263 protein-coding genes, 4 tRNA genes and 7 pseudogenes (1 of these 274 only partly in view) are annotated in these 226,385 nt (G+C 44.8%); 162 read left to right on the top strand and 112 right to left on the bottom strand.

The genetic code is table 11. From position 1 onward, the window contains the following. Nucleotides 1–188 precede the first annotated feature (188 nt). Nucleotides 189–698, bottom strand: a complete 510-nt coding sequence (locus Xsze_RS12705; protein WP_038241390.1) for a YlaC family protein — start codon at nt 696–698, stop codon at nt 189–191. Between the two features lie 493 nt (nt 699–1,191). Here Xsze_RS12705 and cspE point away from each other — a divergent pair, with 493 nt between their 5' ends. The 13 genes from cspE to cheZ all read left to right on the top strand — a co-directional run bounded on the left by cspE (nt 1,192) and on the right by cheZ (nt 18,196). Then, nucleotides 1,192–1,404 carry a transcription antiterminator/RNA stability regulator CspE gene (gene cspE / locus Xsze_RS12710; RefSeq protein WP_038241393.1) on the top strand — a complete coding sequence of 71 codons (213 nt, stop codon included), beginning with the start codon at nt 1,192–1,194 and terminating at the stop codon, nt 1,402–1,404. A gap of 4,455 nt (nt 1,405–5,859) precedes the next feature. Further along, nucleotides 5,860–6,210, top strand: coding sequence for a flagellar transcriptional regulator FlhD (gene flhD / locus Xsze_RS12725; RefSeq protein ID WP_010847229.1), 351 nt, complete (start codon nt 5,860–5,862; stop codon nt 6,208–6,210). 2 nt (nt 6,211–6,212) lie between these two features. Then, nucleotides 6,213–6,794, top strand: a complete 582-nt coding sequence (gene flhC / locus Xsze_RS12730; RefSeq protein ID WP_038241396.1) for a flagellar transcriptional regulator FlhC — start codon at nt 6,213–6,215, stop codon at nt 6,792–6,794. A 130-nt stretch (nt 6,795–6,924) separates the two neighbouring features. Next, nucleotides 6,925–7,806, top strand: a complete 882-nt coding sequence (gene motA, locus Xsze_RS12735) for a flagellar motor stator protein MotA (RefSeq protein WP_038241398.1) — start codon at nt 6,925–6,927, stop codon at nt 7,804–7,806. Between the two features lie 2 nt (nt 7,807–7,808). After that, entirely contained in the window at nt 7,809–8,822 is a 1,014-nt protein-coding gene (gene motB, locus Xsze_RS12740) for a flagellar motor protein MotB (protein WP_038241400.1), read from the top strand. Nucleotides 8,823–8,828: 6 nt separating this feature from the next. Further along, nucleotides 8,829–11,033, top strand: coding sequence for a chemotaxis protein CheA (cheA, locus tag Xsze_RS12745; RefSeq protein ID WP_038241402.1), 2,205 nt, complete (start codon nt 8,829–8,831; stop codon nt 11,031–11,033). Nucleotides 11,034–11,120: 87 nt separating this feature from the next. Continuing rightward, nucleotides 11,121–11,618, top strand: a complete 498-nt coding sequence (gene cheW, locus Xsze_RS12750; protein WP_038241404.1) for a chemotaxis protein CheW — start codon at nt 11,121–11,123, stop codon at nt 11,616–11,618. A gap of 159 nt (nt 11,619–11,777) precedes the next feature. After that, nucleotides 11,778–13,484, top strand: coding sequence for a methyl-accepting chemotaxis protein (locus tag Xsze_RS12755; RefSeq protein ID WP_038241406.1), 1,707 nt, complete (start codon nt 11,778–11,780; stop codon nt 13,482–13,484). A 55-nt stretch (nt 13,485–13,539) separates the two neighbouring features. After that, complete coding sequence (locus Xsze_RS12760; protein WP_038241408.1) at nt 13,540–15,171, top strand: methyl-accepting chemotaxis protein; 1,632 nt, start codon at nt 13,540–13,542, stop codon at nt 15,169–15,171. Between the two features lie 6 nt (nt 15,172–15,177). After that, nucleotides 15,178–16,065, top strand: coding sequence for a protein-glutamate O-methyltransferase CheR (gene cheR / locus Xsze_RS12765; RefSeq protein WP_038241409.1), 888 nt, complete (start codon nt 15,178–15,180; stop codon nt 16,063–16,065). Continuing rightward, nucleotides 16,058–17,110: a protein-glutamate methylesterase/protein-glutamine glutaminase gene (locus Xsze_RS12770; RefSeq protein WP_038241411.1), complete on the top strand. Its 1,053-nt coding sequence runs from the start codon at nt 16,058–16,060 to the stop codon at nt 17,108–17,110. Before cheR ends, Xsze_RS12770 begins: the two co-directional genes overlap by 8 nt. A 30-nt stretch (nt 17,111–17,140) precedes the next feature. Continuing rightward, nucleotides 17,141–17,530, top strand: coding sequence for a chemotaxis response regulator CheY (gene cheY, locus Xsze_RS12775; RefSeq protein WP_038241412.1), 390 nt, complete (start codon nt 17,141–17,143; stop codon nt 17,528–17,530). Between the two features lie 9 nt (nt 17,531–17,539). Continuing rightward, nucleotides 17,540–18,196 (top strand): protein phosphatase CheZ, encoded by a 657-nt coding sequence (cheZ, locus tag Xsze_RS12780; protein WP_038241414.1) that lies wholly within the window; start codon nt 17,540–17,542, stop codon nt 18,194–18,196. Nucleotides 18,197–18,474: 278 nt separating this feature from the next. Here the strand turns inward: cheZ and Xsze_RS22775 are convergent, their stop codons facing one another. After that, complete coding sequence (locus Xsze_RS22775; RefSeq protein WP_244431869.1) at nt 18,475–18,864, bottom strand: rhomboid family intramembrane serine protease; 390 nt, start codon at nt 18,862–18,864, stop codon at nt 18,475–18,477. Between the two features lie 644 nt (nt 18,865–19,508). Here Xsze_RS22775 and Xsze_RS12790 point away from each other — a divergent pair. From Xsze_RS12790 to flhA, 7 genes are all read left to right on the top strand, one after another. Then, nucleotides 19,509–20,882: an alanine/glycine:cation symporter family protein gene (locus Xsze_RS12790; RefSeq protein ID WP_038241416.1), complete on the top strand. Its 1,374-nt coding sequence runs from the start codon at nt 19,509–19,511 to the stop codon at nt 20,880–20,882. Between the two features lie 840 nt (nt 20,883–21,722). After that, the gene (locus Xsze_RS12795; RefSeq protein ID WP_051462575.1) at nt 21,723–22,262 is read left to right on the top strand and encodes a fimbrial protein; all 540 of its coding nucleotides are present in this window, start codon (nt 21,723–21,725) and stop codon (nt 22,260–22,262) included. 54 nt (nt 22,263–22,316) lie between these two features. Next, a complete protein-coding gene (locus tag Xsze_RS12800; RefSeq protein ID WP_038241417.1) occupies nt 22,317–23,027 on the top strand; it encodes a fimbrial biogenesis chaperone in 711 nt (236 codons plus the stop codon). Between the two features lie 184 nt (nt 23,028–23,211). Next, complete coding sequence (locus Xsze_RS12810; RefSeq protein ID WP_051462576.1) at nt 23,212–25,734, top strand: fimbria/pilus outer membrane usher protein; 2,523 nt, start codon at nt 23,212–23,214, stop codon at nt 25,732–25,734. A 21-nt stretch (nt 25,735–25,755) separates the two neighbouring features. Further along, nucleotides 25,756–26,721 (top strand): fimbrial protein, encoded by a 966-nt coding sequence (locus Xsze_RS12815; protein WP_038241419.1) that lies wholly within the window; start codon nt 25,756–25,758, stop codon nt 26,719–26,721. Nucleotides 26,722–26,923: 202 nt separating this feature from the next. Further along, a complete protein-coding gene (gene flhB / locus Xsze_RS12820; protein WP_038241421.1) occupies nt 26,924–28,075 on the top strand; it encodes a flagellar biosynthesis protein FlhB in 1,152 nt (383 codons plus the stop codon). Continuing rightward, nucleotides 28,068–30,170 carry a flagellar biosynthesis protein FlhA gene (gene flhA / locus Xsze_RS12825; protein ID WP_038241423.1) on the top strand — a complete coding sequence of 701 codons (2,103 nt, stop codon included), beginning with the start codon at nt 28,068–28,070 and terminating at the stop codon, nt 30,168–30,170. The genes flhB and flhA overlap by 8 nt, the downstream gene beginning before the upstream one ends. Nucleotides 30,171–30,302: 132 nt before the next feature. Here flhA and Xsze_RS12830 read toward each other — a convergent pair whose 3' ends face one another. Further along, on the bottom strand, nt 30,303–30,635 hold the full coding sequence (locus Xsze_RS12830) for a hypothetical protein (protein WP_038241424.1): 333 nt from the start codon (nt 30,633–30,635) through the stop codon (nt 30,303–30,305). A gap of 130 nt (nt 30,636–30,765) precedes the next feature. On the opposite strand from Xsze_RS12830, the gene Xsze_RS12835 reads away from it, so the two are divergent. From Xsze_RS12835 to srlR, 7 genes are all read left to right on the top strand, one after another. Continuing rightward, nucleotides 30,766–31,338 (top strand): DUF4291 domain-containing protein, encoded by a 573-nt coding sequence (locus Xsze_RS12835; RefSeq protein WP_038241426.1) that lies wholly within the window; start codon nt 30,766–30,768, stop codon nt 31,336–31,338. A gap of 692 nt (nt 31,339–32,030) precedes the next feature. Beyond that, complete coding sequence (gene srlA, locus Xsze_RS12840; protein WP_038241428.1) at nt 32,031–32,579, top strand: PTS glucitol/sorbitol transporter subunit IIC; 549 nt, start codon at nt 32,031–32,033, stop codon at nt 32,577–32,579. A gap of 21 nt (nt 32,580–32,600) precedes the next feature. Next, nucleotides 32,601–33,629, top strand: coding sequence for a PTS glucitol/sorbitol transporter subunit IIB (gene srlE / locus Xsze_RS12845; RefSeq protein WP_038241430.1), 1,029 nt, complete (start codon nt 32,601–32,603; stop codon nt 33,627–33,629). A gap of 18 nt (nt 33,630–33,647) precedes the next feature. Continuing rightward, nucleotides 33,648–34,010: a PTS glucitol/sorbitol transporter subunit IIA gene (gene srlB, locus Xsze_RS12850; RefSeq protein ID WP_099138222.1), complete on the top strand. Its 363-nt coding sequence runs from the start codon at nt 33,648–33,650 to the stop codon at nt 34,008–34,010. A gap of 9 nt (nt 34,011–34,019) precedes the next feature. Further along, nucleotides 34,020–34,799, top strand: a complete 780-nt coding sequence (srlD, locus tag Xsze_RS12855; protein ID WP_038241434.1) for a sorbitol-6-phosphate dehydrogenase — start codon at nt 34,020–34,022, stop codon at nt 34,797–34,799. A 21-nt stretch (nt 34,800–34,820) separates the two neighbouring features. Next, the gene (locus Xsze_RS12860) at nt 34,821–35,177 is read left to right on the top strand and encodes a transcriptional regulator GutM (RefSeq protein ID WP_038241436.1); all 357 of its coding nucleotides are present in this window, start codon (nt 34,821–34,823) and stop codon (nt 35,175–35,177) included. 113 nt (nt 35,178–35,290) lie between these two features. Then, nucleotides 35,291–36,064: a glucitol operon DNA-binding transcriptional repressor SrlR gene (gene srlR, locus Xsze_RS12865; protein WP_038241693.1), complete on the top strand. Its 774-nt coding sequence runs from the start codon at nt 35,291–35,293 to the stop codon at nt 36,062–36,064. A gap of 169 nt (nt 36,065–36,233) precedes the next feature. Here the strand turns inward: srlR and Xsze_RS12870 are convergent, their stop codons facing one another. From Xsze_RS12870 to flgA, 7 genes are all read right to left on the bottom strand, one after another. Beyond that, nucleotides 36,234–37,250 carry a matrixin family metalloprotease gene (locus Xsze_RS12870; RefSeq protein ID WP_038241438.1) on the bottom strand — a complete coding sequence of 339 codons (1,017 nt, stop codon included), beginning with the start codon at nt 37,248–37,250 and terminating at the stop codon, nt 36,234–36,236. 125 nt (nt 37,251–37,375) lie between these two features. Beyond that, nucleotides 37,376–37,630 (bottom strand): hypothetical protein, encoded by a 255-nt coding sequence (locus Xsze_RS12875; RefSeq protein WP_038241440.1) that lies wholly within the window; start codon nt 37,628–37,630, stop codon nt 37,376–37,378. Nucleotides 37,631–37,912: 282 nt separating this feature from the next. After that, nucleotides 37,913–38,287, bottom strand: a complete 375-nt coding sequence (locus Xsze_RS12880) for a hypothetical protein (protein ID WP_099138221.1) — start codon at nt 38,285–38,287, stop codon at nt 37,913–37,915. 791 nt (nt 38,288–39,078) lie between these two features. Further along, complete coding sequence (locus tag Xsze_RS22780) at nt 39,079–40,086, bottom strand: hypothetical protein (RefSeq protein WP_244431870.1); 1,008 nt, start codon at nt 40,084–40,086, stop codon at nt 39,079–39,081. 195 nt (nt 40,087–40,281) lie between these two features. Next, complete coding sequence (locus tag Xsze_RS12890; protein WP_038241445.1) at nt 40,282–40,722, bottom strand: flagella synthesis protein FlgN; 441 nt, start codon at nt 40,720–40,722, stop codon at nt 40,282–40,284. A gap of 26 nt (nt 40,723–40,748) precedes the next feature. Further along, the gene (flgM, locus tag Xsze_RS12895) at nt 40,749–41,048 is read right to left on the bottom strand and encodes a flagellar biosynthesis anti-sigma factor FlgM (protein WP_038241446.1); all 300 of its coding nucleotides are present in this window, start codon (nt 41,046–41,048) and stop codon (nt 40,749–40,751) included. A gap of 123 nt (nt 41,049–41,171) precedes the next feature. Beyond that, a complete protein-coding gene (gene flgA / locus Xsze_RS12900; RefSeq protein ID WP_038241448.1) occupies nt 41,172–41,843 on the bottom strand; it encodes a flagellar basal body P-ring formation chaperone FlgA in 672 nt (223 codons plus the stop codon). 299 nt (nt 41,844–42,142) lie between these two features. On the opposite strand from flgA, the gene flgB reads away from it, so the two are divergent. The 12 genes from flgB to Xsze_RS12960 all read left to right on the top strand — a co-directional run bounded on the left by flgB (nt 42,143) and on the right by Xsze_RS12960 (nt 53,151). Further along, nucleotides 42,143–42,559: a flagellar basal body rod protein FlgB gene (gene flgB / locus Xsze_RS12905; protein ID WP_038241450.1), complete on the top strand. Its 417-nt coding sequence runs from the start codon at nt 42,143–42,145 to the stop codon at nt 42,557–42,559. Between the two features lie 5 nt (nt 42,560–42,564). Next, nucleotides 42,565–42,969, top strand: a complete 405-nt coding sequence (gene flgC / locus Xsze_RS12910) for a flagellar basal body rod protein FlgC (RefSeq protein ID WP_099139137.1) — start codon at nt 42,565–42,567, stop codon at nt 42,967–42,969. Nucleotides 42,970–42,982: 13 nt separating this feature from the next. Next, complete coding sequence (flgD, locus tag Xsze_RS12915; RefSeq protein WP_038241453.1) at nt 42,983–43,678, top strand: flagellar hook assembly protein FlgD; 696 nt, start codon at nt 42,983–42,985, stop codon at nt 43,676–43,678. 15 nt (nt 43,679–43,693) lie between these two features. Beyond that, entirely contained in the window at nt 43,694–44,893 is a 1,200-nt protein-coding gene (gene flgE, locus Xsze_RS12920) for a flagellar hook protein FlgE (protein ID WP_038241455.1), read from the top strand. Between the two features lie 21 nt (nt 44,894–44,914). After that, complete coding sequence (locus Xsze_RS12925) at nt 44,915–45,667, top strand: flagellar basal body rod protein FlgF (RefSeq protein ID WP_038241457.1); 753 nt, start codon at nt 44,915–44,917, stop codon at nt 45,665–45,667. 16 nt (nt 45,668–45,683) lie between these two features. Beyond that, nucleotides 45,684–46,466: a flagellar basal-body rod protein FlgG gene (flgG, locus tag Xsze_RS12930; RefSeq protein ID WP_038241458.1), complete on the top strand. Its 783-nt coding sequence runs from the start codon at nt 45,684–45,686 to the stop codon at nt 46,464–46,466. Nucleotides 46,467–46,650: 184 nt separating this feature from the next. After that, complete coding sequence (locus tag Xsze_RS12935; protein WP_244431876.1) at nt 46,651–47,325, top strand: flagellar basal body L-ring protein FlgH; 675 nt, start codon at nt 46,651–46,653, stop codon at nt 47,323–47,325. A gap of 15 nt (nt 47,326–47,340) precedes the next feature. Next, nucleotides 47,341–48,459, top strand: a complete 1,119-nt coding sequence (locus Xsze_RS12940; protein WP_038241460.1) for a flagellar basal body P-ring protein FlgI — start codon at nt 47,341–47,343, stop codon at nt 48,457–48,459. Beyond that, nucleotides 48,456–49,427, top strand: coding sequence for a flagellar assembly peptidoglycan hydrolase FlgJ (gene flgJ, locus Xsze_RS12945; RefSeq protein ID WP_176553685.1), 972 nt, complete (start codon nt 48,456–48,458; stop codon nt 49,425–49,427). The genes Xsze_RS12940 and flgJ overlap by 4 nt, the downstream gene beginning before the upstream one ends. 134 nt (nt 49,428–49,561) lie before the next feature. Next, nucleotides 49,562–51,211: a flagellar hook-associated protein FlgK gene (gene flgK, locus Xsze_RS12950; protein WP_038241462.1), complete on the top strand. Its 1,650-nt coding sequence runs from the start codon at nt 49,562–49,564 to the stop codon at nt 51,209–51,211. A gap of 36 nt (nt 51,212–51,247) precedes the next feature. Continuing rightward, nucleotides 51,248–52,210 (top strand): flagellar hook-associated protein FlgL, encoded by a 963-nt coding sequence (gene flgL, locus Xsze_RS12955; RefSeq protein WP_038241463.1) that lies wholly within the window; start codon nt 51,248–51,250, stop codon nt 52,208–52,210. Nucleotides 52,211–52,800: 590 nt separating this feature from the next. Then, entirely contained in the window at nt 52,801–53,151 is a 351-nt protein-coding gene (locus Xsze_RS12960) for a DUF2645 family protein (RefSeq protein ID WP_038241464.1), read from the top strand. Nucleotides 53,152–53,333: 182 nt separating this feature from the next. On the opposite strand, the gene Xsze_RS12965 is transcribed toward Xsze_RS12960, so the two are convergent. Next, complete coding sequence (locus Xsze_RS12965; protein ID WP_038241465.1) at nt 53,334–53,651, bottom strand: antibiotic biosynthesis monooxygenase family protein; 318 nt, start codon at nt 53,649–53,651, stop codon at nt 53,334–53,336. 99 nt (nt 53,652–53,750) lie between these two features. Between Xsze_RS12965 and Xsze_RS21825 the strand changes: the two genes are divergently transcribed. The 3 genes from Xsze_RS21825 (at nt 53,751) to budC (ending at nt 56,054) form a co-directional block, all read left to right on the top strand. Beyond that, nucleotides 53,751–53,984 (top strand): hypothetical protein, encoded by a 234-nt coding sequence (locus Xsze_RS21825; RefSeq protein WP_141557209.1) that lies wholly within the window; start codon nt 53,751–53,753, stop codon nt 53,982–53,984. Nucleotides 53,985–54,119: 135 nt separating this feature from the next. After that, nucleotides 54,120–55,043 carry a DMT family transporter gene (locus Xsze_RS12970; protein WP_038241466.1) on the top strand — a complete coding sequence of 308 codons (924 nt, stop codon included), beginning with the start codon at nt 54,120–54,122 and terminating at the stop codon, nt 55,041–55,043. A 252-nt stretch (nt 55,044–55,295) separates the two neighbouring features. Next, nucleotides 55,296–56,054 (top strand): meso-2,3-butanediol dehydrogenase, encoded by a 759-nt coding sequence (gene budC, locus Xsze_RS12975; RefSeq protein WP_038241467.1) that lies wholly within the window; start codon nt 55,296–55,298, stop codon nt 56,052–56,054. 82 nt (nt 56,055–56,136) lie between these two features. Here budC and Xsze_RS12980 read toward each other — a convergent pair whose 3' ends face one another. Further along, nucleotides 56,137–57,063: a hypothetical protein gene (locus Xsze_RS12980; RefSeq protein WP_038241468.1), complete on the bottom strand. Its 927-nt coding sequence runs from the start codon at nt 57,061–57,063 to the stop codon at nt 56,137–56,139. A gap of 593 nt (nt 57,064–57,656) precedes the next feature. On the opposite strand from Xsze_RS12980, the gene Xsze_RS12985 reads away from it, so the two are divergent. Continuing rightward, a complete protein-coding gene (locus Xsze_RS12985; protein WP_167331028.1) occupies nt 57,657–58,100 on the top strand; it encodes a VapA/VapB family virulence-associated protein in 444 nt (147 codons plus the stop codon). Nucleotides 58,101–58,239: 139 nt separating this feature from the next. On the opposite strand, the gene fliR is transcribed toward Xsze_RS12985, so the two are convergent. From fliR to fliF, 13 genes are all read right to left on the bottom strand, one after another. Then, nucleotides 58,240–59,022 (bottom strand): flagellar biosynthetic protein FliR, encoded by a 783-nt coding sequence (gene fliR / locus Xsze_RS12990; RefSeq protein WP_038241471.1) that lies wholly within the window; start codon nt 59,020–59,022, stop codon nt 58,240–58,242. Nucleotides 59,023–59,024: 2 nt separating this feature from the next. Then, a complete protein-coding gene (gene fliQ, locus Xsze_RS12995) occupies nt 59,025–59,294 on the bottom strand; it encodes a flagellar biosynthesis protein FliQ (RefSeq protein ID WP_038241697.1) in 270 nt (89 codons plus the stop codon). An 81-nt stretch (nt 59,295–59,375) separates the two neighbouring features. Continuing rightward, complete coding sequence (gene fliP / locus Xsze_RS13000; protein ID WP_038241698.1) at nt 59,376–60,092, bottom strand: flagellar type III secretion system pore protein FliP; 717 nt, start codon at nt 60,090–60,092, stop codon at nt 59,376–59,378. Nucleotides 60,093–60,213: 121 nt separating this feature from the next. Further along, nucleotides 60,214–60,747, bottom strand: a complete 534-nt coding sequence (gene fliO / locus Xsze_RS13005) for a flagellar biosynthetic protein FliO (protein WP_038241472.1) — start codon at nt 60,745–60,747, stop codon at nt 60,214–60,216. A 2-nt stretch (nt 60,748–60,749) separates the two neighbouring features. After that, entirely contained in the window at nt 60,750–61,157 is a 408-nt protein-coding gene (fliN, locus tag Xsze_RS13010) for a flagellar motor switch protein FliN (RefSeq protein ID WP_038241473.1), read from the bottom strand. Next, nucleotides 61,150–62,157: a flagellar motor switch protein FliM gene (fliM, locus tag Xsze_RS13015; RefSeq protein WP_038241699.1), complete on the bottom strand. Its 1,008-nt coding sequence runs from the start codon at nt 62,155–62,157 to the stop codon at nt 61,150–61,152. The genes fliN and fliM overlap by 8 nt, the downstream gene beginning before the upstream one ends. 5 nt (nt 62,158–62,162) lie before the next feature. After that, complete coding sequence (gene fliL / locus Xsze_RS13020) at nt 62,163–62,639, bottom strand: flagellar basal body-associated protein FliL (RefSeq protein ID WP_038241477.1); 477 nt, start codon at nt 62,637–62,639, stop codon at nt 62,163–62,165. Nucleotides 62,640–62,844: 205 nt separating this feature from the next. Further along, the gene (locus Xsze_RS13025; protein ID WP_038241479.1) at nt 62,845–64,173 is read right to left on the bottom strand and encodes a flagellar hook-length control protein FliK; all 1,329 of its coding nucleotides are present in this window, start codon (nt 64,171–64,173) and stop codon (nt 62,845–62,847) included. Then, entirely contained in the window at nt 64,170–64,616 is a 447-nt protein-coding gene (gene fliJ, locus Xsze_RS13030) for a flagellar export protein FliJ (protein WP_038241480.1), read from the bottom strand. Before fliJ ends, Xsze_RS13025 begins: the two co-directional genes overlap by 4 nt. 134 nt (nt 64,617–64,750) lie before the next feature. Further along, complete coding sequence (gene fliI / locus Xsze_RS13035; protein ID WP_038241482.1) at nt 64,751–66,115, bottom strand: flagellar protein export ATPase FliI; 1,365 nt, start codon at nt 66,113–66,115, stop codon at nt 64,751–64,753. Further along, nucleotides 66,115–66,819 (bottom strand): flagellar assembly protein FliH, encoded by a 705-nt coding sequence (gene fliH, locus Xsze_RS13040; protein WP_038241484.1) that lies wholly within the window; start codon nt 66,817–66,819, stop codon nt 66,115–66,117. Before fliH ends, fliI begins: the two co-directional genes overlap by 1 nt. Further along, nucleotides 66,812–67,804 carry a flagellar motor switch protein FliG gene (gene fliG, locus Xsze_RS13045; RefSeq protein WP_038241486.1) on the bottom strand — a complete coding sequence of 331 codons (993 nt, stop codon included), beginning with the start codon at nt 67,802–67,804 and terminating at the stop codon, nt 66,812–66,814. The genes fliH and fliG overlap by 8 nt, the downstream gene beginning before the upstream one ends. Beyond that, a complete protein-coding gene (gene fliF / locus Xsze_RS13050; RefSeq protein WP_038241488.1) occupies nt 67,804–69,516 on the bottom strand; it encodes a flagellar basal-body MS-ring/collar protein FliF in 1,713 nt (570 codons plus the stop codon). Before fliF ends, fliG begins: the two co-directional genes overlap by 1 nt. A 284-nt stretch (nt 69,517–69,800) precedes the next feature. Between fliF and fliE the strand changes: the two genes are divergently transcribed. Continuing rightward, nucleotides 69,801–70,112 carry a flagellar hook-basal body complex protein FliE gene (gene fliE, locus Xsze_RS13055; protein ID WP_038241489.1) on the top strand — a complete coding sequence of 104 codons (312 nt, stop codon included), beginning with the start codon at nt 69,801–69,803 and terminating at the stop codon, nt 70,110–70,112. A gap of 443 nt (nt 70,113–70,555) precedes the next feature. Here the strand turns inward: fliE and Xsze_RS13060 are convergent, their stop codons facing one another. The 11 genes and pseudogenes from Xsze_RS13060 to fliD all read right to left on the bottom strand — a co-directional run bounded on the left by Xsze_RS13060 (nt 70,556) and on the right by fliD (nt 79,110). Beyond that, entirely contained in the window at nt 70,556–71,224 is a 669-nt protein-coding gene (locus Xsze_RS13060; protein ID WP_141557208.1) for a glycoside hydrolase family 18 protein, read from the bottom strand. Nucleotides 71,225–71,447: 223 nt separating this feature from the next. Then, a complete protein-coding gene (locus Xsze_RS13065; protein WP_038241493.1) occupies nt 71,448–72,419 on the bottom strand; it encodes a hypothetical protein in 972 nt (323 codons plus the stop codon). Between the two features lie 290 nt (nt 72,420–72,709). Continuing rightward, entirely contained in the window at nt 72,710–73,114 is a 405-nt protein-coding gene (locus tag Xsze_RS13070; RefSeq protein WP_038241494.1) for a hypothetical protein, read from the bottom strand. Nucleotides 73,115–73,163: 49 nt separating this feature from the next. Further along, nucleotides 73,164–73,520, bottom strand: a complete 357-nt coding sequence (locus tag Xsze_RS13075; RefSeq protein ID WP_038241496.1) for a hypothetical protein — start codon at nt 73,518–73,520, stop codon at nt 73,164–73,166. Beyond that, nucleotides 73,517–74,559: pseudogene (locus Xsze_RS13080) on the bottom strand (IS630 family transposase). The gene Xsze_RS13075 and the pseudogene Xsze_RS13080 overlap by 4 nt, the downstream one beginning before the upstream one ends. Before the next feature lie 83 nt (nt 74,560–74,642). Then, the gene (locus Xsze_RS13085; protein WP_141557207.1) at nt 74,643–75,242 is read right to left on the bottom strand and encodes a hypothetical protein; all 600 of its coding nucleotides are present in this window, start codon (nt 75,240–75,242) and stop codon (nt 74,643–74,645) included. A 163-nt stretch (nt 75,243–75,405) separates the two neighbouring features. Further along, complete coding sequence (locus tag Xsze_RS13090; RefSeq protein ID WP_038241505.1) at nt 75,406–75,651, bottom strand: hypothetical protein; 246 nt, start codon at nt 75,649–75,651, stop codon at nt 75,406–75,408. Between the two features lie 484 nt (nt 75,652–76,135). Continuing rightward, on the bottom strand, nt 76,136–76,564 hold the full coding sequence (locus Xsze_RS22405; RefSeq protein ID WP_071991841.1) for a hypothetical protein: 429 nt from the start codon (nt 76,562–76,564) through the stop codon (nt 76,136–76,138). Between the two features lie 273 nt (nt 76,565–76,837). Then, complete coding sequence (gene fliT / locus Xsze_RS13100) at nt 76,838–77,212, bottom strand: flagella biosynthesis regulatory protein FliT (protein WP_038241507.1); 375 nt, start codon at nt 77,210–77,212, stop codon at nt 76,838–76,840. Beyond that, on the bottom strand, nt 77,212–77,622 hold the full coding sequence (fliS, locus tag Xsze_RS13105; RefSeq protein WP_038241509.1) for a flagellar export chaperone FliS: 411 nt from the start codon (nt 77,620–77,622) through the stop codon (nt 77,212–77,214). The genes fliT and fliS overlap by 1 nt, the downstream gene beginning before the upstream one ends. A 12-nt stretch (nt 77,623–77,634) precedes the next feature. Beyond that, a complete protein-coding gene (gene fliD / locus Xsze_RS13110) occupies nt 77,635–79,110 on the bottom strand; it encodes a flagellar filament capping protein FliD (RefSeq protein ID WP_038241511.1) in 1,476 nt (491 codons plus the stop codon). Nucleotides 79,111–79,387: 277 nt separating this feature from the next. Between fliD and Xsze_RS13115 the strand changes: the two genes are divergently transcribed. From Xsze_RS13115 to fliZ, 3 genes are all read left to right on the top strand, one after another. Continuing rightward, complete coding sequence (locus Xsze_RS13115) at nt 79,388–80,362, top strand: flagellin N-terminal helical domain-containing protein (RefSeq protein WP_038241512.1); 975 nt, start codon at nt 79,388–79,390, stop codon at nt 80,360–80,362. A gap of 263 nt (nt 80,363–80,625) precedes the next feature. Further along, nucleotides 80,626–81,348 carry an RNA polymerase sigma factor FliA gene (locus Xsze_RS13120; protein WP_038241701.1) on the top strand — a complete coding sequence of 241 codons (723 nt, stop codon included), beginning with the start codon at nt 80,626–80,628 and terminating at the stop codon, nt 81,346–81,348. A gap of 51 nt (nt 81,349–81,399) precedes the next feature. Next, the gene (gene fliZ / locus Xsze_RS13125; protein ID WP_038241513.1) at nt 81,400–81,912 is read left to right on the top strand and encodes a flagella biosynthesis regulatory protein FliZ; all 513 of its coding nucleotides are present in this window, start codon (nt 81,400–81,402) and stop codon (nt 81,910–81,912) included. Between the two features lie 223 nt (nt 81,913–82,135). On the opposite strand, the gene putA is transcribed toward fliZ, so the two are convergent. Next, nucleotides 82,136–86,116 (bottom strand): trifunctional transcriptional regulator/proline dehydrogenase/L-glutamate gamma-semialdehyde dehydrogenase, encoded by a 3,981-nt coding sequence (gene putA, locus Xsze_RS13130; RefSeq protein ID WP_038241515.1) that lies wholly within the window; start codon nt 86,114–86,116, stop codon nt 82,136–82,138. A 552-nt stretch (nt 86,117–86,668) separates the two neighbouring features. Between putA and putP the strand changes: the two genes are divergently transcribed. From putP to Xsze_RS13150, 3 genes are all read left to right on the top strand, one after another. Then, nucleotides 86,669–88,153, top strand: coding sequence for a sodium/proline symporter PutP (gene putP / locus Xsze_RS13135; protein WP_038241516.1), 1,485 nt, complete (start codon nt 86,669–86,671; stop codon nt 88,151–88,153). Between the two features lie 354 nt (nt 88,154–88,507). Beyond that, nucleotides 88,508–88,723 carry a hypothetical protein gene (locus Xsze_RS13145; protein ID WP_038241520.1) on the top strand — a complete coding sequence of 72 codons (216 nt, stop codon included), beginning with the start codon at nt 88,508–88,510 and terminating at the stop codon, nt 88,721–88,723. Between the two features lie 41 nt (nt 88,724–88,764). Then, the gene (locus tag Xsze_RS13150; RefSeq protein ID WP_244431871.1) at nt 88,765–89,121 is read left to right on the top strand and encodes a hypothetical protein; all 357 of its coding nucleotides are present in this window, start codon (nt 88,765–88,767) and stop codon (nt 89,119–89,121) included. Between the two features lie 217 nt (nt 89,122–89,338). On the opposite strand, the gene Xsze_RS13155 is transcribed toward Xsze_RS13150, so the two are convergent. Next, nucleotides 89,339–89,414 (bottom strand) — tRNA-Lys (locus tag Xsze_RS13155). Nucleotides 89,415–89,648: 234 nt separating this feature from the next. Here Xsze_RS13155 and cycA point away from each other — a divergent pair. After that, entirely contained in the window at nt 89,649–91,055 is a 1,407-nt protein-coding gene (gene cycA / locus Xsze_RS13160) for a D-serine/D-alanine/glycine transporter (protein WP_038241523.1), read from the top strand. An 80-nt stretch (nt 91,056–91,135) separates the two neighbouring features. On the opposite strand, the gene Xsze_RS13165 is transcribed toward cycA, so the two are convergent. After that, a complete protein-coding gene (locus tag Xsze_RS13165) occupies nt 91,136–91,570 on the bottom strand; it encodes a nuclear transport factor 2 family protein (RefSeq protein ID WP_084616380.1) in 435 nt (144 codons plus the stop codon). A 116-nt stretch (nt 91,571–91,686) separates the two neighbouring features. On the opposite strand from Xsze_RS13165, the gene Xsze_RS13170 reads away from it, so the two are divergent. Beyond that, nucleotides 91,687–92,190 carry a GNAT family N-acetyltransferase gene (locus tag Xsze_RS13170; protein WP_038241525.1) on the top strand — a complete coding sequence of 168 codons (504 nt, stop codon included), beginning with the start codon at nt 91,687–91,689 and terminating at the stop codon, nt 92,188–92,190. A gap of 128 nt (nt 92,191–92,318) precedes the next feature. On the opposite strand, the gene Xsze_RS13175 is transcribed toward Xsze_RS13170, so the two are convergent. Then, nucleotides 92,319–93,311 carry a CgnE/CgnB domain-containing protein gene (locus Xsze_RS13175; RefSeq protein WP_051462577.1) on the bottom strand — a complete coding sequence of 331 codons (993 nt, stop codon included), beginning with the start codon at nt 93,309–93,311 and terminating at the stop codon, nt 92,319–92,321. 571 nt (nt 93,312–93,882) lie between these two features. Then, a complete protein-coding gene (locus tag Xsze_RS13180; RefSeq protein ID WP_244431872.1) occupies nt 93,883–94,770 on the bottom strand; it encodes a LysR family transcriptional regulator in 888 nt (295 codons plus the stop codon). A gap of 130 nt (nt 94,771–94,900) precedes the next feature. On the opposite strand from Xsze_RS13180, the gene Xsze_RS13185 reads away from it, so the two are divergent. The 8 genes from Xsze_RS13185 to Xsze_RS13225 all read left to right on the top strand — a co-directional run bounded on the left by Xsze_RS13185 (nt 94,901) and on the right by Xsze_RS13225 (nt 100,930). Continuing rightward, nucleotides 94,901–95,842 carry a DMT family transporter gene (locus tag Xsze_RS13185; RefSeq protein ID WP_071991843.1) on the top strand — a complete coding sequence of 314 codons (942 nt, stop codon included), beginning with the start codon at nt 94,901–94,903 and terminating at the stop codon, nt 95,840–95,842. A 189-nt stretch (nt 95,843–96,031) separates the two neighbouring features. Further along, nucleotides 96,032–96,397, top strand: a complete 366-nt coding sequence (locus tag Xsze_RS13190) for a hypothetical protein (RefSeq protein WP_038241533.1) — start codon at nt 96,032–96,034, stop codon at nt 96,395–96,397. A gap of 1,022 nt (nt 96,398–97,419) precedes the next feature. Beyond that, nucleotides 97,420–98,079, top strand: a complete 660-nt coding sequence (gene uvrY / locus Xsze_RS13200; protein WP_038241536.1) for a UvrY/SirA/GacA family response regulator transcription factor — start codon at nt 97,420–97,422, stop codon at nt 98,077–98,079. 20 nt (nt 98,080–98,099) lie between these two features. Further along, a complete protein-coding gene (gene uvrC, locus Xsze_RS13205; protein ID WP_038241538.1) occupies nt 98,100–99,932 on the top strand; it encodes an excinuclease ABC subunit UvrC in 1,833 nt (610 codons plus the stop codon). 56 nt (nt 99,933–99,988) lie between these two features. Then, the gene (gene pgsA, locus Xsze_RS13210; RefSeq protein WP_038241539.1) at nt 99,989–100,537 is read left to right on the top strand and encodes a CDP-diacylglycerol--glycerol-3-phosphate 3-phosphatidyltransferase; all 549 of its coding nucleotides are present in this window, start codon (nt 99,989–99,991) and stop codon (nt 100,535–100,537) included. A 144-nt stretch (nt 100,538–100,681) separates the two neighbouring features. Beyond that, nucleotides 100,682–100,757 (top strand) — tRNA-Gly (locus Xsze_RS13215). A gap of 6 nt (nt 100,758–100,763) precedes the next feature. After that, nucleotides 100,764–100,837, top strand: a tRNA-Cys gene (locus Xsze_RS13220). Nucleotides 100,838–100,843: 6 nt separating this feature from the next. Then, nucleotides 100,844–100,930, top strand: a tRNA-Leu gene (locus Xsze_RS13225). 132 nt (nt 100,931–101,062) lie between these two features. Here Xsze_RS13225 and Xsze_RS13230 read toward each other — a convergent pair. From Xsze_RS13230 to Xsze_RS13285, 13 genes are all read right to left on the bottom strand, one after another. Continuing rightward, entirely contained in the window at nt 101,063–102,079 is a 1,017-nt protein-coding gene (locus tag Xsze_RS13230) for a tyrosine-type recombinase/integrase (protein WP_038241541.1), read from the bottom strand. Continuing rightward, on the bottom strand, nt 102,079–102,306 hold the full coding sequence (locus Xsze_RS23490) for a DUF4224 domain-containing protein (RefSeq protein ID WP_071991844.1): 228 nt from the start codon (nt 102,304–102,306) through the stop codon (nt 102,079–102,081). Before Xsze_RS23490 ends, Xsze_RS13230 begins: the two co-directional genes overlap by 1 nt. 81 nt (nt 102,307–102,387) lie before the next feature. Then, nucleotides 102,388–103,770, bottom strand: coding sequence for a DEAD/DEAH box helicase (locus Xsze_RS13240; RefSeq protein WP_038241545.1), 1,383 nt, complete (start codon nt 103,768–103,770; stop codon nt 102,388–102,390). Between the two features lie 10 nt (nt 103,771–103,780). After that, nucleotides 103,781–103,957 (bottom strand): hypothetical protein, encoded by a 177-nt coding sequence (locus Xsze_RS22195; protein ID WP_156935913.1) that lies wholly within the window; start codon nt 103,955–103,957, stop codon nt 103,781–103,783. A gap of 9 nt (nt 103,958–103,966) precedes the next feature. Next, a complete protein-coding gene (locus Xsze_RS22200) occupies nt 103,967–104,143 on the bottom strand; it encodes a hypothetical protein (protein ID WP_156935914.1) in 177 nt (58 codons plus the stop codon). Nucleotides 104,144–104,375: 232 nt separating this feature from the next. Then, complete coding sequence (locus tag Xsze_RS13250) at nt 104,376–104,669, bottom strand: hypothetical protein (protein WP_038241549.1); 294 nt, start codon at nt 104,667–104,669, stop codon at nt 104,376–104,378. 188 nt (nt 104,670–104,857) lie between these two features. Next, nucleotides 104,858–105,658 carry a phosphoadenosine phosphosulfate reductase gene (locus tag Xsze_RS13255; protein ID WP_099139138.1) on the bottom strand — a complete coding sequence of 267 codons (801 nt, stop codon included), beginning with the start codon at nt 105,656–105,658 and terminating at the stop codon, nt 104,858–104,860. Nucleotides 105,659–105,671: 13 nt separating this feature from the next. Further along, nucleotides 105,672–106,124: a class I SAM-dependent methyltransferase gene (locus Xsze_RS13260; RefSeq protein ID WP_209435312.1), complete on the bottom strand. Its 453-nt coding sequence runs from the start codon at nt 106,122–106,124 to the stop codon at nt 105,672–105,674. A 17-nt stretch (nt 106,125–106,141) separates the two neighbouring features. Beyond that, nucleotides 106,142–106,435: a hypothetical protein gene (locus tag Xsze_RS13265; RefSeq protein ID WP_038241555.1), complete on the bottom strand. Its 294-nt coding sequence runs from the start codon at nt 106,433–106,435 to the stop codon at nt 106,142–106,144. Further along, on the bottom strand, nt 106,432–106,698 hold the full coding sequence (locus Xsze_RS13270) for a PDDEXK family nuclease (protein WP_038241556.1): 267 nt from the start codon (nt 106,696–106,698) through the stop codon (nt 106,432–106,434). Before Xsze_RS13270 ends, Xsze_RS13265 begins: the two co-directional genes overlap by 4 nt. Further along, nucleotides 106,655–106,897, bottom strand: coding sequence for an ANR family transcriptional regulator (locus Xsze_RS13275; RefSeq protein ID WP_038241559.1), 243 nt, complete (start codon nt 106,895–106,897; stop codon nt 106,655–106,657). Before Xsze_RS13275 ends, Xsze_RS13270 begins: the two co-directional genes overlap by 44 nt. A 9-nt stretch (nt 106,898–106,906) precedes the next feature. Then, the gene (locus Xsze_RS13280; protein ID WP_038241561.1) at nt 106,907–107,176 is read right to left on the bottom strand and encodes a hypothetical protein; all 270 of its coding nucleotides are present in this window, start codon (nt 107,174–107,176) and stop codon (nt 106,907–106,909) included. A gap of 3 nt (nt 107,177–107,179) precedes the next feature. Further along, on the bottom strand, nt 107,180–109,246 hold the full coding sequence (locus Xsze_RS13285; protein ID WP_038241563.1) for a DNA polymerase: 2,067 nt from the start codon (nt 109,244–109,246) through the stop codon (nt 107,180–107,182). 26 nt (nt 109,247–109,272) lie between these two features. Between Xsze_RS13285 and Xsze_RS13290 the strand changes: the two genes are divergently transcribed. Further along, entirely contained in the window at nt 109,273–109,833 is a 561-nt protein-coding gene (locus Xsze_RS13290) for a hypothetical protein (protein ID WP_038241566.1), read from the top strand. Between the two features lie 35 nt (nt 109,834–109,868). Here Xsze_RS13290 and Xsze_RS13295 read toward each other — a convergent pair whose 3' ends face one another. The 8 genes from Xsze_RS13295 to Xsze_RS13325 all read right to left on the bottom strand — a co-directional run bounded on the left by Xsze_RS13295 (nt 109,869) and on the right by Xsze_RS13325 (nt 115,828). Beyond that, nucleotides 109,869–110,495, bottom strand: coding sequence for an Nmad5 family putative nucleotide modification protein (locus tag Xsze_RS13295; RefSeq protein WP_038241568.1), 627 nt, complete (start codon nt 110,493–110,495; stop codon nt 109,869–109,871). Between the two features lie 52 nt (nt 110,496–110,547). Then, entirely contained in the window at nt 110,548–111,105 is a 558-nt protein-coding gene (locus Xsze_RS13300) for a DUF2815 family protein (protein ID WP_038241708.1), read from the bottom strand. Nucleotides 111,106–111,124: 19 nt separating this feature from the next. Further along, nucleotides 111,125–112,423, bottom strand: a complete 1,299-nt coding sequence (locus tag Xsze_RS13305; RefSeq protein ID WP_038241571.1) for a DUF2800 domain-containing protein — start codon at nt 112,421–112,423, stop codon at nt 111,125–111,127. 2 nt (nt 112,424–112,425) lie between these two features. Next, entirely contained in the window at nt 112,426–113,181 is a 756-nt protein-coding gene (locus Xsze_RS22205; protein WP_051462578.1) for a hypothetical protein, read from the bottom strand. A gap of 17 nt (nt 113,182–113,198) precedes the next feature. Continuing rightward, nucleotides 113,199–113,330 carry a hypothetical protein gene (locus Xsze_RS23115; RefSeq protein ID WP_280113415.1) on the bottom strand — a complete coding sequence of 44 codons (132 nt, stop codon included), beginning with the start codon at nt 113,328–113,330 and terminating at the stop codon, nt 113,199–113,201. Between the two features lie 123 nt (nt 113,331–113,453). Further along, nucleotides 113,454–113,867, bottom strand: coding sequence for a hypothetical protein (locus Xsze_RS13315; protein WP_038241573.1), 414 nt, complete (start codon nt 113,865–113,867; stop codon nt 113,454–113,456). A gap of 5 nt (nt 113,868–113,872) precedes the next feature. Further along, nucleotides 113,873–114,265 (bottom strand): helix-turn-helix domain-containing protein, encoded by a 393-nt coding sequence (locus Xsze_RS13320; protein WP_167331029.1) that lies wholly within the window; start codon nt 114,263–114,265, stop codon nt 113,873–113,875. A gap of 873 nt (nt 114,266–115,138) precedes the next feature. Next, nucleotides 115,139–115,828, bottom strand: coding sequence for a helix-turn-helix domain-containing protein (locus tag Xsze_RS13325; protein WP_038241711.1), 690 nt, complete (start codon nt 115,826–115,828; stop codon nt 115,139–115,141). Nucleotides 115,829–115,962: 134 nt separating this feature from the next. Here Xsze_RS13325 and Xsze_RS13330 point away from each other — a divergent pair, with 134 nt between their 5' ends. From Xsze_RS13330 to Xsze_RS13500, 36 genes are all read left to right on the top strand, one after another. Next, a complete protein-coding gene (locus tag Xsze_RS13330) occupies nt 115,963–116,157 on the top strand; it encodes a helix-turn-helix domain-containing protein (RefSeq protein WP_038241576.1) in 195 nt (64 codons plus the stop codon). Between the two features lie 14 nt (nt 116,158–116,171). Continuing rightward, nucleotides 116,172–118,442 (top strand): DUF5906 domain-containing protein, encoded by a 2,271-nt coding sequence (locus Xsze_RS13335; RefSeq protein ID WP_038241580.1) that lies wholly within the window; start codon nt 116,172–116,174, stop codon nt 118,440–118,442. A gap of 386 nt (nt 118,443–118,828) precedes the next feature. After that, the gene (locus Xsze_RS13340) at nt 118,829–119,227 is read left to right on the top strand and encodes an antiterminator Q family protein (RefSeq protein ID WP_038241585.1); all 399 of its coding nucleotides are present in this window, start codon (nt 118,829–118,831) and stop codon (nt 119,225–119,227) included. 427 nt (nt 119,228–119,654) lie between these two features. Further along, nucleotides 119,655–119,840, top strand: a complete 186-nt coding sequence (locus Xsze_RS13345; protein WP_038241588.1) for a phage holin family protein — start codon at nt 119,655–119,657, stop codon at nt 119,838–119,840. Further along, the gene (locus tag Xsze_RS13350) at nt 119,821–120,360 is read left to right on the top strand and encodes a lysozyme (protein WP_038241591.1); all 540 of its coding nucleotides are present in this window, start codon (nt 119,821–119,823) and stop codon (nt 120,358–120,360) included. The genes Xsze_RS13345 and Xsze_RS13350 overlap by 20 nt, the downstream gene beginning before the upstream one ends. Before the next feature lie 99 nt (nt 120,361–120,459). After that, nucleotides 120,460–120,909 (top strand): lysis protein, encoded by a 450-nt coding sequence (locus tag Xsze_RS13355; protein WP_038241594.1) that lies wholly within the window; start codon nt 120,460–120,462, stop codon nt 120,907–120,909. Nucleotides 120,910–121,007: 98 nt separating this feature from the next. Then, nucleotides 121,008–121,517: a hypothetical protein gene (locus Xsze_RS13360; protein WP_038241598.1), complete on the top strand. Its 510-nt coding sequence runs from the start codon at nt 121,008–121,010 to the stop codon at nt 121,515–121,517. Nucleotides 121,518–121,603: 86 nt separating this feature from the next. Beyond that, on the top strand, nt 121,604–122,176 hold the full coding sequence (locus Xsze_RS13365) for a terminase small subunit (protein WP_038241602.1): 573 nt from the start codon (nt 121,604–121,606) through the stop codon (nt 122,174–122,176). Nucleotides 122,177–122,178: 2 nt separating this feature from the next. Beyond that, entirely contained in the window at nt 122,179–123,798 is a 1,620-nt protein-coding gene (locus tag Xsze_RS13370; RefSeq protein WP_038241603.1) for a bacteriophage TerL protein, read from the top strand. Beyond that, a complete protein-coding gene (locus Xsze_RS13375) occupies nt 123,798–125,471 on the top strand; it encodes a DUF1073 domain-containing protein (protein WP_038241606.1) in 1,674 nt (557 codons plus the stop codon). Before Xsze_RS13370 ends, Xsze_RS13375 begins: the two co-directional genes overlap by 1 nt. Next, the gene (locus Xsze_RS13380; protein ID WP_167331031.1) at nt 125,419–126,081 is read left to right on the top strand and encodes a phage minor head protein; all 663 of its coding nucleotides are present in this window, start codon (nt 125,419–125,421) and stop codon (nt 126,079–126,081) included. The genes Xsze_RS13375 and Xsze_RS13380 overlap by 53 nt, the downstream gene beginning before the upstream one ends. Before the next feature lie 32 nt (nt 126,082–126,113). Beyond that, the gene (locus Xsze_RS13385; protein WP_038241610.1) at nt 126,114–126,440 is read left to right on the top strand and encodes a hypothetical protein; all 327 of its coding nucleotides are present in this window, start codon (nt 126,114–126,116) and stop codon (nt 126,438–126,440) included. A 53-nt stretch (nt 126,441–126,493) separates the two neighbouring features. Beyond that, nucleotides 126,494–127,717: a DUF2213 domain-containing protein gene (locus Xsze_RS13390; protein ID WP_038241613.1), complete on the top strand. Its 1,224-nt coding sequence runs from the start codon at nt 126,494–126,496 to the stop codon at nt 127,715–127,717. A 4-nt stretch (nt 127,718–127,721) separates the two neighbouring features. Beyond that, on the top strand, nt 127,722–128,216 hold the full coding sequence (locus Xsze_RS13395) for a structural cement protein Gp24 (protein ID WP_038241617.1): 495 nt from the start codon (nt 127,722–127,724) through the stop codon (nt 128,214–128,216). Nucleotides 128,217–128,225: 9 nt separating this feature from the next. Next, the gene (locus Xsze_RS13400) at nt 128,226–129,164 is read left to right on the top strand and encodes a DUF2184 domain-containing protein (RefSeq protein ID WP_038241620.1); all 939 of its coding nucleotides are present in this window, start codon (nt 128,226–128,228) and stop codon (nt 129,162–129,164) included. Continuing rightward, complete coding sequence (locus Xsze_RS13405) at nt 129,165–129,533, top strand: STY1053 family phage-associated protein (RefSeq protein WP_038241622.1); 369 nt, start codon at nt 129,165–129,167, stop codon at nt 129,531–129,533. Further along, nucleotides 129,514–129,924, top strand: a complete 411-nt coding sequence (locus Xsze_RS13410; RefSeq protein WP_038241624.1) for a DUF4054 domain-containing protein — start codon at nt 129,514–129,516, stop codon at nt 129,922–129,924. Before Xsze_RS13405 ends, Xsze_RS13410 begins: the two co-directional genes overlap by 20 nt. Next, nucleotides 129,921–130,463 (top strand): hypothetical protein, encoded by a 543-nt coding sequence (locus tag Xsze_RS13415; RefSeq protein ID WP_038241626.1) that lies wholly within the window; start codon nt 129,921–129,923, stop codon nt 130,461–130,463. Before Xsze_RS13410 ends, Xsze_RS13415 begins: the two co-directional genes overlap by 4 nt. Further along, nucleotides 130,463–130,843, top strand: a complete 381-nt coding sequence (locus Xsze_RS13420) for a hypothetical protein (RefSeq protein ID WP_038241628.1) — start codon at nt 130,463–130,465, stop codon at nt 130,841–130,843. Before Xsze_RS13415 ends, Xsze_RS13420 begins: the two co-directional genes overlap by 1 nt. Beyond that, complete coding sequence (locus tag Xsze_RS13425; RefSeq protein ID WP_038241630.1) at nt 130,840–131,379, top strand: phage neck terminator protein; 540 nt, start codon at nt 130,840–130,842, stop codon at nt 131,377–131,379. Before Xsze_RS13420 ends, Xsze_RS13425 begins: the two co-directional genes overlap by 4 nt. Before the next feature lie 5 nt (nt 131,380–131,384). Beyond that, entirely contained in the window at nt 131,385–132,851 is a 1,467-nt protein-coding gene (locus Xsze_RS13430; RefSeq protein WP_038241632.1) for a DUF3383 domain-containing protein, read from the top strand. Nucleotides 132,852–132,855: 4 nt separating this feature from the next. Further along, nucleotides 132,856–133,296, top strand: coding sequence for a phage structural protein (locus Xsze_RS13435; RefSeq protein ID WP_038241633.1), 441 nt, complete (start codon nt 132,856–132,858; stop codon nt 133,294–133,296). 12 nt (nt 133,297–133,308) lie between these two features. Next, complete coding sequence (locus Xsze_RS13440) at nt 133,309–133,752, top strand: phage tail assembly chaperone (RefSeq protein WP_038241636.1); 444 nt, start codon at nt 133,309–133,311, stop codon at nt 133,750–133,752. A gap of 35 nt (nt 133,753–133,787) precedes the next feature. Then, nucleotides 133,788–133,937 (top strand): DUF6889 family protein, encoded by a 150-nt coding sequence (locus Xsze_RS22210; RefSeq protein ID WP_408675089.1) that lies wholly within the window; start codon nt 133,788–133,790, stop codon nt 133,935–133,937. Continuing rightward, on the top strand, nt 133,924–136,167 hold the full coding sequence (locus tag Xsze_RS13445) for a hypothetical protein (RefSeq protein WP_051462580.1): 2,244 nt from the start codon (nt 133,924–133,926) through the stop codon (nt 136,165–136,167). The genes Xsze_RS22210 and Xsze_RS13445 overlap by 14 nt, the downstream gene beginning before the upstream one ends. Further along, nucleotides 136,167–136,787, top strand: a complete 621-nt coding sequence (locus tag Xsze_RS13450) for a phage baseplate protein (RefSeq protein ID WP_038241638.1) — start codon at nt 136,167–136,169, stop codon at nt 136,785–136,787. The genes Xsze_RS13445 and Xsze_RS13450 overlap by 1 nt, the downstream gene beginning before the upstream one ends. Beyond that, nucleotides 136,784–137,086 carry a phage baseplate plug family protein gene (locus tag Xsze_RS13455; RefSeq protein WP_038241641.1) on the top strand — a complete coding sequence of 101 codons (303 nt, stop codon included), beginning with the start codon at nt 136,784–136,786 and terminating at the stop codon, nt 137,084–137,086. The genes Xsze_RS13450 and Xsze_RS13455 overlap by 4 nt, the downstream gene beginning before the upstream one ends. 31 nt (nt 137,087–137,117) lie before the next feature. After that, nucleotides 137,118–138,089 carry a DUF4431 domain-containing protein gene (locus Xsze_RS13460; protein WP_051462581.1) on the top strand — a complete coding sequence of 324 codons (972 nt, stop codon included), beginning with the start codon at nt 137,118–137,120 and terminating at the stop codon, nt 138,087–138,089. Nucleotides 138,090–138,467: 378 nt separating this feature from the next. Further along, complete coding sequence (locus Xsze_RS13465) at nt 138,468–138,734, top strand: hypothetical protein (protein WP_038241644.1); 267 nt, start codon at nt 138,468–138,470, stop codon at nt 138,732–138,734. Nucleotides 138,735–138,783: 49 nt separating this feature from the next. Then, nucleotides 138,784–139,728, top strand: coding sequence for a phage protein (locus Xsze_RS13470; RefSeq protein WP_038241646.1), 945 nt, complete (start codon nt 138,784–138,786; stop codon nt 139,726–139,728). Beyond that, on the top strand, nt 139,725–140,480 hold the full coding sequence (locus tag Xsze_RS13475) for a phage baseplate assembly protein V (protein ID WP_038241649.1): 756 nt from the start codon (nt 139,725–139,727) through the stop codon (nt 140,478–140,480). Before Xsze_RS13470 ends, Xsze_RS13475 begins: the two co-directional genes overlap by 4 nt. After that, nucleotides 140,480–140,824, top strand: coding sequence for a contractile injection system sheath initiator (locus Xsze_RS13480; RefSeq protein WP_038241653.1), 345 nt, complete (start codon nt 140,480–140,482; stop codon nt 140,822–140,824). The genes Xsze_RS13475 and Xsze_RS13480 overlap by 1 nt, the downstream gene beginning before the upstream one ends. Before the next feature lie 4 nt (nt 140,825–140,828). Then, on the top strand, nt 140,829–142,016 hold the full coding sequence (locus tag Xsze_RS13485; RefSeq protein WP_038241656.1) for a baseplate J/gp47 family protein: 1,188 nt from the start codon (nt 140,829–140,831) through the stop codon (nt 142,014–142,016). Further along, nucleotides 142,013–142,663, top strand: a complete 651-nt coding sequence (locus Xsze_RS13490) for a DUF2612 domain-containing protein (protein WP_038241659.1) — start codon at nt 142,013–142,015, stop codon at nt 142,661–142,663. The genes Xsze_RS13485 and Xsze_RS13490 overlap by 4 nt, the downstream gene beginning before the upstream one ends. A 7-nt stretch (nt 142,664–142,670) precedes the next feature. Beyond that, complete coding sequence (locus Xsze_RS13495; protein ID WP_038241662.1) at nt 142,671–143,969, top strand: tail fiber protein; 1,299 nt, start codon at nt 142,671–142,673, stop codon at nt 143,967–143,969. 2 nt (nt 143,970–143,971) lie between these two features. Further along, nucleotides 143,972–144,322, top strand: a complete 351-nt coding sequence (locus tag Xsze_RS13500) for a tail fiber assembly protein (RefSeq protein ID WP_084616384.1) — start codon at nt 143,972–143,974, stop codon at nt 144,320–144,322. A 591-nt stretch (nt 144,323–144,913) separates the two neighbouring features. On the opposite strand, the gene Xsze_RS13505 is transcribed toward Xsze_RS13500, so the two are convergent. Together Xsze_RS13505 and Xsze_RS13510 are read right to left on the bottom strand one after the other, a co-directional pair. Continuing rightward, a complete protein-coding gene (locus Xsze_RS13505) occupies nt 144,914–145,165 on the bottom strand; it encodes an Ogr/Delta-like zinc finger protein (protein WP_038241664.1) in 252 nt (83 codons plus the stop codon). 54 nt (nt 145,166–145,219) lie between these two features. Next, nucleotides 145,220–146,329 (bottom strand): phage late control D family protein, encoded by a 1,110-nt coding sequence (locus Xsze_RS13510; RefSeq protein ID WP_099139161.1) that lies wholly within the window; start codon nt 146,327–146,329, stop codon nt 145,220–145,222. A 162-nt stretch (nt 146,330–146,491) separates the two neighbouring features. Here Xsze_RS13510 and Xsze_RS13515 point away from each other — a divergent pair, with 162 nt between their 5' ends. The 6 genes from Xsze_RS13515 to Xsze_RS13540 are packed head-to-tail and all read left to right on the top strand — an operon-like array spanning nt 146,492 to nt 152,239. Continuing rightward, complete coding sequence (locus tag Xsze_RS13515; RefSeq protein WP_038241666.1) at nt 146,492–147,667, top strand: phage tail sheath subtilisin-like domain-containing protein; 1,176 nt, start codon at nt 146,492–146,494, stop codon at nt 147,665–147,667. A gap of 12 nt (nt 147,668–147,679) precedes the next feature. Beyond that, complete coding sequence (locus tag Xsze_RS13520) at nt 147,680–148,192, top strand: phage major tail tube protein (RefSeq protein ID WP_038241668.1); 513 nt, start codon at nt 147,680–147,682, stop codon at nt 148,190–148,192. A 46-nt stretch (nt 148,193–148,238) separates the two neighbouring features. Next, nucleotides 148,239–148,544 (top strand): phage tail assembly protein, encoded by a 306-nt coding sequence (locus tag Xsze_RS13525; RefSeq protein ID WP_038241670.1) that lies wholly within the window; start codon nt 148,239–148,241, stop codon nt 148,542–148,544. 41 nt (nt 148,545–148,585) lie between these two features. Then, nucleotides 148,586–148,696 carry a GpE family phage tail protein gene (locus tag Xsze_RS13530; RefSeq protein WP_323862470.1) on the top strand — a complete coding sequence of 37 codons (111 nt, stop codon included), beginning with the start codon at nt 148,586–148,588 and terminating at the stop codon, nt 148,694–148,696. Continuing rightward, nucleotides 148,693–151,788 carry a phage tail tape measure protein gene (locus Xsze_RS13535; protein WP_099139139.1) on the top strand — a complete coding sequence of 1,032 codons (3,096 nt, stop codon included), beginning with the start codon at nt 148,693–148,695 and terminating at the stop codon, nt 151,786–151,788. The genes Xsze_RS13530 and Xsze_RS13535 overlap by 4 nt, the downstream gene beginning before the upstream one ends. Nucleotides 151,789–151,792: 4 nt before the next feature. Next, a complete protein-coding gene (locus Xsze_RS13540; RefSeq protein WP_038241672.1) occupies nt 151,793–152,239 on the top strand; it encodes a phage tail protein in 447 nt (148 codons plus the stop codon). A 25-nt stretch (nt 152,240–152,264) separates the two neighbouring features. On the opposite strand, the gene Xsze_RS13545 is transcribed toward Xsze_RS13540, so the two are convergent. From Xsze_RS13545 to Xsze_RS13625, 17 genes are all read right to left on the bottom strand, one after another. Continuing rightward, complete coding sequence (locus Xsze_RS13545) at nt 152,265–152,687, bottom strand: tail fiber assembly protein (RefSeq protein WP_051462584.1); 423 nt, start codon at nt 152,685–152,687, stop codon at nt 152,265–152,267. 116 nt (nt 152,688–152,803) lie between these two features. Next, nucleotides 152,804–153,154: a tail fiber assembly protein gene (locus Xsze_RS23120; protein ID WP_038241676.1), complete on the bottom strand. Its 351-nt coding sequence runs from the start codon at nt 153,152–153,154 to the stop codon at nt 152,804–152,806. Continuing rightward, complete coding sequence (locus tag Xsze_RS13555; protein ID WP_099139140.1) at nt 153,151–154,605, bottom strand: phage tail protein; 1,455 nt, start codon at nt 154,603–154,605, stop codon at nt 153,151–153,153. Before Xsze_RS13555 ends, Xsze_RS23120 begins: the two co-directional genes overlap by 4 nt. Next, nucleotides 154,599–155,207, bottom strand: coding sequence for a phage tail protein I (locus Xsze_RS13560; protein WP_038241678.1), 609 nt, complete (start codon nt 155,205–155,207; stop codon nt 154,599–154,601). The genes Xsze_RS13555 and Xsze_RS13560 overlap by 7 nt, the downstream gene beginning before the upstream one ends. Continuing rightward, nucleotides 155,200–156,108, bottom strand: coding sequence for a baseplate assembly protein (locus Xsze_RS13565; protein ID WP_038241681.1), 909 nt, complete (start codon nt 156,106–156,108; stop codon nt 155,200–155,202). The genes Xsze_RS13560 and Xsze_RS13565 overlap by 8 nt, the downstream gene beginning before the upstream one ends. A gap of 2 nt (nt 156,109–156,110) precedes the next feature. Beyond that, nucleotides 156,111–156,452, bottom strand: coding sequence for a GPW/gp25 family protein (locus Xsze_RS13570; protein WP_038241684.1), 342 nt, complete (start codon nt 156,450–156,452; stop codon nt 156,111–156,113). Continuing rightward, nucleotides 156,449–157,081, bottom strand: a complete 633-nt coding sequence (locus Xsze_RS13575) for a phage baseplate assembly protein V (protein WP_099139141.1) — start codon at nt 157,079–157,081, stop codon at nt 156,449–156,451. Before Xsze_RS13575 ends, Xsze_RS13570 begins: the two co-directional genes overlap by 4 nt. Further along, nucleotides 157,078–157,716: a phage virion morphogenesis protein gene (locus tag Xsze_RS13580; RefSeq protein WP_038239515.1), complete on the bottom strand. Its 639-nt coding sequence runs from the start codon at nt 157,714–157,716 to the stop codon at nt 157,078–157,080. The genes Xsze_RS13575 and Xsze_RS13580 overlap by 4 nt, the downstream gene beginning before the upstream one ends. Continuing rightward, nucleotides 157,713–158,168, bottom strand: coding sequence for a phage tail protein (locus Xsze_RS13585; protein ID WP_038239517.1), 456 nt, complete (start codon nt 158,166–158,168; stop codon nt 157,713–157,715). The genes Xsze_RS13580 and Xsze_RS13585 overlap by 4 nt, the downstream gene beginning before the upstream one ends. 3 nt (nt 158,169–158,171) lie before the next feature. Further along, nucleotides 158,172–158,624: a lysis system i-spanin subunit Rz gene (locus Xsze_RS13590; RefSeq protein WP_051462446.1), complete on the bottom strand. Its 453-nt coding sequence runs from the start codon at nt 158,622–158,624 to the stop codon at nt 158,172–158,174. Then, nucleotides 158,621–159,016, bottom strand: a complete 396-nt coding sequence (locus Xsze_RS13595) for a structural protein (RefSeq protein ID WP_038239523.1) — start codon at nt 159,014–159,016, stop codon at nt 158,621–158,623. Before Xsze_RS13595 ends, Xsze_RS13590 begins: the two co-directional genes overlap by 4 nt. Then, on the bottom strand, nt 159,009–159,332 hold the full coding sequence (locus Xsze_RS13600) for a phage holin, lambda family (RefSeq protein WP_038239649.1): 324 nt from the start codon (nt 159,330–159,332) through the stop codon (nt 159,009–159,011). The genes Xsze_RS13595 and Xsze_RS13600 overlap by 8 nt, the downstream gene beginning before the upstream one ends. Nucleotides 159,333–159,337: 5 nt before the next feature. Beyond that, nucleotides 159,338–159,538, bottom strand: coding sequence for a tail protein X (locus Xsze_RS13605; RefSeq protein ID WP_038239526.1), 201 nt, complete (start codon nt 159,536–159,538; stop codon nt 159,338–159,340). Beyond that, nucleotides 159,538–160,029 (bottom strand): head completion/stabilization protein, encoded by a 492-nt coding sequence (locus tag Xsze_RS13610; protein WP_038239529.1) that lies wholly within the window; start codon nt 160,027–160,029, stop codon nt 159,538–159,540. Before Xsze_RS13610 ends, Xsze_RS13605 begins: the two co-directional genes overlap by 1 nt. Before the next feature lie 101 nt (nt 160,030–160,130). Next, entirely contained in the window at nt 160,131–160,913 is a 783-nt protein-coding gene (gene gpM / locus Xsze_RS13615; RefSeq protein ID WP_038239537.1) for a phage terminase small subunit, read from the bottom strand. A 48-nt stretch (nt 160,914–160,961) separates the two neighbouring features. Continuing rightward, the gene (locus tag Xsze_RS13620) at nt 160,962–162,017 is read right to left on the bottom strand and encodes a phage major capsid protein, P2 family (protein WP_038239540.1); all 1,056 of its coding nucleotides are present in this window, start codon (nt 162,015–162,017) and stop codon (nt 160,962–160,964) included. An 18-nt stretch (nt 162,018–162,035) separates the two neighbouring features. Next, nucleotides 162,036–162,872: a capsid scaffolding protein gene (locus Xsze_RS13625; protein ID WP_038239543.1), complete on the bottom strand. Its 837-nt coding sequence runs from the start codon at nt 162,870–162,872 to the stop codon at nt 162,036–162,038. Nucleotides 162,873–163,014: 142 nt separating this feature from the next. On the opposite strand from Xsze_RS13625, the gene Xsze_RS13630 reads away from it, so the two are divergent. Beyond that, the gene (locus Xsze_RS13630; RefSeq protein WP_038239545.1) at nt 163,015–164,730 is read left to right on the top strand and encodes a terminase large subunit domain-containing protein; all 1,716 of its coding nucleotides are present in this window, start codon (nt 163,015–163,017) and stop codon (nt 164,728–164,730) included. A gap of 2 nt (nt 164,731–164,732) precedes the next feature. Further along, nucleotides 164,733–165,788 (top strand): phage portal protein, encoded by a 1,056-nt coding sequence (locus tag Xsze_RS13635; protein ID WP_051462447.1) that lies wholly within the window; start codon nt 164,733–164,735, stop codon nt 165,786–165,788. 408 nt (nt 165,789–166,196) lie between these two features. On the opposite strand, the gene Xsze_RS13640 is transcribed toward Xsze_RS13635, so the two are convergent. The 11 genes and pseudogenes from Xsze_RS13640 to Xsze_RS13690 form a co-directional block, all read right to left on the bottom strand. Next, nucleotides 166,197–166,529 (bottom strand): hypothetical protein, encoded by a 333-nt coding sequence (locus Xsze_RS13640; protein WP_038239548.1) that lies wholly within the window; start codon nt 166,527–166,529, stop codon nt 166,197–166,199. A 17-nt stretch (nt 166,530–166,546) separates the two neighbouring features. Continuing rightward, on the bottom strand, nt 166,547–167,242 hold the full coding sequence (locus Xsze_RS13645; RefSeq protein WP_038239550.1) for a terminase large subunit domain-containing protein: 696 nt from the start codon (nt 167,240–167,242) through the stop codon (nt 166,547–166,549). 23 nt (nt 167,243–167,265) lie between these two features. Beyond that, a pseudogene (locus Xsze_RS13650) lies at nt 167,266–168,483 on the bottom strand (DNA cytosine methyltransferase); the annotation flags it as partial. After that, on the bottom strand, nt 168,480–170,660 hold the full coding sequence (locus Xsze_RS13655; RefSeq protein ID WP_422645800.1) for a replication endonuclease: 2,181 nt from the start codon (nt 170,658–170,660) through the stop codon (nt 168,480–168,482). The pseudogene Xsze_RS13650 and the gene Xsze_RS13655, both read right to left, overlap by 4 nt. Beyond that, nucleotides 170,657–171,661 (bottom strand): phosphoadenosine phosphosulfate reductase domain-containing protein, encoded by a 1,005-nt coding sequence (locus Xsze_RS13660; protein WP_038239553.1) that lies wholly within the window; start codon nt 171,659–171,661, stop codon nt 170,657–170,659. The genes Xsze_RS13655 and Xsze_RS13660 overlap by 4 nt, the downstream gene beginning before the upstream one ends. Beyond that, a complete protein-coding gene (locus Xsze_RS13665) occupies nt 171,654–172,469 on the bottom strand; it encodes a DNA adenine methylase (RefSeq protein WP_038239556.1) in 816 nt (271 codons plus the stop codon). The genes Xsze_RS13660 and Xsze_RS13665 overlap by 8 nt, the downstream gene beginning before the upstream one ends. After that, complete coding sequence (locus Xsze_RS13670) at nt 172,459–172,866, bottom strand: hypothetical protein (RefSeq protein ID WP_038239558.1); 408 nt, start codon at nt 172,864–172,866, stop codon at nt 172,459–172,461. Before Xsze_RS13670 ends, Xsze_RS13665 begins: the two co-directional genes overlap by 11 nt. Nucleotide 172,867: 1 nt before the next feature. Then, nucleotides 172,868–173,089, bottom strand: a complete 222-nt coding sequence (locus tag Xsze_RS13675) for a TraR/DksA C4-type zinc finger protein (RefSeq protein ID WP_038239561.1) — start codon at nt 173,087–173,089, stop codon at nt 172,868–172,870. Next, nucleotides 173,082–173,324, bottom strand: coding sequence for a DUF2732 family protein (locus Xsze_RS13680; protein WP_051462448.1), 243 nt, complete (start codon nt 173,322–173,324; stop codon nt 173,082–173,084). Before Xsze_RS13680 ends, Xsze_RS13675 begins: the two co-directional genes overlap by 8 nt. A gap of 77 nt (nt 173,325–173,401) precedes the next feature. Beyond that, the gene (locus tag Xsze_RS13685) at nt 173,402–173,737 is read right to left on the bottom strand and encodes a DUF5347 family protein (protein ID WP_038239563.1); all 336 of its coding nucleotides are present in this window, start codon (nt 173,735–173,737) and stop codon (nt 173,402–173,404) included. Between the two features lie 146 nt (nt 173,738–173,883). Beyond that, a complete protein-coding gene (locus Xsze_RS13690) occupies nt 173,884–174,105 on the bottom strand; it encodes a hypothetical protein (RefSeq protein WP_038239565.1) in 222 nt (73 codons plus the stop codon). Nucleotides 174,106–174,246: 141 nt separating this feature from the next. Between Xsze_RS13690 and Xsze_RS13695 the strand changes: the two genes are divergently transcribed. Next, a complete protein-coding gene (locus Xsze_RS13695) occupies nt 174,247–174,447 on the top strand; it encodes a hypothetical protein (RefSeq protein ID WP_038239568.1) in 201 nt (66 codons plus the stop codon). On the opposite strand, the gene Xsze_RS13700 is transcribed toward Xsze_RS13695, so the two are convergent. The 3 genes from Xsze_RS13700 to Xsze_RS13710 are packed head-to-tail and all read right to left on the bottom strand — an operon-like array spanning nt 174,444 to nt 175,646. After that, the gene (locus Xsze_RS13700; protein WP_038239571.1) at nt 174,444–175,229 is read right to left on the bottom strand and encodes a hypothetical protein; all 786 of its coding nucleotides are present in this window, start codon (nt 175,227–175,229) and stop codon (nt 174,444–174,446) included. The two genes, Xsze_RS13695 and Xsze_RS13700, sit on opposite strands and share 4 nt — an antisense overlap. 28 nt (nt 175,230–175,257) lie before the next feature. Continuing rightward, nucleotides 175,258–175,461 carry a hypothetical protein gene (locus tag Xsze_RS13705; protein WP_038239575.1) on the bottom strand — a complete coding sequence of 68 codons (204 nt, stop codon included), beginning with the start codon at nt 175,459–175,461 and terminating at the stop codon, nt 175,258–175,260. Next, nucleotides 175,461–175,646 (bottom strand): hypothetical protein, encoded by a 186-nt coding sequence (locus tag Xsze_RS13710; RefSeq protein ID WP_051462449.1) that lies wholly within the window; start codon nt 175,644–175,646, stop codon nt 175,461–175,463. The genes Xsze_RS13705 and Xsze_RS13710 overlap by 1 nt, the downstream gene beginning before the upstream one ends. A gap of 117 nt (nt 175,647–175,763) precedes the next feature. Between Xsze_RS13710 and Xsze_RS13715 the strand changes: the two genes are divergently transcribed. The 6 genes from Xsze_RS13715 to Xsze_RS13740 all read left to right on the top strand — a co-directional run bounded on the left by Xsze_RS13715 (nt 175,764) and on the right by Xsze_RS13740 (nt 180,419). Then, a complete protein-coding gene (locus Xsze_RS13715) occupies nt 175,764–176,111 on the top strand; it encodes a helix-turn-helix domain-containing protein (RefSeq protein ID WP_038239580.1) in 348 nt (115 codons plus the stop codon). Nucleotides 176,112–176,281: 170 nt separating this feature from the next. After that, entirely contained in the window at nt 176,282–176,623 is a 342-nt protein-coding gene (locus Xsze_RS13720; protein WP_143707583.1) for a hypothetical protein, read from the top strand. Between the two features lie 90 nt (nt 176,624–176,713). Next, nucleotides 176,714–177,238, top strand: coding sequence for a type VI secretion system-associated protein TagO (locus Xsze_RS13725; protein ID WP_051462451.1), 525 nt, complete (start codon nt 176,714–176,716; stop codon nt 177,236–177,238). A gap of 62 nt (nt 177,239–177,300) precedes the next feature. After that, entirely contained in the window at nt 177,301–178,332 is a 1,032-nt protein-coding gene (locus Xsze_RS13730) for a phage integrase (RefSeq protein WP_038239583.1), read from the top strand. Between the two features lie 300 nt (nt 178,333–178,632). After that, a complete protein-coding gene (locus Xsze_RS13735) occupies nt 178,633–179,895 on the top strand; it encodes a tyrosine-type recombinase/integrase (protein WP_038239585.1) in 1,263 nt (420 codons plus the stop codon). A gap of 305 nt (nt 179,896–180,200) precedes the next feature. Next, entirely contained in the window at nt 180,201–180,419 is a 219-nt protein-coding gene (locus tag Xsze_RS13740) for a helix-turn-helix transcriptional regulator (protein WP_038239587.1), read from the top strand. An 87-nt stretch (nt 180,420–180,506) separates the two neighbouring features. On the opposite strand, the gene Xsze_RS13745 is transcribed toward Xsze_RS13740, so the two are convergent. Further along, nucleotides 180,507–180,698: a hypothetical protein gene (locus Xsze_RS13745; RefSeq protein ID WP_038239591.1), complete on the bottom strand. Its 192-nt coding sequence runs from the start codon at nt 180,696–180,698 to the stop codon at nt 180,507–180,509. A gap of 233 nt (nt 180,699–180,931) precedes the next feature. Between Xsze_RS13745 and Xsze_RS13755 the strand changes: the two genes are divergently transcribed. From Xsze_RS13755 to Xsze_RS13765, 3 genes are all read left to right on the top strand, one after another. Continuing rightward, entirely contained in the window at nt 180,932–181,291 is a 360-nt protein-coding gene (locus Xsze_RS13755) for a hypothetical protein (RefSeq protein ID WP_038239597.1), read from the top strand. A 96-nt stretch (nt 181,292–181,387) separates the two neighbouring features. Then, the gene (locus Xsze_RS13760) at nt 181,388–183,736 is read left to right on the top strand and encodes a primase-like DNA-binding domain-containing protein (protein ID WP_244431820.1); all 2,349 of its coding nucleotides are present in this window, start codon (nt 181,388–181,390) and stop codon (nt 183,734–183,736) included. A gap of 611 nt (nt 183,737–184,347) precedes the next feature. Next, nucleotides 184,348–184,827: an Hcp family type VI secretion system effector gene (locus Xsze_RS13765; protein ID WP_038239603.1), complete on the top strand. Its 480-nt coding sequence runs from the start codon at nt 184,348–184,350 to the stop codon at nt 184,825–184,827. Here Xsze_RS13765 and Xsze_RS22790 read toward each other — a convergent pair. Continuing rightward, complete coding sequence (locus tag Xsze_RS22790) at nt 184,824–185,021, bottom strand: hypothetical protein (RefSeq protein ID WP_244431818.1); 198 nt, start codon at nt 185,019–185,021, stop codon at nt 184,824–184,826. The genes Xsze_RS13765 and Xsze_RS22790 overlap by 4 nt on opposite strands. A 202-nt stretch (nt 185,022–185,223) precedes the next feature. Continuing rightward, nucleotides 185,224–185,910: a hypothetical protein gene (locus Xsze_RS13775; protein ID WP_038239608.1), complete on the bottom strand. Its 687-nt coding sequence runs from the start codon at nt 185,908–185,910 to the stop codon at nt 185,224–185,226. Nucleotides 185,911–186,420: 510 nt separating this feature from the next. Here Xsze_RS13775 and Xsze_RS13780 point away from each other — a divergent pair. The 10 genes and pseudogenes from Xsze_RS13780 (at nt 186,421) to Xsze_RS13825 (ending at nt 194,449) form a co-directional block, all read left to right on the top strand. Further along, a pseudogene (locus Xsze_RS13780) lies at nt 186,421–187,572 on the top strand (phage major capsid protein). A gap of 43 nt (nt 187,573–187,615) precedes the next feature. After that, a complete protein-coding gene (locus Xsze_RS13785) occupies nt 187,616–188,164 on the top strand; it encodes an HK97 family phage prohead protease (protein WP_038239610.1) in 549 nt (182 codons plus the stop codon). A 2-nt stretch (nt 188,165–188,166) separates the two neighbouring features. Then, nucleotides 188,167–189,384, top strand: a complete 1,218-nt coding sequence (locus tag Xsze_RS13790) for a phage portal protein (protein ID WP_408673126.1) — start codon at nt 188,167–188,169, stop codon at nt 189,382–189,384. Continuing rightward, the gene (locus tag Xsze_RS13795) at nt 189,381–189,719 is read left to right on the top strand and encodes a phage head closure protein (RefSeq protein ID WP_038239614.1); all 339 of its coding nucleotides are present in this window, start codon (nt 189,381–189,383) and stop codon (nt 189,717–189,719) included. The genes Xsze_RS13790 and Xsze_RS13795 overlap by 4 nt, the downstream gene beginning before the upstream one ends. Then, entirely contained in the window at nt 189,712–190,014 is a 303-nt protein-coding gene (locus tag Xsze_RS13800; RefSeq protein WP_038239616.1) for a head-tail connector protein, read from the top strand. Before Xsze_RS13795 ends, Xsze_RS13800 begins: the two co-directional genes overlap by 8 nt. Beyond that, nucleotides 190,014–190,448: an HNH endonuclease signature motif containing protein gene (locus Xsze_RS13805; RefSeq protein ID WP_038239619.1), complete on the top strand. Its 435-nt coding sequence runs from the start codon at nt 190,014–190,016 to the stop codon at nt 190,446–190,448. Before Xsze_RS13800 ends, Xsze_RS13805 begins: the two co-directional genes overlap by 1 nt. Nucleotides 190,449–190,574: 126 nt before the next feature. Further along, nucleotides 190,575–190,928: a phage terminase small subunit P27 family gene (locus tag Xsze_RS13810; protein WP_038239621.1), complete on the top strand. Its 354-nt coding sequence runs from the start codon at nt 190,575–190,577 to the stop codon at nt 190,926–190,928. Beyond that, a pseudogene (locus tag Xsze_RS13815) lies at nt 190,925–192,524 on the top strand (terminase large subunit). Before Xsze_RS13810 ends, Xsze_RS13815 begins: the two are co-directional and overlap by 4 nt. 276 nt (nt 192,525–192,800) lie before the next feature. Then, nucleotides 192,801–193,061: a helix-turn-helix domain-containing protein gene (locus Xsze_RS13820; protein ID WP_038239623.1), complete on the top strand. Its 261-nt coding sequence runs from the start codon at nt 192,801–192,803 to the stop codon at nt 193,059–193,061. A gap of 239 nt (nt 193,062–193,300) precedes the next feature. Beyond that, a complete protein-coding gene (locus Xsze_RS13825) occupies nt 193,301–194,449 on the top strand; it encodes a hypothetical protein (RefSeq protein WP_099138214.1) in 1,149 nt (382 codons plus the stop codon). A gap of 291 nt (nt 194,450–194,740) precedes the next feature. On the opposite strand, the gene Xsze_RS13830 is transcribed toward Xsze_RS13825, so the two are convergent. From Xsze_RS13830 to Xsze_RS13875, 10 genes are all read right to left on the bottom strand, one after another. Next, entirely contained in the window at nt 194,741–195,763 is a 1,023-nt protein-coding gene (locus Xsze_RS13830) for a tyrosine-type recombinase/integrase (protein WP_038239628.1), read from the bottom strand. Nucleotides 195,764–195,765: 2 nt separating this feature from the next. Further along, nucleotides 195,766–195,984: a DUF4224 domain-containing protein gene (locus Xsze_RS13835; protein ID WP_038239630.1), complete on the bottom strand. Its 219-nt coding sequence runs from the start codon at nt 195,982–195,984 to the stop codon at nt 195,766–195,768. Continuing rightward, a complete protein-coding gene (locus tag Xsze_RS13840; RefSeq protein WP_071991800.1) occupies nt 195,953–196,144 on the bottom strand; it encodes a hypothetical protein in 192 nt (63 codons plus the stop codon). The genes Xsze_RS13835 and Xsze_RS13840 overlap by 32 nt, the downstream gene beginning before the upstream one ends. A 66-nt stretch (nt 196,145–196,210) precedes the next feature. Then, entirely contained in the window at nt 196,211–196,402 is a 192-nt protein-coding gene (locus tag Xsze_RS13845; RefSeq protein WP_038239633.1) for a hypothetical protein, read from the bottom strand. Beyond that, complete coding sequence (locus tag Xsze_RS13850; protein ID WP_038239635.1) at nt 196,395–196,985, bottom strand: HNH endonuclease signature motif containing protein; 591 nt, start codon at nt 196,983–196,985, stop codon at nt 196,395–196,397. The genes Xsze_RS13845 and Xsze_RS13850 overlap by 8 nt, the downstream gene beginning before the upstream one ends. Next, the gene (locus tag Xsze_RS13855; protein ID WP_038239637.1) at nt 196,985–197,212 is read right to left on the bottom strand and encodes a hypothetical protein; all 228 of its coding nucleotides are present in this window, start codon (nt 197,210–197,212) and stop codon (nt 196,985–196,987) included. The genes Xsze_RS13850 and Xsze_RS13855 overlap by 1 nt, the downstream gene beginning before the upstream one ends. Nucleotides 197,213–197,224: 12 nt before the next feature. Next, the gene (locus tag Xsze_RS13860) at nt 197,225–197,404 is read right to left on the bottom strand and encodes a hypothetical protein (RefSeq protein ID WP_038239639.1); all 180 of its coding nucleotides are present in this window, start codon (nt 197,402–197,404) and stop codon (nt 197,225–197,227) included. Nucleotides 197,405–197,453: 49 nt separating this feature from the next. Further along, entirely contained in the window at nt 197,454–197,951 is a 498-nt protein-coding gene (locus Xsze_RS13865) for a siphovirus Gp157 family protein (protein WP_038239642.1), read from the bottom strand. After that, complete coding sequence (locus tag Xsze_RS13870; protein ID WP_038239644.1) at nt 197,948–199,699, bottom strand: exonuclease family protein; 1,752 nt, start codon at nt 199,697–199,699, stop codon at nt 197,948–197,950. The genes Xsze_RS13865 and Xsze_RS13870 overlap by 4 nt, the downstream gene beginning before the upstream one ends. Nucleotides 199,700–199,715: 16 nt before the next feature. Next, nucleotides 199,716–200,048: a hypothetical protein gene (locus Xsze_RS13875; protein WP_038239647.1), complete on the bottom strand. Its 333-nt coding sequence runs from the start codon at nt 200,046–200,048 to the stop codon at nt 199,716–199,718. Nucleotides 200,049–200,277: 229 nt separating this feature from the next. Between Xsze_RS13875 and Xsze_RS22795 the strand changes: the two are divergent. The 17 genes and pseudogenes from Xsze_RS22795 (at nt 200,278) to Xsze_RS13955 (ending at nt 209,489) form a co-directional block, all read left to right on the top strand. After that, nucleotides 200,278–201,433 (top strand): annotated as a pseudogene (locus Xsze_RS22795) (IS701 family transposase). A 299-nt stretch (nt 201,434–201,732) separates the two neighbouring features. Continuing rightward, nucleotides 201,733–202,134, top strand: a pseudogene (locus tag Xsze_RS13885) (toxin YdaT family protein). Nucleotides 202,135–202,209: 75 nt separating this feature from the next. Next, nucleotides 202,210–202,380, top strand: a complete 171-nt coding sequence (locus Xsze_RS22215) for a hypothetical protein (protein ID WP_156935906.1) — start codon at nt 202,210–202,212, stop codon at nt 202,378–202,380. A 9-nt stretch (nt 202,381–202,389) separates the two neighbouring features. Further along, complete coding sequence (locus Xsze_RS13890) at nt 202,390–203,448, top strand: conserved phage C-terminal domain-containing protein (RefSeq protein WP_038240769.1); 1,059 nt, start codon at nt 202,390–202,392, stop codon at nt 203,446–203,448. A gap of 52 nt (nt 203,449–203,500) precedes the next feature. Beyond that, nucleotides 203,501–203,932 (top strand): hypothetical protein, encoded by a 432-nt coding sequence (locus tag Xsze_RS13895; protein ID WP_038240767.1) that lies wholly within the window; start codon nt 203,501–203,503, stop codon nt 203,930–203,932. A gap of 14 nt (nt 203,933–203,946) precedes the next feature. Beyond that, on the top strand, nt 203,947–204,183 hold the full coding sequence (locus tag Xsze_RS13900; protein ID WP_099138212.1) for a hypothetical protein: 237 nt from the start codon (nt 203,947–203,949) through the stop codon (nt 204,181–204,183). A gap of 13 nt (nt 204,184–204,196) precedes the next feature. Further along, the gene (locus Xsze_RS13905; protein ID WP_038240765.1) at nt 204,197–204,376 is read left to right on the top strand and encodes a hypothetical protein; all 180 of its coding nucleotides are present in this window, start codon (nt 204,197–204,199) and stop codon (nt 204,374–204,376) included. A gap of 2 nt (nt 204,377–204,378) precedes the next feature. Beyond that, nucleotides 204,379–204,624, top strand: coding sequence for a hypothetical protein (locus tag Xsze_RS13910; RefSeq protein WP_038240763.1), 246 nt, complete (start codon nt 204,379–204,381; stop codon nt 204,622–204,624). After that, nucleotides 204,617–204,955 (top strand): hypothetical protein, encoded by a 339-nt coding sequence (locus Xsze_RS13915; protein WP_038240762.1) that lies wholly within the window; start codon nt 204,617–204,619, stop codon nt 204,953–204,955. The genes Xsze_RS13910 and Xsze_RS13915 overlap by 8 nt, the downstream gene beginning before the upstream one ends. Before the next feature lie 105 nt (nt 204,956–205,060). Beyond that, the gene (locus Xsze_RS13920) at nt 205,061–205,525 is read left to right on the top strand and encodes a helix-turn-helix domain-containing protein (protein ID WP_038240761.1); all 465 of its coding nucleotides are present in this window, start codon (nt 205,061–205,063) and stop codon (nt 205,523–205,525) included. A gap of 3 nt (nt 205,526–205,528) precedes the next feature. Next, on the top strand, nt 205,529–206,104 hold the full coding sequence (locus Xsze_RS13925; protein WP_038240759.1) for a PIN domain-containing protein: 576 nt from the start codon (nt 205,529–205,531) through the stop codon (nt 206,102–206,104). Between the two features lie 53 nt (nt 206,105–206,157). Further along, complete coding sequence (locus Xsze_RS13930; protein ID WP_038240758.1) at nt 206,158–206,445, top strand: HigA family addiction module antitoxin; 288 nt, start codon at nt 206,158–206,160, stop codon at nt 206,443–206,445. Between the two features lie 90 nt (nt 206,446–206,535). After that, the gene (locus Xsze_RS13935; RefSeq protein ID WP_038240757.1) at nt 206,536–207,129 is read left to right on the top strand and encodes a DUF1367 family protein; all 594 of its coding nucleotides are present in this window, start codon (nt 206,536–206,538) and stop codon (nt 207,127–207,129) included. A gap of 16 nt (nt 207,130–207,145) precedes the next feature. Further along, nucleotides 207,146–207,445: a Ref family recombination enhancement nuclease gene (locus Xsze_RS13940; protein ID WP_038240756.1), complete on the top strand. Its 300-nt coding sequence runs from the start codon at nt 207,146–207,148 to the stop codon at nt 207,443–207,445. Beyond that, nucleotides 207,433–207,912 (top strand): antiterminator Q family protein, encoded by a 480-nt coding sequence (locus Xsze_RS13945; RefSeq protein ID WP_051462524.1) that lies wholly within the window; start codon nt 207,433–207,435, stop codon nt 207,910–207,912. Before Xsze_RS13940 ends, Xsze_RS13945 begins: the two co-directional genes overlap by 13 nt. Nucleotides 207,913–208,129: 217 nt before the next feature. Further along, entirely contained in the window at nt 208,130–208,330 is a 201-nt protein-coding gene (locus Xsze_RS13950; protein ID WP_038240755.1) for a hypothetical protein, read from the top strand. A 100-nt stretch (nt 208,331–208,430) separates the two neighbouring features. Beyond that, nucleotides 208,431–209,489: a DNA-methyltransferase gene (locus Xsze_RS13955; protein ID WP_038240775.1), complete on the top strand. Its 1,059-nt coding sequence runs from the start codon at nt 208,431–208,433 to the stop codon at nt 209,487–209,489. Between the two features lie 14 nt (nt 209,490–209,503). On the opposite strand, the gene Xsze_RS13960 is transcribed toward Xsze_RS13955, so the two are convergent. Both Xsze_RS13960 and Xsze_RS13965 read right to left on the bottom strand, forming a co-directional pair. Continuing rightward, entirely contained in the window at nt 209,504–209,857 is a 354-nt protein-coding gene (locus Xsze_RS13960) for a helix-turn-helix domain-containing protein (RefSeq protein ID WP_099138210.1), read from the bottom strand. A gap of 70 nt (nt 209,858–209,927) precedes the next feature. Then, complete coding sequence (locus tag Xsze_RS13965; protein ID WP_038240753.1) at nt 209,928–210,188, bottom strand: type II toxin-antitoxin system RelE family toxin; 261 nt, start codon at nt 210,186–210,188, stop codon at nt 209,928–209,930. 326 nt (nt 210,189–210,514) lie between these two features. On the opposite strand from Xsze_RS13965, the gene Xsze_RS13970 reads away from it, so the two are divergent. The 3 genes from Xsze_RS13970 to Xsze_RS13980 are packed head-to-tail and all read left to right on the top strand — an operon-like array spanning nt 210,515 to nt 211,669. Continuing rightward, the gene (locus Xsze_RS13970) at nt 210,515–210,700 is read left to right on the top strand and encodes a phage holin family protein (RefSeq protein ID WP_038240752.1); all 186 of its coding nucleotides are present in this window, start codon (nt 210,515–210,517) and stop codon (nt 210,698–210,700) included. Beyond that, nucleotides 210,681–211,220: a lysozyme gene (locus Xsze_RS13975; RefSeq protein ID WP_038240751.1), complete on the top strand. Its 540-nt coding sequence runs from the start codon at nt 210,681–210,683 to the stop codon at nt 211,218–211,220. Before Xsze_RS13970 ends, Xsze_RS13975 begins: the two co-directional genes overlap by 20 nt. Next, nucleotides 211,217–211,669: a lysis protein gene (locus tag Xsze_RS13980; protein ID WP_038240750.1), complete on the top strand. Its 453-nt coding sequence runs from the start codon at nt 211,217–211,219 to the stop codon at nt 211,667–211,669. The genes Xsze_RS13975 and Xsze_RS13980 overlap by 4 nt, the downstream gene beginning before the upstream one ends. A 26-nt stretch (nt 211,670–211,695) precedes the next feature. Here Xsze_RS13980 and Xsze_RS13985 read toward each other — a convergent pair whose 3' ends face one another. Both Xsze_RS13985 and Xsze_RS13990 read right to left on the bottom strand, forming a co-directional pair. Continuing rightward, nucleotides 211,696–212,112, bottom strand: coding sequence for a type II toxin-antitoxin system HicB family antitoxin (locus Xsze_RS13985; RefSeq protein ID WP_038240749.1), 417 nt, complete (start codon nt 212,110–212,112; stop codon nt 211,696–211,698). Nucleotides 212,113–212,172: 60 nt separating this feature from the next. Then, nucleotides 212,173–212,349, bottom strand: coding sequence for a type II toxin-antitoxin system HicA family toxin (locus Xsze_RS13990; protein ID WP_038240748.1), 177 nt, complete (start codon nt 212,347–212,349; stop codon nt 212,173–212,175). 167 nt (nt 212,350–212,516) lie between these two features. On the opposite strand from Xsze_RS13990, the gene Xsze_RS22220 reads away from it, so the two are divergent. From Xsze_RS22220 to Xsze_RS14070, 17 genes and pseudogenes are all read left to right on the top strand, one after another. Beyond that, nucleotides 212,517–212,690 carry a hypothetical protein gene (locus tag Xsze_RS22220; protein WP_156935905.1) on the top strand — a complete coding sequence of 58 codons (174 nt, stop codon included), beginning with the start codon at nt 212,517–212,519 and terminating at the stop codon, nt 212,688–212,690. 11 nt (nt 212,691–212,701) lie between these two features. Next, nucleotides 212,702–213,319, top strand: a complete 618-nt coding sequence (locus tag Xsze_RS13995; RefSeq protein WP_071991823.1) for a terminase small subunit — start codon at nt 212,702–212,704, stop codon at nt 213,317–213,319. Continuing rightward, nucleotides 213,300–214,526 (top strand): PBSX family phage terminase large subunit, encoded by a 1,227-nt coding sequence (locus Xsze_RS14000; RefSeq protein ID WP_038240747.1) that lies wholly within the window; start codon nt 213,300–213,302, stop codon nt 214,524–214,526. Before Xsze_RS13995 ends, Xsze_RS14000 begins: the two co-directional genes overlap by 20 nt. Before the next feature lie 5 nt (nt 214,527–214,531). Then, a complete protein-coding gene (locus tag Xsze_RS14005; protein WP_038240746.1) occupies nt 214,532–216,034 on the top strand; it encodes a phage portal protein in 1,503 nt (500 codons plus the stop codon). A gap of 22 nt (nt 216,035–216,056) precedes the next feature. Further along, nucleotides 216,057–216,770 (top strand): phage minor head protein, encoded by a 714-nt coding sequence (locus tag Xsze_RS14010; protein ID WP_038240770.1) that lies wholly within the window; start codon nt 216,057–216,059, stop codon nt 216,768–216,770. A gap of 1 nt (nt 216,771) precedes the next feature. Continuing rightward, nucleotides 216,772–218,040, top strand: coding sequence for a DUF2213 domain-containing protein (locus Xsze_RS14015; RefSeq protein ID WP_038240745.1), 1,269 nt, complete (start codon nt 216,772–216,774; stop codon nt 218,038–218,040). Beyond that, nucleotides 218,040–218,531: a structural cement protein Gp24 gene (locus Xsze_RS14020; protein WP_038240744.1), complete on the top strand. Its 492-nt coding sequence runs from the start codon at nt 218,040–218,042 to the stop codon at nt 218,529–218,531. The genes Xsze_RS14015 and Xsze_RS14020 overlap by 1 nt, the downstream gene beginning before the upstream one ends. A gap of 134 nt (nt 218,532–218,665) precedes the next feature. Then, nucleotides 218,666–219,601: a major capsid family protein gene (locus Xsze_RS14025; protein WP_244590075.1), complete on the top strand. Its 936-nt coding sequence runs from the start codon at nt 218,666–218,668 to the stop codon at nt 219,599–219,601. 54 nt (nt 219,602–219,655) lie between these two features. Then, nucleotides 219,656–220,018 carry a hypothetical protein gene (locus Xsze_RS14030; protein ID WP_038241789.1) on the top strand — a complete coding sequence of 121 codons (363 nt, stop codon included), beginning with the start codon at nt 219,656–219,658 and terminating at the stop codon, nt 220,016–220,018. A 62-nt stretch (nt 220,019–220,080) separates the two neighbouring features. Continuing rightward, a pseudogene (locus Xsze_RS14035) lies at nt 220,081–220,455 on the top strand (DUF4054 domain-containing protein); the annotation flags it as partial. Then, a complete protein-coding gene (locus tag Xsze_RS14040; protein ID WP_051462603.1) occupies nt 220,452–221,000 on the top strand; it encodes a hypothetical protein in 549 nt (182 codons plus the stop codon). The pseudogene Xsze_RS14035 and the gene Xsze_RS14040, both read left to right, overlap by 4 nt. Next, on the top strand, nt 221,000–221,368 hold the full coding sequence (locus Xsze_RS14045) for a phage collar protein (RefSeq protein ID WP_038241787.1): 369 nt from the start codon (nt 221,000–221,002) through the stop codon (nt 221,366–221,368). Before Xsze_RS14040 ends, Xsze_RS14045 begins: the two co-directional genes overlap by 1 nt. Beyond that, complete coding sequence (locus Xsze_RS14050) at nt 221,358–221,870, top strand: phage gateway protein (RefSeq protein ID WP_038241785.1); 513 nt, start codon at nt 221,358–221,360, stop codon at nt 221,868–221,870. The genes Xsze_RS14045 and Xsze_RS14050 overlap by 11 nt, the downstream gene beginning before the upstream one ends. A 17-nt stretch (nt 221,871–221,887) precedes the next feature. Then, nucleotides 221,888–223,375: a DUF3383 domain-containing protein gene (locus Xsze_RS14055; protein WP_038241783.1), complete on the top strand. Its 1,488-nt coding sequence runs from the start codon at nt 221,888–221,890 to the stop codon at nt 223,373–223,375. Nucleotides 223,376–223,385: 10 nt separating this feature from the next. After that, the gene (locus tag Xsze_RS14060; RefSeq protein ID WP_038241780.1) at nt 223,386–223,838 is read left to right on the top strand and encodes a phage tail fiber protein; all 453 of its coding nucleotides are present in this window, start codon (nt 223,386–223,388) and stop codon (nt 223,836–223,838) included. Between the two features lie 51 nt (nt 223,839–223,889). Beyond that, complete coding sequence (locus Xsze_RS14065; RefSeq protein ID WP_038241776.1) at nt 223,890–224,348, top strand: hypothetical protein; 459 nt, start codon at nt 223,890–223,892, stop codon at nt 224,346–224,348. Between the two features lie 83 nt (nt 224,349–224,431). Beyond that, nucleotides 224,432–226,385 carry the 5' portion of a phage related-protein gene (locus Xsze_RS14070; RefSeq protein WP_038241773.1) on the top strand. 179 nt of this gene lie beyond the right edge of the window, so 1,954 of the gene's 2,133 nt are visible here — the first part of the coding sequence; the start codon lies at nt 224,432–224,434; its stop codon lies beyond the right edge, outside the window.

Raw genomic sequence — 226,385 nt, forward strand, 5'->3', positions numbered from 1 at the left:
CGAACCAGCGACATACGGATTAACAGTCCGCCGTTCTACCGACTGAACTATGGAGGAATTGCTTCGTTCCTGAGAACGGGGCGGATATTAACGATTAACCGAAATAGTGTCAACGCAAAAATTCTGCTTTCCCACCGTTTGGCTACCATATGAACGAATCGTGCTAATATTATACTACCTTGTTGAATTTATGCATTTTTATTCAACATTCTGACCGGTTGGACATAAGGTGACTGCTCTGAACATGCGAGCATAAATACATCATAAAAACAAATGTGGTGTTTTTTTCTCATAATGCGTCTGATGTCATCTTTGATTTCAGCAGGTATTTTAGGGTGATTGAGTATTTTATTGATAGCATTTTTTGACACAGGCTCGTTGACGAACCATTCACCGTTGTAACATACACGTAAATCAAGTACGTCGATGTCTTCAAAATGATAGACGGGTTTGATATCAAATAGCAGAACTGCTGCCATGAGAATAAAAGCGACAGTAAATGCGAAAAGCGATAAGGCACCAAAGTAGGGCGCATACCACATAAGTAGAGCAAGAAGAACATAAGCGACAATCATCGCTAAAAACAAGTATGGATGATGGCGAATAAAAATGCTGTTGAAGTGCACTTTACCATCACGATGCTCTTTAAGGTTGATCCGCTCTAGATCCTGAATCAATATCTGTTTGATAATATTCATAATACTAACCCACTTAAATTTGTAGAAAAGTGATGTAAAAAGCATGATTGCATTGAAAGTTATCTCGTTTTCAAGATTAACATGCCTGGAGCGCTCATCTGTATAGCAATTGGCTTAATTTATTTGGAAAATTGTTATTGTTGGTGAGTAATATTGCCCTTTTTTACTAAGATAATATTTGAATAAATCAAATTTAATTATAATTGAACCGGTTTGTTATGTTTTTCTGTTCTAATATTGAGCGTCTGCGGCTTTTTTAAAACGATAATTCATAAAAAAGGTTGCTATTCATGTGCGGTCATGCGTTAATGCGCTTGGCCTGATTAACAGACCTACTTTATGTACGACATATTGAGTTAATGAGTTATGTGTAAGTGCTATCTTCGGTAGCCTTTGTTGACCGTTTCCTTCTTAGTGCCTCCATAAGTAATAGCTGATACTGGCCAACACATGCCCGAGGTGGCGAAATTTTTTTGATATATAGGAAAGTCAAATGTCTGACAAAATGAAAGGTCAAGTGAAGTGGTTCAACGAGTCTAAAGGCTTTGGTTTCATCACTCCAGCTGATGGTAGCAAAGACGTGTTCGTTCACTTCTCTGCCATTCAGGGTAACGGTTTCAAAACTCTGGGTGAAGGCCAGAACGTAGAATTCACCATCGAGAATGGTGCCAAAGGCCCAGCAGCTGCAAACGTAACTGCTATCTAATTTAGCCTTTCTGCCTTATTTAAGCTCGCCGGGATAAAATACAATGGCGGGCTTTTTGCTATTCTGAAGCCTTAATTTTAAAATTATTTCAATATAAAATCATTTCTTTGATAATAATCCGCTGTATTAAATAAAGTTTCCTTTTGGATAAAGCCGCCCCTGATTTAAAACTTTTGTTTGCTCATTTTATCTGCTTATATTCCCCATCAATCTAGCTGGAAAATGCTCAACCTTGTTGGCAAATTATCAATTGTGGGCACTCCACCCATTGGGTAATGATCGTGTTTTATTCCATGAAAAATAATCAGGTCAACTGTTAATTTTCTCCTCATTTATTGCCTACCTGAAATAGTGTATGCCACTATCCTGGCTTCACTATCTGTTCTCACCCGAAAAAAAAGAATTTGATACTGATGAACCGCCAAGTTGTGGTCGGCGGAATTATCATTTGAAAATACATCGGGGCATACATGGTGCGCTCATATACTCATTTCTGATCCCTGCTAAAAGTATATAAATAATCAAATAACATACAATTAATATTTCCATATTAAATAATATATATTATTTATAATTAGATTGATTATTTTCAGGCTATCCAGTATATGACCCTCAGTCCAATAGATTTCAGGTATCAGTTGATAATTAAATCCTCAATCCTTTAATAACGGAAAGAAATTAAGGGATATTCATGCATTTGCTTTGTGGGGTTAAAATATTGTCAACATCTGTTATCAACAATTTGTTATCGGCAAATTTGTTACTGTCGTTCCTGTGTAACACTGCTCATTTCTAATGGGTTTTCGTATACGGGAATGGCTGTACGCCAATAGGTGAGCATTTTAGGCCTGAATATAGCTGTACATGCTGGAGTCTTGGGAAAAAACATAAGGAATTGGTACCCCGCAATATCAACAAACGTTAGATCCCTTTTAATGTGACAAGACCCAGATTATCTGTGACATGAACGTGAAAGATGAAATTTAGAAAATTGTGGTTGAGTTGCTCGTTTAGAATTTTTTTTCATGGAAGATTCCATAATTTTATATCTGTAGAAGTAAATTGGATAAGTGTCTAAACATGAAGTGAGTGGATGATTAATTCATTTTTTCCGATCATGATGTGAGCTGTATTTTTAATCCATGAGATGGTGACAAGGTTGCATGATTTGGAATGCTCATGGTTTGTTTTGAGGGTGCGCTGATTTTATATACTGAAATACTTTAGATGATTATCAATGAACCTGAAAGAAATTATTGTAATAGGGCGGGTAAAATATCTTAAATTTTATTTAATTAAATATATTATATTAATATGTGTACGATATCTTGATAAAACAAAATATTGATTCACTCAAAATAATTTTCCAGTATTACTTTGGCATAAATGGCCAAAGTAATATTTCGTTTATTTATTTATTTTTATGAAATAGCTTTCGTTAAAGTAACCATAAAAATCTAATGAAATTAGTAACTATCAGGTGTTGCAATGAAAATATAGCAACTCATTTTCGTTTCCAGCTACAGAAAAACTGATGAGTTCCTATTGGATTTTGTTACATGAGACTTATCAATTTCTATACAAAATTCGCTTGAAAAATATCAAATAACCCTCAAAGCGCGGTTGAAGTAAATGTTATTAGTTTGCTCTTACATGAGGATAGAGGAGAAAAATATTTCTCTTACTGAAGAAAGTCACAACAATGAGTGGAGATCAGGTTAGGTACGATAAGGCTCAAGGTTTCAGGGTGTTAATCTTAACAATACAGGATTTAAATCTTCCTGATAGGAAACAGGTGCTTTGTGTTGTGGATGAAAAAGGGGATCGTACTACAAACTTTATTAACATTTTTATCATAACCAAAAAGAGTGTGGAAATGATAATTGTCTATTAAAGGTAAATACAGTTTTGGTTAAGTCAGTGACCGGAGATAATCAGCGCATAGCGCTAACGTTTGCGAGACTCTCCTTTCAGATTCTGGAAATATTCTTATTAGTTCTTATATTAGGCTAATGAACGATGAAAACCTTTCAAAGCAAGTGGAATTAAAGGTGATTTTTTGTAAGTGAATCCGCTACAAAATCATGCATTTTAAAATCATACAAAATAATGGTATATGATTGGTTTTTTCGGTGATGGAATAAGAATGTACTAGTATTACGGGATGTTGATGCTTGAATTTCAGCTGGCATAGAGATAGATATCACAAAAGAGCCAGTGGATATCATTCTGATTGAGAAAGATCTGACTGTATTAAGAAAGGGAGCAATAAGAAGAAGGTAAACGTTTGTAAATATCATTCAAGTATTTAAATATGGCGAGCAGTTCAGATTTTAAGAATGTATTTATGTACAGGTTATCAGTAGATTTACTCCATTTTTATTGGTATTAGCCATTCATTTGCTTGTACAAAACCTAATGTACGATATTTAACAATTATCTTGGTGTAAGTGAAAAGGACACAAAGGATCTGATAAGTGGGGCGCCAGTCTTTTGATCATTTTGTCTTCCCAAATGATCTGACATCATTTTGCTCCGAGATCACGTATACGTTGTGATGTGGTGAGTATTTGCTGCGAACAGTGTAGAACATTGAGTATTATTTCCGATCTAATGGTTTGTAGAATGCCTATTATCATAAACAATTTCTGTATATATATTGATCATGAAAAAATTTTCTGTTGTACAAAGAATAGCTACGTTATCTGGTTATTAATAACACTAATAATAATGTTAGCAAGTTAGATCGCAGGTTCATGCTTTGATACCCTAATTGAGTTATGGGCATTCTCATAGGAATATTTTCTACAGGGAAAAGTCACAATTAATATGCGGCTGTAATGTTATCCAATTGAAGGTGGATTTCACATTTATCGTTTTAGTAGATGGCCATAAGTAATTATCATTAATAAAAATCTTATTCTGTATAAAACAGTTCACTAATCCACACAAAAAACATGCCTTTAACGATACCAAAATAAGATATTTTGCGGATATTTAGAATAAGACTTGATGTTATTCTTTGAGTGTGAATCATTTAACACAATATGAATTAATTTAACGGGATAATAGAGTTATATTTACCTGTTATTTTATTTATTTGAAACGGCAATTTAAATGAACCGTTTTTACTTGTATTTAAAGTTAAATAGAATAAATTTCTTTTTTATATTTATTTTACCACCGATATTTATTTATATATATTTCAAATGCCCATTACTCTTTGAATTTGATTTTATATAATAATAAATAATTACTAAATTTGCATTTGGTAGTTATTTTATATTCCTATCCCTTGTTATTTAAGTAAATTAATTTTTAGTCAACAAGGTATTTTCCTGTTGAATCAAGTACACAATTTGTGTGCCGTGGAATAGTGCCATAAACATTGATTATTCTTAACTTTTTCAAGATGCTTAGAAAACAAATTGATTATATTTGTTTATGTTTTATGGGTGTGAGGTAGTCAATGAGAGGAAATAATCATCAATGGAGACTTTGTTGAATTTGTGCTGAAGTTGAGCTGTGTAATTACTGTCTAAGTTTAAATAAATTTATTAATTGTTGTGATTGGATGTGGTTGAAATTTTCCTTAGGGAGCATAATTTTTTCTGAATTTGCAAAGGGTTGCCGCTTGTATTTGCTGGATTTAAAGGGGGTAGATGTTTTTTTATTTCAATATCATACTGTATTTTATCTTATTTTTGTGATCTGAGGGATATTTGGGTTCAAAGTGAAGGAAGGCAGTGGGATTCTTCTGGTTGAAAAAGATACGATCGTAAACTAAAAATGATCAGACTAGTAGCTTTTTAATAACTAGTATTCACATATAATTAATAAATTTGGCATAACTATGATCTAAATCAAGTTATAGTGGAAGATGAGTACCTACCCACATTATCAAGAGGCAAATTTTATTAAAATATTGGTAATTTTGCTAAGGGAAAGATTTTTTGTCGTTATTTTGAATTTATAAGTTTAATAGATCGCATAAAACAAAAAACAGTCACTAATATTTTTATTTAAATAATTTAACTTATTAATTGTGGACTATTTTTCGTTTTCTGTTGCTTGAATAGTTAATGAGCTAGAATCATAATAAAAACTATCTGTTTTGTGAGATAGATCACATAGTATTTAAAATGACATATATTCTCCGTTGTATAACTTGATGATTCAGGAGTAAAGTTAATTAGCATTAAGAATATTCTTAATCAATTGTGGAAAGTGCATTACCCAGATGACGCAATAATACTTTTACAATCCATTACCGAAATATTTTAGAAATTGGGCGATCCCAAGAGTAATACAAAGGACAGTTACTGCTCTGGCTAAAGATGTATATTTCAGTTATGTCGGAGATTATTGAATCTCATGCTACTGGTAATTTTGTCGTGAGTGATTCTTTGATCACTTAATTTATTTTTTTCATGTAATCGGACGGGATATATAGAAATGAGTACGGTTGAATTGCTCAAACATATTTATGACATAAATTTGTCGTATTTGCTTTTAGCACAACGGCTAATTAACCATGAGAAAGCATCTGCGATGTTCCGTTTAGGTATTAGTGAATCGATGGCTGATACGTTGGCCGAGCTGACATTGCCTCAGTTAGTAAAATTAGCTGAAACGAACCAATTGATTTGCCATTTTCGGTTTGAAGACCACGAAACAGTACAGCAGCTAACGAAGGAGTCCAGAGTGGATGATTTACAACAAATTCATACGGGAATTTTGTTGTCTACTCACCTTTTTCAGCAGTTATCCGCACAGGATGACACTTCAATCAAGAAAAGAGCGTAAAGATGGTTGAAAAAAGTATTGTTCAGGAAGCGAAAGATATTCAGCTAGCAATGGAACTCATCACTCTGGGCGCGCGATTACAGATGCTTGAAAGTGAAACGCAACTAAGTCGGGGTCGATTGATCAAGCTGTATAAAGAGTTGCGGGGAAGCCCTCCGCCTAAAGGGATGCTCCCCTTTTCGACGGATTGGTTTATGACTTGGGAACAGAATATTCATTCGTCAATGTTCTACAATGCTTACCGTTTTCTGTTGAAAAGCGGACATTGTGAAGGGGTAGAGGTCGTAGTAAGAGCTTACCGGTTATACCTTGAGCAATGCCCTCCGAGTGATGAAAATGGGCCTGTATTGGCACTGACCAGAGCTTGGACACTGGTTCGTTTTGTTGATAGCGGTATGCTGCAACCAACAGAATGTCGTTGTTGTGGTGGAACTTTCATCACACATGCACATCAACCAGTGAACAGTTTTGTTTGCAGTCTGTGCCAGCCACCTTCACGGGCAGTAAAAAAACGTAAACTTTCCTCTCAACCTGCCGATAATAATTCACAACTGCTGGATGGATTTGCTCAGCAAGCTATGTGAATTTAAATGAGAAAGTAACATTCAGATTACAGGCGAATACCAAGCCTGTAATCTGTCTTCACCCCTCTGCATTTATCAATTCACTCTGTTCAAATCCTATCTGCTCACCAACTTAGCTAAAGGATATCGCGTGTTAGTACTTTTAGGATATATCGTGGTTTTAGGTGCGGTCATTGGTGGCTACCTGCTTGTTGGCGGCCACTTGGGAGCACTTTATCAGCCAGCGGAATTTTTGATTATTATCGGTGCTGGCATTGGTGCTTTTATCGTGGGAAATAATGGCAAGGCGATCAAGGCAACAATACAAGTGTTACCAAAAGTATTGCGAAGATCAAAATATAACAAAGACATGTACATGGATCTCATGGCGCTACAATTCCGCCTGTTAACCAAATCTCGCCAGCACGGGCTTCTTGCTTTAGAGCGAGATATTGAGAATCCACATCAGAGTGATATTTTCACACAGTATCCTCGTTTGTTGAAAGATCAGTATGTCATCGATTTTATCACTGACTACATGAGATTGATCGTCAGCGGTAACATGAATCCTCATGAAATCGAAGCGTTAATGGATGAAGAGATCGAAACTTACGAGCAAGAAAGTGAAGTGCCTGCGACCAGTTTGTCAATGGTGGGGGATTCACTGCCTGCATTCGGGATCGTTGCTGCTGTGATGGGGGTTGTTCACGCTTTGGGATCTGCTGATCGTCCGGCCGGAGAATTAGGCGCTTTGATTGCCCATGCAATGGTAGGAACCTTCCTGGGGATCTTGTTGGCTTATGGTTTTGTTTCTCCTCTGACGACGTTACTTCGTCAGCGCAGTAGTGAGCAGATCAAAATGATGCAATGTATCAAAGTGACGCTACTTTCCAGTTTGCATGGCTATGCTCCTCAAATTGCAGTTGAATTCGGTCGTAAAACGTTATTCCTCACAGACCGTCCTTCATTCATAGAACTTGAAGAGCATGTTCGTCGGGTTAAAGCCCCTGTACAACAAGAAGCTGAAGAATAGTTATGAGAGCAAATAATGTTTCTATCGTGAAAGTCAAGAAACGTAAAAAACATGGTTCTCATCATTCCGGCGGATCATGGAAGATTGCGTACGCGGACTTTATGACTGCAATGATGGCGTTCTTTTTGGTTATGTGGTTGATATCAATCTCCAGCCCACAAGAATTGAGCAGCATTGCAGAATATTTCCGGACTCCCTTGCAAGTAGCCATTAACAAGGGAAAACAAAGCAGTGATACCACTAACCCGATACCCGGGGGAGGTGATGATATTTTCCAACAGGATGGGGAAGTTTTTCATCAACCGAAGGTAGTTGAAAAGAATGAAGAAAGACGTCGTTTGGATCGGCTGAGAGAGCAACTTGATCAGTTGATTATTACTGACCCCCGCCTTAAAGAACTGCGCCCTCATTTGTTAATCGACATGATGGATGAAGGATTGCGCATTCAGATCGTTGATCGGGAAAACCGGCCGATGTTCATGATTGGCAGTGCAAAAGTCGAAAATCACATGAGTGATATTTTGCGGGCGATCGCTCCGATCTTAAATGGTATTCCAAACAAAGTAAGCCTTTCTGGTCATACCGATGATTTGCAGTATGCCAATGGTCAACGGGGCTACAGTAACTGGGAGCTTTCTTCTGATCGTGCGAATGCTTCGAGGCGTGAATTACTGCTTGGCGGTTTGGGTGAAGATAAAATCCTGCGAGTTGTGGGGATGGCATCTACTGTGAGCATGCAGAAAGGTATTGATCCAAATGCACCAGTGAACCGACGCATCAGCATCATTGTTCTGAATAAAGAAGCAGAAAAACGGATTGAGCAGGAAAATAGTGGCGGTAATGCCATGACAGCCAACGATAGTATGGGTGTACAAGATGTCATCAGAATGGATTCGAATGAGGGAACGCCTGCTCAGCAACCCACCGATCAATCCCATGTGATTATAAAACATGAAATCACGGAATCGAAGCAACCGCAGGTTGAAGCGATCAGTGATACTAAGATGGCAGAGTAAGCAACAATGGATATTACCGCGTTTTATCAAACTTTCTTTGATGAAGCAGATGAGCTCCTGGCTGATATGGAGCAGCATTTATTGCTGCTCAATGCTGATGAGCCTGATCATGAACAGTTAAACGCCATATTTCGCAGCGCTCACTCCATTAAGGGGGGCGCTGCAACTTTTGGTTTTACTAAGTTACAGCAAACGACACATGTTTTGGAGAATCTGCTCGACAGTGCCAGACGTGGTGAAATGCGCCTGACTATTGACATTATCAACCTGTTTTTAGAAGCGAAAGATATTATGCAGCAACAATTGGATGCCTATAAAAGTTCTCAGGAGCCAGATGAAGATACATTCAATTATATCTGCGAGACACTGCGCCAGCTTGCATTAGAATTACAGGAAGATAAGCAGGGGCAGGGTGTTACCACAACGCTTGTCACTCAGGTGGAACCGGTTGCAGAAGAAAAGGCAACACCGGTTGAGGAAACACAGGCACCAACAGCAGATCAGACAGAAGAAAACAGTTCAGCCACCACTAAATCAGAGCATGGAAACATCCGTGTCCATTTGTCGGGTTTGAAAGAACGTGAAGTGGCTTTGATGAAGGATGAACTTGCTCATCTTGGTGATCTTTATGATGTGGAACAAACCTTAAATAGCTTCGAAGCATCATTGATTACGTCTGCAACAGAAGACGATATTACGGCAGTATTGTGCTTTGTTATTGAACCTGAACAAATAACGTTTTTGCCAACGAATGAAGCTCAGGCAGAAAGCACAGGTGCAGAAACAGAGAAAAATGCAGCGGTAGAAACGGCAACAGAAGATACAGCAGTAAAAGGAAATAATGCTGTAAAAGAGACTGTGGTACAAGAGCCGGCGCCAAAAGTCACTGAAGCGGCAAGCGAAGAAACAGTCAATAAACCAGCGGCAGGAGCATCGCAAAAAACAGATGTGCGTGAAATGGGGCGTCCGGCTCCTCGTCCGGCAGCGGGTTCACCGCGTCAACGTGCAGAATCTTCAAGCATTCGTGTTGCTGTTGAGAAAGTCGATCAACTGATTAATTTGGTTGGTGAGCTGGTTATTACGCAATCCATGCTGGCACAACACTGCAACGGTCTGGAGCCGACAAAACACAGTGAGTTACTGAGTTGCATGACGCAATTACAGCGAAACTCCCGTGACTTACAGGAATCGGTCATGTCAATCCGTATGATGCCGATGGAATATGTTTTTAGCCGGTATCCGCGTTTAGTCCGCGATTTAGCCGGAAAACTGAATAAAAAAGTGGAATTGACACTGGTTGGCAGCTCAACAGAACTGGATAAAAGTTTAATTGAGCGAATCATCGATCCCCTGACTCACTTGGTGCGTAATAGTCTTGACCATGGCATCGAAAGTCCGGAAAAGCGCCTCGCTGCTGGAAAATCGGAAACCGGTAATCTGACATTGGCTGCTGAACATCAGGGCGGCAATATCTGTATTGAAGTTATTGATGACGGTGCAGGTTTGAATCGCGAAAAGATTTTGGCGAAAGCACAATCTCAAGGTTTGAGCGTCAATGAAAATATGAGCAATGAAGAAGTCGCAATGTTGATTTTTGCTCCGGGATTTTCTACAGCAGAAGTGGTAACGGATGTTTCTGGGCGTGGTGTTGGCATGGATGTGGTCAAACGCAACATTCAGGACATGGGCGGACAGATCCAAATCAATTTTCAGGAAGGGAAAGGAACGGTTATTCGGATTTTACTTCCGCTGACACTGGCAATATTGGATGGTATGTCTGTTCAGGTTAATAACGAAGTATTTATTTTACCACTGAGCGCAGTTGTCAGTTCATTGCAGCCACAGGATGAAGATATTTATCCATTGGCGGGTGATGAAAAATTATTGCAAGTACGAGGCGAATATTTACCGTTACTTGAATTGTGCCGCATATTCGATATTCCGAACGGAAAAACGGACCCAACAAAAGGCATTGTTGTCATTGTGCAGAGTGCAGGGCGTCGTTATGCACTGTTGGTCGATAAATTGCTTGGGCAACATCAGGTCGTTGTTAAAAATATTGAGAGCAACTATCGTAAAGTACCGGGCATTTCAGCAGCCACGATCATGGGTGATGGTAGTGTTGCGCTTATCATTGATATTCCTGCTTTGCAGAAACTTAATCATGACCAATTGGAAGATCGCAAAGCGGAGCTGATGAATAACAAATAAGATACCCGGTAAATTTCAGGTTGCAGTCAGCAAGGTAGCAGCTTGGGAGATGAAGGGTATAGTCATCTCACAGTAAAAGGTAACATCATGTCAGCCATAGAAGAATTTAATAAATTATCAGGGGAAACAGCCGGAAAAGGATATCTGATTTTCACCTTGGGTGACGAAGAGTATGGAATTGAAATATTGAAAGTACAGGAAATTCGCGGTTATGACCAAGTTACCCGTATTGCGAATACACCGGCTTTCATTAAGGGGATTACTAACCTGCGGGGTGTCATTGTTCCTATCATTGATTTGAGGATCAAATTTTCACAGGAAGATGTTACCTATAATGAAAATACTGTCGTTATCGTTTTGAATTTACTGAACCGTGTTGTCGGCATTGTCGTGGATGGTGTCTCTGATGTGCTATCCCTGAAAGAAGAGCAAATTTGTCCTGCCCCCGATTTTGCAGTGACTTTATCAACAGAATATCTGACGGGATTGGGTTCTCTTGAAGATAGAATGTTAATTCTGGTCGATATTGAAAAACTCCTCACCAGTGAAGAAATGGCACTGGTCGATTCCGTGGCGAAAGAGTGATATTTCGCGGGCTGCTGTGAAAAACAACAGCCCTTTTTAAATCAAAATTGTTTTAGATCAAAAAAACAGTGTAAAAAATCAATTTTTATAATTACGCATAAAGTTCCCTTTAAGTGTGCCGATAACACTGGCATAGCAATTTATTACAAAAGGGAAGTCATGTTTAACCGAATGAAAATAGTGACGGGGCTTATCTCAGTCATCATATTATTTGGTGCTCTGCAATTAATTTCCGGGGGATTATTCTTCAACAGCCTGAAGAATGATACTCAAGCATTTGATTTAACGGAAAAAATACGTGAGCAGCAAAAATTACTGGATGAAAGTTGGATTAATCTGCTGCAAGCCCGTAATAACTTGAACCGCATTGGCATCGTTACTTTGATGAAAGAGCGGCATGCTGAAAGTGAATATACGATTGACGAGATATGGAAAGAAGCCAAAGAGAATATGTCTCAGGCGGAATATGGCTTTGAACAATTTGAGGCTCAGCCAAAACTTCCCATACATGATCCTGAACGTCTTCAGTTATTGAGACAAACCCATCGTGACTACCTTAATGCGCTGAAAGAACTGAATACTTTTTTATTAAAAAAAGATTTTGACTCTTTTTTTAAGCAGCCCACGACGGCTTATCAAAACGCCTTTGATAAGGAATATCAAGCGTATCTGAAGCAGAATGACAAACTGTACCAAGATGTATCGGATGCAGCCGATGTCGCTTACCGCAACGTTATCATCAGTCTGATTTCCGTATTGATCCTGCTCGCCATCGTGATGACGGTAAGTTGGATTGGATTGCGTAAATCATTGCTCGATCCACTGCACAAATTACTGGATAACATTAAAGCGCTTTCAAAAGGCGATTTGGCGCAGAAAATTACTATTTCTGGTCACAATGAAATGGGAATGCTGGCTGCTGGCCTGCAACATATGCAGGAAGAACTGATTAATACAGTCAGAAGTGTCCATCAAAGTACTGAAATCATTTATACCGGTACCAGTGAAATTGCGGCGGGTAATAATGATCTTTCTGCCCGTACTGAACAACAAGTGGCTTCTTTGGAAGAAACGGCTGCCAGCATGGAAGAGTTAACTGCAACCGTTAAACAAAATGCTGACAATGCCCGACAAGCAAGTAATCTGGCCGATAACGCCTCAGAGATTGCCCGTCAGGGGGGCAAAGTCGTGGCGAATGTCGTCGAGACTATGCATGAAATCGCAGACAGTTCCCGAAAAATCTCTGATATCACCGGCGTGATTGATGCCATTGCTTTCCAAACAAATATTCTTGCGCTTAATGCTGCGGTAGAAGCGGCTCGTGCCGGTGAGCATGGGCGTGGTTTTGCTGTTGTTGCGGGTGAAGTCCGCAATCTGGCGCAGCGCAGTGCGGAAGCAGCGAAAGAGATTAAGGCGCTGATTGAAGATTCTGTCGATCGTACTGATACCGGTTCCATACAGGTAGAAAGTGCGGGCGAAACCATGAATAAGATTGTCGAATCTGTCACTCGCGTAACGGACATTATGGGCGAAATTGCATCAGCTTCTGATGAACAGAGCAGAGGGATTACTCAGGTTGGCGTCGCTATTTCTGAAATGGATAGGGTTACCCAACAAAATGCGTCATTGGTTGAACAGTCTGCCGCTGCTGCTGCTGCATTGGAAGAACAGGCTAAGACACTGACCAAAGCTGTCGCATTGTTTCAGTTACCGGAGCAGGCGGAAGGAATACGGCCTGAAAGAAGAAGACATGACGTTTCATTGACGACGATAAAACCGTCAACTCCTCCAGCTAATAAGACGAATTCTCCCGTACTGAAAAAAAGCAGTAATGTGGAAGACCCATCTAATTGGGAAACATTCTAAAAAGTAATAGCGATAACCACGGCTGCATTATGCGGCCGTTAAACGAGGTGATTACATGTTAGGCAAGCTTCGCATATCAACCAGTTTGTATCTATTATTAATGATGTTCTGTGTTATGCAAATTATTTCAAGTGGTTTATCTCTGGGAATAATCCATACAGACCAGTCGTATATTGAAAGAATTGAGCTGGGAACCCAACGGAGAGATTCCTTGGGCCTGAGTTGGGCTGCATTGTTGCAAACGCGTAACACTCTAAACAAAATCGCCATTGCTCAGAAAGTCGGCCAAGATCAAGTCATCATGGATGCAATGGAAGCATTGCTTAAGAGTTCATTGAATGATGCAGAAAGAAATTTTGCCAAATTCTCTTCATTGCCCCAATACGGTGTAAGTAACAGAAGAGATGCATTATTGACTGAGATTGAACAATCCTACAAAGAATACCACAGTGCACTGATAGAGCTAAGAGATTACCTTGATGAGGGGCATTTTCAGGCTTTTCTTGATCAACCCACAGAAAGTCACCAGCGCAGAATGGAAGTTGCATATAACAATTATATGCATTACCTCAATAACAATATTTCAGAAACGATGACGGATGCGGCATTCTATTACAAAATTGCCATTGCCATGTTCTTCGGCTCAATTCTGATGGTATTTGTTGTCGCCATATCTGCCCATTGGTGGTTGAGACGTAATCTGCTCAGACCATTCGCGAACATGAGTGCTTGTTTTCAGGACATGGCGGAGGGCCGCCTGAATACGGAGATCTCCGTGACGACAAATGATGAAATTGGTGACATTTTCAAAAAACTGCGTGACATGCAGCAATCACTCATTAAATCCATTAGTGCGGTACGTGAGAATACGAACCAGATGTACACAGGTATTCAGGAAATCACGCAAGGCAACACCGATTTGTCCTCACGTACGGAGCAACAGGCGGCATCGCTGGAAGAAACCGCGACCAGTATGGAAGAGTTAACAGTGACCGTCAGGCAAAACGCAGAAAATGCGCGTCAGGCCAGTGCATTGGCGGTATCTGCTTCTAGTACTGCAACCAAGGGGGGGGAACTGACCACAAGTGTTGTGACAACAATGGATGAAATTGCCAACAGTTCGAAGAAGATAAGCGCCATTATCAGTGTGATTGATGGTATTGCTTTCCAGACCAATATCTTGGCATTGAATGCAGCAGTTGAAGCAGCCCGGGCGGGTGAGCAAGGGCGTGGATTCTCTGTTGTTGCAGGTGAAGTCCGTGATTTGGCGCAACGAAGCGCTGAAGCGGCAAAAGAGATCAAAACATTGATTGATGAATCTGTTCAGCGTGTTAATCAAGGTTCAGAGCTAGTCAATCATTCGGGACAAACCATCAATGAATTGGTTAAATCTGTGAATCAAGTAACGGATTTGATGGCGGAAATTGCTACTGCTTCCGATGAACAAAGCCGTGGTATTCATCAGGTTGCCCAGGCAATCAGCCAAATGGATCAGGTTACCCAGCAGAATGCTGCGTTAGTAGAACAATCTGCTGCTGCGGCATCGGCGCTTGAAGACAAGGCCGATACTTTGGTCAGAAACGTTGCTCAGTTTGAACTGCCCCGAGGCTTGGGAAATGAACATTACCACCAAGAGGCTTCTGCATCACACATGACCGACGAGTATGTTGTAAATCAAGTACGCTGAGGTCAGATGAAATCCAATTTAATAGCTTCAGATACTGATGCTACTGCACCGCTGAACTTTATGATCACGCGGCATATTTTATCGGATGCGCAATTTGAGCGCATCTGTCAGTTTATCTATCAACGGGCTGGCATTGTACTGGCAAAAAATAAACGTGAGATGGTGTATAACCGCTTAGTCAGGCGGCTTCGTGTATTGGAAATTAATGAGTTCGGACAATACCTGGCGATTCTGGAACAAGACAGCCACAGTAAAGAATGGGAATTCTTTATCAATGCATTGACTACCAATCTCACGGCATTTTTTAGGGAAGCACATCATTTTCCCATTCTGGCAGCACATGCCAGCAGGAAGAATGGAGGCACATACCGCGTTTGGAGCGCAGCAGCTTCAACGGGGGAGGAGCCATATTCAATTGCAATGACCTTGTGTGATGTACTGGGGCATCGGTCAAACCGAATAAAAATCATTGGCAGCGATATCGATACCAGTGTGCTGGAAAAAGCCCGGCAGGGTGTCTATCGACTCGAAGAATTACAGCAACTGAGTGAAGCTCAGAAGAAAAAATATTTTTTCAAAGGTGTTGGTTTCTTTGATGGATATGCTCGGGTCCGTCCTTTATTGGCTGAAATGGTGAATTTTCAGCACTTGAACCTAATGGATTCAGATTGGGCGCTCGAGGGTAAATTCGATGCGATATTTTGTCGTAATGTCATGATTTATTTTGATAAAAAGACACAGGAAAGGATTTTGCGTCGTTTTGTCAATCTCTTAAAACCGGATGGCTTGCTCTTTGCAGGGCATTCTGAAAACGTCACTCAAATCAGCCGAGAGTTCTACTTGCAAGGACAGACCGTTTACGGTGTAGGCCGGGCAAGGAGGGATCATGAATAAAATAACTGTTCTTTGTGTAGATGATTCGGCGCTGATGCGCCAAATCATGCGGGAAATCATTAATAGTCATTCTGATATGGAAGTGGTGGATTGTGCACCGGATCCATTTGTCGCCCGCGATTTAATAAAAAAACACAATCCGCAGGTATTAACGTTGGATGTTGAGATGCCTCGCATGGATGGCATTGATTTTCTGGAAAAATTAATGCGCTTGCGTCCTATGCCTGTCGTCATGGTTTCTTCTCTGACAGCCAAAGGGTCTGAAATAACACTTAAGGCACTGGAATTGGGAGCCGTAGATTTTGTCACCAAACCACAGTTAGGAATTCGTGAGGGTATGTTGGCCTACAGTGAATTGATTGCTGAAAAAATACGAGCGGCAGCACAGGCAAAAGTCAATATGAAAGGATCGGTTCAGGCCAGCGCAGCGCCATTGAATTTCAATCCCTTATTATCAAGTGAAAAATTGATTGCGGTTGGTGCCTCCACCGGAGGGACCGAGGCTATCAAAAATCTGTTACAACCACTTCCGATCACAAGCCCGGCCTTGTTGATTACTCAGCATATGCCACCGGGCTTCACCCGTTCATTTGCAGAAAGACTCAATAAACTGAGTCAGATTACTGTTAAAGAAGCGGAGCATGGGGAGCGTGTCCTACCGGGGAATGCCTACATCGCTCCCGGCGATCATCATATGGAGCTTTGCCGAAATGGGGCAAATTACCAAATCATGATAACGGACAGCTTGCCGGTTAATCGTCATCGTCCCTCTGTGGATGTTTTGTTCCGCTCCTTTGCCAAATATGCCGGGCGCAATGCTGTCGGTGTCATTTTAACGGGAATGGGGAGTGATGGAGCCGCAGGATTGTTAGACATGAAGCGGGCTGGAGCCTATACCTTGGCCCAGAATGAGTCAAGTTGTGTGGTATTTGGTATGCCTCGTGCAGCCATTGAGTTAGGGGCTGTGGACGAAGTGATGGATATTCAAAAAATCAGCAAGACTATGTTGGCCAAAATCAGCGTAGGGCAATCAATTCGTATTTAGTAACTGTAAATTAAATTCCAAGGAGTTTTTATGGCAAGTAAGGATTTGAGATTTCTGGTAGTCGATGATTTTTCAACGATGCGTCGAATTGTTCGGAATCTACTGAAAGAATTGGGCTTTAATAACGTAGAGGAAGCTCAGGATGGCGCAGAGGCATTAACCAAGCTGCGCACCGCTGAATTTGATTTCGTTATTTCTGACTGGAATATGCCAAACATTGATGGCCTGGAATTGCTGAAAACGATTCGCAGTGAAGAAAAATTAGCTGCCCTGCCGGTTTTAATGGTGACAGCAGAAGCGAAGAAAGAAAACATTATTGCAGCAGCACAGGCCGGAGCCAGCGGTTATGTTGTTAAACCGTTTACTGCCGCTATTTTGGAAGAAAAACTCGATAAAATATTTGAAAAATTGGGGCTCTAAGGAGACAAAATGAGTGAAAATCCAGTCATGCCGAGAGATGAGGTAATTCCTACCAGCGAAATAATCAGTCGTATTGGGCAGCTAACAAGAATGCTGCGTGATAGTCTGCGTGAACTAGGACTGGACCGGACTATCGCTCAGGCGGCTGAGGCGATCCCAGATGCAAGGGAACGATTAAACTACGTTGTCCAAATGACGGCACAGGCGGCAGAAAGGGTGTTGAACTGCGTTGAAGCAGCACAGCCCCGCCAGAACGAATTGGAAGCATCGGCGAAATCCCTGACTAAACGCTGGGATGAATGGTTTGAAAACCCGAAAAATGTGGATCAGGTTGATGTTCGTTTGTTGGTTACCGACACGAGAAACTATCTGAATCTTGTGCCGGATTATGCTTCATTCACGAATACCCAGTTGCTTGAAATCATGATGGCGCAAGATTTTCAGGATCTCACCGGCCAAGTCATCAAACGGATGATGGAAGTTATTCAGGAACTGGAAAAACAGTTGGTCATGGTATTGATGGAAAATATGCCCTCTGATCAGGTGGCCAAGGTGAAAAAAGATAACGATAGTCTTCTTAATGGACCTCAAGTCAATCAAAGCACTACTGGTGTGATAGCTAACCAAGAACAAGTTGATGATTTGTTGGACAGTTTAGGTTTTTGATAACGAGTGGTTTTTTTAACGAACAGAACTTTTCTTTATTGAGTACGTTTGGGCGAGTCTTATGGCTGGCCCAAACGTCCACGCAGTATATTGAGCTGTGCTCACTTTGTGATTATTACGCTATTTTAGCCCACCATTATTTTAATCAATCACTATTTTATTCCACTGCTACAGACACCATTATTTTTTCATTAAAGGATTTCACAGAATGCTTTTATATTATTAGTTAATTTATGAGGCATTATTATTTTTAAATAACAACATTATCAAAATAGGATTTATTTTTCCTGCAGAAAGATAAATTCATTGCCAGCCTTTGGTTGTTCAAATTCGTTCCCGACGAATTTGTCATTCCCTTGTTGCCGCGATGTATCTTGAAATATATAGGGTATAAAACCATTGCCGGCAGAATGGAAAAAAATAACAGCAAACTTTAATATGCGGGAAGAATTATTTTTGACTGAAACTAACAACAATGCAAAGGAAGATACACCCAAAACAGCCTGTGATGTCCCAGTACCAATATTCCAAAGGGGACTGACAAAGTGAGTGCTATAAAGTGTTCCCAATGCACCAGACGTAAACCATAAAACGAATAAAAATTCAGAGCCAAGATGTTTTTCTAATAGAATACCCAGCATGGAAAACGATAGCATATTGTAGACCATATGCAGTTGCTTAACATGTATGAATTGAGAAACCAGAAGCCGCTAATACTTAAATTAATATAATCTGTTTGAAGTTAGTCCTCTATATTTCTCTAAATCTAGAATACTTATTTTACCGAGAAAGCCATCTGTTAATGAATATGAAACGAATGTGGAATAACTAATTGTTATTCATACTATAAATACTATTGTTATAGGCATTTTTTGAATCTGTAACATTCAATGTTTCCTTCACAATCATTACATAGTTTATTACATGGTTTCATAAATTATATTAGGTAAATATTTCAGTGCAATACCGATATTATTAATTTCACTTCATTATATGCCGGATTAAAAATGAGTGGGAAATTCAGGATTACCCCCTTTCTCTTTATGTTGTAGAACTCAAGGAGGCAGGATATGGAAATTCTGGTTCCAACATCGCAAATATTCATTATTCCGTTAATCAAAATAAGAGCTATAGAGAATTTTTATCAACAAAAGTGATAAAAGGTGACCGTTCCTAGTGACTTAACTCACAGTATTAGTTTTTTTCGGACAATAATGCTCAATTAGTCCTCGCTTATTTCTTCAAAATGCTCTTTATTTAATTGAAACAATTTTGTTGCCAACTTGTTACATTATAACTACCGAGGGTGTATATGGAACTAATTACACAATGGTTAAGTGCAATAAACGGGGTTGTATGGGGTATTCCCATGCTAATTGGCCTTTTAGGCATCGGTATTTTTATGCAAATCCGTTTGTCATTTTTACCGATCCGTAAGCTGGGCATGGGGTTCAAATTACTCTTCCAAAAAAATGAACGACGGGGTGAAGGCCAGATTTCACCTTTCAATGCGTTGATGACAGCCCTGTCAGCGACAATAGGAACTGGAAATATTGCGGGTGTGGCGACAGCCATTGTTATGGGGGGCCCTGGAGCATTGTTCTGGATGTGGATGACCGCCTTGGTCGGTATGGCCACAAAATATTCAGAAGCGGTACTGGCAGTACGTTTCCGTGAAACTGATAAAAATGGGAATTACGTCGGCGGCCCGATGTATTACATCAAAAATGGCTTGGGGAAGAAATGGGTTTGGCTGGGAACCCTTTTTGCTTTCTTCGGCAGTATTGCAGGTTTTGGCATTGGCAATACCGTACAGGCCAACTCAGTCGCTGAAGTATTGGAAAGTAACTTTGGCATTGAGAAAGTGATAACCGCTGGAATTCTGGTTATTTTGGTCGGTGCTGTGCTGATTGGCGGTATTAAACGTATTTCTGATGTTGCAGGTAAATTAGTGCCTGCGATGACTGTAGGTTACTTTGGGGCGGGTGTCATTGTTCTGGCGCTTAATGTCACCGCCATTCCTGATGCGTTGGTTTTAATCATCAAATCTGCTTTCACGCCGGTAGCGGCACAGGGCGGATTTGCGGGCGCAGCAGTCTGGGCGGCAATCCGTTTCGGTATAGCGCGTGGCATATTCTCTAATGAAGCAGGTATGGGAAGCGCACCTATTGCCCATGCGACAGCAAAAACCCAAAACCCGATCCGTCAGGGTTTGATTGCTATGTTAGGCACTTTTATCGATACGATTATTGTCTGTTCTGTCACTGGCTTAACTATTGTCATTACCGGTGGCTGGCTGACAGGCCAGACAGGGGCAACATTGACTGCGGCATCTTTCTCATCAGTGATCCCGGGTGGTAACTATATTGTTGCCATCGCTTTGGCTATTTTCGCCTTCACAACCATTTTGGGCTGGAGTTTTTATGGTGAGAAATGTATTCAGTATTTACTGGGACCAAAAGCAGTTATTCCTTTCCGTATTGCCTGGATTATCGCATTGCCGATTGGCGCGACTCAGTCATTGACTTTTGTCTGGCTGCTGGCGGATACCCTCAATGCAATGATGGCCATTCCCAACCTGATAGCGATTGCATTACTTAGCCCAATTGTTTATAGGTTGACGAAAGACCATATTCGTGATGTCAATGCTGATAGTATTGATATTAAACCGATGATGAATAAATAATATTCCAAAATTGTAGTTCACTTCCTTACTCCTTGCGCAGCAAGGAGTAAGGAATCTTCATAATTTGAGTGAGAAAATGAAAAAAAGAGTAGCTTGAAATGTCATCTCTTATTTTTTGTATTTTCAGTAGATTGAAAGATGAAAAAATAATAACTTACTGATTTTTTTAAAAAAACATTTGAAATATTGGATAATCGGGCTGCACCAGAAAGAAATACAGATCATGATTTGTAGGCATATTTAGAATGACTTCTTGTATTGCGTGATTTCTATTTGCCGGACGAGAATATATCGGCCGGAATTTGAAATGAAGCCAGAAAATGGGAAAACTGATCTATAAAACCCGTGATACGGACTATGCCTGACGATTAACAGTGTTATTGATGGTGGTGTGACTTACGTTGCCAAACCTTTTAAACACGAATATCCCAGAACATCATCCGGTTTTTATTAAGCTGAAGTGGATATTGATTTGAACCTGAAAATCGGGAATAAAAAATGGGTACAGCCCTGTTATGAAACCTCAATTTATTATGATGATAAATTTTTACTCTTTGTTTAAAAAGATATTTTTCTCATCTCTTTTTTTCTTTAATGTTTTTTTGTTATTTTATTGGCATGATGCCATTGTTTTGTGTATATTTCGCTCCCTTATTAAGAGATTTTTTGCAGTATGTTAATAAGTTAAGAGTAGTTATACGTCTTGTATTTTTAACTAATTGATTTGGTGAATGTATTCCTTGATAATACGCAATATAAGCGAATGTCATCGATCTTTTTAATTAATTTTAATGATGTGTTTAAAATAACTGTTTAGAGTAAGGTTAGGTATTTATTTTTATGCAACTTAATAAATTATCCGCTATGGCAATGACCCTTGGTGTATTAAGCAGTACATCTGTGATGGCTGATTCTGGTGGAACGATTACTTTTGTGGGGGAGGTGTTGGCAACTACTTGTAATGTAACGCTTGATAGTAGCAGCTCAGCGAATGGCACTGTTTCATTACCATCTGCTCTCCTGTCAGATTTGGATATTGACGGGAAGTTCGCGGGGGAGACTAGTTTTACTTTGAACCTTACGGGCTGTGTTCAGCCGAGCCACAGGTCCGCTCCCCCTATCCCGTTTGCCTATTTTAGTGGTGGTAATAGCGCAAATAGATTAGACAATACTAAGAAGTCTGACGGAGCTACTAATGTTGAAATTGAACTCCTTGATTCTGCAAAGAACACTATAAAAATAGACGATGTTAATCAACAGAGAACTCAAGCTATAACTGGAACTGGTAAGTTGCAATATTATGCCCGATATAGGGCAACAGGGAAAGCTACAGCGGGGGGGGTTAGCTCAATGGTAAGTTATAATATCCAATATAAATAATGATATAACAGCGGAGGAAACTCCGCTCTGCCACTCAGAATAAAGAGCTGTAACATGTCATCAAAATTTTATCTGTTATTAAAGAAAGTACCGGGAGTATTGCTTCTGGCAATTATGGTACATCCTGTTTTTGCATCTGTTGTGCTTTCGTCTACCCGTGTGATATACCCACAAAAAGAAAAGGAAGTGACGGTACAGGTAAATAACCAGGGAAAATCCCCGATATTATTACAAAGCTGGATAGATAATGGCGATGCAGAAGCACTACCAGAAGATATTAATATTCCTTTTATTCTCACACCACCGGTGAATCGGATTGATCCAAATAAAGGCCAGTCTCTGCGTATTCGTTATATTGGGAATAATCATCTTCCGGCGGATCGGGAATCTCTCTTTTGGCTAAATGCGTTGGAAATTCCGGCGAAAATAAAAGAAGAAGGTAATCACAATTACTTACAATTTGCGATACGTACCCGCATCAAAATATTATTTCGACCCTTGTCCCTCAAAGGAGCACCTGAAGCGGCGGCTAAAGCTTTGCGCTGGGAAATTGACAGCAATGGGATTACTGCTATTAATGATTCTCCCTGGTATATCAATCTGATGAATATCACGGTAGAGCAAAAGGGTAAAGAACAGCTCATCGAAGGCGATGCGGTTCCTCCGTTTGGCAAACGTACCTTCGCAATTAAAGGTTCCCCTGTTGGTAAAATAATGGACTGGCAATATATTAATGACTATGGTGCTGTACACAGTACACAATAAGATATTTTAGTCTCCATAAATAAATAAATAAATAAATAAATAAATAAAGAAATAAAGAAATAAAGAAATAAAGAAATAAATAAAGAAATAAAGAAATAAAGAAATAAAGAAATAAAGAAATAAATAAATAAATAAATAAATAAAGAAATAAAGAAATAAAGAAATAACAGGGTAAAGGAATACAATGAAACCAATTATAATTAATAACTATTTATATTTTGCAGTTATATTTCGTTCATTGTTACTTTCCTTGGTAATGGTATCTGCATATTCTGTCGCACACACCAGCGAAGATATTGAATTTGAAGCTACATTTTTGCGTAGCGTCTCTCCAGAGAAATTGGATTTAAAACGTTTCAGTCAGGGAGCGGCCATGTTGCCGGGAACTTATTTATCTGAGATCTGGCTGAATGGCGAATACCTGACACGGGATAGTGTTACCTTTAAAGGATTACCAAATTATCAGGTCAGTCTGTGTGTGCAGGCAGATGTCTTAAAGCAGTTGCCCCTTGAGCTGAAACTATTGGCAAAAGATATTACATCAGCAGTAACGCAAGGTCAGGATTGTATTTCATTGGCTGAATGGCTGCCGGAAGCCACGGTAAATTATGATAGTAGTTATCAACAGCTCAATATTAGCCTGCCGCAGATATATGTTAAAAAACAGGCCCGGGATGCGGTTGATCCCATCTTGTGGGACAAAGGCATCAGTGCCGCTACTCTGGGTTATAATTTCAGCGCATACCGCAGTGAATCCGGTGGTGATCACCATGATTCTGCTTATGGTTCATTGAACACCGGCTTGAATCTGGGAGCATGGTATTTCCGCCATAATGGCAACCTCAATTGGCAGCAGGAGAGCCAAAAAAAATATCATGCTCTGAATACCTATGTACAGCGTGATATTCCTGCATTACAAGGCCGGGTACTGATTGGCGAGTCATATACCTCCGGTCAATTGTTCGATACCTTGCCATTTACCGGGGTTTCGTTGACCAGCGTTTCACATATGTTACCACCTTCACAACAAGGCTATGCGCCTGAAATTCGCGGTATTGCCCGTACCAATGCCAGAGTGACTGTGCATCAGGGAGAGCAAATTATCTATGAAACTACGGTGCCGCCCGGTGATTTTATTATCAACGATCTTTATCCGACGGGTTATGGGGGTAATCTGGCAGTAACGGTTCATGAAGCTAGTGGCAGCAAACAGCATTTTGAAGTGCCGTATGCGGCTGTCGCTCAGTTATTACGTCCCGGTTCCAGCCAATATAGTTTTACCGTGGGTAAATACCGCAGTCACGAGTTAAAGGAGCCACCACTGTTTGCCGAAACAACCTGGCAGCAGGGTTTGACTAACCGTATAACCGGTAATGTGGGATTACAATATTTACGTAATTATTATGCCGGGCAGTTTGGTATAGCAGTTGATACCTCTATAGGAGCACTATCGACAGCTATCACTCATACCCATTTAAATACGGGTGATGGTAAGTCGTTACGTGGACAGAGTTACAACTTAAGCTACAGTCACTATGTGCGTGAAACTGGCAGTAATTTTTCTTTGGCAACTTATCGTTTTTTAACCAAAGATTATCGGAGTTTGTCCGATGCAATATCTTCACAAAGCATTACTTATGATTATGGGAGCACACCACGTAACCGCGTTACGTTATCACTCAATCAGAGCCTGCCAGAACACTGGGGACAGTTCTATTTAAGCGGTTCCATGGAAAATTCCTGGGAGCGTAAGGGTTATAGCCAGCAATATCAGCTTGGCTACAATAACCATTGGCAAGGCATCAGCTATGGTGTATCGATGACCCGTAGCCAGAATAGCCGGGGAAAATTCCAAAATAGCTGGCTGTTCAATGTCAGCCTGCCTTTGGAAAGCAAGGCCTTCCGCCATACCCCTTCCTTCAGTACCCAACTGACCCATGATGGGCAAGGGAAATGGAGGAAACAACTTAATCTGTCCGGCACGATTGGGGAACAAGCTCAATTTCATTATAACTTGAATGCCTCACAGCATCAGGGTTCTGACTATGCGACTTCACTTTCTGGCAATTATCGTAATTCGTGGAGTGCGTTGTCTGCTTCTTATAGTAAAGGAAAAAACTATAGCAGTGCTTCGGCCGGAATAAATGGCACGGTAATCGCACATTCAGGTGGCGTCAGTTTTTCATCTCATGGCGGCGATACTTTTGCCCTTGTCGAGGCTAAGGGGGCTGAAGGGGCAAAGGTTTCATCCTATTCAAATATCCATATTGATTCGCAGGGTTATGCGATAGTGCCCAACCTGAATCCGTATCAGATGAATGACATCATCATTGATCCCAAAGGAGCCAGTGATGGTGTGGAATTAAGGACTACACGGCAGAGAGTGGCACCATTATCGGGCGCGGTTGTTAAGGTTAATTATAGTGTTAAACAGGGTGCTGTAATCCTGCTGCGACTACGACAATCAAATCAGCAGCCTATCCCTTTTGGATCGGAAGTCACAGACGAAAAGGGGGGGCAGGTAGGCCATATCGGTCAGGCAGGACAATTGTTTGCCCGTGTTCAGACGTCAACAGGAGAGCTGAAAGTGCAATGGGGCAGCCACAATCAAATGCAGTGCCGGGTGAAATACCAATTGCCGGATAGCAAAAGTTCGTGGTGGGATAATACTCAGAGCGTGCAGTTGTGTGATAACGGGCCGCGCTGACTAATTTAGGGTGCTAAAGAAATGATCAGTAAGTTGATGATGAAAAAATTATATCAATTATTTTTACCGGTAATCTTTCTGGGGGGGATATTATGTTCCACTGGAGTTGAAGCCACTGGGTGTGATCCCGACGATCCGGATATCAAGATGTTGGGCAGTTCTCCAGTTGATCATACTTTTAGTATGGACCAGAGTGATTATTTTATATATGAAGTAGAAGTACCACTTGGGGTTGGGCATGATTCAGACTATATGAAAAAGCTTCGTAGTTCTAACAAAATATCATATGGTGCTTCAAAACCCCTGACTGCACAAAAAAACGATAGCAATCAAGTTCTTTCTTACATGGACGGTATTAATATGATAGTGAAAAGTGGACCCCATTACTTCCATCATACCACCGCTAATAAGTTAGGTAATGAAAGCAATGTGTGGATTAGATTTGTCAGAGGAAATAACTTTCATCCAGGAATATTTAATTTTTCTGACGTGCCTGACTTATGTATCAACAAAGATGGTAAGGCCGTATTTAAAGTCAGACTCACCGGAACACTAACGATCAAAGAACCGACTTGCACAGTTATTGATCCACCACCAGTGGATATGAAGAGCCATGGTATTAATGAATTTACCGGTAAAGGTTCCGGCACAAGATGGGAGGATGCCAGTATTGTTTTGACTAAATGTCAATATGCTCCTAGCCTGTCGATTAGTATCTCTCCTGTTAATGGAGCGAATAATCCAAAAGAAGGTATCATGGAAATTGACAGTAGTGGAGATGCTGCTAAAGGTATCGGTATTCAGTTGAGATATGACCTTACTGGCAATAGCTTTGTAGAATTTGGAAAGAAACATAAGTTGAATAAATCAATAAGTGCTGGTTCCGGGATTAAGATCCCATTATCGGCACGTTATATCCAGACTGAAGACAGCGTCAGCCCCGGCAAAGCCAACGGCAGAGTTACCTATACTATAAGCTATAAGTAACATCAGCTATAAATAGCACCAATCCCACTGCCGGAGCTACCCAGCTTCCGGCACTCTTATAATTCCCCAAATACCCCTGCAAATTTCGCAGTGTTCCCGCCATTGAATTTCTGGGCTTTTGTCATGCTTAGCACAATTTCATTTGCTCTTTTCCAAAAGCAAATTTTTTGCACGTAATAACGAACGCTCACCAAGGAAAGCCGTGGCTCAAGATAGCGATCTCGAAAAAACCGAAGAACCCACGCCCCATAAACGAGAAAAAGCTCGTAAAGATGGACAGGTTGCGCGTTCTAAGGAACTTACCTCAATCCTGATGTTGTCGGGAGGGGTTAGTTTGCTCTGGATGAGTGGACAGTCGATCACTTATGAACTTTCTCTGATGGTATTTGAGGGATTCAATTTCGACCACAACATGGTGAGTAATGACAAACAGATGGTGCAACAAATTGGCCGTTTGTTGAGACAGGCCGTTTGGGCATTGCTGCCCGTTTTTGTCGGATTGGTTTTGATTGCCCTGAGTGCACCGGCATTAATGGGAGGACTTATATTCAGCTCAAAATCCATCAAATTTGATTTGGCTAAGCTGAATCCCATTTCTGGTTTGAAGAAAATCTTCTCCATGAATGCGCTGGCGGAGCTCTTCAAAGCGATTTTGAAAGCATCATTGGTTGGCGGTGGTGCAGCCTTGTTTATCTGGCTTAACTGGCCTGCCATGCTCAGCCTGACAGCTCAACCTCCACTGATGGCGTTGAGTGATGCGATGATGATGCTGATTTTTGCTGGTTATATTGTCTTATTTATGTTGATACCGATGGTGGCGTTTGATGTGCTTTATCAAATCCGCAGTCACCTGAAAAAATTACGAATGACCCGTCAGGAAATCAAGGATGAATTTAAGGAGCAAGAAGGGGACCCACATGTAAAGGCAAGAATACGTCAACAACAGCGAGCGGCTGCACGTAAGCGCATGATGGCTGATGTACCGAAAGCGGATGTCATTATTACCAACCCGACTCATTACGCTGTTGCCCTGAAATATGACAGTAAAAAAATGGGCGCTCCAAAAGTATTGGCAAAAGGAGCGGGGCTCATTGCCTTGCGCATCAAAGAAATTGGTGCCGAAAATCGTATTCCGTTACTGGAAGCTCCACCTTTGGCAAGGGCGTTATTTCGTCACGCTGAAGTGGGAGGTTTTATTCCAGCAGCGCTCTATGCTGCTGTTGCAGAAGTGCTAGCCTGGGTTTACCAATTGAAACGTTGGAAACAGGAAGGTGGCCTAAAACCGAAAACACCTGAAAATCTGCCAGTGCCGCCAGCACTGGATTTTGCTGGAGAAAATAATCGTCATGGCTAATCTGGCTTCATTACTACGTTTAACGGGAAGTCGTTTACCGGGAAACATGAAAGGTTCCGAGTGGCAAATGCTTGCCGGGCCTGTTTTGATCCTTATGATCTTGTCGATGATGGTACTACCGTTGCCACCATTTCTGCTTGATCTGCTCTTTACTTTCAACATTGCACTTTCCATCATGGTATTGCTGGTGGCAATGTTTACTCGTCGGACGCTGGATTTTGCAGCATTTCCGACTATTTTGCTATTTTCAACCTTACTGCGCCTGTCACTGAACGTTGCTTCCACACGAATTATTCTGATGGAAGGGCATACAGGTTCGGCGGCGGCAGGACAAGTTGTGGAAGCGTTTGGTCACTTTCTTGTCGGCGGTAATTTTGCAATTGGTATCGTTGTCTTCGTTATCCTGATCCTGATTAACTTTATGGTCATTACCAAAGGTGCGGGGCGTATCGCAGAAGTCGGGGCTCGTTTCGTTCTGGATGGCATGCCCGGCAAACAGATGGCTATTGATGCTGATTTGAATGCCGGATTGATTGGCGAAGAAGAAGCTAAAACACGTCGTGCCGAAGTAACACAAGAAGCAGACTTTTACGGTTCAATGGATGGGGCGAGTAAATTTGTCCGTGGGGATGCCATCGCAGGTTTGATGATATTGGTGATCAATATCATCGGTGGCCTGATTGTCGGTGTTGCTCAACATGGTTTGACATTGGGTGATGCGGCAGAAGCTTATACCTTGCTGACCATTGGTGACGGATTGGTTGCCCAATTACCGGCATTAATTATCTCTACTGCTGCCGGTGTTATCGTCACCCGTGTTGCAACGGATGAAGATGTTGGCCAGCAAATGGTAACCCAGCTTTTCAACAACCCTAAAGTGATGATGTTGAGTGCGGGGGTGCTTGGCCTGCTTGGTTTAGTCCCGGGAATGCCAAATTTTGTTTTCCTATTATTTACGGCAGCATTGGCGGGTGTTGGTTATTTCTTATTGCGTAAGGAAAAAGATCCATTAATGACACAACATGAAGAGATGAAAGCGGTGGAAGAGCAGCAACAAACCGCAGAGGCTTCATGGTCTGATGTGCAACTTGAAGATCCACTGGGAATGGAAGTCGGCTACCGACTGATCCCGATGGTAGATTTTCGTCAGAATGGGGAACTGCTTGGACGCATCAGTGGAATACGTAAAAAATTCGCACAAGAAGTGGGATACTTGCCACCTGTCGTGCACATTCGGGACAACCTCGAATTAGCGCCTGCCAGTTACCGCATTATGATGAAAGGGGTGGAAATTGGCCGTGGTGAAGCGCATCCGGGGCGTTGGCTGGCAATAAATCCGGGTGGTGCGGTAGGAGAACTGCAAGGTGATTTAACAACTGATCCAGCCTTCGGACTGGCCGCTGTCTGGATTGATGACAGCCTGAGAGAGCAGGCACAGGTACAGGGTTATACTGTCGTGGCAGCCAGTACGGTTGTTGCAACACACCTTAATCACCTTTTGTCTCAATACTCCAGTGAACTGTTCGGCAGACAGGAAGCGCAGCAATTGTTTGAGCGAGTCAGCCAGGAAATGCCAAAACTGACAGAAGATTTCATTCCTGATGTCATTAGTCTGACAACCTTGCATAAAGTTTTGCAAAACTTACTTTCAGAGCAGGTACCTATCCGAGACATGCGCTCTGTGATTGAAACTTTGGCAGAACATGCACCAGTCCAGAAAGATCCTTATGAATTAACGGCTGTGGTTCGGATTGCACTGGGTCGGGCCATTGCTCAGCAATGGTTCCCGGGAATGGATGAAATCAGAGTCATTGGTTTGGATGCAGGTTTGGAAAGACTGCTACTGCAAGCATTGCAAAATGGGGGGGGATTAGAGCCAGGATTGGCAGAAAATCTCGAGCGTCAGGCTGCTGAGGCATTGGAACGTCAGGAAATGTTGGGAGCTCCACCTGTATTATTGGTTAATCATGCGTTGCGTCCGCTGTTATCACGCTTCCTCCGTCGGGTATTGCTGCGCTTGGTGGTATTGTCTAACCTTGAAATCACTGATAATCGCCAAATCAGAATGACCGCAACTATCGGTGGTTCGAGATAACCTATTCTGTACCCAATGAACTTCAAAATGCAGCCGATAACGCTGCAACATGAAAGACAAAGGAAAAATAAGATGATCACATTAGTGGTCATCTTATTTTATTGGCATAGAAATATAGCAATAAAAGAAAAATCAATCTGCAGGGCCTTGCCAAACTAATTGCGATCTCATTGCTTCTGGAACTAATTCAAACAGCATTTTAATTCGTTTTTTATGAAAATGATAATTTGTGCATATTTTATCGCTGGTATTTTCTAAATAGTATCTGGCTTGATTATTTAAAAAATAAATATCTTGATCGCAAATTTCAGTTCCTTTTAGAGAATTAACGATATTATGCAGTAATTCTGCTTCGTGATAGCAAGATTTATCCCGGGCTTTCCTGATAGGCCCATGTGTTTGTACATTTCTGATATGAGGAAGTGCAAAACTTAACATATCGATGTATATATCAATGCGGTTCATGAAGTTGCCTTAAGAAAATTATCTTTTATTGATAAAGTATCTGGTGTACATTATATGGGCGTATAAATTATCTTAATTTCACTCAAAATATTATAGACTTTATTGATTACGTACAATAAAAAAGGGCAATATGTTTTCATATAAAAATAATTCAATCAAAGCAAATTACACAGATGAATCTATCAGAGTGTATCAGGCTTACTCTCATTCAATAGCCGACAGCGCGATAAAAGCAGGCACTTTTGTTTCTCCTCCCTTTAGTATGACTCGAATGACATGGATCAAACCCTCATTTTTATGGATGATGTACCGATCTGGTTGGGCTAAAAAAGATGTAGGCCAGCAACGTATTCTGGCAGTTGACCTGACACATGATGGATTTAAAGAGATTATTCAGCAAGGCACCATCAGCCATTTTGATTCTAAATCTTTTGATTCCCAAAAAGAGTGGAAAGAAAAAGTACAAAGGAGTGATGTTGTTATTCAGTGGGACCCAGAACGGGATATCTTTTTGAATAAATTAGAGCAGCGAACAATCCAAATTGGCTTACGTAACAAAGCAGTAGAAGACTATGTTAATCACTGGATTTTTAATATTACGGATATCACTGAATTGGCTAATGAAATTCATGTTCAGATGAAAAATAATAATTTGGATATGGCTAAATCGTTATTGCCGGAAGAGCGGATATATTTAGGTTAATATGAAATTTTGCCTATCACAGTGCAATGAATAGCGCAATTAATGCTGATGGGCGGATCGTACATTAATCATTCATGTACCTGAATATAAATTCAAAAAATCAAAAACTAAAAATAGTAAGTTAATAAAAATTATGCATAGAATTGCCTATGGCCATAGGCAATTCTATGCAAACAAAAACGAATTATTGTTAGTTTAAATCTTAAATATATTCGTATATATGAAAACAAAAACTAATTTTATATCACTGAGAAGAAATTTGTGGTAAAGAAATTAACAAAAAAGTTAAGTCTGCAATAAATTCTCATTTTTATCATGCAAAATCAGTTGGTTATTATTAATGATTTCTATCTCGGAATATTGCATTATAAAAATATAACTGCATTCCAAAATTGCTTTTCATGCTAAAAGCCTCTTTACGCTTCAACTAATATTTCATATTGAAGACGTTAATTTCTAATTGGTTTTTTTACCGACTCGATATTTATTTCCTTTTCTGTGTAAATAACCTATTGTTTATTAATTAAAAATTCTATTTTTTATTTTAATTGTTTCATTTTGAAATTTAAATTGAAAGATTAAAGTTTCATTTTGTGATCTATTTAAAATCAGACTGACAGTTCATTGACTATCTTTCCTTCTCGTAACCATCGTTTATCTAAACAACGAAAAGATCCTGATGAGGAGAAAAAATGATTGCGGCGATCACCTTTGGTGCAGAGTGGTTTATCGGGTTGTTCCAGAAAGGCGGGGAAGTTTTTGTTGGTATGGTGACAGGCATTTTGCCATTACTGATCAGTTTATTAGTGGTGATGAATGCCCTGATCAAATTCATCGGTCAACATAAAATAGAACGGCTGGCACAACGATCTGCGAGTAATCCCATCACCCGTTATCTGTTACTGCCTTTAGTCGGCACATTCGTATTTTGTAATCCAATGACTTTAAGTTTAGGGCGCTTTTTACCTGAAAAATATAAACCCAGCTATTACGCAACAGCTTCATACAGTTGTCACTCCATGAATGGCTTATTTCCGCATGTTAATCCCGGAGAATTATTTGTCTATCTCGGCATTGCCAGTGGATTAACCACTCTTGGGTTACCCCTTGGCCCTCTTGCTGTCAGTTATTTTCTTGTTGGCCTGTTTACCAATTTCTTCCGTGGCTGGATAACCGATCTAACAACACGCTTTTTTGAGCGAAAAATGCGTGTTCGGTTAGATAACAACGTTCGTCTGTAATTGATGAGCGGGAGGAGCAAAATGAGTGATTATCTTCGTATTGAAAAAGGTCATAACGGCTGGGGCGGGCCTTTGGAATTGCCCATTGTTTCTGGCAAAAGCATTCTTTACATCACGGCAGGTACACGCCCTGCAATTGTTGATGTGATGAGTGAAATCACCGGTTGGCCTGTCATTGATGGTTTTAAAGAGGGAGAACCCCCGCCAGAAAAAATTGGAATTATCGTGATTGATTGTGGAGGAACATTGCGTTGCGGCATTTATCCCAAACGCAGAATACCAACTGTAAATATCCATGCGACAGGACGTTCTGGCCCGCTGGCGCACTTTATTGTTGAAGATATCTATGTTTCGGGAGTAAAACCGGAAAACATCAGTAAAGTGACTAAAAATCAGCATGATGCAGAAAATGAGCAGAATGAGCAGAATGAGCAAATCGCAGCGCAGCCCTATCAAAATAAAAATACAGAGAATTGTCTGGAAAAAGAGTACAACACCACAAAGAAAATCACTGAGCAGAGTGATGGGCTGCTGGCTAAAGTGGGTTTAGCGATGGGATCGACTGTCGCTGTATTTTTTCAGGCAGGACGTGAAACGATTGATACTGTACTGAGCATCATTCTCCCATTTATGGCATTTGTTGCCGCTGTTATTGGGATCATTATGGCATCCGGTTTTGGGGATTTTATTGCTCACGGATTAATTCCTCTGGCCAGCAATCCATTTGGGCTGATATTACTGACATTGATTTGCTCATTCCCTTTGCTGTCTCCCTTTCTGGGACCCGGTGCAGTTATTGCTCAGGTGATTGGCGTATTGATCGGAGTACAAATTGGCCTTGGTAATATAGCGCCTCATTTAGCGTTGCCCGCATTATTTGCCATTAATTCTCAGGCTTCCTGTGACTTTATTCCTGTGGGATTTTCGCTTGCCGAAGCGAAACCGGATACGGTACGCGTTGGTATTCCCTCCGTGTTGGTAGGAAGATTCCTGACAGGCGCCCCAACTGTATTAATTGCATGGGGTGTTTCCGCCTTTATTTATCAGTAAAGATTTTTCTGGAGATATTTGATGATCATTTTTGAAACAAAAATAACCCGGATTGGTTCAAGTGCTCATGATGCACTACTGGATAATATGCTGATTTTATTTCGTGAAGGTGCTCCGATTGATTTGGAGGAATACTGTTTTATCCATGCGCATAGTGAAATGGACGGAGAGTTGGAAGCAGGCAATGAAATGCAATTAGGCAATGAAGTTTATTTGATTACCGCTGTGGGAAAGGTTGCTTCAATCAACTTGCGAGAGCTGGGGCATATCACAGTTCATTTTGATAGTGCCCATAAAGCTGAATTATCTGGTTCTATCCATGTGAAAGGTTATATTCCGGCGGCGGTTTCATTAGGCAGCACATTAAAATTTATTAAATAGGAGGAAACGATGTCTGACGTTGCGGTGGTTGTGGGGGGAGGCCAGACACTGGGGGCTTTTTTGTGTGAAGGATTGGCAGAAGCAGGATATCGTGTTGCTGTTGCAGATTTAAATGGTGAAAATGCCAGCAAGGTAGCTTCGTCCCTGAATGATAAATACAAGACAGGGACAGCCAAAGGTTTTCAGGTTGATGCGACTTGTGAGGAGAGTGTGAAAGCATTGGCGACATCGGTGGCTGCCACCTTTCATCAGGTTAATTTACTGGTATATAGTGCAGGAATAGCTAAAGCGGCACCTATTACTCATTTCCCACTGAATGATTTTGAACTGTCATTGCAGGTTAATCTGATTGGTTATTTTCTCACAGCGCGGGAATTTGCCCAGATAATGATCCGTGAGGGTATTAAAGGACGCATTATTCAGATTAATTCTAAGTCAGGCAAAATGGGGAGCAAACATAATACAGGTTACAGTGCGGCGAAATTCGGGGGTGTGGGATTAACACAATCATTGGCATTGGATCTGGCAGAATATGGTATTACGGTTCATTCGCTGATGTTAGGGAATTTGTTGAAATCACCGATGTTCCAATCATTGATTCCTCAATATGCCGAAAAACTGAAAATCAAGCCGGAAGAAGTAGAATCGGTTTATACCGCGAAAGTTCCTTTGAACAGAGGATGTGAGTACCAGGATGTCCTGAATGCCCTGTTGTTTTATGCCAGTGATAAAGCGTCTTATTGTACCGGGCAATCTATCAATATTACGGGCGGTCAGGTGATGTTTTAACCGATTAACAAAGGGCGGATCATGGCAGCTGATATTATCACTATTGCTGTTATTGCATGGCTGGGACAAATTTTCTTGGGTTGGTATCAAGTCAAAAGTTTCAATCATGCATTGGTACATTTGGCCGACAGTGGCAGAGTGGGAATTGGGCGCTCCAACAGACATTTTAAATCTCGTGTCATTATTGCCATTGCCGTGGATGAAAAAGGCACTATTGCTTCAGCGATAATAATGGAAGGCATCACAGTCTTTGCCCGTCCCAAAGTATTGCCCGAGTTATGGGGAAAATTGGTGAACGATTTGGAGCCAGACCTGATTTTCCCCGATAGCATTGCTTGTCGTGAAGCTCTGAGAATGGCAATGATGTCGAAAATATAAAATATCAGTTGTTGAGTCCCTAAGTGAGATTTGCAAACTGAACGTGAGTTGGTTTCATGGTGTGTTACCATTCGAGGAAAATGAACGTTAATTTTTTGCTAAAAGAGTAAATGATGAAACCGGAGCAACGGCAACAAGAAATTATTGAATACTTAAGAAAAAATGGCAAAAGTTCAGTCAATGTCCTGATTGAGCGTTTTCAGGCAACGGGAACAACTATCCGTAAGGATTTAACGGCATTGGAACAACGCAATGAAGTTATCCGCACTTATGGCGGCGTGATGTTGGTTCATGAAGAAGATGATCAACCGTTAGATTGTAAAACTCATATTAATGCCGAAAAGAAACAACAAATTGCTCGGGTGGCGGCTGAATTGATACAGGATGGAGATTCCATTATTCTTGATGCAGGGAGCACCGTATTGCAACTGGTTCCGTATTTGGAAAAATTCAATAACATCACAGTGATGACCAATAGCTTGCATATAACGAATGCACTCATTGAATTAAATAATGACCAGACTATTTTAATGCCGGGGGGAACATTCAGAAAAAAATCCGCTTCTTTTCATGGCAGTTTGGCAGAGTCGGCATTTAAATTATTTAGTTTTGATAAATTATTTATTGGCGCAGATGGCATTGATCTCAATATTGGAATGACAACATTTAACGAAGTACATAATGTCAGTAAAGCAATGTGTAACGCGGCTAAAAAAATCATTGTGATGGTGGATTCTTCAAAATTTGGTCGTAAAAGTCCCAATATCGTTTGTTCACTGGAAAAAATTGATACCATTATTACTGACCAAGGTATTCCTTCTGAATCTCTTATTGACTTACGAGAAAAAGGTATTAATGTGATTATTTCAGGAGAAAGTAATGGATAATGAAAAAAATCATTACCTGATGCCAGAGAAATACGTTTGATAATCATGAATTCACAGCCGCCTAGTCACATAGCCTAACTATGTAGCTATTCTTATTCCTATTTTAATCGATAGCATATTTCTCTGGCTGAACAAAAAAACTCATTTAAATTTTCATGATCTTCCTCGTTTAGAATAACCCTTGCTCTTGTAAAATAGGGATCAACAACTCTGCCTTAGGATAAAATATGATGGGTTTTTCTTTACAGGTTTTCGATAACGCAGCATTTCTTTTATGTCTTGTTGAAAGTGGAGAACCACATGCATTTTCCATTTCTATCGCGTCCAGTTCTAATTCAGATGGCCCAATATCGTCATAGCTTACTCTGCTGCCTAATTGGTTGTATAAGCGTAAAAAGTATTGATCATCAGCACCCATTAATGGTGTTCTGGCATCGGGTTGCCCTCGGGGAACCAGTGCAGTAATTGAAGCCCCAAAAACATGCCCGGCTTCTGTATCCAGAGGATCCTCATGAGCCCATTCAAAACTTTCCATATCATCATTTGTATGATGTAAGCCTAAAGCATGACCAATTTCATGAGCTATAACATAATAGACAAACATGTTTGCAATTTCCTGGTCTTCAATGCCTTCAGCTAATACTTCTCTGAAGGTATCGAACTCTTCATGTGAAAAATGCATTTGACGTGATACGCTGATGCCAGGAGTATTAAAAAGTGGGAATGCATAATTATTAAGTATTCTATCCGGTAAAATTAAGGTTGTTAGGGCATACATATTATTTTGCTGAAAAAAACCTTCCTGATTGTGTTCTGGTGCCGTATCTGCTCCGGAGATCCAAAAGTTGACTTCACTCGGTGGGCTTCCTGGGACTTCAGTAAGGGTAATGGGAATACCTCTTTCGTATAGACGCCGATCCCACATAGCGAATGCATTACGTGCTTCGGTTGCCAAATCAACAAGGTAATATGTTGTTCCATTAAAAACCGCAACCTGCCCCACATCCTCTATTCTATATCTTATGTGATTGTTGAAATACCGTGCTGGGCTATAGACCTGATCATTAATAGCGTAAGAGCAAACATGCCTGTTCGGATTGATACGGGCTTCCGGATCATAATCCTGTTCCGGAACAGAAAAAACATCGGATGCTACGAATAATAGAATTAATAAAATATATTTCATCTTGGAATCTCTTTATTTTTAAATTAAAGGGTTGCTATAATTTTAATAAATATATTTAGCCGAAGATAAAAGAATAAAAATATAGCTTCTGAAAAACTCATTTATTATTCAGGATGATTAAGGTATTACCTTTTTTTATTTCTATTGAAGCAATAGTGTTTGATAGTTGTTCCATCTTCATTTTCAACAACAACTGTAACTGATTCTAAACCTTCATCTATTCTATATCTTAAATTATTATTAAAAAATTGAGCAGGGTTATAAATTTGGTTTCCAATCGCGAAAGAGCAAACGTGCCTATTGGGATTTGATAATGCATTTGGATCATATCCATAAGCATAAAATACAGCTAATGATAAAATCAGTAAAATGAGTTTCATTTTTAACCCCATTGTTTTATTGCAGAGCAAGAATATCAGGGTGAGAGCGTAAACGCTTTTTGGGTCTAAGTCGCATCAAATGTAATCACTACTTTAATAAAAGTTATCTGCCTGACTTTATCAAAGGGGCATTCAATACTTTATTGATTTATTCAGGAGATAAACTTTCATGCTCTCACCCTAGAAAATATGAGTAATGAGTGATAAACAAAATATTAGAGTATTTTTTACTTGGATATAAATATATTTATTGAGTATATTATATCTAATAAATACTTATTTTCATACATTACCAACTCCAAGGGCTACAAGACCATCACTATAACATCTCATAATTTTCACCGTTGATCCTGATGTGTATGCCGTCAATAAAAGGGCATATAATGCTCGCGCATTTAGGCCTCCAACCCTGTCAGTGGTAGTTTGACTCCAAGTACCTGTTATATAGTTATAAAAAGATATTGTTGAAGCTTCAGTAGAACCTTTTGGTGTAAAATTAAAGGTGATTTCGGCATCTGCATCGTCGTCAACTCCTAAATAAACAGAACTTACATAACCAATTTTATTAAGGTTTTTATCACAGTTTCCAGCATATGAATAGGCATAATTATTCATTGTCATGAAAATAAGAATAGTTAAAATTATTTTTAATTTCATAATGTCCTCACTCACGGTTAAATATCTGAAAATAAATAAAAGCTAATTTCAATATGAAGAAGATCTCCATATTCAACGGTGTTGAATGCGAATAATTTTATTTGAAATAAAATTTAATGATAAAATACATCGGATTTGTATCACTTTTCCGTTATAGTTTTTATTATAGTAGGGATTGATGGTTTTGTTATTTTTTTTGTAAAAAAAACAAATATTAAATTTATTTTTATGTTAATGGTAATAGAGTTTTAGGTATGTCATCTTTTATTATTATTAAGGTTTTTCATTAAGATTAGGAAGTGTTTAATCATTTGCTAACTACTTATTAATTATGCTTTATATACGCAATGGATTTCAAGTTGCATTGCGGCGGCAAGGGAATGACAAATTCGTTGGAAACGAATTTGCTTAGCCAAAGGCTGACCAAAGGTCGAGAGGCAGAAGCCTCTCATTAATCCCTGGGAGCATAGATAACCGTATGTTGATAAAAACGGTGACCGGGGTGAATGAGCTCAGCCAACAAAGAGGCAACTTGAAAGACGGAGGGTATACACTGCTATACAACTCAACTTTAAAAAGTGAGTTTGTGCTCTGGGAAAAAGATATCTTTCATAAAATATCAGGCCCACTCCATTCTAATTTTTCTTTAAAGTGTTCGGGGACTAACTCAAACAACAATCGAATGCTTTTGTTAATGCTGAATGTGTTTGCATATTTCTGATATAAGATAACGTTTTGTTTAACATTTAGCAGTAAATATCAATTTTATTCATTTTTTATACCTTGATTAATTAAAGTGGGTAATCATCATCATATGATGTGTCGGTGAAATCATTTATATTGAGATTAAAGGAAACAAGATAAGCTTCCAACTCTTCTAACGAATTAATAATTATATAATTTCCGACATTATCATAGTTAGGATCAAACTGATTTTCAATATCTGAACATAAAAATGAAGCAGTTCTTAATTTGAATTTTGCTTTTGATAGTTCGCATTTTTTTGAAAAGTTGGAAAGGGAAAGCATTGCATAAGGTTCAGTATGAAATGGGTATGATGGCTTCAGATTGTCAAGCAGTGACACATCAATCCAAGTGCGGTAGTCTTCATGCGGAGATTTTATCTCCTTGAGTAAAATCTTACCACTTAAAAGCAGATCTATTTTTTGCTTAGAATTTTCATAAATGAACAGCTCTGATAATACTTTTTTGTGGTTTTCGATATGAGGCGCTTTTTTTCTCATTTCATAGAAATAGGCTTTTAGCCAGTAAATCTTAACGTAGGAAAAATATTCATGATTATGTTCCAATATATGTTCCAATATAAATTGGATGATGTGACTGATTTCATCTGATATTGCTTTGTCTGATTGTTTGTTGCTGTATTTATGATTTCTCACATGATTTTTAAGTGACTGATATATCATTTGGAAATCCTGCGCTTTTTTGATGTTATTAACCTCTTCATAGTTAATAAACAAATATGATTGCATGTCATAGACCATAATATCGTCAATAATATCTGGCTTTTGAATTTTTATTTTTCTTATGCATTCAACCAATCTCTCACTTTGGAGTGATTCTGTAATGTTATTGAGGATCGCATCATGACATAACAATTCCAGATATTTATCAGATGAATGATTATAAAGGTGGATAACGAAATCTTCATTACCTGTATCCATCAGATCAACGATAGGCCAAAAGAAAGCCTCGTTAAGATTGACCCACATAGGGATCTCAAGAATATTATCACATTCTTTTCGTATTCTGGCTGTGCGATCTTCTTCCGGTGGCATATTGATTTTATTTATTGCTTTATAAAGGAGGGCAGTAACGAATTAACCCTGTTGAATTAAGAAAAGAGCAATGTAATGAAGGTGGATATTTATTCAGGGAGTAAATGAAAATTAGCAAAGACAGACCTCTCATCATTGCTGATAAATCAAGAGGCCTGTATAGAGAGGTGACTGTTTCAGCAGAATGAAAAATATTCAAACACTGATCTTGTGACCTGATAACGCCGAATTATGGCGGGCTTGCCCATCTGCACCATAAAAAGAGGGGCTGTGATGGCTTTTCAGAAAACTAATTGCTTTACTGTTCAACTCCATATGGCTATCCAGCAGAAATCCATTGTGCGTATTTAAATCACGGATACGTTTAACCGCCAGGCTAATTTGTTCCCATAATATCGCCAGTCTTTCATGGTCAAAGTAAGGCGCATTTATTTTCAGCGTTTCATTTAAATACTGACGCTTACGTTCAGCATGGTCGATTGCCGAAAGTAAAAACGTTTTTTGTTCCGTCACTCGGTGTAAGTGATTCGCTTCAATAAAGCCTTCGCTCAATATGCGCTGCTCTTCTGCCATAGTGTGCGAAAGCGAATGTAAATGCGCACTTTGCTGTTCAAGCAAGAGTTGAAGTTCTTCCATTTATGGCTCTTTATGCTCTTGATGGTTTATTTATCATATTCCATGTTTTCAAGGGCTTCTCTGAACAAGGCATCAGCGATTTTACCGCTGTCCATTGTCAGTGTTCCCTGTGCAATGGCTTCTTTCAGTTGTTGTACTTTCTGGATATTAATATCTTGACTGCTTGGCTGAACGAGTTTTTTCTGCGCTTCGCTCAATTTGACTTGTGTATCGGCGCTTTTTTCTGCGATAGCCAGAGTTTTGCGAGTGCTCTGAGCACCTTCATTGGCATTGCGTTGTTGTAACGCAGCAATAGCCAGTAGAGGTTGAGTGCGTTCAATACTCATAATCGTAATCCTTTAATCAGGCATTGTTTATTTGTCTTAGGTAGCAGGCGATATACCGCTGGCATGCCTGTAAAATCATGGTCTGTTGGTTATATCGGCTGAAAGAAATAAAACTTTAGTCATTTATAACATCATTTTTACACTGCCATTTTCTTGGGCTTCACCGGTAATAACCTGCCCGGAATTCAGGCGGACACGGATATTATCAAAACTTGCGGCATTGTTAATTGCTTTTCCTTCATAACGCACCTGAAATTGGTGTCCACTGACGGTAACGATGACACTTTGCCCGGCTTTAATGGCCCATGGACGCCGGATCATACTGCGTGTGATGAATTGTCCGGCAGGTATATTGCGGGTGGCAATACTATTTTGTATGGCCTTTCTATTACGGATTATGTCGTTTGGCAGTTTATCCAAAGAGCCTGTTTTGACCTGAAAATCTTTTTCCGTCACGACCGCATTACGGTTAATTGCTCGTTTGGAAACTAAATAGGAACCCACGACGTTAACATAGACCTGAATAAAACGACGTTGCTGCCCACAATTCACTGGCATAGAAAGATTACCCCAAGTTTTATTATTCATCGGGGGTTGTATTTCAGGAAATTCACAAGTCGGCCATTGTTGTTCAGGAGTTTTAATCTCCACTGAAACTTTATGACCGGAAGTCGGGTGGATCTGCCTGAAATAATCAGTGATTGATTGCGATAAGTTATTTCCCCAAGACAAAAAACTGCTAAAAAATAGATTAAAGAAAATGGCAATAAACCCGATAGATTTTAATGCAGGCATGTCATCACCTTAACCCGTTAGCGAACCATGATTTCAAAAATATTCAATACCTATTGGATGTTAAGAGTGTAACTCGATTGATTATTTGTTAATGGGATAAATAGCAATCCAATTTGTTTCTATTCTTCGAATTACCTTTTTCTTCTCCGTTTATTCTGTTAGCTGCTTAAAGCTTATACCCGATGGTGTGCACGTTGAAATACCTTGAATAACGTGCAACGGAAACCATGGAAAAAAGGGGAAATGGGCAATGGATGCAGTGGGGATCGTCCCCGACAGAACAGACCCGAGGGAGGAATATGCTCGATAAATTAGACGCCACCTTTCAATTTCGACAAGAAGCGTTGGCTCTCCGCAATCAACGGCAGGAAATTTTATCCGCCAATATCGCCAATGCGGATACTCCAGGCTATCAGGCGCGTGATATCGATTTTGCTGCCCAACTGAAAAAAACGTTGGCACATGGTCGTGTAACAGGAAATGGAATTGGGCTGACTCTGACTTCCGATCGACATATTCCTGTCCAACCTCAAAAACGTCTGGAGATGGATCTGCTGTATCGGGTGCCATACCAGACGGCAATGGATGGAAATACCGTCGACATGGATATGGAACGCAGCAATTTCGCAGATAACAGTCTGAAGTATCAGGCTGAACTTACTATGACGAATGCACAAATCAAAAGCATGATGTCAGTTCTACAGTCACAAGGATAATGGGAATGTCTCTACTCAGTATTTTTGATATTGCCAGCTCCGCGCTTTCTGCTCAGTCACAGCGACTGAACGTCAGCGCCAGCAATATGGCGAATGCCGATAGTGTCGCCGGGCCAGATGGCGAGCCTTATCGTGCCAAACAAGTGGTGTTCCGTGTTGCTGCACCAGCAGGGCAGGAAGTGGGGGGGGGCCGTGTCAGTGAAGTGGTGGATGATCCCACGCCTTTCCGCCTCGAATATCAGCCGGGCCACCCATTGGCCGATGAAAAAGGGTATGTACGTATGCCGAATGTGGATGTTGTCGGGGAAATGGTCAATACCATTTCTGCTTCCCGCAGTTATCAGGCGAACGTTGAAGTGCTTAACACAACTAAGTCCATTATGTTGAAAACACTGACGTTGGGTCAGTAACAGGAATCCCACTATGGCAGTGACCTCTTCAATCAATGATTCGTTGGATAATTCCACGGTAGGCGAGCTGGCTTCTCTGACCAAGGCAAAGCCACAAAGCAGTGATGACATTAAAGATAATTTCTTGAATTTATTGGTCGCACAGCTCAAGAATCAGGACCCAACCAATCCAATGCAAAATAATGAGCTCACGACTCAGCTTGCACAGATCAGTACCGTTCAGGGCGTGGAAAAACTCAATAAAACACTGGGAGCCGTTGTCGGGCAAATGGAGAACACTCAGTCAATGCAAACAACATTGCTGATTAACCGTGGTGTCATGGTGCCCGGAGACAAGATTCTGGTTGGCTCCAGTGAAGAAAATGGCACCAGTACAACACCGTTTGGTTTTGAACTGACCCGGCCTGCCGACGAAGTGAAAGTCACCATCAGAGACAAGAATGGTGCAATTGTTCAGGAATTGAATTTCAGTAAATTTGATGCCGGCGTTCATGGCTTTGAATGGGACGGCAAAAACGCAGATGGCAAGGAAGTGGAAAACGGTGCCTACAGCTTCACGGTTTCCGCAAGCTATCTGAATCAAGCGTTAGTGGCACTTCCGCTGAATTATGCCGTAGTCAACGGTGTTACGCGGGGTGAGGATGGCACTAAATTAGATTTAGGGCTGGCGGGTACGGTAACCATGGATAAAGTTCGTCAGATTCTTTAATTAAACGGAGGACATATGTCTTTTTCACAAGCGGTCAGTGGCTTGAATGCTGCTGCGAATAACCTGGACGTTATTGGTAATAACATCGCGAACTCGGCGACATTTGGCTTTAAATCCAGCACCACGGCTTTTGCCGATGTTTTCAGTGGCTCTGATGTCGGTTTGGGGGTCAAGGTTTCTGGTGTGATCCAGAATTTCAAAGATGGCTCAACCACCAGAACAGATCGTCGGTTGGACGTTGCCATCACACAAGGCGGTTTTTTCCGCATGGAAGATGCCAACGGCAGTGTTTTCTATTCGCGCAATGGTCAGTTCCAGATGGACAGTGAGCGCAACCTGATCAATATGCAGGGCATGAAGCTCACCGGCTACCCTGTAGTCAATGGCGAAGTTCAGGTTGGCGGAGAACTCAGCCCACTTTCGATTCCGACCATGATGATGGATGCGAAAGTTACCGGCAATGCGCAGATCAAAGCGGGTCTGAACTCAATGGAACCTGCGATAACAGAAGTTTTTGATGCCACTAAGAAAGAAACGTATAACTTCAAAGAGCCTTTGACTGTTTTTGACAGTTTAGGCAATGAGCACGTACTGGATGTGTTTTTTGTCAAAACCGCCGATAACAAATGGGATGTGCATGTGCAGGATACTTCGGTAAAAGATGCTGAAGTTCAGAAAAATGTCAGCCAATTAGCCTTTACTGCCAGTGGGCAATTAGAAACGGTTGCTACCGGTACTTTTAATATGAAAGGGCTGAATGGTTCGGCAGATGCAAATATCGGCCTGGATTTTACCGGCAGCAAACAGCAAAGCATTGGCACGAATACCATCACTGCGAAGACACAAGATGGCTATGCACCCGGTGATTTCACCAATTTCCGTGTTGATAATGACGGCAAAATTTACGGTACCTATTCCAATGGCAGGAATCAGGTTTTAGGCCAGATCGTATTGGCAAACTTTGCTAACCCTGAAGGTCTGGCGGCACAAGGTGATAACGTCTGGACAGAATCCGGTGCATCCGGCAGCCCGATTGTGGGTCTGGCAGGAAGCGGCAACTTAGGTAGGCTGGTAAGTGGTGCGCTGGAATCCTCTAACGTGGACATGAGCCAAGAGCTGGTCAATATGATTGTCGCCCAGCGTAACTATCAATCCAACGCCCAGACCATCAAGACGCAGGACCAGATTCTGCAAACGCTGGTCAGCCTGCGTTAATAGCTTTAGGCGGATAGCTTTATGGATCACGTTATTTATACCGCTATGGGAGCCGCGCGCCAAACGCTGGAGCATCAGGCTGTCACATCCAACAATCTGGCCAATGCGTCAACGCCGGGCTTCAAGGCTCAGCTTGCCGCACTGCGATCTGTGCCGATTGAAGGAGAGACCCTGCCGACGCGTACATTGACCGTTGCTTCGACCCCCGGCATGGATAGCCGTCAGGGGCCAATGAATTATACCGCCCGTCCGTTGGATGTCGCTGTCGGACAAGGGGGTTACCTAGCTGTCCAGCTTGAAGACGGGGAAGCCTATACCCGCAACGGTAGCATCCAGATATCACCAGAAGGGCAACTGACGGTGCAGGGGCGCTTGTTGATGGGAGAAAATGGGCCAATAGAGGTTCCTCCACAGGCTGAACTGACCCTTGCCGCAGATGGTACTATCACTGCTTTAATTGCCAGTGATCCACCAACCATGTTGGGACAGATTGGCAAATTGAAAATCGTCAAACCGGAAGAGAATCAAATCGTGCGGGGTGATGATGGCCTGTTCCATTTAACGCCACAGGCACAAGAACAGGTCGGTAATCAGCTGGCAGCCAACGCAGACGTGAAAATCATGCCGGGTGTACTGGAGGGCAGCAATGTCAATCCAGTGGAAAGTATGGTGAACATGATTGCCAACGCGCGCCGTTTTGAAATGCAGATGAAAGTCATACACAGTTCCGATGAAAATGCCCAGCGGGCTAACCAAATACTCGCGATGAGCTAAGCGGGGGGATAAATTCATGATCCGATCTTTATGGATTGCCAAGACTGGGCTGGATGCTCAGCAAACAAATATGGATGTTATTGCCAACAACCTGGCAAACGTCAGCACCAACGGTTTTAAACGCCAGCGCGCGGTATTTGAAGATTTACTCTATCAAACTGAACGCCAGCCCGGTGCAATGTCATCTGAACAGACGAATCTGCCATCTGGTTTGCAGATTGGTACGGGTGTTCGTCCGGTGGCAACTGAGCGTCTGCACAACCAAGGTAACCTGGCAAAAACCAATAACAGCAAGGATGTTGCAATCAAGGGGCAGGGTTTCTTCCAAATCCAGATGCCGGACGGGACAACAGGTTATACCCGTGATGGATCATTCCAAATCGATCAAAATGGTCAACTGGTCACTGTCGGTGGTTTTCAGGTTATGCCTGCGATCATTATTCCGGACAATGCCACCAAAATCAGTATCGCCTCTGATGGTATCGTCAGTGTGAACGTACAAGGGCAAAGTGCGCCTCAGCAAGTCGGGCAACTGACGCTGACAACCTTCATCAATGAAAGTGGCCTGGAAAGCATTGGTGAGAACTTGTATCTGGAAACCAACAGTTCCGGCGTTCCCGTGGAAAACGCACCGGGCCTCAATGGTGCGGGTTTGCTTTACCAGGGTTTTGTTGAAACGTCCAACGTGAATGTGGCGGAAGAGCTGGTCAATATGATTCAGGTTCAGAGAGCCTATGAAATCAACAGTAAAGCGGTATCAACCTCTGATCAGATGCTGCAAAAACTGACTCAGTTATAACCTAATCATGGGTAGTGGAGGAGTGCATCCCTCCACTGCTTTCACGATAAACTTAAGAGCATAGAAGATGGATACAATGCCAGTTGCCGAAAACTATGTCGGAAGCCATGCTAAAAACCATATAGCTTATGACGCTGCCGGTTTACGGAAAAACCGGAGAGATAGGTGGCGTATCAGCATATCTATGGCGGTACTTACATTGTCGGTACTGACATTAGGGGGCTGTGCTTATATACCGCACAAACCGCTGGTGGCAGGGCAGACAACTGCAAACCCCGCCGAAGCGCCTGCACCCTTGCCAAATGGTTCTATTTTTCAAACTGCCCAGCCGATTCATTACGGTTATCAACCGTTGTTTGAAGACCGTCGCCCACGCAATATCGGCGATACGCTGACAATTATTCTGCAAGAAAATGTCAGTGCGAGCAAAAACTCTTCAGCCAATGCCAGCCGTAACGGTAAAAGTGGTTTCGCCGCTGCACTGACTCCCCGTTTTTTACAGGGGTGGATCGGTGGTGACAAAACGGATTTAGGCATGGAAGGCAACAGCGAGTTCGGGGGTAAAGGCGGAGCGAATGCCAACAATACCTTCCGGGGAACGATTACGGTCACCGTGGTCAGATTGCTGGCAAATGGCAACCTGCATGTTGTGGGGGAAAAACAGATTGCCATCAATCAGGGAACGGAATTCATTCGCTTCTCTGGTGTCGTGAACCCGCGCACCATTACCGGCACTAACACCGTGAGTTCCAATCAGGTTGCAGATGCCCGCATTGAGTATGTTGGCGATGGTTATATCAATGAAGCGCAGCACATGGGATGGTTGCAACGTTTCTTTATGAATATCTCACCGTTTTAAAAGAGGATGGTCAGGATGAAAAAATTAGTTGCCAGCCTTTTTACGCTTTTGCTGGTACTGTTCAGTACGTTCGCGTCTACCAGCGTTTTTGCGGAACGCATTCGTGATTTAACAACCATTGAAGGTGTGAGGGATAACGCACTGATTGGTTATGGTTTGGTGGTTGGTTTGGATGGAACAGGTGACCAGACCATGCAGACCCCCTTCACGACCCAGAGCTTGAGCAATATGTTGTCCCAGTTGGGGATCACCGTGCCGCCGGGTACCAATATGCAGCTTAAAAACGTAGCCGCCGTTATGGTGACAGCAAAGCTGCCACCTTTTGCCCGTTCAGGGCAGAACATTGACGTCGTGGTTTCCTCATTGGGGAATGCCAAAAGCTTGCGTGGTGGTACATTGCTGATGACGCCTCTGAAAGGGATAGACAATCAGGTCTATGCATTGGCCCAGGGGAACATTCTGGTCGGCGGTGCAGGGGCCAGTGCGGGTGGCAATAGTGTCAGAATCAATCAGCTTGCCGGCGGGCGCATTTCCAATGGTGCAGTGATTGAGCGTGAACTGCCGACACAATTCGGTCAGAAAGGCACACTGAATCTGCAACTGAATGAGGATGATTTCAGCTTGGCCCAGCAAATCAGTGATGCAATCAACCGCCTGAAGGGAACAGGGACAGCAACAGCGCTGGATTCCCGTACTGTTCAACTGCGTTTGCCAATTGAGAACAGCGAACAGGTGAAGTTTTTGTCTCAAGTACAGAACCTGAATATTCGTGTTGATGCGGGTGACGCAAAAGTGATTTTCAACTCCCGTACCGGATCTGTGGTCATGAACCGCAACGTCACACTGGACAGTTGTGCCATAGCCCACGGTAGCTTGTCTGTGACGGTTGAAAACCAGACCGTGGTGAATCAGCCTGATACACCTCTGGCAGGAGGAAATACGGTTGTCACCCGCAATACGGCCATTGGCATTCAGGAACAGGGTGGCGCGTTGCAGAAAGTCAATGCCAGCGCGAACCTGACTCAGGTTGTTCGTGCGTTGAATTTGCTGGGGGCAACGCCAACAGATTTAATGTCGATTTTGCAGGCGATGGAGAGTGCGGGTTGTCTGCGGGCAAAACTGGAGATTATCTGATGAATGATTTTCTGACAATGTCCAACGCGGCTTATGATGTTAATTCCCTGCATTCCCTGAAAGCAAAACTGTCAGAGGATCCACAACAAGGGCTACGGCAAGTAGCCCAACAACTGGAAGGCGTCTTTGTTCAGATGATGCTGAAAAGCATGCGCTCCTCGTTGCCTCAGGACGGTATTTTAAACACCGAACAGACACGTTTCTATACGTCAATGTACGATCAGCAAATTGCACAGGACCTTTCTCAGAAAGGTCTTGGTTTTGCGGATATGATTGTTAAGCAGTTTTCCAGTGCCAATGACATTCCTGGTGAGCCGGCAGGCACTCAGATGATGCCTCTGGATAATGAAATATTGCATACGTTACCCAGACAGGCACTGGAACAATTCATCCGTCGTGCAATGCCTGAAAATACCTCTTCATCTTTTTTCGCCAATGGAGTGGGTAAATCAGCACCATTGCCAATGAACAGCGCCAACTTTGTTTCCACGCTTTCCCTGCCTGCACAGCTGGCAAGCCAACAAAGTGGTATCCCGCATTTATTGATCATTGCTCAGGCTGCACTGGAATCGGGTTGGGGGCAACGGGAAATCCTGACCGCTGAAGGTAAGCCAAGTCATAACCTGTTTGGCATCAAAGCGGGTAAAAATTGGAAAGGCCCTGTCACCAATATCATGACGACGGAGTTCATTGATGGCAAGCCGAAGAAAATGCAGGATAACTTCCGTGTATACGGATCTTATGTGGAAGCGATAGAGGATTATGTCAAATTACTGACAGAGAATCCCCGTTACGCCAAAGTTGCACAATCAACAACGGCAGAACAGGGGGCATACTCTTTGCAGGATGCCGGATATGCGACGGACCCCGGTTATGCCAAAAAACTCGTTTCACTGATCCAGCAGTTAAAGAACACGGGGAATCAAATGGCAAAAGCCTACGCCTATGATTTTGATAACTTATTTTAAGTCACATCATCTTAAGTGATGACTTTCGGAACCGTGTGCATTTTTGCTCAAGGAACAGGGAGTTTTGCCGATAACTGTAACAGTAAAAACCTCCTTTTGCTGGAGGATTAAAGAAAACGTAAAAGGATCTACACATGTCCAATAGTCTTATGAATACCGCCATGAGTGGTATTAATGCCGCACAAGTGGCAATGGGTGTAGTAGGTAATAACATTGCCAACTCCAAAAATGCGGACTATAACCGGCAGAATACCGTCATGACACAAAATAACGGAACTATGTCACCGGTGGGCTTTGTCGGCAACGGAGTGGTTGTCAGCAGCATCAACCGTGAATATAGCGAATTCGTCAGCCAGCAATACAATACTGCGCAATCCAAGCATGCCAACATGCAAGTTTATCACCAGCAGGTCAGTGAAATTAATAACCTGTTGGCAGATAAAGATACCAGCTTGTCCATACAGATCGAAGATTTCTTTAAAAGCCTGGGGACGGTTGAGAGCAACGCGGAAGATAGTGCAGCCAGAACTACCGTGTTGGGTAAGGCTGAGGGATTGGTCAACAGCTTTAAAAAAGTTGATGAACATCTACGACAAATAGATGAAGGTATCAATTCCAAAATTGAAAAGAATGTTCAGGCTATCAATAAATATGCAGAAGAAGTTGCCAAGCTGAATAACGAAATTACGTATATGCGTGGCACGGGCAATGGTGAACCATTGGCTTTGCTGGACAAGCGTGATGAGGTGGTTAACCGGTTGAACAAACTGGTTGGCGTGAATGTTGTTCAGCAGGATGGTGGCGCTTATAGCGTCTCGTTCGGTGGTGGCATCACATTGGTAACGGGCAAGAAAGCGTTTCAGTTAGAAGCGATCCCTTCCAGCGCTGACATCAACCGTATGACCTTGGGCTACAACAATGGCACCGGGGAAACGAGAGAGATTGATGAACGCTTTATTACCCAAGGTGAACTTGGCGGGGCATTGCGAGTTCGCAGGGGCAGTGTGGATACAACCCGCAATGAGCTGAACCAGTTGGCGTTGGTCATGGCGGATCAATTCAATAAAGTCCAGAACAGCGGTTATGATATTAAAGGCGAACAGGGCACTGATTTCTTTGGTTTCAAGAAAGACCCTCTGGTTAACACCAACAGCAATAACAAAGGTCAAGCGAAAGTGAAGGTAGAATATACTGACACGACGAAAGTGAAGGCCAGTGACTATACCCTTAAATTTGAAAATGGTAACTGGAATGTTCAGCGCGTCTCCGATAACGCCCCCATCAAGCCGGAAGTCAATGGAAATGTACTGGAATTTGATGGACTGAAAGTCACGATTGATAATGCGGCTGGTGGCGCAGAAAACAGAGACTCCTTTACATTGAAGACCGTGGGTAACGTGATCCAAGAGCTAGAAGTGAAACTGAAAGATTCTGCTGAGTTGGCAACGGCCACTGAAAGAGGCGCTGGCCCAAGTGATAACCGCAATGTGAAGAAATTCCTTGAATTACAAGACAAGCGTTTGATTGATGAAAAAGCGTCTTTTGCCGGAGGCTACGCATCTTTGGTGAGCCGGGTGGGTATTGATGCGAATAGAGCCAAAGTCGATACGGATACACAACAACATATCGTTGACAAACTCGAGTCAACTCGCCAATCAGTTTCTGGCGTCAATATGGATGAAGAATACGGCGAATTGCAACGTTTACAGCAATACTATCTGGCAAACGCCCGAGTGATCCAAACGGCATCAACACTGTTTGATGCTATTTTGGGTATCCGTTAATCACCGTTTGGTTGAAGATAAAAAGGAAATGATATTGTGCGTGTAAGTACGAATCAATTATACACTCAAAAAATGGATGGGATTTTTAATTCCCAATCGAAATGGATGAGATCGGGTGAGGAACTGTCTACGGGTCGTCGGGTAATCAATCCATCCGATGATCCGTTGGCGGCTTCCCAGAACATTCTGGTTTCTCAGTCTGAATCGAAAAACCAGCAATTTATGACCGCCCGTATTTTTGCCAAAAACGGGATGTTAACGCAATTGGACATCACGAAAAGTGTTGTCACAGTAGCGACCAGTATTTTTGAAACGTTGGTGGCAGCAGCAGATGAACACAGTGATCAGGATCGCCAGACTTATGCAGAGCAATTAAAAGGCTTGAAAGAGCAATTAATGAATCTGGGCAACAAAACTGACGGCAACGGTCGTTATGTTTTTGCGGGCTATAAAACAGACAAACCACCTTTCGTGGCCGATGAAAATGGAAAGGTGAGTTACGTTGGGGGTAGTGAAAGAATCACCCAGAAAGTGGATGATAATCGCACTATGATTATTGCCCATACAGGACATGAAGTCTTTTTGTCCCAGCCCAGCAACCCAATCCAAGAACCTAATGGTGGCGATAGCGCATCAGACGTATTTGCGGTTATCGACATGGCGATTAAAGCTTTGGACGTCCCCTACAGCATTGCCAGCAAAGAACAGAAAAGTGAGGCTGAAGAGTGGATGAATCAAGCTAACCGAGGCATTCGTAACTGCCTGAACAACTTCTCTTCTGTTGAAGCGGTTCTCGGTTTGCAGCTTCAGGAACTGGATCAGCTGGATGCACTGGGAAGTGAACGCAGTATTTCCAATAAAATGCGTTCAAGTGAGTTGGTTGAGGCAGATTGGACAGCAACTATCTCTGATTACTACCAGCAGCAGGCTTCACTACAAGCTTCTTTTAAAGCTTTTGCTGATTTAAAAGGCATGTCTCTGTTTGAGATGTACCGCTGATTAAGATTGGTATGTCACTTTAATATCCATTCCTTATCTTTCCCTATTCAATAAGGAAAGATAAGGAATTATGCCAGCTTTCATTATTCCTTTTGTTTCCCTTCCATTATCTCCCGAAAAACGAAACTGTGAATCACGTGTGTCAGCAGCACTTGGATACATAATGTTTAGAAAATAAGCTTTAATAAGCCAGAAGTAATTATTTCCTTCATCATAACCTCAATGTGAAGCCCATTAACGGCGGACACAAATCTCAAAAATTTACGTTACGCCAATGATTTTTCTTTTATATATAATTTGTGTGAATAATTCGGGGTTGTTTGACCGGAAATAAAACAAATATTGAGATGTCGTCTATAGTAATAAAGAGCAAAAGAATAACGGTAACGATAGGTATGAGGAGAAGTTGATAATGATACATTCCGGTTTTTCTGTTGATGAAATGAGGTTGTATTGCGATCGGGATCTTGTCTTTGACAGGAAATAGGAATATTCCATTAGATTTTTCGATATAAATTCATTAATGTCTTTTTGAAAATTTGGGGTGGGGTTAAATTTTGCCTTGCAGTGAAAAATAAGAATAAACAAACATGAAAATCATAAACATACTCTTTTGTGTGGTATTTATTTTTCTTAGTGCAATATTAATAGGGTGTCTTTCAACGGTTGACCATGATTGGATGATGGGTCAGGAAGGGATCGAGACAATCTGTGATGTCATGAATAATTTCATCATTAATGATGATAGGGCATTGATGGCACCGTTGTGTTTTGTCTTTTTATTGCCTTTTTTTACTTTGTTCTTAGTGAAGGGAATGAAAGGGTTTTCGAAAAATAAAGTACAATCGATGGTCTATTTTTTGACGGTGACCTCTTCAATCGGATATTGGTACTGGATGTTTTTCGGTCGTTTTGGCGAATGTCCATTTCCGGCACAATGATATTTCAAATACACGGATTCTCCAATACAGGGATTTTTCAACGCGGGAATTCTCTGATACAGGGTTTTATTTGAGAATATTAACTTTATGGCGTGGCATTGCAGCTATTGGGAGATATAAAAACGCGAATTTTCTCCCAATAAACCGTTATGCAAAAATGATTATTAATCCTGTTTTGATACTTATATTTCCTCTCGGGTATACATTCCATAATCGCGGATAATTACTGTCACTTTTAGATGATAATCGGCAAATACACCATTGCGCCCTAAAGTTTGTGCTTCCCTGTGTTGGTAAGTATTGCGCCACTGCTTTATAGATTCTTCATCTCGCCAGTAAGAGAGTGAAAGATATTTATTGTTTTGGCCCAGGCCCTGAAAACGTTCCACGGAAATGAATCCCGGAATAGAGTCCAGCAATGGTCTGATTGTTGTGGCGATATCGAAATAACGTTCACTTTGATTTTCGGCAAGTTCGACTTCAAATATGACCGCTAACATGACTCCCCCTTGAAGGTTAAAAAAACCTAGGATATCTTGCCCGTTGCATTATCACTTCGATGGCCATCAAAACATGAATGAATATCACCTTGAGCATTTTTGTCTTCTTTGGGAATAAACTGTGATATACGCTCGTCTTCACGGAGAAAATTTGCCCGTCCTTGTCTGGATTGGAGTGAACGATACGCTCATCTCGGTGGTTTTTTAGGGGCACTGTTGCTTGAGCATTTTTTGGAGAAAAAATGGGCTTTCCGGCAATTGGGCAGGCGGGAATTAGTTTTGACAGAATCGGGTAAGCGCGTGTTACAGAAGAAGTTTGGTGTGGTGGTTTGAGTTTTTATTCATTCCAATTGATTGTGTTGTTATTTTGTTATAGCTTTACGGATGTTTTGTGTTTGATGCATTTTGGGTTTCTGATGGAAAGCGATCATTCGCTTTAACTTAAGATAATACGGAATGAAATAATACATGAATAAAACCAAATTCTCTGGGATGGTATATGCATTATTGGCCGCTATATTCAATGGGACTGTTGGGGTATTGAGTGTCAAGTTATTTCAATCTGGTGTATCTCCCTCGCAAGTTGCGTTCTATAAATGCTTTATTGGTTTGATCATTATATTTTCCATCATTTTATTATCACCCAAGAGAAATGATTTTTTAAAATTCATCAGAGCACGATGGTACATCGTTCTTGTTTGTGCTTTTTTTGGTTTTTTCATTCTGTATCACTTTGAAACCCATGCTTATTCAACAACGGATGTTTCTACCGTTGTGTTTGTTCTTTTTGGTAGTGCCACCCTTTTTTCTTTTATACTTTCTGCCATTGCTGAAAAGCGTTTTTTTGGTTTTAAAGAAATTCAGGCAATGATACTTTCTGTCATTGGGCTTTATCTGATCTTCGCAGAGAATGGGAATATTGATTTGACCATTAATGCAGGTCTTATCAATGCCTTGATTGCAGGGTTAGGATATGGATTATTTTTGTTTTTATCCAAAAAGCTCAAACTGGGTGCCGGGTTCCCTCAATTAGGAACACTCTTTCTATTTGGGTGTTTATTCCTGTATATCCCTGTTCATGGTGATGTATTGAATGTGACAATGACCGTTGAAATATTTATCCTGCTGCTGCTACTTGCTATCCTGCCTACTATCGCCGGGTTTTGGTGTACGACTAAAGCCCTGACATTGACATCAAGCCAGTCTGTCCAATTGATTGAACTATCAGAACCGATATTCGCGATTGTATTCAGCGTCATTTTTTTAGGTCAACTCTCATCACTGATTCAGTATCTAGGGGGAGCGTTAATATTTATTGCAATTTTATTGCATGAGTTTCCTGTGTCATTGCAGAAAATTAAAAGCCTGTTTTCTTCCCGCTCTGTCAAGTGAGGCTGAATGGGCAGTAAAGCATTTATACATCAGCAGGGTTTACTGTTTTTCTAAATTAATTTTTTATCGATTTAAACAAGTTATGGATAAAAGACAGACTCCTGAACATAATTTCAAATCCACACGCTGAAAAATAAGTAACAACATTCCTGTTTATTGGTGTGTTGTTATGAATATCGTTATTGGAATACAGGAAAACTTTGTCGAAAGCTCGTCATTTATTTGAAATTGCATCAATAATAAGGAAAAAAGATGAGCAGATTTGAAGATAAGGTTGTTATTGTTACAGGCGCTGGAAGTGGTATTGGGGAAGCTACGGCAAAACGCTTTTCACAAGAAGGGGCAATTGTGGTACTGGCTGGTCGTGATACCCATAAACTTAATCGGGTAGCCAGCGAGTTGTCATCCAATAAAGCGTTGGTCATCCAGACAGATGTTGCAGATCGCGGATCGGCCCCAAACATGATTGAGAAAACAATCGAGCATTTTGGTCAGCTTGATATTCTTGTGAATAATGCCGGTTTATATGGCAGCGGTGATTTACTGAGTCTATCAACAGAAGAAGGTAATGCAATATTGGCAACAAACCTCAATGGCGTACTCAATTGTAGCTATTTTGCGTTGCCATATTTGTTGGAAAGTAAAGGGTGTATTGTTAATAATGCTTCTGTATCCGGCTTGGGGGCTGATTGGAGAATGGTGCATTACTGTGCAGCAAAAGGCGCGGTGGTTAATGTGACTCGTGCCATGGCGCTGGATTATGGCTCCAAAGACATTCGTGTTAATGCAGTGTGTCCAAGTTTGGTGATGACACCCATGGTTGAATCTCTTGACGATGAAACCCTGAAACTGTTTGATGATAGAATTCCGTTGAAAAGAGCAGGAAAACCAGCTGAAGTTGCCGCCGCCATTGCGTTTTTAGCCAGTGAAGATGCGGGTTTCATTAATGGCGTTAATTTGTCAGTGGATGGAGGTGTGACGGCATCTAACGGTCAGCCTAATTTCAGTTAATCGGATAACAAAAATAACAAAAATGACAAATTCATTTCTGGCGAATTTGTCATTCCCTTGCTGCCATATTTCATCACCCGTATTATATTTCACAACCCCGATACCCGGATAAAATCAGTTCCCATTCCTGTTGAGCGAACCAAGTTTGGGTTTTACCATCGTAATGCATCTCATCGGATAGAAAAACACCGTAATCGGGCGCTATGCCAGTGTAATGCGGAGCATTTCTTGCATCAACGATCGTGCGATATTCAGGATTTGCTGCAATGACCGCTTTAATGGCTTCATCTACAAGGCGGGTATTGATGGGTTCAAAGGCGACTGACAGAGGATAATATAATCGCCATGGAATATGACGTGAGCCGATAGTATCACTAATGCCTGCAATAATACGGGTAAAATTCATTTCTGCTGCTTTGGCCGCGGCTAAACTCTCTGTTTCTGCTTCCCATTGATTCCAGTGAACCGCTAAGATGCGTGGGTTCTTACCTATTTTCCGCAGTGATTGCACTGCCATGCGCAGCGTTCTGATTGCTCGAGGGTAAAGGGATTCTACATCATTGGGATCGCGCTCTGGTGCCCAGCGGTTATCGGGAGGGTTATCCAGATACATTCCCTGCCCACCATACCCCATTAAAACTGTGTAGAGATCAGGCAAATTCAGTGCATTGCCCTGATTGATATGATTTTGCCAGAATTTGGCGAAACGATTGACGGCATTATAAGGATGATTTTGATTGCCGCGCATTAAACCGGCAGGTGCCCCAATATTGGCATGGCCAAAGCTGGTCAGTTTCTCCCAATGAATGGCAGAGAAGTGAGTACTGTAAGAGTCTGCCAGGGATAAAGTGAATACGTTGTTCAAGCCTTGGGTGATCCTTTCATTGGGAGGCAGTTCTGTGTCATGACCATAGCTGTTGGATTGCCCAAGAACGATCAAGAGTGGGGCGTCATTGCTTTTCCAAGGAAGGCATTTTATTTTTGGAGAGTGAATTGATTTATAGATCATCATTAACCTCTTAAAATAGGTCAGTTAAAGAATTACTTTTTGATTGTATGTTATGAAATAGAATTCTAAATATCATTTTTTCTCAATCAGTCTGATAATTTTCTCAGTAATTATTTAAAAATTATTTTTGAATGAATATCGAGAGGTTGTGGGGGAGTAAAATGGTTATTACTCACTTAAATCAATGGGTTAAATGCATGACCCTACCTAGGCCCTTAGTTAGGTGGCTATGAGAAATTTTTAGAGGTTCTCTTAATATAGGGAAATAACAGGATCTCAATGAAAAAGAATTATTTTTTAAATTTAATCAACTTAATGTTCTTTATAATTAATTATACCTTAAAATAATTCTTATATAATAAAGTGATATTTAGTATATTATACATAATTGACCATACTGTTATTGTAATGCATTTAAATTACTTTTCATTAAGTGTATTTAATAAATTTAATAATATATGTCTACTTTTGAGAGAATAATTTTTCTCCCAGAAAATAATTTTATTTTTATAAAAACAGCACTGATGAAATGTAATGGAGTTATTTTTATTTGATGGAATTGGATTTATTCTATGCAATATATAGGTGGTATAATGAATAAAGAAGAAAAAGTAAATCTGAAAATACTCGAAGATTTTAAAAAAGATGTAGAAGGTAAATGGCCGCCTGAACTTATCGATAAAACAGTAAAAGAAGTCACTTCTCTGAAAACCCAGAATTATGGTGCTGTCGCAGATATAAGGAGTGTAGTTTTTCACCAGTCTATTGATGTTAAGATCACGGATCTTGATCGTGTTTTTAACGGATCTACTGAATGGGGGATTTCTACTCCCGGTATTGGTGGTTCAGCGGGCATTGTCTTTGCAAACGATTTAGATAAACTTTTTTCTGAGACGAAAAATTTTTGGTTTGCTGGAAATACAACTTATTTAGGAATATATTTTTACAGTGACGATGGTTCTCTTCTTGGGCATTTCCAAGGTGCAGCCCTTTCCTTTGTAATAGGTACTGGTAACGGTACGGGTCAATGGAATTAATGAGTTTATTTATGACTAAAATGATGTACTGGATAACTTCAGTACATCATTTTTATTTTTGACTCCGGTTAATTCTGACTTAAATCTGCCATTGGATTCTTTCTCACTGGCTTTGCTTATGAATAGGTAAAAACCACATTTACAAGACCAATTCACTGATAATCACCGCCAAGCGGTCAAACATCTCCCCGAACAACCGTTCAGTAAATGGCACGAGTGTCGGGAATAACAAGGAAAGGGTAAAAATGCCCATTGTCAGTGTCAGGGGAAAACCCACCACAAATACGGAAAGTTGTGGTGTCATGCGGTTCAGCATTCCCAACGAAAAATTCAGAACCAAAAGCAGGGTAATCATTGGCATTGCTAGCATCATGCCATTCATAAAGATGAGGCTGGCGCTTTGGGCCAATAGCAAGAAACCTTTCGGATTCAGTTGGGTTGGCTGAATGGGAATGGAGTAAAAGGTATCGGCCAAAATGGACAGTAGCCATAAATGCCCGTCAAAAGCCAGAAACAGCAGCATCATTAACATATTCAGAATACGGGCCAAAATAGGCATATTCGGGCCACCGCTGGGATCAAAGAAGGTGGCGAATGAAAGCCCCATTTGCAACCCGAGTACTTCACCTGCATGCCGTACAACAGCAAAGGCGATCTGCATGGTCATTCCCAAAGCCATTCCGATCAATATTTGTTGTATCAAAACCCAAATTCCGACAACGGAAAAAATAGGGATTTGTGGAGAGGGAATGTTTGGCACTAATACCGCAGTGATCATGAGTGCCAGGCCTATCTTGACCTTTATCGGCATCTGTTTTTCGCTGAAAACCGGCGCTATGCTGAATAATGCCAGCAGCCGAACCAACGGCCAGAAAAAATCACTGACAAGTTGGGAAAGTGTATGACTATCAAACGGGATCATAATTAACCGATAATAGTAGGAATGCTGCTAAACAGGGTACGCATGTAATCCAGCAACAAGTTTAGCATCCATGGCCCAGCGACAACGATAGTCACGAAAACAGCCAGAATTTTCGGAATAAATGACAACGTCATCTCATTTACTTGAGTCGCCGCCTGCAATAGGCTGATGATCAAGCCACAAACCAAGGCAGACAAAAGGAGTGGGGCAGCCAATGCCAACGCGACTTTCATTCCCTCAATCCCGAGGGCCATTATCGATTCTGGAGTCATAATTTTCTCAAACCACTTTTTTATCTTTTGCCAATAAAATTTCCGCCAATAAAACCTGATGTCCGACATAAAAACGCTGTGCTAGACATAAAAACTTTGCGCCAGTGAACCAAGTAATAATTGCCAGCCATCCACCAAAACAAACAGCATCAGTTTAAAAGGCAGCGATATCGTGGCAGGCGGAACCATCATCATCCCCAACGCCATCAGGACACTGGCAACGACCAAGTCGATGATCAGGAATGGAATGAATAGCGTAAAGCCAATTTGGAATGCAGTTTTCAATTCGCTGGTAATAAATGCGGGGACGAGTACACGCATTGGAACAGAATCCGCCGTTTCAAATGCATCCTGATCAGCCAGACGTGCGAACAGGGCTAAATCATTTTCCCGTGTCTGGCGAAGCATAAACTGGCGCAAAGGCTTTGAGCCTTTGTCCAATGCGGCTTCCAATGTAATGGCATCTTCACTGTAAGGCAGGTAAGCATCTTGATAAACCTTATCAAATACCGGCGCCATGATGAAAAAAGTCATGAACAGGGCTAAACCCAACATAACTTGATTGGGTGGTGCTGAAGGTGTTCCCAGCGCATTGCGCAGTAAACCAAGTACGATGATGATACGCGTGAAGCTGGTCATCATCAGCAAAGCTGCGGGGATAAATCCCAAGGCTGTAATGAAAATCAGGGTTTGTACTGGCAATGACCAGCTTTGCCCGCCATTTGACAAAGGCTGGCTGATGATGCCGGGCAGTTCAGCCGCAGCATTCATGGGAAACATCGGCAGCAAGAGCGCCATAAGCAGGGTTATCAGGCACCCCGGTTTCACTGGCCCCAAATGAGTGGCTTTCATGCGAACTGAATGAAGCCATGAGACAAATACGTTGTCTGTCATCCGATTTCCCGTCATAAAGAAAACTCTACTTTTCATTATCATCCTTGTCTTTCTTGCTTTTTCGCTGGAGTGTATTTTTAAACATCTGGCCGAATGATACCGACTTGAGGGCAGTATCCTTTTCCGCGCTCTCAAGTGGGGCTGGCATCTGGTGCAACATGTTGATCTGCTGAGCCGTGACGCCCAATACCAACCAGTTGTCTTCGATTTCTACTACAACGACCCGTTCTTTCGGCCCGAGTGAACAACTAGCCTTAATATTCAGCAACCGATGATTTTTGTTTTTCGCGGGAGCAAGACCCAGACGACGCACTAACCACGTTATAAAGAAAATCAGCAATAAAATGCCTCCCAGAGCCGTGCTGACCTGCATTAATGTCTGGCTGGCGGGGAGGGGGGCGGTACTGCCTGTTTCAGTGCGATTAAATGTGCTGTTTGTACTATTTGTTGCACTAGTTACCGTACTATTTACCGTACTAACTATCGTACTAACGGGTACGGCATCAGATGCCGTACCACGTTGAGCAGAAACATGAAGGGAAGGCTGATTCGCCATCATGGTTAACGACTCAAGCGACGCATGCGTTCAGAAGGAGTGATGATATCCGTGATACGGATACCGTATTTGTCGGATACAACAACCACTTCTCCCTGTGCAATCAAATAACCATTGATCAGAATATCCAGCGGTTCACCGGCAAGGCCGTCAAGGGGAACAACAGAGCCTTGTGATAGTTTCAGCAACTGTTTAATGGTCATTTTGGTGCGACCAAGCTCAACAGAAAGCTTAACGGGAATATCCATAATCAGGTCAATATCAGAGATCTGGGAAAGCACATCCTGTGGCTCCAGATTTTCAAATATTGACGCGCCGCCGTCAGAGGTTTGCTGTGCGGCTTGTTGTTCCAGCGCTTCTGCCCACATGCTTTCAGTCAAGCTGGTATCTGTGGGTTTTTTAGCATCACTCATGGGGCTTTTCCTCATCCAGAGAAGTTAAAACGGGGTTAATCAAGTGTTCAACACGCAGGGCATATTGCCCGTTCAATGTTCCATATTGGCTGGTGAGCACAGGCACACCATCAACGTGAACGATTAAGCGCTCAGGTTTTTCAATCGGCAAAACATCGCCGCTTTTTAATTTAAGGATCTTTGACAGCTGTAAGGGGATATCGACAAAATTCGCCACCAGCTCTAATTCTGAGTGCTGAACCTGTTTCACCAGGCTTTCCCGCCACATGCCCTCTTCCTGACGTACATTTTCCACTGGTGGATTAGTCAGGAGTTCACGCAGCGGCTCGATCATGGCGAAAGGAATACAGATGTTAAACTCGCCGATTAATGCACCAATCTCGACCTGAAACGGCGTGGTGACCACGATATCGTTCGGTGAGGTTGTGATATTGGTGAATTTTATCTGCGTTTCGGAACGCACGTATTCCACTTCGATTTTGAAGATGGAATCCCATGCATCACGATAGGCATCCAATGCCATTTTCAACATCCGGTTGATAATCCGTTGTTCGGTATAAGTAAATTCACGGCCTTCCACTTTTGTGGGAAAACGGCCATCACCCCCAAACAGATTATCAACGGCGATATAAACCAAACTGGGTTCGAAAGCGAATAGTGCAGTTCCCCTCAATGGCTTCAAATGAACCAGATTAAGGTTGGTTGGCACGGCCAGATTGCGCGCGAACTCATGATAAGGCTGAACTTTGATGGCCCCGACCGTAATATCCGGACTGCGGCGCAGCATGTTAAACAGCCCCATCCTGAATTGGCGGGCAAAACGTTCATTAATGATTTCCAGTGACTGCAAACGTTCGCGTACAACACGGCGCTGTGTATTGGGATCGTAAGGGCGAACCTCACTTTCCTCAGACGCAGTTTGTTCTACGTCATCAGCAGAGGCACTGTCATCATTGAGCAGAGCATCAATCTCCGCCTGTGAAAGAATATTGTCACTCATTGTGATCATCGCAGAATAAACGTAGTGAATAACACATCGGTGATTTCCTGATCGCTCTCACCGGGTATCAGTGTCGGGAATAGTGTTTGTTTGATTTCTGCCACCAAACTCATTTTGCCGTCATCTTTTGCCAGAGCAACGGCACTTTGGCGAGATAATAACAGCAACATACGGCTACGAACTTCGGGCAGGTAATCATTGAAACGCTGACGCGTTTTTTCGTCAGGAAGACGCAATGTGACGCCAATATACAGAACACGATCAAAGTGCTCTTCATTGTCGATCAAATTAACAGTAAAAGGCTCTAATGCCATAAAAACAGGTGATTCTATGACTTTGGTTTTATTTGTACTGTCATTGGCAAGCTGATTCATTTCCCACCAGCTATACCCTCCGATGGCGGCACCAAGAACAGCGATCAATATTAACAGTATCATCCAAATTGGATTTTTGCGTTTATGCTCGTAGCTATAATCAGACATGGACAGATAAATTCCTGTTTTCTGTTGCGGATAAGTCTCTTCGCATTCCGTGGCGGATCTTCTTACCCATCAAAATCAATATCAATTATCCCGCGTCTTTGCTCTGGCAATAGCAGGAAAAAACGGGGAAAAAACCATTAACTCAAACGTTTGTTATCAGCCTTTTTTCACTTTATTGCTGTGCATCATGAAATCAGGTGGATAATTAGGCAAATGTATCAACACCTCCTCGGGTTGAGGCGAGTTGTTGAGGTGTCACCCTGCTCGTCGGAGCATGGGACGCCATCATTTCTGTTGTTGTGGTTGAATCATGACCCTGAGTCTCCGCGCGGGAGCCGGGATTATGGTTGGTTGGATTACCAGCATGGTGATCTTGCTGCCAGTTTCCTTGGGAATCACTGTTTACGCTGCTTTGAGCCAGTTGAATACCACTTTCCGCCAGCGCATGGCGAAGCCCGGGCAAGGCTGCTTCCAGTGCGGCGCGAACGTTTTGATGGGCGGAGACAAAATGCATATGTGCCTGATTGTCTTCAACACTCATACGAATATGCAATGCGCCCAATTCTTGGGGGTGCAAGCGAAGTTCAGCCTGTTGCAATCCATTCCGGTTAAAAAACAGAACATGCTGATTTAACTGTTGTTGCCACTCTTCACTGCCAAGATGAGCACTCAACAAAGGTGTTGTTGTGCTGTTTAACTGAAACTGTCCCGCGGATTGCTGGCCTGCTGAAAGCAGGGGAGAGTTTGCTAAAATCAAAGGGGAATCTGTGGTTGGTGTTTCCATTGCTGTGGCTGTCAATGCCGAAGTGCCCTGAACGGCCATTTGAAGCAAATTTAAATCTTTGCCACTGTTTAACGCCATATTTTTGGGAATGGTATTGTCCGATGCTGTTTTATTATCGGCGGCCAGTTTTGTTTTCCCGGCAACAGGAGTTAATGTCGGGTGGATATTGGTGTTATTGTTCAGCGTGCTGTCTTTTAGCAAATCAAGCCGAATGTTTCCATCCTGATCATTTTCTTCAGGTGGCTCAGCGATACCGGAATTGGCGAGCCGGGCATTTTTGATATCTTTACCCAATAAAGCATGAAGTTTGCCATTCGCTCCTGCCTGCAATTCATCTGTGTTTTCGGCCAGATTTGATGAAGTTGAGGAAGGATTGACCAGTTCAGCAATCTGGATTGGGATGACTGCACTGAGTGCTTCTGCCGATAACAGCTCATCCTCTTTCAGTACAGCAAATTCAGCGCCTTCTTCTTGCTGGGGCGCATCTGTTTGTGATGTGTTTCCGGTAGTGGTTGTGCCTGATACAGGTTTTGACTGTAACCATTCGCTTCCGGCTGTTTTGTCATCGGCAGGCTTTTCCCCTTTCAGAACATTTTTTTCTGCCTGGGCAGTGGATTTCTGCATAGAAGACGTTTCTGCATTGAGAAGTTGCCCAAATTGAGAAGAATGGTCACCCGCCACGGGATTGTCCAAGGTCGATTGTGTTTTTTCCGTGCTTTTTAAATCAGTAGGCAAAAGAGTGAGATTCATTGTTTCATTCTCCGTTGTGCACCACGTTGTGCGTACTCGTCCATTTGTTTTTGCTCCATGCGGTTTTGGTGTAACTTCAAATTGTGTTCAGCCCTCTGTTGTAATGTGTCAAAGGCGTTCAGGCGCTGCTGTTTTTCCTGCCATTGCGACATAGCTTGCTCAAGTCTTTTTTTCCACTGATTGAGCTGTAACCTATGCTGTTCAATTGCCATTTCCAGCGTTTTCATGAACTGTTGATAGTTCAGCCAAGTTGAGCTGGATATGCCGCTGCTGAGAGTATCGTTTAAGCGGGTACAGTATTCATCCTGATAACTCATTAATGCCGTAAGTTGTTGTTCCATTTGTTGATGGCTTTTTCGAATCTGTGCAAGTTGTGATGCTGCTTTTTCAGCAGCATCTTGGGCCAGTTCACGCAAAGTCATGAGAGGGGAGTGTTGTCGCATGTATTTCCTCGTGTTAATCACCAAACAGACATAGGCGTTACTGAATGACATCAATAAAGTTATATCGGCACTGAACCGGTAAACGTTATACTCTCAGCAAAATATTCTGCGGCTAAATGGCTATCCGTAAGATATTATGTTGGCAAAAGTTGCTGGAGATCGGCACTGGCGGCATCGTATTCACTGCGTTCATCAATGCCTTGTTGCAGGAATTGCGCGATATGGGGATAAAGCTCAATTGCTCTGTCCAATAATGGATCGCTGCCTGCCGAATAGGCGCCAACGTTGATCAAATCCCGGTTACGCTGATAGCTTGAAAGCAGTTGTTTGAAATGCTGCACCCGTCGATAATGGGTGTTGTCTATCAATGAAGTCATGGCTCGGCTGATAGAAGCTTCAATATCAATGGCGGGATAATGACCGGATTCGGCCAGTGAACGCGAGAGGACGATGTGCCCATCCAAAATGGCTCGGGCTGAGTCAGCGATAGGATCTTGCTGGTCATCACCTTCTGTCAGCACGGTATAGAAGGCAGTGATTGAACCGCCATCGCTGACGCCATTACCGGCCCTCTCGACCAGTGCCGGCAGTTTGGCAAATACCGAAGGAGGGTAACCCTTGGTTGCCGGTGGTTCACCGATAGCCAGAGCGATTTCACGTTGCGCCATGCTGTAACGGGTCAGGGAATCCATGATTAGCAAAACGTGTTTGCCCCGATCACGGAAATCCTCAGCGATACGCGTTGCATAAGAAGCCCCCTGCATCCGCAGTAACGGTGAAATATCAGCAGGTGCGGCGACGACAACAGAACGTGACAGTCCTTCTGTCCCCAGGATGTTTTCGATAAAATCTTTAACTTCCCGGCCTCGTTCACCTATCAGCCCTACAACGATCACATCGGCTTGGGTATAACGGGCCATCATGCCAAGCAGCACACTCTTGCCGACACCAGAACCGGCAAACAGCCCCATGCGTTGCCCACGGCCTACCGTCAGGAGGGCGTTGATGGCCCGAACTCCCACATCCAGTACTTTGCTGATTGGTGTTCGTTGCAGGGGGTTGATTGGTGTGGTCATCAGGGGTGCCCGGTAACCGGTGTCGGGTGCGGGCAGGCCATCCAGCGGACGGCCTGCGCCGTCCAGAACCCTGCCAAGTAATTCAGGCCCTAAAGGCAGACGACGCCCGCCTCCAGAATCTTCGCCATAAGAGCGCGCATAGACACGGGCTCCCGGTATGATCCCTTCCAATTCTTCCAATGGCATCAGCAAGAGTTTTTCACCATTGAAGCCAACAACTTCACTTTCAACTTCTTCAACGGCTTTGCCGTTTTGGCGTTCGATCAAACAGGTTGCACCAAGGGGCATATTTAACCCCGTGGCTTCCAGTACTAACCCTGTGGCACGGGTCAAGCGTCCATAGCGACGTACCTTGGGTGTCTTTTCCAAACGCTTTTCCAGTGAATCCAAAGTTGCCAGCCAGCGCCCAAGTCTTGCCGTCATCACAATTCTCCTGATGCTGCCAGCCGGCACATTTCGTGCCAGCGTGTGGCTAAACTGGCATCCAGATCACCTTCATCGGAGCTGATTTTACAACCACCCGGATGCAATTTATTATCTGCAATCAGACGCCAGCCATGCAAAGATAAAATCTCGCCAAGTTGTTGTTCTAACAGAGGTATATTGTCTGGGTGAACGCGCAGCAATGGTTTTCCGCTGAGCATGGGGTCTTGCTGGATAAAATCACGAATCTGATTCAGCAGGGCAGTGCCATCACACACTGCGGGTTGCCCTAAAATATGATGAGCTGCCGTCAGCGAAAGTTGCATCAGGCGGGACGCGATAATCGTATCCAGCCCCTCCAATGAATGGCTAAAATCTGTCAGAAGTGCCTTCCATTGATTGATGACAACTTGTTGTTGTTGCTGTGATTCAAGTAACCCCTGTTCCAGTCCGGCCTGTTGGCCTTCCCGGAATCCTTGTTCATGGCCCTGAGCCCGGCCTTCAGAAAGGCCTTGCTCATGCCCGGCCTGACGCGCTTGTTCTTTCAGCGCGTCCAACATTTTTGCTTGCTCCAGTAATCGGTCTTGTTCGCAGATTTCCGGGAGCTCTTCCGTTGATTCCGGTTTTTCCTGCAACATTTCCCACTGGGTCAGTTCAATGGGTTGCCACGGCTGCCAGTTTCTATCCTTAGACTTATCAGACATAGGTATCGTCGCCACCATTCAGGATCATTTCGCCACTTTCTGCCAGACGACGAACCACAAGCAAGATGGCCTTTTGCTCTGCTTCCACTTGAGACATACGAACAGGACCACGGGTTGCCAAATCGTCGCGCATGATTTCAGCAGCACGTTGAGACATATTGTTGAGGAAGTGATCGCGCAATGCTTGATCGCAACCTTTCAATGCAATGAGCAGCGAGTCGGTTGTGATTTCCTGCAACAGACGCTGGATACTGCGATCGTCCACACCAATAAGGTTCTCGAACAGGAACATTTCATCAATGATTTTCTGTGCCAGTTCACCATCGTAGCCACGAACGGCATCAATGACACTTTCTTCCTGCTGACTTTTCATCAGGTTAATAATTTCTGCCGCAGTACGTACACCGCCCATTTTACTGCGTTTCAGATTCTGGCCATCAAGCAAGTTATTCAGTACTTCTGTCAGTTCTGCCAATGCTGCCGGCTGTACACCACCAAACGTTGCGATACGCAGCATGACATCATTGCGCAGACGCTCTTCAAGCAAGGCAAGAATATCGGCAGCCTGACCCCGGTTCAGGTGGACCAGAATGGTAGCAATGATTTGCGGATGTTCATCGCGGATCATATCTGTTGCCATTTGTGGTTCCATAAAGTTGAGGGTTTCGATGCCCGTTGTGGTATCACGGGATTCAAGGATATCCTCGAGCAGGCTGGAAGCACGTTCCTCACCCAGTGCTTTTATCAACACACTGCGCAGATAGTCATTGGCGTTGATGCTAAGGGCAGCATACTGCCCCGCATCCTCTTCAAAATCTGCCAGAACTTCAACCAGTTGCTGGTTAGAGACTTGTCGCATCCCTGCCATCGCTACACTGAGCTGCTGTACTTCCCGGGAATTCAGGTGCTTGAACACCTCGGCCGCCTGATCTTCTCCCAGGGTCATTAACATGACGGCACTTTTTTCTGTTCCGGTCAGGTTCATTATTCGTTACTCATCCATTGACGGATCACCAGCGCGACGACGCGAGGATCTTTTTCTGCAAGTTCACGGATACGCTGGCTTTGAAGCTCTGCATTAACACGTTGGCGAGCCAGCTTACGGCGCATTTTTTCATCCATTTCAGCACTGGATTCAGTTTGTTGAGATTGCGGGTTCTTCTGGGAATCCAGAACAGTTTTTTCTGCGGCACGTTTTTTGGTGATTTGCGGCACCATAACTTTACGCCACAGCAGCCATGCAACCAGTATCAACAATAACCAACGACCGGCATCCAACACTTTTTCCAGCAGGACAGGATGTTGCCACAAAGGCAGGGTTTCTATCACATCGGAAGTGTCATTGAACGGAGTATTGACCACGTTCAGACTATCACCACGCTCGGCAGAGAAACCCATTGCTTCGCGGGTCAAAGCTTCGATCTGTGATAATTGCTCTGGTGTTAGCGCTTTGTTTTCCGGGCCATTTTCGCCCTGAACGTTAGCGTAGTTGACGACAACCGCAACGGAAAGACGTTCCACTGCGCCGGCCTGTAACTGCGTATGGCGAATGGTACGATCCACTTCATAGTTGGTGGTTTCGTCATGACGATTATTACGGTTGTTGCTCATCATGCGCTCATAGCTATTATTGTTGTTGTTGCTATTCGCGTTGTTGCGGTTTTGCTCTGATTTTCCGTCGCCATTGCCTTTGGCATTGGGCTTCTCAATCGGTGCGCTGGGTGCGGCACTTGGCTGATTAGACAATGCGCCTGGCACACCTCCCACCAATGGCCCACCGCTTTGTTCACTGGAACTGGTTTGTTTAGAGCGAACAGCAGCCTGATTAGGTGGCTGGTTAGGCTTATACTCTTCTGCCGTTTCTTCACGGCGCGAGAAATCAATTTGTGCCGTTACCTGGGCGTGTACATTGTCACGACCGACAACCGGAGCAAGAATGGTTTCAATGCGGTGCTGGAACCGGTTTTCCACTTCCTGAGTATATTTCAACTGAGTTGTGTTCAAATCACGGCCAGTTGCATCCGCTTGTGTCAGCAGGCGACCCGATTGATCCACAATCGTGACATTCCCTGCCGGCAAGCCAGCAACACTGCTTGAAACCATATGCACGATGGCATTGATTTGCCCTTCATCCAGAACCCGGCCTTGCAGCAATCCGACGGTGACAGACGCTGACGGTGCTTTCTGTTCACGCACGAACAGAGAAGGTTTTGGCAGGGCCAAATGAACACGGGCACTTTGAACTGGGCCGAGTGACTCAATGGTACGAGCCAATTCACCTTCCAGTGCGCGCTGGTAATTTACCTGCTCGCTGAACTGGCTGATGCCGAATTTCTCTTTATCCAAAAGTTCGAAACCTGCGGCTCCCCCTTTAGGCAGTCCTTGTTGTGCCAGTTTCAGGCGAGTCTCATGTACCTTGTCGGCAGGTATCATGAGCGCGGCCCCATTTTCGGCAAAACGGTAAGGGACATTCATTTGGGTTAACTGCGTAACGATTTCTCCGCCATCCTTATCACTCAGGTTGCTGTATAGCACCCGATAATCGGGACTGCGCAACCAAAGGAACAGGGCAACAATGATAGCGATGGCAGCAGAGCCAGCAACTAATAACGGAACTTTTGGATCAGCTTTTATCCTACTGATAATAGCGCTGAAACCTTTGTTTTGGTTTTCAGCGTCGGTTATTGCTGCACTCATAGACGATCCTTGCCTTGCTGGTCAACATGAATACTAAAAGCGTGGCGTAACAAAACAGACTCCCCATACGCAAGCGAAAAGATTCTTCCTATTATTAATTCCATCATTATTCGCTGTTCACACCCCTTTTAATGGCACAATAAGCTTTGAATTTTTACTTCAATTACCGGCTTTAGTTTAGATGGGCTATGTTACGGTGGCTGCGTGAATGCACTGCCAACCAGCCCACGGCTAATATGGCATTTAATCACATAATCAATAGGTTGATTTAACACGAGGTTTCTATGTCAATTCAGGCAATTGAAGGCGTACTGCAACAAATGCAGTCTCAGGCACTACAAGCAGCAAATATTGCTAAACCCATGCCTGTACAGGGAGGGTTTGCCAGCCAGCTGACCGCAGCAGTGAGTAAAATAAACCAGACTCGCGTGAATGCAACTAAGCAAGCACAGGATTTCACACTGGGAGTACCCAATGTGGAGCTCAATGATGTTATGGTCAATATGCAAAAATCGAGTATTTCGCTGCAAATGGGGATTCAGGTCAGAAATAAACTGGTCAGTGCTTATCATGAAATCATGAATATGCAGGTTTAATGGGGTAATTATTTGATAAATAATATATTACATTGTTGAGCCAATTAATTGGGGCACATATGGGGCAGTAGCGGGTTTTTCATTCAACAGCTTTACTTGGTCATTGCTATTTTCCATCATCCATGTCCGTACATGTTGTAAACCATTTGAGATGATACATGCCCCATTTGTGTCTCAATATAATGAGGGATTGGCTCCGGCAGATAACATCCTGCAAGCATAGGTATACCATATTTGATATGATTTTCTAGCCTGACACCTGACCTCTTTATCAACGCCTTCTGGATTTGCCCGAATCCCCCAAGTGAGCAGAATTGTGTTTTTAATCCATGGAGAGCCGTGCCTGAAATCTTCCCTTTACCAGCTCGGATGACTCAAGGACAGCCCGACTGGAGAAAGGTGTTGAATGATGTGGCCCACTCAAATATTAAATTAAGTGGGCTTTATTTAAAAAATGATGATTTATATATAACCGAAGCACCATCACCATCCCTTGCTTTAATTATTTCACTATAATAATTTTCTGCCTGTTCCGTGGAAAGAAAAGAGTTCGGGGCCCAAATCATAACTCCTGCATAAGCGTTGCTGATTACTGAATCACAGATGCTTCTTACATTTGATAATGCAGTAAATTGTGGAGAAATCCCTAGTAAAAGCGCCGATTTATCCATACCATACTGTACGTATTGATCAAGTAAAGATACATCACCCATATAGGTCATTTCATACCCTTCAGTCAGCAGTGAGGCTACGTTAGTTCCACCTGAAAAATATATGGAATCAGACCATAAAGCTTTAGTTAATTTTTTGCCTTCAAATTTACTATTGCCATGAATTGATTGCAAAACCCAGTAAAATGACTGCGTATTTCCTTCCTGCATAGAATATTCATCATCGATATTGATACCATCAAGACCAAAATTGTTTATGTCATCAACCATTTTTTCAGCCAAAGTTATGCAGGCTGCTTGACTCATATTGGCGGACCAGCCTGCGCTCTGGTGATTACCAAAAAATGAGAGTTGCACCCTGATGCCTTGTTTCTGAAGAGTACGTACAGAATCCAGATTATTTTCTAGAATATTTCTCATTTCATGGTTATAAAACAGCACGGGATCTTCTGGGTCGTCACCGTTAATATTTGCTGCATAACAGCACAATATCAGAGAAGAATGGCTTCCCTGTAGAACGGATGATAAATTTACCTACATTCTGAAAATCAGTAACGCTGGGGTATTTAAGAATACAACATAGGATTGATCAATTAACTTTCTCACAGTGCCTTCTTGTACGATGATAATCAACCTCTAATTCAGGGCCTGAGTATTCTCTTAGTTATAAATCGGATGTCATAATTTGGTTGAACCAGTAGTTACTATATGTTTTCTTTTGAGTAACTGGGTCAATGGTATAATATTCAAAGTAAATTTTTCCTGCTCCACCTTGCTGATAGCCTCTGACATCATTGAGCTCAGGCGCATTAATTTTAATCGCAATCGTGGCTAATTTCCCTTGTGGGCTATCCGGAGTATGGATTGGGTTTATTTTAAATATTCGATTGAAGTTCTTATTCCTTGATTTGACGTACATTCTTAAATATATTTCTTTTCCCCAAAGAGGATAAGAGGGATCACTTTCATCATTGATGCACATAATTTTTGCACATAATTGATACCCGCTGACAGCAGCATTGGATACATCCAATTGGGTAATGTACTCATTGTTCGGTTTTTCTTCATCACCAGAGTGTTCAAGTTTAGGATCACTGTTAAGGTCAGCAAGACTTGAGAAAATCGTTGGTATATTCCAAGTTCTTTCAACGTTGGGATTAGGTGAGGTGAGTTCACCCCCGATAAATTTAACACTTTGGGCCTCTGAGTACAGAGCATTACCCAATTCCGGCGCTATGATGTAATATAACACTGAGTTTTTTTCATTTGGAAAAATATCTCTTCGCATTGAAAATGAATAATCATAATCCGCTGAATCATCTGCACCTATAACATCGGAAATTTTTTTAACGGGGAGTATTAGCCCGGTAGGATCAAGAGTGCCATCTGAATTTTTTTTATTAAAAAATAAAACATGGTCTGTTTTTGAAGCGTAATTATAAGAATTTATTTGTGCGTCAAAAGACTTACGACCATCACCTTCTAGTGAATCACCATACAGTTCTGATATATTGGGTGGATCTAATAAGTTTTTACTGTTCGGAGGGAGAACGGCAAGCATGTATATAGAACCAGAATGGTATTCAGCAACACCGTCTACTTTGCTTATGATATCGACGATAGCAGGTGTATCCATGATGGGATAAACGCGAAATTTTATATTGCCATTTTTATCACTATTGATAGTGAGTTCAATGTTATTACCATTGGTTATGGGCGTTAAGATTTGAGGTTGCTGAGTTGCATTGTCAGGATCAGTGGTGATGATGATATTCTTTTCAATATCTTCTTTGTTTTTAGATGAAATTTTTACAGGAGTGTGTTTGAGTAATTGACCATTGGTATCAAATAAAGTAGTTACATATTGAATGTAATGATCATTCTTATTATCTATATTATTATGGTTTGGGGTGACACAAATACTTTTTATTTTATTTTATTGAATTGAATTGAATTGAATTGAATTGAATTGAATTGAATTGAACTTTTGACTAAGTTTTTTGCGTAATAACTTATTTCCTTCTCAATACCTGTGAGAGTAAAACTGATTTTATCACCTGAATTTAATGAATCCGCACCATTAACAATGCATAGCAGTCTCATATTATAGGATTTATTATCCACTTGAGTATTGATGTGTTTGATAATTTTTATATGTTCAAAACCAATGCTATCTTTTATTTTCACATTAAATGATTCAGGAAGCGCTATTTGGGGTGTTAATGTTATATCGAGATAAAACTGATGACCAATAGAAACATCAGCCCCATTTTTAACGGACAGGTTCAAATTTTTCTCTGTGAAAATTATATTGGGATCATTATCTGACATATTTTACCTCAGCAATAATTTATTATGGTGTAATTTTTATAAAATAAAATCACCATATTCCTGACCAGGTTACTCCATCCGGGCAAGCATCTCCGGCTTCTTCTCCACCGGGCAATATGGTATGCACATAAGCATGCCAGATATTGCCATAATAAATGTCACCATAATAATTTACTTCGTAGTCAAAATAAATATCGCCATTGACTATGTGGCCGATATATTTAAAAGGAATGCCGAAAATCAGTGTTGCATTATTACCATTGGAGGATTGAGTTGGCATTAATTTTGATTTTGATTCATAAACAGTATATTGATAATCATGGGTATATAGTTTTAATGTAACCATCGCCCCGAAGGGCACTTTTGTTTTATCTTGATAATCATTTGTACCTAAATAAATTTTCATAATTGTGATACACCCATTTTTCTCACCCTTGGTTTTTGCTGTTGTAAGGAAGCTGTTTCCATGAAGATTTTGACATGGTTAAGCAACTGCCACATAAATTGGCAGCAGGGGTTTCGTGTCACGGTTTCATGCAAGGATTGCCATAGACGTTCAATTTTATTCAACCACGGGGAATAGGACGGTAAAAAGAGAAGATTAAATTTGGGATTTTTTGCCAGCCAAACCATGACCTTCCGGCTCTTATGAATGCAATAATTATCTAAAATTAGCGTGATTGTTTTGGCACTAACATATTTATTGTTAATTTCATCTAACAATTGGATAAATAAATCTGAGTTTTTTCTCAAGCTACCGACATAGGTTATTTCTTTCGTTTTCGCGTTGAGGCAATCGGCAAGGTAGTGTTTTGGGTTCTTTCCGGGGGTAACAACACGCTTTTGCTGCCCTTTGAAGCACCAGTCTGCCCCGATTTTCGGGTTAAGGTTGATGTCCACCTCATCCTCATATAAGACAGGATGTTTCTCTGAGGCATTGGATAACGCCTCGCTGATTTTTGCCATTTTTTCATCATACTCAGGGTCAGGCAATTTTACGGTTGGCGCAGCCCTTCGCCAAACGATGCCCGACCGGCAAAAGTAGCGATAGAGTGTACTTTGAGAGAGCGATATATTCATTATTCCATTGATTTTAAATGTAATAAGCTCAAGACTCCATCGTGAGCGGAGATAGCAAAAATGTTGTGGCGAGTGCTGTAATAAGAAAGAAATGACGGCAAAAAGTGGGGCTAAGTTCCCGATGGCAGGCCTTCCCACAGGGAGGCTTTTCAGTCCTTCCAACCCATATAATGTTAACCAATTTACCCAACGATTAACTGAAGAACGTGAACAGTGAAGCGTTCTGGAAACATGAGAAACCGTACTCCCTTCATGTCACATCAAGAGCGCGGTGAGGCGACGTGCATAGTCCTTATCCCGGTTTTCTGGATAGTTTTTTTCATCTGACGTCGTTCATTTCGGGGTATTGATGTTATGATTGGCATGACTCAGTCCATTTTGGGATTTGTTTTGATTTGGCGATTAATCAGATCGCGAAAATCGGACTGAGTTCCCTTCAAGTGATCTACTATTTTGAAATCTTATTTATATCCCCGACAGCATAATCGATGAGTACCGGACGCCCCCGGTTTTCCTCTACCCAGTCGTTAGGGATATCGAAGACCATTCTCTGTAAATTATTCACAACGATGTAATCCGGTTGATACATCGTTTTGCCTATCAGACGGACCTCTACCGTTTGTTCCGCTGTCATTCCCGGATAGCTCACGATAACTTTAATGGAACCATCGCCATAATTATATTCAAGGGTGGGAGCCGGTAAATCAAGAGATTGCCCTTCAATACTAAGATGAAAGACTCCTGAAAATTCGACAATATTATTCTCTGCTCTTTCCACCGAGAACAGGACTTTTACCGTATCGCCGATGTTGTCAATAAACTCCATGCGGGGAATATGAAACGTCATGGGGGCAGCAGTGTTGACGGTTTGAGGGGCGGTTTTATATACAATATCTTTACGGCGCCCTTTCCACAGTACACGCACAATATGCCCGGGAGCCATATTGTCATAAACAGGAACACTGATGGTTAACTGATCTAACCGATAATAGTCATCTTCTGTCAATAATGTACCTTGGTTGCCTGTGGCATCAGGAACACTGGGCATGTAATTCGATAAGCTCGATGCGTTTTTGGAGATAATATTGACATTCACTGTGGGTGAACTTTGACTATTTCCGTAGCTGGTTATTGTATATTGCGCCTGATAAGAGCCATACAAAGAAAAGAGGTTTAAGTCAAAGAGCAAGTAATAGGGAGACTCGTGTGTTTTATCCGGTGTGATGACATAGGGTATTGAACTTATGACCCCCAGCTTGGTTACTGGATGAACAATCGCCGTTTAAGTAAAGTTGACCAACAATTTTATCGCCAGTTTGCTCATCACGGTAATTTGGGACGGCCATTAATAAGTATTGAACTCCCATGGCGCGAAGATCACTGACGATAATAGTATTATTTTTATCAGTTTGTGGAAATGTTGGTATGGCAAGTGCTATATTTTCTGAGATATTCATTTTATCCTCTTTTTTATTAAATTTTGGTTTTTTAATTTTATTTTTACATTGTGTTTCAATAAGGTGTGTGTTTTTTAAAAATGTAGTTTGTATAAAGTGTCTTTTTTATTTTATTAATTCAAATTTCTTTTTTTTATCAACCAATAATTAAATATCATCATCAAATGGGATGTTTTTTGTGCTTGATAATGAATAGAAATATTAATCAGAATAGATTGTTTTGGTTAATAATAACTGCGGTAATATTGCTGTGAAACGAAAGGGGATTCACAAATTCGTTGGAAGCGAATTTACCCAATCTAAGATTGGTATCCGGTGAAGAAACAGAAATCTTTCATTACCCCCAGAATCATAGGGAACTATGTTACTTGGGTGAATGCGTGCAGCTAACAACGGTGTCACATTGAAATGTATTGGATATCGATTTTTATGATTGAATCTTGAAAATCTTTCCTACCAATACATTTTCATGACTAATTTATCATCATTCAGAAGCAGAAAAAATCCACTTTTCAGGGGTAATTTCAAAATAAGAAGGCTCAGCGAGTGAACATTCTTCTGCTGAAATAATTGAAGTGGCAATAAAAATTAAAGGGGATTTTTGTTTATCAATAAAAGGTATCGATATTTCTGTCGTTTGGTTATATAGCTGTCCCCACTCAAAGAAGGTTATCGGTAACTCGTTTTTTTGTAACGGATATCTGGCGAGCAACGTCGATGTGATGTTGTCAGGATCAAGCTGTTTATTTTCTTGATCCTCGATAGTGTGTAGCAAGACTTTCTGTGCTACCCATGATTTTTCTGTAGCACAATAATCCAGAGCTTCTTCTATTGATTCAACGGAAGAAAACCCGAGCTGAGGCACTAATAACATAGAAATGATGATGGATACTTTTATATTTACTGTTAACATAATTTCCTTAATTTAAAAAATAATAAATGATGATTATATCTCCTATTTTTTTCTGTAATAATTCCCATTATCATTTAAGGGTTAATTTTTTGTTAAAAATTCATATATAAGCTCTCTTGATTGTTTGCAAATTATGAATAAAATAAAGTGCCAAAATAGATTAACCCAAAAAACGATGGTGACAAATTGACACCACCTAAAAATGAAAAAACAAGTGAATGACACCGTTAATCAGTGTAATTATAAATAAAATAATAGGTGTCGGTATTGTGTCTATTTTGGCTCTATTGTAGTCAACTCCATTTCGTAATCACTGGCAGGGAATTGCCCATAAGTATCGTGCAAGAGTTGTTTGCAGCTTTCCTGTTTTATCAGGTCACTGAGTTCATCTAACCGCTTTTGCAATAATCTCTTAGTTTCTTTTTCATTATCCAAGACAGTTTGCAAAATTTTGGTTAATTGCTGCTGTAATGGAATAGGGGCATCTGAATCTTCTGACATTAAGGTCACCAATTCGACTGATGTCAGATAAGTGATTTCCATATCAACAAGTTCATCCCACTTTCCACTTTTGGCTAAATCAATCATTTGCTCACTTAAACTAAGGATCTGCTGATAAGCTGACAAAAGATCCATATCATTTTTCATTAAACAATATCCTGACTGGCGTTGTAATGAGGACCTATTTGCCGCCAAGAGTCTGATATCTCGGTAAGTAAATCAATCACTTCGGTAATGGCCTTCTCATCATTGCGTAAATTAGCATGGAGTAGGCGGCGACTCATATAATCATATAAGGTAAAAAGATTCTGAGCAATTTCGCCGCCTTTTTCAAAATCTAATCCCTCTTTGAGACCATTATCAATGATATTGATTGCCTTTGAAATAGCTAAACCTTTTTCTGGAATATTGCCCTGTTGCATCAGAATGATTGAACGACGTAGGGCGCTAAGCGCCCCATTGAACAATATCTGAATCAACTGGTAGGGAGAGGCATTCATAATTTCGCTTTCAAGATCTACTTGAGCGTATAACTGGCTTGCCGAACGTTGATACATAATGTCCTTTTATTACCTTAAAAGCTGGAATAGGGATGAGCTGGTGTTATTTAGGGAGTTAACAAGTTTATCTAATTCTGTAAACTGGCGTTTGTAGCGCTCCATTGTGGCATCAATATTATCATTTGTTCTTTTAACTTGGCTTTCAATTGTTTTAAGACGTTTGTTAATGCCTTCGGTTGCGGTAGCAATAGTTCCTTCATGGCTATCCAGGGTTTTCTTCAACATATTGTATGTTTGGGTAGCAAAACCGGTTTTTTCTCCATCACCCATAAAGAATGCTTTCACATTAGCCGGTTTTTCTTTTAGATTCTTTTCGAGCTTTTCATTATTGATTTCGAGAGTGCCATCCAATTTCTGTTTGATACCTAATTTATTTAACGTCGCGATATCCGCAACATTTTGAGCAGCAAAAAGTTGGTGTCTGAGCTGGTTCTGGATGCCTCTTAATGTGCTATCTCCAAGCAAAACCCCATTGTCTTTTGAAGCAGCTTCACCTTTACCAACGGCTTTGAATTTGGTCAGTGAATTAAAAGTGGTTTGTAATTCATTATAAGTATCAACCCACTTTTTAATCGCTTCTTTCATTGGCTCGATATCACGGGAAACGACCAGAGTTTCGGTTTTTACCACTGTCTCGGTGCGTTCTTCTCCCTTATCATTCTTAGTAGTTTCAGTGACTTTTTCCGAAACTTTTTTCAGATTCAGGATAACACCTTCTGGTGCATCTTTTATCTCATTAGTCTGACGCTCGATTTCCACGCCATTGACAGTTAACTTAGCATTGGCGGCAGCAACTTTTTCCTGCATGGCATCAGCTGATGAAGCTCTGTCACCTTGTGGGGGGAATTCCAGCAAGGCATTCAGTTTATCATCACCTTCAACTTTGATTGTCATCATAGATTTTGTTCCTGCTTTTTTGGCGGTCAAAATCAGAAAATTTCTATCATCAGTTGCTTTGAGAATATTGGCACTAACGTTGCCTTCCTGCTTATTGATGGCATCACGAATCTCAATCAGATTGGTTTGATCATCAGACAGCGGAATTTTCATCTCCACTTTTTCACCCTTCTCATTCTTCTGTTCAATGATGATGGTACGGGTGTCATTTGTCGCAGGAATTGTGCCCAATTTTTCTTTTAAATTAGAAACAGCTCTGGTCTGCAAAGATTGAGACTTGGCGAGTTGCTTGACTTCAATCTCATAGTTACCCGGGCTGGCTTTGGAATCCGTGCTTGCGGTAAATGTTTTATGCTCTTCGGTTGTCTTGGTTGTAGTGAGCTTGTCGAACTTTTTCAGTTCTTCTGATGCTGATTGTAATTTTTCTAAGCTGCCCTTTAACGTACCAAAACCGGTCAGTTGCGATTTATAACTGCTTTGTTGCTGTGTTAATGGTTCTAAACGTTTTCTTTCTGCTGCCTGAAGTTTATCCAGCAAAGAACCCAAATCCATCCCGGACCCGGCCCCTAATGAGGAAATGCTAGCCATGTTGACTCCTTTATTAGTAAAGCATCACTGGACTTGTTATCGGAATAATTTGCGAAAAGTTTACTGATAAAATGTTTTTTTTGATGGCAGGAATAGTTGATGAGAACAGGCGCTGTTTGGGTTATCGGAGGAAAGAGAGAAAAAAATTAAAAAGTTTTTTCAAGAAATATTAAAGGTTCTTTTTTAAGGGCCGATAAAACTGTTGGCGGTGATGAACACCGTGAGCAAATCGGCTCAAACTAATTATATCGACTTGATTTTAAAAAGGAACTCTACTATGGCATCAGTAATCAATACCAACTACTCCGCTCTGCTGGCTCAGAACAACCTGACTAAATCTAAAGGTACTTTGGGTACTGCTATTGAGCGTCTGTCCTCTGGTTTACGTATTAACAGCGCGAAGGATGATGCTGCTGGTCAAGCGATTGCCAACCGTTTCACTGCTAACGTTAAAGGTCTGACTCAGGCTGCGCGTAACGCAAACGACGGTATCTCCATTGCTCAGACTACCGAAGGTTCTCTGAACGAAATTAATAGCAACCTGCAACGTATCCGTGAACTGAGTGTTCAGGCTGTAAACGGCACTAACTCTGACAGCGACCTGAAATCCATTCAGGAAGAAGTTACTCAACGTTTGAGCGAAATTGATCGTATTTCTGAACAAACTCAGTTTAATGGTGTAAAAGTATTAAGCCAAGATACTACTCTGAAAATTCAGGTTGGTGCGAATGATAATGAAACAATTAATGTCGATCTGAAAAAAATTGATAGAGGTACATTAGGCCTGAATGATTTTAGTGTTGAATTGCAAAAAAATGAGACGCAGAAACAGGCAGTAACAGACGCTGAAACTAAAGTAAAAACGTCTGAAAAGGCATTGGCAGATGAAAAAGATGCTGCTAAAAAACCTGCATTAGAAAAAACTCTTGAAGCAGATAAAAAAGCTCTGGAAACAGTAAAAGCTGCAGGAACAAAAACACAAGATCCATTGGCTAAATTAGACAAAGCTCTGTCAGACGTAGACAGCCTGCGCAGCTCCTTGGGTGCGGTTCAGAACCGTCTGGAATCCACTGTTAACAACCTGAACAACACTGTTAATAACCTGAGCGCTGCTCGTAGCCGTATCGAAGATGCTGACTACGCGGTTGAAGTTTCTAACATGAGCCGTGGCCAGATCCTGCAACAAGCTGGTACTTCTGTTCTGGCTCAGGCTAACCAGGTTCCACAAACCGTTCTGTCTCTGCTGCGTTAATTTTTACTTTCCAGCTGAGCAATTATGCGGGGTAATCCGCATAAACAACGCTTATAAAATAAGGATCGGCTTGCCGATCCTTATTTTTTAGCCTTTTAAGGCGATTGTCAGGGACAGCCTGAAACTTGCAATGCATTTGGGCGGACAACAAAAAATTTCGCATAGGTGAAAAAGAAGCGCTTTTACTTCATTGTTCAAACGATTGTACCGGTTAGGTGATTGGATAATGGTATCCAGTCTCTTATCCAAAGGTGTCTGTTGTTGTGAGCGATTTGTATACCGCCGAAGGCGTGATGGACAAAAATAGCCTCTGGAAGCGCTATGTACCACTAGTTCGCCATGAAGCTTTGAGGCTGCAGGTTAGATTGCCTGCCAGCGTAGAACTCGATGATTTGCTTCAGGCCGGTGGCATAGGCTTGCTGAATGCTGTGGAGCGGTTTGATTCCATGCAGGGAACCGCGTTTACCACTTATGCAGTACAGCGCATCAGAGGTGCAATGTTGGATGAGTTGAGGAGCCGTGATTGGGCTCCGCGCAGTGTGCGGCGTAACGCAAGGGAAGTCACGCAAACCATCCGTAAACTTGAGCAAGAGTTAGGCCGTCCAGCCAGTGAGCAGGAAGTTGCTAAAGAATTAAAGATTAATCTGATAGAATATCGGCAAATACTGTTAGACACGAATAACAGTCAACTGTTTTCTTATGATGAATGGCACGAAATTCACGGTGAAAATTGTGAACCTGTCGTTGAAGAGGAACATGAAACAAACCCTCTCCAACAACTGCTGGAAAGTGACCTTCGTCAGCGGGTTATCGATGTGATTGAGTCGTTGCCTGAACGAGAAAAGATGGTTCTGACGTTGTACTATCAGGAAGAACTGAATCTTAAAGAGATCGGCGCAGTGCTGAATGTCGGGGAATCCCGCGTTAGCCAGCTTCACAGTCAGGCGATAAAAAGACTGAAAGCACGCTTGAATCCAGAAAAGTAACTTTTTGCTTATTTGTTTTTTGTTAAGACTATACACAGGGCTTTATCTCTTATGTCTGTTACAACACAAAAGAAACGGCCTCTCAGCCGTTATATTAAGGACTATAAACATAGTCAGACTCATTGTTTGCATTGTCATAAAACACTTGACCGTATTTCATTGGTATTTAATGGTCAGGTCATCAATAAAGAAGCTATTTCTGAGATGACCGATTTAGTGGATGACAAAACCTGGAATGAGTTGCAGGGTAAATTTGTGGCATTATGCCGCTTCTGCAGTGAAATTTATTGCAATAGCCAGACTGATTATTTCGACATTATGTCATTTAAACAGTATCTGTTTGAACAAACGGAGATGAGCCACAGCACGGTGCGTGAATATGTGGTACGTCTGAGACGTTTGGATGAATTACTGACATCAAGTAATTACCCGACTAATGAGTTTACCCCTGAAAAAATTCAGGAAAAACTGAGTGAGAAATTATCTCAATCCGCTTTCAGCAATTACAATATTGCCCTGCGTAAATATGAGCAATATCTGAGCTGGCAACAGAGCGGCCATTAATCAGCTACGTCAGCCTAGACATTATTTGTTGGCTTGAAAAGATTCTAGAGGGAAATGCGATAGTCACGCACTTCCCTCTATATTTTTTGTTATTTTGGCGAATATATTTAAAATGGTTATATATTTATAATAAATTAATCTTTATTAACTCTTTTTGACTAATTCATTTTAATTAACCTATTTCTCTTTACAACATTTCAAACATCATTAATTAAGCGATTAATTAACCAATTGTCATTAAATTGGCATTTCCCCCTGCGGCTGCCGTATTCACGCTGAGTGAACGTTCGTGGAGCAAACGTTCCAACAGAAGATTGGTTTCACCACGTGCAAAACCCTGTACAGAAATGATTGGGCCTTTACGTTGTGCGATGGTACTGCAAACATAGCGTAATTGATCACAATCACCGTGATAAATAACTGCCTCAATCGCAGCCTCTTCATTTTGCCAATCCTTGACCCAATGAATATGCCGGCGAACTTCTTCCGGTAACTGACGCTGCAACCCCTGATGCAATTCATCTTGCTCCCAGATGGCCTGACAACCGACAGAGAGAACAGCCGCTAATTGTACCAGCGCATCCTGTTCGTTATCCGCAAGGCATAAAACATGGCCGCGTGGCTGGAGAATATAAGTATTGCGTTCGCCGGTTGGCCCGGGCAGCAAGCGTATTGTTCCGCTTTGTGCCAGCAAGCTGTATTCCTGAATGACTTGATTCAATGAATCATTATTTTGAGCCGTTGACCAATCAGCCAGTTTATTGAGAGGAACAAGCATCATTGTACGGGTTTTGGCATCAAGCTCGTAGGCAATATCCTGCCGTTCCAGCGTTTGGCTGGCCGCATTAACAGGGCGTTGTGCCAGCAAGCGATACAAATACAGTGGCCCACCGGCTTTTGGCCCTGTACCGGAAAGCCCTTCGCCGCCAAATGGCTGAACCCCAACCACTGCGCCAACCATATTGCGGTTGACATATAAGTTGCCGACTTTGGCTTTGCTGGTGACTTGCGCGATAGTTTCATCAATGCGCGTATGAATGCCTAAAGTCAGACCATAACCTGATGCGTTAATTTGCTCCAATAACTTATCCAGCTCATTGCGCTTGAAACGGACAACGTGCAGGACAGGGCCAAAAATTTCTTTTTTCAGTTCAGTGAAACTGTCCAATTCAATCAGCGTCGGTTTGACGAACGTTCCTTCAGACCACTCTTGGCTGTCCGTCGCATTGTCATGTACTGCCTGATAAATCGTCCGGCCTTTGCTGCGCATCGTCTGGATATGGCGATCAATGCCTGCTTTTGCTTCGGCATCAATAACCGGGCCGATATCTGTCGACAGACGCTCCGGATTACCCATCCGGCATTCGGCCATTGCGCCTTTCAGCATGGTGATGGTTCTTTCCGCCACATCTTCCTGCACACACAGAATACTCAGGGCAGAGCAGCGCTGGCCCGCACTGTCAAAGGCAGAAGCAATCACATCCGTGACAACTTGTTCAGTCAGCGCAGAAGAATCAACAATCATGGCATTCAGGCCACCGGTTTCTGCGATCAGCGGCGTCGGGCGACCTTGTGCATCAAGACGACCGGCAATATTGCGTTGCAATAAGTTGGCGACGTCGGTAGAGCCGGTAAACATGACACCACGTACACGTTCATCCCCAACCAGCGAAGCACCCACCGTTTCCCCTTGTCCGGGCAATAATTGCAGCACATCACGGGGAATACCCGCCTGATGCAGCATTTTTACCGCAACGGCTGCGATTAATGGCGTTTGTTCCGCCGGTTTTGCCAGAACACTATTACCGGCTGCTAAAGCGGCGGCAATTTGCCCGGTGAAAATGGCCATCGGGAAGTTCCATGGGCTAATGCAAACCACAGGCCCCAGCGGGCGATGGGTATCGTTAGCGAAATCCTGCTGCACCTGATCGGCGTAATAATAGAGAAAATCTACTGCTTCACGGACTTCGGCAATGGCATTGTTGAATGTTTTACCCGCTTCACGAACCAAGATCCCCAGCAAGGATTGCAGATTATTTTCCATCAATTCAGCAGCACGCACCAAAATGGCCGCACGCTCTGAAGGCGGTGTCGCAAACCAGATAGCACCTGCATCAGTGGCGATATTCAGGGCATGGCTGACTTCTTCTTCCGTGGTTTCACGCACATAGCCCACGATGTCTGAAGGTTTGGCAGGGTTATTGACAGGCTTGGCAACAGGCAATTCCCCTGAATGTGAGTATTCACCCCCTAATAACGGTTCACTGTTCCACATTTCCATTGATGAACTGAGCAGGGCGCTGGAAAGGGATGCCAAACGGTGTTCACTGGAGAGATCCAAACCCAAAGAGTTGACGCGGTTTTTGCCGTATAAATCGTGGGGAAGAGGGATCTTCGGATGTGGCAGGCCGATTTGTCCTTCAGTTTGCGCCAGTTCCTGAACCACCGTCACCGGATCTGCGATGAGTTCATCAATCGGTAAAGTTGTATCAGCTATGCGATTGACAAATGAGGTATTGGCGCCATTTTCCAGCAAACGGCGTACCAGATAGGCCAATAATGTTTCATGTGTTCCTACGGGCGCATAAATGCGGCATGGGCGGTTGAGTTTACCTTCGGCAACCTTGCCGACGACTTGTTCGTAAAGCGGTTCGCCCATGCCATGCAGGCATTGGAACTCATATTGTCCCGGATAATAATTTTGTCCCGCCAGATGGTAAATGGCAGACAGGGTATGCGCATTGTGGGTCGCAAATTGCGGGTAGATTAAATTAGGAACGGAAAGCAGCTTGCGGGCACACGCAAGATAAGACACATCGGTATAAACCTTGCGGGTATAGACCGGATAACCTTCAAGGCCATCGATTTGAGCACGTTTTATTTCGCTGTCCCAGTAAGCACCTTTTACCAGACGGATCATCAAGCGATGACGGCTGCGCTGTGCCAAATCAATAATGCTGTCGATGACGAAAGGACAACGTTTCTGGTAAGCCTGAATCACAAAACCAATCCCGTTCCAGCCTTCCAGTTGTGGCTCAAAACAGAGTTTTTCCAGTAAATCAAGGGAGATTTCCAGACGATCCGCTTCTTCTGCATCAATATTGATACCAATATCATATTGGCGTGCCTGTAAGGTCAGGGAAAGCAGGCGAGGGTATAGCTCATCCATGACCCGTTCATATTGCGCCCGGCTATAACGCGGATGCAGGGCTGAAAGTTTGATGGAAATGCCCGGCCCCTCATAAATTCCCCGCCCATTTGACGCCTTACCGATGGCGTGGATCGCCTGTTGATAGGAAACCATGTAGGCTTGGGCATCGGCTTCAGTCAGCGCCGCTTCACCCAGCATATCATAGGAATAGCGGAAGCCTTTCTCTTCTAATTTACGGGCATTGGCAAGGGCTTGGGCGATGGTTTCTCCGGTGACAAATTGTTCACCCATCAGGCGCATAGCCATATCAACGCCTTTGCGCACTAATGGCTCGCCACTCTTGCTGATAATGCGGTTCAGTGAGCCGGATAATTTGGCTTCATTATGAGTAGAAACCAGTTTGCCGGTAAACAATAACCCCCAAGTCGCGGCGTTGACAAACATGGATGGGCTTTGCCCCACATGGGAGTGCCAATTGCCGTTACTGATTTTATCGCGGATCAATGCATCACGGGTGGCTTTATCGGGAATGCGCAGCAAGGCTTCGGCAAGACACATCAAAGCCACCCCTTCCTGTGAAGAAAGAGAAAATTCCTGTAGTAAGCCCTGCACCAATCCGGAGCGTCCAATGCCGTGCTTTTGCTGACGTAATTTCTCAGCGATGGAGTAAGCGAGTTTATGGGTCGCCTTGGTTTGTTCTTCTGATAGCTGAGCGCGTTGCAGTAACATTGGTACGGCTTGTGTTTCAGGCAGGCGATAAGCTGAGGTAATTGCAGAACGTTTCACCGATTGGGGTAAAATATGCTCGGCAAAATCCAAAAATGGTTGGTAAGACGCCTCAACAGGTGATTCTTCTTCGGAAATCTTCTCTTCTTTGCTATCCTGACCCGCTGATATTTCTGGGATCTTTTCCTCATTTTCCAGACGGTCAAGATAGTTAAAGATGGCTTGCTTAATCAGCCAATGTGGTGTGCGTTCAATTTGTTGTGCAGCAGATTTGATACGATTACGTGTGGCTTCATCGAGCTTCACGCCCATAGTGGTACTACCCATTCTTACTCCTTAACTTAATAGGTAAGACTTAACCAAGTTACATAACAATATCTGTCATGTTGCAACTTTGTGCAACTTTGTTAAAAGCGGTTGTTCTGAATTTGTGAAATCAATCTTACTTTTATTATTTATTTGGTGAATCACATGGAAGGATATTTTTTTATCCTATTGATATAATGTGTTTTTTTAAATAATCATAAATTTTAGGTGTAACCAGTCAGTGAATTAGAGGTGCAACTTTTAGAGAAAGAAATGTGATTGAGCAAGCGTTTTTCATAAAAACACGCGTTAAGTAGTTGTTAAAAATGTTTTAACTAAATTAGGATGGAATGTAATTTTAAAATAATTACAAATATAAATAATACGTGCGTAAAATTAATGTCATCTTTAGGTACTATTTCTCACGGTGTTTGATGAGACTGACCTGAACTGACCTGATATGAAAAAGGCTGATTTTAAGTACGGATAATATTGTTTAGGCAAATGGCTCATTTGCAGATACACGATTTATAAAAACACTGATTTACAAAAACACTATGGAGAAGAACCTGCATGACAGTAAATTCACCAATGCTTATTACCTTCATTGTCTATATTGCCGGCATGCTATTAATAGGCTTTATGGCTTATCGTTCCACCAAAAATTTTGATGACTATATTCTGGGTGGCCGACGATTGGGCAGTGTGGTAACAGCATTATCTGCTGGCGCTTCTGATATGAGTGGCTGGTTATTAATGGGATTACCGGGGGCTATTTTTTTCTCTGGTATTTCAGAAAGTTGGATTGCCCTTGGCCTGTTGTTGGGGGCATACCTGAATTGGCGATGGGTTGCCGGTAGATTGCGCGTTCATACTGAAGTCAGCAATAACGCACTGACATTGCCGGATTATTTTACAAATCGCTTTGAAGACAAAAATAAAATCCTGCGCATCATTTCTGCATTGGTTATCCTGATTTTCTTTACGATTTACTGCGCATCAGGTGTGGTGGCAGGTGGCCTGCTATTTGAAAATACGTTTGGGATCAGTTATGAAAAAGCAATTTGGTTAGGGGCATTGGCAACGATTGCCTATACCTTCCTCGGCGGTTTCCTCGCTGTAAGCTGGACGGATACTGTTCAGGCAACATTGATGATTTTTGCTTTGATTCTGGTACCTGTACTGATCTTGTTCAAAGTCGGCGGGATCGATCAGGCCATCAATATCATTGAGGGAAAAAATTATGCCTATATGGATATGTTTAAAAATCTGAACATCATTGCCATTATTTCTTTGTTGGGCTGGGGATTGGGCTATTTCGGCCAGCCGCATATTCTGGCCCGTTTTATGGCCGCAGATTCGCATCAAACGATTCATAAAGCCCGTCGTATCAGCATGACGTGGATGTCTTTATGCCTTATCGGCACCGTTGCTGTTGGCTTCTTTGGTATTGCCTATTTTGATATGTTCCCGGAGCAGGCTGGGCCTGTCATGGAAAATCGTGAACGTATTTTCATGGAGTTAGGAATACTTTTGTTCAATCCATGGATCACGGGGATCTTGTTATCTGCGGTACTGGCTGCGGTTATGAGCACATTAAGTTGTCAATTGTTAGTTTGTTCCAGTGCCTTGACCGAAGATTTTTATAAGGCATTTATACGTACCAAAGCCAGCCAAAAAGAGTTGGTATGGGTTGGTCGTATGATGGTTTTGCTGGTGGCAATCATTGCTATTGTGATAGCAACCGATCCAAATAACAAAGTATTGGGGCTGGTCAGCAATGCCTGGGCAGGTTTTGGCTCTGCTTTTGGCCCTGTTGTTTTAATGTCCGTTCTTTGGAAGCGTATGACCCGTAACGGCGCACTAGCCGGTATGCTGGCTGGGGCTGTTACTGTATTGGTTTGGATTAAATTCAGCTGGTTTGGTTTGTACGAAATCATCCCCGGATTTATTTTTGCCACTATCGCAATTGTTGTCGTGAGTTTGTTAGGGAAATCACCGAGCCAGACAATACAACAGCGTTTTGCTGAAGCAGAAGCACATTATAAAACTAAATAAGTAAATCAATAATAAGCCCCTGACGATACAGGGGCTTGTTATCCATTCTTAACATCCAGTCTATGAGATCACTATCGGATAAAGGGTAAGATATTCCTTTACCTCATCATAAAATACTTATGTTAATGATATAGAGATTTTCTATGTGTACATTGTGTACATTTTTTGATGTATTACTTCCTAAGAAAATGGATTTGAGATCCATTGGCATACAAGAAAGTTTGGTCGAATGGGGAGGGGAATTTTTTTCTCAAGAGCCTAAAAAATTCATATGGGAAAACGCTCTTTTCCTGATACAACATGAATGTAACGAAATATCTATAAAAAACTTGCTTGATGAAAATATATCAAAAAATGGATATCCATGATGAGCCTATAATACAGTTTATTAATGAATTTCTGCCGACAGTGAATGAGTGGTATTTTGTCATGCACCATGAATCAGATAAGAGGTACAAATATAGTATCTTTGGTGATAACCACCAAGTTCTGGATTTATTAATTCAAGCACTGGATTTTAATAATAATGAAGGAATGGTTATTATGAAAAATAGCCATCTGGTGTATTAAATTACTATCCAAGATTACTCCAATTATCTTAACAAATTAACATGATGAAAAATGATGAAAAAGTAATAGAATCGATTTTTAATGAGTTATTTCATGATGACTTTTTAAGTTATAAAGATATTTTAACAACCCCATCAGATAATAATCAAGATGGTATATATTCAAGAGCCAAAATAGCTTTGTCAAAATTAGATAATGAAGATCAGTCAGCTATCCTGAATTTTTTTAGGATAATAATGGCTGATACTGCATCAACTATCTTTGGAACTATTGATGGTTCTCATTTCCCTCCAAATATCAATGGTGATTTTACATTATTGTATGAAGATGAAGAAATACAAGGAAATCTACAAGATTTATTTATAGAAAAATATGAAGATTTAGACAATTGTCATTAATGTTATGATTTAAGGGATATAATTTTGATTATCGCAATGTTATTGCCACGATACCTGATAATTTTAATCAGTCCCCATTTGAGATTTAATACATCCGTAGCAGTGGAAAAATGAGATAGATAATATTCGAAAACCCCTGTTGCCATGTTGCCGCAATGGGTTATCAAAAAGTCATTGATCTATGGTAGTTTAACTGTCTGATTTAACTTATAAAATCTGGTGGGTCGTGGGAGGCTCGAACTCCCGACCAACTGATTAAGAGTCAGCGGCTCTGCCAACTGAGCTAACGACCCAAATACGATTAATTATTCTACTGCAATCATAAGACGTCAATAGACGATACTCATCTTTTTATTGATTGGGTGAAACATAAACAATTGCCTGATTTTCCATTGGTTAAATTGCAACCTTCTTGTTTTTCATGTGAAATCCTTCTGTTAATACCGCAGTTGTCTATGTCACAATATTCCCTTAAACACAGCTTGAGGGTATTAAGGCCATGCTGTGAGAATAAATTGGATACAACTATGGAAGAAAAAATACAACCCACTCACACTCCTGAAACTGAAGATTCGCATTTGCAGCGAAGTCTTACCAACCGGCATATACAGCTCATCGCAATTGGTGGTGCCATTGGTACTGGCTTGTTCATGGGATCAGGAAAAACGATTTCCCTTGCGGGACCGTCGATCATTTTTGTTTATATGATCATCGGATTTATGCTGTTTTTTGTTATGCGTGCAATGGGAGAGTTATTACTTTCCAATTTGCACTATAAGTCATTCAGTGATTTTGCAGCGGATTTACTGGGGCCGTGGGCCGGTTTTTTTGTGGGCTGGACTTACTGGTTTTGCTGGGTCATTACTGGTATTGCTGATATTGTTGCTATTACTGCGTATGTTGGATATTGGGTTCCGGATTTTCCAGAATGGGCGACTTCGCTCCTGTGCGTATTGGTATTGCTGACTCTGAATCTTGCGACAGTAAAACTGTTCGGTGAATTAGAGTTCTGGTTTGCCATGATTAAAATCATTGCCATTGTTGCCTTGATTGTCACGGGAGGCATCCTGATTGGCATTCATTTCCAATCCCCTGCGGGGCATGTTGCTGTACTTTCTAATATCTGGAATGATGGTGGCATGTTTCCCATGGGATTAAGTGGTTTCTTTGCCGGGTTCCAGATAGCGATATTTGCTTTTGTCGGCATTGAGCTGGTGGGAACGGCGGCAGCGGAAACAAAAAATCCAATGAAATCTTTGCCAAAAGCGATTAATGCTATCCCAATCCGCATTATCACGTTTTATGTTTTGGCCCTGATTGTCATCATGTCGGTCACACCTTGGCGGGCTATCATTGCAGATAAAAGCCCTTTTGTGGAATTGTTTGTTTTGATTGGCTTACCTGCCGCAGCCAGCATGGTCAATTTTGTTGTCCTGACTTCTGCGGCATCTTCTGCAAATAGTGGGGTGTTCTCTACCAGCCGGATGTTGTTTGGTTTGGCGAAAGAGGGCGATGCACCAAAGCAGTTCAGTCGTCTGTCCCGCCGTTCGGTTCCTGCATCGGGATTGGTTTTCACTTGTTTGTGCCTCTCTTTTGGCGTTATTTTGATTTATTTTATCCCTGATGTTATGCGGGTTTTTACATTGGTAACGACAGTCTCTGCGATTTTGTTCATGTTTATTTGGAGCATGATTTTGTGTTCCTATCTGGTTTATAGAAAACACCGCCCGGCTCTCCATCAGGCATCTGTATACAAAATGCCGTTTGGTATTGTGATGTCATGGGTGTGCTTAGCTTTCTTTGCGTTTGTATTGGTATTGCTTTCTTTGCAACCCGATACTCGCCAGGCGTTAATCGCTACACCAGCTTGGTTCATTATTCTGGCGATTGGATTTCAGATTGTGAAAAAGCGTAAGATGCGTTTTATTCAATGATTGAGAAAAAATCCTATGACTTATCAATGGCCCAATATTTGGGCCATTTTTCTTTTCATTTTTTTCTTTCCAATCTTTTTTCATTCCATCAAAAGTGTACCTTGATGAAATCTGAGCTGCCATTTTCCGCATGAAGATAATTGCCAAATTGATGAGCGTAGTGCTTGATTAAATGGCGTATCGGTTCTATCCATCTCATAAGAGTGATACGTTAATAAAGCAGTATTTGTATTCAGAATACTCATGGAAAAATTTTTTGCAAAAATATTGGAAGTAGTTTTTATTTCTAGTGTTAAGGTATCTAATACAATCTTTTTAGTATAAATGTAACCTGATCTACTGATTTCTAGAAAATTATCATGTAATACAGCTTGAAGCCAGTCTGCATTATTTCTTTTTTCAACGTGAAGGCTGATTGCAAGTGCTTTGAGTAATTTTAAAGTTGTTGTTTTTTTTGAATCATATAAGCTCCAAAGGAAATTAAGTTGCGTAAAGTCATAGTGAAAATCAGGCACTTACTATTTTTAATAAATTTATAGGCGTTCTATTTACATTTATTTTTTTATCAGGTAGTTATAAATAGTGCTTATAAATGGCAGCTATAAATGATTCAAGCAAAAAAGGAGTGCAAATGGAAATTATAATCAGGGCTACTGAGCCTGAAGATGCTGAGCATTATCAACGAATATATAGTCATCCAGAAGTTTATTCTAATACTTTGCAACGCCCATGCCCTTCACGTGAAATGTGGCGGGAACGTTTACAACAATTTAAGGCACAGGGAAACCCTGAGTTTGTTGCTGAAGTTAACGGCAAAGTAGTCGGAACTGTCGGTATATTCACTTATGCTAACCCAAGACGCAAGCATACAGTAGGTTTTGGCATTGCTGTTGATGTAGATTATTCTGGTCAGGGAGTAGGTTCAAAAATGCTAGCCTTTGTCATTGATTACGCATTTAATTGGTTAGGTTGCATCAGAATTGAGCTGGAAGTATTTTTTGACAATGAAAAAGCAATAAATTTGTATAAAAAATTTGGATTTGAAATGGAAGGTACCCGGCGTATGCAAACATTAAGAAATGGTCAATATTGTGATGTTATCGGAATGGCATTAATTAATAATCGTCTTATATAATATTTCTAAAAGCTTATGCTAATAAATCAGTTTATTGGAAGCATTAATCTTAACTGCTTCCTTTTTACTTTAAAAGGGCTATGTTAATACCTTCCATTTATATATTTTTAAGTTAGAGGTTAAAGGGCTTAAATATTATACGCATTATTTTGGATGAATTCATTACTATCAAAAGATAATGTTCCCCCTTGAAAGATGAGATCTAAATGGTGACTCCCCATTGCACCGCCACCTAGCCCAAGATGCAATCCCGGATGCCGCTCTTCAAAACCCGCATTTAAACCATAAAGTTTTTTCACGCCGCAATTTGTACCGATACCGAATTCTTCAATGACACTGTTACTTGGATTAGCTGATAAATATTTGTCAAAATCTTGAGAAAAATGTGTATTCTGACAAATGAAATTGATGATTTGGCTGTGTTTTATTTCAATTTCGAAAAAATCCCTTACCACACCATACTTAATGGCAAAAGGGATAGTACTGAGGAATGCGCCGCTGAATATAATCCTTCCTTCCAGATCATGCAATTTTGTTGCTATTTCACCGGGAGTTAAATCATAATTCCCAATACCATCAATTGACGTCCATGATTGATCTTCATTAATCGTTGCAGTAAATCCATAATCATCAGGCTGTTCAAAGGTAATTTTCTTGCTTTTTAATGCAATATCTATAAGCGAATTATTCCTGTCACGAATGATTTCTATTTCTTCTGAAAAAGCTTCATAAAAATGAGAGCCATAATCTTTGAAGAGAATTGATTTTCGCCAATATTCTCTCATGACTTGCCTGATTGGTGACAGAAAGTGAGGGCCTGATGGCGTAAATGGTTTTAATGTTGATGAAAGATAAAAAAATATGAATACATCACATTTCTCAATTTCTTCAATCACAATAGGTGAAGGTGTTGTATCAAGAGGCAATAAGCAAATATCGATAAAAGGTAATGTCTCAGAAAAGTTTTTGATATTCTCAACGATATCTTCATGGTGAAGATCCCACCCAATTAATAAACGGATAGAATTGCTTTTTTCTCTTTTTTCCTTAACCGCGGGGTGATGGAAGAGGCAAGAAAACATGTTTTCTATGCTTTTATTTTTTTTATCAATAAATAACATAACGACCTCATAATCAAAAACGGGGAAAGGACTCACCCCGTTTTTGGGTGTAGTTGCCTAAATTTGGTGTAGTTATCTAGAGAGGCCACATTGCTGTTCCAACCGGAACAACTGCTTTCTCTTGCATGATCTCAACTGCTTCTTCAAAGGTTTCTTCTTCAAACCACTGGTTTAATTCGATATTAGTGTCTTCCATATGAACCTCTTTTCTATTGCTCAATTAATTTGACAGCAAATCCTACCATATGAAAATTAACATAGAAGGAACTTTAGGAACTATATATATAGCAAAAAAAGATAAAAATATATTTTTATTTTTTTAAGAGTGATTCTGGTTTTATTTTTGTTTATCGGACGGAATTATTAATTGTTTAAATAAATTTAAATGCAGAATATCATTGTTTATATTTTTATTAGTTCAATCTGCTTGATTTTATAATGCTGAATGATGGTTAATTGCCGATTTAATGGAATGATATCATAATATTATTAAGTACAAGCTCACTGTATGTATTTCAGTAGATCTTGTACTTAGTGTAACAACTATGAATATTTTAAAATTTATACTGATTTACCCTAAAAGTTTATCTTGATTTTGAAAAACGATATCAGCTAAGAAGTCAGCCACTTTCCGTACTCTGGGGGAATGGGCGAGATCTGACTGGATCACAAGCCAAAGAGGTGTATTTATGCCTAACTCACGGGAAATACAGACAAGCCCTGCATGGTTAGCGGCAATATGGGGTAGTACCGCTAACCCTAATCCAGCCGTTACCGCAGCAATTTGGCCTGAAATTGATGTTGTTGCGATTGAAGGTGAACGCCCTCTAAGGTTTTCTTTGAGCCAGTTCATGGAAGGAAGTTGTGAATGCTCATTTGTCCAGCCAATAAAATGAGCGTTATCGTATTGACCTGTAAATATTTTTGAGGAACAAGTTGCTAAATATTCTTTGCTTCCATAGAGGCCAAATCCTAATGTTCCCAATTGTCGGATGTTAATATGCCCCTTGTCTGGCCTGACAATACGAAGTGCTAAGTCAGCATCACGACGGTGGAGATTAACGGAGTAAATATCCGTTGTAATTTCCAACATAAGATTAGGATGATTTTTTTGTAAAGCTGATAAATTTGGCATAATCAAATGGTTAGATAATACTTCGAGGGTTGCAAGGCGTACTGTGCCTACAATATCTGCCCGGATATCAGCGCCAAATAAAAATGAATTCGCGGTTGCTTCCATAGCCTTCGCTTTTTCCAGTAACGCTGTACCATCTTCCGTTAATTTATAACCTGCTTGATGACGCAGGAATAGAGGCATTCCAAACGTGGCTTCCAGTCGTTCAATTTTTCTTGAGACTGTGGCGACACCGATACCGAGAAGTTCAGCGGCCTTACTGATAGTACCTGTTCGTGTGACTGCCAAGAATATGCGAATGTCATCCCAAATAAGTGATTGCACGATGTAATTTCCATTTATGAAAAATTGATTGCCAATATTGTCTAAATATTTTTATTTTGAAAAGTGCCACAATTATCTTGCTGGAAATGACGAGATTCGGTGTTAACTAAATCAAAATTGGGTAATGAATATGAGAGGAACTCCACAGTTCGCGGTTGTAGTGACATTAATTGCAACATTTTTTTGGGGATCAAATTTTCAGGTAACGAAATTTGCACTTGCAAGTTTGCCCCCGTGGACAGCTTCAGTTGAACGTTTTTTCTTTGCCGTTATTTGTATTTTCATTTTTTTTGCATGGAAAGAAGGGGTGAGGGGAAGGGTATTAACGCAAAATTGGAAAGCATTCATTGTGTTGGGGGCTATTGGTATAGCAGGATTCAATGGTGCATTTTTTATTGGGTTGCAGACTTCAAGTCCCATTACAGCAGCATTGATTGTAGCAACAACCCCGATTACAACAAATATATTGGAAGCGATAATCAATCGTCGTCTGCCTGAATTTATACGTGTTACGGGCATGGTTATCAGCTTATTGGGAGTGGCAATCGTTATTACTGATGGTCGTTTGATCTCCGATGGAGCGATTCAGGTTACAATGGGCGACTTTATTATTTTTATAGGGAGCTTGGGTTGGGCGGCTTACTCTGTAGGGATCAGAGAATTTGTAAGCAATTCGACACCATTGGCAACCACAAGTTGGACGATGCTTTTTGGTGCAATTATCTTAGCATTTATTGCATTTTTCATAGAATCACCAATAGCTGATTTATCAAAGGGCACACTTGAAAGTCACTTAGCTTGTATTTATATCGGGATTGGTGGCTCCACTTTTGCGTATCTTTTTTGGAATATGGGAATTTCCATTCGAGGCGCAGGAAAAACGGCAATATTTTTCAATTTCGTACCAATATTTGCACTTATAATACAAATAGCAATGGGAAATATGCCAGGTTTGGCTCAAATGGTTGGTATCTTGATCACCATAACAGGGGTATTTTTGGGACAAAGTGCTATTAAACCTAAAAAATTATTTGATTTGCTATTAAAGCGTAGTAATGGGGAATTGCGCTAAAAAATAAGTTAACAATTTAAATTGTGCTCGCTGTGAATGATGCATTGTATGGAAATAATTTCATGATTTCAGTAAGGTAAGCTTTTTATCATCAAATAGATTTGATGATGCTTAGAGAATAGTTATTGATAAAAATAAAAACTGACATACAATCATCATGATAACTAATTTATTAGTGGAGATATTGTGATGGAAAAATTTACTGATAAATTAATTAGCCTGGATAAATTTATTCTACGCCTGTTACGTTTCTTGTTACATGCGTTGATTGTTTTTCTCATTGGCATTATTCCTGGGGTGTTGGGGTTTTTTTTGATTGAAAGCCATGCGATACCCGATGCAATACTAAATTCAGTTTCAATGATAGGCACTCAGAGTTTGCATATTGAGCCTGTTAGCACATTGGGAAAATATTTTTCAGCTATTTATGGTTTATTTCTTCAGGCTATTTTTTTTATTGCTATTGGGGTGGTTGTGACACCATTTGTCCATCGGATATTGCATAGCTGGCATATTGATGATGATGAGACGGAGGAGGGTAAAGAGAAAAAATAAGAATCGAATGAGAGTATTAGGAATAAATAATTTGGGTTTTTATACATTTTGTGAATAAACGACATATCTATCGATATCAGTAGTAATTTAGTATTTTTTAGTTAAATTAGTTATAGTTTTATTGAATTGCATATGGAGTATTCTATATATTGCAGCCTAATAATTTTCAAGGTGCAGTGTGACGCCGAGGGAACGAATTTACCATAAAAAAGTGAGTCTCACTGCAACTTGAAAGATGATGAGAATAGTATTATCTAAAATAGAGGATAATTATGAAGTAAGGCCGTTGGTTATGTAGAGTAGTGGGAGTGGTCACAACAAAAAATATCGAAGATATTAGCATATGCCATTGTGTTACATGCCAAAAATGGAATGATGGCCATTTTTATCGACAGATTGTAAAGATGAATTACAGATAGAAGGCCCTGAGAATATATCAACATATGCATCATCAGAATGGGCGAAGTGCGTTTTTTATAGAAAATGGGGTACGCACCTTTTTTATCATTTACATTAACCAAATTTTTATTATGTTTTAATTGCTTTTCTTGAAATAATCATTCAAGAAAATTATCACAGAAAATTTATGTGGGTGGCAAACCAGGATATTATTTTTTTGTAGAAAATGCGCAAATTCTGACGAAACAAGGTATTCTTAATTTATTCAAATAATTTTTGAAATATAAAGAATATATTTTTTAGTTAAAATAATTTGTTATGGGTAACATTTTGATATTTTTTTTAACACCATATAGAATGAATTAGCTAATATACCCTATAATCAACAAAGATAGTTAATATTTCTTACTCTATTGATCTGTAACAATTTTCTTTCTGTTTTGTACCAATATCAGTATAATCCCCTCTCTTATTAAAAAGATTCTGATATCACTCGAGAGGGGATGTTGCCTTCATTAAATTATCTTATGAAAATCATAAAGATAAAATCAGCCTATCTACTCGGTTTTGGATCTTATTAATTTGACTATTTCTGTGGGTATTATGGTAAGTGGAGATGTTGTTTGATTAATGTTTTATTAGTTGATGACCATGAATTGGTTCGCATTGGCGTTAAAGGCATTCTTGATGATGTGAAAGGGATTAAGGTCGTAGGAGAAGCCTGTAATGGAGAAAGTGCAGTCAAATGGTGCAAATCAAACAGCACGGATATTGTGATTATGGATATGGATATGCCGGGGATGGGAGGACTTGAGGCAGCCAAAAAAATCATCCGTTATTCGCCTGACATACGAGTGATTATGTTAACCATTTATACAGAAAGCTCATTGACGACAAAGGTGATGCAAGCAGGGATCAGAGGATATTTAAGTAAGGCAGCAACGCCTCAGGATATGATCAATGCGATTCGGGTTGTTTATGCAGGGCAACGTTATATTTCTCCGGAAATTGCCCAAAAAATGGCACTTAATCAACTATTGCCTCAAAAAGAAAATCCGTTGGATGGGCTTTCAGAGCGTGAATTGCAGATTATGACAATGATAACTCAGGGGCGTAAAGTCAACGAGATCTCCACGCAACTTAATCTGAGTCCCAAAACGGTGAACAGCTATCGCTATAGAATGTTTAGTAAACTAAATATCAAGGGCGATGTAGAATTAACACATATCGCAATACGCTGTGGGTTACTTGATGCACAAAATATGTTAGAGCACGGTGGATGATAAATGTTGGGTGATAAATCGTGGAAGAGCAATTTGATTCAAAAGCATTTTTAAAATCAGTCACTAGCCAGCCCGGTGTCTATCGCATGTATGATGCCTCGGGTACAGTCATCTATGTTGGTAAAGCCAAGGATCTGAAAAAGCGGTTATCCAGCTATTTTCGTGCCTTGGTGGGTAGCCGTAAAACGGAATCATTGGTAAAAAATATCTCCCAAATCGATGTTACTGTCACCCATACAGAGACTGAAGCGCTCTTACTCGAACATAATTACATCAAGCGTTATCAGCCTCGTTACAATGTATTGCTGCGTGATGATAAATCTTATCCTTACATTTTCTTGAGTGGTGAGACCCATCCCCGTTTAACGCTATACCGTGGCGCTAAACACGCGAAAGGTGAATATTTCGGCCCATTTCCCAATTCCCATGCAGTGCGTGATAGTCTGGCTTTATTGCAAAAATTATTTCCTATCCGCCAGTGCGAAGACAGTGTGTACCGCAACCGCTCCAGACCTTGCCTTCAATATCAGATTGGCCGTTGCCTTGCTCCTTGCGTTAAGGGGTTCGTTACGGATGAGGAATACCAGCAGCAAGTTGAATATGTCCGTTTATTTCTGTCCGGAAAAGATCAGCAAGTATTAACTAAACTGGTTAGTAACATGGAAGAAGCAAGCCGGGAACTAAAATTTGAAGATGCAGCGCGTTATCGTGACCAGATTCAAGCCGTACGTCAGGTGACTGAACGACAATTTGTGTCCGGGGAAGGCGATGATCTTGATGTGATCAGCGTCGCTTTTGAAGCGGGAATGGCTTGTGTCCACGTCTTGTTTATCCGACAGGGAAAAATATTGGGTAGCCGGAGTTACTACCCTAAAATTCCAGCTGATACGAAACTCGACGAGGTAGTACAAACTTTCCTTGGTCAGTTTTATCTTCAGGGAAGCCAAAGCAGGACATTGCCGACAGAAATTCTATTGGATTTCGCATTACCTGAAAAAGCACTGTTGGAATCATCACTTTCTGAACTCTCTGGTAAAAAAGTTCACATTCAGGCGCGTCCAAGAGGGGATAGGGCTCGTTACTTAAAACTGGCCCGAACTAATGCTGCAATAGCATTGACAACGAAACTCTCCCAACAATCAACAATTCACCAGCGATTAGAGTCATTGGCTTCCTTTATAGGTATTGCAAAAATCCGACGTATGGAATGTTTCGACATTAGCCATACCATGGGAGAACAGACAGTTGCATCCTGTGTCGTTTTTGATGAGAACGGTCCGGTTCGTGCGGAGTATCGTCGTTATAATATTACAGGAATTACTCCCGGAGATGATTATGCAGCGATGGATCAAGTCTTGCATCGTCGTTATGGTAAAGCTATTGATCAAACTAAAATTCCTGACATTATCTTTATTGATGGCGGGAAAGGGCAACTTGCACGGGCGATCGATGTTTTCGATTCTTTGGATGTTGAATGGAATAAAAGCCATCCTAAGTTGATTGGTATTGCAAAGGGGAGTGATCGAAAAGCGGGATTGGAGACCTTATTTTTTGTTGCTGAAGGAGAAGGAACTGTACTCTCTCCTGATTCACCGGCATTACACGTTATTCAGCATATTCGTGATGAATCTCACAATCATGCTATTACAGGTCACCGTCAGCGCAGAGAGAAAGTGAAAAAGACCAGTACCTTGGAGTCGATAGCAGGTATTGGGCCAAAACGTAGACAAATGCTGTTAAAATACATGGGCGGATTACAGCCTTTGCGCAACGCAAGTGTAGAAGAGATCGCAAAAGTACCTTCTATTTCTTATGCACTGGCGGAAAAAATCTATAATGCATTGAAACACTAAAAGTATTGATGCACCATACTGATAAACTTTACATGGCCAGATAGTTACGACGCATTATGCAATTAAATATTCCAACATGGCTTACTTTGTTCCGTATTGCCTTAATTCCGTTTTTTGTCTTGGCATTTTACTTGCCATTTCAATGGGCACCGATGCTGTGTGCCATTATCTTTGTGATTGCTGCTGCAACGGATTGGTTTGATGGTTTCCTTGCACGTTTGTGGAAACAGACAACACGCTTTGGCGCATTTCTTGATCCGGTAGCAGATAAAGTGATGGTTGCCACCGCATTAGTACTCATCGCAGAGCGTTACCATACATGGTGGATTACACTGCCCATTGCGACAATGATTGCCCGCGAAATCATTATATCCTCTTTGCGAGAATGGATGGCAGAGTTAGGAAAACGCAGCAGCGTTGCTGTTTCTTGGATGGGAAAAATAAAAACCACTGCCCAAATGGCCTCATTGGTTGCTTTATTATGGCGTCCTAATAATGAAGTTGAACTGATCGGATTCATCTTATTATATGCAGCTGCGGTATTGACGTTCTGGTCAATGTTCCAATATTTGAGCGCTGCATGGGCTGACTTGCGTGAAGGTTGATCGAAATGACGCAAAAATCAGCGAACGAACGAGTTTTATAAATAATTGTGTTGACTCATTTCGTGAAATAAGTAGAATGCAACGCATCGAACGGCACATGAGATTTGCAAAACAAGTTAAGCAAATCAAGAAGTTCGAAGAAAAGCGGGAATAGCTCAGTTGGTAGAGCACAACCTTGCCAAGGTTGGGGTCGCGAGTTCGAGTCTCGTTTCCCGCTCCAAAGAAAGGCGCGTTGGCAGAGTGGCCATGCAGCGGATTGCAAATCCGTCAACCTCGGTTCGACTCCGGGACGCGCCTCCAAATTCAGCCCAGGTGGTGAAATCGGTAGACACAAGGGATTTAAAATCCCTCGGCCTCTAGGCTGTGCGGGTTCAAGTCCCGCCCTGGGCACCATATAAAAACTTGCGGTAATACAGTGAGTTAGGGTTAGAAAGAGCCACCTTCAAGGTGGCTTTTTTCTTTGATGAAAATCACGTTTCACTATTCGTTCACTATATCCTTTCACTATATTTTTTACCCTTTCGTTTACTTTTTTTGCCCGCCTACAACCGGAACGATTTTCACTTTTCGATCATACCGCGCCGTTTGGGTAATATTTTTATGTCCTGTAATAAATTGTTTTTCAGCGAGAGACCCTTCGAGATCGGAAACCCCTTTTGCTTTTAGATCATGGAAAGTGAAATGAAAGTCTAATTCTGGAAATTGTCGGGTTGCTTCTGCTTTGGCTTTTTTCCAGCGGCTGTTAAAACCGTCACGGGAATATCGGGAGCCGCCTCGTTGGTGGAGGACATAAATACTACTGACGCTGTTATCAAGCGGTAATGTCCTACTGAGGGCGATGACATTTTCTAACCGTTTTGTCCATGCTTTGATTTGAGCGACATTTGTTTTACCTTGCTTGATGAAAATGCCGTCTTCTTTTATCTGTGCATAGGTCAATTCCAGAATATCGGCTTGGCGGGCGCAGCACAGATAAGCCAGTTCCATTGCCACTTTTACCATTGGAGAGGCAACAGAGTAGAGCGCATTGTATTCAGCGTCGGTAATGTACCGACCCCGTGGGATTTCTTTGAATTGCCGGACACCTTTGCAAGGGTTTCCCTTTACTATCCCGCGTTCATAACCCCAGCCGAATACGCGAGATAAAAAATTCTTTTCCCGGTTAGCTTGGGTCTTAGATCGTAATCCCCGTTTATCCATGTATTTGCGAATATGCTCTGGCTTGATAGTGTCCGGCAACATATTGCCAAAAACAGCCAGGAGCTTACCGGCGTATTTTTGATAATCTTTTTGAGTTTCTCTTGCTAACGCGAGAAAATCCGGCGATAAAAAGAACGCCTTAACCAAACCATTTAGCGTTTCATCGTTTTTCTGGGCAGCGAGCAATTTTTCATAGGCCAACCAAACTTCCGCCTGTGTGGCGGAAAAATCACATAAGCGTACTGTCCGGCTGTCATAAGTTTGGAACTCATACGCAGAGCGCCCCCGCCGAACGCGTGGGGGCATCCAATTATCTGCGGGGTTCTTGCGTTTTCTACCCATTAGTCTAAGGCTCCGAAATTGGGTTCTTGGGGGGCGGGTGCATAGTTTCTGATCCGCTGTGAGAGGGGATTATTAAAATGATCCCATGTGGTTCGGGGTCTTCCATCCCGCCGGATAATGAAAAATATACCGGCTTCCTTAAGTATTTCACATTGCTTGGCCGGGATTTGATAGCCCGTGAGTTCGGCGATATCGGTGTCACTGATGATGCCGGTTTTTACATCCATATTAACCTCGATTATCGATTAACAGGTTGGAATGAACATCACCGCTGTGTAAACGGCGCCAAAGAAAATTTGATGGGTTTGTTACCTCTGCTTCATAGCCTCTAATAAAATGTCCTGCACTTCCCGCTTAGAATTGCGCCGCTCCATAACCATCTCGTCCATGGTGTGCGCCGCGATAATGTGGTGGATGAAGACCGGACGGCGATAACCGGCTTGTGCCTGTCGGGTCGGGCCGATACGCTCAATGATTTGCTGGTACTGCTCCAAGTCCCACCAATGCGAGAAGAACACCAAGATATTTCCGCCGTCCTGTAGGTTAAGGCCGTGGCCTGCGCTGGCCGGGTGGGCAAACATCACGGGGATCTTGCCAGCGTTCCAGTCGCGTAATGTTTGCGGATCAGCATCAAGGTGTCGGCCACGGGGAAAAGCTTTTAACAATCGCGCTAAATCGTGCTTCCAGTGGTAGGCAACGAGTACCGGCATTCCCCCAGATTCGGCGATGATACTGTCGAGTGCCTGTAACTTGGCGTCGTGCAATTCCTGCCAAGTGCCGTTCTCGTCGGTATACAATGCGCCGCTGGCGATTTGCAGACACTTAACCGTTTTGGCGGCGGCGTTCAGGGCTTCCACGCCAACACTCTCCAGTTCAAGAAACATTTCCTTTTCCATCGCCTGATACTGTTGCCGGACTTTGGCGGGCAGCTCGACGCGAATCACGTTATGGACAGGTTCGTCGATATCGAACCAATCGGCAGCATCGAGGGCGATGGTCACATCATTCAGGGCCGTTTGTATTTGCTCCTGGGCAAACGGCCACGGCTCCAGCTTTACCCATTGTTGCCCCGGAAAGCGGATTTGATTAAACCAACGTGCAGTAAAAGCGTTGTAGGTGCGGCCAAGGCGTTCACCCTGATCGACAAACCAGGCTTGCCCCCATAAATCAACGAGTCCATTGGGTGAGGGGGTGCCTGTCAGATTTACCCAGCGGCGCGCATACTTATGGGCTACCTTTGCCAGTGCCGCGGCGCGCTTGCCCCCTTTACGTAACCGGAAGGATTTTAGCCGTGTGCTCTCATCGGCAATGACGGTGGCGAACGGCCATTGATTGCCCAGCGTTTCAACCAGCCAGACGAGGTTGTCGTAATTGGTGGTAAAGACACTGGCATTGGTATTTTTGAGCGCATCCATTCGCTCTTTGACACTGCCCACAATGGGCTGAACGTCGATATTATGCAGATGGTTCCACTTAACCGCTTCATCCGGCCATGTAGACCGCGCCACACGCAACGGCGCTAAAACTAATGTCGGTTGGGTTTCGCTGCCGGCCATGTACAAATCATTAATTGCGGTAAGTGTGGCTACACTTTTGCCCATCCCCATACCGGCCCACACATTGCAGCGGGAGATATCTAGTTGATGATTAATGATAAGGTTTTGGTAGGAGTGGGGGGTGAATGGTTTCATACTATCCCCCTTAGCGTACACGAGCGATAATGTTTCCCGCACTTGTCATTTTGAGTTTAATTGTCATTCCGTCTTCGGGAAGTTGTACGTAATAAAAAGCGTTTTGCTCCCAGCAGGGTCTGTTTATAAAATCAGTAACCACGTGTAAGACTTTGGTCATATTTGCATTATCTGGTGCTTCAATCATTATTTTCATTTATCCTCTCGCATCCTCTAAATAAACTGGAACGACAATAAGTTTTTTATCACTATTATTAACCATTAATTCGGCATCAGATTTATCAAAAAATACCGCTTTTAGAGTTTGGTATTTGTCATTGTTAAAATTGCAAACACCAACATCATTACAGACTGCGTAAAATACTGTATCCATAGGGCGCTCGCTTTACGTTCTTCGTGTAAATTTATCGTACATATCGGATATGAATTCCAACGCTGATAATGTAATGATTATCGGTAATATAACTCCCCAAAGCACACTAATGACCGTATTTTGGAACAGGTGCGGCTTATCGTTAGACTTAGTGTAACGTGACCATATCGCTAGGCCTATAAATACTAATATACAGCTAACGCTGTAGGCCGAAAATATGTAATTTACCGTGCTATCTGACATTACTAATTGGCTCCCGTAATTTATAAATGGAGTTTTGGGTTTTTATATATCCATCGGTTTTGTATGTTTCAGAATTAGTTACCAGAGATGTTATTATTTCGACCCCATCTCCAAATCGGTTACGGCTGTCATTAAATACTCTGCCATATGCTACGGCTTTGCCATCCCGCGCTTTAGGAAAATCCGTTAATTCTAATTCTGCGGTGTATTCAATTGGTTTATTACGTAGCGGGTTATTAATAAAGGCGGCAGATAAGGGTTGTTCTTTATAGTCATTGTTCATAAATCTTTTCCTTATTTAATTTTCTTAACGGGATATTTACAGCCAATCATTTGATGAAATACCCACGGAGCGAATCGGCCTAAACCTATTCCGCTCCATTCACTAAAATTCCAAACCTGTAACCAAATCCAACGCCATAGATAAGAACGGCGTATGCTGTTCATCTTATTTTCTCCCATTAAAGTGAGTTAACCGTCATAGCAACCACACGGCATATCATGGTCAATATCGTCTATGCCACAGCTATTCGAGTTATCTAAAAATTCGCCCCAGTTCCAGCGCCGACCTAATCCTTTTATTTGTTTCAGGTCGGCGGATTGTTCCATTGCGAGTGCTTTTTCTACCAGTTCAGGATGGTCTTGTTGAAGGCGCAGAAGCTCTGGTTTTTTGGTGTAAGGGCAGCACCAACAGGCGCTTTTACCCGGTCTGGGTAGTCCTGTCCGTTGAATGGCGTCTATGCACGCACCTCTATCCCAGCCCCAATCATACAGCGGGTACTCATACTGAAATTTCTTGGACAGAACGGCATCATTAGCCAGGCTGCGGCGGGCGTTTAGTACCCGCTGCTCTTCGTCGAAATCATAGCCAACGAGCATAATGATTTTCTCACCCCGTGCCCATGCTGCCTTACAAAGCGGGTGGTTATTCCATTCTTTTTCTTGCGGTTCGATTTTGAATTTTTGACTGCAATTTTTAAAACCATAAGCTACGGCAGGTAACATATTTCGTTCGCGGTAATAAGTATACAAATCTTTTTCTTCATATACCCAATCTGCTTTTGTTTTGCCCTGGCGAAATACTTTCTTGCAAACGGTAATTGGTGGGCCGCCATTGGCGAGTAACCAATTATTTATAACGGGGAGGTAAGCGTAGGTATGCGGTCTTTCACAACCGGTATCGGCAAAGGTAATTAAATCGGGTATTAAACCAATTTCTAATAAGCCTATTAATAATGCAACTGAATTCGTCCCCCCCCCCCCATATGACATAACTATCACGGTATTAACCTCGCTTATAAAACGCCATCCAGTGTGTATACCCGCGTTTACCCGACGGGTGCCCTATAACCGGTTTTATATCTGTTAATGCCAATATCTCACGGGTTTTAATTTGGGTTTCATTCCATTTGAAAATAAGTGTTCGTTCTGGTCTAAGAACCCTGAACGCTTCTTTAAATCCTTGGGCTAAGTCTTCGCGCCAATTGCTTTTATCCAATGCGCCGTATTTCTTTCGTTGCCAGCCATTTTGACCAGCGCGAATTAAATGCGGCGGATCAAAGACCACTAAATTAAAGGATTCATTTTCGAAGGGCAGGTTTCTAAAATCGGCGATTAAATCGGGGTTGATAGCTAATTCCCTGCCATCACATAAAATATGCTGCTTCCTGCGAATGTCGCAAAATAAAACATCAGAGTTAGACTTATCGAAATAAAACATTCTGGAGCCGCAACACATATCTAATATAGGTTTATTCACTCCCCGGCTTCCTTTTTCTGTTCCAGAGGTTGATAGCTATCCCCCTGGCCGCCCTCTACCAGAGTAAAAATTTGGGTAGGGTTATACATTAATGAACCATACTTTTTATATTCTTTATCCGCCGAAAAATTATCTCGGTATGAATATTCTGGGTAAACCGGATAATACACATCCACTCCCCCATCATTGCTAATCTCCCAAGCAATGATGGGATGATAGTAGCCGTTATGTTTATTCTTAAACCACCATCCGGCTATAGCAGGGATTATTTTTATTATTTTTTTGCTCATATTATTGCCTCCACCTTCTTACTGTCCAAAACAACGACTGTTTGCCCCAATGCCCTGAGCCGTTCGTGTTCCCGTAATTGATCAGGGCGGGGCTTTTCGCCCGGCGCTTTACATTCGACAAACACCACACGCCCATTGGGTAAAACCACAATACGGTCGGGCACGCCTCGCCGACCGGGGGACACGAATTTATAGGCAATGCCGCCTGCCTTTTTCACTTCATTGACGAGATGCTTTTCGATCACGTCTTCGCGTATTTTCATTATTTTTATCCCGTTCAAGTTGTTTTAGGCAAAAATCAGAACGATTTTCGGCCCACTCAATATTCTGGGTATTGCGGGAATGGCGAGCGGCTTTATTCCAGATTTTTGATGCCCGTAAATAATCGCCTTCGCGTTCAATGTGCGCAGCCTCACGCGCAGCCCGAAAATAGAGCGGGCTGTCTCGGTATTTAAATGACATAAAGGTGTCTCAGTTGTGTGAACAATAACAGCTTTCAGAGAAAGCTAAGGCCAGTGGCGACGGATCATCGGGATGTGAAATATGGTCGGTGTGATAGATCTTTTTCCGATAGACGACGGAATAACCGTCTTGTTTAATAAGCAGCAATTTCCCCGTGACAGTGCGACTGCTGAACCAACGCCCATTGCGGGTGGTTGTTATGGTAAAGCAACATTTTTCATCAATGGCGACGGGCTTCGGTTCGCCGTAATAGCCGCTGCATCTTTTACAACGTTTCATTATTTAATCCTTTCTGTAGTGGTATGCTTCAAACCCGCCTGCGTTCAGGGGTAAGTCCGGTGCCCAATTGGGATTTGTTGCGAGTAATGAACTTAAATGTTCAGGTGAATAATCAGCGGAATCGGGGGCTTCGCTGATTATTTCATCATGCACCGTGAGTACAATGTCATACCCTTCGTTTTCTATGCGTGGCATGTTGGCGGCTAAGACATCACGGGCAGCCGCTTGGGTGACGTTTTCGACCAGTTTCCCGCCGTAGGTTTTGAGCCGTTGCCATTTGCGACTGTAAGGGTTGGTGCCCATGTAACTGATTTGCCCATCGTTGAGCCGAGGGGAGGGGTAACACACCGCCCGGCCGGACGGTAACACTACACGGAGCCAAGCCCCATCACGACGAACGCGTAACTTACGGCAAGGAATGGTTGTACCGGGTGACGTAATGGTACGCTTAACCGTGTCTTCCAGTTCATACCAGAATGTCACGGTTTCGGCGTGGGCATGGCGCCACATGCGTTTTAATGAATCGCAGGTGATAAACACCCGTTCGCTCAGACCATAGGTGTTTTTCTGTTTGACGGATTCGGTATACCAGCGCCGGGAGTTTTGCTGTACCGAAGCCGGAATGTTGGGTAAGGCAGCCTCGGCGAGTTCGTCTAAATCAAGGGAATAGGTGAGGGCGAAGGTCACGAAAGCCGCAACGCCGCCGCCGTAGCCTAAACCCAGTTCCATGACTTTACCGATTTGCCGCTGGTCTTTCGTCACGTCATTTGGCTCAATGTTGAATGCGCGGGCATAGGCCAATTTGTAGAGGTCGGGGCCGGTGCCGTTGTCGAATTCATTAAATGCTTTGAGCTTCCAGTCTTCCCCCGCCAGCCATGCCAACATGCGCCCTTCGATATTAGACAAGTCAGAAACGACCAGCTTCTTATATTTTGGTGCGATGATAACGCCGCGAATGGCGGAACTGGTGAGTTCCATGATGTTATCGAATAGCAGGTCAGCACAATTGGCTTTCAGGGCTTCGATACCGGTGTCGATGATGCCTTGGTCTAACGTAGCCCTAGGGAGATTTTGCGGCTGGAATAGGCGTCCTGCCCAACGTCCGGTACGCGATGCACCGCAAAATTGCAACGTTCCCCGAAGTCGACCATCTGAACTAATCCCATTCATCAGTGCCTTGTATTTACTGGTGCTGGTCGTGCTGGCCTGTAACCGGATGGTCAGCAATTCCCGTAACGCAAGCGGCAAATCGGGATCGGCAATGCGTCTTTCCAATGTGCTTTTTTGCATATCGGGCAGCTCGACGCCGAACGCCGTGGTGATATGCCGTAACATCGCATCACGCTGCGTAGCCGCTTGCACATCCCCGTCGGTCAGTTTTTGCGTGCGTTTTGCCAGTTGTTTTTGTTCCTGTTCAACGGCATCAACGGCGGCCTTTGCCAGCTGGATATCCATGTACACACCGCGATCGTTAATCTGTTGGTCGCGGTGCCATAGTACCAGTTCATCTCCCTGATAGTTCCACTTGGGCAGACAGTTATGTATTTCGCGCATGGCTTCAATATCCAGTCCGGCATAGGCAACAAAGCGCTGCCATTCTTCGGGATGGGTTTTGCTGGTAGCCCGCCTGAGCGCGGAGTTTTTAGGGCGAGGCTTACAAAATAGCTGAATTAAGGCCTTGCCTTCTTTGTCCTTGGCTTTGTCCGCTGGAAGGCCCAGTACCTCACACAAGGCACCCAGTGCGCCCGGCAAGCCGTGCGCCAATGCCTGTACCATCGTGTCACGCCAGCGGGAGATGCCCAGATACAGCCTTGGCATAGTACGGCGCAAAACGGTACGGTCGAAGTGGCTGTTATGGGCGAATAGAATAACGGTAGGATCGAGTAAACTTTTATGTAACTCTTTTGGCATGGATGTACCACGGGTCACATCCCATACCTGCACAGGGTTATTGTTAACCGCCCATGCAAATAACATAATTTCGGCATGTTCGGCGTAAGCGTGAGTACCATTCTTGATCGGTATCTCGCTGTAGGTTTCGAGGTCGAGCCAGAGAATTGTTTTATTCATTTTGATTAATTAAATTTGAGGTAAGCATGAGTGATGGTGTATTGAAAATCGGAATTCCTATTATTATTTCTATATTCTCAATGATTTTTTCTGGGATGGCTTGGTGGCAATCTAAAGAGCAAACCAAGCTCCAAGAATTAAACTATGAGAAATCTACTGAACCCCATATCACAATTGTTCCTTCTAACGACTCAAAAAAAGGAGAGAATGGCTTTTACTTATTTAATGGTGGATTAAGTACGGGTTATATTGAAGATATTAAAATAAAAATAAATGATGAAGTAATTAATATGCCAGAAAGTTATTTTGATGTGGCTAATATTTTGACCGATTATTTCGGTCTATCTAATCCGATTAATTGCATTAAATATGGCATACCTAGGAAAGGAGACCCTATCATTCTTAATGAAATGATCCCGTTTTGGGTTGCATCGGGAAAAGAGTTTAATTGCACCCATGATCATCTTAAACTTTTCAATATGATGTTCTCTAAAGATACAAACCTTGATATTATATTGACGTACAAATCGGTATATGGTGTTAGTTATCAATATTCTTCTAAGTTAAATTTAAAAACACGATTATAGTTTTATAAAGCCCCGTGTGGCATCGGGGCATATGCTTAATTAGTCGGTAACCCAATTAAGGTATTTAATGCTTCGCGGCGAACGGCGGGAACAGGGGCGGCTTTATTCATTTCTTTAGGCAGCAACTCGGCAGCTTCCGGCCATTCTTCCAATAGTCGTTTTACACTGCGGACTTTTAATAACGCGGCTTCCACATTATTAGTGATATCGTTTCGTTGACTTTTTAATTCGCCATAGCGTTTTTCTAATTCATAGAATTCATTCACCAAGGGATTATCGGCTAATAGTGTGGTGTGTTCTGGCGTTATTTTGGCTATGTGTTTTCGACTGTCAGGATATTTAAAACGCCCAAGAGCACCATTAAAATATGCATAAACCCGACTGCCTGCTAAATTGAGTCTTATGCATATCTCTTCTCTGATAGGCATGGCCTTTATGCGCAATGGCTCAGGGATTTTAGTCGCCAGCTTTTTCATTTCTGACAGAATATCTTGTATGCCCTGTTCCATACTTTCACCGCCAATGGCTTCTATTCTTATTTTCTCAGCCCATTCTGCACGGTCTTGAAATAACTTATCTTCTTTCTCGAATATCCCCGCTTTAGCCAAGGCATTTTTAACAATTAACGATTTTATTTCTTTGGTTAATATTTTCTGTGTCATGGTTTTTTACCCTAAGAAAAGCCCCGTAAAATTAACGGGGCAATTAAACGTATTAAATTAATGCCTCTGCTTCAGCATCTGCCCCTTCGCTGATATCGTCAAAATCATCTACTGAGGCTACGCCGCCGCCTGCGAATGCGTCACCGTCTCGGAAGAACTGAACCCCCGAGAGTGATGCGGAGATTCCTTTACCATTATTTTCATAGGCAAAAATACTGATAGTGGCATTAACATAGCAACCGGAATACGGTTTACCATCCTGAGCCGTGAGTGGTGAACGGTCGCGGTCAATAACCAGTGGGCGTGATTTGTTACTGGCGGAAATATACATATTTCCCGCGTAACCGTCGTAATCTGGTTTATCATCACCATCACGGAAATTAAACCGCATGCTATTGCCGCGAATGCTTTTAATAATGCCCTCGGCTTTAGCACCCCATTTGTCTGTTGCCACTTTCTTAATTGCCGCTTCAATTTCGGCAGTTAAGTCTTTGCGTTCTTTTGGAATTAGGAACGTGGAGCGGAATTTAAAATCGCCTTGCCCATTCACTTGGGTTGCTTCAAATAAATCAGGGAATGCCAGACGCACGTTTTTCAAACTAATTTTCATGGTTCTACCTTTTTTATGATTAGATAAGATCAGCAATGAGCGCATCATCAGATACGTCTTCAAAGTCATTTATAGGGTTAACATCCAGTGCTGGACGGGGATCAGATTCGGGTACAACAGTCGGTTTGCCGTCAGATCGAACGATAAGAGATTCGAGTTTGCTCCATTTTTTCGGATAGTCTTTTTTAAGGACTTTTTCCGCCTGGGGAGGTGTAATTAATTTCTTGGTGTACATCTGGTCTTGCTTGAGTTTGAAGCCTTTTAGCATGACTTCGGCATCCGCTTCGACACCCCAAGACCGGTCGCCTTGCTTGCCCTCGACTAACTTAAATCCGGGGACGGTATGTCCGGCGTTGAGCTCATCGTTGACTCGAATCCGAACGGCCTTACACCAGCTTTCGATAAAATCGACCTGCGCGTATTTAGCAGCCAGGGTTTGGTGGTCATAATGCGGGATTTGCGCCTGGGCTTTTTCTATTTGTGTCTCTAACGGTAAGGTAAGATCGTCAAAGTCATCTAAGACCGTGCTCCTTACTTGTTTCGTCAGGGCATCACAGAGGGTATTGGCCTTACAAAATCGGCACTGTTTTTCTCCTGGTGTGAAGGTGTCTGGGGGCAGGGTGTCCGTACCTTCGCATTGGGCAATATTGAAAATAGTAATGACCGATGCAGCGGCGTCTTTGGCCCGTGCCCCGAATTGGCGTAAATTCTCTACATTTACAGCCCACTCTGAAATATGGTTCAGTCGGGGCTGGTGGATGAACAATCGTACCGTTTCGAAATCATAGAGCATGTCGAACTGGTCAAGGGCACCGAGGGCGTACAGCATGAGTTGCTCATTTTCCTCAGCATCAACCTTCACACCCTTACCATATTTCAGGTCGTGGATTTGTAACTCACTGCCATTGATAATGATGGCATCAGCGGTGCCGAAAGAGTTCTCGACACCAATCACCTCGGAGAAATCTACCCGCTGTTCGATTAACAGTTCTTTCCCTTGCGCCAATCCCCAGATCGTTTCAACATACTGCCCAACAGCTTCGACCATTTCTTCATTCACCTGCGGTGTGTTGGGTTTGAGCAGGATATGTTGGCCGAGGTAATCGGCCGTGTTTTGCCCCATAGTTGATGATTCAATGAGCGATTTAGGGCTTTGCCGATTGTTCAGGACAGTTTCAGCCAGAGCATGTGCCGCTGTACCTTCGATCGCGAATGGTGATGCTGTGTCGGGTTGGTTCATTTCCAATGCCAGACTACCGTGACAACGCAGCCAACGATGTGATGATGACGGGGATAGTTTTGCATGTACCTCTGGCATAACTAATCCTCCAATGTAGCTTCGGCCAAGCGAATAACCTCAGAAAGGTTGTCGAGCGGAACTTCCCCTAGCCTTTTGTTACCTCCGCATTGTTTGATAATACTGACTGCTTCTGTGCGATAACCACCTTTAGCTAATCGCAAAATAAGTTGTTCGGCTTGTGAGAATAACGTTTGTGGGTCAACTTCTGGTTCTGGTTCTGGTTCTGGTTCTGGTTCTGGTTCTGGTTCTTCGGCCTGTTTACCTTCATTAAGTAGTTCCAGCGCGAATTCTCGCCGTTCAGTAATACCGGGGATGTTGTCCCAGTTCGCCAGTATTTCCAGGCACAAATCTAAAACAGTGGCTTTTGTCAGTGCGTTGAGTTCTTGCAAACCCTGTAACGCAGCATCAAGAGCGTCTGCTTGGCCGTTACGTTCTTCGCCAACACCGTCGATAATGGCACGGGCTTTTGCCAGCTTATCGGCAGTCAGGTTATAAGCATCGTTCTTGAATAAGACGGCAAGGGCAACGACAGTTTCCAAATCAAGGGATTCAATATCGACGGGCGTGTTATCAGCTTTTTTCTTCGTGGCTGTTTTTACCTTCTTAGTCGGTTGTTCAACTTCATCAGCCAGTTCAACCAACTGCTCCGGATTAAATGTGAGTGTGGTGGTGTGGGCTGCAACGTTATTCGATAGCGCCGAAATAAGTTGCGTGATAAGGGCATTTTGTTGCTCCAGGAGTACATTATTGTGTTGTAGGGATGTTTCTAAGCTCATTTTCCTAGCCTTTCTATTTATGAATACAGGGTAATGGGGAATCGGGTGGTAGGGTTACGTTTAAGTGCTTCACATTTCCGTTGCCAGCGCAGGCGGCGAACGGCGTTGTTTATCGGATACTTATCGACGGGAATTACTTTCGGTTTCACGTATTAACTCCTCTTTATGCATATCAAAAAGCACACCCACCAAAAACTGGCGGGCGGGTGTGATAGCCCAAGGACAGGATGTGCTTTTTGATAGGGGGAGTAGGGCGTGGGAACGCCCTTTATTTAGGTGTTATTTTTGGACAGAGAAATAAGGGCTTTAGCGTGCAGTTCGGCGGCTTCGCGGGTGAGGTGGATTAGGCCAGCAGACAGCCGAGCCTTATCAACATCGCTATCAAGCCACCAAGAACGACTAACCCCATCATCATCCCAAAGAAAGCCAGTATCTACATGGAAATACTCAGCTTCCTCTTTCAACGATTCTCTCACCGGTTCAGGAACGTCGAAGCTTCCAATTTTGATGGTTCGGGGTTTTAAGCGGTATTCATGATCAAACCAAAACTCAATGGGGCCACGGCAATCTGACCATTCTTCACCGTAGTACTCCCTATATTGAAAGTGTAGCCATGGTTCATTTGTTATGTGTGCAATGGTTGCGTATAGAGTGATTAAATCGGCGTGAATATGTGGTTTAGTCATTGTTATTAGCTCTCAATAAGTTTTGAAAAACCATTGACCAAACTTTCAGCTAGGTTTTCCAGCCTGGCTGTTTGATGTGATATTCCTGATGGGTCATGGAATGCTTTTACTTCCCGCATGACTATTTCTTTGTAGGCATCAATAACTGCGGTTTTTATCTCTGAGGGTAGAGCCTTAAACTTCGATTTTGGTGTAACGTCGGTAATGTGAATACGGGGGTATGCGCCATCAATTTCGCCTAAATCGCATTCCATTAGTTCAGTTGGGGTACGCCCGAAATAATCCGCGATAGTTTTTAAAGTCGAATAAGTAGGATCTTTCGTTTCACCTGATGTTATCCGGTGTAATGTTGATTGTTGTATACCTACGCATTTGGCTAGTTTAGCGACGCTTTTCATATCGTGTATTACCGATAAATATGCTAAGTTTCTTATTAACATTTCTAATTATCCTATGTGTTAACTAATTGGCTTTGATGGTGTGGCGGTCGGCGCTGATCTCCGACTTATCAGATCTCACTCCTAGGCGATATAACCGGCATTCCTAGGCATTTTCCATGTGGCTGTACTTTGGTTATGGCCGCCTTATAGCCCCAAGCTACCCGACCGTGTACGATTTCTCGTTGGTAACTCTCCACCGCCTGATCGTAGGTAAGCACTGCACATCAGCCTGTGCGTTCTCCACACCTCAAAGCCAACTGCACTTTTAACCACACTCTCGCAGTGGTTGCGCTCATGCCCTTGAGTTACTGTCGCACTCTCGCCGCTAATAACCGGTGCAAGTTGGCTTTCTTACTGCTCTACCGGAGCTATTTGTAATTATGAACCTTAACCCGTCGCTACACAGGCTCACCACTTGGTGCCACTTGGTGACTCAGGGCAGCATCATTACTGCTGCATTAACGCATTGCGCTTGCGGTCTATTCGCTTTGTTAAAGCATAATTATTTTCCTTTTGGTTAATTGCAGCACATACCTTCCTGCCAGTGTTGCCCGTTCGCGCCCGTTGCCCACTCTCGTGCGGAGCTAACCTTCCCACCGACCGGATCGCGCCCGATGGTACGTCGCATTTCATGCGTAGGGGTCTAAACAGGAAGCTATGTGCTGTTTTGACTTTCTAAATTGTTAAAGAGCAGAATCCAGAATTGGATTTAAATTCTTTATGGGATTTATGATCCCTTTGTGGATTTAATATAAATACAAAAAAGGATAAATTGCAAGATAAAAAAAGCCGCTTTTTGCGACTTATTTTATGTGGTTGTTTTTGAAGAGATTATTTTACTAGGAGAGGTGGCTTAGCTATTCCTGCCACATAGTGCATGGTTTTGATCGTATTTTTAGGTGCACGTATAGGGGCTTGGTCTTCATTAACATTTAATAGATGGTAGTACCCATCGCGCTCAAACAGAAAGGTTTTAACTGTGGTGACACTATTTTCGGTTGTGAGTAATACTTCATCCCCAGGCGAAATTTTGTTATTAGGCTCTACGACAACAAATTCGCCTTCTTTAACCCTAGGCATTAATGATGTGTCTAAACATTTCACTGCGTACACATCTTTATCGTAGGATGGCCAACGGATATACCCTTGACGTTTATTTAAGCTAGTTTCGTCTAGTTGGTAGTTTTCTTTAACATCGGCATTAATACTTATATCATCTCGGATAGGTACGTTAGGAAACTTCTGAGTGTAGTATTCTCCGTCGGCTTCAATAATGGCTGTCGCCTCGGCATCTTGTAAATCACACTCAACTAAATCTATCACAGAAACGCCAAAGAAATCAGCCAATTGCTTTAAAGTCGCGTACTTCGGGTCACTGACTTCGCCAGCCAATGTTCGATGTAATGTTGGCTGGTTCATTTTCAGGCGCTTGGCAAGATCTTTTACACTAGATATGCCATGCGTCTGCATCAAATACTTTATATTTCGAGCCATAAAATCAAGCCCAAGCCCAGCCGCCATTTCTACACCTCGGTCAATTATTAATCGGTTATTCATAATGGTATATACTAAAGAGTTTTAGATTCCTTTCCAGTATTGAAATAAATTCCTTTTTCGTATAGCTTGCTCTATATACTAGCTGAGGAGCATTAACTATGCACGAATTTCACCCACGAGAATTAATTAAAAAAATCATAGATGCGGGTTTTAGCCAAAAACAGGTGGCTAAACAAATCGGTGTTAGTCAGGCATCGTTAAGTCGCATTATGACTGGAACCAGTCCAGACCCCAGATTATCTACTGTTCGTGCTATTGAACGTTTTTACACCGAATTTGTGGACAAAAAATAATAGGGTGTACCTATATGTTAGAACAAAAACGCTGGGGAGCATCGCCAGAAGCGTGGTTCCATCTCGATCTGATAATGGGTTGTACAGAAAAGTTGTTACCTGTTGTGTGTAACCCTAATGCCCAGGTTTCCCCCGATTCATCGTTAAAAAGCATTGGTAAGACACCCAGCCGCTACAATCGTTCACGGCAAGTAGTGGGTATTCCTAAATGGACGGAAAAAATATCGACTGATTCCGATATTACTGCGTGGGCAAAAGAACCTGATTACGGTATTTGCATGCGTACGGGATTAGGTGAGCTGGCGATAGATTGCGATAGTGAAAATGGAAACGTACAGGCACAAATCCAAGCATTGTTAATCAAGATACTTGGTAAGTTGCCTCCTCGCCGTTATCGCGATAACTCGAACAAGTGCCTGTATCTTCTGTCAGTGAAGGGCGAATACCGCAAACGTATTCACCGTCTGGCGAATGATTTAGGCATCATTGAGCTGTTGGCCGATGGTCAGCAATTTGTTGCAGCGGGTACGCACCCCAGCGGCGCACGTATTCAATGGGATGGTGGCTTGCCAAGTGATCCGCTTGAAGTCACACCGGAACAGTTAGAAATGTTGTGGTCGGCACTGGCGGAGCATCTGCCCGTTACCAGTTCGACTGAGGCTAACGCTGCCGGTAAGTTACGCGACCGGAGTATTGTCACACCCAATGCCACTGATGAAATCGCCGACTATCTGGATGCGAACGGTTGGACAGTATCGTTTGGTAAAAACGGTGAGCGCTACATCAAATGCCCGTTTGAAAGTGGGCATAGCATTGAAAGTGATACCACCAGTACCGCGTATTTTCCTGCTGGGACTGCGGGTTTCGAACAGGGCCATTTCAAATGTTTGCATGGTTCATGCGCGCATCGTAACGATGGTGATTTCAAGATTGCTATTGGATTCGGTAAGGATGACTTTGAAGATTTGACCGAGTTAAAAGAAGACGAGCCAGCATTTACCGATATCGATATGGATATGACCAGCCATTTTCTTGAGCGGTTTATCTATGTGGTAAAAGGCGACCAAGTTTGTGATCTGTCCCGGCCGCCGTACCGTAGCATCATGGATATGAAGTCCTTTAAGAACCTGATGGCACCTTATCAGTTCCCTGCGGTAGGTAAGGGTAAGAAAGAACCTGTGCCTGCAACTAAGAAATGGTTGGAACACCCCAAAAAGGTGGTAGCTGAAACGATCGGCTATCGTCCCGGAGAAGGGCGCTTGATTCGGGGGCTTGATGGTTGGCTGGAGATCAACGAATTCTACTTACCTCAACACCCGAAAGTAACCAATTTTGATAAGGTTAAAAACGTTTTTCTCAAACATATGGATTATTTGCTGCCGGATGAAAAACAACGATTGTTCTTTATCGCTCGCCTTGCATGGATGGTACAGCGACCTGCACGTCGTTGTCCTATTACCACGCTACATATCTCGGTACTGCATGGTACTGGGCGTGGTTGGGTTATCCAGCTCATGGAAGCCATATTAGGTGTTTGGAATTGTACCCGCGCAAAGATGGATGTGATTTGTGCGAACCAGTTCCATGATTATCTTTACCACTCGCTGTTATGTACGGTCGATGAGGTGAAGGAGAACATCGATACACGTTATTCGATTAACGATCAGCTTCGAGATTTACTGACTGAACCGCGATTTGAGGTGAATAACAAATACGGTAAGAAAATAACAATGGATATTTTCACCAGTTTTTTGTTTTTCTCTAACCATATCGATGCGCTTTTTTTACCAGAAGAAGATCGCCGTATTGCCGTGTTGGGTGGCCCTGATTTTTTACAGAACGAAAACTATTTCAATCCCTTATATCAGGCATTAAAAGATCCTGAGTTTATCGCACAGGTCTATTGGTATCTGATGGCGGTTAATTTGGATGAGTTCGACTGGCAACGTGCCCCTGAGACCGAAGAACGGCGGTTAATGATAGAGAGTAGCCGCTCAGATGTAGATACCGTGCTGTTTGAATTAATTGCAAATCCTCCGGTGGCGGCTATGACTTATCAACAGATAGTGAATTATATCGCTTTGGACATTGGTCTTGAGGCAGATATCAACCCAAAACGAGTAAGTAATATTCTTCGTAGTAAGGGTTTGAGTCAGGCAAGTGCCATTAAGTTTAACGGTAAAAAAGAACGACCTTGGCTTTTAGCAAAGAATTATAAGGCTAGCAGTAATGAACATATTCGTGCTGAACTGGAAAAATGCGAAAAATTGCTAAATGTAGTGTGAAAAGGTGGCAGATGGTGGCAGATAAAATGCTATCTGCCACCTTGTAAAATGCTTATTAAACAATATGTTAAATATAAAAGGTGGCGGGTGGCAGTTGTTTTAAAGATATACATGTACGCGCACGCACACACGCACATGTGCGCATGTATTTATTTTAAAAATATCTGCCACCTGCCACCGAAAAACGGTAAAGCTAGTGTTCACAAGGTGTTAAGCAGGTGGCAGTTTCATTTTTATCTGACACCTCACTTGCCTCCTAATGGGAAAATAAGTCGCGAGAGGCCATTAACCTTGTTTCTTAGCGCTAAAAACACACACCGGCACGTAAGCGCGACGGCTTTCAGTGAAAAAAATTCAGGATACATAAAACTACAGGGTAAAATTCTATGCGTGATATTCAACAAGTGTTAGTTCTTTGGGGAGGCTGGACGACATCAGACGTCAACTTGAAAGTAGGCTGGTCGCCAGTTGCTGCGGGATTCAGCGGCTTGCTGCCTGCCAGTGGCACCAGCCGACCAACGTGCAGCGACGAGGATGGATTGATTATCGATATCTGCGTTGCAAGGCTACGCGCGAGAGGGCGCGAAGAAGAGTTCGATTACATCAAGCAGCATTACATGCTCGGCTATTCCAAACGGGAAATAGCGCGCGACCTTCGGGTATCTGAGAGCTTAGTCAGGCACAAGATGCAGGTCGCAGAGAGCTTTATCGCGGGCTGCTTAGAAATGCTTGATATTCAATTAGATATGGATTTATCGATTAAAAAACAAACAATCAGGCATTGAAAGCTAGTGCGCTGCGCAAAAAGTGTGTTATTGTGCTAAAAATGGTTTTTTATATCCTGAGAAAAGGCGCTCAATTTAGAGCGCCTTTCTTTTTGGGCGAAAACTGAAAACTTGGAAAAATAGCGATTAGGCAATCAAATTTATGCGAACTGCAATAGTGGTGATTTGTTAATGAAATGTTATACCGAAAATTAGCTCATTGTAGGCGAGAAGATTGTGATTTTTGAGGCTTAGACGGTGTTTTTTAGCTGAGTTGCAAATCTCGGGTTCGTCTAAGACTCATTATGTTAAATAGGACCGTTTTTTAACAAATTATCTATGCCATAGGCTGCACTTAAGGTGTGGCCTTTTTCATTTCTGGTGCCAGCAATTACGGCGCTTTTTATACTAACTCACCTAATGGTCACTCCGTCAGTGGGGTGGAAATATGCGTATGGACAAATACACAAGCCCCACTGCGTACACATGGGGAGCATTCACAACGATTTTTGGGGCACTGTCATTGAATGACTGGGCCATTGTTATTGGCATTATCTGCACGATAGCCACCTTTGCGGTGAACTGGTATTACAAGCACAAGGAGCATACCCGCAATGACAAAGACCAAAACTAAATTAACGGCTTCTGTTATTGGTTTGGTGCTGTCCGGTGCAGGGGCTACGGCTATCCTTTCTCAGTTCTTGGATGAAAAAGAAGGTAACCGGCTATCCGCTTATCGTGATGCGGGCGGCATTTGGACTATTTGCCGGGGTGTCACCCGGATAGACGGCGTACCCGTTCGTCAGGGAATGAAACTAACCTCCAATCAATGCCAAGCCCTCAATGCCAAAGAAGCCGAACAAGCCATTGCATGGGTCAAACGTCATGTGCGAGTGTCGCTGACTGAACCTCAAATAGCCGGTATCGCCAGCTTCTGCCCGTACAACATTGGCCCTGGGAAATGTTTCTCTTCCACGTTCTATCGGAAACTCAACGAAGGGGACAGGAAAGGCGCTTGTGCCGAAATTAAACGCTGGATATTTGACGGCGGTAAAGACTGCCGGCAAACCCAAGGGCAAGCGAACGGCTGTTACGGTCAGGTTGAACGGCGTGCCCAGGAGTCGGAGTTAACGTGTTGGGGGTTAGATGAATAATCATTCATTGCCGGGACTGATGTTTTTGTTTGCTTTCATTTTGGCGGGTTTTGGTGCGAATGGTTGGGGCTGGTTTTTGTTCATAGGGGTATTGTTGCTATGAAAAAGCTGATAGTTGCTTTGCTCATAACCTTAGCGGGGGCTTTATATGCTGCGCAATACTACTACTCGAAGTACGATAGACAACTCGAAATTCACGAAGACAAGATAACCGAAATCCAGCAACTGACAGACACTATTAACTACCAGAACACGCACATCGAAATGCTGCATGAACTGGATGCTAAGCATACGGAGAAACTCGCCAATGATAAGATTGAAATCGACACTCTTCGGGCTGATGTTGCCGCTAGTCGTCGCAAGTTGCGCATCAAGGCAATCTGCCCCGTGCATGAAGCCATTCCCTCCGGCGGTGTGGTCGATGCAGGAACCCCACAACTTACAGAAGCAGCTCGACAAGATTATTTTCGTCTCAGAGAAATGATGGCGGAGAACGAACAACAGACTAAGTATTTGCAGGAATATATTAGAAGTCAGTGTAGTGAATGATGAGGTATTATATTTATTAATTTGCGTGATATTTACAGCCGACTTTTAAGAAAAAAGTTAATATAGCCTCCTGTTATTTACCCAACAGGAGAATAGTAATGACAAAGTATAGAGAGTTACAAAATCAGTTAAAGACCTACAACCACATGCAAAGTGAGTATTGGAACAGATTAAACAGAGAGTTTTATAATTTTGAGGAGCAGCTTATTGCGTATTTAGATGCAGGTTTATTTGATGGGTACGATAGTGAAACGAAGGAAAGAACAAATGTGGTTTTATTTGGTAATATTTGTAATGGTGAATTCAAAGTTAAAAAATCAACTGAACTTATAAAAAATGAAACCAATCCAAAGAAGCAGAAACTAGTATTTGCAGTGAAAATTTCAATTGGGTTAAGGTGTGGTAGCACTTACGATAGGTCTAGTGTTTTTGAATGTTCTTTACACGGGGCTTCTGAAAAGGTTTATGTTACGTTTATCACCAATAAATATAACCAATCTCGTGAAATAGAATGTAAAAAGACCCATGAAAAAATTGATTTTTTACCCGCGTGTGAGTATATATTTCAGAGTATGATGAGTGATATTAACTCGGAGACATTTAAATAAAGTTCTAAGCAAGCAATAACCTAAGCCTATTCCCTTAAGCCATCCGCCAAAAGCGGGTGGCTTTTTCTTTTTAAGGAACCCAAAACATGACCAGAGCAATAAAAATGACGACAAAACAGAAAATGTTTTGCCGCGAATATCTGGTCGATTTGAATGCAACACAGGCGGCAATCAGGGCGGGATACAGCCCGAAACGCGCGAGCGAGATTGGCTACCAGTTAATGCAAAAACCCTATGTTGTCGCGCTGATCGATGAGATGAAAGCAGAGCGCAATAAGCAACTGGGGATTGATGCGAACTATGTCCTGATGCGCCTTGTTGAAATCGATCAGATGGATGTGGCGGACATTTTGGAAGAAGACCTGAGCATCAAGCCGTTGTCTCGATGGCCGGAATCCTGGCGACGATACTTAAGCGGCTTCAATTTGGCGGAGATGTTCGAAGGCCGGGGGGATGAGCGCGATATGGTCGGCATTCTCAAGAAAATCAAATGGCCGGATAAGGTTAAGAACCTTGAATTGCTGGGTAAGCATGTTTCCGTTCAGGCCTTCCGCGAGAATGTGAAAGCAGAGCACACCGGCGCTAATGACGGCCCGATTGAGTTAGCCAACCTGACGGCAGAGCAGGCAGCAGATGCCTACAAGAAAATGATGAGGTGATTATGCCTGTTCCGTTTCCGTTTGATTTTCGCAACCCTGATTACAACGCGGTGTTTGAATGGCGGATGGAGCGGTTACAACGTATTCGCCAAAATCCCGCGTTATTACCCCCGATGCGGGCATTTTACAAGGATAATCCGGGGCAATTTATTATCGACTGGGGCATGACCGTTGACCCGCGTAATGTGGAACGGGGATTACCTGCCCGTATTCCTTTTATCCTGTTCCCGCGTCAGGAAGAGTGGATAGCGTGGTTTATGGAATGCTGGCGATTGCAAGAGCCAGGCATTACCGAAAAAACCCGTGATATGGGCATTAGCTGGCTGACTATAGCCACTGCTACATCGATTTGCCTATTCAATCGAGGTGTCGCGGCGGGCTTCGGCTCCCGTAAAGAAGAGTACGTCGATAAGTTGGGTTCGCCTAAGTCACTTTTTGATAAGGCGAGGAACTTTATCAACCTATTGCCCGCAGAGTTTCGGGGTACGTGGGATATGCGCAAACATGCGCCTCATATGCGCATTCTTTTCCCGGATACCGAATCGGTCATGACTGGTGAAGCCGGCGACGGGATTGGACGCGGTGACCGTGCTTCGTTCTATTTTGTCGATGAAGCCGCATTTCTAGAACGCCCTGAGCTGGTGGATGCGTCATTGTCAGCTACTACCAACTGCCGACAGGATGTTTCGACACCTAACGGTATGGCGAACTCATTTGCCCAACGCCGACACAGCGGGCGTATTTCCGTTTTTACGTTCCATTGGCGGGATGACCCACGCAAAGATGATGCGTGGTATGCCAAACAGAAAGAGAAACTCGACCCAGTCACGTTAGCGCAGGAAGTCGATATTAACTATCAGGCTTCGGTCGAAGGGATCCTTATTCCCTCCGAATGGGTTCAATCTGCGATTGATGCACATATCAAGCTGGGCGTTCAACCCACAGGTATTCGCATGGGCGCGATGGACGTTGCCGATGAGGGCAAGGATAAAAATGCGTTTTCATGGCGCGACGGTTTCTTGTTAAACGGTATTGAGGAATGGTCAGGTAAAGGCTCGGATATTTACGGCTCTGTTGAAAAGGTCTTTGGCTGGTGCAGTACACACAATTTAGGGGCTTTCCGGTTTGACAGTGATGGATTGGGGGCGGGTGTTCGGGGTGATGCCCGAATTATCAATGACCAACGCAAAGCGCTGCGAATGCCACTTATCACTGCAACGCCATTCCGGGGCAGTGGGGCAGTATTTGATCCGGAAGGGGAAGCCGTACCGGGGGATGCGTTCAGCGCAGCACGGCTGAATCAGGACTTTTTCGCCAATGCCAAAGCACAGGCGTGGTGGTCATTGCGAACCCGATTCCAAAAAGTTCATCGTGCCATGAGCGAAGGGCATTTTTATAACCCTGATGAACTGATATCCATTTCGAGCGAAATCCCGCTGAAAGACAAACTGGTCATTGAGTTATCGCAGCCGACCTATTCGGTAAATGGTGTCGGGAAAATTGTCGTGGATAAAAAACCGGACAGCACGAAAAGCCCGAACTTGGCGGATGCAGTCATGATCAACTACGCCCCGATGGATACCTCTATGGAAATTTGGGAATTATTAGGACGAGGTGCTTAATGGCGAAAAATCGCAAAATACAACCCACAGTGGACAGTTACGAAAATATGCTGGCCCGTATCGGGATGAGCACGCCTAACCAACATGCGGCATCAACATATCGTCCGAACTGGACAAGCCGTAACAGAACACTGATTGAATATGCTTACCGTTCGTCATGGATAATCGGTGCAGCGGTGGATTCGGTGGCCGACGATATGACGCGCAAGGGCTTTCGCATTACCTCGGAGATAGATCCAAAGGCAAGGGGCATTTTGGAATCGCAGTTTGATGAGCTGGAGCTGTGGGAAAACCTGAACAATATCATCAAATGGTCAAGGCTCTATGGCGGCGCGGTGGGACTCATTCTGATAGAAGGGCAAGCCCCGTTTACACCATTAAGACCGGAAACCATTGGCAAAGGTCGGTTTAAAGGGTTACTGCCACTTGACCGCTGGCAGGTTGAGCCAGATTTAAATCGCCGTATCAAGGACATTGGTAAGGATTTGGGCAAACCTGAATTCTATAACATTGCTAATACCGGCCGAGGCATTCCAGCATGGAAAATCCATCATAGCCGCCTGATACGGTTTGATGGTGTGACACTGCCGTATCAACAAGCCCAGACTGAAAATGAGTGGGGGATGTCCGTGGTTGAACGCATCTATGATCGCCTCACGGCTTTCGACAGTTCGACAATGGGTGCAGCACAGTTGGTTTATAAGGCACATCTGCGTACTTACAGTATTGACAAGCTGCGTGAAATCATCGCGATGGGCGGTGCCCGATTAGATGCCTTACTCAAACATATGGACATGATCAGGCAGTTTCAGAGTAATGAAGGCATGACCTTGATGGATAAATCGGACGTGTTCGAAACCCATCAATATTCGTTCAGCGGCTTAGATAAGGTTTTAGCCCAGTTTGCCGAACAAATATCCGGGGCAGTGGGTATCCCGTTGGTGCGGTTGTTTGGTCAGTCTCCACAAGGTTTTTCGACAGGGGATGCTGACCTAGCTAACTACTACGATAACATCGGCACCCAGCAAGAACGCCGATTGCGCCAACCTATTCGGCGATTATTAGATGTGATGCACCGTTCAGAGTTCGAACAGCCATTACCGGACGATTTTACTTTCGAGTTTAACCCGCTATGGCAAATGTCTGATCTCGACCGCTCTACCATTGCGGTAAATACCGTTAATGCACTAAATGGGGCACTGGATGGCGGCATGATGAACCTTAAGGCGGCCATGAATGATTTGCGGGAGATGGCGGATGTCACGGGTATTGGCGGTTCAATAGCGGATGAAGACATTAACAATGCGGAAGATGGCTCACCGCCTCAGCTTGGCGAATTAGGCAATCTCCTACAACCAGCGAATGCGGAGGCAGCAGGAAATGCGGATTTAAACGGTGCTCAAATTTCCAGCATGGTGGAGATTGTTAGTTCAGTAGCCGCGGGAATGCTGCCTCGGGATACCGGCATTCAGATGCTGATTTCGTCCTATCGCATGACGCCACAAGAAGCCGAAAAAATCATGGGGAGCGTAGGCAATGGTTTTGTCGCGAAAGAGGAAGAGAACGCCTCCGAAACTATCCCGCCAACCGGAAAACCAGTATCGAACGAGTCTACGGGCGATAGCACAGGCGGTAGGCGAGATCGTAAGCGGTTCTTACGATGGTTCAAATGATTCGGTCACGGAAATCATGGCGGCACTGGACAGTTACAGTGAGTTAATTACACCGTGGGCGCAACGGGTAGCACAGCGCTTTGCCCTTGATGTGAACCGCCATAACGAAAAACAGTGGCGGGTACGTAGCCAACAAATCAGCCAAGAACTGCGCCATCTGGTGGATAACGCCCCGGTAGGTCAGGTCATGCGCTCCATCATTGAAGAGCAAGTTAAGTACATCAAGTCACTGCCCATAGAGGCGGCAAACCGCGTATATGACATTCACAATCAGGCCATTGAAGCGGTGGTCACAGGCGGTCGCCATGAGCCGTTCGCACAGAAAATTGTCCGAACCGGTGAAGTGGCAGTATCACGGGCGAAACTCATTGCCCGAACTGAAATGGGCAGGGCAGAAGTAGCGTTAACTCAAGCGCGGGCGTTGTCGATTGGCTCTACCGGATACATCTGGCGCACAGCACATGATGGCGATGTCCGGGACTCTCATCAACACATGGAAGGGCAATTTGTTGAATGGGGCAAGCCACCTACCTTAGACGGATTAACCGGTCATGCCGGTACTCTGCCTAATTGCCGTTGTTACTGCGAAGTCGTCATTCCTGAGGCATAATAACTGTTTTATCAATAAGTAAGGTACATATGATGTCTACAGGTTATTTTCTAACAAAAGGGCAAATTGATATTTATGGGTGTACTGCATTTGGGATTCATTTAAGTTCTAGGCATGGAATAGCCTATGAACTGGCTGAAATGCTTCTATTTGCGGAAGGGCTGGAAAAGAAAGGACTCACTCGATATGTTGAAAGTATCTTTTATGATTCAGGTTCATGTACATGTAATTTTGAGTTTACGCATGATGTGGAAAAATACAGCAAAATAGCCGATCAGATAGAATTAGTTGCGATGGAACATATTTCTCAATTTGAGATATTTGACAATATATGCCATGGCAATACTCAGCGAAACTAGTTATTGGTTAATAGGGCCCTGCATAGCAGGGCTTTTTTATGTAAAGGCCATCCATGAAATATTTCTTTACTAGCCGTCTTGGTAACACGCGTTATCAACTGGCTGATGGTTCCCTATTGTGTAAAGACGTTCCCATTGCCAGAACGGGAACGCAGCTTTATTCCGCTTTTGATCTACCCAGTTTAGAGCCGGATGATGAGGGGGAAATTGTGGTTGAACGTTCCCCCTCTGAAGTATTCCACGAGGCGACACTGGCCTCATTCGAGGGAATGACTATCACAATACAGCACCCCGAAGACAACGCCGGAAATATCATGTTTGTAGACCCTGATAACTGGCGTGAATTGGCGTATGGGCATGTTCAAAATGTCCGACGTGGTGAGGGAGAACAATCTGATTTGATGCTGGCAGATTTGATCATCAAAGATACGGAAGCAATGTCAGCCATTGATGCGGGATTTGATGAGGTGTCGTGTGGCTACAACGCGGAATATCGGCAGATAACCAACGGAAAAGCGGAACAATATCAAATTACAGGTAATCATGTGGCTCTGGTACAAGATGGCAGAGCCGGTACACGTTGTTCAATTGGAGATAGTATGTCTAATACAGCACAAAAATGGTTTAACAGCCTGAAACGGGCGGTAAAAACCAAAGACTCGGCCGCTATGGAAGAGATGCTAAACAATGCGCCTGAGTCCATAACTGGTGACGAAGGCACGGGGGAATTGCCCAAAGCAATTAATATTAATATCAGCCCACAACAACCCCTGCCCAAAGAAGATCCAGAAATGAAAACAGGCGATGAGCAAGTTCCTGAATGGGCAAATGCGATACTTGCCCGTCTGGATGCTTTGGAAGGTAAAGCAAGCACGGGCGATAACGTTACCGATCCAAAAGATAAAGCGCAAATAGGGGATGATGACGAAAAAGACGAAAAAGACGAGAAGGAAGAAAAAATTACTGGAGACTCAGCATATAAAGCGGAGCTGATTATACCGGGAATTGACTTGGCTACACCGTCTAAATTGACCGCGTTTAAACGTCGGGTACTGGTCAGTGCAGATCAGGCGATGGTACGAAATATCGTAGGCGATGCCGAAATCAAAAAGCTGCCTAAACGTGTCGTTGATATGGCCTTTAATGCAGCAGCTGAACTGGCGAAAGGCCGTAATACCCAAGCAACGGGTGATTCCCTTCGCAATAAATCCTCTGGCAATCACATTGCCGACCTGAATAAAGCCAACGCCGAATTCTGGGCAAACAGGAGTAAATAACATCATGACAGCATATTTAAAGCGGATGCCTGTAGGCATTGCCGGGGATATCTCACGCCGACAGGATATGACCGTTGAACCCGTTGTACTTAAATCAGCGAACTTGTTTCCTGCTTACGGGTTGGTGGGAAAGTACGACGATAATGGCTATTTCGTACCGTTGGCGGATGGGGATACGGCAGACAAGATCCAGGGGATTTATGTCCGCCCCTATCCTACAACCAGTATGCCAGACAAGGCTTACATAATCGGAACAAACAACAATTACACAGGCGATAACCTGAAACGAGGGTACATGACCGTTAAATTGGACGGTGACGCATCCAGCATTAAAAAAGGGGCTCCAGTCTATGTGCGGGTAGGAAAAGCCGCCAAGGAAAGCCCATTAGGGAGTTTTTTAAATACGGAAATTCCGGGTGAAACGGTACTGCTTCCACAAGCCCAGTTTACGGGCGCGGGCGATGCCGAAGGCAACGTTGAAATTTCTTACAAGATTTAAGGGAAAAACATGCTTACATTTGATCAACGCACCATAGATAACAGCGGTACGTTTTTGGTGGGAGAGTTGGAACGCTTAGACCAGACGCTTAATTTGCCATTGGTGCAGTATACCCATAGTCGCGATATTCAATACCGCGAGGATGTGACCATCGCCGATGAAATGGCAACATGGACAAATACGCAATTCGCTGCGGCAGGCTCCACCAACCCGAACGGTAAAAACTGGATCAGTGGAGACGCAACGGCACTCGCAGGTGTCAGCGTGAAGATTGACAGAGACGGTAATCCATTGACGTTGTGGGGAATGGAATTGGGCTGGACAGTGATAGAACTGGATGCCGCACAACAGGTAGGACGCCCAATTGATTCCCAAAAGCACGACGGTATGATGCTGAAATGGAATATGGATATTGACGAGCAGGTTTATATGGGTGACGAAGGACTGGGACTACAAGGCCTTCTGAACCAAAAACAGGTTAATTTCAGCAATGCCCGTAAACCGTGGGCACAGTCTACACCGGATGAAATTCGCGAAAGTATCAACCAGATATTGAGTGATGCGTGGGCACACTCCGCGTACACAATGGTGCCAACCGATTTGTTAATTCCGCCTGAGCAGTTTGCGTTATTGTCATCCATTATAGTTTCTTCGGCAGGTAATCAATCCCTGTTAACGTACCTGAAAACCAACACAATCGCATATCACCAAAACGGTATTCCGTTGGATATCCGTGCAGTGAAATGGGCAAAAGGGGCAGGTGTGGCAGGTAAAGACCGGGCTATCGCTTATACCAATGACAAGAAGTTTGTTCGCTTCCCCATGGTGCCCTTGCAAAGCATCCCAATCCAGTATCGTAGCCTGTATCAAATAGTAACGTATTACGGCAAATTAGGTGCGGTTGAGCTGGTCTACCGTGAATCATTGAACTATATGGACGGTATCTAAATGAAAATCAGGGTACATACGGCATTTCGATTTACTCATGATAACGGTGAATCAGAAGTTTTTAATATCGGTGTCCACAAGGTTCTCCCAGAGATCGCACAACATTGGTTTGTACAAGCCCATGCGGAGCCTCTTGATACGGTAACGGAAACAACACCGGCAGATTACGACGCTGAACTGACTGAGCTTCGTGCATCAATAACCGGATTATCTGAGCAATTGGGTGAACGTGACAAACAGATTGCTGAACTGAAACAACAGCTCGAAGAGCGGGACACCCAAATTGGGGAATTGTTGATACGAGACAATAACTCGCAGGGCGAAAACCCGCCTACTAACGGGGGTAAAAATGGGGGCAACAAGAAATAGACTGCTGCCCTCCATTGCCCAGTTTCGCCTCGACTTCCCGCAGTTCTCTGATAAAGCCCAATTCCCTGATGCTCAAATACAATTCCGGTTAAATCTGGCGGATAAACAGTTGGATGAAAACCGGCTGGGGGACATGTTTGTCTACCTGGTCGAGCTGATGGTTGCCCACTACATGGCGCTATGGGCAGCGGATAGTCGGTCAATGGCGATAGGCGGTGCGGGGGGCGCTAATAGCGGTGTTGTGTCATCCAAATCGGTAGATAAGGTCAGTGTCAGCTATGACACAGGCGCAACGCTTAATCCGAATGCGGGGTTTTGGAATAACACCCGCTACGGCTCCGAGTTCTACGAAATGTTGATGATGTTCGGGGCGGGAGGTATCCAGTTATGAAAAGCGGTCTCACTATTAAAGTGGATAAAGCTAACGCGATTTTGGATGCGCTGAAAACTCTCGGCAATCGTGATGTTTTGGTTGGGGTTCCTGCTGAGAATAGCAGCCGTGATGATGTACCGTTCGGTAATGCCGGTATCGGCTATATCAATGAATTCGGCTCACCAGCCCAAAATATTCCGGCGCGCGCCCATCTTCGCCCAGGCATTCGCTCCGTGGAAGAACGAACTACGGAGCAATTGAAAATCGCGGCGAATGCAGTGCTGGACGGCAAGCAAGACAAGGCTGAAAAGGCCCTGAATAAAGCGGGAATAATCGCTGTGAATGGTGTGAAAAATTTCATGACTTCACATGATTTTGAACCTCTCGCTGACCCCACGGTTGAGGCTCGTGCCAGGCGGGGGCGTAAAGCTGCTAAAGCTGAAATGGAAAACAGAAAGGCAGGTATCGCACCTAATAATGCTAATGCCCGGCCACTTATCGACACGGGTGCTTACCGTCGTTCCATCACCTATGTTGTGCGGAATAAGGGGGAATAATGCCATTTTTAGATGTGACAGAGGTTCTTTCTGATCCTGATTTTTGCGATCCTTCACTGACTTACAAACGTCGAAAATCTGTGATTGATGATGATGGAATTCCAAGTACACAGGAAACTATCACTCAGTTTTCAGGCGTAGTCACAGTAGACCGCTCTATTGAGGCGCAGCTTCGTATGTCAGGCCAGACAGTGACAGGCAATATCTTGATTGTCACCACTGAGAGGCTAATAGCGGGCGCAACGGGGCATATCGGGGATATTGTTACTTATCAAAACCGCGAATATCTGGTGAAGTCCGTTGATCCTTATACGGCTTATGGGGCAGGCTTTGTGCAGGCACATTGTGAACTGATGCCATTCGATGGCGGTTCACCATGAACTCCTCAGAACAGGCAGGTTGGCTGATACCGAATAACGAACTTGTTTACGATGAGGCGTTGGAAAGGTTACTAAGCCAATGGCTGCGAGGCCTATCTGGTTTATCCAATGGAATGGTACGCCCACGTTGGACTCCTGTTCCGGTTGCGCAACCATCAGCAAATACAGACTGGTGCGGCTTTAGTATATCGGAAATTCCTGCGGATGATAACCCCGCGTTTGCCAACCAGATGGATGAACACAGCGAACTCTGGCGGCATGAAGAGATTGAGTGTTCGGCATCATTTTATGGCCCTCGCAGCCAAGGGTATGCCAGCCGCTTTCGTGATGGTCTCGGCATCAGCCAGAACAACGCTGAACTTAACCTTCTTGGGTTGTCGGTCGTCAAATATTCCCGGATCACGTCTTTTCCTGAATTCATTAATAACCAGTGGGTACGCCGCTATGACATCACTGTCACACTGCGGCGCAAAGTGATTCGTCGGTACAGCATTAAATCACTGACGAGTGTACCGATTAAATTTTTTGGAGATTAAACCCTATGCAGGGCTTACCTATTTCAAACATTGTTAACGTCAAAGTTAACATGGCACCGCGCGCTGCTTCGTCCAGAAACTTTGGTTCGTTGTTGATAGTCGGTGCCAGCAATGTGATTAATACGCACGAACGGCTGCGTTACTACACTGATATCGAAGGTGTAGGCGCAGATTTTGGCATGGATACCCCAGAATATCAGGCCGCTGCGCGGTACTATTCGCAATCCCCACAACCTATTGATTTATATATCGGACGTTGGGCAAAAGAATCAGTATCAGCAGTTTTGCGGGGAGCAGTTCTTTCACGTGCGGAACAAATCCTAAACCGCTTTACCTTCATTACTGATGGCTCGTTTAAGCTGAGCATTGATGGTAAAGAGGCCACTATATCAAGTATTGATTTCAGCAAAGAAACCAACCTGAACGGAATTGCTGAGCGGGTGGCTGAAAAGTTGAAAAATGCGACCGTATTGTGGGATAGCATTTCTTCCCGCTTCGCAATCTCACTGCAATCATCTGGGAAACTGGGCTATATCACTCGTGCAGACAATGGCACTTATATTGGTGATGTACTGAAACTGGATGAGCTATCCGGTGCAACGGTCATTGGTCCGACACAACCGGAGACCATTGCCGACGCAGTAGCAACGTTGGGTTCAATGTCGAATGCATGGTATGGATTGGTTATCGCGGATAATACGCTGTCTGACCGTGATGTGTTGAGCGTTTCACGGTATATCGAATCGGCATCTGTTTCTCGTATTTACGGGCATACGGTTGCTAAAACGGATGTACTTGATCCCGATACTGTAACAGACATTGGTTCTCAACTTAAAAGTGCCTTTATCGGCCGTACACTCTGGCAGTACTCCGCGCAACCTTATGCCGTAGCCTCATTGTTTGGGCGTATGTTCACAGTCAATTTTCAGGGTAACAACACCACAGTAACCCTGAAATTCAAACAAGAACCTGCCATCAGTGCAGAATCCCTGACAGCAACACAGGCGAATGCATTGAAAACGAAATCCGGTAACGTTTTTGTTCACTACAACAACGACACTGCCATTATCCAAGAAGGTGTGATGGCAAACGGTACATTTATTGATGAGCGCCACGGGTTGGACTGGTTGCAAAATTATGTTCAGACCAATCTTTATAACCTGATGTATACCTCAACGACCAAGATATCCCAGACCGATGAGGGTGTTACTCAGTTGCTGGTGAACGTTGAACAATCACTGGCTCAGGGGGTGACTAATGGATTGATAGCACCGGGTGTTTGGGGTGGGGATGCATTCGGGGCACTGAATCGGGGCGATATGCTGACTAAAGGTTACTACACCTACGCACAACCTATTGCTGAGCAGGTACAGGCTGAGCGCGAGAAACGCAAAGCTCCGGTTATTCAATGCGCTATCAAACTCGCGGGTGCTGTGCATTTCGCCGATGTCATTATTAACGTAAACAGGTAATCACATGGCTACATATTCATTTATGGACGTGTCCGGCACGATAACGGGTATTGGTGGACATGTCGATTTAGCTAATGGAGCAGCGACGTCGGAAGAAGGCATCACCATAGCAATGGTGGAATCTAAAAATACTATGACCATCGGGGCAGACGGTGAGGTCATGCATTCACTGAGCGCAGGTAAAGGAGGTACGATTACCGTTACATTGCTTAAGACATCACCCGCCAATGCTAAGCTGATGCTGATGTACAACGCGCAACAATTTTCTTCATCAACATGGGGAAACAACGTCATTCTGATCCGCAACCGTGTATCAGGTGATACTACGGCGGCACGCTCAGTCGCGTTCAATAAAATACCGGATCTTTCCAACGCTAAAGTTGGTAATACCGTCGCTTGGGTATTCGATTGCGGCAAAATCGACACAATATTAGGCACATTCTAAAAGGGGACTAATATGGAATTTGAAATTGAGGGTAAAAAGTACAGAGCTGGCAAATTGAACGCATTTCAGCAACAGGATTTAGCTGTTGCATTAGTGCCCGTTATTCCAGCCTTAAAACCTATTTTGGGTAAATTGAAACCCAGCGTTGTTGGGGGGGATGGTAAGCCGGTTTTTGGGCAAGAGGATCTCGTCGATTTCCTTGCACCACTGGCGGATGCTATCCGTTCATTGGGGAAAGAAAATCGTTACGAAATTAACGATATCTGCTTGTCGGTTGTCAGCCGTGAATCAGGGGGTGTTTGGAGTCCTATCAATAGTGATCAACAGTTGATGTTTGACGACATAAACGGGCTGGATTTATTAAAGATTGTTGGCTATGTGGTTAAGGGAGCATTAGGTAATTTTTTTCCCGCACTGCCAGAGAGCGGCGAGTCATCCCTGGTCAACCCAGCCTAATCTTAGAAACCCTCCCTAACGGGCGTGATTACGTGATGCGCCCAGCCCTTGAAGGTATGTGCAAGTTTGAGTCATTGGAGAATGGCGTTATCGATCTGGCCGGTATCGCCCTGATGAATGATGCACTGGATGTCAAAGCTGAAAACGAAGCGCTAATAGCACGGTGGAGAGATGAGCAACACTAATGCAGAAACTATCCGCGATTTTCTAATCTCGCTGGGTTTTGATATAGACAATGCAAGCGAGCAAAAATTTAACTCAATGGTGGCAGGCGTCACCGCTAATGTGCTGAAACTGGGTGCTGCCGTGGAAGGTGCAGCCCTTGCTGTTGTCGGCTTTACGGCTCAGGTTGCCAATGGTCTGGATAAGTTGTACTGGCAGGCACAACGCACAGGCGGTGCGGTGGAGCAGATTAAATCATTGGGCTATGCGGTGAGTCAGGCAGGCGGCACGGTTGAAGGGCTGAACTCATCATTAGAAGGTGTGGCCAAATTCTTGCGGAATAACCCCGGAGGCGAAGGCTTTCTGCGTAACATGGGTATTCAGACCCGCGATGCCAACGGCAAACTAAGAGATACAGCCTCGCTCGTTGCGCTGGTGGGCGAACGGTTGTCGGCGCTGCCTATGTATCGGGCAAATCAGTATGCCAGTATCCTCGGCATTGATGAAAATACACTGATGGCGATGCGCCGTGGTATTGGCGGTTATGCTTCTGATTATCACCGGATAATCAAAACGCTCGGATATAATCCCGAAGTTGCATCCCAACATGCTAATGCTTTTATGACCCAGATGTACCAACTTAAGTTGGTAATGGGTTCAGCGAAAGAAAAGGTCGGCGGTGAACTTGCCAGGGTATTAACGCCTAGTGTTGAAAAATTCACAAAATACATCCTCGCTAACTGGCCGGCGATTGAAAAAATTATCATGTCGGTGGTGAAAGCCATCCTTACGATGTCCGAAATACTCGGTCAATTGGTTTTTCGAGGTGCTAAAGGCATTCAGGATTTGATTGGCTGGTGGAAGCAGCTGGATGATGGAAGCCAGAATTTAATCAAAATGTTCGGCCTCGTAGCTGCGGCATGGTGGGCGTTGAACCTGAAATTCCTAGCCTCACCTATCGGCATTATCACGGCATTAATGGCGGCTTTATTCCTACTCTATGATGATTATCAGACATGGAAAGAAGGTGGTGATAGTGAATTTAATTGGGGTAAATGGGAAGGGGCGATTAAAAAAATCAAAATGGAAATCACAGAGCTGACAAAGGAGTTCAAAGCATTAGGAACAGAAATACTGGAATTATTGGGTATTGACCCTAAAAAATGGTCGTTAAAATTCGAGTTTGAAGACCTTTCAAAAAGCCTCGGAGAACTTAGCAAAACGCTATCGCATCTTCTTGCTGCATTAAACCATCTTAATGATGGAAACCTTACGTTAGCCTGGGAAGAACTTAAGGCGGCATGGAAAGGTGACGAGCAAAATAAAAGAGATGTACGCCCTGTGGGTATCGATGCAGCGGAAAAACATCGTAATTTTATTTTAGACGGGTATTTTTACCTGAATAACAAATTGAATGAATATATTGTGCCTGAAATACTGGGAGGTACACCATCCAAAGTAAAAACAGACAGTAATCAAGCCAAAGGGAATACTCGCGGAGAGCGCAACAATAACCCGTTGAATATAGAATATGCCAAGCAAAAAGGTGCAACGGTAGAAGACCATCCTGAACAGCGTTTTGCTAAATTTAATTCGGAGTATATTGGCTTGGAGCGCACAGCTTGGCAATTGCGGCGTTATTTCAACGGGCTGACAGATGGTATAAAACGCCAAACGGTAGAAACCATCGTGGAAAAGTGGGCACCTCCGGGCGGGAAAGATAAAAACCGTACAGAGGACTACATCAATAGAGTTGCTCAGCGGTTAGGAGTAGGGCGTAGAGATCACTTAGATTTAAATAACCACGATGTTATGTACGCGCTGATGAATGCCATGAGTCCGGAAGAAATAGGAAAACCACTCCCTTACGATAAACGGTTAGTCATGGCCGCTATTGCCGGTACTCCAGTCCCAACTAATGCACTTGCTAAAAACAGTAGCTTTAACTTTAATCCTAAGATGTTTGATAACGCGATGGCGAATATTAGCAATATGGTGGGTAATATAGACCCTCGTATAGCTAATAATGCCCAGGCGAATATCAGTAACATGATGCGTCAATCAGCGCCTTATACCCCAGAGTTATTACGGGCAGAAGCCGGTGTAGCACACAACCAAGCTACAATAGCCCCAACCTACAATATTACGGTAAATGGTGTTGAATCTCCTCGGGAAGCTGCGGCACTGACAAGTGAAGCTGTACAACGTAATAACGCAATACTCGTGCGCAGCCTGCAAACTAAGGTGAGCTAATGGATATTTTATCGACGATATTTTCTCAGAATACGAGAAAAATAGGGATGATAGTGCCGAGTGTGGTCATTTCAGAGAAGCACCAAGATGCAACGGAAATCACTGAGCATCCTGTACAGCAGGGTGCTGCCATCAGTGATCATGCTTACGATAAGCCGTCAGAAGTGACAATGGAAATTGGCTTTGCGGGTGGTGGTTCTCTAATTGACGGCTTTAATACGCCTACTAAAATATTTGATTTTGATACCGAAGAAATACTGGGTAAAAGCCCCAAAGAAATCTATGAGCAGTTACTAAAGTTAAAATCGTCAAAAGAACCGTTCGACGTTACCACGGGTAAACGGCAGTATAAAAATATGCTGATCCGTGCAATTGAAGTGACGACAGATAAAACCTCTGAAAATGTCCTGATGGTTGTTTTAACCTTGCGTGAGGTGATTATTATCAATACCGCAAAGGTTGAAGGGATCGCTGCCCCACCTGAAAGGATGAAAGCACCGTTGGATACTGGGGGTGTTGTGGATAAAGGAACTAAAACACCAGTCGAACCAAAAAACAAAGGCAGCATTATCAAGCTAATTAGAAAAGGAGTTACTAAATTTTTGGAGGGTTTTGAATGAATATTATTGAAATTCCGTTACAAGCAGAAAATCAGCGGTTTGATATCCAATTAGGCGGCATCAATTACCAAATGCGTTTGCAGTGCCGGGACTGCGCAGGCTGGGTTTTGGATATTATGCACCCCAACAGTGAGCCAATTGTAAGGGGTATTCCGTTGGTTTTTGGTGTGGATATTTTGGAACAACATAGTTATTTAGGGTTTAATGGCTCGTTGGTTTTCTATTGTAATGATCCAAAAAATGAGATGAACAGGAAAGCGTTAGGTAGAAGCAACAGGCTATACTTTATCTCGTTATAGTTATTAGATATATAGCTAAAAGGGTTGGGTAATGTTAAAGACAATAGCTGTTGCTTTATTTTTGGTGTCCACTGCCGCTAACACTGCGAGTTTTGATTGCAACAAAGCTTCCAGTAAGCCTGAGAAATTAATCTGTAACACTCCGACCTTATCTCAAGCGGACGAGGCTCTATACGTCGACTATCTCCAAGCAAAGATTGCTACCGGAAATAGTGATGACTTTAAAAAATTAGTTAAACAGAACTGGAAACTGCGCGAAAAGAACTGTGAGACCGAAAAATGTTTACTGAATTGGTATGAACGTTCAATCGAATTATATAGGCAAATCGCTGCAAATAAATTGATAGGCAATGAAAATAGTTACCTATACGGTACCCCGGTAAAAATTAAAGGCACTTTAACTAAAGAATCGGTAGGCTTTCCATCTTTAAGGTTAAATGACCTTATTTCGGTATTTCCGCAAGAGGGAGATGAGGTCGGGGGCGACAACACACCGGAGTTTGGTGTCGCAGTTATGCAGCTTGCAATGTCTGATGATTCTCAATGGAATATATTTGAGAAATTTAAAGGGCAGAACGCAGTTGTTACATGTGGCTTGTATCACTCACATACCGCACATCACAAGACACCAGTGTTATGTTCAGTAATGGATATATCACCCATAAAAACAAGCAACGAGAAGCCAGTAAAAAACCAGAAAGAAAAAACGAGTAGATCCCTTGATGATTTTTTCACAAATAATCCGGAACTATCTAAGAACATATACATTAAGAAGGCGATAAAAGATATGGCAGGTGGTTACGCTTTATCAGATGTTTATCCTGCATTTTCGGATGAGACAAACGCAATCCGGACAAGAAATGCCAAGTTGTTAGAAAGTGGATATGATTATGCAAGGTTAGCTATCCGGGGGCTACAAAATAATTGCCAGGAGGGACTGGGCCGCGTGTTCGGACTTCAGGAAAAAGAATGTCAAATATTAAGCAGATACCAAGATAGATAGTAATTACAAAGTCAAACAGCCCCTTTAAGGGGCTTTTTCTTTTTTAGAGATAATGAAGTTAGTTTAAGCTGCTCCATCTGCCCCTAAATTAGCCAAAATATTAGGGGCAGATGGAGCAGCTTAATTACTCGTCTTTGTAACAGAATTGACTAATTTAACAATGACTAATAGTAGTAACAATAAGTCTTAAGTCATTTAGTGAGTATAAATAGTTTAATATTCGAGCCGGTTCGCAATTTAAAATGAACTGACTTTACAAAAAGTTACAATCAAGTAATAAATAGTATCGCTTTAAACGGCGAAGCCCTCCAGCTAGTAGCAATAGTCTGGAGGGCTTCTAATAAAACAGTCTACAGCCTAATGTGCGAGGTATAGACAATGACAATTATATCAGTTAATGAAACAGGTAATGCAAACGGCTTTACAACAGATGCTCAAATTTATGAAGGCGCTCAAAATTTAGCCTCACCAAATGAGATGAATGGTAAAGTTTTAGTTGATGCCGAAGCTTACTGGCGGTTGCGTAAAGACTTACTGGCTACTCAGAAAATTGTGAACGAGTTACTGACTCGGATGCGTTTTATTCACGATGGCAGCAGCATAGCTGAACATGATTACCCGATACACGAAGTGGTTTCACGTTAAACATTTTAACCCGCTTAAAAGGCGGGTTTTTCTTTTATACGAGGTCACTATGTCAAAACAATGGCTTCGCGAGTGCAGCTTGATTGTTGCAGATGAAAAGGGTGAAGGCATCGATATATCAGCCCTGAAAATAAAGTTTAATATCACCCGACCTTCTTTCGCTTATCCCGCTACAGGCATCTTTAAAGTTTATAACCTGAACGAAGAAACACGAAATAAGATCCGTAAAAACGAATACAAAATTATTAAGTTCAACGCCGGATACCAAGGTAACTCAGGTCAGATATTTGCTGGGCAAATTCAGTACACTTACACAGGGAGAGACAGCCCCACAGATACGTATGTCGTGATACAAGCAGGTGATGGAGATCAGCCGTATAACAACGCAGTCATTAGTATCACCATATCGGCAGGATACACACAGGAAGATATTGACCGGTTGTTAATGCGGGATATTGAGAAATACGGAATAGTTGCCGGATTAAGGCCGGAGCTTAATAAGAACATAGCCCCACGAGGTAAGGTTATGTTTGGAATGCACCGAGATGAAGTGTCCATTCTGGCCCGACAGAACGGTGCCGAATGGCGCTATGAAGACGGTCAATGCCACATAATTCCTAAACGTACCTATCTCACTGAGGCGGTGGTATTGACTTATCAAACAGGGTTAATAGGAATGCCAGAGCAAACAATCGGCGGCGGGATAAACGTTAAATGCCTCATTAATCCAAAGATCAGACCGGGGACATTAATCCGGCTGGACAATGAGTCTATCAATGAGGCGGGGAAATCCACTGGTGTTATTGCATCAAATAACAGTGAGATAGAAATGCCTGCCCCTATTGATGCCGATGGCGATTACATTGTCATTAACGTCAACTATTTCGGTGATACCCGTGAAAACATGTACTACATGGAAATGGTTTGTGTCGCTAAATCAGACCAGACATTACTCAATAATTCAGCACTACAAGCGGATGTGAGGCCAGCATGATCACTAACTTTGAACGCATCAATCAACCCGAAACGCCGTTCTTGTTAATGAAAGAGGCGGTCAGTTCAGGGCTATATGTTTCCGTACCGTGTATTATCCAGTCATTCAATGCCGATGCTGTTACCGTCACTGCACAGCCTGCGATACGCTGGTCAGTGACAAATAGCGAGGGTAAGACTGAATCAGTTGCATTGCCATTGCTGGTGGATGTACCTGTTATTTTCCCTCGCGGTGGCGGTGTTACTCTGACATTCCCCATAAAAGTAGGTGATGAATGCTTGGTAATTTTCGCTGATCGGTGCATTGATTACTGGTGGCAGAACGGCGGCGTACAAGAGCCGGTAGATCCGCGCCAGCATAATCTATCTGATGGTTTTGCGATTGTTGGTCCTCAGTCTCAGGCGAGGAAAATAGGCGGTATCAGCACCAGCGCGGCGCAATTACGGACAGATGACGGCGCAGCGTACATAGAACTGTCACCCAATAACCATAACGTTATGGTAAAAACCCTCGGCAAACTGACCGCAACAGCTAACAGAGGTACTGAAATCAACTCTCCTGAAATTGTACTTAACGGCAATGTGACCATTAACGGCAATCTGTCACAAGGTATGGGCACGAGCGGTGGAGTGGCAACCATGAACGGCCCTATTACAGTTAAAAACGATGTGACTTCGGGCGGTATCAGCTTAATGAAGCATCGACATGGAGGTGTTCAAACGGGTAGTGGAACAACAGGAGGACCACAATAATGCGATATCGACGAGAGGACAACGGTGATTACAGTTTCGGGCAAGGGGATAATACTTTTCTCATCGATTCACCCGAGGCAGTAGCACAGGCAGTAAAGACGAGGCTCAATTTATGGTCCGGGGATTGGTTTCTGGATACGGCAGAGGGCACGCCATATAGAGAGGCTGTATTAGAGAAAAACTATGCCAGTGCGATGTTACTCCGGGAGCGTATCCTTGATACCAAAGGTGTGACTGAAATTGTTTCACTCGATGCCAGCCGTGATCCTGACAGCCGTAAGATAATCATTACCGCTACCATCAACACCCGCTACGGCAAAGCCACCGTAACCAGCAAAAGATAACACTATGCTCAATATAGAAACTTTAGGGCTTGCGGCCAAAATCACCGCGAGCGGCGTTACTGCGCCTGATTATCCGACCATATTGGAACGGCTAACCGGATATTTTCGCCATATTTATGAGGATGATGCATACCTTGAACCTGACAGCAAAGACGGGCAGATGGTGGCAATTTACGCCCTGGCACTCCATGATGCCAACAATGCCTTGATTGCGGCATATAATTCGTTCAGTCCGGCAACGGCAACCGGTGCAGCTTTGTCGAATAATGTTGCGATTAACGGCATGACCCGCCACCGCACCACAAAATCCACTTGTGATGTGGAGATTATCGGTCAGGTGGGAACGGTCATCAAAAATGGCACGGTGCGCGATGTGCAGGGGTATTCATGGCGATTGCCGGATACGGTTACGATTGGCACACACGGCACCGTGACCGTGACAGCAGCCTGTCAGACTCACGGCGGTATTACGGCCGCTATCGGCGATATCGCTGACATCGGTACACCGACACGCGGCTGGCAGAAGGTAACCAACCATACTATCGCCACACCGGGGCGGGCGGTTGAGACTGATGGTGAATTGCGGATACGTCAGCGTCATTCTGTTGCCCTGCCTTCCCGCACTGTACTGGATGGCATTCTGGGGGCAATCAGTTTAATCCCCGGCGTTTCACGGCTGCGGGGCTTTGAAAATGATACCGGACAGATTGACGAATACGGCATTCCAGGGCATTCCATTGCAATGATCGTGGATGGTGGGGATGCCAGCACCATAGCCCGCACAATTGCCTTGAAGAAAACCCCCGGCAGCGGAACATTCGGTGATACCGTGATTAAGGTTGCTGATCGTTATCAAATCACTCACCCAATACGTTTTTCTCGTCCGGTGGATGTGCCTGTATTTATTGAAATTCATCTTATACCCTTTGATGGTTATACCACATTGGTCGGTGACCGGATCAAGGCCGGGGTCGTTGATTACATTAATTCTGTGCGTATCGGGGACAGTGTGTACCTGACCAAACTCTTTACCCCGGCAAACCTGCCTGATGACGACGAGGGCAAAACCTACGATATCACGGACATCAAAATTGGGCGTACCGCAGACACGGTCGTAATGGGTAACCTAAAAACCCGCTATAACGAGGCTGTCATCTGTCGGCCTGAGAATATTAAATTGGTGGTGACATGAGAAATTACCTGAAACTCATCACCCCGCAGCACCGAACCGCATTGAAATTCGTTAATCACATCGACCTTATTACCCGTTCACTCTCAGACAATGCTCAACAGGCCAGCCAGCTTAATGATGCGTTTTCGCTGGATAAGGCCATAGGGGTACAACTGGATGCAGTCGGAGAGTGGATTGGCTTATCACGTTATGTGAAGACACCGATTGTGGATGTGTATTTTTCACTGGATATCAGTGGATTGGGATTTGATGAGGGAAGCTGGAAGCGTCGTTTTGACAGTGGCAGCGGGTTTACCGAATTAGACGACGAAACTTACCGTACCTTGCTGCGGGTGAAAATTGAGGCTAATCATTGGAACGGATCCAGTGACATGCTGGAACGTATCTATCAGCGGATTTTGCCCGATAGCCAGACCTCAATTTTCTTCGTGGATAACCAAAACATGACGATGGATGTTTTTATGACCGGGGGCACGATACCGGAAGTCATTAAAGCGGTTATCCGACAAGGGTATCTCAACATCAAGCCGGAAGCGGTACGGGTTAACAACTATATCAATTCAATCGATAGTGAGTTGTTTGGTTTTGACATCCACAATCACTATGTCGCGGGTTTTGATACGGGTGGCTGGGCAGTAAAACTGTGAGGATATTATGGCAAAAAATGAATTTCTCCCGTTCGGTCTCGCAGACGGGGCGAACGTATTATCAAACGAAGAGTATGGCAAATTAGCCGCCCGCACTAACGGATTTAGTTCCGGCGTGGCTAAATCGCAAGAACTGAATAAAGTTTGGCGGCAAGCATCAGTAATCATGAGTGTTGTTGCACAGTTTATTGCTGAAACAACCGGAAAGGATGTGCTGGATGATGGGAATTTGGCAGCATTGCAAGCGGGATTGTTGAATGCTTTGCGGGCAACGGTTAGCGCTAATGTGCCTTCTGCATCCTTGAATGTTGCAGGCATTACCAAACTAAGTAACGAGGTGAATAGTAATGCTGAAAATGTGGCAGCGACATCAAAGGCAGTAAAACAGGTTGCCGACGCCCTCAACACCAAACAGGATAAAGGCGATTATGCCACCAATGCAGCACTAAATGGGGTAAGGGATCTTGCCAATGGCCGCCTTGAGAAAGCGAAGAACGGGGCAGATATTCCGGATAGAAAGGCGTTTGTGAACAATATTGGCGCGCTCCCTATAACTGGAGGCCGATTAACGGGCAAACTGTTTGTTGATGGTACTAATGGTCGCGATGCCGATATTGATGCCAAAGGCTGGATTTGGGGTAAAGATTTATTTGAACGGCATGATAATGGAAAATGGGCACAAGTCTACAGTGAAAAACATCCACCCACGGCGGCTGTTGTAGGCGCGTATTCGATTACAGAATCAAACAGCCGTTTCGCCCTGAAAAAATCCCATGAACCGTTTTCGTGTGGTGGCGTGGATGTTGAGGCAACTCACGATTGGGCGGGAATTAAATTAAAAAATGCCAATGGCTATTATGTCCAGATGTCGGCTAATCCCCATGATAAACCCGATATGTTAACCATATATTACCGGGATAGCGCTACTCAAACCCAACATTACGTCGGTATTCCCAAAAAAACCGGCATGGTGGCGCTCACTGAGCAATTACTCGGTATTAACCAACAATGGACGGATGTAACATCAAGCCGGGAGAACGGCAAGTGGTATATTAATGACACAGGTAAACCTATCGTTGTGTATGTTGAGTGCGCCCAGACTAACGCAAATACAGGGCCATTCAGTCTGGGTGGGGAAGTGGATAACCACCGAGTGGGGTATTTTTGGGTGACAGCCAACAGTATTTATTCCACCAGTTTTATTGTCCCGCCGGGCAGTCGCTATACCGTGAAGGCAGGGTGGGGTACTAAGTGGGGGGAAGGAATAAAAGAAGGTGCTATTGTTCGTTGGGTTGAGTTGAGGTGAAGATGAAACACTATAAATCGAAAGATAATCAAATTCATGCCTTTGAATCAGACGGTTCTCAGGATGCGTGGATTGAGCCGGATTTTGTCCCGATTACCGAAGAGGAAGCCCGGGCAATCCTTTACCCCCCTCCCACACCTGAACAATGGCAGCAACAGGCCGGATATGAAAAGCAATACCGGATGGACGTTGCTAAAGAGCACATTACCCCACTGCAATATGCCACCGACCTCAACATGGCAACGACCGAAGAACAGGCCGCACTGACAGCGTGGAAAAAATATTGCGTACTATTGAACCGTGTGGATTGCTCAATAGCACCGGATATCGCCTGGCCAAAACAGCCGAAATAAAAACAGGGCTTCATGCCCTTTTACGATGACTAACCCTGTGACATTCCCGAAGGGTGTCGTCTGGATATCCGTGTGCAGATGCCAGAGGATTCGGTGTGGAATTTGAGGGAGAAACTAAGCAAAGGGATTATAAGTACCTTCTGTTTTTCTTCACGATATTGGCTTTTTTAAGTTCGTAAGCTATTGAATTAGTTGATACTAAAAACAGTCTATTATAGTGAAAAACCAACTTAACCATATGATAAATATAAATATAATATGGATTTTAAAATCCCTCGGCTGTAAGGCTGTGCGGGTTCAAGTCCCGCCCTGGGCACCATATAAAACTTGCGGTAATACAGCGAGTTAGGGTTAGAAAAGGCCACCTTTACGGTGGCTTTTTTGCTTTCTGAAATTGCATGAAAAAGACAAAGTGGCGACGAAATGGCGACGGAGTGGCGACGTAAAAGTGGCGACATCCTCTAAACCCCTTCAATTGACCTGCTTTTTAGAGTGATTCAAATCACAAGTTGCAATTAAAAAATTCCACTTAAGTGCTATGTACAAGCGTAAAAAACCCCAGACTTTGATCTGGGGTTTATTTGTTTTCAATCAGAATCCAAATCCAATTTGTTCATCACCGTAATGGCTGGTCGGGAACGCCAGTTTCGGGACTTTAAAATCAGCCGGTAATGGCTGGGGTTTGGGGAGTGTCAAAAACCGTTCAATGGTGGTAATGGTGGTAAACGTACAGCCGCACAGGATATTTTGACATTGGTGATAACTGCGCCGCGTTTCTTCACTCATCATTTCACTGGTACGAGTCTTTGCCACAGCGCCGCATTGGGGACAGGTAAACGCCATGAAAAACCCTCATTTTGGGGTGTGCCTGCCGCGATTATAACGCATTAATTATTGTTATTGGTCACTTTCTGTCATGTCAGTGTCCTTAATTTTTAATTCCAGCTCTAACTGGGTAGTAAAGCCGTTATCACCGATGTTATGGACAACCCGCGATATCGTCCATGGGTGGCTGTCAATCGCCGTTTTGAATCCGCTAACGGTTGCGGTCAGATCCGGATAGAGATCAGCCCGACCCCGTGCAAGCGTGATGGCAAATTCCGCCGCACCGCGTTGTAGCTTTGACCATTTCGCCGCTGCCGCCCGTCGCGCGGCGTGTTCGGTCTTGAATGTCTGGCGCATCACGTAGACGTTCCCGTCGGCCCCTTCCAGATATTCCCCTTCGCGGCGGCTGGATTTTTCTTTTTTCTTCCTGGGCTTTTTCCGGCGGCGCTTCATGGTCGCCGTGGGTTGTTTGCCAAAATTCAAATCCAGCCAGAATGCCCGCACCCCGGTATAGGCAGCGCGGTCAGCGACGCGGAAACTATGGCTGTCGCCACTGTCGCGGGTCAGGGTAATCACCGGCAACGGTTTGCCGCTTTGCGATATCCCGCGCCCCGGAATGATAAACAGCAACCGGCCATTTTTGATGGTGGCAATAGCACCCAGCATTTCCGCCATCCGGGACAGGAAGCTGATATCACTCTCATTGGTCTGGTCAGCATGGTCAATTTCAATGTCCATCAGTGGGCGGCTCACGGCGGGTTGCAGGTCATAGCGCCCGGCGATGGCACTGACCACATCGCTCACGGTGACAGCGTGCCAGCTGTATTCCCGCTTGATATTAAACTCTTCCCGAAAGTCCGCGCTGCGGGCGGTAATGTCCAATTGATCCGGTGGCCCGCTATGGCTGATTTCATCCACGACAAACAGCCCCTTTTCAATCAGCGGCTCACCGTGCCAGCCAATCCTGACCACGATTTCAGCGCCACGGGGCGGCAGTTCAATTTTGCCGTCAGCATCGTCTATCGAGAGTTCCAGCGTGTCTGCCTCAAATCCGCGATTATCGGTCAGGGTCAGGGCGATCAGCCGCTCATTCAGCGCCGTGATTTGCCGCCCGCCAATGTTCAGGTCAAACGCCGGTTTTTTCACGTAATCCGTGCTGGTCAGAATATCGATTGGGTTCATGTCTGCGTACCGCTCGTTGAAAAATTGCCCCATGATTGCCCTGCGCGGGCGCGTAGACAACGCCCGCCCGGTGTCGCGGAACGGTGACAGGGGGGATTGCGTGATTATCACTGCCAGACGGCGCAACATAACCCCATCACAAACCCGATGAGGTAATTTTTTATGTCATTTCATCATGGTGTCTCGGTCAGGGAAACCACCCAACTCAGCACGCTGATCCGCGACATTAACACGTCAGTGATTGGCGTGGTGTGTACGGCTGATGATGCAGACGCGGAGGCGTTCCCGCTGGATACGCCGGTACTGGTTACCCGTATCAACAGCGTCATTGGCAAGGCGGGGAAAACAGGAACGTTATATGCCACGCTCAAGGCGATTTCTGACCAGTGCAGCCCCAAAGTGGTTGTCATTCGTGTAGCTGATGCCGCCAACCAAAAAGGCGATGGCGAGAAGAAGACTCAAGATCAGTTGGTTATCGGTGGTCTCAATCAGGACGGGCGTTATACCGGATTATATGCCCTATTGGCCGCGGAGATTAACACGGGCGAACACCCGCGCTTGCTGGCTGTCCCGCAACTGGATACACAACCCGTCGCCCTGCAGCTGGCGATTTTTGCCGAAAAGCTGCGCGCCTTTGCCTATATCAGCGCCTATGGCTGCAAGACACTGGCAGACGTGAAGCAGTACCGGGAAAACTTTAGCCAGCGTGAGGTAATGATCATTTACCCTGACTTTATCACCTACAACAGCCAGTCAGGGCAGAATGAAACCGTGCCGGCGACCGCCTTTGCGCTGGGTCTGCGTGCCCGGATTGATGCCGATCAGGGCTGGCATAAGTCTCTGTCCAACGTGTCGGTCAATGGCGTGTTGGGTATCTCTGCTGATATCTACTGGACATTGCAGGGCACAGACACCGACGCCGACGACCTGAACGGCAAAGGCATTACGACGCTTATCAAACGTGACGGCTTCCGCTTCTGGGGTAACCGCACCTGTGATGCGCAAACCTATTTCTTTGAGGTCTACACCCGTACAGCGCAGATACTGGCCGACATGATCGCCGAGGCGCATTTCGCCTATATTGATAAACCGCTGTTGCCGTCACTGGTGAAAGATGTGGTCGATGGCATCAACCGCAAGGGCGCACAGTTGGTCACCGAGGGGCGTTTGCTGGGGTTTGAATGCTGGTATGACCCGGCCGACAACCCGAAAGAAATGCTGCGCGATGGGACGGCGACGATCCACTATAAATACACGCCCGTTCCCCCGCTGGAAAATCTGCAACTGGTGCAGACGTTTACCGATGAGTATTTTGCTGTTTTCAATCAGTTAGGCTAAGGGGAAATTCGCATGGGGATGCCGAAAAAACTCTTTATGTTTGACGTCTTTATTGATGGTCAGACGTATCTGGGACAGGTTGAGGAAGTCACGACACCCAAGTTGACCCTCAAGACCGAAGATTATCAGGGGGCGGGTATGCCCGGTAGCGTGGCCGTTCTGATGGGCATGGATGGCGGCGCGCTGGACATGGAAGTGACCATGGGCGGGCTGGAAGCTGGCTTGCTGAAAACATGGGGCGGCCGCATTGACAGCCTGCAACTGCGCTTTGCCGGGTCGTACTATGACGACGCCACCGGGGAATCAGTCGCGTGTGAGATCCAGACGCGCGGAAGGTTTACTGAGGTTGATTGGGGCAGTGCCAAGGCGGGGGAAAATACCCAGCACAAGTACACCCTGAAAAACACCTACTGCAAGATTACGCTGAACGGTGACGAGCTGCACGAAGTGGACATGCTCAATCTGGTCTGGAAAGTGGGCGGTAACGACCTGCTGGAAAAACACCGCACCAATATTGGTCATTAATTTTTTAATTTTATGGCGGGGATCTGCCCGCCCAACGGAGAAGATTATGTCAAAGACAATTACGTTTTCTGCCCCAATGAATCTGGCAAATGGCAAAACCATCACGGAAGTGGAGATCACGGACACCATGAAACAGGTGGGTGCACTGCGTGGCCTGAAATTGTGGGATGTGATGACCAGTGATGTGAATGCCCTGATCACCTTATTGCCCAGAGTGACGCATCCACGCTTGAGTGAAGCCGATGTTGCCACCATGCCGATTCAGGATTTCACGTTGCTGGCTGAGGCCATTGCGACTTTTTTAGCGCCCACCTCGCCAACCAGCGAGACGAACGAACCGGACGACAAGTAATCCCTTGTCCGGCGGTTGATACCGACGACATTATTGCCGATATTGCCACGGTCTTTCACTGGTCGCCGTCAGAGTGCGATGGCATGACGGTCAGTGAATTACTGAAATGGCACGAACGTGCGGCGGCCCGTAACGGAAGCGAATCATCATGACCGATCGTAACTTGAATATTCGGGTTTCACTGAGCGCCGCCAACCGACTCTCCGGCCCCCTGAACGCCGCCAGCCGTGCGGCGGCGGGGCTGTCCTCCCAAATCAAGAATACCCATAACACCGCCCGCAACCTGCAAAGTCAGGCACGTACCTTTGAGCGCGTAACGGCTTCTGTTCAAAAGACATCAGAGGCCTATGAAAAAGCCAAGAAAAAGGTCAAGGAGTTGCGTGACCAAATGCCGCCGCTGGCCCAACAGACGGAAGCCCAGCGCAAGGCGTTGCAGGCGGCACGGACTGAACGGGATCGCTTTGGCCGCACGCTGGACAATGAAAAACAGCGCCTGCGCAATGTATCAGCCGAACTGTACCGGCATGGCATTTCTGCCCGCAATAGTGGCGATGTCACCGGCCAAGTGACGCGGCGCACGGAAGCCTACAATCGGCAACTGGCGGAACAGCAACGGCGATTAACGGCGGTCACTGCGGCTCAGGCACGCTACACCGCCGCCAGAGAGACGCGCGGAAAACTGGCGACAGCCGGTGCGGCGGCGATGGGGGCGGGGGCGGCCTCCATGTATGGCATGGCGCGATTTATTGCACCGGGGCGGGATTTTGATGCGCGTATGGCCAACGTGCAAGCTCTCACCAAACTGGAAAGAAACAGCCCGCAATACAATATGCTGCGTGAGCAGGCGAAAGAACTCGGTGCCTCAACGTCCTTCACGGCAACGGATGCGGCGATGGGACAAAAATTCCTGGCGACGGGAGGTCTGACTCCTGACGCCATTAAAGCCGCCCTGCCGGGTATCCTGAATATGGCATTGGCGGGGGAATTGGATCTGGGCGAGTCGGCGGACATAGGCACAAAAATGCTATCCCAGTTCAAGCTCAATCCCGACCAGATGGGCAGGCTGTCTGATGTCCTCACCGCCACGTTTACCGGCTCGACAACCAACCTGCGTGAATTAAGTGAAGCCATGGTTTACGCCGGTTCCCTTGGCCCCAAACTCGGCATCAGTCTGGAAAGCATGGCGGCAATGGCGGGGGTCATGGCCGATAATGGCACCGTCGGCAGCATGGCGGGTACGGCTCTGCGGGCGGGGCTATCCCGACTGGTTGCACCCACGGGCGGCGCGGCGGACGCAATGGCCGCATTGGGCGTTAAGATCAAAGGAGCCAACGGCGAATTGCGCAGTGCCGATGACATTCTGAAAGATATGGCGGTCAGCCTGCGCCAGTATGACAAACCCAGCCAAATTCTCATGCAAAAGGCCATTTTCGGTGAAGAGGCCATGATTGGCATGAGTCATGTGTTGGATGCCATGCTGGATGGAAAATACGCCGAGAAAAAAGCCAACAATGACAATGCCGATGGTCTCTCGAAACAAATTGCTGATACAAACGCCAATAACTGGGATGGGGATTTAAAAAGCCTGGCCTCAGCCTGGGAGGGGTTAAGGATAGAAATCAAGGAACAGGTTGATCCCGTATTGCGTTCGGTCACCCAAAGCATCACCGGCATGATACGCCGCGCCACGGAATGGGCAAATAAAAATAAAGAACTCACTAAGGCACTGGCATTGGGGGCGGCCGCTATCGGTATTGCTGTGACCGCACTCGGCGCACTGGCATTGGCTGCCGCTGCGGTCATTATGCCGTTTGCGGCGTTCCGGCTCAGTGTGTTTATGCTGACCCGTGGCGGCGGGCTGGCGACCATGTTCCCGCTATTGGGGCGATTATCTACCGGATTACGGGGATTGCTGCCCTCCCTTGGTGGTGTCAGCCGTAGTGTCGGGGGTTGGAAAACCATTCTTCAGAATGCCGGGACGGCGATCACGAACTTAAGCACCCGGATACAAGGCAGATTTACAGCTCTGAAAAGTGGTGCGATGGCAGTTAAGCGCGGTCTGGTGATGGTGTTTACCCAGCCTATGGCGGCGCTGGCTTTGCTAAGAAGCGGGTTAAAAGGGTTGGCAACCAGTGGGTTTGGTGCACTGCGCATTGCCGGACGAATGGCGTGGTCTGTCATTGGCGGCGGACTGTCCTTGCTGTTTAGTCCGCTGGGCTTGTTGATTGCGGTGATAGTGGGGGCGGCTGTATTGATCTGGAAATACTGGGAACCCATTAAGGCGTGGTTTTCGGGTTTTTTCAGTGGGCTGATGGAAGCGATTGCACCAGTACGGGATACCCTCGCCGCCGCCTTTGCACCCTTTGCGCCGATTTTTAACGCCATCGGCAGCGCCATCAAGAAAGTCTGGGAATGGTTCAAATCCTTGTTTGAACCGGTTAACACGTCGTCGGAGAGCCTGAAAGCAGCCACTGAAGCCGGCCAGACCTTCGGGCGACTGGTGGGCAAGGCGATTGCCGGGGTCGTGGATGTCGTGACGGCCGTCGCCAGAAGCGTAGGCTGGCTGCTGGAAAAACTGGGCATGATCCCCGACGCCACCAAAGCCGCCGCTGATGCTGCCAACGCGATGGGGCCGGTTAACCTGCCCAAAGTCCAAAAGTCGGTCAAGTGGGTCTGGGATGACAAAACCCAGAAAATGGTGAAGCAGGAATGGACACCGACACCCAATACTGCGGTCGCCAAAGCTGCTGAAAAAGCGGAAGAAAGCAAGCCCAAAGTCGAAACGCCCGCGTTACCGGCGTTTGGTTCGAAGGTGTACGATCCCAAGGAAAATAAAAAGAAAGGCAAAAAAGGCGGGGAGTCGATGGAAGCGGCAGGCAGTGCCGCACCACAGACCGACCCCAATAAACTGGGTGAGATTGTCTTTAAAAATCGCCCGCCCGTGATCCCGATTGACGGCACGTATCAGGAACCGCGCTTACAGCAACCCTCATTGCTGAGCCGGCTGACGGAAAAATTACAGCCCGTGCAACCGGCATTAAGTGGCGTTCCGGTTCCGATCACGCCTGCCCGTGTGGGTGTTGAAAATAAAGCACAGGATGACCGCTACACGTTTAACCTGCATTTTCACGGGGTTGATATGACGGATGCGCGGTCAATTGGTGAAAAGGTGAGAATTGAAGTTGCAAAAATCATGCAGAAAAACGGCATTCGCCGCCGTTCCAGCCTGTACGATGAGGATTAATATCATGATGATGATTTATGGCATGTTCGTTTTTATGCTCCAGACCACGCCGTACCAGTCCATGAACCGTAATATGGACTGGCGGCACGTGAAAAATGACCGGATAGGCAAGTCGGCCAAGTGGCAATATATCGGCCCCGGGGAAGACAGCATCACCCTGAACGGGATGCTGTATCCTGAGGTTACGGGCGGTGATATCTCACTGGAAGCGCTGCGTACAATGGCCTTTTCCGCCAAGCCGTGGCCGCTGATTGAGGGCACGGGCATGATTTATGGCATGTTTGTCATTGACAGTCTGACCGAAAGCCGTACTGAATTTTGTTCTGATGGCAAGGCTAAACGGATTGAGTTTACCTTGTCGCTTAAGCGGGTGAGCGAAGATATCCGGGAAGGGTTACACGCGGTAACGGCGGATGAGGTGTTGGGACTGGCAAAACTGGCAATGAGATGAAATAAGGGGCCAGTGCCCCTTACGGTTATTCGGGTTTTTGTGGCCAATCAATATCCGGGGCCATGGTAATGTCCAGCCGATAAAGGGCCAGTCGATAGCGGTGCCATGCTGTCAGTGCCGCTTTTTCTTCTTCGGTTGCGACATCCAGATAGGCCGCATCCTGTAACGGCTCAAGATGTTCCCTGACCGCTCTTATCAAGTCTTTTCTTTCATAATCCGCTTGTCTTTGCAATTGCTCTGGGGTGGGACCCGGTATATCAGTCCACATCGGTAACCCATCCGGCCCGGCAACAAGGTGTTTTCCCTTGGGGGTCATTTCTGGGGCAAACTTAGCATAAACGGTTTCGTCAACACGAATGCCGTCTGCCGGCAATGAGACTCCATCAATATTATTAAATAAGTAAAAAACATTTTTTGAAGGGCTGTAATAGTAATACTTCATCTTCATCATTAATCTCCTGATATAATATGTATATGAATTTATTTCAACCTGAATAGATTAATGATTTCTACAGCGGGTTTAAATTGATAGAATTTGTCTGTATAGCAATACAAGGCCTGTCATTATGTTGGCTGTTCCGGCCAAGCGATATCGGGAGCGGTTGAACAGTCTACACGGTTCAATAGCACACAATATTTTTTCCATACCGCCAGTGCAGCTTGTTCTCCCTCTGTAGCCATTTTGAGGTCAACGGCATATTGCAGTGGGGCAATGGCATTGCTGGCCTGCAACATGAGATATTTTTTCTCATACTCTGCGCCTTGTTGTCGCTGTTCTTGCGTGGGTGGGGGGTTAGCAAGGACATCAGCCTCTGCCTTTGTAATCGGGATTAAGCCCGGTATAATCCAATCATCCTGAGAGCCGTCTGATTCGTAGGCATAAACCTGATTATCGTTTGATTTGTAATATTTCATGATGACCTCAATTCAATCCAAGAAACAATCGCGCCAGATGATACGCCACTGCCCCATCCGGCCCTTACCATATATTTGCTCCCAACGGGGACGATAAAATTAAACGAATGAATACCAATGGTGGACACCCAGACATAACCTACACGATGTCCGTCGACTTCTCCGCCCATACTGAAATGCCCCTTTTCGGCATCGGTTTTTTGGCATTGGACATACACGACGATAGGTTGATTTGTGTTATTGAGGTACCATTTCCCATTGTCTCTGTTTGAGGTGACATCTATCCATTTTTGGTTGATACCGAGCAATTGATCAGTGAGTGCGACCATCCCTGATTGCTTGGGAATACCGACGTAATGCTGTGTGTTATTTAAATTATCCCGGTAATACATGGTTAGCATGTCGGGTTTATCATGTGGGCTAGCAGACAACTGAACATAGTAACCATTGGCATTTTTTAATTTAACCCCCGCCCAATCGTGGGTTGCCTCTACATCCACACCGCCACACGTAAACAGTTCATGGGATTTTTTCAGGGCATAACGGTTATTCGATTCGTCACGAGAATACGCACCCACAACCCCTGCGGTCGGCGGATTCCGTTCGCTATACACCTTCGCCCATTTACCGTTATCAAAACGCTCATATAATCTATCCCCACCAATCCAACCCATTGCATCAATATCACTGCGCGCGAATACTTTCCCCTCAATGACTCCACCTGTTTTAGGATAAGCCCCGATATTATCCGCAAACAATTTTTTATCCGGAATATCCGCCCCGCTTTTCACTTTCTCAAGACAATTATCCGCGCTTTGGTTTGCCTTGGCGGCCAAATCATACGCCGCTTTGACGGCTTTCGGTGTGGCGGCCTGCGTTTCGCTCTGGCTGTCCACGGCATTACTTAAAACCACAAACCCTTTTTCTCTTAACGTGGCATCAGGATGACGGCGGCTTTTTTCATGTTCACTTATCGCCTGCTTGACCAAGGTATCTGCATACTCCCGCGTGGCCAACACCACTGACGGATCAATCTTTAATGAGACGGCATTAGTGTGGCTGACAATCAGCACCATGCGGAGTGTCTGGGTGCGCCCTGACCCCTCCTGTAACTGCGGTTTGTAGGTTTCCGCGCAATTGCCCACCGCAATCAGCACACCGTCCTGATCAAACAACCCGATTTCCCGTATCCACCAACCACCTTCGTTTTCCGGTATCACCTGTTCGGCGATAATCTGGTGGGTGTTTTTGGGGTCAACGCTCAGGACATTGATCGCGGCGCGGCGACGTTCGTTAACCAGTTTGGTTTGTGCCGTGTCTGGTGTGGGTAAGGTTCCGCCGCCATCGCCCACGGCCATATGGGTAATATTCAGTTTGGTGCCCAGTGCGGCGGCGTTCGCCAGTTTGTCCGCCCCCAGTCGGGTTAGCAGGGCAAAAAATTTCGTCATGATTTAATCCTCATATCATCAATAATGTGCACCCCCGCCCCGACGATATCCGTGCCGGTCACGGTGATTAATTCAGGCACATAGGGGTAAACGGTCAGCACATCACCGTCATAGCTGGTCACGGCACAATAGGCCGTACCGCCTGTTTCCAACTGAATGGACATGCCAATCAAATGGCGCGAGGCGGGTTTGGCATCAAAAATCAGCCGCTCCAGTTCGTAATAGGTCGTTTCCGTGATCCCGGTTTCCATCACCCCGATATCCAGCCGGAATGTGCCGGGCGTTTCGTTGGTCTGCCACCATTCAATCACCCGGATCAGATAGCCGAACGGCTCGACTACGCGCCGGATAGCACCAATGGTGCCCTTGTGTTTATGCACAAACATGGCCGCCTTGATGGCGTCGCGTTTGGCCTGTTCCGGCCAGTCCATATCCCAGCGGTCAACCGACCACGCCCACGCCAGATAGGGCAGCATTCGCACCGGGCAGCGATCCGGGTTCCACAGATCACGGATGGGCACGGGAATGTCAGCCAGACTGGATAATGCAGCGGCAGCGGCCACTTCCAGCGGGGACGAACCGACCGGCAACAAACGGTTATTCATCCGAACCCCCGATAGTCACGTGTGCCTGTATACAGAAGCTGGCCTGTGTCTTGCTCAGGATGATGTCTTTCGCCGGCTTTTTCAGCTCGACACGCTGGACACCGGGCGCGTGCAGGGCGGCAAAAATGGCACTGCGCACGATGTCACGGCCAATGCGGTGCTGTTCGGCGGTATAGCGTGCCAGCCGCTCTTTCGCATCCTGCAATATCGGTTCGTACTCCGGTGTCGGGTAGAGGTACAGCACGGCATCAATGTCATAATTCACGATTTCGGCAGATTGCACGGTCAGGCGGTCGGCCACGGGGCGCACGTCTTCGTCATTCAGGGCGCGGCTCACGATGGTAATCAGCTCATCACTGGCCGCGCCGTTCCCGTCATGGGATAAAATGCTGACCGTGACATAGGCGGGTGCCGGGCTGATCACAGAGGCATCGGCCACCCGGCCGTCGGCACTGCGCGCATGGTATTCATAGGCCGCGACGGGGCCAGCGACACTCAGGCCCTCAAACGCCTGCGGAATGCGTACCCGAAAATCGGCGTCCGATTCCAGCACGGCAGGCACCGGCGGCACCGCCTGATTATCGGCCGGCTGCAATATCAACCGACTGATATTGTTGTTTGCGCCCAACTGATCCAAATCGCCTCCCCTGGCAAACGCAACCATTGCCGCCCGCGCCGCTTCATTGATGCGTTGACGTAACAGCAATTCTCTATACGCATTCTCCTGTAGCAATTTGGTGATGGGTTCCGATTCCAGCGCCAGAGTGCGGGTGATGGCCTCGCGCTGTTCCGGCGGGGTCAGGGCAATCAGCGCGGCTTTGCGTTCAGCAAACAGGGTTTCGAACTCCAGCGGCTCGACCACATCCGGCGGTGGTAACTGACTGAGATCAATGGTTGGCATGGTTACCTCACAGGAATGGAAATCAATAATTGCGTGTCGTTCTGCACATTCACTCCGCTGATCTCAACCGATAATTCCCCCTGGTCAGAACGTAAGTAATTAATGGTCTGTAGGCGGATACGCGGCTCCCAGCGCAACAACGCCATATAACAGGCGCTCATGATCTTGAGGCGCAACGCCGGGTTTTGCGGTTGGTCAATCAGGTTTGGCAGCAATGACCCATATTCCCGGCGCATTACCCGCGCACCGATGGGCGTCATTAAAATATCAGTGATACTCTGGCGAATATGGTCACTGTCTGACAACGCGCGGCCATTGTGGCAATCCATCCCGGTAAATTTCATGACACTGGCCCTCCTGATGTACCGGCACCTGACCGAACGCCATTGTGTCGATGGGTATCAACGACAATTCCGTTGGAACTGAACTGGCCGCCGGTATGGGTGATCGTGCCGTGCATGGTGCCGCCCTGTCGTATCTCCAGACTGCCTGTAGTCAGATGGTTAGTACATATTACTGTCGGGGTATCCAGCGTAATTTGCTGGTTGGCCGTGCAGGTAATATCTGGGGCGGTAACATGCACAGACACCGAGGCGTTGACGGTCGCGGTTTTAATGCCCGTCACGGTCAACGCGCTGGTCTGCGGTTCATACTCCATCACTGCCCCGTCAGGAAACACGACATGTACGGCGGCGGCAGAAGCTGACGGTGCCGCATGGGCGGCAGAGTAAAGCGAGCCTGCCACAAACGCGGTGGTTAGCTCGCCGCCAATCGCCAGTACCAACACCTGCTCGCCGACAGTGGGTGCCCACCATGTACGAGCGGTGCCGGCACGCTGGGTTGTCCAGCGCAGCCAGTCAGTTTGCAGGCCACTGATCCGCACGCGGCAACGTTGAGCATTCAGATCAACGGCTGACACGGTTCCCACCCGCACGATATTCATTAACAATCGGTAAAGTTCGGCCGGTGTCATAATTCCTCTGCTAAGTCGTGATAAATCATTTCAATCAGTTTTAATTTCTCGTGCTCACTGAGTCCCAATAATCCACGTTGCGGGTAGCGGGTACGTGCCAGGGCGTTAATGCTGCCGGTCAATCCATACTGGTGCTGTCGGGCAATAGCGGCAGCCCTGCCCTGAAATCCCACGACCGCAGAATCTGCCGACGTGCGCATTTTTAGGAATCTGGCCGTTCTCAGGCGCTGAAACATCGGGTCACGCCGGGTTGTGGTTTTACGGGTTTCGCTGTGGTCAATCTCCAGATAGCGATCAATCTCGCTGCGATAGAACGACCGCACCGCGCTGCGGTCTTCATCAAAACCGGTTATCATTCGACCCCGACGGCCACGAGTTGCCCGCCAGTTTTTTAAGTGGCGGACACGCCCCCGATAAATAAAACGAATTCCCCGCTGAGAGCGCAGAATACGGCGGCGGCGTGGCTCATAGCCGGAACCATCCGCATTTTTCTGACTGCGGATGCGTTTTTGCTGGTCAGCACGGATCGCAGTTGCCAACTGACGCGCCAACCGGCTGCGATAACCTGACGTGGTTGTGGATAACAGGCGCTGTAATTCATTTTCCAGCGATAACAACAGACTATCCTGACTCATACCGTCACCTCTTGACTGATCAGCACATCCCACGCGGTCAGTAGGGGTGAATCCTGCGGCGGTTCGTCAATATGCGTCGGGATTAACTGCCCACTGTCTTTGCTGACAATCACGCGCTCAGAGGCAGGCAATGTAAACAGAATGTCTGCGGTGTCGTTGTTGAGCAAATCGACTTCAAAGCGAAAACCGTCTTTACGGCGGTCAGGATTAAACAATAAATCCGGCTGATGCAGCCGTGCCCATGCCAGTATGGGAATGCTGAGATTGTCCAGCGGGTTCGGATAATCGAGCGCCAGCACCTCCAATTGATATTGGTAGAGAAATGAGGCCGAATTTGATCCCGTGGCAATCAAATTACCTTTGGTGATGAATACCTCCAGCCGATCCGGATTCCGGTTAAAAAACGGCTCGTGTTTGACAATCATTTCACGTAACAAACCGGGCTTTATCATGGTTCACCTTTGACATTCTGCCGCCGCCCAATCCCTCAATCCGAGGAATTGGCGTTCGAGGGTTTCAAGTTCTCTGAGGAGACGTAAATAATCCGGTTCAGCGTCTTTCGCCAGTCGGGCGGGTCTTGCATCATCCACGCCGGCGGCGGCAGTGGTGCCGGTTGCTGGACAGTCGGCTTTGACGTACACGCGCTGAGTGCCAGCACGGAGGTCATCACTAAGACGGTCAATTTTTGCGTTGGCATGGGTCAGATCCTGTAAATGTTTGGCTTCCAATTCTGAAAGATGCTGGATTCGCTCCCGCTGATGGGCATTAATCGCGATTTGCGCCGACAGGGATTTGTTCAGCGATTGGCTTTCTTTTCGCAACTCAATATTGTCGTCAATCAGGTAATTACAGATAAAACCTATCAACGCAATCCCAATGAGCGAGTAAACCTGCAATTTCCAACTCATATCAGCTCAAACGCTTTTTCAAACGTTGCCCCAGAATAAGGCTGCTGGCCGTTCTCCATCCGGATCATAGCCTTAGCCAACGCGGTTATCGTGGCCTGATGGTCAACATCAACCACAGCATCACTGGCAATATTAACCATGCGGGCCACATCAGTAATATAGCGCTCAGTATCATTCTCATTCGGTGGTGCCCAGCGAGAAATAAACTGACGGAGGGTGCTATCACCGTACTTGCGCCTGTAGGTACGCAGAATTTTGAACATCGCCCTGATGCCCCATTCCGGCGCAATAAACTGGCAAAAATCCGCATCAGTCTGGCGCTCGCGCAAGCCCTGCCATTTATCCCCGTGGCGAATATTGCCCGGATTATGGTTGCGAATACCTCTACTCACGTGGTTTTCCTCCCAACCGTTTATTAATGGCGCGCACCGCGAATTCACGCAGTTTTTCCACACCAATAAAGCCGACGGCACCCCCCAGCGCCGGTGACACACTGCCCGGAATGCCGAACAGTTCCAGCCCGCTGGAGATACCCCACGACAGCGCCCCGCATAAGAGCGGTTCTACCCAGCGGTTACGGCGCTCAACACCGTCATAAATCAGGCGGCCATAGCAAATCAGTACGGCCAGGGCGGAGCCGGAAATCTGCGGCCATGAATGCTTAAGGCCATTGAGTAAATCGGCCCAGAGATCAGGTTGGTTGTCCATGTTGTTTAATCCCATAATTGAATAATGTCTTGATGAGGCAGCGGGGTGATATCCGGCAGTTCAACCCATTGACCGGCGGCCAGTTGGGTGCTCAGGCAGATATCAGGATTGGCCTCAAGCACTTGCTCAACGACACCTTGCGTGCGGCCATAGTGACGCCAGCACAACAAATCCACCGTATCCCCCTGAAATGCCCTGACCCGCATCAGACCAACTCCGCTATCATGCGATGCTGACCCAAAATATCCCGGATAGCGTTTTGCCCATCCCGTCGCAGGTCATCAATTTGTGTACTCAAGGCTTGAGCGTGCTTTTCCCCGTCGCGCGTGGTATCAATGTCACGGTAGTTTTCAATCAACAACGCCTTGGTGAAGCTGTACACCGCATGGCGATAGCGGAAAACATGCGCCGTGGTGTCATTGATAGCTGGAGAAGGCACGGTATCCAGCGATGTAACGCCGCTGGCTTCTTGCGCGTTCTGCCATACTGTCAGTTGCTGATTGACATACAGCACGGCGTCGGTCGTCATGTGCATTAAGCGCGCTGTGGTCACTGCCCCGCTCAGGCGCATTGATATACGCAGGTCAGCCAGCCGGATAATCGGCCAGAATGCCCCGGAATTAACGTTTACGCCGCCGTCATCGATATCGGTTGCGGGATCAATGGGACGGGGTTGTTTCGCTGCAACTAAGCTCATGATTTGTACCTGTTTGAGAAAAACGGCGGTGAACGGTAAAACGGACTGCGTTTAAAAACGGTTCGGCTTACCGTGCCGCCGGGCACGCGGGGTGCATTCGGTTAGCGTGAAGATTTGGTCTTCGACGCCGTTGTCTTGGTTTTGGTCTGAGTCGGCTTTTTCCCTGCTGCCGCTGGTTTCGAATTTTGGGGCGGAGTGTCATCCGAACTCGAACCCTCGGCCTTTTTTAATTCCCGTGTCAGGGTTTCAATGTCTTTTTTCACCCCGATATTGGCGAACAAGATCAATGCCTGCTGCATCAGGAATAAGGCGCGCTCTTTGTCTGACCGTTGCTCACTGCGGCGCAGGGTGTACGCCAGTGTTTTAAACAGCTTGGCTTTTACCTGATTTGGCATGTCCACCGGTTCAACCAATTCAGCCAGTCGTTCCAGTATCGCCAACGGTAGGAGTTCAAGCGTGTCACTATCGGCGGCAAAAATCGTTAAGGCCTTATCGCAAATTTCATCCACCAAGAGCGGCCCCACGGTGCGTTTATAGCGATCCGGTAACGGCAGGTTATGGCGAATGACATACTCGGCTAAATCCAGTGCGCGGTCATAATTGCCAATGTCCATCTGCCAAATCATGGCATGGGTTAGCACCTCGTCGGCCTGACCCGTGTCAGCGGTCAATACCCCATCAACCCAACCGTCATAACTCGCAATGACGTGGCGCTTGTAGTCAATTTTTCGCTCTGTCCCTTGCAGGTCAGATAACCGGGCCTGATCAATGCGCAAGCGGTGTAATACCTGCTCATACGCGGTCAGCGTTTCCGATGACATCGTTTCATCGCCACGGCGTGCGGCCATGACCCGTTGCCAATGCTCTTGTGCCGGTGTCAGCATGTTTTTCCCCTCGTGCGTGCCGGAATTTTCCGGCACCTTATCAGTGACTTATTCGCCGCTGCCCTCTGCGCCCGCAAACGAAATATCTTCAATCAGGCAACTCAGGCCATAATCTTCAATCACATAACCGTCATTACTCTGCGCATAGGTCGCAATGCGGTTGTATTCCGGCTCGTTCTTGATATAGCGGTTGTATTTCCCTTTTTGCCAGTAAAGAGACAGGTTTTTCAGTGTCGTGATGAGGATTGCCCCATCCGGGAAAAACGGCACGCGAAATACAGGTAATCCGCCCAGTGTGCTGAGCTTCATCAACTCATTGCCGGCCAACAGCTCCATGTTGGGATTATGCTGGCTGTGTTGGTTCAGTATCCTGAAATTCTTCTGTGTCGTCAGCCGTGAACCGGTGATGGCAATCAAGCCGGGGGCGTTCTGATGCCACGGATCCAGCAACGAGTTCACCGCGTCATAAACGGTTGCATCATAATTACCGTAATTGCCTTTTTTGATGATTTTTCCGTCTTCATCGCGACTGGTGATAGTAATGCCTTTCATCACGCGCTGCGGGGCGTTGTTGCGCAGGTGTTGCAACCAGCCGATATTGACATCCTGCAACAACGGGCTTTTCTCGCGATCAGACTTCACGGACACCGACGTGCCGTTAAAACCAATCATTAGCCGATCATTGGCCTCTTGCTGGACGATCTGCTGACTAATCAGTTGCTGAAATTCCGGGTGTCCGGCCCACGCATCAATTTGCGTATAGCCGATATAGGTATCAAAGTTCGTTTGTTCGCAACGATAGCGGGCGGCCTTTAAATCGTGGACACTGACCGGTTCGCGGCGTTCCGTGGTGGAAGTATTGCGGCTGGCAATCGTGCGATGGATACCGACACCAATTTTTTCCCCTTCCTGGTCAGTCACCCCGATGGAATTGATTTCTTTCAGAAAGGGGCTGGCTTCCATCTTGGCTTTTTCCAGCTTTTGTTGCACGCTGGGCGCAACCGTTAACTGGATATGGTCGCCTTCACGCTTAACCCCGCTTAATCTGCCTTGCTGATCAAGGTAGGACAGATAGTGTTGATGTCCTTCGTTACTGAGTGGCATGGGTAAAATTCCTGTAAATTAATATTCGGCCAAAAATTGGGTTGAACCGTCCGCGCGGGGGCGTTGGGTCGGTGAATCATCTTGCTGGCTAAGCTGGCTTTTCAGCGTGGACAGCTCATTTTCCAGCGTGGTGATTTTTTCCGACTGACTGGCGCAGAGGGCTTCTAGCTGGGACAGCTTTTGCACCTGATTGAGCGCTTCACCGCATTTTTCTGCGGTCAGCTGCACCATGTCGCGTAGGGTGTTGAGTTCCGCGTGGTTGTGCTCACGGTGCATTCCCAATGCCTTTTTCACGGACAATACGAACTTTTCACCGAGGGATTTATCCGCAGGTGGTTGTTCCGTGCTCTCCATCAGTTCACACAGGGTTTCCAATGAGGCCGATAAATAGCGGTCGTCGCTGTCCGGTAATCCGCGTTCCTGAACACTCAGCTTAATCAGCTCCGTGCCGACGGCTGCGGGGGTATCCGTGACAGCGATCCCGGTGAGGTATGCGCTATCGGTCTGCGGAAAGCGTGAATAAAATTCAATGCTGGAAAAAATCTTCTGCCCCGACTGGTTCAGCGCGAACAAGCCTGCATCTTTTTCCTCATCCAATTCCACCGTCACTTCCAGCGCTAACTTGCCCTGTAATGGCCCGTCTTTGACTTCATAGGCATTAGCGGATTTCACCAGCGCGTATTGGCGAAACACGCTGTCAGGAAACAAACTTTTGACATGTTCCAGATTCAAACGGGCAGCATACAGACGGGGATTATAGCTATCCGCCATCTGCTGGATCTGTTCACGGGTGACGGCAAAGCCGTTGAGCGTCATCCCTTCCGTACAGACCGTCAATTTAATGGTTTTTGGCATGGTCGCTTCTCCAACAAGCACCTGATTTGATAACGCTATATTCGCAATCTCTGCCGGCCGACTCAAAGCGTTCGATGTGTCACAGGTTGGCGACAGTGGGCCGCCGTAGCAGTACGTGCGCGGGCTGTGGGAAAGTGGGGGCATGATGATGACAGAACACGATCCCCGACAAATAGCCAAAAGTTTGTATTGGCAGGCATACAGCGTTGCGCAGATAGCAAAACGGCTGGGCGTCAGTACGAACACCATTTATTCATGGCGGCGGCGTGATAAATGGGATGAAGCGCACCCCGTGGCGCGGGTCAGCGACGACCTGCACGTAAAAATACTGCGGATACAGGCAAAAGACACCCTGACGCCGCATGATTTCAAGACGCTCGATTTTCTTTATCGCCAGTTAGAGCGCTTCGATAAACACGACGCCAAAAAGGAAGAAAAGAAAAAGGCCAAGGCGCCGAAAAACCACTTCAGCGACGAGCAAGTCAGTGAACTGCGGTCATTGGTCTATGACTCCCTGTATGAGTACCAGAAACGCTGGTACAAGCAGAAAGAGCGCCGTAACCGCATGATCCTTAAATCGCGGCAGATTGGCGCAACTTGGTATTTTGCCCGTGAAGCCCTGATCACGGCACTGGAAACCGGTAATAACCAGATATTTCTGTCGGCCAGCCGTTCTCAGGCACACCAGTTCAAAAAATTTATCCAGATAGTGGCCCGTCAGGTCGGTGTAGAACTCAAGGGCGGCGATGAAATTATTTTGTCCAACGGCACGACGCTCTATTTTCTTGGCACCTCAGCCGCCACCGCACAATCCTATACCGGTGATCTCTACTTTGATGAATTTTTCTGGGTCAGTAATTTTATGAACCTGCGCAAAGTAGCGGTGGGGAATGCGACACATATCGGCCTGCGGCGTACCTATTTCTCAACCCCCTCCAGTGAAGAGCATGAAGCCTACCCGTTCTGGACAGGGGAATTTTTCAATCAATCCCGTTCCAGTCAGAAACAATTCAGTATTGATATCAGCCATAGTGCATTACAAAACGGAATGCTGTGCGGGGATAGCATCTGGCGGCAGATTGTCACTATCCATGATGCCATCGCGTTGGGGCTGGATCGGGTTGATTTGGATGAAATTGAGGGTGAAAACAGCCCGGCCGATTTTGACAACCTGTACCGCTGTATCTTTGTGAAAAAAGGCGAACGCGCCTTTGACTATAACGGCCTGATTAGTTGCGGGGTTGACGGCTATAACGATGACGTTTGGCCGGATTGGAAACCTTACGCCTTGCGACCGTTGGGCAATAAGGGCGTGTATATCGGGGCTGACCCGACCGGCACAGGCGGTAATGGCGATGGTCTGGGGCTGGTTGTGATGTCACCGCCGGCCGTCAGCGGCGGTAAATGGCGGGTCATTGAATCGCTGCAATTTCGTGGCATGGCGTTTGAAAAACAGGCTGAGGAAATTCGCAGACTGACCGAACGTTATCATGTGCAGGGCATCACCATTGATGGCACGGGTGGCACCGGTGAAGCGGTGCATGAATTGGTCTGCAAGTTTTTCCCGGCCGCGACCCTGTTGAAATATTCCGCGCCATTAAAACGCATGTTGGTCATGAAAGCCCAAATGCTGATCCGCTCCGGCCGCTTTGAGTATGACGCTGGCATGAAACAGGTTGCCACCTCGTTTATGTCCATCAAGAAAATTATCACACAGGGCGGCATTGTAACTTATGACGCCGACCGAACCCGTGGCATTGATCACGGTGATATTGCCTGGGCCATTATGAATGTCCTGTATGGAGAACCGATATCCAGCGACTCCGGCGGGCATGGTTCTTTTGTAACGGAGTTTTAAACATGCACACCTTTTTACCGGCTGAGACCCAGCCTGATACAGTGAACGATCCCAGAGCAAACCTGCCTGACAATGCTGCCCAATGCGCGGCGTTTACTTTTGATACCCCCACGCCGATTGTCGGCGGCTGGGATTTGTTGGATTGCATGGAGTGTGCCAAAAATGGCCGCTGGTATGAAACCCCGATTGATTTTTTCGGGCTGGCGCGGGCGTTCTCGTCGGCGGTCTATCATCAATCGCCCCTGTTTTTTAAACGCAATGTAATCATGAGCTGCTTTCTGCCGCACCCGCTATTATCCCGGCAGGACATGGCCGCCTATGTGCTGGATTATCTGGTTTTCGGCAATGCCTATCTGGAACGGCGCACTAACCGACTGGGAGGATTGCTGGGGCTGAAACATGCGCCGGCCAAATACACGCGGCGGGGTGAACAACCCGGTCAATATTGGTTTGTGGAAAGCTGGAACAAAGAATTTGAATTCAGGCCAAACAGCGTGTTTCACCTGATGAATCCCGATATCCATCAGGAGGTTTACGGCCTGCCAGAGTATCTGGCGGGGCTGCTTTCCGCCAACCTGAACCGTTCGGCAACGGCGTTCAGGATGAACTACTACAATAACGGCAGCCATGCCGGGGTGATTGTGTATCTCACTGATCCCCTGACCGATGCCCAGGGCGTGGAAAATCTGCAAAACGCCCTGCAAAAATCCCGCCGCGATGGCGCATTTAAAAACCTGTTTGTCTATGCGGCCAACGGCAAGAAAGACGGGTTGCAAATTCTGCCGTTCAGTCAGATCAGTGCCAAGGATGAATTCGCTAACGTCAAGGAAGCAACCCGCGACGACCTGTTAGCCATGCACCGGGTGCCGCCGCAACTCATGAGCATTATGCCACCAGGCGGCGGCAACCTGGGGGACGTTGAGAAAACGGCGAAGGTGTTCGCCATCAACGAACTGAACCCCATCATGGAGAACCTAAAATCCGTCAATGACTGGGCAGGGCAAGAGGTTGTGAGGTTTTCCCCCTATGCCTTGCTGGAAGCGCTGAACGGCCAGTAAGAACTACCTCCATAACGGACACACCGCCGATTATTCTCACTCAATCGCGCGGTGTTCACTTTTCTTGCCTCCCCGCCTCCCATCCTGACCGACACGCCAAACGCCCCGCTACGCCCCATGGGGGCGCGGGGATGGCGCATTTTCGATTTTCGCGATATCCCCCAAAAAATGGATTTCTCCCCCACCCCCTGCGCGCGATTGCTCCCCCGCCTCGCCCGCACACAACAGGGGGGTGTTTTTGTGCAATCGTGCATCGGCGGGGAGACCTTGCCCGCACTGGCCTTATGCTGGGTTGGAATGTCAAGAAAAATTGTGCAATTTTGTGCAGAATTGTGATGCTATTTTACAGGCAAAAAATAACCCGCCAATACAGCGGGTCTATAAACAATATCGTGACATGTCACATCATCACAGTTTTACTTCATGCCAACCCCGCGTAGCCCAGCACGCAGCTTCACCCGAAAAACAACATTCAGCCACAGGAAGAGTATCACCACATTTTCCACACTGCCGCGTTGATAACACCTGCATTTGATTCTTTAATTCAGCATCATCTTTGTGGATCAGCAACGTCAGGTATTCAACCACTTCATAGGGATCACGCCCCGGCCGCCTCAGTGCGCAATTGCGTTTTAACATGTCCAGTTCTTGATTATCGAGCAGCAATTCTATTTTGGTCACGCCAGAATCCTTCTGGCGTTGACGCTGGGCGGCTTTACGTTCTGCGGGGGATTTCGCCATGGTGTTTATCCTCCTTATCACCAACGTGGATGAGGAAAACGGCACAAAAATAGTTCTTCAAAGTCCTTGCGTGACCATGCCTCCCTCAGCTGTTCTTTATCCCAGCGATTTTCAGCATCATCAAACAAGGTGACTATATCGAAAAAAGTAGGCGCACCCATGATACGATCCTGGGAAAAAAATTTTTTATAAGCCTCCTCGCCGTTATCCCCTGAACCTCTGGAGGAATAAAACGTTCTCTTCCATTGCTCATGCATTGATAGATCCAGTGCCAATTGCACCAACTGAACGGGATTATCCGACCAAGCCCATTCGGACACATAGACATCGCCACAGAGGGCAGCGACAGGGCTGTTTTCATGCACAAAGCGGATTTCAGCGCCATTACTGAGCGTGACTAACCGGATTTCTTCAGCATTTTCGGTTAAATACGCGTGTTGATCAGGGAAATACTGCGCGAGGTAGTGAACAAAAACCGGTAATAATTCCTTATTGGACATAAAAAACTTATTCCGCCCCGTGCGGCAGGCATCACTTAACGCTTCCAGCACGAAATAATAATCAGCGCCCGCCTGTCTGCATTTATGCAGAAAGCGATTACGGTGATGTTGATTGGATTTCCAACGCTTCTGCCAGACGAATAAATCCAGCACAAATTTACGGTTAATGTTGTAAACAATATCGAGAGTTAAATTTAAGGTGATGTTATTCATTTGCCCGCCTCTATCTGCATTAAAATTCGTTTCCCAATCCATGCCATCACAGGCACCGCCATTGAGTTACCGATTGCCCGATAGCGATGACCATCGGGGCAATCAGTCGCTGCTTTACCATTCCACGGGATTTGGGTGTGATTATCAGGAAAGCCCTGTAATCGCTCACATTCAACTGGTATTAGACGACGAACGGCATAACCATAATTCACACCGTGAACATCGGATACTGTCAGCGTGTAGGAAATTTCAGGATGATAACCCATGCCGTTACCGCCATTTTCCGGCGCCCGATTTATCATGTTGCCAGCTAGCGCAATCGCCACTAAATCCGTGGCGCTTTTATCATCCCGTGATCTGAGTGTTGATGAGATGTCATCTGCTTTATATTCCCCAAATGACAGCAGGCGATAGGTGGATATCAACCCGCTGCCGTGCTGAGAAAATATCTCCTGATTGCTCATTCCGATCCCGCCTATGTTATGGCTCTGATTTAAGGTCGGATGTGGATTTAACGCTGAATCCCAGTGACTACAGATAACAGCGCGGCTTCCAGCATGGGCGGTAACTGCTTTCCTCGCCGTTCTGCGCGGTTCAGAATGCCGGTGCACGCTGTTTTGTTCAAAAAGTACCGTGGCGGGACAGAAGTCTTTTCGAGCACTTGCGACAACAAACACACGACGGCGTCGTTGGGCCACTCCGAAATATTGAGCGTCGAGTACTCGCCAGGCGATGTCTCTTTGTGGCCCAGACACATAACCTGCGTTTGTCCATTTCTTCCCTGATGGCTGCAATGGTTCATCTTCTCCGGCAAGTCCTGCAAGAAAACAACCGAAGGCGTTATCTTTGCTGGAGAATACGCCCGGCACATTTTCCCAGACGATAATTGCAGGCTGTTCGCCGTTTGCTGCTCTGACTGAATCAATGACATTTGCCAACTCCACGAATGATAAGGTTAATTGCCCGCGTTCATCGCCCAGTCCATTGCGTAAACCTGCAATGCTGAACGCCTGACAGGGCGTCCCGCCGACCAGAATATCCGGCGCATCGGCCTGATTTTCAGCAATCAATGCAGGGATTTTTGTCATATCCCCCAAATTTCGGACAAGCGGCCAGTGATAGCGCAGCACCTCACCGGGGAATTTTTCGATTTCACTGAACCAAGCCGGGGATAAGCCGAGCGGTTCCCATGCCATACTGGCGGCTTCAATGCCGGAGCAAACCGAGCCGAAACGTATCATTTCTGGCTCTCCTGATCGCCAAATGTTTCTACATCAGTATCCAGTTCAATCCCTTTTATCGGAATAAATTGGAGTGGGCCGTTTTCCATCAAGCTCCCCAGGCAAAGCAGAGATAACAGCCGTTCCGTTTCCACCGGAATAAAACTGCCATCTGTCCATAACCTAAATTTCTGTTCACCAAGGTTAATGTGTCCCCCGATGATTAATGATTTCGCCATCAACCGGCTAAAATTCATCCCGATTGACTGGGCGTAATCGACTACTTTTTCAACTAAGTTCTCCCCCTCGTTGATCGTACGCTGACCCCCCGTACAGTTATTGACAGAACTCCAAGGGGCGGCGATGCCGCCAGATAAAGACAAACCCCCACCGCTGACAGTGTCGCTGTTTGCCTGTAACTTCGGCACTATCTGCCAACGGTGTTCACGGGTTGAAATAAAGGGATCGTTGATAAGATAAGGGGAGGTAATCCCCTGAATGCGTTGCGTGTCTTCGCCGTAAGGGCTGCCCCCCTCCACGCGCTCATAAGAAAGGCGTGCGGTCAGATCGCGACGGGCAACCAACGGGCCACCCTGAGCCTCAGTGTATTTGGCCCAATCGCCGGCATCAGCGGCGTCAATGACCTCGTCCAGCTTTTTAATATTCAGGCGGGTATCGCCCAAACGACGCAGCTCCCGCCAGACCGAAACCGGCGCACCGCCGATTTGCTGAAACTGACGGATACGCCAGCGACTCGCCCACGCTGAAACCGCTTTCGCCATGTCTTTGATGGATTCGCCCGTTTCACCGTCTTTCTCATCGTCCAGCGCGTAGCCGTCAATATTCTTTGAGATGTATTTAGCGATATAGCCCGTGGCGCTGCCTTTTTCCTTGTCGATAGGCTCAACATGAAAGCGGGCTTTGCAGGCGGCTTCGCTGTTCAGTTCAGCAGCGTCTTCCAGCATGGCATGATGGCGAATAATGTCGCGCATTTTTTCGACATGTTCAGGATGCATAAACAGCAGCATGTGCCAGTGGGGTGTCCCGTCATGGTGAGGTTCTACGACACGGAAACCAAAGACGCTGATGCCTTCACGGGCATACGCTGCGCGGATGCGGGCCCAGACATTGCACAGGTACTTTTGGGTATCTCGGGGATTAGCGCCGTCCCAGTTTTCCACGAAGCCCCCTTTGCTGTGTACCGCGTGGTATTTTGACGGGGCGGTCATGGTATAAAACTCACCGACAAAACCGCGCTCGTCGGCCAAATCCTCAAACCCCCGCATCCGCACCATCAATTCGCAACGGCGCACGGCTGGATTGGCGACACTGCCCAGTACCATGTCACTCAATGGCACCCGCTCACCGAGTTCATTTTCTAATTCAAATTCTTTAAGAAATTCCCAATTCTTGCGCTTCTGCTCTTTCCATTCACGCAGGGTATTGCGGGACACATAGGGTGAGGCGGATTTTTGTACCTGTCCGACGGCAATCGCCATATGCTCGGCACGAATATCCCGCATTCTTTTCAGGCGGCCATACCACCATTTATCAGACATCAGACGAAGAAGCCCGGCACATAACTGATCAACCGTCACTTTTCTGCCCTGGGTTAACGGCTGCCAGTAAGGGGGAACAGTCCCGGCCTGTTGGGCCAGTTTTGCCATTCTTTGGTAGACTTTCAGCAAACGTTGTTCAGCTTCGTCCTGATCATCCGGGGGCTGGTTGACATACTGCGCGGAAACCATTTCGTAGCTGTCGGTCATAAATTGGGAGACATCCCACGCCAGCTGCCTAATCTCTTTGCGTTCCAGCGTCACCAGACGCTCTAATTGTTCGATAAAAGGGAAGGGTGTTGCACCGGCAGCCTGATGCTTGAATTGATAACGTGCAAAGACTGTATTCAGCCGTGGTAATACATTCTCACCAATGGTCTTACGCAAAAACGCATTAGCACGACGGCGGCCATTGCGGCCGGATCCGGTATAGATTTTTTTATAACGGTTAGAAAAATACTTTGCCAGAAAATCAGGCATGACCCCGATAAACTGGCGGCGCCATTCATGATCGGCGGGATTGGTATCCCATAGCAGACGTTCAGCCATCGTTGCATCAGTGGGCAAACCCGGCTGAGCGTCTTCACGCTGGCGATGCATGAAGCGTATTGCATCGCTGTTGTGTTCCATTAGCTCACTCATTCGCAAACACCTGCATACACAGAACTGCATGCCTGATGTGAATTTTCTTCGGCCAACAAGTCAAATTGACGCCCCCCCCTAGAAGTCAGTGCCCAATCGCGATAGGTTTCGATGCCGTGTGTTTCTAAGGTCACGCAGTCGATACGACGTTCCCGTTTCACCGGGTCTTGATGGGATGGAAAGAAAGTGGAATTACCCCGACGTGAACAGGCCGCCACCATCCGTTCCCAACGGGCAACGCGGGCGATTTCATCCGGGAAGCGAGAAAATATTTCGGCCAGTTCAGATTTGCGGGCATGAATGCAGGGCATACAGCCCACACGTGAACAGCCTTGCTGATACAGAGGATTAGGTTTAATGCCGTGTTTTTTTGCCAGTGCGAAAACCTGCTCATGTGTCCATGACAAAATAGGGCGGTAAACAGACAATCCGGCAGTATCATCAATATCAGATTCCCATGCCGGCAATTTCGCCCGCTCCGGTGATTCCTGCGCCCTGACACCCTGCCATGAGATCACTTCATCAAATTCAGTGAGCAACGGCTGGATAACCTGCTCAGCAATGGGCTTATGCTTAAGCTCGAAAGTACAGAACCGGGCTTTTGTTGACGGGAAACGGCCCTTTAACATACACAGGTCGAGAAAGGGGTTATCCGTAGGAAATAAGACCTTGAGTGCGGCAATAATGCGCTTTTCTGCCTGTGCTTCAGTCATGCCACATTCGGCAACTAAACTGATCGGCCAACGGGTTTTGATAAACTCGCGCTTGTTTTTAATCTGGCGGGCAAAGTCCGCCTTTACCCGCTGAATTTTCCCCAGCCGGTTTTCCAGATAATCCAGATAGTCCATGGTTTGCGGGTGTTCATGCCCGGTATCGGCAAAGATAACAATGTGCTTTACGCCGTTCTCGATAGCCAATAACCACTGGGCCAGGCTATCTTTTCCCCCTGAAACAGAAATCACATTGATGGTGTTTTCCGCATGACACCGGATATCAATCATGACGTCTCTCCAACACCGCAATAATCTCTTTAACCGGCTGGCGGTTGCCATTGGCCGCAATGGAGCGCGGGGCGGCGATTTCATGAATGGTGAAACCGAGATCGGCATACAGTGTTTTGGCTTCAATCGAGTTAGAAACGGTAACAGGCACACCAAGATGCACATTCAGTGTGTATAAATCAGCGGCCAAGGCTTCATGGTCGGTTTGGGTAAAAGTGGATTGGTGATATTGGGTAAAGGCCCCGTTCTCGGTCAGATAAGGCGGATCGCAATAAACCACGTCGCCGTGGTCAACGAGTGTTAAGGTGTCCTGCCATTCCAGACAAGCAACCTTTGCCTTTCTCCATTTCTGATGAAATTCGCGGATTTCTTTTTCAGGAAAGTAAACTGTTTTGTGTTTCCCGTAGGGGACATTAAATTTTCCCTGTTGGTTATAGCGACAAAGCCCGTTATAGGCATGGCGATTTAAATAGAGGAACAGGAGCGATTTAAGGTACTCGCTGGTATAGGCGTCACCATTGAAACCGGCACGGCGGGAATAATAGATAGCCTGATGATTACTGTTTTCAAAATATTCTTTAGCATCCCGAATAAAGCGTTCGTCATCCCACAGAATGACTTGATAGAGCCTGATTAAATCCTGATTGATATCCGCAATAAAATACGCGTCATAGTTCGTATTCATCATCACCGCACAGGAACCGGCAAACGGTTCAACCAGCCGCTTACCCGCTGGCAAATGAGGCAGTAACTTATCCATAATACGGACTTTTGAGCCTGCCCATTTCAGAATGGTTTTATTTGCCATTACCCGCCCCCTCATAACAAAAATATTCAGGGGCTAATAATGAATACTCATAAAATGAAAAGTTGATTTCAAGGAGGGAGTCCAAGCTACTATGGAAATGATGAATTTCATTAATTCGGATAGTGATCCGTGGAAAAGTGTTATCAACACGATCGTTTTCGCCAACCAGAGAAAATAAAATAAAATCGCCTTTACTCGTGCTAGTCGGTAATGTTTTTTGACTAAAAATATTTTCAATGCCAACACTTTTTATGATAAAGAATTGGCTGATCCTTTCTGCATCGTTTAAATCAATACGTTTGTCGCAACCCGTATCGACACCAATACAGTGATTTTTATTATCTTTAATAATATCAAATCCTATTTTATCAATATTAACAAAATGAATTTGTCCCATTTCACACACTCCGATAATGTTTTATTTTCAGTTCAAAAACGTCTTGACAAGGGGTACAACGGGTCACGCCGGCGATAATCATCCGGCGTTCTTCGGGGATAGCGCGCCCGCACACTTCACATTCAAAGGCAGAGACACCAACAGGACGGTTAACATGGGCTGCTATCCGCTGCGCCAGTAATTCAGCGGCGCAGTCAAGCACGCAGTCGAGCTCCTTAGACATAGTTCCACTCCTGCGCCTGACGCTCGATATTCTCAATTTCCTCTTGCAGCAGGGCGGAACTGGCCGAATACGCCATCTCGTGATTTAAAATACGGGCGGCCAATTTCACCAAACGCACAGAATACAAATTCGCACAGTGCTGGCGTTCCTCTTTACGCACCGTCCTGATTAATTCTGCGATACCGTCGGTATCTGGATTTTTCGCTAAATATTTCGTTGCATAATTTTCTGTCATTTTGCTATTTCCTGTTTTTAGGCAATAAAAAGCCCTGACGGTCAAGCGTCATAAAAACGGTATTTTGTGTTTTTTAATTAAAAGGCGATGCTTTCAGGCATAAGAGACGCAACCGCTTTAAACTGAATAATGGCTTCTATAAATGCTTTTTTCTCATCGTAGGTAAAACTTTCATAAGGTGTACCGTATTTTGATTTAGGGAAGCCCGCTAAATGAAGAATGGAATGCAGAACGCGTTCATTGTTTCGAGATCGGTTATTGGTGCGGTCGCGCATGTTCTTAATAAATTCAGCAATCGCTTTATCACTGTTTTGTTTTAAAACACGGTTTTTTATTTGCGCTGTATTCAGCATGCCGTCAATTTTCTCATCCAGCGTCAAAATAACTGCGCGATATGGTTCAGTATTTGCCATTGTTTTACCCTCATAATAAGGACAATAACGGGGTTAATATTGTTGTCGCTAACCCGATTGAAACTAAAATCATGCCCAGAGAGCTGTCGTTCCGACCTTTGGTTTCCGTGGCCCTGGAGTGAAAATCATCCCCTGTCACCCGGAATTTATGTTGCATCCTCGTCAATTGGTTCATGTATCCGCCTGTATAATTGCTGGGCGCAACTCAACGCCCGTTGTTTTGAGTCGAACCGGCCATAACTATATTCACCGTCACTCACCTGATATTGACGCGCCAATCCATCCCGTTTGCGTAACGGGCGAATAAATAACGCACCGAACTTAATTTGACCGCCGTTTAATTCCACTGGTGTTGGCAAAATATTCATTTTTTATTACCTCATCGTTATTATGTTGCCGGTTTTTAGCCCTGTCCGGCGCAGGGTGTTGTGGTATAGTTCTGTTGCCCGTTGTTTCTTTGAACGGAGATACAGGCAAAAAACATCAACCACCCTATAGAAGGAGTTATCATGTCCTGCGAACAACAAATAAAAGAAAATTTAAAAGCACTTGAGTTAATACTCGATAATTTAGATTATTCTTCTGCTGAGTTAATCTCTTCTCGTGAAATAAACGAGATACAAGATTTATTCCTTAGTGTTGGTGCTAAACTCAGAGATAAATTGCCACCCGCCGGCATTGTAACGAATGTTATTATTGATACATTCTAAATACTCTTACCGGTATCTTTACTGATGCCGGTTATCTCTACTCTTTTCATACCTAAAGCACAAATAGCATCAAAAACAGATTGCAAATCTTCTGACAGGATTAAACAATTTTTATCACGATAATTGTTAATGACCCTGACTATACCGTGCATTAATTCCATTTTTTCAGAAGAGGTTAAAGGCTTAGCCTGATAGGTAAGACCGTACTTTTTTCCTTCGATAACTTTATTAACGGGTTCTGAATTCGAAGGAATATTTTGTTCTACAGGTTTATCCACCGACTGTTGAGCCTTTTGATTACTGTCAAACCAAGTGACAATTGTATCGATTTGGCGATTGTCTCTTCCGGTAGCATCCGTCAACGTAATTATTTCAATTCGTTTTATTTCTTGTTCACCAAATTTTTCAGAATATAAAGAACCGTTTCTTACAGATAAATTTAAATCCGAAGCATTGAACGAGGACTTAATTTCACCAGCTGGCTGTTGATTATTCTGATTGGAAAGATTTTCTTCCCCTTCATCATCACCACAAAGAGACGACAGATAATCATCCCAACCCGCACAGGAGGAACATTGCTGCAATTCCCCCTCACCCAGACGCACAGACCGGGACAGGTAATAATTATCCCCTGTTGCGATTTGCATATATTGCTCCAGCGTGTTCTGGATAAATTCCGGGGTAACGTCAATCTCATCTTTAACATCAAAAAAAACATCATGTAGACGATCCAGTATTGCAAATTGCAGGCTGCTACGTTCCCAAAGTGTTAATTTTTTCATTTTTTACCCTCTGCGTTTAATTAATGTTTCAGCTATTTTTGATAGCATCTTCCAGCATGGCGATCATATTGACCTGAATTTTTTCTTTACTGCTTTTTTTGGGGCGAATGATAATTTCTCCTCTATTCACCATTGCGCGGCAGGTGTTTTCAGGGATACCACTAAAATCAGAGTATTTCTTAATTGATACATACGGTGAAACAACATAATAATTAATAATAATGTTTTTCATCACTGTACCTGTTCAGTTTGAGCCTCAGCTTTTTCTTGCGCTGCTTGTTTACCTGCCAAGTAGTAAATGCGAGCCAGACTTGCTTTAGAGCGGTTTTCTTCGCGAGCAATTTCTTCTAACTCTGCATCTTCTTCTAAGGACAGCCGTAGTGCGACTTGCTTTGTAGAGATAACGCCCCTCGGCAATCGCGACCGTCGATCATGTCTATCTTGTGCCATAATGTTATATTGTGATCCACTAAGTTATGTTTACATTCATTGTTGATCACTATAGGTGTCAAGTCAACAAGGAGATTAAAAAATATGTACACTATAGGTTTCAGATTGAAAGAGGAGCGGACACGTTTGGGACTAAACCAAACTGACTTTGCTAACTTAGCGGGGTATTCTCGCGGTGCTCAAGCGTGTTATGAAAGAGATGAAAAAGTTCCGGGCGGAGCGTATCTACAAAAATTAGCGGAACATGGTTGTGACGTTCTATATATCTTAACAGGAAACAGGACGCCACAGACTCAAGTAACGATATCCAATGAAGAACAAACACTAATTGAGTATTACCGTGCTATGAGCGAAGAATCTCGCGCAAACATGAGAGCTGTAGGATCAGCTTTTGCACAATCAACACTTGATAGCCAAGTAAAAAATAGGTGATTATTCAAATTTAAACCATTTACATAGTTGACTATTATTTAGATTAACAATTGAAATTGTGATCTATGAATATGTTTCATATGTATCACAATGTTACATTACGCACCACTAACTACTTGTTTTTTTTACAATATTGATTAACATACAACCAATATAGAGGAGATATTTTAGTGAGCACAATGGGAAGCAGAATCACAAAGGAACGTAACCGTTTGAATATAAATCAATCAACCTTTGAAACTTTTATCGAATGTCCTCGTAACTCACTATGGCGTTACGAACAGGACGAAATTCCACTTGAAGGAACACACTTGCAAAGATTAGCCGCCATTGGCTTTGATGTAGCTTACATCCTCACAGGAAACAGAATACAGATAATGGATATCTCAATAGAAGAACAGGGAATAATTGAGCAATATCGCGCCATGACTGAGGCGTCGCGTTTAAAGCTACAGAAAGCTGGCAATAGTATTGCGTATGGGAGAAATAGAGAAAGCGTAAGGCTCAAATAACTACAGCTATTGCTACTTGGCTGTAGTTATTTGTACCTTATAGCTTTGTATATCTGCCGTTAAAAATTAAATAAGATGGAATTAAGTATTATGAAAATTAGTAAGTTTACTCTTGTAAGTACATTAATTGCTTTATCAGCGTTAACTACAAATGCTTTTGCAGATGATTCACTATCACTGGATGATAAAGGAGAATGGGAAATTCAGAAAAATAAATCTCCTATTGATGACTCTGAAAATATTCATTTATACATATATGCTGAAAAACCTATAAAAGGTATGTTTGGTAAGGTTATTCGGCCAACATTAAACTTTGTCTGTCGCGAAAATAAAACAGATGCCTTTATAACTTGGGATACTTATTTAGGTATTGATTCATCTGACATGATAACTAGAATTGACTCTAAAAAAGCAGTGACACGGGAAGTTTACATATCCACCGATAATAAAGCTGCATTTTTCCAAATGCCAGTTTCTATAATTAAAGAAATGTCTAATAGTCAAAAACTTTACGCACAAATTATACCTTACGGAGAAAGCCCTGTTGCAACAACATTTAATTTGAAAGGATTATCCGAGGCAGTAAAACCATTAAGGCAAGCATGTAAATGGTAGTTTTAACATTGGCTGAGTTATAACCTCAGCCTTTCCATTCACTTTAATTTAGAAAAATTCTTATGGCTGTCAGAAAACTTCCAACTGGTAAATGGATTTGTGAATGCTATCCCAATGGCAAAACTGGCCCACGGATCAGAAAACAGTTCGCAACCAAAGGCGAAGCGATGGCCTTTGAGCGAAAGCTAGCCCCCAAAGAGATATCAGCAGATAACATTAAGCAGGCAATAAAGTTAAGTAATTTGGTTGAACGCTGGTATGAGATGCACGGTAAAACGCTGGAGTCTGGTCATTCGCGAAAATCCAAATTGGATGCAATTTGCATGCGGCTAAATGATCCCTATGTTACCGAGTTTGATAAAAATATGTTTGCGGTATACCGCGAGCAACGTCTTAACGGTAAATGGAATGCAAAAGGCAAGAGTGCACCAAAGCAAGCCACTGTTAACCGTGAACAATCGTATATTCATGCAGTATTTGCAGAATTAAAAAGATTGGGTGAATGGGTAGGAGAGAACCCTCTTGATGGAGTCCGCCAGTTTAAAGAGGGTGATCAGGAACTGGCCTTTCTTTATCTGGAAGACATAAAACGACTATTGGCAGCGTGTGATGAATCAAGGAATAAAGATTTAGGTTGTGTAGCTCGTATTTGTCTGGCAACAGGAGCGAGATGGGGAGAAGCACAGTCGTTAAGCCAGTCTCAAGTCATGCCTTATAAAGTGACTTTCACTCAAACCAAAGGAAATAAAAACAGAACCGTGCCTATTTCTAAAGAATTATATGAGTTGTTACCTAAAAGGCGGGGAGCTTTATTCTCGAATTGTTATGACGCATTCGAAAACGCTTTGAAAAAGGCAGGAATCATTTTACCAACAGGGCAGTGCACCCACGTTCTACGCCATACGTTCGCCAGCCATTTTATGATGAATGGTGGCAACATTTTAGTGTTACAACAAATATTAGGACATAGCTCCATTATGATGACGATGCGTTACGCACATTTTGCGCCCGACCATTTAGATGCAGCAGTCACATTAAACCCCTATGACCAACTAAAAAAGTTGAAAAAAAGTGGCGACGGAAAAACATATTAATTTATATAAATATACATCTGGATAAATTAACATGTTATTTTTCAGTAAGTTATTGATTGTAAAACATCATGCAAATTTTTTAAAATCCCTCGGCCTCTAGGCTGTGCGGGTTCAAGTCCCGCCCTGGGCACCAAACATAAGTTTACTAACGTCTACTCTAGTAAACTAACTCCTAGAAAGACCTGATAAATCAATCAGGTCTTTTCTTTTTATGTCTACTTTAGTCCATTGCAATCAACATGCACCACGGGGCATAATCTGGGGCACCTACACTTCTATTTTTAAATGTGCCCCTAAAAAATGAAACCAAACGCACGACAAATCGAAGCAGCAAAACCCAAAGAAAAAACCTACAAACTCGCTGATGGTGGCGGACTCTATTTGGAGATCACCTCACGCGGCTCTAAATACTGGCGTATGAAGTATCGCCGCCCTACCGATAAGAAAGAAGACCGACTGGCTTTTGGTGTTTATCCGGTAGTGTCTTTAGCCGATGCTCGTGCTAAACGGGATGAAGCCAAAAAACTCATAGCCCAAGGCTCTGACCCCAAAGCAGAGAAAAAAGGGGCACAAGCCGAATCAAAAGGGGCACCTCCCTTTGAGCAGATAGCCCGTGAATGGCACGCCAGCAATAAGCGATGGAGTGAAGATCACAGCAACCGCATTCTGCGCAGCCTTGAACATTATATTTTTCCTCATATTGGCAAGCTCGATATTTCCACTTTAAGAACAAGCCAACTTTTAGCGCCTATCAAATCCGTTGATGCTGATGGTAAACACGATATCGCTCAGCGATTACAGCAACGTGTAACATCCATCATGCGATATGCTGTTCAGAATGATATTCTTGAATCTAATCCCGCAAATGATATGTCTGGCGCGCTTTCCACTGTAAAAGCCAAACATCACCCAGCACTCCCCCACGAACGCTTACCTGAATTTCTTACCCGTCTTTCTCACTATCGCGGGCGCTTGATTACTCAAATTGCTGTAGAACTGACTTTATTAACGTTCGTCCGTTCCAGTGAGTTGAGATTTGCCCGTTGGGAAGAACTTGATCTTGAAAATGCAGTCTGGAAAATTCCCGCCATAAGAAAACCCATTGAAGGCGTTAAATTCTCTGAGCGTGGCATGAAAATGAAAACTGAGCATATTGTGCCGCTGAGTCGTCAGGCCGTATCTCTCTTTAAAACCTTGCAGGGTTTGAGTGGAGAATGTGAGGTGATGTTTCCTCATGACCATAATCCGGCAAAAGTCATGAGCGAAAGTACCGTAAATAATGCCTTACGCGGTATGGGATACGACACCAAAACAGAAGTTTGTGGTCATGGATTTAGAACAATGGCGCGTGGTGCGATGGGTGAATCGGGATTATGGAACGATGACGCAATAGAACGCCAATTAAGCCATGTGGAAAGAAAGAACGTCCGTGCTGCGTATATTCACACATCTAAGCATCTGGATGAACGGCAGCTAATGGTTCAATGGTGGGCTGATTATCTGGACGCAAATAGAGAAAAATATATAACTCCATATGACTTTGCTAAAAAACGGCGGAAATAATTTCATCTGGAACTATATATTATATTGCGTATCTGAGACATCAGGTAAATATAATATTTTATTAAGGTGTACTGGCTAATTTTATACCAGTCCGTAGTATCGTTACGGGTTGATATATTTTCCATCGTTAGTATTTTCTAACTAAAAATGATTAATAATCAAAATAATAAGATGTAACACACTCTTTGTATGAAACGGATTACTATTCCAATGTGATGATCTCACATTGGAACTTCGGTTTAATTATCCCTGTTCTAATAACGTCTAGAAACATCAAATATAGATAAGTTAACAGGGAAAACCACATGTCAATAATTACCACACCTAAAGAAAGTCTTATTCGTTTATCAGAAGTTCAACGCAGAACAGGTTATAGCAAAGCGTGGATCTATAGACTTATTGGAGAAGATAAATTCCCGAAACAAATTAAAATTGGCACTCGCTCAGTTGCTTTTCTTGAATCAGAAGTTGATGGCTGGATAGATCAACGTATAGCTGAATCTCGCGGCGTAGTAGCACAATGAAAGCAAAAAGGGTAATACAGTGAATGCTACCCTTAACTTGCTATCTTTTAGAGAGTTAGTTAACTATCAGATTTATTATTGGTTGGTTCAGCCTTTTGGCTCTACACCCAGTCTTTCTAATTCTTTGCGGCCTAATGTTTTTAACCAATTACCTAAAGTAATTCCTGCATCGGACGCAGCATCTTCAAATTGTGCTTTTAATTCTGGTGTTATTCTGATTTGGAAAGTGGGAGACAAACCTTTTCCTTTTTCAGTTTTGTCTCTTTTTAAGATTGACATGTACGTACGTAACCTTATAGCATGTGATTTATTATGTACGTACTTTATCACGGTGTATGTACAAAAAGAAACGCCCCCGAATGATATTGACCGTATCAAACGAGGGCTAACCACCAACGATAACTACAATATCGAGGTAGCTATGTTTCAATATACCTTTCTAACTGGAAAGGGCAAAGCCCGTTTACCTAAATTCTTCCCTATGTACCTTATCTCCATTCTGGAGGTGAGCCATGTTTAAGCTCATTATTACAACCACAAATCAGCATATTGGCGAGATAAAAAAAGAAACAATCCGTTACAAATACAAGACATTGCGCGGAGCAGAGAAAGCCGCCATGCGTATTCGCCATTCTTGCATACCAGATAATAAATCTATCGACATTGAAATAGTCAGAACGTACGAACGTCGAGCGCCTATTTCACTTACTCAGGCTATGCACAACACGGGGCTGGCAACTTCTTTATTCTACGTCATTCTTGAAAAAGCCAAAGACGAATGCTCTATCGATTTAAATAACCTGATTGCGTTAGCCTGTGATATCAATCAGGACGTTTACCATGCGCTTCAAGCGGCTGTTTACGAGGAATAAAGCATGAGTCAATCATCTTCATATGGATATAAAGCTCATAAAAGCAGCGTAGAAACCCACCCGATAAACATTATCCGAACAGTGAAACAATCAGCTATGAATCATTGGCAAAGCTTGTTGCCAGCCTGTGGCGTTGATGTTCCGGCAAAGAGTAAGCATGGTGCTTGCCCGATATGCGGCGGTACTGACCGTTTTCATTTTATAGATGATAACCATCACGGCGATTGGCATTGTCGCCAGTGTGACCAGCCCAATCATGGCGATGGTTTGGATTTAGTGGCGAGAGCTAAAGGCATCACTATTCTGGCAGCGGCTAAGCAGGTTGCTGATGTGCTGGCAATGCCGTTACCTGAACCTATATTCAAACCAGTCAAAGAGCAGCCCCGAACAGTAAAACCCATTGCAGAACGGATCGCGGTGCTGGTGGAAAAGTCGATAAGGGGAGAATCTCAGTATTTGGTGAAAAAGGAGCTGCAATACCCCAATCAGCGGTTATTACAGGGTTCTCTATTATTGGTGACTCAGACACTAAGCGATACCAATACGGGCGCACAAATCATCAAGCCTAACGGCGAAAAACGCCTTGTTTCCGGCACGCAGAAGAAAGGGAGTTTTATTCCGGTATCTGAAATTACCGGAACGCCGGACACCATCATCATTACAGAGGGTTACGCGACAGCACTCACTGCTAGCCAGTTACATAAGGGCGTGGTACTGGCTGCCATTGATGAAAGTAATTTACTGAATGTAGCCGAATTGGTCAGAAAACAGTGGCCTGAATCGAAAATCATTCTTGCTGCCGATAATGACTGGCATTCACAAGGCGAACGGGACAAAAACGGCAAGCTCAAAAAGAATGTGGGCAAAATAGCGGCAGAAAAGACCGCTAAAGCGATTAATGGCTGGGTAACGTTACCGCCAATGGAATATAAAGCCGACTGGGACGATTATCGTCAGCGTCACGGCATAGAGGCAGCAAGGCAGGCATTCAGCAACGGATTATATCAGGTTGGAGAGAAAAAACTCATGGAAGCAGAAGCGGCAGTGATCCACGAAACTAAGCCCAAAAAGGCCAATAACAATCTGGCACAAATGGCAGCCAGTCAGCGCGGGGCATTGCTGGTTGAGCATTACAAAAAAATCGCGGTACATGCTGAAAGCGAAGCAGTTTATCACTATAACGGCACAACATGGGAAACCCTGTCAGATAACGAGCTTCGTCGCGCAATGGTGGCAATTTTTGACCAGCACGACACTCCGTACAGCCCAAACGGGATCAATAACGCTATCTGCGCCATGAAATTACAAATTCCGGTCATTGGCGAACAACGGTCGGATTTAATCGGGTTTTGTAATGGTGTGTATGAGCTATCGACACAACAATTTACCCCACTCCAGCCGGAACACTGGCTAATTAATCATAACGGCATTGCATTCACACTGCCTGTTGTCGGTGAAAATTTACCAGACCATGCCCCCGATTTTTACCGCTGGTTATCCCATGCAGCGGGTCAGAATGAAAACAAAATGAATCGTATCAAAGCTGCCCTGTTTATGATTCTGGCAAACCGTTATGACTGGCAGCTCTTTATTGAAGTGACAGGCGAAGGTGGTAGCGGTAAAAGTGTGTTTACTTATATCGCTACCTTATTGGCAGGCGAACATAACACCGCCAGTGGCAATATGAGAGCACTGGATGAAGCCAGAGGCCGTTATCAGTTTGTCGGCAAGAGCTTAATTACGCTGCCCGATCAGGTTAAATATGTCGGTGAAGGGGCAAGCATTAAGGCCATTACAGGCGGCGACCTGATTGAAGTTGACGGAAAATACGAGAAGCAGTTTTCAACGATTATTAAAGCTGTCGTACTAGCCACCAATAACGAACCGATGAGTTTTACAGAACGCAATGGCGGTATAGCACGGCGGCGGGTGATATTTCCGTTTAATATTCCAGTCAAAGAATCGGAGAAAGACCCACAATTGACGGAGAAAATCAGTCGGGAGCTTTCAGTGATTATTCGTCATTTATTAACAGAATTTGCCGACCAGAATAAGGCTAAAAAACTGCTACAGGCGCAACGCGACTCGAACGAAGCGTTAACGGTAAAAAGTCATTCCGATCCGTTGTATCGCTTTTGCGATTACCTGGTGTCTGTCAATGATGCAACTGGAATGAAGATGGGCAATAAGAACATCAACCCACGCGCACCGAGATTATACTTGTATCACGCCTATCTCTCTTTTATGGAAGCACACGGCTTTGAACGTCCGCTGACACTAACAAAATTTGGTGAATCCATCCCCAAGATTATGCTGGAGTACCGAAAAGAGTACCGAAAAGTGCGAACCAAGAAAGGCTTTTCCTACAACGTTGAATTATCAGAAGAAGCCGAAGAATGGCTACCGTCAGTGCCTGAGCGTCGAGATTTCACGTCACCTATATAAAACTTTTGGCTTTAAGTCTGCATTCCATACACTATTTCAATTATCTATCTGTATTTAAAAGAAAATAATAGATGTATAGTTATTTTTTAACTATACATCAACTCTACATTCTCTTCATTAATCTAAAAAGTGGGTGAACAGATGATACAGTCAGTGAATATCATATTAATTGCATCAAACCCATATGTAGCAAGGCTTTCAGGGTATTGTGCAGAGGGTGCATAACTGAGAGGGTGAAAAAGATTTTCAGGGGATATCTCTGGTAGGAAAACTAAATATTCTAATTTAACGTGCTCATTTTTCTGTTTAAGGAAGCAATTAGTAGATAAAAATATCTTTATGTTTTGATATATATCAAAGCATAATTCAAATTAACAAACTAAATAATCGTTTTTATAGGCTGTCTAATGGCATGTTTTTTATGTTAGGATAATCAATGTCACTTAATTTAATGTATATATGACTCATTGAGTCATAGGATTTTTAATTACCATGTTATAGTTTTTATCATTATTATTTTTATTCATGGAAAATTAGGGATATAGCTATTGACAGTGACAGGCAGATAAATAACTATGTGCTTTATTGTTATAAAATCAAAAGGAAACGAAATGGCTAATATTATTTACATGACCTTAAATGGTAAAAAACAAGGATTGATCTCAGCAGGTTGTTCAACTTATGATTCAATTGGTAATAAATACCAAGAGGAAAACAAGGATAAAATATTGGTTTATTCTATAGACCACGATATTAATAGAGAACAGAATGTAAACCATCACCCTATAGTAATAGCAAAACCAATCGATAAATCATCTCCATTATTAGGGGTTTCCATATCAAATAATGAACATCTAGATTGTTTACTTGAAATCTATAGAAATAGTTCAGCAGGGGGATTGGAAAAATTTTATTCTATCAAATTAACGAATGCCACTATAAAAAACATCTCCAGCCATTATCCTAATTCACTAAGCCACAATGATATGCAACCATATGAAAGTATAACAATTTCATATGATAGCATAACATGGACACATCACATTGCTGGCACATCAGGCTACAGTATAAGAGAAGAGAATGTATTTTAATTCTTCTCAACCAAAAACAAAATGGTACGGTCAGTATCATTTTGTTTTATACTTATAGTAGTACCATCTTTGCGCCAGCGTTCATCTCCCCAATACTTATCGAAGTATTTTTTAAAACCCATATTTTCAGTATATTCTATTAATTCTACCAAACGATTAGATTTTACATTTGAAAAGGTGATTTCGTTAGTCATTGTATTATTACCGTCTGGGGAGTCGTAATATATGATGTAATCACTCGAAATCAAAGGCGCATTCTTAATCTCATTAAAGGTAAACATATAATAATAAATGAAATTTCTTTTCGTATATGATACGTTGACATTAGCTAATGAGGCAATAAAAAAAATAATGCCAATAATTAAAGAAAATATAACTATACATATACGTATAAAATTACTCAACCGCAATCCCAGCATATTCTTTACCTATATTAACCCAACTTGCATCTTCAATGAGAGTCACATCTTGACTAGTTCTTATATTACTTATAGGTTTTATAGTATCCAGAAAACTTGGCAAGGGAACGTGATAAGGAATTGTATTGTTGGGGTATTTTTCAGGGTCGGGAAATAATAGCGGTTTAAAAGATTTATTTTTATATTTTCCTATAGCTCCGTAGTAATCCCATCGCTTGAATGCTTTTTCTTTACTCACCACCCCGACTTGGGGTAAGTATTTTATATCATTAATTGCCTGATAAAAACCGAATAAGTTAGAAATCAAGTCCTCACCACTATAACCACTATCCGAAACTAATGTAAAAGGAAAGGAATCTTGGTATGATTCAAATGAATGAGTTGTATACATCATAATAGTAAGAGCAACTCTTTTTTTATCATGTAAAGATAAACCCTTTCTAACTTTCCATCTTGTTTTTATCGATGTTCCATAGTTACGTCCCTTGCCCATATATTGGACATATCTAACAATAAAATGCGATTTATGAGTTGTTTCATCCCCCAAAGCAAGAGAAATCATTAGTTTCCTTGCGTCATCACCATTAGCATGACCCAAATCTAACCACCCTAATTTTTCTGTATAAACCAATCGCCCATTTTGTATGTCACTTCTTTTAGTCATTTGGACTCCTGTCATTTAGTTAAGTGCGCTATAATATTTTATACATACAACATTACGCAAAATGCATGTGTAGATAAATTTCAACACAAACCAATTGTTCAACCCTCAACCCAAAATTCTGTGGATACGATAATATAACCACTTTATATATTAGTAAATATCAATATTTTCGTAAGGTACAATCATAATCTTAGACGATAAATATGATTGGTTCATGGTAAAGGATATTTTCTTTATAAAAATATTATATTCTAATTTTTAATATGATAAAAATAAGACTTTTCTTGTTTTTGCATTAAGCAATGAATGGTTGGAATTATAACAAATGGTAATTTACCAGCTCTAAATTATCTTAGTAATATTGCACCTTATTAATTTTCGATACCTTATTGATAGATATTCAATATCTATGCTTTTGTATGCTTGTTAAACATAATCAGGATTCTTTCTTATTATTTTTCATAGTGTTAAAAGTTTGTTTATCGAAAAATAAATTAATTAAAAAACACCATGAAAAAACTACTCGAATTACGCCAGAAAAAATCCGATTTAACCCAACAAATGCGTTCACTGCTCACCAAAGCTGAAAACGAAAAACGCTCGCTCAATGTCGATGAAGCCAAAGAGTTCGACGAACTGCGTAGCCAGTCCGACACGCTGAATACTGAAATTGCCCGTTATGAGTCTTTAGCTGATGAAGAACGCAGTCAGGCAAAAAGCCAACCGACCAGCAAAAAACTCAGCAATGATGAATTACGCCACTATGTTCTGACTGGTGAAACTCGCTCCCTGTCTACGGGTGTTCCGTCTGAGGGGGGCTATACCGTTATCCCTGAGCTGAACAAACAAATCATGCAACAACTGACTGATGAGTCAGTCATGCGCCGGATCTGTACGGTAAAAACCACACGTAGCAACGAATATAAGCAATTGATTTCAGTCGGTGGCGCTGCCGTGGCACACGGAGAAGAAGGCAAGGCACGCAGTGAGACAACGACACCGAAGATGGAAGAAGTCAGCATAAAGCTGTTCCCCATTTATGCCTACCCCAAAACCACCCAAGAAATTATCGATTTTAGCGATGTCGATATCTTAGGCTGACTGACTTCCGAAATTGCAGACACATTTGTTGATACCGAAGAAACGGATCTCGTGACCGGTGACGGCAGTAAGAAAGCGAAGGGCTTCCTGTCTTATTCCCGTGATACCCAAGCTGACAAAGTACGTGCATTTGGTACATTGCAAAAACTGGAAGTTACCGCGCTTTCCGCCGATAGCCTGATTGACCTTAAGTTCCTACTCAAGAACAAGTATCGTAAAAATTCAGTCTGGGTGATGAACTCCAGTACAGCCGCGCAGGTGCAGAAGCTGAAAAACGGCAATGGCGACTATATCTGGCGGGAACGTTTACAGGCGGGTGATCCGGATATGCTGCTGGGCTTGCCTGTCCATTACCTCGAATTTATGCCGGAGGGTGTGATCGGTCTGGGTGACTTCAAACGCGGCTATTTCATTGTTGACCATGAAACGGGCATTCGTACCCGTCCTGACAATATCACCGAGCCGGGATTTTATAAGGTTCATACCGATAAATATCTGGGTGGCGGGCTGGTGGATCCCAACGCGATTAAGGTACTGGAAGTGAAAACATCCAGCAACTAAGCAGAAGGGGTATCGCGCCCTTTCCAAGCCTTGGAGTCCATCAATGAAGAATGATTTTGAAATCCGCACAGCTTCACTGTCTGCCCGCAATAAGATGCTGACAGGTTATGTGATTAAGTGGAACAGCCGATCACACGTGCTGTGGGATGAGTTTATCGAACAATTCGCACCGAATGCATTTAACGCCAGTTTAGCGGCAGGCGCTGATATCAGAGCGTTGTACGAGCACGATCCGATAAACCTGTTAGGCCGTACCACGTCCAGCACATTGCAACTTGTCGAAGATGCCACCGGATTACGTTTCGAGTTAACCCCGCCAGATACGCAATTGGGGCACGATGTGCTCACGTTGGTTGAACGCGGGGATATACAAGGCATGTCCTTTGGTTTTCGTGCCATTAAAGATCAGTGGGATACCAGTCAGACACCTTATATCAGAACAGTATTGGAGGCTGAATTACGGGAAATCACCATAACCAGCTTACCTGCCTATCCTGAAAGTGGCGTTGAGATTGCCAAGCGTTCACTGAATGCCGCTAAACCCTGCTTTGTGGATTTGCGTCATTACTGGTTGCAACTGTCCGAGGTGTAATGATGTGGCCTTTTAAGCGTAAAACACCTGAAACCCGCAGCATGGGTATTGATGAGTTTCTTTCTCTGGCAGGCATATCTAATACCAAATCGGGCGAACATGTTTCCCCCTCGACGGCAGAAGGTTTACCCGCCGTGATGAACGCGGTTACCGTCATTAGTGAAGCGGTAGCCTCCATGCCTTGTTATCTCTATCGGGTTCAGCACCAGAACAGCAAAGAATCCCGCGAATGGTTGAGCGATCACCCCGTTGATTACTTGCTGAATGAATGTCCGAATGACTGCCAGACACCGTACCAGTTCAAAAGAACCCTGATGCGTCATTGTCTGCTGAATGGCAATGCGTATGCAGTGATTGTCTGGGGGCAGGATGGTCAGCCACAATCATTGCACCCTTATCCGCCGTCAGCGGTTGTACCCCAACGATTATCCGATCACCGGTTTGCGTACACTATCACAGAACCCTATAGCGGCAAGGTAAGAACTTATTTACAGGAGGAAGTGCTGCATCTGCGCTATGCCACCGAAGATGGTTTTCTTGGGCGATCGCCTGTTACCGTTTGCCGTGAAACTCTGGGTTTGGGGCTGGCACAACAGCGCCACGGCGCCAGCATTATGAAAGATGGCATGATGGCGGCGGGGGTGATTAAAGCCGCTGACTGGCTGGATGGGATCAAGGGAAGTAAGGCACTGGAAGCCCTCGAACGTTATAAGGGTGCTCGCAATGCAGGGAAAACGCCGATTCTTGAAGGCGGGATGGAATACCAGCAGCTAGGCATGAGTAACCAAGATGCGGAATGGCTGGCCTCCCGTCGCTTCACCATTGACGATATCGCCCGTATGTTCAATGTCAGCCCGATCTTTCTGCAAGAATATTCGAACAGTACCTACAGCAACTTTAGCGAGGCCTCCCGCGCTTTTCTGACCATCACTATGCGCCCGTGGCTTGCCAATTTTGAACAACAAATCAAAGCGGCCTTGCTGATGACTTCGCCAAAGCGGGGTATGCGTTATCAAGTGGAATTTGATACTGCCGATTTGCTGCGTGCCAATCCGAAAGAACGTTTCCAGAGTTATGAGACGGCGATTAAATCCGGTGTCATGTCACCGAATGAAGCCCGCGAACGTGAGGGATTATCGCCCCGTGAGGGCGGTGATGAATTCAGTCAGGCATGGAAACAAACGGTTGAAGTGAAAAAACCTGTGGAGAACAAGGCATGAGAGCAGGCAGGTTGAGGCACCGAATCACCCTTCAGAAAAACGAATCAAGCCGCTCACCGATGGGGTCGGTGATAAACAAATGGGTGGATGTTGCTGACGTTTGGGCAGAAGTACAGCCGATTAGCGGGCGGGAACTGGTCGCCTCCGGTGCTGTGCTATCCGAAGCTACCGTGCGTATCTGGCTGCGTTACCGTGATGATATCACCACAACAAATCGCATTATCTATCAAGGTGCCAGCACCCACGGTAAGAGCTTTGCCATTGTTGCCGTTATCCCTGATCCGAAACACTCCCGTCTGGAACTGCTTTGCAAGGGAGGCGTGAAATATGTCTGATATTGAAATTTCCCTCAGTGAAATCAAACAACATTGCCGGATTGATGAAAGCGACGCCCTTGATGATGCGTTATTAATGGCGTATGCCGAAGCCGCGCTGGAAGTCTGTCAGCAACATATCGGTAAGCGGTTTGATAATGGCTTGGCTTTTACGCCAGCAATCAAAGTAGGCTGCCTGCTTTATATCGGGTTGCTGTATGAAAATCGGGAAATGGCAACGGATATTGAGCTAAAAGAAGTCCCGTTTACCATTAAATCACTGTGGTCAGTCTATCGCGATGTGGGAGTCTACTGATGCCGTGGCAGCCCTTAAAGCGATGTAGCTATCCACACTGCCGCGAGCGGGTGAAATCAGGCCGATGCGAACAACACCAGCGGGAAGCCAGACGCCAGCAGGACAAGCAACGCGGCACCCGAACCCAGCGAGGCTACAGCAATCAATGGGGACGCTATCGGCTGCACTACCTGAAAGCCAACCCATTATGTGCTCATTGCTTACAGCAAAGTATTTACACGCCTGCCATCATTGTAGATCACATCATCCCGATACAGGGTGATGCTGATGTGCTGTTCTGGCCTGCATCGAACCATCAAGCATTATGCCAGACCTGCCATAACCGCAAGACCGTACAGACAGACCCCATGACCAAAGCAAAGCGCAAGCAGGGTGCTTATCGAGAGCAGGAAACCGAAGCGACAAGGTATCGTGATTGGTTATCAAAAGAATAATAACGAAACGAAATAACGGGGTGGGGGTATCAAAAATGACAAATGCCCCTCCCAGCGGAACCGCCCCCTCCTTCAATTTTTACGCACGGCAGTTTTTTTGAAAATAAAACGACAAGGAAAACAATCATGGCAAGAGCGCCAAAACCGCCTACTTACCTTAATGATATCGCCGCCAGCCAATGGAAGGCCAAAGGTAAAATTTTAGCTGAGCGGGAAGACCTGAACGCCGCTGACTGGAACAATTTAGAATTGTATTGCGTGAACTATGCCATTTACCGAAAAGCCGTGGCAGACCTTGATATCAGGGGCTTTAGCATTGTAAACAGTCAGGGCAGTGAAAGCCGAAATCCATCATTGAGCGCTAAAGCCGATGCCGAGAAAATCATGATAAAAATGTCGTCGTTGCTGGGTTTTGACCCCGTGTCACGGCGTAAAAATCCGGTGGAAACCGAGGAAGAAGACGAGCTGGATCGCCTATGAACGCATGGGAACAGTACGCTTTTGATATCGAAAACGGCAAAATTCCGGCCTGTAAGCGCGTAAAACAGGCCGTTAAACGCTACTTTAACGACCTGAATAACCCGCTTTATGTGTTTGATTTGGAGGTTGTAGCACGGTTTATTGCCTTTTCCCGTGTCTGTCCGCATGTCAAAGGCCATTTGCGCGGTAAACCCATCATGCTTGAGCCGTGGCAGCAGTTCGCCTTTGCGAATCTGTTTGGCTTCAAAGTGAAAGTGGCCGGACGTAGAAAATACCGCAGTGCTTATATTCAGGTGCCACGCAAAAATGCGAAATCGACGGTGGCTGCAATACTGGCTAACTGGTTTCTGGTGATGGAACAAGGCCAGCAGGATATTTACACCGCCGCCGTAAGCCGTGATCAGGCGCGAATTGTGTTTGATGATGCCCGCCAGATGAGCCTGTTATCAAAGCCATTGAAAAAACGAGTAGCTATCCAGCAACACAAAGTTACTTATCCAAAGACTAACAGTTTGTTAAAACCATTGGCCGCCAAAGCCGCTACGATTGAGGGTACAAACCCCAGTTTGGCAATTGTCGATGAATATCACTTACACCCTGATAATGCTGTTTACAGGCAGTAATGTTATTTCAGCCTGTAAACAGCATTATGATTATTGCTGCCAGATACTGGATGGCGAAGAACAGAACGAATCCCTGTTTGCCCTGATTTACGAACTGGACGACGAGAAAGAGATTGATGATGAATCCCTTTGGATAAAAGCTAACCCTAATCTTGATGTATCGGTAGACAGTGCCGCCTTGCATGACACAATCCAGAAAGCGCGAGGCATTCCCTCACAATGGACGGAAATGCTAACCAAACGCTTTAATATTTGGTGTCAGGGTGAAACCCCGTGGTTGGGTGAAGGTGCATGGAAAGCCTGCCAGACTGATTATGATGAAAATGATCTCAAAGGGCTGGAGTGTTACGCCGGACTGGATTTATCTTCAACAGGTGATATAACCAGTCTCTGTTACACGTTCCCCGTGGATAATGAACTGTTATTACTGACCCGTCATTACTTACCCGAAGCGCAGTTACAAAACCCCGCCAACAAGAATCGGGCTGTGTATCGACAATGGGCGCAAGCAGGCTGGATACGTACCACCGCAGGCGATTGCATTGATTATGACTGTATCCGTGATGATATTCTCGACGACAGCCAGCAGTTTGATATCAAGCTGGTGGGTTTTGACACATGGAATGCCACGCATCTACGTACCCAATTACAAGGCGTGGGGCTGGATGTTGAGCCGTTCCCGCAAACCTATATGCGCTTTAGCCCCGTGGCGAAATCTGCCGAGGTATTCGTTAACCGCAAAGTTATTCGTCACAATGGCGATCCGGTGCTTACGTGGGCAATGTCCAATGTGGTGATGGAAACCGACGCGAACGCTAATATCAAACCGAACAAGAGAAAATCAGCGAATAAAATCGACCCTGTGATTGCGTTCCTGATGAGTTTTGGCACATGGCAGATAGAGCATGAAGAGTTTGCGTTTAGCTTAAGTGAAGAGCAGCAAGAGCACCTTAACATGTTCAATGGGATATAACGTAAAAAGTTAAGCTGTTTTACTGATTCGCTTATTGAACCAGATAAAACAATTCGTTAAAGTATCTCCACCATTGGCAAAATCTAATGGTCAGGGTTTCGCAGCCTTGTAAGCATACTTTCACTGGTAGGAAGTTTCTATCAGTGCGTCTGTTATCGCCTTTTCAATGGTGATTCAGACGGGGGAGGCTTCGGCCTCGCCGGTTAGTATGCACCGGTACTGCGAACCCCGTCTGGATTGCCACCATCAATGATTAATTAATGGAAGGGGTAGCAGATGATTGAAATTAAAAAAGACTGGCATCAAGCCGATATTATTGCTGCATTACGTAAGCGTGGTACAACCTTAGCGGCTGTTTCTCGCAACGCCGGGCTTAGTTCATCTACATTGGCAAATACTCTTAGTAGACCGTGGCCTAAAGGTGAATGGATTATTGCTAACTATCTTGGAATACATCCCTCAGAAATTTGGCCTAGTCGATATTTTGATATGAACGGTCAGATTATTGAGCGTAAATTTCGTGACAAAATTTTATAAGAGCTACATTTAAAATTTGTTATATGTTATTTATGATAAGCACAAATTTCATATTATTTGTGCTTTTTTATAGAATATTTATTTAAGAATATTAAAAATATTAGTTTGTTTTTTTAATATGCAAGAACTCATTGATTATTAAATTTTTATATGGGATGAATTTCTATAATATCTATGAAAAATGCTATATTTAAGAAATGAAGCATTATAATAATTAGTGCAATCTTTTGGAGGAAAACATGAGCGCACCCATAACGATTATTTTTATTATAATTTCTATTATTATAGTTTCTTTTGTTTTTATGATTAAAAAATACCCGTTAAATGAAAAGAGATTAGATAAACAAAATCTTTTTTGGTTTTCTGTGACTTTACCAATTATTCTTTTTTTTACATTTGGTCTCTTTGTATGGACAGGTTACAATATACGTTTAGATGAAAAAGGATTCAGTACTTTTCTAGAAATAAGTAAACTCCCATTAGCTATTTTGGCTTTATCTCCGGTATTTGGAGTTATTATATCAAATATTCACAGAACTATACAAACAGACGAGCAGATCAAAAAAACATCTTTTAAGAACAATATGGATGCTTTTTATGCTCATAATAAATATATCCTTGAAGGACTAATGGATATAAATATTATTAATTGTTACTCCGTCGAAAATAAACATGAAAAATATGTTTCGTACTTTAAAAAAATTACAGGTGACATCGAGTGTTTCAATAAATATAGAGTCAATGAAAATGTAATAATTAAATCACCTAAAAGATTATTCTCAAAGATGTATAAAAAAAACAATGAATTAAGGGATAGTTTTGAACCAAAACTAAATCTTGATTTTGCAGAGAAAATGAATAGTAGCATAGAGAAAGTGACTAAGGCGTTAACGTCTTTTGATTGTTGTTTTTCAGTGGAAAAAGGCTATGTGGAAATAAAATTAGATGAAAAAAACTTTAATTACTACGAAGGCTTTAATGCTTTAAAAAGTGGAATTGAAGAATTGAAATCTATCTTCAATATAGAAGATTTCTTACCTCTAGATTACTTCGATGAATTTCTTTCCAGTGAAGAGTATCATATTATTTTCAATAAAAAAAATGACAACGGCGATGATAAAGAAAATCATAGTATGATAGAAGAACAATATGATATATTATTAGAGTCTTTTATCATATTTTGTGAATTTACTGTTAATCATTTGAAATCTCTTTCAAAAGTGATTAATGAAGTATCAGAGTTGATTTCTAATGATCCAATCTATGATGTAGATGGTGATATTGAATTACCAAATATTATCTTAGACAATAGCCATGATTGGTCTTTTTCAAAGCTTCATGATCTTCCTTTCTATTTTAGAAATGGCATAGGTATTGATTCTGTTTAATATATTATTACTGTATCAATTTAGCGGAAGAAAAATTTACTAAAATGATATGCGATTGCTAAGATATAGGAGAACAAGCGATAAGGGGCACAAAAAGGGGCATAAAATCAATAAGTAAAAATAAATTCAACTAATTCAATTAACTAACTTATTTTACTAGTCCCGCCCTGGCACCATATAAAAACTTGCGGTAATACAGCGAGTTAGGGTTAGAAAGAGCCACCTTCAAGGTGGCTTTTTTCTTTGATGAAAATCACATTCCTAATATCTTCCTAATATTCTTTCCTAATATCATTTCGTCCGTTGTCCGCCGACAACCGGAACAACTTCAATTTTTCTGTTGTATCTTGCGGTTTGGGTAATATTTTTATGGCCGGAAATAACCTGTTTTTCTGCCAGTGTTCCGTCGAGATCTGAAATTCCTTTTGCTTTTAGGTCGTGAAAGGTGAAATTAAAATCCAATTCAGGGAAGGTTTCTTTCGCCAGCTGCTTGGCTTTTTTCCAGCGGCTGTTAAACCCATCACGAGTATATTTATGACCAGAAGCCTGACAAATGACATAAATGCTAAAAATACCGGGGTCGGTAATTAATGTTTCACTCAGCTTCACAGCATCCTCTAAGCGTTTTGTCCATGCCTTAATTTGTTGTTTACCCGTTTTACCTTGGCGGATAAAGATCCCTTGTTCCATTAATTGTGAGCGGGTGAGTGACAAAACGTCGGCTTGTCGTGCACAACATAAATAAGCCAGTTCCATTGCCATTTTCACAATGGTAGGTGAAACAGAGTAAAGGGCAGTATATTCTGTATCGGTGATATACCGTTCCCGCGCTTTCTCTTTGTACTGCTTCACACCGGTACACGGATTACCTTTCACCATGCCGCGCTCATATCCCCATTTGTAAACACGGGAGAAGAACGTTTTCTCGCGATTGGCCTGTGTTCTGCTCTTAAGCCCCCGTTTATCCATATACTTTCTGACATGTTCAGGTTTTACATTGTCCGGTGACATTTTCCCGAAGACCGGCAGCAACTTATTGGCGTATTTCTGATAGTCTTTTTTGGTCTCGGTCGCCAAATCTTGAAAAGTGGTTGAAAGCAGAAATTGTTTGATTAACTCTGAAACCGTATCTTCCTTCTGTGACATGTCATAGAGAATTCTTTCGTATTCCATCCAGATAACCGAAAGCGGAGCATCCAAAGGGCAGAGGGAGATTGATCCCCCTCTGGCCGGATGAAATTCATATTTGGTCTTTCCACGATAAACCCGCTGGGGTAATTTCGCATCAGCGGGGTTCTTCCTTGTTCTGGCCATAATTACATACTCTCGAAGTCGGGCACTTCCGCAGGGTTAGCGTGGCGTGTAACGGTCAAGGGATGGTTAAAGTGCTTCCACGTTGTTCTGGGTTTACCATCTTGCCGCATGATAAAGAAAATGCCGTGTCTGGTCAGTGATTCGCACTGTTTGGATGGGATCTGGTAACCGGTCAGTTCTTCCAGTTCCTTATCGGTGATAATGTCGCAGTGGTTTTTCATGGTCTTGCCTCATCATTGATAGAATGAGCTGATCAGCGGTGTTGCAGGCGTGGGCAATATCTGCCTGACCGCAAGGTGTGTTTTTGACACTGGCCGCTAATCGTCCCAATTTGATATCGAAATCAGTTAATAGTTGTTGTCCGGGTTGCCAAGGTTGCATGATGGTATTCCGTGTGGGGGATGTACCATCATGCTAGGCATTATGTAGCCAATTTTCTGATTAGGCTTAATCAGTTTTACCGGAGGAAGATGTGCTGTCGGTCTTCACCTTCTGATGGTGGTTCGCTGGCTCGATTTTGACTTCAGGCGGAAAATCGTAGAAGACAGCGCAGCGCCGGTCAGCCATGATCAGGCCGTTTGTGCCATCGGGCAGGGTGAGCCTGATGGGTTGGTAACGTTTATGTTGATGTTTAAGCATGGGTCTTGCCTCTTTGTTTTTTGCTAATCGCTATTCTTAATCGTGCGAGCTGAACAGTGGTCGGTTTGTATTCAGCGGGCACATGAGGATAGTATCGGTTAATCACGCCATGTTCTGGTTTAGAGACCAGCAGCAGGTTTTCAATGACGCAATTTTGTTTATCGTCATCTATAAACTTAATCACGCTGCTTTTAGGAATGTGCCCATGGTGTTGTTCCCACACTAACCGATGCTTAAGTACCCATTGATTGGGGTCTGCCACCTTTATTTTGATATACCCATCCTTGGTGCAGGACTCACTGCCGATAGGCTGATAGTTATGTGGGCGATGATGCTTTCTGAATGATCCTGAATTTGCCCCGGTTAACCCCTTCTTACCTTTATTGGCTGGGGAATGGCCTTGGGTAAAACATCCACTGCGGCCTGTTTTTAATTTTAAACGCTTACGTAATGCATTGATGGCGTCCGGGGAACGGGTAACGTTAAACTGCTGATTAAAGGCTGGGGTAAGTTTGCCCAGCCGCAATAAATAATGTTGCCGCATCCAGTTTTCCATTGCGGGGGTATAGACAAAGCGCGCCACTATTTAACCTCCAGATATTTGGGAGCATGCTGGATTTCGTTATCGCCTAACATTTTCTGCACTTTTAACGCCAATCTGCCATTTTCTACAATTTGGCTTGCCACATTAGAAATCGCTTTTGCGCGTGAAATTTCGTCTTTTAACCCTTCACCTTGCAAGCTTTCATCGGAAAGGCGTTCTAACTGGGCAAATAGGTGGTTGTGCAGATCTTCAAGATTGTTTTTCATCAGACCCTCCTGTTAATGCAATTGACCGCTATGGACACCAGAACCGAGTTGTGTCATTAGAGCGTGTTTCAATTGTTCCAATGTGTCCCGCTCCATGGGTGAAAAATCGGCGGTTCTGTCTGCTGACCAAGTCACTTCACATTGTGCGATTTCTTCGTTATAAAAAATGCTGACTTCGAGTTTTGCTGCCATCATATCCTCCTCAATATCCGGCGTACCGGACACAGTTTGATTAACGGTGTTAGCGAACCTGTAAACTTCTTTCCCCAATCTCGATATGGGCACCCGGAACGGTTTCACCCCGTTCGATAGCGGCTTTAATCGCTTTCTTATCCGGTGCGGTAATGGTCTGGACATCGACCAATTCATCAGGTAACAACATCTCGTTATCGATAATGACCCTAGCAACGCCCGGACGTGCACTAAAGGTATTTTTAGTAGTCTTCAGGCTGTTCATGTCCGCTTTCAGTAAACAGTCCAGAATATATTTTTTAAGGTGTTTAACCTGACCTTCAAAGGAACGCTTGCGTTCTGCCAACCGTTTGGCCTCGTCGTCCAGCGTTCTGGCCTGACCCTCAAGGTTACGGGCATGTATCATTACCGCATCCAGTTTGTCACCCAAAGCGCCTTCCAGCCCTTCAAGGGTGTCGGCGATTTCTTCCGGAGAGAATTCCCCGGCTTCGATTAATTTTTGCAGCTGATCATAGTCCGCTGCCAGTGCAATGGCGGTTGTGGTCATTGGTTTGCCTCTTCTAATTGAGTTAAACAGTCTTTCTCGATTTCATTTAAACGTCGCAGGCGACCGGACAGGTATTTCTCATAATCTTTGTCGCCTTTGGCCTTCGCGTTATCTAAATGTACGGTGATTTCACGGGTCAGCGTGGAAGCAATGCCTCTCAGTTCATTTTTAGTTACCGCTGTTTTCATGGTTTCGGTGTTGCGAGTAAACTTCTCGTCCAGTTCCTTGCGGAGACGGGTGAGATCTTCGGCTTTGTCACTGGCGGCCTTAATACCAAATTCAATTTTGTTCTCTGCCAGATATTCAGGGTTATCGTGCATGCCCATAAAGACATCGGCACTGAAACCCAGCATGGATAAGGCTTTTTTAATGGCATCGGTCAGGCTTTTTTTAATGACTTCACCATCCGTTTTTATGCCGTATTTGCTTTTGTAGAGATAAGGTGTTGCGCCGTAGCTTTCAATTTCACCCCGAATTTCTCCTTCAATCAGATACCAAAATAAGATCTTGATTGAATGGTTTTTTTCGCATATCAATGAGCCATCAGCATCACGCAATAGACGAAAACTGGTTTGTTTGTTGTTGGCGTCATATATGGGTTCGGAAATTGGCGCACCGTTAATCATTTTCTCTTCCAGTACCTGATAACCCCATCCTTCACCCACAGGGCCAAATATTTCAGTCGCCCGCATCAACATATAGTTGCTGTTGATACTGGTGCCGGTATAGCCCACACCTTCCAGCGGTTTGGTAAAACGGGGGTCGGTACGCTGAACGGCTTTCCAGATACGCAGATTGGCTTGCTGTTCGTCACCTTGTGCTTTGATGGTGTCTTCCAGTAAATTGGCGCGATGCTGGAAGTTATCATCATTAATGTTCTGGCCACTGACAGGCGGTAATGGTATAGCCTCATTCTCTGCCGTATCTGATTGTGCGGTTTCTTCTGTGATGATGTTCTCTTCTTTGGCTTGTTTAGTTTTTCTGGTCTTGCGGGGTTTGATTTCGCTTTTTACCGGTTTTTCGGGTATAGCTTCTGCTTGTTGGGCTTCAACTTCATTTGCAGCTACGTCCGTCGCAGCCGTATTTGGTGTTGAGGAGATCTCTTCAGAAATATTCGGGAACTCATTGGGAATATTGCCATCACCTAAAAAGCCATCCAAAAAGCCTTTCATTGCATCGGTATCAGTCAGAAGTTCAGGGCGGCGTTTACCTTCACGCACGACTCTGAAAAGGGTTTCCCGTGGAATAGAGAGGGCGTTGACTCTGATACGAAATGCCATAGACCAGCGTCGCCATGCTTCATCGCTGTCGGCTATCAATTGTTTGGCTGCCTGCATATTGTGCGACATAATCGCCCAGCAGTGGAAATCCCCATCCAGCAAAGCCAGGGCGATTTCCAGATCCAATGTGGCGTAAGTGTGGTCAAAATCACGGGCCGTTATGGCTGGACTTTTCGCAGGCTCTAGGGTTCTGGCCTGCCATGTTGTGCCGTTGAATTCATATTCAATCGCAAATTTTTCATCAAATGCACCAATGGGAGGGCGAGGTGAGCCAACGCGATCTTCACAGACAATCGGTGTGTCAGTATTAAATTTATCCATGTCATCAGGGTATACTTCCCCTAACAGTACAATGGCCATCGCACTTGCCATTTTGAGGGTATTGGCTTCAATGGCGGTGGCCAAAGCTACCGCACTGTTTTCCTGAGTCGCTGGTGTTGGCTCAAATACACAAATATAAGTGGTCATGGGTCTTACCTCTTGGTTAATAAGGAAGTTCCATATCGGAAACTGAAACGGGTTGGCCTTCGATGCACAGCAGTGATTGGATCTGGTCTTCAATCCGGTTTACTTCGGTCTGTGCATTGGCCAGCACCTTTTCTTTCTCGGCTTCGAGGGCATTGATCTGCGCATGAATGAGATCAGATTTATTGACTGATGGGAGAGGGATTTCCACATCATACTGAGAGACTAACGCGCCCCAATAGATTGTATTAGGGGATACACAAGTGAGGGTGTTGAACTCAATCTGCTTATCAACACCCTCTTTGGCATAAACATAAAGGGTGACATTTAACGTCTTCGGTTGTGCTTTCATAGCAACTCCTATATATTAACGTGGATCGATGAGTAATCATTGGTCTTGCCTCTTGGGGCGGATTGGTCTCCACCCCAAGCACTCCCGATAGCTTTGGTCGGCGACTCGGGGTAAAAGAACCCACTTCGGTGGGTTTTTTTACGGCTGTAGTACTAGTACTACAGCCGTACGCCCCATTGTGGCATGATAGCCCTGACATTTTTTTCCTGAAAATACGGGGAGGTGTTCAATGCACTCACCGACCAATGCCTGGGAACAGGCACTTCTCTCACTCCATACCCGTCTGGCTCCCTTGTTTCACCATCCCGGCCCACAACAACGCAGCCTCGCTTATCTCCGGGGGCTGCTCAGTGACGTTGAACGTAAAAATGGCTGGCAACTGGCGGAATGGATAGGCGAACGCACGCCTGATGGCGTTCAGCATCTGCTGGAGCGAGTTCATTGGGATGTCGACGTCGCCCGCGATATTCTGCGGGATTATGTGACAGAACATCTGGGCGATGAACAGGGTGTACTTATTGTGGATGAAACGGGCTTTATCAAAAAAGGCACGCATTCTGCCGGGGTTCAGCGTCAATACAGTGGCACCGCCGGGCGCGTCGAAAACAGCCAGATAGGCGTCTTTCTCTGTTATGCCGGTCAGGGCGGTCATGCCTTTATTGACCGGGCGTTATACCTGCCCAAACCCTGAACGGATGACCGGCCTCGCTGTGAAGCCGCGGGTATTCCTGACCCGATCACCTTTGCCACTAAACCGCAACTCGCCCGGCAGATGCTGGAACGCGCATTAGAGGCCGGTGTGCCCTGTCGCTGGGTGACGGCAGATGCCGTTTATGGTCAGGATCGTCGCCTGCGCTGTTGGCTGGAGTCCCGATATCAACCCTTTGTACTGGCGATCCCCAAAAATGAACCGTTGTGGTGGCAAGGGCCGGCCTATCGCAGAGCGGACCACATTGTGGACAGCCTGACGCCTCCACAATGGGAACCACATTCTGCGGGGCGGGGAGCGAAAGGCGAACGTCAGTATGACTGGGTTTTGGTGCCACTCTGGCGCTTACAACGGAGTGAGAAAGACCGGGAATATGGCCATTATTTGCTGGTCCGGCGCCGCCGGGATGAAAAACAGGCACGGGCTTACTAGGTTGTGTATGCGCGCCGAGAAAACCCTGGCTCAGGTGGCAGGCTATCGCTGGGAAATGGAATGTGGTTTTGAAGAAACGAAGGGAGAATGCGGTCGGGATCATTATGAAGTGCGGCAATGGTATAGCGGGTATCGACACATTACCTTATCGCTACTGGCCCATGCGGTTCTGGCGGTCTTACGGAGACGGGAGAAAAAAAACGCCGACGGGGCTGATAGCCCTCAGTGTGGCGGAACTGCGTAAGCTGTTGTCAAAATTGATGGAAAAGGCCGGAGAGACCGTCGAACAGGTTTTACATTGGTCATCTTGGCGACGACGACACCAATACTGTGCACAACAATGCCATTATCGCCGCAGGGATAACCTTATGATTACAGAGCAGTTACGGCTGTAGTACTAGCATTGAATGAGTTAGGTGGTGAATTTTCTCTTGATGATGTTTTCCCTCCTGAAGATCGTTCGACAAGACGTAGCTTATCAGAACAGGCTACCGAAATCTGATTTTGAATAATCAACATTAATTGCGACAGGAGACGAAAATCGTGGAGCAAAGCATCAATACGCTCAAATCTGAAGTTGAGGCTTGGGCCATGGAGAGAGGTTAGGAACATGTAGCCATTGAAATCAGTCGTATGTATTTCCTGCTGTATTGTGGTGGTTCTCAATCTAGGTTACATCGGATTGAAGATGGATTGGGTAATGCTGATTGGAAAGCGATAAATAATAATCGACAGCAAATTTTTCGATGGTTACGCAGTGATTCGAATGCGGCGCAACGCAAAATCACGGAACTGTTGCCAGCGATTGAAGCGGCACTGCCGACAGAACGGCGGGCGAGGGTGGCAAACGACGATGACCTGAATTATCTGACATCTGTAGCAATTCGGGAGTTTGCGGCAGCAATGAGTGAAACCTTGCTTGGAGGGCGTGATATGTCACACTGAATAGCAATCGCAGTATCTGCACTGAATGCAATAGAACCACGTCTGACCAACGTGCATTAGCGAGAGGCAAGACCAATGATGAAACCCATCGATAAGATCACTTATCGAAATGGCTTTCGCCGAAACGATAAGCCTGCCACGCTTGATGAAGTGGCAGAAATTTATGAAAGCCGTAAGGAAGCGGCTCTGATTGACTGGGAGCAACACAAAAAGCAAAAAGTCAAATCACAGAGCCAAAATAAGTAAGGGCGTGGTATGAGTTTGTTATTGTTAAAAAGTCGCCCACTGGTGGTTATTCCTGAGTTGGCTATGCGTTTGGGATTGAACGAGGCCATTATTTTGCAGCAGATCCAATACTGGCTGACCGAGACATCATCCGGTGTTGAGATGAGTGGTTGCCGCTGGATTTATAACACCGTCGAAAAATGGCAGGAACAATTCCCGTTTTTATCGGGTTCGACCATCAAGCGGGCGCTGGGGAATTTGAAAAAGCTGGGCGTGTTGCAGATTGAGCAGATTAATAAATCCAGCCACGACCGGACGAATTATTATGCAATAAATTACGAACATCCATTGTTAGCCGATAAGGTCAAAATGACCCCATCGAACAATCAGGACGTGAGTCATCGAATAGGTCAAAATGACCTTATCGATAAGGGCAGATTGAAACACTCCAACGGGTCAGAATGCCCCGTTCTGAATGGGTCAAATTGGTCTGATCTTACAGAGACTACAACAGAGATTACTACAGAGAGTACAACAGAATCTTGTCAGGTTCTCGCCGAACCCGACGACCCAGCCCGGCAAGTTCTGGTTTATTTCAATCAGGTCACTGATTCGAACTACTACAATGGTAAAACCACAATGGGGTATATCCGTGCACGGTTGAAAGATGGCTATTCGGTGGAAGACTTGATGTTGATCACCGACTACCTGACCACCAAATGGCGGGATGATGGCAAGATGCGGGATTATTTACGCCCGAAAACCCTGTTTGGCCCGGAGAACTGCACGGAATATTTCGACAAAGCAAGCAAATGGGACAAGGCCGGGCGTCCGCCTTGTGTTAATGGTCGCTGGCTGAAAGCGGGAGAAACGGCCATCACCATTGACACCGTGGAGCGTGATGCCACGTTCCGATTGCTGTTTTCCACCGGCTGGACGCCGACAAACCGTATTCAGGAACTGGCTCAACAACTGGCCCGTAAAGCCGGAATAGGGCGGATGAGTGAAGTCCCGGCATTAGCGGCTTGGCGGGGGATCTGGAAACAGGCCGCAGAACAAGTGGCGAAAGAGCAACGTTCTGGCCAATAGCAAAAACGCTTTCTGACCAAAAGCGAAAAAAACAACAACGAGGCAAGACCACATGAGCAACGAAAACGATGTCAATAAACTGATCCTTGATCGACGTGATATTACGGATGATGGGTGTGATCACTCAGCCAGTATTATCGACAGCTATCATCAGGCTGCACGGGCACGTAGCCGCCAGCCTTACCAACCTAAACCGAAACTTATTCAGGTTTCCTTGCCGGCAATGGCTTCTGAACCCATTGTCAATATTGGTGAACGTATCAATTACGGGCGGAAAATCGTCAAGGGCATTTATGAGTTATCCCGCCTCGGATACAGTGCCAACAGCATTGCCATTTTGCTGAGAATGCCATTAGAGCGTGTTCAGCATGTGCTGTCCTGCAATAGTTCGATGAAGAGAGCCGTTTACAAACAGGTGATGGCTGCGCCCGTTCCCACAGAAAAAGAGATCATGAAACGTCTGGCGGCAGAGTCGAAGGTATAAGCCAGGGCTGATTCATGAAAACACAATCTGACTATTTGCCCGCAGGGTTACCCCACAACCGGGGGTTATGGCCACAAGAATATCGAGAACGAGAAAATCTGGATTTAAAGGCCAGTCGGTTAATCAAACAGCTCAAACTGAGGAAGATAAATCGGGCCATCATTTTTAGGGAGATTGAACAGACTTCTGACAAGTATCAGGAATTTTTTAAAACACGCCTGAATTACTGGCGTGATGTGATGAAACCTTAAGAGGCAAGACCGAATGAAACAGACAAACAATTATCTGCATTACCTGAAAGACGAGGTTATCGGTTACTGGGAGCTGATATCTGATGAGGAGTTTTGGCTCCATATGCTCGTATTGCTTTTTATCCTGACCTTTCCCGTTTCCCTACTTGTGCTGGCGTTAATCCGGTTTGTGTATGACAGAATGGGGAAATAACGATGAAAAAGCGTTTAAATACCCAAGCGATTACATACACGGCTGAAATCGAACTGACAGGCTTTATTCTCTACGGTAACTCTGATTTTCGGGCGAGTGGACGCATTTATCATGATGTTCATCAGCGCTGGTTTGATGGGGCTGAAATCATCACATCACCGGTTGAGAATATTCACAGTTTTAATTCTGATGGATTTATCCAAACCCGTAATTCGGTTTACAAGCTCAGGACGTCCAACAATGGCTAAATCGCCCGCCGAACGTAAAGCCGCCCAACGTCAACGCCAGCAGGAGGCTGGCTTGACCAAAATAGAATTGCAGCTGGATAGTCAGGAACTGGCGATGCTGAAACGCAATTGCACCCTGCGAAGACCGGGGCGAGAGCCTTATGAGGTTAACGAGTATCTGGCCATGTTAATCAGAATGGATGACCGTTCATTAAAAAGCCAGGTAGTGGCATTACAGAAGCGACACTGTGATAAGTGCGGGGAATCACTGCCTGTCACTGCATGTTGTTTTTCAGGTGAGGCAGCGTGTTGGAATACATTAGGCTGGCATGAACTGAAATTAATACTGTAAAGCGTTATTAACAGACACAACACTATGTTATTTGTTTCGTTTATTGCGATTTTCGTTTATTTCGATTAAGCTTGTTGTAATGATTGACACATTAGGTATACACATATGAGCAATGCAAACCTGGCCAACCTGAATCTTCCGGCAAAACATGAAATTGAAATCGCAATGCGCAGCCAACGAGAGCTGGCTGCGTTTCTTTCTACACAATTAGAGACCCAACAGATCACTATCAAAGGTGCAGATAACACATTTCACCCAATTGAATTACCGACCTCAGCATTAACCATGTTAATGGATATACTGGGTGAATTAGCAGCAGGTAATGCCGTTCAAATTGTCCCCGTACATGCTGAACTGACGACACAAGAAGCAGCAAACATACTGAATGTTTCTCGCCCTCATCTAGTGAAGTTATTGGAAGAAGGGCAATTGCCTTACCATAAAACGGGAAGACATCGTCGAGTGCTATTTTCTGACTTAATGGAATACAAAAAGAAACGTGATGCCGATAGTTTGGCTGCGATGCAAGAACTTGCAGCTCAGGCACAAAAACTTGAACTGGGTTATTAAAGGATGAACCATTCTCCCTATCCGGTGGTACTGGATGCCTGCGTTTTGTATCCGGCAAGATTGCGTGACTTGCTGATGCATTTGGGGCTGGCTGGTCTGTATCAACCCAAATGGTCAGATACTATTCAGGATGAATGGAAGAGAAACTTACTGAAACAACGTCCTGACATAAAGCCTGAAATGTTGGAATACACAACAGCACTCATGAATAAAGCCTTACCCGATGCCAATGTCACGGGTTTTGAATCATTAATTGAAGGATTAAGGCTCCCTGATAAAGATGATCGCCATGTATTGGCAACAGCCATATGTGCAAATGCAGAAGTCATCGTGACTATGAACCTGAAAGACTTTCCAGCCGATATTTTAGGTGAGTTTAATATCGAAGCCCTTCATCCGGACGAATTTATTTCAGACCTCTTTGACTTAAACCACGCTATTGCATTGGAGGCTGTCAGACAGCAACGTATGGCACTAAAAAACCCTCCAATGTCTACCAGTGAATTTTTAGATATGTTGTTAAAACAGAGGCTACCGATGACAGTCAAAGCTCTTGAAGCTTACAAGTTTATTATTTAATTTGGTGTATTGGTGCTGACATATCGTTTGTTGCTTCTTAAGGATTATCATCCATGGTCATAATGCACAATCCTCCCCATCCGGGAGAACTGATAAAGGATGCAATGGAAACCCTAGACATGAGTGCCAGGGCATTGGCGAAAGCATTGGATGTTGCCCCTTCCACGGTACAACGGCTGATTAGCCATCAGTCACATGTGTCTCCTGAAATGGCGGTGCGTCTTTCTGTGGTGATTGGCAGTGCACCACATGTCTGGCTGGGAATGCAGAATGCCTATGATATCTGGCATATTAAGCAGAATCTGGATACATCCCGCCTGAAGCGATTGTCGGTAGCGTAACGGATTGTAAACCGCTAGAATAATGCCATCGGCCTGAACACCCGATAACCTAAACAACAGCTGCTGTGCCATCACTTAGAGGGATAAGTTATGGCGCAGTACAGTTTTATCAAAATCTCCAATGATACCCTGAGACCGGCAACACCGACGGCTCAGGAATACCTGCATTCCAAAGTGAAATGCGGCGATGTGCTTTATGCGGATTTTAAGAAAGCACGCAACCCGCGTTTCCACCGCAAATATTTTGCCCTCCTGAATCTCGGTTATGAATATTGGCAACCGACCGGCGGCACAATTTCCCCTGAAGAGAAAAAGCTTGTACGGGGTTACGTACAATTTCTGGCTCACTTCGCCGGCGCAGAAGAGGCCTTACAATCCGCAGCGGATGAATACCTTGCCAGCTTATCAAAAGACCGTGCCCACAATATCACGGCCACCAAATCCTTTGATGCCTTTCGGAGCTGGGTCACGGTGGAATCCGGCCACTATGACACTTACGAAATGCCTAATGGCAGTCTGTATCGTGAATCCCGTTCAATCAGTTTCGCCAGCATGGACGAATTGGAGTTTCAGGCGCTCTATAAAGCCACGTTAAATGTGCTCTGGAACTTCATTCTGTACCGCAACTTTCCGACCCAGAATGCGGCTGAGAACGCCGCTTCTCAGTTGTTTGATTTTGCGTAAGGGAGAGGCAAGACCCATGACCCACAGTGAAAAACAGTGGCTGTCAGATGTCGCCTCGCTGGGCTGTATTGTTTGCCGGAATTTGGGGTTGGGTGCATCCCCGGCGGAAATTCATCATGTGAGAACCGGGCAGGGGATGGCACAACGCGCCGATCACTTCAGCGTTCTGCCGCTTTGTCCTCGTCATCATCGGGTGTGTTATTCCACCGGATTCCATGCCGCACCGAAAACATGGCAGGCTGCTCATGGGACAGAAATTGAATTATTAGAACAGGTTAAAAGGGAAGTGAAAGAGGTACGGTTATGTCGGGTTTGAGATTTTCAACAGATGGGCTGGAATTGGCCATATCACAGGCGATCTGGTTACAGGAATGGTTATCGAAATTTGGAGCTTGGGTTTACTCTGGTAGGCTGGATAAACGTCAAAGCAGTATGATTGCAGAGTTTATGGCACGAGTAGAGCCTCGAGACTATCCAGAGCGCCCGATATGCAATGACGATGAAGGGATGTTAATTGCCAGAGTGGTCGATCATATCTACCATCTTGACCGGGTAGCCTTTGCCATGTTGTTAAGCCGGTATGGCTTTAACAGTTCAGATAGAGCTATTGCCCGCTATTACCATAACATCGTTAAGCCGAGAAAAATGGTACGCCGTAGTGGTCAACTGGTTTTACGGAAGCCCTCGCTATCAACCTGCCGCCGTGAGGTTGAAGAAATATTAAAAGCCACCGAATATTTACTTTATCAACCTTTGAAAGATGCCCTTACGTGCCGGGAATAGGAAAGAAAATTAAAAATTTTGTCAAGAACGTGTTGACATCTTTGAGCCAATGAGCCACTATTTCAATATATGTTGCGCTATTTGTAACCGTGACAAACAAGCCTCACTCTGCGTGAGGTTTTTTTATGCCTGAAATAAACATAAGACTTGCTGTTGTCCTGGGTCAGAGTTACATGTGTGTTCACGCCGACTCACTGACCAAAAGGTTAAACTTATCATGCTAAAACATGAAGATATGACAACAACAGCCGCTTGTGTTTTAGAAACTGTTCCCCTGTACGACTGGGCATCAGTTTCTGATATTTCCACCCTGACGGGGCTATCTGCGCCGCGTTGCCAATTACTGTTAACTCAATTTTGTCTGGCTGGATTGATGGAAAGCCGGGACGATGAGACGTTTTTCAAACGTTGTCCTTAATAAGATAACGTCTTAAGCCGTAAGGGGCGGGGATTTGATACCTCGCCTTCTCCTGTGGTTTTACAGAGAAAAAGCCAGCGTCGATTTATGGAAAAATATTGTGAATTTAAGTGGTATCACATTAATTAACGACGACTCACTGCAATTTATTAAAACCTTACCGGATAACTGCATTGACCTGATTGCCACTGACCCGCCGTACTTTCGGGTAAAAGAGTGTGCCTGGGACAGGCAGTGGGAAGATGTCACGGCGTATCTTGCGTGGCTGGATGAATTACTGGCTGAATTCTGGCGGGTACTGAAACCCAACGGCAGCCTGTATATGTTCTGCGGTTCACGGTTGGCCTCGGATACTGAATTGCTCGTTCGGGAACGGTTCAACGTGTTAAACCATATTATTTGGGCGAAGCCGTCCGGCCCGTGGCGCAGGCAGAATAAAGAAAGCCTGCGGATGTATTTTCCCGCCACGGAACGCATTATTTTTGCCGAACATTATCAGGGACCTTATCACCCGAAAGGCGATGGCCATTCCCGTCAATGTCGGGAACTGAAACAGTCGGTATTCAAACCATTGACCGATTATTTTCGTGATGCCCGAAAAGCATTAGGCGTTACGGCAAAAGACATTCACGAGGCCACCGGGAAGCAGATGGCCAGTCACTGGTTCAGTGATAGTCAATGGCAGTTACCCAATGAGGCGGACTATCAAAAGCTGCAGAGTTTATTTGAACGCATCGCCCAAGAAAAACACCAGTGTGGCGAACTGAACAAGCCCTATCATGAGTTGACAAAATCTCACCTCACTTTGTCACGACAGTATGAAGAATTGCGGCAGGAATACGGCTTATTGCGCCGTTCGTTCACAGTCACGGCAGACGTACCTTATACCGATGTCTGGCATTTTGCTCCTGTTCAGTATTATCCGGGTAAACATCCTTGCGAAAAGCCGGCTGATTTAATGGCTCATATTATTCAGTCCAGTAGCCGAGAAGGGGATGTGGTGGCGGATTTCTTTATGGGATCTGGGGCAACCTTAAAAGCCGCATTAAAATTAAACCGCCATGTTTTGGGGGTTGAGCTGGAAGAGGAACGGTTTAAGCAAACTGAGCAGGAGATCCAAGATATATTTTCTCTCTCAGCCAAAGTAAACGACCCCTGAACGGGGTCGTTGGATTATGGAATGAGTTGTTCTGGTGTACAGTTGTATAATGCAGCCAGTTTTTCTCGTGTGCGCTTTTGTGGTCGATCTGACGCTTCCCACTGAGACACGGTTGATTGAGCCGTGTTGAGCTTTTCAGCGACTTCATACTGAGATAGCCCACGATAGATGCGCCAAGCCGCCAGAATAGAAACATCCTGGTCAACCATGATAGACACGACACCGTTAGGCACGGTCACATCATCGTATTTTGACGGGGTGTATGGCACATCCTCCCAATCTTCCTTTGTGCTGATAAGTTTTTCGTATTCAGCTACTGGCAGGACAACATATTGTGGGTTTCCTGCTTCATCGTTTATATATTGCATTTTATATATTCATCCGGGTGGCTAAGAGTCGCGGTGAATTTAATCATGAGGAAATGGCGGGTTACCCCGCCTAGTACGTTGTCGATGTTCTCCGTTTAACTGCCGTTATCGAACAGATAACCGGTTCGCCATCAGTCAGTTCGAAGATTATCCTGTAATCGCCAACCCGCAGTCTGTACTGGTTATCAAGATCATGAAGCTTCTTGATATCCAGTGTCACTGCGGGAAAGGTTTCAAGTTGGTTAACTTTCTCACTGATAGCTTTCCGGTATCGGGTATCGATTGAAAGCAACTGTTTGCGTGCTTTTCTCGTCCATTGAACCGTAACCATCGTTTCCTCATTTGTTAAAGAGCCTATCCGCTTGGGATGATTAGATAATAAGATTATAATCGTATTATGTCAATATAAATACGATTAAAATACGATATTGTTTTCAGGGCTGCGCTATGGCGTGGCTTTTTATCGTCGCTTTCCGCTTTTTCCCCCTCATTTGAGGGACGAAAAAAGAAGCGGCCAGCCATTCATTAACCGAATTTGCCACCGCAATCACTCTCATCACATCCGTATACATGCATTGTGGCTGGCAACCTATTTACTCAACTCACAGGGGCGACTTTTTCACCCCACGGACGCCCATTGTCTAAATGGGGTGGAATATGCGCATGGATAAATACACAAGCCCCTCTGCATATGGTTGGGGGGCATTCACAACGATTTTTGGTGCACTGTCATTGAATGACTGGGCGATTATCGTTGGCATTATTTGCACGGCAGGCACATTCGCCGTGAACTGGTATTACAAACATAAGGAACATACCCGCAATGGCAAAGACCAAGAGTAAGCTCACGGCGGCGGTCATGGGCTTGGTGCTGTCCGGTGCGGGGGCTACGGTCATTCTTTCTCAGTTCTTGGACGAGAAAGAGGGTAATCGCCTATCAGCTTATCGGGATGCGGGCGGTATCTGGACTATCTGCCGGGGAGTCACTCGGATAGACGGCGTTCCCGTTCGTCAGGGTATGAGGTTAACCTCGAACCAATGCCAAGCCCTCAATGCCAAAGAAGTCGAGCACGCCATTGCATGGGTTAAACGTCATGTGCGAGTCCCGCTGACAGAACCTCAGATAGCCGGTATCGCCAGTTTTTGCCCGTACAACATTGGGCCCGGTAAATGTTTTTCTTCCACGTTCTACCGGAAGCTCAACGAAGGGGACAGGAAAGGCGCTTGTGCCGAAATCAAACGGTGGATTTTTGACGGCGGCAAAGACTGCCGGCAGACCCAAGGCCAAGCGAACGGTTGTTACGGTCAGGTTGAGCGGCGCGCTCAGGAATCGGAACTAACATGCTGGGGGTTAGATGAATGAAATTCAATCTCACCTATGGTGTTGTTGTTGCGCTAGTTGTTGCATCAGCAGCAGCTCTTTTATACCGCTCAGGATACAAAGTACAGCTCGGTATCAATAGCGAACAAGCAACCGAAATCCAGCAACTGACAGACACCATCAACTACCAGAACACGCACATTGACATGCTGCATGAACTGGATGCCAAGCATATGGAGAAACTTGCTAATGATAAAATTGAAATTGACGCTCTTCGGGCTGATGTTGCCGCTGCTCGTCGCAAGTTGCGCATCAAGGCAATCTGCCCTGTACGTGAAGCCACTCCCTCCGGCAGCATGGTCGATGCAACCACCGTCGAACTCTCTGGAGAAACTGGATCAACTGTTCTCGATATCCGAGAAGGCATCATCAACGACCGGGCAAAACTAAGATATTTGCAAGGTTATATCAGGACGGAATGCTTGAGATAAAAGCCCCTACAATAAGGGGCTAAACATTAGATAACTGAAAGTGATAGTTTTTTGCCTATGGCGGCAACCGCCCGGCTAATCGTATCAATTTTAGTTGCATGGCGTGGCGTGAGTATTCTTTGGATTTCAGGGGGACGGATACCCGTTAAGCGTGATAACTCAGCCTTATTAATGTTAGCTTTTAGCAACTCATTATTGAGTAAGATTTTGGCATACACGCTATCAGGTAAATATACCCACTGTTCACCCTCTTGAATCTCAGGATCAGGCAGAGGAAAGTTATTATCCATATCAAAGTATATTTCGACACAGGAAAGTAAAACATCCTCGGCCATTTCCATTGCTTCAGGTATATCTGCACCACAAGTGATGGCTTCGGGGATATTCCTGAATGTGACTGTATATCCGTTATCTTCTTTAACAAATTTTGCAGGATAGTACATGTTGGCCTCTCTGACTTATTTATTGATGCAGTGACAGCCCCCTATGATGAGGGCTGGAATTCATTTCAAACCTAACTGTTTTTTTATTCCCTCAACCAAGCCCGTTGTTAATTCTTGACTGGGATGTCTGGGAAGGTGGCTTATTTTTCCTTTGTAGTAGAGTTTCAAATGTTTTTTACCATTTTCAGTCTCTACCCCATGGGCTTTTAGCCATTTTAAAAACTCGTTTTGTTTCACTGCACCTCCATTCCGTTAACTTGAAATAAGTATATGCAAAAATGCTAACAATGGCAAGGTGATATTTGCATTTTTGCATATATTTTGTGGGTGAAAATACGCTATGCCATCACATCCGTGGTGGCATTTTTGTCTCTGGATAGATGTCAGGTTACAGAGAGATAAATATGCTAGAGCACCAAATTCCTCCACACCTAAAACCCATCAGACCGAAAACAGTCTCCGCAGAAGAAAGAAAAGCCAAGATACTGCTGGGGATTATCAAACTAAAGCGCTATCACGAATTAAGCCATGAAGCACTGGAACAGGTGATGAAGATGGCTTGTGAACTCTCTAAGTAAGGAATAACGCAATGGCACAAAAGAAACTCACGCTCACAGACGAGCAAAAGGTTCTCTTTGATGCCTTAACTCCATTACAGCAAAAATTCGCACTGGGTATCCTAAAAGGATTAAATCAGGTCGATGCTTATCGTAAGGCGGGAGGGAAGGCAGAGAAAGAATCTGCGCATGTCCAAGCCAGCAGAATGATAAGTTTTGATAAGGTGAAAACCTTTCTCGACGCCATGAACCAAGAAGCCGTTTCTGATGCCGTAATGAGTCGTCAGGAAGCCCTAGAGCGCCTTTCTGCGATGGGACGTGTCTCACTCCATGATATCGCTGAATTCAGTAACAGTCAGATAGGGGAAGACGAGGAAGGCAGACCCGTATTTCAGGCAGCATGGCAATTTAAAGAGAGTGCGCTACAAAGTCCTGCGGCCATGAGCGCCATCTCAGAATTGACCACGGGCAAGGACGGCATCAAGCTAAAACTCCATGACCCGAAAGCGGCGATTAAACAGTTGGCTGATTTGATGGGTTGGGAGGCGCCGAAGAAAGTTGATTTAAGCTCTACTGATGGTTCTATGTCCCCGCAACCGTCCAAGATAGTACTGGTTGCCGGAGGACAACATGACAACAGCGAGAATTGAACTCCCGCCGAAACTCATTCCAGTCTTTAGTGGCAATTACCGTTATCGCGGCGCATACGGCGGGCGAGGTTCGGCAAAGACCCGAACCTTTGCATTAATGACGGCCATTCGTGGCTACATGGCTGCAATGAACGGGCAATCTGGCGTGATACTTTGCGCTCGTGAATACATGAACTCTCTTGAAGAGTCATCAATGGAAGAAGTCAAACAGGCTATCAGGTCTGTGCCTTGGCTTAATGATTTTTACGAGTTGGGTGAAAAGTTCATTCGCACTAAGTGTCGGTCAGTCAGTTATGTATTTGCAGGCTTACGACATAATCTAGATAGCATCAAGTCTAAAGCTAGAATACTTATCGCATGGGTTGATGAGGCGGAATCTGTATCTGAAACGGCATGGACAAAACTCACACCTACCGTTCGCGAAGAAGATTCTGAGATATGGGTGACGTGGAACCCTGAAAGAGACGGTAGTGCAACGGATAAACGATTCAGAAAGCACCTGCCTGAAAATGCCATCATTGCCGAGATGAACTACGGCGATAACCCGTGGTTCCCCGCCGTGCTGGAAGAAGAGCGGTTAAGCGATCAGGAAAGGTTAGACAGTTCGACCTATGCGTGGATATGGGACGGTGCGTATCTGGAGAATTCCGATAAACAGGTACTGGCGAACAAATATGTTATCAAGGAATTCCCTGATGATCTCTGGCAACAAGCGGACAGGCTATTGTTTGGTGGCGACTTCGGCTTTGCCAAAGACCCCAGCACGCTACTTCGCATGTTTATTCTGGATAGCATACTGCATATAGAATACGAGGCGTACGGTGTTGGGGTGGAACTCGACCACATGCCCACGTTCTATGACCAAGTACCAGAGTCTCGCAGATGGCCTATCAAAGCCGATTCCGCCAGACCGGAAACTATCAGTTATCTTAAGCGACAGGGTTTCAATATTTCCGCCGCCAAGAAGTGGCAGGGCAGCGTAGAGGATGGCGTCACTTTCTTGCGCGGCTTTAAACAAATCATCATTCACCCCCGCTGCAAAGAGACAACAAAAGAAGCCCGGCTTTACTCCTACAAAACCGATCGCATTACTGGCGAAGTGCTCCCGGTTATCGAGGATGCGAATAACCACTGTTGGGATGCGGTGAGATATGGGCTGGATGGGTATATCAAGGCTAAAGGCAGTTTTTTTACAAGAAAGAGGTAATTTTCATGTGGCTATTCTCAAAACGAAAGCCCACCACACCCCCCATTAAAAAATCCGCGTTCTCAACAGACCTTTATCCTGCCTTGGCAAAAGATAACGGCTTTAAGGGATTGGATTTGCCCCAGCCTATCATTGAAGGAGTAGCGATGGACTCCATTGATGGCACTATCCCGCCATTCAAAACCGGCAGCGTGTACGGTGTTCCCGAAGCACAAGCGGCGTGGTATGCCAACCAAATGTTTATCGGCAACAACATGTGCGCGGTGATTGCCAAGCATTGGCTGGTGGATAAAGCGTGCAATATGCCCGCCCGCGATGCTATCCGGCAGGGGTACGAAATCGACTGTGAAGATAGCGACATTATCGACCGGTTGAAAAAGCGGGATAAAAAATACCGACTTCAGCAAGCCATGAAAGAACTGATCCACTTCGGGCGTGTGTACGGTGGGCGCATTGCGTTATTTGTCGTAGAAACCTCAAATCCCAAAGAGTTCTACGAAAATCCGTTTAACCCCGATGGCATTGCGCGAGGCTCGTACAAAGGCATCAAGCAGATTGATCCCCAGTGGGTGACTCCCGAACTGACCGCCGATAATGTGCAAGACCCGGCGTCACTGAATTTCTACGAACCGACCTATTACCAGATAGGCGGACGGCGTTATCACAAGTCGCACCTGATTAAGTTTGTGCCGTTCCCCGTGCCGAATGTGCTTAAGCCGACCTATAACTATTTCGGTGTATCCGTGCCGGAGCGGATTTATGAACGGGTGTATGCCTCAGAGCGTACTGCCAATGAAGCACCGCAATTGGCGATGACCAAGCGCTTACTGACCATTGGAATGGGTGACGGAGAAAACGCAGATAAAGACGTGATCGCGCAGAACCTCGCGTACTTTGTTTCCATGCGGGATAACTACGGCGTACAGCTCACCAGTAATTCAGACACCGTTCAACAATTCGATACCTCATTGGCGGATTTGGACGCGACCATCATGACGCAATATCAGTTAGTGGCTGCCGCTGCCAATGTCCCCGCAACCAAGTTATTAGGCACGACCCCCAAGGGCTTTAATGCCACCGGCGAATACGAAGAGGCGAGCTACCGCGAGGAACTGGAAAGCATTCAGGCCAACGATTTGGAAGATTTTTTACAACGCCATTATGAAATCTTGTTGCGCAGTGAGGGGCTACCGGTGGTGGACATCAGTATCTCATGGCGGCCACTGGACAGCCCAACGGCCTCCGAATACGCCGACATTGAGCTGAAGAATTCCCAAACCGCCGTTAACTACGCCAACGTGGGCGCGGTGGATGGGTTGGATATCCGCAAGAAATTGGCTGCGGACAAAGAATCATCGTATTTCGGCTTGGACGTGAACGAGGAAAACTATGGCGAAGCAGATCCGCCTGAAAGCGAAGCGGGAGCGCTGGGCGGTGCAACGGCAGGCGGTCATGAAGGGCAAGCCGCTGCATTACCCGGCAGCCTCAGCCGACCGTTACCAGCGTGACCTGTCACTGCTGATAAAACGGATGATCAACGAGTACCAACGAGCACTCACCCAATTACAGGACGATTTTGAACCGATGGCAATGGATGCCAGCTTTGCCAGTCAGACCCGTATCTGGCTGAACCGACTAAAACGCCGCTGGGACAGTATTTTTAATCAACGCGCCAGTGAAATGGCCGACAAGTTTGTCAGTCAGGTCGATTTGAACACCCAGCGCAATCTGGACGATTCCCTTAAGCAACTCTCCGGCGGACTGACCATCAAAACCCCCGCGATGCCGGAGGCCATGAAAGACCGGATCACCGCCGCTACAGCAGAAAACGTTGCCCTGATTAAGTCCATTCCTGAACAGTTTCACTTTCGCATTGAAGGGGCGGCACTGCGTTCTATCAGTCAGGCGGGCGAGGGTGCAAAAACCTTGCTGGCGGAAATCCGGCACATTGGCGGCGTAACCGAAAAACGGGCGCAGTTTATTGCGGTAGACCAGACCCGCAAGATCACTACGGCGGCGAACTACGAGCGCATGAAGTCGGCGGGTATTCGTAAGGCAGTCTGGCATCACTCTGGCGGCAGTGCGGAACCCCGTAAATTACATCAGAAACTGGACGGTCAGGTTTTCGACTTGGATAACCCACCGATTATTGATGAACGAACAGGACAGCGTGGCTTGCCCGGCGAATTGCCGAACTGCAAATGTTTCTGGACGCCGGTTGTGGATTTTGGAGAGAGCGCATGACATGAGTAAACGAACCTATGACCTGAACGGCTGGCTGGAAGTGAAAGATAACCCCATCTCAAAAGTGGGGGTTTTTGATTATATGGGGGCTGAAATTGGCGCGCCCAATCCTGACCAGTTGTATCGGGTACTTCGCCCGCAAGAAGAACTGGAAAGTGAAGCCACCTTGCATTCATTCAGGCTAATGCCCTTTGTGGATGAGCACGAAATGCTGGGCAGGGACGGCACGCCCGCGGAGAAGAAAGGGATTGAAGGCGTGATCGGCGAGAACGTCTATTTCGATTACCCCTACCTCAAGGGCAACATCAAAATCTTGTCCAATGCCGCCCTGAACCAGATTGCGAGTGGCAAGATTGAACTGTCACCGGGTTATCGCTGCCGTTACGAATTCACCCCCGGCACGTTTGAGGGCGAGCACTACGATGCCATCCAGCGGGATATCCGGGCAAATCACCTTGCATTGGTCGATGAGGGGCGCACAGGCCCTGATGTTGCCGTGCAGGATCACGTTATTACTATCGATACGAGGGAGTTAGTCACGATGGCTACCGAAGAGCAAGACAAGAAAGAGACCACTGACAACGGTTTTACGCCGGAGCAGCTCGAACAGTTACAGGCCATGATTGCGGCGGCTGTCGCAGGTCAGGCACCGGCTACCGATGAAGACCCGGAGAAAAAAGACACGGGTGACAGTGATTCGGAACAAAAATCGACAGATTCGGACGAAGAGAAAAAAGCCGAAGATGCAGTGGAAGAAGCTGAAACCGCCGCTGAATCGGCGGAAACGGGCGAACCCGAAGCGGTGGAAAATGCCGAGATTGCCATTGAAGCGGCAGAGCAGGCCATTGAAGAAGCCAAGGAACATCTTGATCAAGCCACCACAGACAGCCTGAACCGTCGTGTTAAACGTCTGCGTCGGGGCATTCAGGCGATGGATGACATTTCTACCTTAAAGCGCAAGGTCAACCGATTGGAAAAAGCCAAGCCCACGCTGGACACCGGTGAGATGCTCAGGCAATTGGCGGGTCGTGATGAACTGGTACACAAGCTAACGCCGTTTGTCGGGGTATTTGACCACGGCGCCATGACCAAGCAAGGGGTGGCGGAATATGGCGTGAAGCAGTTGGGTATCCCGTGCCAGAAAGGACAGGAAACCATCGCACTGGCTGCGTGGATGCATGGGCGTGTACCCGACTCACAGAAACCGACAACGGGCATGGATGCAGCAATAACCCAGCAATCAATTAAAGACAAGTGGAGTAAACAATAATGGCAATACCGAAAAGCATTCTTAATGGACTGGTCAGCGGTGTCGTCGGGGACATCTCCCACTCTGGCCCCATTCGCGTCACCAGTGCCGTGCTGTCCTCAAAGGACGAAACCCAGAACCTGTTTGGGTTGGCTTACACCTATCGTGATTCCGATGTCGAGTCGGTACAGGTGGGCGGTGATGGCCCGTTTGCGGGGATCATGATTAACCCGAAAGCCTACCGCATTGGCGGGCTATATGCACATAACGGTTCCACCGGTGAGTTCCTGACGATGGGGGAAGTGAACGTCAATCTGGAAACAGGCGTTAAGCGCATCAATGTCCCGGTGGTGTTTGACAGTAAAGGTAAATTACATGCCAAAGAAACCCCCGCCATCGGCGATCGGGTTATTGGTTTTGTGTCCCGTCATTTGGAGTCAGAAGAAAGCCCGCATTTGTGTGTGTTACGTCTGACTGAAATTCCTTACCCAACCGCAGCAAAAGGGGAATAAACATGGCTGTCAGTCAAGAGAAGTTTTATCTGTCAGGAAGAGAGATCCGCGAGAAGGGCCCATTAAATGTGACGGCTGACCAGAAATGGACCTACGGCGAACTGGAACAAATCGGTTTCGGTAACCTGCATGCGATGGATTCGGCCTTAACCGGCCCAGCCTCAGCAGGTGGCTATATCCAGCGCCATATGTTGCAGCATGTGTTACCGGGGCTTATCCGTACCGCGACCCGTGTCCGTATTCTGGATGAAATCACGGGCGTGATGACGGCGGGCGAGTGGCACGACGAAGAGATCGTGCTGAATGTGGCTACGCCCACCGGCAAGGCAGAACTGTACGGCGATCACACCAATATCCCGCTCGCCAGCTATGAAAACAATATCGAAAATCGCGGTGTTGTGCGTTATGAGCAGGGTTTTCAAGTCGGTAAGCTGGAAGAGGCCCGCCAGAGTGCCGCGGGATTTGAGTCAGCCGCTGAAAAACGCCATGCCGCCACGGAATCACTGGAAATGGGGCGTGAGCGCACGGGGTACTTTGGCTTTAACAGTGCAGATACCCGGATATTCGGTCTGCTCAATGATCCAAACCTGCCGGCCTATGAAACCGCAAAGAAAAAATGGACGGAAGCCACTTTTGCTGAGATCACCGCCGACATTACCGCGATGTTCTCCCGGATTGAATTACCTTCCGGTGGACGCATCAAGGACGATACCGATATCACGCAGGTGCTGCCGCTGGGCTACCGTTCGGTGCTGAATATTGCCAATCCGGTGGCACGGGGCGAAACGGTGAAGCAGTGGGTAAAAGAGAACTACCCGAACCTGCGCTTTGTGTTCTCGCCGGAATTTAGGGGCGCTAATGGTGGGGCGAATATCACCTACCTGTTCGCTGACAGCGTGGACGATGGCTCGACGGCGACCAAAGCTACCTTGTTACAGGTTGTGCCGGTTAAATATCAGTTGCTGGGTTCAGAAAATAGCATTAAGGGTTATTTGGAAGATGCCACCAATGCGACCGCCGGTATCTTTGTCACCCGTCCGTGGGCAATTACCCGCCTGACTGGTATTTAATCTCAGCCCTCTGCTGAGGGCACTTTGTTTATTCTTCAAGGCAGGAGTCTCTTCATGTCTCAATCCCTCTATGTTTATTGCACCCTGTCCAACGACCAGAATTACGCGGTCCGTGACGGGGCGGTGTTTATCCACGGTCAGGCCAATATCATGACCAAGGCCATGCACACCCCACGCGGGCGCGTGACCGAAGTCAGTGCGGAAGCCTATGCGCAACTGAAAGACAACCATGTTTTCCAGCTGCACAAGGAAAACGGCTATATCACGGTGGAGAGCCGCAAGGCCGATCCGGAAAAAGTCGCCAGCGATATGGAAGCCAGCGATCAGTCAGCGCCGGATACACCGGAATCACTGGAAGCGGGGGGTAAGGAACCGCCGAAGACCAATATTAATATTGAGAAGGGCAAGGGTAAATAATGACAACGGATACTTTTCCCCTGAAAGCGTTTCGGGTGTTGTATCCGTAGTTTGCGCCTTTACCCGATAACGATGTGCTGATTATCGCCCAATCAGCCCGGCACTATTTTTCTCCCTGCCGGGGTGTCTGTACCGATGAACTGTGGATGCTGGTAGTGGCGCATATGCTGCAACTGCGGGCGCTTATCGCGCAGGGTGAATCGCCCACGGGGGTGGTGACAGCGGCCACCATTGGCAGTGTGAACGTCTCGTTTACGGCACCGCCGGTTGGTTCAAATACCTCGCACTGGTTTAACCTGACCCCCTTTGGACAACAATATCTGGCATTGCTCAATCGCTGTGGGCGTGCGCCACTCTATGTCGGCGGCAGTGGCGAGCGTTCAGCCTTTCGGGGTGTGGGTGGGCGTTTCCCCAATCACGGGAGGGTATTACGATGAACCCCAAACTGGCCCACTTAAAGCGGGTTTATGACGAACTGAGCAAAAAACAGATCAAGGTCGGCTTTTTTGAGCAGGCTAAATATCCCGATGGCACATCCATTGCCTATGTCGCGTCAATTCAAGAATTCGGGCATGGCCCCATTCCCCCGCGCCCTTTTATCCGTCCAGCAATAAACGCCAACAGGGGGAAATACCAGCGTGGCTTTAAGATGGCGATTGATAAGTCCATTTTGGGTGAGCTCAATCTGGAACAAGGGCTGGCTCAGGTGGGGGAAGCGGCCAAGGGTGATATTCAGGCAGGAATTAGCGCCGTTCAGACACCGCCTTTATCTATGGTGACGCTGTTACTGAGAAAGCGGCGCAAACAGGATGGATTTAACATGGGCGGCAAGGCGGTGGGAGAAGCATACCGGGATGCATATTTTGTCGGGCCACGACGTAAGGGCGATAAGACACTGAACATCTCAGGGGTCAGTCAAAAACCGTTAGTTGACGGGGGACTCATGATCCAGTCAGTCAACTATGCCGTGGAGGACAAATAATGTTGGGCAATTTACACCGGATAGCCGCGCGCTATATCCCGCAACAAACGGCGCGCTGGTATCGCTTTAAGGCGCGTGAAATGGATGAATTGGGGCAGTGGAAAAATACCTATCACGATCCTGCCACCATTCGCGGCAGCTGGCAGGCCGTGGATACGCAGGATGTGCAGGAGATGGGGCTGGATACGGCGAAAGTCTACCGCAAGCTCTACACCTCGCACGATATCCGCAACATCCAGCGGGGGGCCTCAACCGATTATCTGGTTTTTGCCGGGCGTCGTTATGATGTGATGGGCGATGTCGACTGGTACGCACAGGATGGCTGGAAATCGGTGCTCTGCATTGAGGTAGGTGATCATGACGGATAATGAAGTCTACCGCGCCATTCGCCATCAATTGCTGAAACAATTAGCCGAAGCGGGGATCGCCATTTCCGTCGTGGCTGGCTTCCAGTCCACCAAGCAGGGGCGGGAAGACAGCTTCGTGATGTTCTTTCCCATTGAGGAAGCGGCGCACGGCTGGCAGGGGCGCAATTACCACGTTGTCGGGCGCGATGCCAATCACCGCGAAACTCAGTTGGTGGAGAAAACGTTACAGGTGCAAGGTGTCGGCACGCATCAGGATTTAAACGCCAGCGACATTACCGCCACCGTGCGCATGATAGTGAATTCTCTGCCCTTTGTGGACGCGCTGCGAAAGAAAAACATCGGTGTCCAGCGTGCCGGCAACCTGCGCACGCCGTTCTTTGTTAACGATCAGGGTAACTATGAGCTGTCACCCTCCTTTGATGTGAAAATCACCCATTCACGCGACATCAAACCTAACACAGCCGCCATTAGCGGGCTGTATCCCGATATTTACCGAATCTAAACGAATAAGGTTTCGTTATGCCCATTAAACAAACTCGATATGTCGATATCGCGAGTGCGGTGATCGGCGCGTCAAGTGTCCCGATGCGCAAGCTCACGGGGCGCGTGTTTTCGACCAACCCGAAGATACCCGCGGGTAAGGTGCTGGAATTTTCCAATGGTCAGGTAGATGAACTGCTGGGGGCAGGATCGCCTGAAGCCAAATTTGCCCGCCAGTATTTCAGTTACGTCAGTCCCGCGCCGGTCAGCAAGCCGAAAGAATTGCAGATTGCCGCTTATGAGCCGATAGGACGCGCCCCAGCGGTGTATGGGACGAAAGCCGCCCCGCTGGAGGAATTGAAAGCGTTGGTGGATGGCTCTATCACCGTCACCATCGGCGGGGTGATGAAGGTGTTCAGTGACATTGATTTGTCCAAAGTGACCTCTTATGCCGATGTTGGCTCAGCCGTGCAGGCCAAACTGAACGCGGAAAAAAAAAACCAGTTCACCAACGCTTACATCACCTTTAATGCGATGGACAGTGCCTTTGTCTTGACCGGGGGTGTGCAGGAAAAAGCCGACATTAGCGTGATTTATTCCGTACTGGCGGATGCGATGGGGTTGTCTACCGGTAACCGCTCTGCCGGCAATGCTGCCCAATCGCCACTGGATGCCTTTATGGCCGCGGAGAAAGTGTCAGACTCGTTTGGCAGTGCCACGTTCCTTGCGGACATGGCCTTACCACAGGCGGTTGAGTTGGCGCAGTATATCGCCGGGGAAAACGTCAAATATCAGTTGCACTTGAATGTCACCGCCGAAAATGTGGAGGACTGGAGCGCGGCATTGATGGGCACCGCCTCGACGGGGTTGAACCTGAAAACCGACGACGACTATTTTGTGCAGGCATTGCCAATGGCGATCATGGCTGCGACCGATTACGACCGCACCAACGCGACCACCAACTACATGTACCGCCAGTTTGGCGTGACGTTTCCGTCGCAAACCCGCACCGATTTGGATGCTGACGAACTGGATAAGCTGCGAGTGAACTATTACGGTGAAACCGCCGTGGCAGGTTCGCAAATTCGCTTCTACCAGCGCGGTTTTTTGTGCGGCGGGGCATCAAATCCGCTGGATATGAGTGTCCATGCCAATGAGCAGTGGCTTAAGTCCCATATTACCCAACAGTGGTTTTCTCTATTGATGGCAACACGCGGCATTCCCGCCAACAAAGACGGGGAAGCCCGTGCAATGGCCGTGATTGCTGGGGCGGTGACCAAGGCACTCAATAACGGCACCATCTTACCCGGCAAGACCTTAACCGAGGTGCAGAAAATCGCCGTGGCGGATGCGTCCGGGGATGATTTGGCGTGGCACGACGTGCAGGACAAAGGCTATTGGTATAATACTCAGATTGTGGAGAACAGCGGTGTCTCCGATTTGCCCGAGTACGTGATGAAGTATGTGCTGATTTACGGCAAGGGGGACTGGGTGCGTAAGGTCGAAGGCTCTCATAACTTGGTATAAGGAACAGCACATGCATGATGTATCAGCCACGGGCTTAAGTCTGGTGATCCAGGCCAGTAAAACTTTTCCGTCGGGCATTCAAATCACCCAGTTTGCGGACGATGCTGATCCGCTGGACTTGCCTGCTGTCGATATCGCCCAGACCGGGATGGATATCAACGGCAATTTGACCAGTTGGTCAGCCCCGACGCCACAAACCGTCACCATTAACGTGCTGGCGGGCAGTGAAGAAGACGAAAACCTGTCTATTTTGCTGGAAGCCAACATTGCCAAGCGCGGACGCCGCCATGCGGGGGACGAAATAACCATTGTGGCGTCCTACGGCGATGGCTCAACGACAACCGCCCGTAACGGCAAAATCACCAACGGCAGCCGGGGCAATTCCGCCGCCAGTGCCGGACGACTCAAGAGCAAACAATACACGTTTGTGTTTCAGGACTTCGACCGCACGCGGGCGCGTTAAGTCTTTTTTTGAATTGTGGCGGGCATTTCCCGCCTTTTTTATGAGGCTGTTATGTTAATCAAACCGAAAGAGATCGTCATTACGGATGCTGACCGTGAGGAACATACCTTCATTATCAGCCGCCTTCCGGCGACGGTGGGGCGGGAAATTCTGGCGAAATACCCGCTCTCTAATGCGCCGAAAATTGGCGATTACGACGTCAGCCATGAGGCGATGCTGAAAATGCTGCGCTATGTGGCCGTTGAACGGGACGGCCAGGAAATTCTGCTCAAGACGCAGACCCTGATTGATAACCATGTGCCGGATGGCGAAGCCCTGATCCGTCTGGAACTCGAAATGCTGAGGTACAACACCAGTTTTTTCGGGGGCGACGGGAGCCGCGGTTTCCTCCCCTTCCTGCTGGACAAAATCACCGGTTCACTCCCGTCGATTATCCAAACGCTGATGGCTTCTTTGCCGTCATCCTCAGCGAAAAACTCGCCACCTACAGCGAACTCAACACGTCGATAGATTTGGAAGGCGCGTTTGACCTGTGGGAGATTGCCATTACCAACCGGTATAACGAAGCACTGGCGGCTTCAAAGGAGCGATAAATGTCCCTGATGGATACCTTTGTCCAGATATTTGAATTTGATACCCGTCAGGCCGACGACGCCTTTGATCGTTTCCGCCGTTCAACCGATGACATGCTGGCAGATATGCGACGGGCGCAACAAGCCGCCGAAGCGGGGGCGGGTGGTTTCAGTGACTTTGTGCAGGAATTGGCAAGTACCTTGCAAGATGTGACCGGCGGGGAGTCACTCGACATTGACGTCAATCTCCATGACACCGAAGCAAAGCTGTCTGCTGTGCGCGCACGGATGGGGGAACTGGAAAGTGCCTTGTCTGCACTGGATAGCCAGCGGGAACAGGTGAGCCAAGGCATGCAGGGCAGCGGCGAAAGCCTCGAGCGGCTCAATACGCAGTATGGGCAGTTACAGGGGGAACTGGCTGCCCTTAATGGTGAACTCAACACGCTGACCGATGCCGAGCAAAAGAACCTCAAGGCGAAAGAAGCCGTTGAGTCTATAGTGGAAGCGCTACAGGCAGACTACAACAAATTCGTTGAAACCATGCGTACCAAAGGTATTCAGGCTGCGGTAGATGAAGCGAAGGCGCAAAATCATTTGCAACGCGCGCTGACTGAAACGGAAAGTAAATACAACGCGGCCGGGGAATCGGTCGCCGGATTTGCCACTAAAGCACTGGGGGCAGTCGGTGTTGTGATGAGTATTGGCGGGATTTTTGCCGATACAGTATTACGTTCGCAGGAAATTGAAGCCCTGGATAAACTGGGGGGAAAAATCGGTATGGCGACCGCCGATGTCGATGCGTTCAGCGGCGCAATGACTGAACTAGGCGGTTCGCGTGAAGCAGCGCAGGCTGATCTTGAAGCCCTGTCTCAGGCCTTCGGCCAGACCAGCAATAAGATGGAACGCATCCTTGCCACCGCCGATAAAGTGAAAGGGATGAAGTTCGACAAAGCCAAAGCCACACTTGCCGGGCTGGGTGTCTCCGATGAGAAAACCGTGGAACTGATGATGAAAGGGCGCAAAGAATTGGAGCGCGTGATGGGCATTCAGAAGGAATATTCCGGTATCACCAAGGAGAGCATCGAAAAATCCATCAAGTTTAATACAGCAATGAATAAATTCAATCAGTCTTCGGGGTTGCTGAAAAACAGCTTTCTGGAGATGGTGATCCCCGTCCTCGCCAAAGGCATGGAATGGCTATCGACGTTTATCGACTTCTGCAAAGCCAATAAGCACCTGATTATTGGTTTCTTTCTGACGATAGGCATTGCCATTGCCGCTTACTATGTGCCGCCGCTGCTGGCCGCTGCCGCTGCAACACTGGCGGCCACATGGCCGATGCTGGCAATTATTGCCATTATCGCGTTGCTGGCGGCTGCGTTCGCCCTGGTCTATGACGATATCATGAACTTTATCGAGGGCAATGATTCGATGATCGGGCGCATCATGGACAAGTACCCGATGGTGAAGAAAGTCATCATGGCCTTGTGGAATGCATGGAAGGTGCTGTTTGATTACCTTAAGGTGATAGTGAAATTTGTGGCTGATTTAGTGGTGGATGCGTTTAACACGATGGATCAGACAATCAGTGCGTTCATTGATTGGTTACTGGGAACGATTACCTCTCTGGGCGAATGGGGCAGCCAGTTTAGCGGCGTGTTTGATACGGTGTCAGATGCCGTTGTCGGGGCGTTTACGTGGATGTGGGCACAGGTGAAGAAAATCATTGGCTGGATTGGTGATGGGCTGGATGCCGTCTCCAAAGGTCTCAGTACCGTGAAGGGCTGGTTTGGTTTTGGCGAGGACAAGAAAGTCGAGGTGGTCAAGCGTTCCGTTAATGAAGACGGCCAGATTGTCACTGAAACCCCGCCACCCGATAACGGTAATCAGGACGAGAAAAAAGCCTTTCGGGCCGATATGGACAGGCTCAATCAACAGCTGGCGGCGGCATCACAAAATCCCCTCAATCCGCTGA

The organism is Xenorhabdus szentirmaii DSM 16338 (assembly GCF_002632585.1).
Classification (GTDB): Bacteria; Pseudomonadota; Gammaproteobacteria; order Enterobacterales; family Enterobacteriaceae; genus Xenorhabdus; species Xenorhabdus szentirmaii.

Bases quoted from the DNA above. Each gene is read 5' to 3' on its own strand.
- Xsze_RS13895 (WP_038240767.1), top strand. From the start codon at position 203,501: ATGAGCAACGAAAACGATGTCAATAAACTGATCCTTGATCGACGTGAT.
- Xsze_RS13425 (WP_038241630.1), top strand. From the start codon at position 130,840: ATGAACTCCTCAGAACAGGCAGGTTGGCTGATACCGAATAACGAACTT.
- srlR (WP_038241693.1), top strand. From the start codon at position 35,291: ATGAAACCGGAGCAACGGCAACAAGAAATTATTGAATACTTAAGAAAA.
- fliL (WP_038241477.1), bottom strand. From the start codon at position 62,639: ATGTCTGATTATAGCTACGAGCATAAACGCAAAAATCCAATTTGGATG.
- Xsze_RS22210 (WP_408675089.1), top strand. From the start codon at position 133,788: ATGCGCCCAGCCCTTGAAGGTATGTGCAAGTTTGAGTCATTGGAGAAT.
- Xsze_RS13695 (WP_038239568.1), top strand. From the start codon at position 174,247: ATGTCCTGCGAACAACAAATAAAAGAAAATTTAAAAGCACTTGAGTTA.
- gpM (WP_038239537.1), bottom strand. From the start codon at position 160,913: ATGCTGACACCGGCACAAGAGCATTGGCAACGGGTCATGGCCGCACGC.
- Xsze_RS14065 (WP_038241776.1), top strand. From the start codon at position 223,890: ATGTTAATCAAACCGAAAGAGATCGTCATTACGGATGCTGACCGTGAG.
- Xsze_RS13185 (WP_071991843.1), top strand. From the start codon at position 94,901: ATGAGAGGAACTCCACAGTTCGCGGTTGTAGTGACATTAATTGCAACA.
- Xsze_RS13785 (WP_038239610.1), top strand. From the start codon at position 187,616: ATGAAGAATGATTTTGAAATCCGCACAGCTTCACTGTCTGCCCGCAAT.
- Xsze_RS12790 (WP_038241416.1), top strand. From the start codon at position 19,509: ATGGAACTAATTACACAATGGTTAAGTGCAATAAACGGGGTTGTATGG.
- Xsze_RS13485 (WP_038241656.1), top strand. From the start codon at position 140,829: ATGCTCAATATAGAAACTTTAGGGCTTGCGGCCAAAATCACCGCGAGC.
- Xsze_RS13680 (WP_051462448.1), bottom strand. From the start codon at position 173,324: ATGACAGAAAATTATGCAACGAAATATTTAGCGAAAAATCCAGATACC.
- Xsze_RS13400 (WP_038241620.1), top strand. From the start codon at position 128,226: ATGCTTACATTTGATCAACGCACCATAGATAACAGCGGTACGTTTTTG.
- Xsze_RS13565 (WP_038241681.1), bottom strand. From the start codon at position 156,108: ATGCCAACCATTGATCTCAGTCAGTTACCACCGCCGGATGTGGTCGAG.
- Xsze_RS13570 (WP_038241684.1), bottom strand. From the start codon at position 156,452: ATGAAATTTACCGGGATGGATTGCCACAATGGCCGCGCGTTGTCAGAC.
- Xsze_RS13925 (WP_038240759.1), top strand. From the start codon at position 205,529: ATGAACCATTCTCCCTATCCGGTGGTACTGGATGCCTGCGTTTTGTAT.
- Xsze_RS22195 (WP_156935913.1), bottom strand. From the start codon at position 103,957: ATGATTGAAGCACCAGATAATGCAAATATGACCAAAGTCTTACACGTG.
- Xsze_RS13725 (WP_051462451.1), top strand. From the start codon at position 176,714: ATGAAAATTAGTAAGTTTACTCTTGTAAGTACATTAATTGCTTTATCA.
- Xsze_RS13385 (WP_038241610.1), top strand. From the start codon at position 126,114: ATGTCTACAGGTTATTTTCTAACAAAAGGGCAAATTGATATTTATGGG.
- Xsze_RS13070 (WP_038241494.1), bottom strand. From the start codon at position 73,114: ATGTCAGATAATGATCCCAATATAATTTTCACAGAGAAAAATTTGAAC.
- Xsze_RS13405 (WP_038241622.1), top strand. From the start codon at position 129,165: ATGAAAATCAGGGTACATACGGCATTTCGATTTACTCATGATAACGGT.
- fliQ (WP_038241697.1), bottom strand. From the start codon at position 59,294: ATGACTCCAGAATCGATAATGGCCCTCGGGATTGAGGGAATGAAAGTC.
- Xsze_RS13575 (WP_099139141.1), bottom strand. From the start codon at position 157,081: ATGACACCGGCCGAACTTTACCGATTGTTAATGAATATCGTGCGGGTG.
- Xsze_RS13525 (WP_038241670.1), top strand. From the start codon at position 148,239: ATGTCAAAGACAATTACGTTTTCTGCCCCAATGAATCTGGCAAATGGC.
- Xsze_RS13705 (WP_038239575.1), bottom strand. From the start codon at position 175,461: ATGAAAAACATTATTATTAATTATTATGTTGTTTCACCGTATGTATCA.
- srlA (WP_038241428.1), top strand. From the start codon at position 32,031: ATGATTGCGGCGATCACCTTTGGTGCAGAGTGGTTTATCGGGTTGTTC.
- fliF (WP_038241488.1), bottom strand. From the start codon at position 69,516: ATGAGTGCAGCAATAACCGACGCTGAAAACCAAAACAAAGGTTTCAGC.
- Xsze_RS13915 (WP_038240762.1), top strand. From the start codon at position 204,617: ATGGCTAAATCGCCCGCCGAACGTAAAGCCGCCCAACGTCAACGCCAG.
- fliP (WP_038241698.1), bottom strand. From the start codon at position 60,092: ATGGCGCTCTTGCTGCCGATGTTTCCCATGAATGCTGCGGCTGAACTG.
- Xsze_RS13300 (WP_038241708.1), bottom strand. From the start codon at position 111,105: ATGAAAATTAGTTTGAAAAACGTGCGTCTGGCATTCCCTGATTTATTT.
- flgB (WP_038241450.1), top strand. From the start codon at position 42,143: ATGCTCGATAAATTAGACGCCACCTTTCAATTTCGACAAGAAGCGTTG.
- Xsze_RS13540 (WP_038241672.1), top strand. From the start codon at position 151,793: ATGATGATGATTTATGGCATGTTCGTTTTTATGCTCCAGACCACGCCG.
- Xsze_RS13430 (WP_038241632.1), top strand. From the start codon at position 131,385: ATGCAGGGCTTACCTATTTCAAACATTGTTAACGTCAAAGTTAACATG.
- Xsze_RS14025 (WP_244590075.1), top strand. From the start codon at position 218,666: ATGGATTCGGCCTTAACCGGCCCAGCCTCAGCAGGTGGCTATATCCAG.
- Xsze_RS22780 (WP_244431870.1), bottom strand. From the start codon at position 40,086: ATGCCACCGGAAGAAGATCGCACAGCCAGAATACGAAAAGAATGTGAT.
- Xsze_RS13900 (WP_099138212.1), top strand. From the start codon at position 203,947: ATGAAAACACAATCTGACTATTTGCCCGCAGGGTTACCCCACAACCGG.
- Xsze_RS13535 (WP_099139139.1), top strand. From the start codon at position 148,693: ATGACCGATCGTAACTTGAATATTCGGGTTTCACTGAGCGCCGCCAAC.
- Xsze_RS13075 (WP_038241496.1), bottom strand. From the start codon at position 73,520: ATGAAAATTTATTTAGGTACAAATGATTATCAAGATAAAACAAAAGTG.
- Xsze_RS13230 (WP_038241541.1), bottom strand. From the start codon at position 102,079: ATGGGTAGAAAACGCAAGAACCCCGCAGATAATTGGATGCCCCCACGC.
- Xsze_RS14045 (WP_038241787.1), top strand. From the start codon at position 221,000: ATGTTGGGCAATTTACACCGGATAGCCGCGCGCTATATCCCGCAACAA.
- Xsze_RS13280 (WP_038241561.1), bottom strand. From the start codon at position 107,176: ATGAAACGTTGTAAAAGATGCAGCGGCTATTACGGCGAACCGAAGCCC.
- Xsze_RS13295 (WP_038241568.1), bottom strand. From the start codon at position 110,495: ATGACACAGAAAATATTAACCAAAGAAATAAAATCGTTAATTGTTAAA.
- Xsze_RS13025 (WP_038241479.1), bottom strand. From the start codon at position 64,173: ATGAATCTCACTCTTTTGCCTACTGATTTAAAAAGCACGGAAAAAACA.
- Xsze_RS13250 (WP_038241549.1), bottom strand. From the start codon at position 104,669: ATGAACAATGACTATAAAGAACAACCCTTATCTGCCGCCTTTATTAAT.
- Xsze_RS22790 (WP_244431818.1), bottom strand. From the start codon at position 185,021: ATGACTAACGAAATCACCTTTTCAAATGTAAAATCTAATCGTTTGGTA.
- flgK (WP_038241462.1), top strand. From the start codon at position 49,562: ATGTCCAATAGTCTTATGAATACCGCCATGAGTGGTATTAATGCCGCA.
- budC (WP_038241467.1), top strand. From the start codon at position 55,296: ATGAGCAGATTTGAAGATAAGGTTGTTATTGTTACAGGCGCTGGAAGT.
- Xsze_RS13355 (WP_038241594.1), top strand. From the start codon at position 120,460: ATGAAAAAGCTGATAGTTGCTTTGCTCATAACCTTAGCGGGGGCTTTA.
- Xsze_RS13320 (WP_167331029.1), bottom strand. From the start codon at position 114,265: ATGAAAAGCGTCGCTAAACTAGCCAAATGCGTAGGTATACAACAATCA.
- Xsze_RS13845 (WP_038239633.1), bottom strand. From the start codon at position 196,402: ATGCTTAAACATCAACATAAACGTTACCAACCCATCAGGCTCACCCTG.
- Xsze_RS13930 (WP_038240758.1), top strand. From the start codon at position 206,158: ATGGTCATAATGCACAATCCTCCCCATCCGGGAGAACTGATAAAGGAT.
- Xsze_RS13345 (WP_038241588.1), top strand. From the start codon at position 119,655: ATGCGTATGGACAAATACACAAGCCCCACTGCGTACACATGGGGAGCA.
- Xsze_RS13170 (WP_038241525.1), top strand. From the start codon at position 91,687: ATGGAAATTATAATCAGGGCTACTGAGCCTGAAGATGCTGAGCATTAT.
- cspE (WP_038241393.1), top strand. From the start codon at position 1,192: ATGTCTGACAAAATGAAAGGTCAAGTGAAGTGGTTCAACGAGTCTAAA.
- Xsze_RS13835 (WP_038239630.1), bottom strand. From the start codon at position 195,984: ATGAAAAACCACTGCGACATTATCACCGATAAGGAACTGGAAGAACTG.
- Xsze_RS13665 (WP_038239556.1), bottom strand. From the start codon at position 172,469: ATGGCAAATAAAACCATTCTGAAATGGGCAGGCTCAAAAGTCCGTATT.
- Xsze_RS12800 (WP_038241417.1), top strand. From the start codon at position 22,317: ATGTCATCAAAATTTTATCTGTTATTAAAGAAAGTACCGGGAGTATTG.
- Xsze_RS14030 (WP_038241789.1), top strand. From the start codon at position 219,656: ATGTCTCAATCCCTCTATGTTTATTGCACCCTGTCCAACGACCAGAAT.
- Xsze_RS13365 (WP_038241602.1), top strand. From the start codon at position 121,604: ATGACCAGAGCAATAAAAATGACGACAAAACAGAAAATGTTTTGCCGC.
- Xsze_RS13830 (WP_038239628.1), bottom strand. From the start codon at position 195,763: ATGGCCAGAACAAGGAAGAACCCCGCTGATGCGAAATTACCCCAGCGG.
- Xsze_RS12755 (WP_038241406.1), top strand. From the start codon at position 11,778: ATGTTTAACCGAATGAAAATAGTGACGGGGCTTATCTCAGTCATCATA.
- Xsze_RS13600 (WP_038239649.1), bottom strand. From the start codon at position 159,332: ATGGACAACCAACCTGATCTCTGGGCCGATTTACTCAATGGCCTTAAG.
- Xsze_RS13730 (WP_038239583.1), top strand. From the start codon at position 177,301: ATGGCTGTCAGAAAACTTCCAACTGGTAAATGGATTTGTGAATGCTAT.
- Xsze_RS13940 (WP_038240756.1), top strand. From the start codon at position 207,146: ATGACCCACAGTGAAAAACAGTGGCTGTCAGATGTCGCCTCGCTGGGC.
- fliD (WP_038241511.1), bottom strand. From the start codon at position 79,110: ATGGCTAGCATTTCCTCATTAGGGGCCGGGTCCGGGATGGATTTGGGT.
- fliM (WP_038241699.1), bottom strand. From the start codon at position 62,157: ATGAGTGACAATATTCTTTCACAGGCGGAGATTGATGCTCTGCTCAAT.
- Xsze_RS12985 (WP_167331028.1), top strand. From the start codon at position 57,657: ATGAATAAAGAAGAAAAAGTAAATCTGAAAATACTCGAAGATTTTAAA.
- Xsze_RS13520 (WP_038241668.1), top strand. From the start codon at position 147,680: ATGGGGATGCCGAAAAAACTCTTTATGTTTGACGTCTTTATTGATGGT.
- Xsze_RS13580 (WP_038239515.1), bottom strand. From the start codon at position 157,716: ATGAGTCAGGATAGTCTGTTGTTATCGCTGGAAAATGAATTACAGCGC.
- Xsze_RS13270 (WP_038241556.1), bottom strand. From the start codon at position 106,698: ATGAAAATACGCGAAGACGTGATCGAAAAGCATCTCGTCAATGAAGTG.
- cheR (WP_038241409.1), top strand. From the start codon at position 15,178: ATGAAATCCAATTTAATAGCTTCAGATACTGATGCTACTGCACCGCTG.
- Xsze_RS14000 (WP_038240747.1), top strand. From the start codon at position 213,300: ATGACAACAGCGAGAATTGAACTCCCGCCGAAACTCATTCCAGTCTTT.
- Xsze_RS12835 (WP_038241426.1), top strand. From the start codon at position 30,766: ATGTTTTCATATAAAAATAATTCAATCAAAGCAAATTACACAGATGAA.
- Xsze_RS13445 (WP_051462580.1), top strand. From the start codon at position 133,924: ATGAGCAACACTAATGCAGAAACTATCCGCGATTTTCTAATCTCGCTG.
- Xsze_RS13865 (WP_038239642.1), bottom strand. From the start codon at position 197,951: ATGACCACAACCGCCATTGCACTGGCAGCGGACTATGATCAGCTGCAA.
- Xsze_RS13395 (WP_038241617.1), top strand. From the start codon at position 127,722: ATGACAGCATATTTAAAGCGGATGCCTGTAGGCATTGCCGGGGATATC.
- Xsze_RS13950 (WP_038240755.1), top strand. From the start codon at position 208,130: ATGCTAAAACATGAAGATATGACAACAACAGCCGCTTGTGTTTTAGAA.
- Xsze_RS13800 (WP_038239616.1), top strand. From the start codon at position 189,712: ATGTCTGATATTGAAATTTCCCTCAGTGAAATCAAACAACATTGCCGG.
- Xsze_RS13435 (WP_038241633.1), top strand. From the start codon at position 132,856: ATGGCTACATATTCATTTATGGACGTGTCCGGCACGATAACGGGTATT.
- Xsze_RS13635 (WP_051462447.1), top strand. From the start codon at position 164,733: ATGCACACCTTTTTACCGGCTGAGACCCAGCCTGATACAGTGAACGAT.
- Xsze_RS13945 (WP_051462524.1), top strand. From the start codon at position 207,433: ATGTCGGGTTTGAGATTTTCAACAGATGGGCTGGAATTGGCCATATCA.
- Xsze_RS13490 (WP_038241659.1), top strand. From the start codon at position 142,013: ATGAGAAATTACCTGAAACTCATCACCCCGCAGCACCGAACCGCATTG.
- Xsze_RS12795 (WP_051462575.1), top strand. From the start codon at position 21,723: ATGCAACTTAATAAATTATCCGCTATGGCAATGACCCTTGGTGTATTA.
- Xsze_RS13090 (WP_038241505.1), bottom strand. From the start codon at position 75,651: ATGAATATCTCAGAAAATATAGCACTTGCCATACCAACATTTCCACAA.
- Xsze_RS13590 (WP_051462446.1), bottom strand. From the start codon at position 158,624: ATGAGTTGGAAATTGCAGGTTTACTCGCTCATTGGGATTGCGTTGATA.
- Xsze_RS12770 (WP_038241411.1), top strand. From the start codon at position 16,058: ATGAATAAAATAACTGTTCTTTGTGTAGATGATTCGGCGCTGATGCGC.
- flhA (WP_038241423.1), top strand. From the start codon at position 28,068: ATGGCTAATCTGGCTTCATTACTACGTTTAACGGGAAGTCGTTTACCG.
- Xsze_RS13455 (WP_038241641.1), top strand. From the start codon at position 136,784: ATGAATATTATTGAAATTCCGTTACAAGCAGAAAATCAGCGGTTTGAT.
- Xsze_RS13610 (WP_038239529.1), bottom strand. From the start codon at position 160,029: ATGAGCTTAGTTGCAGCGAAACAACCCCGTCCCATTGATCCCGCAACC.
- putA (WP_038241515.1), bottom strand. From the start codon at position 86,116: ATGGGTAGTACCACTATGGGCGTGAAGCTCGATGAAGCCACACGTAAT.
- Xsze_RS13920 (WP_038240761.1), top strand. From the start codon at position 205,061: ATGAGCAATGCAAACCTGGCCAACCTGAATCTTCCGGCAAAACATGAA.
- Xsze_RS14060 (WP_038241780.1), top strand. From the start codon at position 223,386: ATGCATGATGTATCAGCCACGGGCTTAAGTCTGGTGATCCAGGCCAGT.
- Xsze_RS13805 (WP_038239619.1), top strand. From the start codon at position 190,014: ATGCCGTGGCAGCCCTTAAAGCGATGTAGCTATCCACACTGCCGCGAG.
- Xsze_RS12760 (WP_038241408.1), top strand. From the start codon at position 13,540: ATGTTAGGCAAGCTTCGCATATCAACCAGTTTGTATCTATTATTAATG.
- Xsze_RS13085 (WP_141557207.1), bottom strand. From the start codon at position 75,242: ATGCCCAGTGTTCCTGATGCCACAGGCAACCAAGGTACATTATTGACA.
- Xsze_RS14050 (WP_038241785.1), top strand. From the start codon at position 221,358: ATGACGGATAATGAAGTCTACCGCGCCATTCGCCATCAATTGCTGAAA.
- Xsze_RS13470 (WP_038241646.1), top strand. From the start codon at position 138,784: ATGTCAAAACAATGGCTTCGCGAGTGCAGCTTGATTGTTGCAGATGAA.
- fliG (WP_038241486.1), bottom strand. From the start codon at position 67,804: ATGAACCTGACCGGAACAGAAAAAAGTGCCGTCATGTTAATGACCCTG.
- motB (WP_038241400.1), top strand. From the start codon at position 7,809: ATGAGAGCAAATAATGTTTCTATCGTGAAAGTCAAGAAACGTAAAAAA.
- fliZ (WP_038241513.1), top strand. From the start codon at position 81,400: ATGTCTGTTACAACACAAAAGAAACGGCCTCTCAGCCGTTATATTAAG.
- Xsze_RS13670 (WP_038239558.1), bottom strand. From the start codon at position 172,866: ATGGGACAAATTCATTTTGTTAATATTGATAAAATAGGATTTGATATT.
- cheY (WP_038241412.1), top strand. From the start codon at position 17,141: ATGGCAAGTAAGGATTTGAGATTTCTGGTAGTCGATGATTTTTCAACG.
- srlD (WP_038241434.1), top strand. From the start codon at position 34,020: ATGTCTGACGTTGCGGTGGTTGTGGGGGGAGGCCAGACACTGGGGGCT.
- flhC (WP_038241396.1), top strand. From the start codon at position 6,213: ATGGTTGAAAAAAGTATTGTTCAGGAAGCGAAAGATATTCAGCTAGCA.
- Xsze_RS22220 (WP_156935905.1), top strand. From the start codon at position 212,517: ATGCTAGAGCACCAAATTCCTCCACACCTAAAACCCATCAGACCGAAA.
- Xsze_RS13960 (WP_099138210.1), bottom strand. From the start codon at position 209,857: ATGCAATATATAAACGATGAAGCAGGAAACCCACAATATGTTGTCCTG.
- fliE (WP_038241489.1), top strand. From the start codon at position 69,801: ATGTCAATTCAGGCAATTGAAGGCGTACTGCAACAAATGCAGTCTCAG.
- Xsze_RS13985 (WP_038240749.1), bottom strand. From the start codon at position 212,112: ATGTACTATCCTGCAAAATTTGTTAAAGAAGATAACGGATATACAGTC.
- Xsze_RS13305 (WP_038241571.1), bottom strand. From the start codon at position 112,423: ATGCCAGAGGTACATGCAAAACTATCCCCGTCATCATCACATCGTTGG.
- Xsze_RS12815 (WP_038241419.1), top strand. From the start codon at position 25,756: ATGATCAGTAAGTTGATGATGAAAAAATTATATCAATTATTTTTACCG.
- Xsze_RS12965 (WP_038241465.1), bottom strand. From the start codon at position 53,651: ATGTTAGCGGTCATATTTGAAGTCGAACTTGCCGAAAATCAAAGTGAA.
- Xsze_RS13065 (WP_038241493.1), bottom strand. From the start codon at position 72,419: ATGGATACACCTGCTATCGTCGATATCATAAGCAAAGTAGACGGTGTT.
- pgsA (WP_038241539.1), top strand. From the start codon at position 99,989: ATGCAATTAAATATTCCAACATGGCTTACTTTGTTCCGTATTGCCTTA.
- Xsze_RS12925 (WP_038241457.1), top strand. From the start codon at position 44,915: ATGGATCACGTTATTTATACCGCTATGGGAGCCGCGCGCCAAACGCTG.
- Xsze_RS13715 (WP_038239580.1), top strand. From the start codon at position 175,764: ATGTACACTATAGGTTTCAGATTGAAAGAGGAGCGGACACGTTTGGGA.
- Xsze_RS13460 (WP_051462581.1), top strand. From the start codon at position 137,118: ATGTTAAAGACAATAGCTGTTGCTTTATTTTTGGTGTCCACTGCCGCT.
- flgA (WP_038241448.1), bottom strand. From the start codon at position 41,843: ATGCCTGCATTAAAATCTATCGGGTTTATTGCCATTTTCTTTAATCTA.
- Xsze_RS13640 (WP_038239548.1), bottom strand. From the start codon at position 166,529: ATGGCGAAATCCCCCGCAGAACGTAAAGCCGCCCAGCGTCAACGCCAG.
- Xsze_RS13690 (WP_038239565.1), bottom strand. From the start codon at position 174,105: ATGAATATTTTGCCAACACCAGTGGAATTAAACGGCGGTCAAATTAAG.
- Xsze_RS13660 (WP_038239553.1), bottom strand. From the start codon at position 171,661: ATGATTGATATCCGGTGTCATGCGGAAAACACCATCAATGTGATTTCT.
- Xsze_RS14040 (WP_051462603.1), top strand. From the start codon at position 220,452: ATGAACCCCAAACTGGCCCACTTAAAGCGGGTTTATGACGAACTGAGC.
- Xsze_RS13330 (WP_038241576.1), top strand. From the start codon at position 115,963: ATGCACGAATTTCACCCACGAGAATTAATTAAAAAAATCATAGATGCG.
- Xsze_RS12940 (WP_038241460.1), top strand. From the start codon at position 47,341: ATGAAAAAATTAGTTGCCAGCCTTTTTACGCTTTTGCTGGTACTGTTC.
- Xsze_RS13605 (WP_038239526.1), bottom strand. From the start codon at position 159,538: ATGCGGGTCAGGGCATTTCAGGGGGATACGGTGGATTTGTTGTGCTGG.
- Xsze_RS13340 (WP_038241585.1), top strand. From the start codon at position 118,829: ATGCGTGATATTCAACAAGTGTTAGTTCTTTGGGGAGGCTGGACGACA.
- Xsze_RS13700 (WP_038239571.1), bottom strand. From the start codon at position 175,229: ATGAAAAAATTAACACTTTGGGAACGTAGCAGCCTGCAATTTGCAATA.
- cheW (WP_038241404.1), top strand. From the start codon at position 11,121: ATGTCAGCCATAGAAGAATTTAATAAATTATCAGGGGAAACAGCCGGA.
- Xsze_RS14020 (WP_038240744.1), top strand. From the start codon at position 218,040: ATGGCAATACCGAAAAGCATTCTTAATGGACTGGTCAGCGGTGTCGTC.
- Xsze_RS13970 (WP_038240752.1), top strand. From the start codon at position 210,515: ATGCGCATGGATAAATACACAAGCCCCTCTGCATATGGTTGGGGGGCA.
- fliT (WP_038241507.1), bottom strand. From the start codon at position 77,212: ATGAAAAATGATATGGATCTTTTGTCAGCTTATCAGCAGATCCTTAGT.
- Xsze_RS13655 (WP_422645800.1), bottom strand. From the start codon at position 170,660: ATGAGTGAGCTAATGGAACACAACAGCGATGCAATACGCTTCATGCAT.
- Xsze_RS12980 (WP_038241468.1), bottom strand. From the start codon at position 57,063: ATGATCTATAAATCAATTCACTCTCCAAAAATAAAATGCCTTCCTTGG.
- Xsze_RS13735 (WP_038239585.1), top strand. From the start codon at position 178,633: ATGAAACCAAACGCACGACAAATCGAAGCAGCAAAACCCAAAGAAAAA.
- Xsze_RS13190 (WP_038241533.1), top strand. From the start codon at position 96,032: ATGGAAAAATTTACTGATAAATTAATTAGCCTGGATAAATTTATTCTA.
- Xsze_RS13585 (WP_038239517.1), bottom strand. From the start codon at position 158,168: ATGATAAAGCCCGGTTTGTTACGTGAAATGATTGTCAAACACGAGCCG.
- Xsze_RS13350 (WP_038241591.1), top strand. From the start codon at position 119,821: ATGACAAAGACCAAAACTAAATTAACGGCTTCTGTTATTGGTTTGGTG.
- flgE (WP_038241455.1), top strand. From the start codon at position 43,694: ATGTCTTTTTCACAAGCGGTCAGTGGCTTGAATGCTGCTGCGAATAAC.
- Xsze_RS13825 (WP_099138214.1), top strand. From the start codon at position 193,301: ATGAGCGCACCCATAACGATTATTTTTATTATAATTTCTATTATTATA.
- Xsze_RS13755 (WP_038239597.1), top strand. From the start codon at position 180,932: ATGTTTAAGCTCATTATTACAACCACAAATCAGCATATTGGCGAGATA.
- Xsze_RS13325 (WP_038241711.1), bottom strand. From the start codon at position 115,828: ATGGCGGCTGGGCTTGGGCTTGATTTTATGGCTCGAAATATAAAGTAT.
- fliJ (WP_038241480.1), bottom strand. From the start codon at position 64,616: ATGCGACAACACTCCCCTCTCATGACTTTGCGTGAACTGGCCCAAGAT.
- Xsze_RS13965 (WP_038240753.1), bottom strand. From the start codon at position 210,188: ATGGTTACGGTTCAATGGACGAGAAAAGCACGCAAACAGTTGCTTTCA.
- srlE (WP_038241430.1), top strand. From the start codon at position 32,601: ATGAGTGATTATCTTCGTATTGAAAAAGGTCATAACGGCTGGGGCGGG.
- flgG (WP_038241458.1), top strand. From the start codon at position 45,684: ATGATCCGATCTTTATGGATTGCCAAGACTGGGCTGGATGCTCAGCAA.
- Xsze_RS12970 (WP_038241466.1), top strand. From the start codon at position 54,120: ATGAATAAAACCAAATTCTCTGGGATGGTATATGCATTATTGGCCGCT.
- cheZ (WP_038241414.1), top strand. From the start codon at position 17,540: ATGAGTGAAAATCCAGTCATGCCGAGAGATGAGGTAATTCCTACCAGC.
- Xsze_RS14055 (WP_038241783.1), top strand. From the start codon at position 221,888: ATGCCCATTAAACAAACTCGATATGTCGATATCGCGAGTGCGGTGATC.
- Xsze_RS12880 (WP_099138221.1), bottom strand. From the start codon at position 38,287: ATGAAATTAAAAATAATTTTAACTATTCTTATTTTCATGACAATGAAT.
- Xsze_RS12705 (WP_038241390.1), bottom strand. From the start codon at position 698: ATGAATATTATCAAACAGATATTGATTCAGGATCTAGAGCGGATCAAC.
- Xsze_RS13510 (WP_099139161.1), bottom strand. From the start codon at position 146,329: ATGAACCCAATCGATATTCTGACCAGCACGGATTACGTGAAAAAACCG.
- Xsze_RS12875 (WP_038241440.1), bottom strand. From the start codon at position 37,630: ATGAAACTCATTTTACTGATTTTATCATTAGCTGTATTTTATGCTTAT.
- Xsze_RS13870 (WP_038239644.1), bottom strand. From the start codon at position 199,699: ATGACCACTTATATTTGTGTATTTGAGCCAACACCAGCGACTCAGGAA.
- flgC (WP_099139137.1), top strand. From the start codon at position 42,565: ATGTCTCTACTCAGTATTTTTGATATTGCCAGCTCCGCGCTTTCTGCT.
- Xsze_RS12870 (WP_038241438.1), bottom strand. From the start codon at position 37,250: ATGAAATATATTTTATTAATTCTATTATTCGTAGCATCCGATGTTTTT.
- Xsze_RS13745 (WP_038239591.1), bottom strand. From the start codon at position 180,698: ATGTCAATCTTAAAAAGAGACAAAACTGAAAAAGGAAAAGGTTTGTCT.
- Xsze_RS13440 (WP_038241636.1), top strand. From the start codon at position 133,309: ATGGAATTTGAAATTGAGGGTAAAAAGTACAGAGCTGGCAAATTGAAC.
- Xsze_RS14015 (WP_038240745.1), top strand. From the start codon at position 216,772: ATGAGTAAACGAACCTATGACCTGAACGGCTGGCTGGAAGTGAAAGAT.
- Xsze_RS13980 (WP_038240750.1), top strand. From the start codon at position 211,217: ATGAAATTCAATCTCACCTATGGTGTTGTTGTTGCGCTAGTTGTTGCA.
- flgD (WP_038241453.1), top strand. From the start codon at position 42,983: ATGGCAGTGACCTCTTCAATCAATGATTCGTTGGATAATTCCACGGTA.
- Xsze_RS13875 (WP_038239647.1), bottom strand. From the start codon at position 200,048: ATGAAAGCACAACCGAAGACGTTAAATGTCACCCTTTATGTTTATGCC.
- Xsze_RS13890 (WP_038240769.1), top strand. From the start codon at position 202,390: ATGAGTTTGTTATTGTTAAAAAGTCGCCCACTGGTGGTTATTCCTGAG.
- Xsze_RS13675 (WP_038239561.1), bottom strand. From the start codon at position 173,089: ATGTCTAAGGAGCTCGACTGCGTGCTTGACTGCGCCGCTGAATTACTG.
- cheA (WP_038241402.1), top strand. From the start codon at position 8,829: ATGGATATTACCGCGTTTTATCAAACTTTCTTTGATGAAGCAGATGAG.
- Xsze_RS13740 (WP_038239587.1), top strand. From the start codon at position 180,201: ATGTCAATAATTACCACACCTAAAGAAAGTCTTATTCGTTTATCAGAA.
- Xsze_RS13375 (WP_038241606.1), top strand. From the start codon at position 123,798: ATGGCGAAAAATCGCAAAATACAACCCACAGTGGACAGTTACGAAAAT.
- Xsze_RS13450 (WP_038241638.1), top strand. From the start codon at position 136,167: ATGGATATTTTATCGACGATATTTTCTCAGAATACGAGAAAAATAGGG.
- Xsze_RS13420 (WP_038241628.1), top strand. From the start codon at position 130,463: ATGCCATTTTTAGATGTGACAGAGGTTCTTTCTGATCCTGATTTTTGC.
- Xsze_RS13860 (WP_038239639.1), bottom strand. From the start codon at position 197,404: ATGGCAGCAAAACTCGAAGTCAGCATTTTTTATAACGAAGAAATCGCA.
- Xsze_RS13810 (WP_038239621.1), top strand. From the start codon at position 190,575: ATGGCAAGAGCGCCAAAACCGCCTACTTACCTTAATGATATCGCCGCC.
- Xsze_RS13465 (WP_038241644.1), top strand. From the start codon at position 138,468: ATGACAATTATATCAGTTAATGAAACAGGTAATGCAAACGGCTTTACA.
- Xsze_RS13645 (WP_038239550.1), bottom strand. From the start codon at position 167,242: ATGAATAACATCACCTTAAATTTAACTCTCGATATTGTTTACAACATT.
- Xsze_RS13265 (WP_038241555.1), bottom strand. From the start codon at position 106,435: ATGAGCAAAAAAATAATAAAAATAATCCCTGCTATAGCCGGATGGTGG.
- Xsze_RS12890 (WP_038241445.1), bottom strand. From the start codon at position 40,722: ATGGAAGAACTTCAACTCTTGCTTGAACAGCAAAGTGCGCATTTACAT.
- Xsze_RS13765 (WP_038239603.1), top strand. From the start codon at position 184,348: ATGGCTAATATTATTTACATGACCTTAAATGGTAAAAAACAAGGATTG.
- Xsze_RS13545 (WP_051462584.1), bottom strand. From the start codon at position 152,687: ATGAAGATGAAGTATTACTATTACAGCCCTTCAAAAAATGTTTTTTAC.
- Xsze_RS13760 (WP_244431820.1), top strand. From the start codon at position 181,388: ATGAATCATTGGCAAAGCTTGTTGCCAGCCTGTGGCGTTGATGTTCCG.
- Xsze_RS13495 (WP_038241662.1), top strand. From the start codon at position 142,671: ATGGCAAAAAATGAATTTCTCCCGTTCGGTCTCGCAGACGGGGCGAAC.
- Xsze_RS13630 (WP_038239545.1), top strand. From the start codon at position 163,015: ATGATGATGACAGAACACGATCCCCGACAAATAGCCAAAAGTTTGTAT.
- Xsze_RS13285 (WP_038241563.1), bottom strand. From the start codon at position 109,246: ATGAATAAAACAATTCTCTGGCTCGACCTCGAAACCTACAGCGAGATA.
- Xsze_RS13240 (WP_038241545.1), bottom strand. From the start codon at position 103,770: ATGAAACCATTCACCCCCCACTCCTACCAAAACCTTATCATTAATCAT.
- Xsze_RS13360 (WP_038241598.1), top strand. From the start codon at position 121,008: ATGACAAAGTATAGAGAGTTACAAAATCAGTTAAAGACCTACAACCAC.
- flhD (WP_010847229.1), top strand. From the start codon at position 5,860: ATGAGTACGGTTGAATTGCTCAAACATATTTATGACATAAATTTGTCG.
- fliR (WP_038241471.1), bottom strand. From the start codon at position 59,022: ATGATCCCGTTTGATAGTCATACACTTTCCCAACTTGTCAGTGATTTT.
- Xsze_RS13145 (WP_038241520.1), top strand. From the start codon at position 88,508: ATGGATATCCATGATGAGCCTATAATACAGTTTATTAATGAATTTCTG.
- Xsze_RS13390 (WP_038241613.1), top strand. From the start codon at position 126,494: ATGAAATATTTCTTTACTAGCCGTCTTGGTAACACGCGTTATCAACTG.
- Xsze_RS13995 (WP_071991823.1), top strand. From the start codon at position 212,702: ATGGCACAAAAGAAACTCACGCTCACAGACGAGCAAAAGGTTCTCTTT.
- Xsze_RS13290 (WP_038241566.1), top strand. From the start codon at position 109,273: ATGAGTGATGGTGTATTGAAAATCGGAATTCCTATTATTATTTCTATA.
- Xsze_RS13150 (WP_244431871.1), top strand. From the start codon at position 88,765: ATGATGAAAAATGATGAAAAAGTAATAGAATCGATTTTTAATGAGTTA.
- putP (WP_038241516.1), top strand. From the start codon at position 86,669: ATGACAGTAAATTCACCAATGCTTATTACCTTCATTGTCTATATTGCC.
- Xsze_RS14010 (WP_038240770.1), top strand. From the start codon at position 216,057: ATGATCAACGAGTACCAACGAGCACTCACCCAATTACAGGACGATTTT.
- Xsze_RS22205 (WP_051462578.1), bottom strand. From the start codon at position 113,181: ATGAGCTTAGAAACATCCCTACAACACAATAATGTACTCCTGGAGCAA.
- Xsze_RS13560 (WP_038241678.1), bottom strand. From the start codon at position 155,207: ATGAATAACCGTTTGTTGCCGGTCGGTTCGTCCCCGCTGGAAGTGGCC.
- Xsze_RS13335 (WP_038241580.1), top strand. From the start codon at position 116,172: ATGTTAGAACAAAAACGCTGGGGAGCATCGCCAGAAGCGTGGTTCCAT.
- fliN (WP_038241473.1), bottom strand. From the start codon at position 61,157: ATGAGTGATGCTAAAAAACCCACAGATACCAGCTTGACTGAAAGCATG.
- Xsze_RS13500 (WP_084616384.1), top strand. From the start codon at position 143,972: ATGAAACACTATAAATCGAAAGATAATCAAATTCATGCCTTTGAATCA.
- Xsze_RS13115 (WP_038241512.1), top strand. From the start codon at position 79,388: ATGGCATCAGTAATCAATACCAACTACTCCGCTCTGCTGGCTCAGAAC.
- Xsze_RS13905 (WP_038240765.1), top strand. From the start codon at position 204,197: ATGAAACAGACAAACAATTATCTGCATTACCTGAAAGACGAGGTTATC.
- Xsze_RS23120 (WP_038241676.1), bottom strand. From the start codon at position 153,154: ATGAAATATTACAAATCAAACGATAATCAGGTTTATGCCTACGAATCA.
- Xsze_RS13505 (WP_038241664.1), bottom strand. From the start codon at position 145,165: ATGGCGTTTACCTGTCCCCAATGCGGCGCTGTGGCAAAGACTCGTACC.
- fliI (WP_038241482.1), bottom strand. From the start codon at position 66,115: ATGACGGCAAGACTTGGGCGCTGGCTGGCAACTTTGGATTCACTGGAA.
- flgM (WP_038241446.1), bottom strand. From the start codon at position 41,048: ATGAGTATTGAACGCACTCAACCTCTACTGGCTATTGCTGCGTTACAA.
- Xsze_RS12935 (WP_244431876.1), top strand. From the start codon at position 46,651: ATGGCGGTACTTACATTGTCGGTACTGACATTAGGGGGCTGTGCTTAT.
- Xsze_RS13275 (WP_038241559.1), bottom strand. From the start codon at position 106,897: ATGTCATTTAAATACCGAGACAGCCCGCTCTATTTTCGGGCTGCGCGT.
- Xsze_RS13475 (WP_038241649.1), top strand. From the start codon at position 139,725: ATGATCACTAACTTTGAACGCATCAATCAACCCGAAACGCCGTTCTTG.
- Xsze_RS22200 (WP_156935914.1), bottom strand. From the start codon at position 104,143: ATGGATACAGTATTTTACGCAGTCTGTAATGATGTTGGTGTTTGCAAT.
- Xsze_RS13855 (WP_038239637.1), bottom strand. From the start codon at position 197,212: ATGAAAAACAATCTTGAAGATCTGCACAACCACCTATTTGCCCAGTTA.
- fliH (WP_038241484.1), bottom strand. From the start codon at position 66,819: ATGTCTGATAAGTCTAAGGATAGAAACTGGCAGCCGTGGCAACCCATT.
- Xsze_RS14005 (WP_038240746.1), top strand. From the start codon at position 214,532: ATGTGGCTATTCTCAAAACGAAAGCCCACCACACCCCCCATTAAAAAA.
- Xsze_RS13910 (WP_038240763.1), top strand. From the start codon at position 204,379: ATGAAAAAGCGTTTAAATACCCAAGCGATTACATACACGGCTGAAATC.
- Xsze_RS13415 (WP_038241626.1), top strand. From the start codon at position 129,921: ATGAAAAGCGGTCTCACTATTAAAGTGGATAAAGCTAACGCGATTTTG.
- Xsze_RS12960 (WP_038241464.1), top strand. From the start codon at position 52,801: ATGAAAATCATAAACATACTCTTTTGTGTGGTATTTATTTTTCTTAGT.
- Xsze_RS23490 (WP_071991844.1), bottom strand. From the start codon at position 102,306: ATGGATGTAAAAACCGGCATCATCAGTGACACCGATATCGCCGAACTC.
- fliS (WP_038241509.1), bottom strand. From the start codon at position 77,622: ATGTATCAACGTTCGGCAAGCCAGTTATACGCTCAAGTAGATCTTGAA.
- Xsze_RS13840 (WP_071991800.1), bottom strand. From the start codon at position 196,144: ATGCAACCTTGGCAACCCGGACAACAACTATTAACTGATTTCGATATC.
- Xsze_RS13795 (WP_038239614.1), top strand. From the start codon at position 189,381: ATGAGAGCAGGCAGGTTGAGGCACCGAATCACCCTTCAGAAAAACGAA.
- Xsze_RS13255 (WP_099139138.1), bottom strand. From the start codon at position 105,658: ATGTCATATGGGGGGGGGGGGACGAATTCAGTTGCATTATTAATAGGC.
- Xsze_RS13175 (WP_051462577.1), bottom strand. From the start codon at position 93,311: ATGTTATTTATTGATAAAAAAAATAAAAGCATAGAAAACATGTTTTCT.
- Xsze_RS13410 (WP_038241624.1), top strand. From the start codon at position 129,514: ATGGGGGCAACAAGAAATAGACTGCTGCCCTCCATTGCCCAGTTTCGC.
- Xsze_RS13260 (WP_209435312.1), bottom strand. From the start codon at position 106,124: ATGTGTTGCGGCTCCAGAATGTTTTATTTCGATAAGTCTAACTCTGAT.
- Xsze_RS13370 (WP_038241603.1), top strand. From the start codon at position 122,179: ATGCCTGTTCCGTTTCCGTTTGATTTTCGCAACCCTGATTACAACGCG.
- Xsze_RS13820 (WP_038239623.1), top strand. From the start codon at position 192,801: ATGATTGAAATTAAAAAAGACTGGCATCAAGCCGATATTATTGCTGCA.
- Xsze_RS13775 (WP_038239608.1), bottom strand. From the start codon at position 185,910: ATGACTAAAAGAAGTGACATACAAAATGGGCGATTGGTTTATACAGAA.
- Xsze_RS22775 (WP_244431869.1), bottom strand. From the start codon at position 18,864: ATGGTCTACAATATGCTATCGTTTTCCATGCTGGGTATTCTATTAGAA.
- fliO (WP_038241472.1), bottom strand. From the start codon at position 60,747: ATGATGGCGAATCAGCCTTCCCTTCATGTTTCTGCTCAACGTGGTACG.
- cycA (WP_038241523.1), top strand. From the start codon at position 89,649: ATGGAAGAAAAAATACAACCCACTCACACTCCTGAAACTGAAGATTCG.
- Xsze_RS13620 (WP_038239540.1), bottom strand. From the start codon at position 162,017: ATGCCACTCAGTAACGAAGGACATCAACACTATCTGTCCTACCTTGAT.
- Xsze_RS12830 (WP_038241424.1), bottom strand. From the start codon at position 30,635: ATGAACCGCATTGATATATACATCGATATGTTAAGTTTTGCACTTCCT.
- Xsze_RS13515 (WP_038241666.1), top strand. From the start codon at position 146,492: ATGTCATTTCATCATGGTGTCTCGGTCAGGGAAACCACCCAACTCAGC.
- Xsze_RS12860 (WP_038241436.1), top strand. From the start codon at position 34,821: ATGGCAGCTGATATTATCACTATTGCTGTTATTGCATGGCTGGGACAA.
- Xsze_RS13975 (WP_038240751.1), top strand. From the start codon at position 210,681: ATGGCAAAGACCAAGAGTAAGCTCACGGCGGCGGTCATGGGCTTGGTG.
- Xsze_RS12810 (WP_051462576.1), top strand. From the start codon at position 23,212: ATGAAACCAATTATAATTAATAACTATTTATATTTTGCAGTTATATTT.
- Xsze_RS22215 (WP_156935906.1), top strand. From the start codon at position 202,210: ATGATGAAACCCATCGATAAGATCACTTATCGAAATGGCTTTCGCCGA.
- Xsze_RS13480 (WP_038241653.1), top strand. From the start codon at position 140,480: ATGCGATATCGACGAGAGGACAACGGTGATTACAGTTTCGGGCAAGGG.
- Xsze_RS13935 (WP_038240757.1), top strand. From the start codon at position 206,536: ATGGCGCAGTACAGTTTTATCAAAATCTCCAATGATACCCTGAGACCG.
- Xsze_RS13625 (WP_038239543.1), bottom strand. From the start codon at position 162,872: ATGCCAAAAACCATTAAATTGACGGTCTGTACGGAAGGGATGACGCTC.
- Xsze_RS13315 (WP_038241573.1), bottom strand. From the start codon at position 113,867: ATGACTAAACCACATATTCACGCCGATTTAATCACTCTATACGCAACC.
- Xsze_RS22405 (WP_071991841.1), bottom strand. From the start codon at position 76,564: ATGTTAACAGTAAATATAAAAGTATCCATCATCATTTCTATGTTATTA.
- Xsze_RS13685 (WP_038239563.1), bottom strand. From the start codon at position 173,737: ATGGCAAATACTGAACCATATCGCGCAGTTATTTTGACGCTGGATGAG.
- Xsze_RS13790 (WP_408673126.1), top strand. From the start codon at position 188,167: ATGTGGCCTTTTAAGCGTAAAACACCTGAAACCCGCAGCATGGGTATT.